Annotated in this window: 210 protein-coding genes, 7 tRNA genes and 1 pseudogene (1 of these 218 only partly in view); 112 read left to right on the forward strand and 106 right to left on the reverse strand. The window is 71.8% G+C overall.

Features of this window, described 5'->3' with window-relative positions:
• Nucleotides 1-493: 493 nt before the first annotated feature.
• Nucleotides 494-1507, forward strand: a complete 1014-nt coding sequence (locus EDD54_RS01455) for a hypothetical protein (RefSeq protein WP_133673945.1) — start codon at nt 494-496, stop codon at nt 1505-1507.
• A gap of 32 nt (nt 1508-1539) precedes the next feature.
• Here the strand turns inward: EDD54_RS01455 and EDD54_RS01460 are convergent.
• Together EDD54_RS01460 and EDD54_RS01465 are read right to left on the reverse strand one after the other, a co-directional pair.
• Nucleotides 1540-1614: transfer RNA gene (locus EDD54_RS01460), tRNA-Thr, on the reverse strand.
• Nucleotides 1615-1689: 75 nt separating this feature from the next.
• Nucleotides 1690-2505: a TrmH family RNA methyltransferase gene (locus EDD54_RS01465; RefSeq protein ID WP_126537251.1), complete on the reverse strand. Its 816-nt coding sequence runs from the start codon at nt 2503-2505 to the stop codon at nt 1690-1692.
• Nucleotides 2506-2706: 201 nt separating this feature from the next.
• Between EDD54_RS01465 and EDD54_RS01470 the strand changes: the two genes are divergently transcribed.
• From EDD54_RS01470 to tuf, 3 genes are all read left to right on the forward strand, one after another.
• Nucleotides 2707-2791: transfer RNA gene (locus EDD54_RS01470), tRNA-Tyr, on the forward strand.
• 156 nt (nt 2792-2947) lie between these two features.
• A tRNA-Gly gene (locus EDD54_RS01475) sits at nt 2948-3021 on the forward strand.
• Between the two features lie 133 nt (nt 3022-3154).
• Nucleotides 3155-4345 (forward strand): elongation factor Tu, encoded by a 1191-nt coding sequence (gene tuf, locus EDD54_RS01480; protein ID WP_126537249.1) that lies wholly within the window; start codon nt 3155-3157, stop codon nt 4343-4345.
• A 305-nt stretch (nt 4346-4650) separates the two neighbouring features.
• On the opposite strand, the gene EDD54_RS01485 is transcribed toward tuf, so the two are convergent.
• The 10 genes from EDD54_RS01485 to EDD54_RS01530 form a co-directional block, all read right to left on the reverse strand.
• Nucleotides 4651-5724: an NAD(P)/FAD-dependent oxidoreductase gene (locus EDD54_RS01485; RefSeq protein ID WP_166653420.1), complete on the reverse strand. Its 1074-nt coding sequence runs from the start codon at nt 5722-5724 to the stop codon at nt 4651-4653.
• A gap of 97 nt (nt 5725-5821) precedes the next feature.
• The gene (locus EDD54_RS01490; protein ID WP_126537245.1) at nt 5822-7087 is read right to left on the reverse strand and encodes a DUF2325 domain-containing protein; all 1266 of its coding nucleotides are present in this window, start codon (nt 7085-7087) and stop codon (nt 5822-5824) included.
• The gene (locus EDD54_RS01495; protein WP_126537243.1) at nt 7084-7611 is read right to left on the reverse strand and encodes a hypothetical protein; all 528 of its coding nucleotides are present in this window, start codon (nt 7609-7611) and stop codon (nt 7084-7086) included. Before EDD54_RS01495 ends, EDD54_RS01490 begins: the two co-directional genes overlap by 4 nt.
• Before the next feature lie 20 nt (nt 7612-7631).
• Nucleotides 7632-8786 carry an energy transducer TonB family protein gene (locus EDD54_RS01500; protein WP_126537241.1) on the reverse strand — a complete coding sequence of 385 codons (1155 nt, stop codon included), beginning with the start codon at nt 8784-8786 and terminating at the stop codon, nt 7632-7634.
• On the reverse strand, nt 8786-9226 hold the full coding sequence (gene exbD, locus EDD54_RS01505) for a TonB system transport protein ExbD (RefSeq protein ID WP_126537239.1): 441 nt from the start codon (nt 9224-9226) through the stop codon (nt 8786-8788). The genes EDD54_RS01500 and exbD overlap by 1 nt, the downstream gene beginning before the upstream one ends.
• Before the next feature lie 15 nt (nt 9227-9241).
• The gene (gene exbB / locus EDD54_RS01510; RefSeq protein ID WP_126537237.1) at nt 9242-10051 is read right to left on the reverse strand and encodes a tonB-system energizer ExbB; all 810 of its coding nucleotides are present in this window, start codon (nt 10049-10051) and stop codon (nt 9242-9244) included.
• 10 nt (nt 10052-10061) lie between these two features.
• Nucleotides 10062-10493: a Tat pathway signal sequence domain protein gene (locus tag EDD54_RS01515; RefSeq protein ID WP_126537235.1), complete on the reverse strand. Its 432-nt coding sequence runs from the start codon at nt 10491-10493 to the stop codon at nt 10062-10064.
• Nucleotides 10494-11050: 557 nt separating this feature from the next.
• Complete coding sequence (locus EDD54_RS01520) at nt 11051-11467, reverse strand: four-helix bundle copper-binding protein (protein WP_126537233.1); 417 nt, start codon at nt 11465-11467, stop codon at nt 11051-11053.
• 76 nt (nt 11468-11543) lie between these two features.
• Complete coding sequence (locus tag EDD54_RS01525; protein WP_126541744.1) at nt 11544-12857, reverse strand: aspartate aminotransferase family protein; 1314 nt, start codon at nt 12855-12857, stop codon at nt 11544-11546.
• A gap of 29 nt (nt 12858-12886) precedes the next feature.
• Nucleotides 12887-13945 carry a phosphotransferase gene (locus tag EDD54_RS01530; RefSeq protein ID WP_166653421.1) on the reverse strand — a complete coding sequence of 353 codons (1059 nt, stop codon included), beginning with the start codon at nt 13943-13945 and terminating at the stop codon, nt 12887-12889.
• A 204-nt stretch (nt 13946-14149) separates the two neighbouring features.
• Between EDD54_RS01530 and EDD54_RS01535 the strand changes: the two genes are divergently transcribed.
• Both EDD54_RS01535 and EDD54_RS01540 read left to right on the forward strand, forming a co-directional pair.
• Nucleotides 14150-16396 (forward strand): calcium-binding protein, encoded by a 2247-nt coding sequence (locus EDD54_RS01535; protein WP_126537229.1) that lies wholly within the window; start codon nt 14150-14152, stop codon nt 16394-16396.
• Nucleotides 16397-16497: 101 nt separating this feature from the next.
• Nucleotides 16498-17532 (forward strand): calcium-binding protein, encoded by a 1035-nt coding sequence (locus tag EDD54_RS01540; protein WP_126537227.1) that lies wholly within the window; start codon nt 16498-16500, stop codon nt 17530-17532.
• Between the two features lie 375 nt (nt 17533-17907).
• On the opposite strand, the gene EDD54_RS01545 is transcribed toward EDD54_RS01540, so the two are convergent.
• Nucleotides 17908-18675 (reverse strand): SDR family NAD(P)-dependent oxidoreductase, encoded by a 768-nt coding sequence (locus tag EDD54_RS01545; RefSeq protein WP_126537225.1) that lies wholly within the window; start codon nt 18673-18675, stop codon nt 17908-17910.
• 126 nt (nt 18676-18801) lie between these two features.
• On the opposite strand from EDD54_RS01545, the gene EDD54_RS01550 reads away from it, so the two are divergent.
• Entirely contained in the window at nt 18802-20529 is a 1728-nt protein-coding gene (locus EDD54_RS01550) for an IlvD/Edd family dehydratase (protein ID WP_126537223.1), read from the forward strand.
• A gap of 598 nt (nt 20530-21127) precedes the next feature.
• On the opposite strand, the gene EDD54_RS01555 is transcribed toward EDD54_RS01550, so the two are convergent.
• On the reverse strand, nt 21128-21937 hold the full coding sequence (locus EDD54_RS01555) for a GIY-YIG nuclease family protein (protein ID WP_245515610.1): 810 nt from the start codon (nt 21935-21937) through the stop codon (nt 21128-21130).
• Between the two features lie 87 nt (nt 21938-22024).
• Nucleotides 22025-22118, reverse strand: a tRNA-Ser gene (locus tag EDD54_RS01560).
• Between the two features lie 537 nt (nt 22119-22655).
• Between EDD54_RS01560 and gatB the strand changes: the two genes are divergently transcribed.
• From gatB to EDD54_RS01605, 9 genes are all read left to right on the forward strand, one after another.
• The gene (gatB, locus tag EDD54_RS01565) at nt 22656-24137 is read left to right on the forward strand and encodes an Asp-tRNA(Asn)/Glu-tRNA(Gln) amidotransferase subunit GatB (RefSeq protein WP_126537221.1); all 1482 of its coding nucleotides are present in this window, start codon (nt 22656-22658) and stop codon (nt 24135-24137) included.
• Nucleotides 24134-25450 carry an MFS transporter gene (locus EDD54_RS01570; protein WP_245515611.1) on the forward strand — a complete coding sequence of 439 codons (1317 nt, stop codon included), beginning with the start codon at nt 24134-24136 and terminating at the stop codon, nt 25448-25450. Before gatB ends, EDD54_RS01570 begins: the two co-directional genes overlap by 4 nt.
• A 145-nt stretch (nt 25451-25595) precedes the next feature.
• Nucleotides 25596-26375 carry a motility protein A gene (locus EDD54_RS01575; protein WP_126537219.1) on the forward strand — a complete coding sequence of 260 codons (780 nt, stop codon included), beginning with the start codon at nt 25596-25598 and terminating at the stop codon, nt 26373-26375.
• 28 nt (nt 26376-26403) lie between these two features.
• Nucleotides 26404-27273: a flagellar motor protein MotB gene (locus EDD54_RS01580; protein ID WP_126537217.1), complete on the forward strand. Its 870-nt coding sequence runs from the start codon at nt 26404-26406 to the stop codon at nt 27271-27273.
• 96 nt (nt 27274-27369) lie between these two features.
• Entirely contained in the window at nt 27370-28008 is a 639-nt protein-coding gene (locus EDD54_RS01585) for a glutathione S-transferase family protein (protein ID WP_126537215.1), read from the forward strand.
• A gap of 161 nt (nt 28009-28169) precedes the next feature.
• Complete coding sequence (locus tag EDD54_RS01590) at nt 28170-28877, forward strand: glutathione S-transferase N-terminal domain-containing protein (RefSeq protein WP_126537213.1); 708 nt, start codon at nt 28170-28172, stop codon at nt 28875-28877.
• 333 nt (nt 28878-29210) lie between these two features.
• The gene (locus tag EDD54_RS01595; RefSeq protein ID WP_126537211.1) at nt 29211-29477 is read left to right on the forward strand and encodes an SEL1-like repeat protein; all 267 of its coding nucleotides are present in this window, start codon (nt 29211-29213) and stop codon (nt 29475-29477) included.
• Between the two features lie 165 nt (nt 29478-29642).
• Nucleotides 29643-30329: an orotate phosphoribosyltransferase gene (locus EDD54_RS01600; protein WP_126537209.1), complete on the forward strand. Its 687-nt coding sequence runs from the start codon at nt 29643-29645 to the stop codon at nt 30327-30329.
• Nucleotides 30330-30527: 198 nt separating this feature from the next.
• Nucleotides 30528-31235 carry an AprI/Inh family metalloprotease inhibitor gene (locus EDD54_RS01605; RefSeq protein WP_126537207.1) on the forward strand — a complete coding sequence of 236 codons (708 nt, stop codon included), beginning with the start codon at nt 30528-30530 and terminating at the stop codon, nt 31233-31235.
• Between the two features lie 24 nt (nt 31236-31259).
• Here the strand turns inward: EDD54_RS01605 and EDD54_RS01610 are convergent, their stop codons facing one another.
• Both EDD54_RS01610 and hemB read right to left on the reverse strand, forming a co-directional pair.
• Complete coding sequence (locus EDD54_RS01610; protein ID WP_126537205.1) at nt 31260-32675, reverse strand: branched-chain amino acid ABC transporter permease; 1416 nt, start codon at nt 32673-32675, stop codon at nt 31260-31262.
• 1 nt (nt 32676) lies between these two features.
• On the reverse strand, nt 32677-33717 hold the full coding sequence (gene hemB / locus EDD54_RS01615; RefSeq protein WP_126537203.1) for a porphobilinogen synthase: 1041 nt from the start codon (nt 33715-33717) through the stop codon (nt 32677-32679).
• A 189-nt stretch (nt 33718-33906) separates the two neighbouring features.
• Here hemB and EDD54_RS01620 point away from each other — a divergent pair, with 189 nt between their 5' ends.
• Together EDD54_RS01620 and ldtR are read left to right on the forward strand one after the other, a co-directional pair.
• Nucleotides 33907-34320, forward strand: coding sequence for a DUF6163 family protein (locus tag EDD54_RS01620; protein WP_126537201.1), 414 nt, complete (start codon nt 33907-33909; stop codon nt 34318-34320).
• 197 nt (nt 34321-34517) lie between these two features.
• Complete coding sequence (ldtR, locus tag EDD54_RS01625) at nt 34518-35030, forward strand: transcriptional regulator LdtR (protein ID WP_126537199.1); 513 nt, start codon at nt 34518-34520, stop codon at nt 35028-35030.
• Nucleotides 35031-35154: 124 nt separating this feature from the next.
• Here the strand turns inward: ldtR and EDD54_RS01630 are convergent, their stop codons facing one another.
• Nucleotides 35155-36558: a cytochrome P450 gene (locus EDD54_RS01630; protein WP_126537197.1), complete on the reverse strand. Its 1404-nt coding sequence runs from the start codon at nt 36556-36558 to the stop codon at nt 35155-35157.
• Nucleotides 36559-36854: 296 nt separating this feature from the next.
• Between EDD54_RS01630 and recJ the strand changes: the two genes are divergently transcribed.
• On the forward strand, nt 36855-38702 hold the full coding sequence (recJ, locus tag EDD54_RS01635; protein ID WP_126537195.1) for a single-stranded-DNA-specific exonuclease RecJ: 1848 nt from the start codon (nt 36855-36857) through the stop codon (nt 38700-38702).
• Between the two features lie 157 nt (nt 38703-38859).
• Nucleotides 38860-44349, forward strand: a complete 5490-nt coding sequence (locus EDD54_RS01640; RefSeq protein ID WP_126537193.1) for an alpha-2-macroglobulin family protein — start codon at nt 38860-38862, stop codon at nt 44347-44349.
• A gap of 326 nt (nt 44350-44675) precedes the next feature.
• Here the strand turns inward: EDD54_RS01640 and erpA are convergent, their stop codons facing one another.
• The gene (gene erpA, locus EDD54_RS01645; protein ID WP_126537191.1) at nt 44676-45020 is read right to left on the reverse strand and encodes an iron-sulfur cluster insertion protein ErpA; all 345 of its coding nucleotides are present in this window, start codon (nt 45018-45020) and stop codon (nt 44676-44678) included.
• 135 nt (nt 45021-45155) lie between these two features.
• On the opposite strand from erpA, the gene EDD54_RS01650 reads away from it, so the two are divergent.
• The gene (locus tag EDD54_RS01650) at nt 45156-46373 is read left to right on the forward strand and encodes a deoxyguanosinetriphosphate triphosphohydrolase (RefSeq protein ID WP_126537189.1); all 1218 of its coding nucleotides are present in this window, start codon (nt 45156-45158) and stop codon (nt 46371-46373) included.
• A 14-nt stretch (nt 46374-46387) separates the two neighbouring features.
• Here EDD54_RS01650 and EDD54_RS22825 read toward each other — a convergent pair whose 3' ends face one another.
• Nucleotides 46388-46540, reverse strand: a complete 153-nt coding sequence (locus EDD54_RS22825) for a hypothetical protein (protein WP_165644518.1) — start codon at nt 46538-46540, stop codon at nt 46388-46390.
• A 221-nt stretch (nt 46541-46761) separates the two neighbouring features.
• Here EDD54_RS22825 and EDD54_RS01655 point away from each other — a divergent pair, with 221 nt between their 5' ends.
• From EDD54_RS01655 to EDD54_RS01665, 3 genes are all read left to right on the forward strand, one after another.
• Nucleotides 46762-46986, forward strand: coding sequence for a hypothetical protein (locus tag EDD54_RS01655; protein WP_126537187.1), 225 nt, complete (start codon nt 46762-46764; stop codon nt 46984-46986).
• 94 nt (nt 46987-47080) lie between these two features.
• On the forward strand, nt 47081-47362 hold the full coding sequence (locus tag EDD54_RS01660) for a hypothetical protein (RefSeq protein ID WP_126537185.1): 282 nt from the start codon (nt 47081-47083) through the stop codon (nt 47360-47362).
• A 21-nt stretch (nt 47363-47383) separates the two neighbouring features.
• Entirely contained in the window at nt 47384-47632 is a 249-nt protein-coding gene (locus EDD54_RS01665; protein ID WP_126537183.1) for a hypothetical protein, read from the forward strand.
• A gap of 15 nt (nt 47633-47647) precedes the next feature.
• Here EDD54_RS01665 and EDD54_RS01670 read toward each other — a convergent pair whose 3' ends face one another.
• Entirely contained in the window at nt 47648-49465 is a 1818-nt protein-coding gene (locus EDD54_RS01670; protein ID WP_126537181.1) for a potassium/proton antiporter, read from the reverse strand.
• Nucleotides 49466-49704: 239 nt separating this feature from the next.
• Between EDD54_RS01670 and EDD54_RS01675 the strand changes: the two genes are divergently transcribed.
• From EDD54_RS01675 to EDD54_RS01685, 4 genes and pseudogenes are all read left to right on the forward strand, one after another.
• Entirely contained in the window at nt 49705-51438 is a 1734-nt protein-coding gene (locus tag EDD54_RS01675; protein WP_166653422.1) for an ArnT family glycosyltransferase, read from the forward strand.
• Between the two features lie 5 nt (nt 51439-51443).
• Nucleotides 51444-52082, forward strand: a pseudogene (locus EDD54_RS23615) (phosphatase PAP2 family protein); the annotation flags it as partial.
• A 183-nt stretch (nt 52083-52265) separates the two neighbouring features.
• Nucleotides 52266-53027 carry a glycosyltransferase family 2 protein gene (locus EDD54_RS23335; protein ID WP_245515678.1) on the forward strand — a complete coding sequence of 254 codons (762 nt, stop codon included), beginning with the start codon at nt 52266-52268 and terminating at the stop codon, nt 53025-53027.
• Nucleotides 53020-53340 (forward strand): lipid-A-disaccharide synthase N-terminal domain-containing protein, encoded by a 321-nt coding sequence (locus EDD54_RS01685; RefSeq protein ID WP_126537175.1) that lies wholly within the window; start codon nt 53020-53022, stop codon nt 53338-53340. Before EDD54_RS23335 ends, EDD54_RS01685 begins: the two co-directional genes overlap by 8 nt.
• Before the next feature lie 51 nt (nt 53341-53391).
• Here EDD54_RS01685 and EDD54_RS01690 read toward each other — a convergent pair whose 3' ends face one another.
• The 3 genes from EDD54_RS01690 to EDD54_RS01700 form a co-directional block, all read right to left on the reverse strand.
• Nucleotides 53392-55083 carry a DEAD/DEAH box helicase gene (locus EDD54_RS01690; protein ID WP_126537173.1) on the reverse strand — a complete coding sequence of 564 codons (1692 nt, stop codon included), beginning with the start codon at nt 55081-55083 and terminating at the stop codon, nt 53392-53394.
• A gap of 313 nt (nt 55084-55396) precedes the next feature.
• Nucleotides 55397-56143, reverse strand: coding sequence for a pyrimidine 5'-nucleotidase (locus EDD54_RS01695; RefSeq protein ID WP_425374977.1), 747 nt, complete (start codon nt 56141-56143; stop codon nt 55397-55399).
• A 68-nt stretch (nt 56144-56211) separates the two neighbouring features.
• A complete protein-coding gene (locus tag EDD54_RS01700) occupies nt 56212-57081 on the reverse strand; it encodes a protein-methionine-sulfoxide reductase heme-binding subunit MsrQ (RefSeq protein ID WP_126537169.1) in 870 nt (289 codons plus the stop codon).
• Nucleotides 57082-57304: 223 nt separating this feature from the next.
• Here EDD54_RS01700 and EDD54_RS01705 point away from each other — a divergent pair, with 223 nt between their 5' ends.
• Nucleotides 57305-57739, forward strand: coding sequence for a HEPN domain-containing protein (locus tag EDD54_RS01705; RefSeq protein WP_126537167.1), 435 nt, complete (start codon nt 57305-57307; stop codon nt 57737-57739).
• Between the two features lie 298 nt (nt 57740-58037).
• On the opposite strand, the gene EDD54_RS01710 is transcribed toward EDD54_RS01705, so the two are convergent.
• The 3 genes from EDD54_RS01710 to EDD54_RS01720 form a co-directional block, all read right to left on the reverse strand.
• Nucleotides 58038-58406 carry a c-type cytochrome gene (locus EDD54_RS01710; RefSeq protein WP_126537165.1) on the reverse strand — a complete coding sequence of 123 codons (369 nt, stop codon included), beginning with the start codon at nt 58404-58406 and terminating at the stop codon, nt 58038-58040.
• A 71-nt stretch (nt 58407-58477) separates the two neighbouring features.
• Nucleotides 58478-59320 carry a quinoprotein dehydrogenase-associated putative ABC transporter substrate-binding protein gene (locus tag EDD54_RS01715; protein ID WP_126537163.1) on the reverse strand — a complete coding sequence of 281 codons (843 nt, stop codon included), beginning with the start codon at nt 59318-59320 and terminating at the stop codon, nt 58478-58480.
• A 14-nt stretch (nt 59321-59334) separates the two neighbouring features.
• The gene (locus EDD54_RS01720) at nt 59335-61116 is read right to left on the reverse strand and encodes a PQQ-dependent dehydrogenase, methanol/ethanol family (protein ID WP_126537161.1); all 1782 of its coding nucleotides are present in this window, start codon (nt 61114-61116) and stop codon (nt 59335-59337) included.
• Between the two features lie 368 nt (nt 61117-61484).
• Between EDD54_RS01720 and EDD54_RS01725 the strand changes: the two genes are divergently transcribed.
• From EDD54_RS01725 to EDD54_RS01735, 3 genes are all read left to right on the forward strand, one after another.
• A complete protein-coding gene (locus EDD54_RS01725; RefSeq protein ID WP_126537159.1) occupies nt 61485-63017 on the forward strand; it encodes an acyl-CoA carboxylase subunit beta in 1533 nt (510 codons plus the stop codon).
• 150 nt (nt 63018-63167) lie between these two features.
• Complete coding sequence (locus tag EDD54_RS01730; protein WP_126537157.1) at nt 63168-63908, forward strand: VWA domain-containing protein; 741 nt, start codon at nt 63168-63170, stop codon at nt 63906-63908.
• Nucleotides 63909-64042: 134 nt separating this feature from the next.
• Nucleotides 64043-64753 carry a DnaJ domain-containing protein gene (locus EDD54_RS01735; protein ID WP_126537155.1) on the forward strand — a complete coding sequence of 237 codons (711 nt, stop codon included), beginning with the start codon at nt 64043-64045 and terminating at the stop codon, nt 64751-64753.
• A 63-nt stretch (nt 64754-64816) separates the two neighbouring features.
• On the opposite strand, the gene EDD54_RS01740 is transcribed toward EDD54_RS01735, so the two are convergent.
• Nucleotides 64817-66454 (reverse strand): D-alanyl-D-alanine carboxypeptidase, encoded by a 1638-nt coding sequence (locus EDD54_RS01740; RefSeq protein WP_208112137.1) that lies wholly within the window; start codon nt 66452-66454, stop codon nt 64817-64819.
• A 370-nt stretch (nt 66455-66824) separates the two neighbouring features.
• On the opposite strand from EDD54_RS01740, the gene EDD54_RS01745 reads away from it, so the two are divergent.
• From EDD54_RS01745 to EDD54_RS01770, 6 genes are all read left to right on the forward strand, one after another.
• The gene (locus tag EDD54_RS01745) at nt 66825-67157 is read left to right on the forward strand and encodes a phasin family protein (RefSeq protein WP_126537151.1); all 333 of its coding nucleotides are present in this window, start codon (nt 66825-66827) and stop codon (nt 67155-67157) included.
• A 380-nt stretch (nt 67158-67537) separates the two neighbouring features.
• The gene (gene clpS, locus EDD54_RS01750) at nt 67538-67873 is read left to right on the forward strand and encodes an ATP-dependent Clp protease adapter ClpS (RefSeq protein ID WP_126537149.1); all 336 of its coding nucleotides are present in this window, start codon (nt 67538-67540) and stop codon (nt 67871-67873) included.
• 9 nt (nt 67874-67882) lie between these two features.
• Complete coding sequence (clpA, locus tag EDD54_RS01755) at nt 67883-70333, forward strand: ATP-dependent Clp protease ATP-binding subunit ClpA (protein WP_126537147.1); 2451 nt, start codon at nt 67883-67885, stop codon at nt 70331-70333.
• Nucleotides 70334-70619: 286 nt separating this feature from the next.
• On the forward strand, nt 70620-71009 hold the full coding sequence (locus EDD54_RS01760) for a VOC family protein (RefSeq protein ID WP_126537145.1): 390 nt from the start codon (nt 70620-70622) through the stop codon (nt 71007-71009).
• Between the two features lie 102 nt (nt 71010-71111).
• Nucleotides 71112-71867 (forward strand): metallophosphoesterase family protein, encoded by a 756-nt coding sequence (locus tag EDD54_RS01765; RefSeq protein ID WP_126537143.1) that lies wholly within the window; start codon nt 71112-71114, stop codon nt 71865-71867.
• Between the two features lie 10 nt (nt 71868-71877).
• On the forward strand, nt 71878-73299 hold the full coding sequence (locus EDD54_RS01770) for a serine/threonine protein kinase (protein WP_126537141.1): 1422 nt from the start codon (nt 71878-71880) through the stop codon (nt 73297-73299).
• 4 nt (nt 73300-73303) lie between these two features.
• Here the strand turns inward: EDD54_RS01770 and EDD54_RS01775 are convergent, their stop codons facing one another.
• Nucleotides 73304-74056, reverse strand: coding sequence for an alpha/beta fold hydrolase (locus EDD54_RS01775; RefSeq protein WP_126537139.1), 753 nt, complete (start codon nt 74054-74056; stop codon nt 73304-73306).
• A 215-nt stretch (nt 74057-74271) separates the two neighbouring features.
• Here EDD54_RS01775 and EDD54_RS01780 point away from each other — a divergent pair, with 215 nt between their 5' ends.
• From EDD54_RS01780 to EDD54_RS01800, 5 genes are all read left to right on the forward strand, one after another.
• Complete coding sequence (locus tag EDD54_RS01780; protein ID WP_126537136.1) at nt 74272-74517, forward strand: zinc-finger domain-containing protein; 246 nt, start codon at nt 74272-74274, stop codon at nt 74515-74517.
• A gap of 7 nt (nt 74518-74524) precedes the next feature.
• On the forward strand, nt 74525-75718 hold the full coding sequence (locus tag EDD54_RS01785) for an FAD-dependent monooxygenase (RefSeq protein WP_126537134.1): 1194 nt from the start codon (nt 74525-74527) through the stop codon (nt 75716-75718).
• A gap of 246 nt (nt 75719-75964) precedes the next feature.
• Nucleotides 75965-77146 carry an MFS transporter gene (locus EDD54_RS01790; RefSeq protein WP_126537132.1) on the forward strand — a complete coding sequence of 394 codons (1182 nt, stop codon included), beginning with the start codon at nt 75965-75967 and terminating at the stop codon, nt 77144-77146.
• Nucleotides 77147-77315: 169 nt separating this feature from the next.
• Nucleotides 77316-77483 carry a 50S ribosomal protein L33 gene (rpmG, locus tag EDD54_RS01795; protein ID WP_126537130.1) on the forward strand — a complete coding sequence of 56 codons (168 nt, stop codon included), beginning with the start codon at nt 77316-77318 and terminating at the stop codon, nt 77481-77483.
• Between the two features lie 262 nt (nt 77484-77745).
• Nucleotides 77746-77967, forward strand: a complete 222-nt coding sequence (locus tag EDD54_RS01800) for a hypothetical protein (protein WP_126537128.1) — start codon at nt 77746-77748, stop codon at nt 77965-77967.
• Between the two features lie 11 nt (nt 77968-77978).
• On the opposite strand, the gene EDD54_RS01805 is transcribed toward EDD54_RS01800, so the two are convergent.
• The 5 genes from EDD54_RS01805 to EDD54_RS01825 form a co-directional block, all read right to left on the reverse strand.
• Nucleotides 77979-79052 (reverse strand): zinc-binding metallopeptidase family protein, encoded by a 1074-nt coding sequence (locus tag EDD54_RS01805; protein WP_126537126.1) that lies wholly within the window; start codon nt 79050-79052, stop codon nt 77979-77981.
• A gap of 149 nt (nt 79053-79201) precedes the next feature.
• A tRNA-Arg gene (locus EDD54_RS01810) sits at nt 79202-79278 on the reverse strand.
• A gap of 160 nt (nt 79279-79438) precedes the next feature.
• Nucleotides 79439-79744 (reverse strand): ETC complex I subunit, encoded by a 306-nt coding sequence (locus tag EDD54_RS01815; protein WP_126537124.1) that lies wholly within the window; start codon nt 79742-79744, stop codon nt 79439-79441.
• Nucleotides 79745-79803: 59 nt separating this feature from the next.
• A tRNA-Pro gene (locus tag EDD54_RS01820) sits at nt 79804-79880 on the reverse strand.
• A 241-nt stretch (nt 79881-80121) separates the two neighbouring features.
• Nucleotides 80122-80391, reverse strand: coding sequence for a hypothetical protein (locus EDD54_RS01825; protein WP_126537122.1), 270 nt, complete (start codon nt 80389-80391; stop codon nt 80122-80124).
• Nucleotides 80392-80455: 64 nt separating this feature from the next.
• Here EDD54_RS01825 and EDD54_RS01830 point away from each other — a divergent pair, with 64 nt between their 5' ends.
• Nucleotides 80456-83452, forward strand: a complete 2997-nt coding sequence (locus tag EDD54_RS01830) for an N-6 DNA methylase (protein ID WP_126537120.1) — start codon at nt 80456-80458, stop codon at nt 83450-83452.
• 33 nt (nt 83453-83485) lie between these two features.
• Here EDD54_RS01830 and EDD54_RS01835 read toward each other — a convergent pair whose 3' ends face one another.
• Both EDD54_RS01835 and EDD54_RS01840 read right to left on the reverse strand, forming a co-directional pair.
• The gene (locus EDD54_RS01835) at nt 83486-83986 is read right to left on the reverse strand and encodes a DUF192 domain-containing protein (protein ID WP_126537118.1); all 501 of its coding nucleotides are present in this window, start codon (nt 83984-83986) and stop codon (nt 83486-83488) included.
• 151 nt (nt 83987-84137) lie between these two features.
• Nucleotides 84138-84713, reverse strand: a complete 576-nt coding sequence (locus EDD54_RS01840) for a cold-shock protein (RefSeq protein ID WP_126537116.1) — start codon at nt 84711-84713, stop codon at nt 84138-84140.
• A 243-nt stretch (nt 84714-84956) separates the two neighbouring features.
• Here EDD54_RS01840 and EDD54_RS01845 point away from each other — a divergent pair, with 243 nt between their 5' ends.
• From EDD54_RS01845 to EDD54_RS01855, 3 genes are all read left to right on the forward strand, one after another.
• A complete protein-coding gene (locus EDD54_RS01845; RefSeq protein ID WP_126537114.1) occupies nt 84957-85397 on the forward strand; it encodes a VOC family protein in 441 nt (146 codons plus the stop codon).
• Nucleotides 85398-85630: 233 nt separating this feature from the next.
• A complete protein-coding gene (locus tag EDD54_RS01850) occupies nt 85631-86779 on the forward strand; it encodes a YcbK family protein (RefSeq protein ID WP_166653423.1) in 1149 nt (382 codons plus the stop codon).
• A gap of 42 nt (nt 86780-86821) precedes the next feature.
• Nucleotides 86822-87250: an HIT family protein gene (locus EDD54_RS01855; protein WP_126537110.1), complete on the forward strand. Its 429-nt coding sequence runs from the start codon at nt 86822-86824 to the stop codon at nt 87248-87250.
• 84 nt (nt 87251-87334) lie between these two features.
• Here the strand turns inward: EDD54_RS01855 and EDD54_RS01860 are convergent, their stop codons facing one another.
• Entirely contained in the window at nt 87335-88090 is a 756-nt protein-coding gene (locus EDD54_RS01860; protein WP_126537108.1) for a glycerophosphodiester phosphodiesterase family protein, read from the reverse strand.
• Complete coding sequence (locus tag EDD54_RS01865; RefSeq protein WP_126537106.1) at nt 88090-88554, reverse strand: RidA family protein; 465 nt, start codon at nt 88552-88554, stop codon at nt 88090-88092. Before EDD54_RS01865 ends, EDD54_RS01860 begins: the two co-directional genes overlap by 1 nt.
• 235 nt (nt 88555-88789) lie before the next feature.
• Between EDD54_RS01865 and EDD54_RS01870 the strand changes: the two genes are divergently transcribed.
• The 9 genes from EDD54_RS01870 to EDD54_RS01910 all read left to right on the forward strand — a co-directional run bounded on the left by EDD54_RS01870 (nt 88790) and on the right by EDD54_RS01910 (nt 97249).
• Complete coding sequence (locus EDD54_RS01870) at nt 88790-89593, forward strand: cell envelope integrity EipB family protein (RefSeq protein WP_165644931.1); 804 nt, start codon at nt 88790-88792, stop codon at nt 89591-89593.
• Nucleotides 89594-89692: 99 nt separating this feature from the next.
• Nucleotides 89693-90892 (forward strand): bifunctional diaminohydroxyphosphoribosylaminopyrimidine deaminase/5-amino-6-(5-phosphoribosylamino)uracil reductase RibD, encoded by a 1200-nt coding sequence (gene ribD, locus EDD54_RS01875; RefSeq protein ID WP_245515612.1) that lies wholly within the window; start codon nt 89693-89695, stop codon nt 90890-90892.
• Entirely contained in the window at nt 90892-91488 is a 597-nt protein-coding gene (locus EDD54_RS01880; protein ID WP_126537102.1) for a riboflavin synthase, read from the forward strand. Before ribD ends, EDD54_RS01880 begins: the two co-directional genes overlap by 1 nt.
• Before the next feature lie 95 nt (nt 91489-91583).
• On the forward strand, nt 91584-92033 hold the full coding sequence (gene ribH, locus EDD54_RS01885; RefSeq protein ID WP_126537100.1) for a 6,7-dimethyl-8-ribityllumazine synthase: 450 nt from the start codon (nt 91584-91586) through the stop codon (nt 92031-92033).
• Between the two features lie 19 nt (nt 92034-92052).
• Nucleotides 92053-92562: a transcription antitermination factor NusB gene (nusB, locus tag EDD54_RS01890; RefSeq protein ID WP_126537098.1), complete on the forward strand. Its 510-nt coding sequence runs from the start codon at nt 92053-92055 to the stop codon at nt 92560-92562.
• Entirely contained in the window at nt 92559-93554 is a 996-nt protein-coding gene (gene thiL / locus EDD54_RS01895) for a thiamine-phosphate kinase (protein WP_245515613.1), read from the forward strand. The genes nusB and thiL overlap by 4 nt, the downstream gene beginning before the upstream one ends.
• A 197-nt stretch (nt 93555-93751) precedes the next feature.
• A complete protein-coding gene (locus EDD54_RS01900) occupies nt 93752-94915 on the forward strand; it encodes a hypothetical protein (protein ID WP_126537096.1) in 1164 nt (387 codons plus the stop codon).
• Nucleotides 94916-95112: 197 nt separating this feature from the next.
• Nucleotides 95113-95730 carry a 30S ribosomal protein S4 gene (gene rpsD, locus EDD54_RS01905; RefSeq protein ID WP_126537094.1) on the forward strand — a complete coding sequence of 206 codons (618 nt, stop codon included), beginning with the start codon at nt 95113-95115 and terminating at the stop codon, nt 95728-95730.
• Between the two features lie 157 nt (nt 95731-95887).
• Nucleotides 95888-97249 carry a DUF4832 domain-containing protein gene (locus EDD54_RS01910; RefSeq protein ID WP_126537092.1) on the forward strand — a complete coding sequence of 454 codons (1362 nt, stop codon included), beginning with the start codon at nt 95888-95890 and terminating at the stop codon, nt 97247-97249.
• Between the two features lie 432 nt (nt 97250-97681).
• Here EDD54_RS01910 and grxD read toward each other — a convergent pair whose 3' ends face one another.
• The 3 genes from grxD to purL form a co-directional block, all read right to left on the reverse strand.
• Complete coding sequence (grxD, locus tag EDD54_RS01915; protein WP_126537090.1) at nt 97682-98020, reverse strand: Grx4 family monothiol glutaredoxin; 339 nt, start codon at nt 98018-98020, stop codon at nt 97682-97684.
• A gap of 67 nt (nt 98021-98087) precedes the next feature.
• A complete protein-coding gene (locus EDD54_RS01920; protein WP_126537088.1) occupies nt 98088-98318 on the reverse strand; it encodes a BolA family protein in 231 nt (76 codons plus the stop codon).
• A gap of 34 nt (nt 98319-98352) precedes the next feature.
• Complete coding sequence (purL, locus tag EDD54_RS01925; RefSeq protein WP_245515614.1) at nt 98353-100560, reverse strand: phosphoribosylformylglycinamidine synthase subunit PurL; 2208 nt, start codon at nt 100558-100560, stop codon at nt 98353-98355.
• A 172-nt stretch (nt 100561-100732) separates the two neighbouring features.
• Between purL and EDD54_RS01930 the strand changes: the two genes are divergently transcribed.
• Nucleotides 100733-101275, forward strand: coding sequence for a Uma2 family endonuclease (locus EDD54_RS01930; protein WP_165644507.1), 543 nt, complete (start codon nt 100733-100735; stop codon nt 101273-101275).
• Nucleotides 101276-101427: 152 nt separating this feature from the next.
• On the opposite strand, the gene EDD54_RS01940 is transcribed toward EDD54_RS01930, so the two are convergent.
• Nucleotides 101428-101829 (reverse strand): nuclear transport factor 2 family protein, encoded by a 402-nt coding sequence (locus tag EDD54_RS01940; RefSeq protein ID WP_165644508.1) that lies wholly within the window; start codon nt 101827-101829, stop codon nt 101428-101430.
• 41 nt (nt 101830-101870) lie between these two features.
• A complete protein-coding gene (purQ, locus tag EDD54_RS01945; protein WP_126537080.1) occupies nt 101871-102542 on the reverse strand; it encodes a phosphoribosylformylglycinamidine synthase subunit PurQ in 672 nt (223 codons plus the stop codon).
• 248 nt (nt 102543-102790) lie between these two features.
• Between purQ and EDD54_RS01950 the strand changes: the two genes are divergently transcribed.
• Nucleotides 102791-103216 carry a DUF2380 domain-containing protein gene (locus EDD54_RS01950; RefSeq protein ID WP_165644509.1) on the forward strand — a complete coding sequence of 142 codons (426 nt, stop codon included), beginning with the start codon at nt 102791-102793 and terminating at the stop codon, nt 103214-103216.
• A 9-nt stretch (nt 103217-103225) separates the two neighbouring features.
• Here the strand turns inward: EDD54_RS01950 and EDD54_RS23345 are convergent, their stop codons facing one another.
• The 3 genes from EDD54_RS23345 to purC all read right to left on the reverse strand — a co-directional run bounded on the left by EDD54_RS23345 (nt 103226) and on the right by purC (nt 104595).
• A complete protein-coding gene (locus EDD54_RS23345; protein ID WP_245515615.1) occupies nt 103226-103345 on the reverse strand; it encodes a phosphoribosylformylglycinamidine synthase-associated small membrane protein in 120 nt (39 codons plus the stop codon).
• Nucleotides 103346-103349: 4 nt separating this feature from the next.
• On the reverse strand, nt 103350-103592 hold the full coding sequence (gene purS / locus EDD54_RS01955; RefSeq protein ID WP_126537077.1) for a phosphoribosylformylglycinamidine synthase subunit PurS: 243 nt from the start codon (nt 103590-103592) through the stop codon (nt 103350-103352).
• Between the two features lie 205 nt (nt 103593-103797).
• Complete coding sequence (gene purC, locus EDD54_RS01960) at nt 103798-104595, reverse strand: phosphoribosylaminoimidazolesuccinocarboxamide synthase (protein ID WP_126537074.1); 798 nt, start codon at nt 104593-104595, stop codon at nt 103798-103800.
• A 345-nt stretch (nt 104596-104940) separates the two neighbouring features.
• On the opposite strand from purC, the gene EDD54_RS01965 reads away from it, so the two are divergent.
• Both EDD54_RS01965 and EDD54_RS01970 read left to right on the forward strand, forming a co-directional pair.
• Nucleotides 104941-105264: a DUF1476 domain-containing protein gene (locus tag EDD54_RS01965; protein ID WP_126537072.1), complete on the forward strand. Its 324-nt coding sequence runs from the start codon at nt 104941-104943 to the stop codon at nt 105262-105264.
• Nucleotides 105265-105295: 31 nt separating this feature from the next.
• Nucleotides 105296-106054: an HpcH/HpaI aldolase family protein gene (locus EDD54_RS01970; protein WP_126537070.1), complete on the forward strand. Its 759-nt coding sequence runs from the start codon at nt 105296-105298 to the stop codon at nt 106052-106054.
• Between the two features lie 18 nt (nt 106055-106072).
• Here EDD54_RS01970 and EDD54_RS01975 read toward each other — a convergent pair whose 3' ends face one another.
• Entirely contained in the window at nt 106073-106624 is a 552-nt protein-coding gene (locus tag EDD54_RS01975) for an RBBP9/YdeN family alpha/beta hydrolase (protein WP_126537069.1), read from the reverse strand.
• Nucleotides 106625-106719: 95 nt separating this feature from the next.
• Between EDD54_RS01975 and EDD54_RS01980 the strand changes: the two genes are divergently transcribed.
• From EDD54_RS01980 to EDD54_RS01990, 3 genes are all read left to right on the forward strand, one after another.
• Nucleotides 106720-107940, forward strand: a complete 1221-nt coding sequence (locus EDD54_RS01980; RefSeq protein ID WP_126537067.1) for an MFS transporter — start codon at nt 106720-106722, stop codon at nt 107938-107940.
• Nucleotides 107941-108144: 204 nt separating this feature from the next.
• Entirely contained in the window at nt 108145-110304 is a 2160-nt protein-coding gene (locus EDD54_RS01985; RefSeq protein ID WP_126537065.1) for a sodium-translocating pyrophosphatase, read from the forward strand.
• Nucleotides 110305-110485: 181 nt separating this feature from the next.
• Complete coding sequence (locus tag EDD54_RS01990) at nt 110486-110989, forward strand: hypothetical protein (protein ID WP_126537063.1); 504 nt, start codon at nt 110486-110488, stop codon at nt 110987-110989.
• 101 nt (nt 110990-111090) lie between these two features.
• Here the strand turns inward: EDD54_RS01990 and EDD54_RS01995 are convergent, their stop codons facing one another.
• Nucleotides 111091-111555: an outer membrane protein assembly factor BamE gene (locus EDD54_RS01995; RefSeq protein ID WP_245515616.1), complete on the reverse strand. Its 465-nt coding sequence runs from the start codon at nt 111553-111555 to the stop codon at nt 111091-111093.
• 149 nt (nt 111556-111704) lie between these two features.
• Here EDD54_RS01995 and EDD54_RS02000 point away from each other — a divergent pair, with 149 nt between their 5' ends.
• The 7 genes from EDD54_RS02000 to EDD54_RS02030 all read left to right on the forward strand — a co-directional run bounded on the left by EDD54_RS02000 (nt 111705) and on the right by EDD54_RS02030 (nt 116544).
• Nucleotides 111705-112265, forward strand: coding sequence for a ubiquinol-cytochrome C chaperone family protein (locus EDD54_RS02000; RefSeq protein ID WP_126537060.1), 561 nt, complete (start codon nt 111705-111707; stop codon nt 112263-112265).
• Nucleotides 112262-112831 (forward strand): YceD family protein, encoded by a 570-nt coding sequence (locus EDD54_RS02005; RefSeq protein ID WP_126537058.1) that lies wholly within the window; start codon nt 112262-112264, stop codon nt 112829-112831. The genes EDD54_RS02000 and EDD54_RS02005 overlap by 4 nt, the downstream gene beginning before the upstream one ends.
• A gap of 150 nt (nt 112832-112981) precedes the next feature.
• Complete coding sequence (gene plsX / locus EDD54_RS02010; protein ID WP_165644747.1) at nt 112982-114040, forward strand: phosphate acyltransferase PlsX; 1059 nt, start codon at nt 112982-112984, stop codon at nt 114038-114040.
• A 122-nt stretch (nt 114041-114162) separates the two neighbouring features.
• The gene (locus EDD54_RS02015) at nt 114163-115140 is read left to right on the forward strand and encodes a beta-ketoacyl-ACP synthase III (protein WP_126537056.1); all 978 of its coding nucleotides are present in this window, start codon (nt 114163-114165) and stop codon (nt 115138-115140) included.
• Nucleotides 115141-115306: 166 nt separating this feature from the next.
• Nucleotides 115307-115624, forward strand: a complete 318-nt coding sequence (locus EDD54_RS02020; RefSeq protein ID WP_126537054.1) for an integration host factor subunit alpha — start codon at nt 115307-115309, stop codon at nt 115622-115624.
• 72 nt (nt 115625-115696) lie between these two features.
• A complete protein-coding gene (locus tag EDD54_RS02025; protein WP_126537052.1) occupies nt 115697-116332 on the forward strand; it encodes a MerR family transcriptional regulator in 636 nt (211 codons plus the stop codon).
• A 134-nt stretch (nt 116333-116466) separates the two neighbouring features.
• Nucleotides 116467-116544 (forward strand) — tRNA-Pro (locus tag EDD54_RS02030).
• Between the two features lie 78 nt (nt 116545-116622).
• Here EDD54_RS02030 and EDD54_RS02035 read toward each other — a convergent pair.
• The 25 genes from EDD54_RS02035 to EDD54_RS02155 all read right to left on the reverse strand — a co-directional run bounded on the left by EDD54_RS02035 (nt 116623) and on the right by EDD54_RS02155 (nt 144990).
• Nucleotides 116623-116937, reverse strand: a complete 315-nt coding sequence (locus tag EDD54_RS02035) for a helix-turn-helix domain-containing protein (RefSeq protein ID WP_126537050.1) — start codon at nt 116935-116937, stop codon at nt 116623-116625.
• Nucleotides 116934-117275, reverse strand: a complete 342-nt coding sequence (locus EDD54_RS02040) for a type II toxin-antitoxin system RelE/ParE family toxin (protein WP_126537048.1) — start codon at nt 117273-117275, stop codon at nt 116934-116936. The genes EDD54_RS02035 and EDD54_RS02040 overlap by 4 nt, the downstream gene beginning before the upstream one ends.
• Before the next feature lie 99 nt (nt 117276-117374).
• A complete protein-coding gene (locus EDD54_RS02045; protein WP_126537046.1) occupies nt 117375-118403 on the reverse strand; it encodes an aldo/keto reductase in 1029 nt (342 codons plus the stop codon).
• Nucleotides 118400-119506, reverse strand: a complete 1107-nt coding sequence (locus EDD54_RS02050; RefSeq protein WP_207620511.1) for an NADH:flavin oxidoreductase/NADH oxidase — start codon at nt 119504-119506, stop codon at nt 118400-118402. Before EDD54_RS02050 ends, EDD54_RS02045 begins: the two co-directional genes overlap by 4 nt.
• Before the next feature lie 71 nt (nt 119507-119577).
• Nucleotides 119578-120558, reverse strand: coding sequence for an ABC transporter substrate-binding protein (locus tag EDD54_RS02055; RefSeq protein WP_208112139.1), 981 nt, complete (start codon nt 120556-120558; stop codon nt 119578-119580).
• A 162-nt stretch (nt 120559-120720) separates the two neighbouring features.
• Nucleotides 120721-121230: a VOC family protein gene (locus EDD54_RS02060; protein ID WP_126537042.1), complete on the reverse strand. Its 510-nt coding sequence runs from the start codon at nt 121228-121230 to the stop codon at nt 120721-120723.
• Nucleotides 121227-122786, reverse strand: coding sequence for an ABC transporter permease (locus tag EDD54_RS02065; protein ID WP_126537040.1), 1560 nt, complete (start codon nt 122784-122786; stop codon nt 121227-121229). The genes EDD54_RS02060 and EDD54_RS02065 overlap by 4 nt, the downstream gene beginning before the upstream one ends.
• Entirely contained in the window at nt 122783-123619 is an 837-nt protein-coding gene (locus EDD54_RS02070) for an ABC transporter ATP-binding protein (protein WP_126537038.1), read from the reverse strand. The genes EDD54_RS02065 and EDD54_RS02070 overlap by 4 nt, the downstream gene beginning before the upstream one ends.
• 23 nt (nt 123620-123642) lie before the next feature.
• A complete protein-coding gene (locus tag EDD54_RS02075) occupies nt 123643-125001 on the reverse strand; it encodes an 8-oxoguanine deaminase (RefSeq protein ID WP_126537036.1) in 1359 nt (452 codons plus the stop codon).
• Nucleotides 124998-126443 carry an aldehyde dehydrogenase family protein gene (locus tag EDD54_RS02080; protein ID WP_126537034.1) on the reverse strand — a complete coding sequence of 482 codons (1446 nt, stop codon included), beginning with the start codon at nt 126441-126443 and terminating at the stop codon, nt 124998-125000. Before EDD54_RS02080 ends, EDD54_RS02075 begins: the two co-directional genes overlap by 4 nt.
• Nucleotides 126440-127573 carry a class II histone deacetylase gene (locus tag EDD54_RS02085; protein WP_126537032.1) on the reverse strand — a complete coding sequence of 378 codons (1134 nt, stop codon included), beginning with the start codon at nt 127571-127573 and terminating at the stop codon, nt 126440-126442. The genes EDD54_RS02080 and EDD54_RS02085 overlap by 4 nt, the downstream gene beginning before the upstream one ends.
• Nucleotides 127573-128949, reverse strand: a complete 1377-nt coding sequence (locus EDD54_RS02090) for an aminotransferase (protein WP_126537030.1) — start codon at nt 128947-128949, stop codon at nt 127573-127575. Before EDD54_RS02090 ends, EDD54_RS02085 begins: the two co-directional genes overlap by 1 nt.
• A 116-nt stretch (nt 128950-129065) precedes the next feature.
• Complete coding sequence (locus EDD54_RS02095; RefSeq protein WP_126537028.1) at nt 129066-130040, reverse strand: AraC-like ligand-binding domain-containing protein; 975 nt, start codon at nt 130038-130040, stop codon at nt 129066-129068.
• 22 nt (nt 130041-130062) lie between these two features.
• A complete protein-coding gene (locus EDD54_RS02100) occupies nt 130063-131034 on the reverse strand; it encodes a substrate-binding domain-containing protein (protein WP_126537025.1) in 972 nt (323 codons plus the stop codon).
• 3 nt (nt 131035-131037) lie between these two features.
• On the reverse strand, nt 131038-132063 hold the full coding sequence (locus EDD54_RS02105; RefSeq protein ID WP_126537023.1) for a hypothetical protein: 1026 nt from the start codon (nt 132061-132063) through the stop codon (nt 131038-131040).
• Between the two features lie 20 nt (nt 132064-132083).
• Nucleotides 132084-133541, reverse strand: coding sequence for an NAD(P)-binding domain-containing protein (locus EDD54_RS02110; protein WP_126537021.1), 1458 nt, complete (start codon nt 133539-133541; stop codon nt 132084-132086).
• 241 nt (nt 133542-133782) lie between these two features.
• The gene (locus EDD54_RS02115; protein WP_126537019.1) at nt 133783-134523 is read right to left on the reverse strand and encodes a maleate cis-trans isomerase family protein; all 741 of its coding nucleotides are present in this window, start codon (nt 134521-134523) and stop codon (nt 133783-133785) included.
• Nucleotides 134524-134575: 52 nt separating this feature from the next.
• A complete protein-coding gene (locus EDD54_RS02120) occupies nt 134576-136075 on the reverse strand; it encodes an amidohydrolase family protein (RefSeq protein ID WP_166653424.1) in 1500 nt (499 codons plus the stop codon).
• On the reverse strand, nt 136072-137007 hold the full coding sequence (locus tag EDD54_RS02125) for a polysaccharide deacetylase family protein (RefSeq protein ID WP_207620609.1): 936 nt from the start codon (nt 137005-137007) through the stop codon (nt 136072-136074). The genes EDD54_RS02120 and EDD54_RS02125 overlap by 4 nt, the downstream gene beginning before the upstream one ends.
• Nucleotides 137004-138197, reverse strand: a complete 1194-nt coding sequence (locus EDD54_RS02130; protein ID WP_126537015.1) for an amidase — start codon at nt 138195-138197, stop codon at nt 137004-137006. The genes EDD54_RS02125 and EDD54_RS02130 overlap by 4 nt, the downstream gene beginning before the upstream one ends.
• A gap of 5 nt (nt 138198-138202) precedes the next feature.
• On the reverse strand, nt 138203-139681 hold the full coding sequence (locus EDD54_RS02135) for a 4-hydroxyphenylacetate 3-hydroxylase family protein (protein ID WP_126537013.1): 1479 nt from the start codon (nt 139679-139681) through the stop codon (nt 138203-138205).
• Nucleotides 139682-139932: 251 nt separating this feature from the next.
• Nucleotides 139933-141192, reverse strand: coding sequence for an O-antigen ligase family protein (locus EDD54_RS02140; RefSeq protein ID WP_126537011.1), 1260 nt, complete (start codon nt 141190-141192; stop codon nt 139933-139935).
• A 299-nt stretch (nt 141193-141491) separates the two neighbouring features.
• A complete protein-coding gene (locus EDD54_RS02145; protein WP_126537009.1) occupies nt 141492-143027 on the reverse strand; it encodes an undecaprenyl-phosphate glucose phosphotransferase in 1536 nt (511 codons plus the stop codon).
• Nucleotides 143028-143080: 53 nt separating this feature from the next.
• Complete coding sequence (locus tag EDD54_RS02150) at nt 143081-144286, reverse strand: glycosyltransferase family 4 protein (RefSeq protein WP_126537007.1); 1206 nt, start codon at nt 144284-144286, stop codon at nt 143081-143083.
• A 143-nt stretch (nt 144287-144429) separates the two neighbouring features.
• Complete coding sequence (locus tag EDD54_RS02155) at nt 144430-144990, reverse strand: polysaccharide biosynthesis/export family protein (RefSeq protein ID WP_126537005.1); 561 nt, start codon at nt 144988-144990, stop codon at nt 144430-144432.
• 180 nt (nt 144991-145170) lie between these two features.
• Between EDD54_RS02155 and EDD54_RS02160 the strand changes: the two genes are divergently transcribed.
• Nucleotides 145171-147468 (forward strand): Wzz/FepE/Etk N-terminal domain-containing protein, encoded by a 2298-nt coding sequence (locus EDD54_RS02160; protein ID WP_166653425.1) that lies wholly within the window; start codon nt 145171-145173, stop codon nt 147466-147468.
• Nucleotides 147469-147516: 48 nt separating this feature from the next.
• Here EDD54_RS02160 and EDD54_RS02165 read toward each other — a convergent pair whose 3' ends face one another.
• Both EDD54_RS02165 and EDD54_RS22830 read right to left on the reverse strand, forming a co-directional pair.
• The gene (locus EDD54_RS02165) at nt 147517-148719 is read right to left on the reverse strand and encodes a GNAT family N-acetyltransferase (protein WP_126537000.1); all 1203 of its coding nucleotides are present in this window, start codon (nt 148717-148719) and stop codon (nt 147517-147519) included.
• Nucleotides 148720-148783: 64 nt separating this feature from the next.
• Complete coding sequence (locus EDD54_RS22830; protein ID WP_165644557.1) at nt 148784-149011, reverse strand: DUF2842 domain-containing protein; 228 nt, start codon at nt 149009-149011, stop codon at nt 148784-148786.
• 184 nt (nt 149012-149195) lie between these two features.
• Here EDD54_RS22830 and EDD54_RS02175 point away from each other — a divergent pair, with 184 nt between their 5' ends.
• Nucleotides 149196-150275, forward strand: coding sequence for a COX15/CtaA family protein (locus EDD54_RS02175; protein ID WP_126536996.1), 1080 nt, complete (start codon nt 149196-149198; stop codon nt 150273-150275).
• Nucleotides 150276-150331: 56 nt separating this feature from the next.
• On the opposite strand, the gene EDD54_RS02180 is transcribed toward EDD54_RS02175, so the two are convergent.
• The 3 genes from EDD54_RS02180 to EDD54_RS02190 form a co-directional block, all read right to left on the reverse strand.
• A complete protein-coding gene (locus tag EDD54_RS02180) occupies nt 150332-151618 on the reverse strand; it encodes an O-acetylhomoserine aminocarboxypropyltransferase (protein WP_126536994.1) in 1287 nt (428 codons plus the stop codon).
• A gap of 140 nt (nt 151619-151758) precedes the next feature.
• A complete protein-coding gene (locus EDD54_RS02185; protein ID WP_126536992.1) occupies nt 151759-152187 on the reverse strand; it encodes a CoA-binding protein in 429 nt (142 codons plus the stop codon).
• Between the two features lie 9 nt (nt 152188-152196).
• Nucleotides 152197-152631 carry a VOC family protein gene (locus EDD54_RS02190; protein ID WP_126536990.1) on the reverse strand — a complete coding sequence of 145 codons (435 nt, stop codon included), beginning with the start codon at nt 152629-152631 and terminating at the stop codon, nt 152197-152199.
• Nucleotides 152632-152779: 148 nt separating this feature from the next.
• On the opposite strand from EDD54_RS02190, the gene EDD54_RS02195 reads away from it, so the two are divergent.
• The 5 genes from EDD54_RS02195 to mltG all read left to right on the forward strand — a co-directional run bounded on the left by EDD54_RS02195 (nt 152780) and on the right by mltG (nt 157502).
• Nucleotides 152780-153223: a PaaI family thioesterase gene (locus EDD54_RS02195; protein WP_126536988.1), complete on the forward strand. Its 444-nt coding sequence runs from the start codon at nt 152780-152782 to the stop codon at nt 153221-153223.
• A 123-nt stretch (nt 153224-153346) separates the two neighbouring features.
• On the forward strand, nt 153347-154084 hold the full coding sequence (fabG, locus tag EDD54_RS02200) for a 3-oxoacyl-[acyl-carrier-protein] reductase (RefSeq protein ID WP_126536986.1): 738 nt from the start codon (nt 153347-153349) through the stop codon (nt 154082-154084).
• Nucleotides 154085-154334: 250 nt separating this feature from the next.
• On the forward strand, nt 154335-154571 hold the full coding sequence (locus tag EDD54_RS02205; RefSeq protein WP_126536984.1) for an acyl carrier protein: 237 nt from the start codon (nt 154335-154337) through the stop codon (nt 154569-154571).
• A 211-nt stretch (nt 154572-154782) separates the two neighbouring features.
• Nucleotides 154783-156045, forward strand: a complete 1263-nt coding sequence (gene fabF / locus EDD54_RS02210; RefSeq protein WP_126536982.1) for a beta-ketoacyl-ACP synthase II — start codon at nt 154783-154785, stop codon at nt 156043-156045.
• Between the two features lie 140 nt (nt 156046-156185).
• On the forward strand, nt 156186-157502 hold the full coding sequence (mltG, locus tag EDD54_RS02215) for an endolytic transglycosylase MltG (protein ID WP_245515617.1): 1317 nt from the start codon (nt 156186-156188) through the stop codon (nt 157500-157502).
• A 31-nt stretch (nt 157503-157533) separates the two neighbouring features.
• Here mltG and rnr read toward each other — a convergent pair whose 3' ends face one another.
• Nucleotides 157534-159843: a ribonuclease R gene (gene rnr / locus EDD54_RS02220; RefSeq protein ID WP_245515618.1), complete on the reverse strand. Its 2310-nt coding sequence runs from the start codon at nt 159841-159843 to the stop codon at nt 157534-157536.
• Between the two features lie 113 nt (nt 159844-159956).
• Nucleotides 159957-162701: a type I DNA topoisomerase gene (gene topA, locus EDD54_RS02225; protein ID WP_126536980.1), complete on the reverse strand. Its 2745-nt coding sequence runs from the start codon at nt 162699-162701 to the stop codon at nt 159957-159959.
• Nucleotides 162702-163017: 316 nt separating this feature from the next.
• Between topA and EDD54_RS02230 the strand changes: the two genes are divergently transcribed.
• On the forward strand, nt 163018-163224 hold the full coding sequence (locus EDD54_RS02230; RefSeq protein ID WP_165644662.1) for a hypothetical protein: 207 nt from the start codon (nt 163018-163020) through the stop codon (nt 163222-163224).
• 41 nt (nt 163225-163265) lie between these two features.
• Here the strand turns inward: EDD54_RS02230 and dprA are convergent, their stop codons facing one another.
• Both dprA and plsY read right to left on the reverse strand, forming a co-directional pair.
• Nucleotides 163266-164402 carry a DNA-processing protein DprA gene (dprA, locus tag EDD54_RS02235; protein ID WP_126536976.1) on the reverse strand — a complete coding sequence of 379 codons (1137 nt, stop codon included), beginning with the start codon at nt 164400-164402 and terminating at the stop codon, nt 163266-163268.
• Complete coding sequence (plsY, locus tag EDD54_RS02240) at nt 164399-165001, reverse strand: glycerol-3-phosphate 1-O-acyltransferase PlsY (RefSeq protein ID WP_245515619.1); 603 nt, start codon at nt 164999-165001, stop codon at nt 164399-164401. Before plsY ends, dprA begins: the two co-directional genes overlap by 4 nt.
• Nucleotides 165002-165199: 198 nt before the next feature.
• On the opposite strand from plsY, the gene EDD54_RS02245 reads away from it, so the two are divergent.
• The gene (locus EDD54_RS02245; RefSeq protein ID WP_126536972.1) at nt 165200-165847 is read left to right on the forward strand and encodes a glutathione S-transferase family protein; all 648 of its coding nucleotides are present in this window, start codon (nt 165200-165202) and stop codon (nt 165845-165847) included.
• Between the two features lie 172 nt (nt 165848-166019).
• On the opposite strand, the gene EDD54_RS02250 is transcribed toward EDD54_RS02245, so the two are convergent.
• The gene (locus EDD54_RS02250; RefSeq protein ID WP_126536970.1) at nt 166020-166343 is read right to left on the reverse strand and encodes a hypothetical protein; all 324 of its coding nucleotides are present in this window, start codon (nt 166341-166343) and stop codon (nt 166020-166022) included.
• Between the two features lie 263 nt (nt 166344-166606).
• On the opposite strand from EDD54_RS02250, the gene EDD54_RS02255 reads away from it, so the two are divergent.
• From EDD54_RS02255 to EDD54_RS02280, 6 genes are all read left to right on the forward strand, one after another.
• Nucleotides 166607-167275 carry a methyltransferase domain-containing protein gene (locus tag EDD54_RS02255; protein ID WP_126536968.1) on the forward strand — a complete coding sequence of 223 codons (669 nt, stop codon included), beginning with the start codon at nt 166607-166609 and terminating at the stop codon, nt 167273-167275.
• A 212-nt stretch (nt 167276-167487) separates the two neighbouring features.
• Nucleotides 167488-169032 carry a Ppx/GppA phosphatase family protein gene (locus EDD54_RS02260; protein WP_166653426.1) on the forward strand — a complete coding sequence of 515 codons (1545 nt, stop codon included), beginning with the start codon at nt 167488-167490 and terminating at the stop codon, nt 169030-169032.
• Between the two features lie 9 nt (nt 169033-169041).
• Nucleotides 169042-169791 carry an RlmE family RNA methyltransferase gene (locus tag EDD54_RS02265; RefSeq protein ID WP_126536966.1) on the forward strand — a complete coding sequence of 250 codons (750 nt, stop codon included), beginning with the start codon at nt 169042-169044 and terminating at the stop codon, nt 169789-169791.
• 101 nt (nt 169792-169892) lie between these two features.
• Nucleotides 169893-170360, forward strand: a complete 468-nt coding sequence (locus EDD54_RS02270; RefSeq protein ID WP_126536964.1) for a hypothetical protein — start codon at nt 169893-169895, stop codon at nt 170358-170360.
• 477 nt (nt 170361-170837) lie between these two features.
• Nucleotides 170838-172343, forward strand: coding sequence for an IMP dehydrogenase (guaB, locus tag EDD54_RS02275; RefSeq protein WP_126536962.1), 1506 nt, complete (start codon nt 170838-170840; stop codon nt 172341-172343).
• An 81-nt stretch (nt 172344-172424) separates the two neighbouring features.
• Entirely contained in the window at nt 172425-172859 is a 435-nt protein-coding gene (locus EDD54_RS02280; protein ID WP_126536960.1) for an MAPEG family protein, read from the forward strand.
• 24 nt (nt 172860-172883) lie between these two features.
• On the opposite strand, the gene EDD54_RS02285 is transcribed toward EDD54_RS02280, so the two are convergent.
• Nucleotides 172884-173756, reverse strand: a complete 873-nt coding sequence (locus tag EDD54_RS02285) for an FkbM family methyltransferase (protein ID WP_126536958.1) — start codon at nt 173754-173756, stop codon at nt 172884-172886.
• A gap of 213 nt (nt 173757-173969) precedes the next feature.
• Between EDD54_RS02285 and EDD54_RS02290 the strand changes: the two genes are divergently transcribed.
• Nucleotides 173970-175274, forward strand: a complete 1305-nt coding sequence (locus EDD54_RS02290; protein WP_126536955.1) for an RsmB/NOP family class I SAM-dependent RNA methyltransferase — start codon at nt 173970-173972, stop codon at nt 175272-175274.
• Nucleotides 175275-175406: 132 nt separating this feature from the next.
• Nucleotides 175407-176201, forward strand: coding sequence for a pentapeptide repeat-containing protein (locus tag EDD54_RS02295; RefSeq protein ID WP_126536953.1), 795 nt, complete (start codon nt 175407-175409; stop codon nt 176199-176201).
• Between the two features lie 30 nt (nt 176202-176231).
• Here the strand turns inward: EDD54_RS02295 and EDD54_RS02300 are convergent, their stop codons facing one another.
• Nucleotides 176232-176810: a YqaA family protein gene (locus EDD54_RS02300; RefSeq protein WP_126536951.1), complete on the reverse strand. Its 579-nt coding sequence runs from the start codon at nt 176808-176810 to the stop codon at nt 176232-176234.
• Nucleotides 176811-177065: 255 nt separating this feature from the next.
• Between EDD54_RS02300 and guaA the strand changes: the two genes are divergently transcribed.
• Nucleotides 177066-178631, forward strand: coding sequence for a glutamine-hydrolyzing GMP synthase (guaA, locus tag EDD54_RS02305; protein ID WP_126536949.1), 1566 nt, complete (start codon nt 177066-177068; stop codon nt 178629-178631).
• 69 nt (nt 178632-178700) lie between these two features.
• Here guaA and EDD54_RS02310 read toward each other — a convergent pair whose 3' ends face one another.
• The 4 genes from EDD54_RS02310 to EDD54_RS02325 all read right to left on the reverse strand — a co-directional run bounded on the left by EDD54_RS02310 (nt 178701) and on the right by EDD54_RS02325 (nt 181653).
• On the reverse strand, nt 178701-179234 hold the full coding sequence (locus EDD54_RS02310; RefSeq protein WP_126536947.1) for a hypothetical protein: 534 nt from the start codon (nt 179232-179234) through the stop codon (nt 178701-178703).
• 351 nt (nt 179235-179585) lie between these two features.
• Nucleotides 179586-180587 (reverse strand): GlxA family transcriptional regulator, encoded by a 1002-nt coding sequence (locus tag EDD54_RS02315; protein WP_126536945.1) that lies wholly within the window; start codon nt 180585-180587, stop codon nt 179586-179588.
• The gene (locus EDD54_RS02320) at nt 180584-181147 is read right to left on the reverse strand and encodes an isochorismatase family protein (RefSeq protein WP_126536943.1); all 564 of its coding nucleotides are present in this window, start codon (nt 181145-181147) and stop codon (nt 180584-180586) included. The genes EDD54_RS02315 and EDD54_RS02320 overlap by 4 nt, the downstream gene beginning before the upstream one ends.
• A gap of 89 nt (nt 181148-181236) precedes the next feature.
• Nucleotides 181237-181653, reverse strand: a complete 417-nt coding sequence (locus tag EDD54_RS02325) for a DUF3307 domain-containing protein (RefSeq protein ID WP_126536941.1) — start codon at nt 181651-181653, stop codon at nt 181237-181239.
• A 311-nt stretch (nt 181654-181964) separates the two neighbouring features.
• On the opposite strand from EDD54_RS02325, the gene EDD54_RS02330 reads away from it, so the two are divergent.
• Nucleotides 181965-182597 carry a FecR family protein gene (locus EDD54_RS02330; protein ID WP_126536939.1) on the forward strand — a complete coding sequence of 211 codons (633 nt, stop codon included), beginning with the start codon at nt 181965-181967 and terminating at the stop codon, nt 182595-182597.
• 136 nt (nt 182598-182733) lie between these two features.
• On the opposite strand, the gene EDD54_RS02335 is transcribed toward EDD54_RS02330, so the two are convergent.
• From EDD54_RS02335 to EDD54_RS02345, 3 genes are all read right to left on the reverse strand, one after another.
• Entirely contained in the window at nt 182734-184689 is a 1956-nt protein-coding gene (locus EDD54_RS02335) for a CHASE2 domain-containing protein (protein WP_166653427.1), read from the reverse strand.
• A complete protein-coding gene (locus EDD54_RS02340; RefSeq protein ID WP_126536935.1) occupies nt 184686-185375 on the reverse strand; it encodes a Crp/Fnr family transcriptional regulator in 690 nt (229 codons plus the stop codon). The genes EDD54_RS02335 and EDD54_RS02340 overlap by 4 nt, the downstream gene beginning before the upstream one ends.
• 102 nt (nt 185376-185477) lie before the next feature.
• Nucleotides 185478-185846 carry a 4a-hydroxytetrahydrobiopterin dehydratase gene (locus EDD54_RS02345; RefSeq protein ID WP_126536933.1) on the reverse strand — a complete coding sequence of 123 codons (369 nt, stop codon included), beginning with the start codon at nt 185844-185846 and terminating at the stop codon, nt 185478-185480.
• A 132-nt stretch (nt 185847-185978) separates the two neighbouring features.
• On the opposite strand from EDD54_RS02345, the gene EDD54_RS02350 reads away from it, so the two are divergent.
• The 7 genes from EDD54_RS02350 (at nt 185979) to fae (ending at nt 192731) form a co-directional block, all read left to right on the forward strand.
• Complete coding sequence (locus tag EDD54_RS02350) at nt 185979-186974, forward strand: beta-ribofuranosylaminobenzene 5'-phosphate synthase family protein (protein WP_245515620.1); 996 nt, start codon at nt 185979-185981, stop codon at nt 186972-186974.
• 79 nt (nt 186975-187053) lie between these two features.
• The gene (locus EDD54_RS02355; protein ID WP_126536931.1) at nt 187054-187956 is read left to right on the forward strand and encodes an NAD(P)-dependent methylenetetrahydromethanopterin dehydrogenase; all 903 of its coding nucleotides are present in this window, start codon (nt 187054-187056) and stop codon (nt 187954-187956) included.
• 233 nt (nt 187957-188189) lie between these two features.
• On the forward strand, nt 188190-189308 hold the full coding sequence (locus EDD54_RS02360) for an ATP-grasp domain-containing protein (protein ID WP_126536929.1): 1119 nt from the start codon (nt 188190-188192) through the stop codon (nt 189306-189308).
• A complete protein-coding gene (gene mch / locus EDD54_RS02365; protein ID WP_126536927.1) occupies nt 189305-190282 on the forward strand; it encodes a methenyltetrahydromethanopterin cyclohydrolase in 978 nt (325 codons plus the stop codon). The genes EDD54_RS02360 and mch overlap by 4 nt, the downstream gene beginning before the upstream one ends.
• The gene (locus EDD54_RS02370) at nt 190266-191201 is read left to right on the forward strand and encodes an ATP-grasp domain-containing protein (protein ID WP_126536925.1); all 936 of its coding nucleotides are present in this window, start codon (nt 190266-190268) and stop codon (nt 191199-191201) included. The genes mch and EDD54_RS02370 overlap by 17 nt, the downstream gene beginning before the upstream one ends.
• The gene (locus tag EDD54_RS02375; protein WP_126536923.1) at nt 191198-192040 is read left to right on the forward strand and encodes a triphosphoribosyl-dephospho-CoA synthase; all 843 of its coding nucleotides are present in this window, start codon (nt 191198-191200) and stop codon (nt 192038-192040) included. The genes EDD54_RS02370 and EDD54_RS02375 overlap by 4 nt, the downstream gene beginning before the upstream one ends.
• Before the next feature lie 184 nt (nt 192041-192224).
• Nucleotides 192225-192731 (forward strand): formaldehyde-activating enzyme, encoded by a 507-nt coding sequence (gene fae, locus EDD54_RS02380; protein WP_126536921.1) that lies wholly within the window; start codon nt 192225-192227, stop codon nt 192729-192731.
• A 184-nt stretch (nt 192732-192915) separates the two neighbouring features.
• Here the strand turns inward: fae and EDD54_RS02385 are convergent, their stop codons facing one another.
• On the reverse strand, nt 192916-193617 hold the full coding sequence (locus EDD54_RS02385) for a HisA/HisF-related TIM barrel protein (RefSeq protein ID WP_166653428.1): 702 nt from the start codon (nt 193615-193617) through the stop codon (nt 192916-192918).
• Nucleotides 193618-193791: 174 nt separating this feature from the next.
• On the opposite strand from EDD54_RS02385, the gene EDD54_RS02390 reads away from it, so the two are divergent.
• Both EDD54_RS02390 and EDD54_RS02395 read left to right on the forward strand, forming a co-directional pair.
• Nucleotides 193792-194844 carry a hydantoinase/oxoprolinase family protein gene (locus EDD54_RS02390; protein ID WP_126536919.1) on the forward strand — a complete coding sequence of 351 codons (1053 nt, stop codon included), beginning with the start codon at nt 193792-193794 and terminating at the stop codon, nt 194842-194844.
• Nucleotides 194845-195162: 318 nt separating this feature from the next.
• Complete coding sequence (locus EDD54_RS02395) at nt 195163-196071, forward strand: tetratricopeptide repeat protein (protein WP_207620636.1); 909 nt, start codon at nt 195163-195165, stop codon at nt 196069-196071.
• Between the two features lie 31 nt (nt 196072-196102).
• Here the strand turns inward: EDD54_RS02395 and xth are convergent, their stop codons facing one another.
• Entirely contained in the window at nt 196103-196894 is a 792-nt protein-coding gene (gene xth, locus EDD54_RS02400; RefSeq protein ID WP_126536917.1) for an exodeoxyribonuclease III, read from the reverse strand.
• Nucleotides 196895-197065: 171 nt separating this feature from the next.
• On the opposite strand from xth, the gene EDD54_RS02405 reads away from it, so the two are divergent.
• The 3 genes from EDD54_RS02405 (at nt 197066) to dnaE (ending at nt 202134) form a co-directional block, all read left to right on the forward strand.
• On the forward strand, nt 197066-197890 hold the full coding sequence (locus tag EDD54_RS02405; RefSeq protein ID WP_126536915.1) for a hypothetical protein: 825 nt from the start codon (nt 197066-197068) through the stop codon (nt 197888-197890).
• 256 nt (nt 197891-198146) lie between these two features.
• Nucleotides 198147-198491, forward strand: a complete 345-nt coding sequence (locus EDD54_RS02410) for a hypothetical protein (RefSeq protein ID WP_126536913.1) — start codon at nt 198147-198149, stop codon at nt 198489-198491.
• A gap of 181 nt (nt 198492-198672) precedes the next feature.
• Nucleotides 198673-202134 carry a DNA polymerase III subunit alpha gene (gene dnaE / locus EDD54_RS02415; protein WP_126536911.1) on the forward strand — a complete coding sequence of 1154 codons (3462 nt, stop codon included), beginning with the start codon at nt 198673-198675 and terminating at the stop codon, nt 202132-202134.
• A gap of 134 nt (nt 202135-202268) precedes the next feature.
• Here dnaE and EDD54_RS02420 read toward each other — a convergent pair whose 3' ends face one another.
• Both EDD54_RS02420 and EDD54_RS02425 read right to left on the reverse strand, forming a co-directional pair.
• Nucleotides 202269-202925, reverse strand: coding sequence for a uracil-DNA glycosylase (locus EDD54_RS02420; RefSeq protein ID WP_126536909.1), 657 nt, complete (start codon nt 202923-202925; stop codon nt 202269-202271).
• A gap of 201 nt (nt 202926-203126) precedes the next feature.
• A complete protein-coding gene (locus EDD54_RS02425; protein ID WP_126536907.1) occupies nt 203127-203930 on the reverse strand; it encodes a TrmH family RNA methyltransferase in 804 nt (267 codons plus the stop codon).
• A 274-nt stretch (nt 203931-204204) separates the two neighbouring features.
• On the opposite strand from EDD54_RS02425, the gene EDD54_RS02430 reads away from it, so the two are divergent.
• Complete coding sequence (locus tag EDD54_RS02430; RefSeq protein ID WP_126536905.1) at nt 204205-204567, forward strand: DUF423 domain-containing protein; 363 nt, start codon at nt 204205-204207, stop codon at nt 204565-204567.
• A 25-nt stretch (nt 204568-204592) separates the two neighbouring features.
• Here the strand turns inward: EDD54_RS02430 and phaC are convergent, their stop codons facing one another.
• Nucleotides 204593-206410 (reverse strand): class I poly(R)-hydroxyalkanoic acid synthase, encoded by a 1818-nt coding sequence (gene phaC / locus EDD54_RS02435; protein WP_126536903.1) that lies wholly within the window; start codon nt 206408-206410, stop codon nt 204593-204595.
• Between the two features lie 237 nt (nt 206411-206647).
• Here phaC and EDD54_RS02440 point away from each other — a divergent pair, with 237 nt between their 5' ends.
• On the forward strand, nt 206648-207058 hold the full coding sequence (locus tag EDD54_RS02440; protein ID WP_126536901.1) for a hypothetical protein: 411 nt from the start codon (nt 206648-206650) through the stop codon (nt 207056-207058).
• Between the two features lie 145 nt (nt 207059-207203).
• Nucleotides 207204-208433: an LL-diaminopimelate aminotransferase gene (locus tag EDD54_RS02445; protein WP_126536899.1), complete on the forward strand. Its 1230-nt coding sequence runs from the start codon at nt 207204-207206 to the stop codon at nt 208431-208433.
• Nucleotides 208434-209150: 717 nt separating this feature from the next.
• Here the strand turns inward: EDD54_RS02445 and EDD54_RS02450 are convergent.
• On the reverse strand, nt 209151-210119 hold the full coding sequence (locus tag EDD54_RS02450; RefSeq protein WP_126536897.1) for a DUF4344 domain-containing metallopeptidase: 969 nt from the start codon (nt 210117-210119) through the stop codon (nt 209151-209153).
• 197 nt (nt 210120-210316) lie between these two features.
• Here EDD54_RS02450 and EDD54_RS02455 point away from each other — a divergent pair, with 197 nt between their 5' ends.
• From EDD54_RS02455 to ndk, 4 genes are all read left to right on the forward strand, one after another.
• Nucleotides 210317-210982, forward strand: a complete 666-nt coding sequence (locus tag EDD54_RS02455; protein ID WP_126536895.1) for a glutathione S-transferase N-terminal domain-containing protein — start codon at nt 210317-210319, stop codon at nt 210980-210982.
• A gap of 132 nt (nt 210983-211114) precedes the next feature.
• Nucleotides 211115-213448: a methyl-accepting chemotaxis protein gene (locus EDD54_RS23135; RefSeq protein ID WP_126536893.1), complete on the forward strand. Its 2334-nt coding sequence runs from the start codon at nt 211115-211117 to the stop codon at nt 213446-213448.
• A gap of 170 nt (nt 213449-213618) precedes the next feature.
• Complete coding sequence (locus EDD54_RS02465) at nt 213619-214743, forward strand: phosphatase PAP2 family protein (RefSeq protein ID WP_126536891.1); 1125 nt, start codon at nt 213619-213621, stop codon at nt 214741-214743.
• Nucleotides 214744-214837: 94 nt separating this feature from the next.
• On the forward strand, nt 214838-215260 hold the full coding sequence (ndk, locus tag EDD54_RS02470; protein WP_126541731.1) for a nucleoside-diphosphate kinase: 423 nt from the start codon (nt 214838-214840) through the stop codon (nt 215258-215260).
• Between the two features lie 158 nt (nt 215261-215418).
• Here ndk and EDD54_RS02475 read toward each other — a convergent pair whose 3' ends face one another.
• Entirely contained in the window at nt 215419-216927 is a 1509-nt protein-coding gene (locus EDD54_RS02475) for an acetate--CoA ligase (protein WP_126536889.1), read from the reverse strand.
• A gap of 175 nt (nt 216928-217102) precedes the next feature.
• Between EDD54_RS02475 and EDD54_RS02480 the strand changes: the two genes are divergently transcribed.
• Together EDD54_RS02480 and EDD54_RS02485 are read left to right on the forward strand one after the other, a co-directional pair.
• Nucleotides 217103-217276: a DUF1328 domain-containing protein gene (locus EDD54_RS02480; protein ID WP_126541730.1), complete on the forward strand. Its 174-nt coding sequence runs from the start codon at nt 217103-217105 to the stop codon at nt 217274-217276.
• A gap of 133 nt (nt 217277-217409) precedes the next feature.
• Nucleotides 217410-217595: a hypothetical protein gene (locus EDD54_RS02485; protein WP_126536887.1), complete on the forward strand. Its 186-nt coding sequence runs from the start codon at nt 217410-217412 to the stop codon at nt 217593-217595.
• 10 nt (nt 217596-217605) lie between these two features.
• Here the strand turns inward: EDD54_RS02485 and EDD54_RS02490 are convergent, their stop codons facing one another.
• The 5 genes from EDD54_RS02490 to EDD54_RS02505 form a co-directional block, all read right to left on the reverse strand.
• Nucleotides 217606-218550, reverse strand: coding sequence for a phosphatidate cytidylyltransferase (locus EDD54_RS02490; protein ID WP_126536885.1), 945 nt, complete (start codon nt 218548-218550; stop codon nt 217606-217608).
• A complete protein-coding gene (locus EDD54_RS02495) occupies nt 218547-219185 on the reverse strand; it encodes a lysophospholipid acyltransferase family protein (RefSeq protein ID WP_126536883.1) in 639 nt (212 codons plus the stop codon). The genes EDD54_RS02490 and EDD54_RS02495 overlap by 4 nt, the downstream gene beginning before the upstream one ends.
• Entirely contained in the window at nt 219182-219793 is a 612-nt protein-coding gene (locus EDD54_RS02500; RefSeq protein ID WP_126536881.1) for a CDP-alcohol phosphatidyltransferase family protein, read from the reverse strand. Before EDD54_RS02500 ends, EDD54_RS02495 begins: the two co-directional genes overlap by 4 nt.
• A 138-nt stretch (nt 219794-219931) precedes the next feature.
• The gene (locus EDD54_RS23620; RefSeq protein ID WP_281008908.1) at nt 219932-220063 is read right to left on the reverse strand and encodes a hypothetical protein; all 132 of its coding nucleotides are present in this window, start codon (nt 220061-220063) and stop codon (nt 219932-219934) included.
• 220 nt (nt 220064-220283) lie between these two features.
• Complete coding sequence (locus EDD54_RS02505) at nt 220284-221225, reverse strand: DMT family transporter (protein WP_126536879.1); 942 nt, start codon at nt 221223-221225, stop codon at nt 220284-220286.
• A 341-nt stretch (nt 221226-221566) separates the two neighbouring features.
• On the opposite strand from EDD54_RS02505, the gene EDD54_RS02510 reads away from it, so the two are divergent.
• Nucleotides 221567-221896 carry a hypothetical protein gene (locus EDD54_RS02510; RefSeq protein ID WP_126536877.1) on the forward strand — a complete coding sequence of 110 codons (330 nt, stop codon included), beginning with the start codon at nt 221567-221569 and terminating at the stop codon, nt 221894-221896.
• Between the two features lie 200 nt (nt 221897-222096).
• The gene (locus EDD54_RS02515) at nt 222097-222759 is read left to right on the forward strand and encodes a transglutaminase-like cysteine peptidase (protein WP_126536875.1); all 663 of its coding nucleotides are present in this window, start codon (nt 222097-222099) and stop codon (nt 222757-222759) included.
• Between the two features lie 46 nt (nt 222760-222805).
• On the opposite strand, the gene EDD54_RS02520 is transcribed toward EDD54_RS02515, so the two are convergent.
• Together EDD54_RS02520 and glyS are read right to left on the reverse strand one after the other, a co-directional pair.
• On the reverse strand, nt 222806-223348 hold the full coding sequence (locus EDD54_RS02520) for a hypothetical protein (protein ID WP_126536873.1): 543 nt from the start codon (nt 223346-223348) through the stop codon (nt 222806-222808).
• A 625-nt stretch (nt 223349-223973) separates the two neighbouring features.
• A protein-coding gene (gene glyS, locus EDD54_RS02525; RefSeq protein ID WP_126536870.1) for a glycine--tRNA ligase subunit beta crosses the window boundary here: on the reverse strand, nt 223974-225117 show its 3' portion. Its footprint extends 896 nt past the window's final position; only the last 1144 of its 2040 coding nucleotides appear in the window; its start codon lies beyond the right edge, outside the window; its stop codon occupies nt 223974-223976.

The raw sequence follows: 225117 nt of genomic DNA on the forward strand, positions 1-225117 counted from the left end.
GCGCATGATCCGGTTGGAGCTTGGTCTCGTCGTCCCGATGCCCATCCAGTTAAGGCGTGTGACCACCCGCTCGGCCGAGAAGCCCGTCGAATCCGCATTGCCTGCGAACTGCACTCGGTCGCGGGCGAATGGGGTAGGGGTAGGGCGGCCAACACGTTATCCTAGCATCGCCAGTCGGCCAATTGCAAAATTGCTATTCGCGACAATAGTAATTGTCTACCATATACGAAAGAGATAAATCAAATGCCTGAATGTACAATATGTATACAATAACTATAGGGGGAACATCGATTAGGGTATTACTCAGAGTATAGATATAAAGTACTGATAATACTGAAAACATAAATGACAATCTCTATCCTATATTGTTCCATGGAGGATGGTTGTTGTGAAAAATTGAAAATCACTTTTAATTGCATTCTGTAGCTGACATATGTAAGGTTGCAAGATGCGCAGTAAGCCTTCCAACGGTATTTGATGGCGGGAGACCGGCATGAGCAAAAAGCGAGGCAAAGGGAGAAGGCGTGGCGATCGAGGGTTTCAAGGGATACAGCGCCCAGACGTTCGGCCAAAAATTAGTTTCGGTGCGTCAAACCAAGGTACCTTGAAGCCCAGTGGACATACTTACAAAGAAAGTCCGCGAAAAAAATCTGATGAATCAGCCGGTAAAACTATGCAATATGCTGATATTGTAGTCCCGTATCATGAAGATATTGTTAAGAATTTTCCCCCAGTGATCTCTGTTTCATATCCGCTTGAATTTAGAGACTTCAAAGTTGATTTGATTGAAGAATTGGATAACACGCACCCGTTGTTCATAACTAAACATGTGAAGGAAAAAGATCTTAGAATTCATCTCCAAGGAGGATTTAGATTTGGGACATTAAAAAAATACAGAGCAATAGAAAATAGAAGTGAAGGGCGTTTCAATGATTATTCTGAGGGAATAAGGAGGGAGTTTTTCCACAATAGGAGCTCTTACTTCGACAGCGTATCTGTTGGGGGATTTTCAGTTGAGAATTGTGTAATTGTTGGATTTCCAAACAATTCAATTGGGGTTGAGATTGAATTGAACGACTATTGTTATTGCTCATCAATGGGTCGATTTGATTTTAGAAGGGCAGAATATCTTAGATCTCATGATAATAGTGATTTGACGCATTATATAGTTTATGATCTCGTAAAACTAAAACGCGCGCTTAAAGAATTAATAGATGCTAGGTTCGGTTCATATAAATACCATCTAGTTGGAAGAGTTGTGGAATACGGAGAGAGGGATCGATTCTGGAGTATCGAGAGAAGATTTTCATATGACATAGATGCAGATGCAATCGCAATATGGTTGGGCGTTTCATTTGTAAAGCCGTTGCAATTTAAACATGAAGAAGAATTTAGGTTGATGATAATAGATTCTCTTGGTCCCGGCCTGTTAGACAAGAATGCAGATTATTTAGATTTTAAGGATACTAAGATCTCTGAGTGCATCGTGGACTGGGGGAAGATTTGACACATCTTCTTCCAATGAGACGTGCCCGGTGATGGTGCCGGCTGAGGGGATCGAACCCCCGACCTTCGGTTTACAAAACCGCTGCACTACCGCTGTGCTAAGCCGGCCCGCCGATGGAGATAGACCAGAGGCCGCCGGCTCGCAACCCGGGGGCTCCGGCGTCGGGACCGCCGTCGCCGGGATCAGCCCGTGATGGCGCGGCGGACGACGTAGAGCGAGAGCACGCAGGCGTTCGAGACGTTGAGGCTCTTGATCGGGCCGGGCATGTCGAGGCGGGCGAGGACGTCGCAGATGTCGCGGGTGCGTTGGCGCAGGCCCTTGCCCTCGGCGCCGAGCACGAGGCAGACCGGACCGCGGAGGGCGGCGTCCTCGAGCGGGGCGGGGGCCTCGGAATCGAGGCCGACGACCTGGAAGCCCTCGGCCTTCATCTCCTCGAGCGTGTCGCCGAGGTTGCGCACCTGCATCACCGGCACGAGGTCGAGCGCGCCGGAGGCCGCCTTGGCGAGCACGCCGGATTCGGCCGGGCTGTGCCGGGCGGTGGTGATCACCGCGCCGACGCCGAGCGCGCAGGCCGAGCGCAGGATGGCGCCGACGTTGTGCGGGTCGGTGACCTGGTCGAGCGCAAGCACGAGGTCGGCGCCGGAGAGGTCGGCGGCGCGCAGCGCCTCGAGTGGCTCGACCTCGAGCGCGACGCCCTGGTGCACCGCCTCCGAGCCGAGCAGCTTGTCGAGCTGCATCGGGCTGGCGTCCTCGGCCTCGAGCGGCAGCCCGTCCTCGAATCGCTCGGCGAGTCGCATCAGCGCGTTGCGCGTGGCGAGCAGGCGCAGCGGCCGGCGCCGCGGGTTCTTCAGCGCGAGTTCGACGGTGTGCAGCCCGTAGAGCCACAGCCCGTCGCCGGCGCTGCGCTCGCGCTTCGGCCGCGGCCGGAATTGACGGTCGCCGCCGGGGCGCGGACGGGTGGGGCGAGGGGATTTCGGCGGGCGGCGATCGTCGGACATGGCGCGCCTTATAGCCGGCGCGCCGGTCCGGCGGAAGGCCCGCCCGGTTTTCCGCGGCTCCTGCGAAGCGTCGGAAACTTCGTCGGAACATGGGTTGACAGGGGCCGACCCGGTCGCCATAAAGCGCCCCGTCCGGTCGGTGAACGCCTCCGGACACCTGACGGGGCGCCCCGCGCGAGCGGTCGGCTACCGGAATGGGACGGGGGAATGTCCCGAGCGGCAAAGGGGGCGGACTGTAAATCCGCTGGCTACGCCTTCGTAGGTTCGAGTCCTACTTCCCCCACCATCCCAGCTTCCCGACGGATCGACACCGAGACCCGGGTACGACTTCGCGGTTTCGGCCTGTCCGCGGCGGCGGTCGGGACGCGACGGCCTCCGGATCGGCTCGTGCGCGAGCGCTGCCCTTGCCATCGGCCATCGCTGCGGCTATCTGAGACCCGACGCGGGTATAGCTCAATGGTAGAGCAGCAGCCTTCCAAGCTGAATACGCGGGTTCGATTCCCGCTACCCGCTCCAATCCCCGCACGAGGCTCGGATATCGCCTGCCCGTCAGGCGCCGTGGGGACTTGAACCCGCCGGCAAAACGCACTATTCGAGCCGCCGGCCCGGTCCGGATGCCCGGAACCCGCGACATTCGAGAGAGACGAGCATGGCCAAGGAAAAGTTCAGCCGCACGAAGCCGCACTGCAACATCGGCACGATCGGCCACGTCGACCACGGCAAGACGTCGCTGACGGCGGCGATCACGAAGGTGCTGGCGGAGACGGGCGGGGCGACGTTCAAGGCGTACGACCAGATCGACGCGGCGCCGGAAGAGAAGGCGCGCGGCATCACGATCAACACGGCGCACGTCGAGTACGAGACGCAGAACCGTCACTACGCGCACGTGGACTGCCCGGGCCACGCCGACTACGTGAAGAACATGATCACCGGTGCCGCCCAGATGGACGGCGCGATCCTGGTGTGCTCGGCGGCCGACGGCCCGATGCCGCAGACGCGCGAGCACATCCTGCTGGCCCGTCAGGTCGGCGTGCCGGCGTTGGTGGTGTTCCTGAACAAGGTCGACATGGTCGACGATCCGGAGCTCTTGGAGCTCGTCGAGCTCGAGGTCCGTGAGCTCCTGTCGTCCTACGACTTCCCCGGCGACGACATCCCGGTGATCAAGGGCTCGGCGCTGTGCGCGCTCGAGGGCACCAACCCGGCGCTCGGCCACGACGCGGTGCTGCAGCTGATGCAGGCGGTCGACGCCTACATCCCGCAGCCGGAGCGTCCGATCGACCAGCCGTTCCTGATGCCGATCGAGGACGTGTTCTCGATCTCGGGCCGCGGCACGGTGGTGACCGGTCGCGTCGAGCGCGGCATCGTCAAGGTGGGTGAGGAAGTCGAGATCGTCGGCATCCGTCCGACGGTGAAGACGACCATCACCGGCGTCGAGATGTTCCGCAAGCTGCTCGACCAGGGTCAGGCGGGCGACAACATCGGCGCGCTGCTGCGCGGCACCAAGCGCGAGGACGTCGAGCGCGGCCAGGTGCTGTGCAAGCCGGGCTCGGTGACGCCGCACACGGTGTTCAAGGCCGAGGCCTACATCCTGACCAAGGAAGAGGGCGGCCGCCACACGCCGTTCTTCACCAACTACCGTCCGCAGTTCTACTTCCGCACCACGGACGTGACCGGCATCTGCACGCTGCCGGAAGGCACCGAGATGGTGATGCCCGGCGACAACGTGTCGATGACCGTCAAGCTGATCGTCCCCATCGCGATGGAAGAGAAGCTCCGCTTCGCCATCCGCGAAGGCGGCCGCACCGTCGGCGCCGGCGTGGTGGCCTCCATCATCGAGTGATGGCCGGCCGGTCCGCGAGGACCGGATGAGAGACGGAGAGCCCGGTGCCGGTGACGGCGCCGGGCTCTTTCTTTTCGGGGGTGGCGATGGCGCGCCCGCCCTGGACATTGCGATAATTCAAACTCCGCCGAGCCTTACGGACGTTTCTTCGCGCAGCGCGCTTGGATTTCCCGCCGCTGCGGACCACGCCGGTCGAGGGCCGTGACGGCCGGGCGGTGCTCCGACCGTGGAGCCCCGATCCCGTTGTGCGAAGTCGTGATCCGTCGGCGCCGTGCGAGGATGCGGTCGCCCGCCCGGGCCAGGTCTCAGGCCGGCATCGCCCGGTCGAGGGCGAAGGGGGCGAGCAGCGGGTCGCGCACGCCGTCGAGCACCTCGATCGCGACCATAGAGCCCAGCGCCGCCGCGAGGGTGACGCCGGAGTGGGTGACCGCGACGTGGAGACCGGGCACCGCGGCGACGGCGCCCACCAGCGGGAAGCCGTCGGCCGGCATCGGCCTGAGGCCGACGGTCCAGCCGTCGAGGACGAGCGGTTCTGGCGTCGACACCAGTTCGCCGGCGCGGGCGATGCAGTGGGCGGCGGAACGCGCGCCGTCCGTGTCGTCGTCGAGCAGGTTGGCGGCGATCAGCAGGCTGCCGTCGGCGCGCTGGCGCACCTCCATGTGCGGCGGGATCAGAGCGCGCCGGACCAGCGGCGGCTGCGGCCGGGTGCGGACCACGAGCCCGGGTGCGGGGCGCAGCGGCACCGTGACGCCGAGCGGAGCGGCGAGCGCGTCGGTCGCGGTGCCCGCCGCGAGCACGACCGCGTCGGCCGGGACGGTCCCGCCGTCGATCTCGACGCCGGTGACGCGGCCGTCCGCGGTCGCGATGCGACGGACGGCGGTGCCGAGGCGGAGGGTCGCCCCGGCGGCGACGGCATCGTCGAGCAGGGCGCGGGTGGCGGCGACCGGGTCGATCACGCCCTCCTCGGGGCAGGACACCGCCACCGGCGGCGGCGCGATCGCGGGTTCGAGGGCCGCGATCGCCGGCGTCTCGAGCCGCTCGATCGCGTAGCCCCAGGCGGCGTGGTCGCCGGCGAAGGCTTCGAGCTCGTCCGGCGGCAGGTCCCAGACGAGGCCGCCGCACCAGTCGACGGCGAGGCCGGGCACCTCGCGTTCGAGCGCGTGCCACGCCGCCATGCTGGCGCGGCGCAGGGTGTAGTAGGGGAGGGTGTTGCCCCAGCTGGCGTTGATCCAGGCCCAGGACGCCCGGGTGGCGCGGCCGCCGACCTCGGGTTCGGCGTCGACGATCGTGACCGCCGCGCCGCGCCGGGCGAGTGCCCGCCCGATCGCCGCGCCGACGATGCCGGCCCCCACCACCACGATTCCCGGCCGTCCCGCCATGATCCGCTCCGTCTCCGTGTCACGATGACGGCGCGAACCATGCGCCGGCGTCATGGCGCCGTCCAGCGTCGTGCGCGGATCGGGAGCGCGGGGCGCGTCAGGCCTCGGCGGGATCGGTCTCGCCGCCCTGCAGCGGCAGCCCGGCGAGGCGTTCGGCGAAGCTCGACAGCGAACAGGTCGCGAGCGGCGCGAACAGGGCGCGGCGGCGGGCGCATTCGGCCTTGGCGCGTTCCATGGCGCCGTGGCTGACCCGGTCGATCGGCACGAACACCACGTCGGCCTGGGCGAGGATGCCGTCGAGCAGGTGCGGCGACTGCTCGACGCCGCCGTCGTGGGCGAGCAGGCAGCCGTTGCAGCGCTCGACGAAGGCGCGGATGCGCGCCACCGTGTGCGGCCGGCCGCCGATGTAGGCGATGCGCCGGCCGGCGAGGTCGAGCGGGCAGCGCGCGGCGCCGCAGGCCGCGACCGGCACGGGCGTCGGCGTCTGCTCGAGCAGGCGTTCGGCGAGGGCGTCGGCGCGGCGCTCGGCCTCGGCGGTCCGCTCCTCGGCGGCGAGGAGGCGGGCCTCGAGGTCGGCGGCACGGGCGCGTTCGGCCTCGGCGCGACGCTCGGCCTCGCCGCGGGCCGCTTCGGCCGCCGCGACGGCGGCACCTCCGGAGAGCGCGGCGACCTGCTCGCGCAGCTCGGCGGCGGCGTGGAGATGCGGCTCGAGCGCCACCACCAGCCGCTTCAGCCTGACGATTTCGGCGTCGCGGGCGCCGAGCGTCGCCCGCTGCGACGCCTCGGCCGCGACCAGCCGGGCGCGCAGCGCGGCGCGCTGGCGCTCGACGGCGGTGATCACCCGGGCGTCGCCGCGATGCGAGGCGCCGCACAGGTGCGACATCATGTGGACCTCGCCGAAGATGCGCTTCTCCAGCACCGGCCCGAGCTGGGGATGGGTGAGCAGGGCCCAGAAGGCACCGGGGATCTGGCCCTCGCCGACGGCGTCGTCCCAGAGCTGTTCGAGCGCGGCGTCGTCCTCGCAGCGGGCGGCACGGCGGATCATGCCGGCGTGCTTGCCCTCGAGCAGCTTCTGCACCGCCGACGAGGCGCGGTTGCGTCCATCCATGGCGTGGACGTAGGCGCCGTGCAGCTCGTAGTCGGTCATGCGCTCGACGCCCTGGAACAGGCCGAGGCGGACCGCCGTGCGGCGGAGGTCGCCGAGCGTCAGGCAGGTGCCGATGGTGACGCAGTGGCAGGTGCCGGGCAGGTCCCAGATCTTCAGCCGTTCGCTCGCCCGGCGCCGGCGCGTCGGCGACGTCGCCTCCGGCGGCGGCGTCCAGGTCGAGGGTTCGAGCAGGAAGGCGGACGTCGGCGCGCTCATGCCCGGCCCTCCGCGCCGTCGGCGCCGGCGAGCCAGACCAGGGCGAGGTCGATCTCCTCCACGCGCGCCGCGGCGGCGAGGGGGCAGGCGCCGGAGCGGCAGGTCTCGGCGAAGGCGCAGGAGAGGACGCCGTCGCGCAGCGCGACGAGGTCGGCGCAGGCGAGCGCCACGATCTCGTCGCGGTCGGGCGCGTCGATGACGTCGAGCACGACGCGGCGCAGCGCGCATTCCTCGCCGAGATGGGTGGCGCCGCGGGCCGATCCGACCGGCGAGCGCACGAAGCGGTGCAGCCGGGCGAGCCCGATCATGCCGACCTGGAAGCCGACCGCCGAGCGCGGCGCCGCCACCAGCAGGCAGCGCTCGACCAGCCGGCGCAGCCGGGCGTCGTCGGCGACGGTGGCGCCCTCGCCGACGACGGCGCGGATCTGACGTTGCCGGCCGACGCGTTCCGCCCGGCCCACCGCGGCGAGGGCGGCGATGTCGAGGAGGTCTTCGCGGGTGTAGGACACGGCGTCGGGGGGCATTTCGGCGGTTCCGGTCGGGGTCAGTCGAAGCGGACGGGCAGGCGGGTGCGCAGCGGCGCGGCGAAGCCGGCCGGCATCGCGGGCACGGGGCTGGCGCGGCGCACCATGGCGAGGGCGGCGTCGTCGAGGGCCGGCGCGCCGGAACTGGAGGCCAGGGCGATGGCGCCGAGGGCGCCGGAGGCGTCGATCGAGAAGGCGACCACCGCGACCTTGCCGCGCCCGGCGGCGCGGACGGAACGGCGCTGGCGCATGATGTCGGCCCGGACGGAAGAGAGGTAGCGCGCCATCGCGTCCGGGTCCGGCCGGCCGGCGCCGGAGGCGGCGCGGCCGTCGACCGCGGCCTGCGACGGCGCCGGACGCGGGGCGGCGCGGGCCGTCTCGGTCTTCGGGCGGACGGGCTTCGCCGTCTTCCGTGGCGTCGCGGGCTGTTCGCGGGCTTCGGCGACCGGCCGGGGCGGACGCGGCGGTGCCGGCTTGCGGGTCGGCGGGACCGGCGGCGCCGGCTCGACGGCTTCGACGGTCTCGACCGCCGCGGTTTCGACGGGCGCGGCGTCCTCGACGGGGGCCGCCTCCGCCGGGGCGATCTCGGCGACCTCGGTCGGGACGGCCTCGGCCGGCTCGACGGGCAGCGGGATGTCGCCCTCGGCGGCGGCCTCCGGTGCCGCTTCGACCGCAGCGGCGGCGGCCGTTTCCGACGCCGCCACGGAGGATGTCGTCTCCGGCGCGACGGTGGTGGCGTCGGCCGTCTCGGCCGCGTCCGGGGCAGGAGCCGCGGCGACCGCGAACGCGTCCGCCGTCTCGGGGGCGGTCTCGGCGGTCTCGACGGCGGACGCTTCGGCGGTCTCGGCCGCCACCGCATCCGGGACCGCGGCCTCGACGGGCGGCGCGTCGGTGGCGGCGATCTCGGGGGCGGCGACGGCGGCGACGCTCTCGAGCGGCGGCAGCGCGAGGTCCGCCGGCAGGTCGATCATCACCGCCGCCTCGGGCGCTTCGGGGGCCGGGACGTCCGGCGCGCGGCCGAGGAAGGGCAGGCCGGCCGCGCCGTGCAGCGCGAGCGCCAGCGCGAGGCCGGCGGTCCAGCGTGCCGACGACGCGCCGCCGCCGGCAGGCTCGGCGAGGGCCGGCAGGCCGGCGAAGGGGGCGGCGGGGGCGAGGCGGGGCAGGGGCTCGCGCATCACGGCAGCGCCCCGACGCCGGAGCCGGGGGCGGTCTCGAGCCCGACCAGCGCGATCTTGAGGTAGCCGGCGGCGCGCAGCGCGTTCATGACGCCGGTGAGGTCGCCGTAGGAGACGCTGCGGTCGGCGCGCAGGAACACGCGCTCGTCGCGGTCGCCGCCGGTGAGCGCGTCGAGCGCCGGACCGAGGGCGTCGGTCGCGACGGCCGTCTCCCCGAGCGCCAGCGACAGGTCGGCCTTCACGGAGAGGTAGACCGGCTTCTCCGGCCGCGGCGCCGGGGCGGCCGTCGAGCCGGGCAGGTCGACCGGCACGTCCACGGTCGAGAGCGGGGCGGCGACCATGAAGATGATCAGGAGCACCAGCATCACGTCGATGAAGGGCGTGACGTTGATCTCGTGGGTCTCGGCGAGATCGTCGCCGCCGTCGAGCCGTCCGGCCATGGCGCGCCCTCCCGGCTACTCCGCCGCACCGCGGCGGAGCGTGCGATGGCGATCGAGATCGCGCGAGACGAGGCGCTGGATCTCGGCGGAGACGTCGGCGAGCTGGGCGCGGTAGCCGGCGATCTGGCGCGCGAAGGCGTTGTAGATCACCACCGCCGGGATCGCCGCGATCAGGCCGACCGCGGTGGCGAGCAGCGCCTCGGCGATGCCGGGGGCGACCACCGCGAGGTTGGTGGTCTGCGCCCGGGAGATGCCGACGAAGGCGTTCATGATGCCCCAGACCGTGCCGAACAGGCCGACGAAGGGCGCGGTCGAGCCGATGGTGGCGAGGATGCCGGTGCCGGCGTTCATCGCCCGGCCGCCGGCCGCCTCGATCCGCTCCAGCCGCGAGGCGACGCGCTCGCGCAGCGCGCCCGTCGCGCCCTCCGACATCCGCGCCTCGGTGGCGGCGGCGCGCACCATGCGGGCGACGACGCCGCGGGCGAAGCCGAGCCGCTCGGCCGCCTCGACCAGGCTGCCGCAGGATTCCAGCACGCGGCCGTCGCGCCGGGTGGCGTGGCGGGCGGCGATCAGCTGCAGCGTCTTGGCGAGCCAGACCGTCCAGGTCGCGAGCGAGGCGGCGATCAGGCCGAGCATCACCGCCTTCACCACCACGTCGGCCTGCAGGAACATGCCGATCGGCGACAGGTCGTGCGGCAGGGTGGCCGCGGCGACGGCGGCGGTCGCCTCGACCGGGCCGGCGACGGGAACGACGTCCTCGGCGCGCGCGGCGCCGGCGGGCAGGGCGAGGATGGCGGCGGCGAGGAGGCGGTGGGCGGCGGTCATCGCTGCGGCCTCACTTCACCAGTGGGGCGGACGCCCGCGACGCGACCGCGACGAGGTCGACGCAGCCGTCGACGGTCGGCGAGGCGCCGCCGCAGGCGAGGACGCCGTTGAGCAGCACGCGCGAGATCGCGGCGCAGCCGATGCCCGCCACCGGGAACGCCTTCACCACGGTCTTGCCCTTGGAGAGCGGCCCGAACTCGGCGGCGAGCCGCCGGCCGGCGACACCGTTCGCGTCGAACACGACCAGCTCCAGCTTCAGGCTGTCGAGCCGGAGGTCGGTGCCGTTGGTGACGAGCATGGTGGCGCGGCAGTCGGCGTCGGCGGCGTCGAGCTTGTTCAGCTCGACCGCGATCGGCGTCGCCGCCGGCTCGGCCCGTGCGGCGGTGGCGGAGAGGAGGCTCGCGGCGGCGAACACCGCGATGCGCCGGGGGCGCGAGGGCATCGGAACCGTCTCCCGGTTGCGCGAAATCGAGGGGGGCGCCGCGGAAGGCGGGTGGAGTGGGGGTGCGTTCCGCGGCGCCGCCGGACCGCCCGTCTGGAGGAGGGGCGGCCCGAGACGATGCCTAGCGCATGAAACATGAGTTTGCAATTCAGGTTTTGAAGGCGGCGCCGCGGAGAGTGGCATCGGGGTGTGGCGGGCGATGGTTCCACCGGCGCGTCGGGGGCCTGCGATCTCCGATCGATGTCGGAGTCAGCGGATGCGCAACCCCATGATCGGCTTGATCCGCGTAAGGCGGACCATCCACGGGCCGGGGCCGGACGCCGTCGCGCCCGGGTACTCGCCACCTTGCGCGTGGACGGACGTGGATGGTCCGCCTCCGCGGACCAAGTCGGCTATTCAGGGGAACTGGAGGCAGGCGCGGAGCGGATGCGCGAGGTCGTTGAATCGATCTGTCGGATCGTTGAATCGATTCGGCAGTTCGCGGGCGAATTCACCCTTCAGACGAACATCTTGCCAGACCGTCCTCACGTGCCTTCTCGGCGCCGGCGCTCTCTCCCTCAGATCACCACGCGCGGCGCCATGCCCTCCGCCGCCGCGCGGCAGGCCTCCGCGCAGGTGCGGCAGGCGTCGCGGCAGATGCGGCAGTGCTCGTGCATGCCGGCGTGGGCGTCGCATTCGTCGGCGCAGAGGTCGCAGGCCTCGGCGCAGGCGGCGAGCATGGCGCGGACGACCGGCGTGTCGGAGCCGGTGCGCCGGCTGGCGATGCGGCCGGTGGCGGCGCAGACGTCGGCGCAGTCGAGGTCGGTGCGGATGCATTGGACGAGGTCGGCGACGGCGTCCTCGCCGAGGCAGGCGTCGGCGCAGGCGGTGCAGGTCTGGGCGCAGTCGTAGCAGGCCTCGACGGCCCGGATCAGCGCGACGTCGACGCCGCCGCGGACCTGCGGATGGCTGGCGATCATGATTTCGGCGTGCATGGCGGATCTCCGTTCTCGGGGTTTGGCCGGTCGCCGACCAAACCGGGGCTCCCCGCGAACGTTCCCCGCCGGGGCGTCAGCCTGTCCCGAGACCGGCCATGACCGCGTCGAGGCGGTCGAGGAAGAGGTCGGCGTGCGCGCGCCGGAACACCAGCGGCGGGCGGATCTTGAGGACGTTGGCGCGCGGTCCGGTGGCGCTGATCAGCACGCCGGCCTCGCGCATCCGGTTGACGATCCGGCCGGCCGCGGCGGCGTCGGAAGTGCGGCCGTCGCGGTCCGAGACGACCTCGACGCCGACGAAGAGGCCGGCGCCGCGGACGTCGGCGAGGGCGGCGTGGCGGGCGGCGAGGGCGCGGAGGCCGTCCGTGAAGTAGGTGCCGACGTCGCGGGCGTTGGCGATCAGCCCCTCGTCCTCGATGACGTCGAGCACCGCGGCGGCGGTGGCGGCGGCGACGGTGTTGCCGCCGAAGGTGTTGAAATAGCGCGCCTTGCGGCCGAATTCGGCGACCAGCTCCGGCCGCATCGCGAGCCCGGCGACCGGGTAGCCGTTGCCCATCGGCTTGCCGAGGCTGACGAGGTCCGGCACCACGCCGTGGCGGGCGAAGCCCCACATGCCCGCGCCGAGCCGGCCGAAGCCCGGCTGCACCTCGTCGGCGACGAACAGGCCGCCGGCAGCACGGATCGCCGCGACGGCACCGGCGAGGAAGCCGGGCGGATCGGGGAAGACGCCGTCGCTCGAGAACACCGTGTCGACGATCAGCGCCGCCGGGCGGATGCCGTGGCGCGAGAGGTCCGCGGCGGCGGCTTCCACCGCGGCGGCGAAGGCGGCGCCGACGTCGCCGGCCCCACGGAAGCCGTCGGGCGCCGGGACGGTGCGCACGTGCGGCCCGAGATCGACGCCGGGCCCGAGCGAGGGCGAGATCTCGGCCGCCGCGGCGGTGACGCCGTGATAGGCGTTCTCCGTCACGATCAGCCCGGTGCCGCCGGTGACGACGCGCGCGAGCCGGATCGCGAGGTCGTTGGCCTCGCTGCCGGTGCAGGTGAACATGACGTGGCCGATCTCGGCCGGGAAGGTCGCGAGCAGGCGCTCGGCGTAGTCGAGCACGAGGTCGTTCAGGTAGCGCGTGTTGGTCGAGACCGCGGCGGCCTGCCGCGCCATCGCCTCGACCACGCGCGGGTGGCAGTGCCCGAGCGAGGCGACGTTGTTGTAGGCGTCGAGATAGGCGCGGCCGTCGGCGTCGTAGAGGAACACGCCCTCGCCGCGGACGACGTGGACGGGATGCTCGTAGAACAGCCGGTAGGCCGGGCCGAGTGCGCGGCGGCGCCGCTCCACCATCGCCTCCTCGGCCGGCGTCAGCGCGGCGCGGCCGGGGACGAAGGCGTTGACCATCCGGGCGGGCAGGTCGTCGGTCACGGCGGTCACTCCCGGGTGCAGGCGCGGGCGATGCGGGCGCGCGCCGCCGCGCGGTCGGCGGCGGCGAGGCGTGTCAGGCCGGCACGGGCGGCCGGCACGTTGCGCAGGATGTAGGTGGCGTTGCCGGGCTCGCGCGCGGCGCGCACGGCGGTCACCGCGACGGTGGTGACGAGGCGGGCGGCGACGAGGTCGGCGAGCACGGCGAGTTCGTCAGCCGCGAGCGGCCGGACCCGGTGGTAGGCCGCCGCGAAGGCGGCGATGCGCTCGACCGGGTCGGCGTCGCCGACGTGGTAGGACGCGGCCACCGCGACGTCGGCGACGAGGGCGGTCGCGACCGCGTCGCCGAAGTCGATCACCCCGGCGACGCGATCGGGCGCGGCGGGATCGACCAGGAGGTTGTGCGGGTTGAAGTCGTTGTGGACGACCTGCCGGCGCAGCCGCGGCAGCACCGGCGCCACCTCCGCGGCGAAGCGGTCGAGCACCGCCGCGGCGAGGGAGCGCAACTCGGGGTCGTCGATCGCCGGCAGGAGGCCGACGAGGCGGTCGGCCCCGGCGACGTCCCAGACCAGCCGGCGCTCGGCGCCGGGGTGGACGAGGCCGTCGAGCGCGGCGGCGAGCCGGGCGAGGCAGCCGGCGACGGCGCCGATCCGGCCCGGGCCGGCCGGCACCAGGTGCAGCGGCGTGCCGTCGAGATAGGTCAGCAGCCGCACCCGGCTGTCGCGGCCCTCGGCGAGGCGCAGCACCGCGTCGGGCGCGCCGTCGCGCGTCGGCACGATCCGTGGCACCGGCAGGCCGGGATCGCGGGCGGCGACGTGGGCGAGCACGGCGGTCTGGAGTTCGCCAGCGGCGGCCGGCTCGGCCGGATTGGCGAATTTCAGCACCAGTCGGCGGCCGTCGTCGGCGGCGAGGAGGAAGTTGCGGTCGCGCTCGCTGGTCAGCGGCGTCAAGCGGCCCGAAACGCCGTAGAGCCGCGCCGCCACCGCCGCCGCCTCGTCGACGCCGACGTCCGGCGGCGGGGCGGCGAACTCGGCGCCGAGGATGTCGGTGGGGTCGAAGCTCGCCACGCGCCGCGTCGCCTCCCTCGCGACCGGCGGCCCGTTCCGCCGGCGCCCATGGATAGCCGGTCGGGTGGGGGGACGGGAAGGGCCCGTGGGCGGGGCACCGACGGCGCCGGGCGGCCGTGACATGCGCGTGAAACGAGCGTCGGCTGCCCTTGACACATCTGAGGCTGAAGGCGATGACTACCACGGGTAGAATGGGGGCGGTGAATGACAGAATACAACAAGCAACTATCCGGCTGTAAAGACGGCAGGGGATCCGGACCATTTTCGCATGTGCAGACCATTGGCCTGACGTCGGGCGAGTTGTCCGTGCTCGAACGCACGCCGCAGTACTTTATCGGAATCAAAGGCTGTACGTGGGACACGGTCTTCTGGTCGTCGAGCGTGGTCGGAACCGACACCAATCTATTCGGCAGCAAGTATGAACAGGCGAATATCGATTGGGCCGCTGCGAAGTTCAAGGATCAGACCAGCCTGAGCGCACTGGTCGCGTGGTCCACCGAGGGCGCATCGGGTAGCTGGGTCCAGGTTCAGTTCATCGCGTCCGATCCGAACGAGAAGACCATTCGATTTCCCAGTGAAGCGGTTCCGAACTATGCCGTCGGAGCGCCGCATGGCGTTGCATTGTCGGGACCCAATCTCACGGCTATCAGCGCCAAGACACTCAATCTCGCGGTCTGGAGCAAGTTCGATCCCCTCGAGAGCAACTCGTCGAATGTCCTCGGACAGTTCATCGATTCGGACGCCACGCTCTTCGGGGCGACCTTCGCCGTGGCCCGCACAAGCCCGGGCTATCAGGGCGAACCGGCCGTGGCCGCTCTCGAGAATGGACAGTTTGCTGCGGCCTGGAGCGGGTTTTCTTCGATCGACGAGACCCGGACCGATCGCGACATCTACCTTCGAATCGTGAAGCCCGCCGATCTGAATGCGAACCCTGAGATCCTGGTCAATACGAAACTGACCGGCGACCAGACGATGCCGAAGATCGCCAGTTTTGGACCGGATCGCTTCATCGTCCTGTGGAACACGGGGAACGCGACCCAAGTTGCGGACGCCAGTGCGGAAAGCTTCGTCGCTGTCAACTCTGGGAACGACATCGCCGGTCGCATCTTCAACAATGCGGGCACTGCTCTGACGGCGGAGTTCAACATCACCACGGATGCGCTCGACAACACGGACGTGTCGGTCGTCGCGCTGGACGGGTCCACCTTTGCCGCTGCATGGTCGAACGTGACCTATGACGGTACGGGCAAGCCGGTAGACGTGGAACTGAACGTCGAACTGTTCGATGCCACCGGCGCACCATTGACGGGTCATCAATTGCCCATCAGCAGCATAGGCGCAATGACCTCGCCGGCCTCGATCGACGTCCTGTCGGACTGGCGCTTCGTCGTGAGCTGGGCGGAAGGAAAGGACATCATGACCACCGTCTACGACACCCGGACCACCGGCAAGACCATCAAGGGCACGGGTGGCGACAACAATCTGATGGGCACCGACGAACCGGATCGCATGTACGGCTACGCCGGCAATGATTGGCTCGTTGGCAAGGGCGGCAACGACCTTCTGATCGGCGGTCCCGGAGCCGATCAAGTCCAAGGTGATCTTGGAAACGACACCGCCAGTTACGCGGATGCGAAGGCGGGCGTCGTAGCCAGTCTCTACACCGGTGTCGGATCCGAAGGTGATGCTGCCGGGGATGTACTCATCGCGATAGAGAATCTGACGGGATCGAAATTCGCCGACACGCTGACCGGATACTACGATCCGAACATTCTCAAGGGCGGAGCCGGTAACGACAAGCTCTACGGTCTCGACGGCGATGACCAGCTCTACGTCGGCATCGGCACGGACCTCGCCGACGGCGGACCGGGCACGGACCTCGTCTCCTATCTCGGCGTCGGCCGCGGCGTCACGGTGGATCTGCAGACGCCCTCCGCCAACAAGGGCGAGGCGCTCGGCGACAGCTACGTCTCGATCGAGGACGTCGGCGGCACCGGCTACGCCGACGTGCTCTACGGCAGCACCGTCCGCAACCGCCTGGTCGGCTACGGCGGCGCCGACAAGCTCGACGGCCGCGGCGGCTCCGACTTCCTGGTCGGCGGCCCCGGCAAGGACGTGCTGACGGGCGGCGTCGGCGGCGACTACTTCCGCCAGTTCTCACCGGGAGAGGGGCCGGACACGGTGGTCGACTTCTCGCTCGCCGAGGGCGACAAGGTCTCGATCGACGCCGCGGGCTTCGGCGGCACGCTCGCGGCCGGCGCGCTGCCGGTCTCGGCGCTGGTGAAGGGTTCCAATCCGGTGCCGCCGTCGACCGCGTCGGTGTTCCTCTACGACACCGACACCGGCCAGATCTTCTTCGACGTCGACGGCACCGGCTCGCAGCCGAAGGTCGAACTCATGACCCTGGTCGGCGTCCCCGCCATCGACGTGGGCGATTTCCAGGTGTTCTGAGCAGCGCGACCGAGTCGGCGAGGACGACGACCTCGCCGGCCTCGATCGACGTCCTGTCGGATTGGCGCTTCGCCGTTAGCTGGGCGGAAGGAACGAACATCATGACCACCGTCTACGACACCCGCACCACCGGCAAGACCATCAAGGGCACGGGTGGCGACAACAATCTGATGGGAACCGACTATGCCGACCGGATGTACGGTTACGCCGGCAACGATTGGCTCGTCGGCCAGGGCGGCGACGATCTCCTGATCGGCGGGCCGGGTGCGGACATACTCGACGGAGGTCTCGGATCAAATACGGCCAGCTTTGCGGATGCAAAATCCGGCGTTGACGCGAACCTCTATACGCGGACCGGAACTCTTGGAGACGCAGCCGGCGACGAATACAGAGAGATCGTGCATTTGACTGGCTCGAAATTTAGCGATGTCCTTACGGGAAATCCATACTCGAACATTCTCAAGGGCGGTGCCGGCAACGACAAGCTCTACGGTCTCGACGGCGACGATCAGCTCTACGTCGGCATCGGCACGGACCTCGCCGACGGCGGGACTGGGACGGACCTCGTGTCCTATCTCGGTGTCGGCCGCGGCGTGACCGTGGATCTGCAGACGCCGTCGGCCAACAAGGGCGAGGCGCTCGGCGACAGCTACGTCTCGATCGAGGACGTCGGCGGCACCGGCTACGCCGACGTGCTCTACGGCAGCACCGTCCGCAACCGCCTGGTCGGCTACGGCGGCGCCGACAAGCTCGACGGCCGCGGCGGCTCCGACTTCCTGGTCGGCGGCCCCGGCAAGGACGTGCTGACGGGCGGCGTCGGCGGCGACTACTTCCGCCAGTTCTCACCGGGAGAGGGGCCGGACACGGTGGTCGACTTCTCGCTCGCCGAGGGCGACAAGGTCTCGATCGACGCCGCGGGCTTCGGCGGCACGCTCGCGGCCGGCGCGCTGCCGGTCTCGGCGCTGGTGAAGGGTTCCAATCCGGTGCCGCCGTCGACCGCGTCGGTGTTCCTCTACGACACCGACACCGGCCAGATCTTCTTCGACGTCGACGGCACCGGCTCGCAGCCGAAGGTCGAACTCATGACCCTGGTCGGCGTCCCCGCCATCGACGCGGGCGACTTCCAGCTGTTCTGAGCGGGGACGGGCTGCGAGGGCGGTCACCGCATCTTCGACCCTCCCCTCGCGAGAGGGTCGGCGCGGAGCGCCGGGGAGGGGCGTGGGGCGTGTGGCGCGATGTCGGGAAGACGTCGCGGCGGTGGAGGCGGACCCCACCCCGCCGGCCTTCGGCCGTCGACCCTCCCCACGAGGGGGAGGGTAAAGTGGTGGCGCCGTCGCGGGGCAGGGGACAGCCCTTGGTGGGGTGACGGTCCCCTCGGGGCCCTCATACCAGTCCCGCGAATTCCCGACTCGTCGGGAATTTGCGGGCTTTCGGCCATCCGGCCGGCGCCCGGTCGGGCGCTCCTCGCTCGCAAAGCTCCGACCAGAGGTCGGAACTTTGCGAGCTCGGTATCAGCTCCAGCCGCCGTCGACGGTGAACTCCTGGGCGGTGCACATCTTCGCGGCGTCGGAGGCGAGGAACAGCGCCATCTCGGCGATGTCGTGCGGCATCAGCCGGTCGGGGATGCACTGTCCCGCCTCGATCTCCTTCTCGGCCTCGGGCGTGACCCAGAGCTTCAGCTGCCGCTCGGTCATCACCCAGCCCGGCAGCAGCGTGTTGACGCGGATGCGGTCGCGGCCGAAGTCGCGGGCGAGGCCGCGGGTGAGGCCGTGCACGGACGCCTTGGCCATGGTGTAGGCCGGCATGCCGCCCTGGCCGAGCTTCCACGAGATCGAGCCGAAGTTGACGATCGAGCCGCCGCCGGCGCGCGCCATCATCGGCCGCACCGCCTGGGCGGTGAAGAACATCGGCCGCTGGTTGATCGCCATGCGGTCGTCCCAGTATTCCGGCGTCACCGTCTCCGGCGCGTGGCGCTGGTCGTTGGCGGCGTTGTTGAGGAGGACGGTGACGTCGCCGAACGCGTCGGCGGTCGCCGCCACCGCCGCCTGCAGCGCGGGCACGTCGCGGATGTCGCAGGGCACGAACAGCGGCGCGCGGCCGTGCGCCGCCTCCAGCCGCTCGACCAGGGCGCGGCTCTCCGCCTCCGCGATGTCGACGAAGCCGACCCGGGCGCCCTGCGCCACGAAGGCCTCGGTCAGGGCCGCGCCGATGCCGCTGCCGCCCCCGGTGACGAAGACCGTGCGATCGGCGAGGTCGGGATAGATGGCAGGCCGGGTCATGGAAGCTCCAGGTATATCCGAAAAGGTATCACAAACACGCGGAAGCGAATTGGACGGTTATAGGTTAGCATTGATAGCGTCGTCGTCAAACGCCGGTGACGGGAGCGCCGGCCGGGAGGCGGCAAGATGAGCGACGAAAAGCCGAAGCTGCGGAGCGCCGATTGGTTCGGTCGCCGCGACAAGAACGGCTTCATGTACCGCAGCTGGATGAAGAACCAGGGTCATCCTCACGACATGTTCGAGGGAAAGCCCGTCATCGGCATCTGCAACACCTGGTCGGAACTGACGCCCTGCAACGCCCACTTCCGCGAATTGGCGGAGTGGGTGCGCCGCGGCATCCTGGAAGCCGGCGGCTTCCCGCTGGAATTCCCGGTCTCCTCGCTCGGCGAGAGCCAGATGCGGCCGACGGCGATGCTGTTCCGCAACCTCGCCGCCATGGACGTCGAGGAGGCGATCCGCGCCAACCCGCTCGACGGCGTCGTGCTGCTGATGGGCTGCGACAAGACCACGCCGTCGCTGCTGATGGGCGCCGCCTCCTGCGACATCCCGGCGATCGGGCTCTCCGGCGGGCCGATGCTGTCCGGCCGCTACCAGGGCGGCACGCTCGGTTCGGGCACCGGCATCTGGGCGATGTCGGAGGACGTGCGCGCCGGCCGCATGACCTACGAGGAATTCACCGCCACCGAGTCCTGCATGCACCGCTCCAAGGGCCACTGCATGACCATGGGCACCGCCTCCACCATGGCCTGCATGGTCGAGGCGCTCGGCATGAGCCTGCCGGGCTGCGCCGCGATCCCGGCGGTCGACGCCCGCCGCAACACCATCGCCCAACTCACCGGCCGGCGCATCGTCGACATGGTGCGCGAGGACCTCCGGATGTCGAAGGTGCTGACCCGCGCCGCCTTCGAGAACGCCATCCGCGCCAATGCCGCCATCGGCGGCTCGACCAACGCCGTGATCCACCTGCTCGCGCTCGCCGGCCGGATCGGCGTGCCGCTCGAGCTCGCCGACTTCGACCGCCTCGGCAGCGAGGTGTCGTGCCTCGTCGACCTCCAGCCCTCGGGCCGCCACCTGATGGAGGACTTCTACTACGCCGGCGGCCTGCCGGCCGTGCTGCGCGAACTGAAGGAGAAGGGCCTGCTCGCCGAGGCCGCGGTCACCGTCGCCGGCACCACCATGGGCGACAACGTCGCCGACGCCGACAACTGGAACCGCGACGTCATCCACGCCTACGACGAGCCCTTCAAGGCGCATTCGGGCATCGCGGTGCTGAAGGGCAACCTCGCGCCCGACGGCGCGGTGATCAAGCCGTCGGCGGCGAGCCCGCATCTGCTCGTCCACCGCGGCCGCGCCGTGGTGTTCGCCTCGATCGAGGACTTCCGCGCCCGCATCGCCGACGAGACGCTCGACATCGACGAAACCTCTGTGATGGTGCTGCAGAACTGCGGCCCGAAGGGCTATCCCGGGATGGCCGAGGTCGGCAACATGCCGCTGCCGCCGAAGGTGCTGCGCAAGGGCGTCACCGACATGGTGCGCATCTCCGACGCGCGCATGAGCGGCACCGCCTACGGCACCGTCGTCCTCCATGTCGCCCCCGAAGCCGCCTCCGGCGGCCCGCTCGCCCTCGTCCGCGACGGCGACGTCATCGCCCTCGACGTCCCCAACCGCGCGCTCACCCTCGAGGTCTCCGACGAGGAACTCGCCCGCCGCCGCGCCGACTGGACCCCGCCGCCCGCGCCGGCGAGAGGGTGGGCGAAGCTGTACGTCGATCACGTGCTGGGGGCGGACAAGGGCGCGGATTTGGACTTCCTGGTGGGGGGCGGTGGGACGCCGAAGTTGCGGGACAGCCATTGAGGGGTCACCCAGCAATTATCGCTTGGCTTAAGGCAAGCTCCAAAGACAGCGTGTCGCCGTTTGGCGACCCGATCATTCCGGGCCCCTATGCGACTGTCGTCAATGTGGACAACAACGACGTTGGACACTTCGACTATTCGGCTTTGTTCGCGCAAGGCGTCTTGCCGATCTTGACGTCGCAAGCCGTGTCGGTTGCTGTTGATCTGACGCCACCACAAGTACAATGCAAGGTTTTCGAGCGCGCCTATAATGTCGTTTGAAAGATAGAACAAGGAAAAATTCCGAAGGTTGCCGTCGTAGGCCTGCAAAAGACGGGCATAAGCATTCAAGCGGTGTTGAACCCGGCCAGGCTTGGAAGCTTGGACGTGACCGCGCGCGGCGTGCTGGCGTTGCCGCTGTACGCATTTTCCGACGTACAGATTGAACGGGTTTGGGAAAAGCTTCCGTTGGTCTGAATTCGGCCTGGGCGGGTACTGGTACTACCCCTGTCTTGGCCGTGGGGGTGGATCGTATGCGCCCCGATCCGCCGCTCTTAGCCCGCCAACCGCCACGCTGTCGGGCTCTTTCGCATCGACGCGCGGAAAGCAGGCTTTCAAGGTCACTGAAACTTGCGCTTCTTGAAAGCCGCTATGTCCTGCGAAGTCAGCTTGAACCATTCCCCGTTCGCCCGGCGATCCGCGAAACGGCGGTGCCAATAGGCTTCAATGCCGGGCGGATCATCGGTACGGATCGTGTGGAACAATTCGGCCTTGTCGGGTAGAGCAATGGTGATCGACTTGAACCGTCGTTCCGCATCATCGCTGCGGCCAATCTTGTAGAATTCACCAGATTTGATGAGGTACACAAAACCATCAATGGGCTTCGATATACTTTGCCGTCGCAATACATCGCTGCTCTGTTCAGGCAACATCGCGGAAATGTCGGATAGAGCCGGATCGGCCGCTACGTGTTTGGCAAGTTCCGCGATCATGTCGGATCGACGGCCAAAGTTGCTTTTTATGACATTCGGATGCGGAACCAAAGGATTGGTTCGTCGTAAAATCTCAAGTTCGGATTGGGTTGGCAAATGCCCGTAGTGGCGACATGCCACAATTATCCCGGAAAGGACCGCATTCGCGTCTGACTTGCCGTTCCAATCGTTCGGTTCAAACCCAGCTTCCTTGAGCGCGTCGCCCCATCGTGCCCAATGCCGACCCCGCCATTGATGTTCATCAATGGCCGTCTCCTTGGCGAACAACCTCTGGCCCGGTGCTTGCCCGCCATTTGCCGTAGCTAACCGACGAATCTCTTGAAGAATGAAATCACGCATTCTTGCAACAAAGATGACTCGCAAAGCGGACGAAATACCCGTCAAACCGGCCGCATCATTGCGCCATTGTTGACGCGCGATCCGCCAAGTGTGGCACATCATCCCATCGGCGCCGCCCGAACTCCGACGGTAATTCGTTAGTAGTTTATCTGAAATCTGAAATTCGTCAATAAAATGTATATGTGCTGGCGGAGTCGGAGGGATTCGAACCCTCGATACGGGTTTACGCCCGTATAACGGTTTAGCAAACCGCCGCCTTCAGCCTCTCGGCCACGACTCCGTTGGCGGGAATGCCTAGAGGAAGGTCGAGGGGCGGTCAACCCCTTCGGCGGCGAAGGGCGCGTTCGGCGGAAAGGGGAGACCGCCGCGCCGTGTGCGGGACGGCGGCGGCGGTCTCCGATCCGGCGGCCGGGGAGGGCGCGGCCCGCGGTCGGGGGCGGCGTCGGTCCGCTCCGCGCTCCCGCCCGCAACGCCGGGCGGGTGTGGCGCGGCGGGTCTGCCGGGGTCGCGTCGGCCGCCCACTTTCGAGGGCGTCGTGTTCCGCGCGGTCAACGCGGCCGGGGCGCGGCGGTTCCGCGGGGGGCGCGGCTTTCGGGTGGGACGCGTCCGCCCCGCGCACCATCGCCGGCGATCACCGCGACGCCCGGAACGTCCCGGGTGACCCACCCCGTCCGCCGTGCGGTCGCCGGCTTGCCGCGCGGGGGCAAACGCGCTATCGCCCGGGATCGACGCACGTTCCATATCGCGCGTCGCGCGCGGGGGCGGCCGGGGGCCGGTGCCCGCGCGCGACGGCCATCCCCCAAGGGGCCGAGAGACCATGACCATCGGGCAGCGCATCGCCGATCCGAAGCAGTTCCTGAAGGGCGCCACCGGCGACTGGGAGATCGTGATCGGCATGGAGGTGCACGCGCAGGTGACCTCCGCCTCCAAGCTGTTCTCGGGCGCCTCGGCGTCCTACGGCGGCGCGCCCAACGCCCACGTCAGCCTCGTCGACGCCGCGATGCCGGGCATGCTGCCGGTGATCAACCGCGAATGCGTGGCGCAGGCGGTCCGCACCGGCCTCGGCCTCAAGGCGCAGATCAACACGTACTCGGTGTTCGACCGGAAGAACTACTTCTACCCGGACCTGCCGCAGGGCTACCAGATCAGCCAGTACAAGCAGCCGATCGTCGGCGAGGGCGTCGTCACGGTCGACCTCGAGGGCGGCACGTCGATCGAGGTCGGCATCGAGCGGCTGCACCTCGAGCAGGACGCCGGCAAGTCGATCCACGACCAGCACCCGACCATGTCGCACGTCGACCTCAACCGGTCGGGCGTCGCGCTGATGGAGATCGTGTCGAAGCCGGACCTGCGCTCCTCGGAGGAGGCCAAGGCCTATCTCTCCAAGCTCCGGACCATCCTGCGCTACCTCGGCACCTGCGACGGCAACATGGAGGAGGGCTCGCTGCGCGCCGACATCAACGTCTCCGTGCGCAAGCCCGGCGGCCCGCTCGGCACCCGCTGCGAGATCAAGAACGTCAACTCGATCCGCTTCGCCGGTCAGGCGATCGAATACGAGGCGCGCCGCCAGATCGCGCTGATCGAGGACGGCGGCACGGTCGACCAGGAGACCCGGCTCTACGACGCCGGCAAGGGCGAGACGCGCTCGATGCGCTCCAAGGAGGAGGCGCACGACTACCGCTACTTCCCCGATCCGGACCTGTTGCCGCTCGAGCTCGACCCGGCCTGGGTCGCCGAACTCGGCGCCCATCTGCCGGAGCTGCCGGACGAGAAGAAGGCCCGTTTCGTCGCCGACTACGGCGTCACGCCCTACGACGCCATGGTGCTGACGCTGGAGCGCGCCTCGGCCGACTATTTCGAGGCGGTCGCCAAGGGCCGCGACGGCAAGGCCGCCGCCAACTTCATGATCAACGAGCTGTTCGGCCGCCTCAACAAGGAGGGCCTCGGCATCGAGGAGAGCCCGGTCTCGGCCGACCAGCTCGGCGCCATCGTCGACCTCGTGCGCGACGGCACCATCTCGTCCAAGCTCGCCAAGGACCTGTTCGAGATCGTCTTCACCGAGGGCGGCGACCCGCGCGCGGTGGTCGAGGCCCGCGGCATGAAGCAGGTCACCGACACCGGCGCGATCGAAAAGGCGGTCGACGACGTCATCGCCGCCAACCCGGACAAGGTCGCCCAGGCCAAGGCCAAGCCGACGCTGGCCGGCTGGTTCGTCGGGCAGGTGATGAAGGCGACCGGCGGCAAGGCCGCGCCGCAGACGGTGAACGACATCGTCAAGGCCAAGCTCGGCATCGAGTGAGCACCGGCGCGCCGATGCCGGGGGAGGGCGAGCGGAGCGAGTCGGGCGCGGGCGCGGAGCCGCACGCGCTGCTCGCGGGCTCGGTCGAGGCCGAGCCGGCGCCCCCGGCCGCCCGCATCGCCGCGGGCACGCCGGCGTTCCGGCGCCTCAACGCCGGCCTGTTCGCCGCCGGCTTCGCCACCTTCGCGCTGCTCTATTCGGTGCAGCCGTTGCTGCCGCTGTTCGCGGACGAGTTCGGCACCGGCGCCGCCGGCGCCAGCCTCGCACTGTCGCTCTCCACCGGCACGCTCGCCGTCGCGCTCCTGGTGGCGAGTTCGCTGTCGGAGGTCACCGGCCGCAAGCCGGTGATGCTGGCGGCGCTGTTCTCGTCGGCGATCCTCACCCTCGCCGTCGCCCTCGCGGACGACTGGTCCGTGCTCCTGGCGCTGCGCGCCGCGACCGGGCTGGCGCTCTCGGGCCTGCCGGCCGTCGCCATGGCCTTCCTGGTCGACGAGGTCGACCGGCCCGCGGTCGGCCGCGCCATGGGGCTCTACATCGGCGGCAGCGCCATCGGCGGCATGAGCGGGCGGCTGCTGGTCGCCCTCCTCGCCGATCACTTCGGCTGGCGCGTCGCCCTCGGGGTGACCGGCGCGGTCGGGCTCGTCGCCGCCGTGCTGCTCTGGCGGTTCCTGCCGCCGGCCCGCCACTTCGTCGCGCGCCGGCCGGACGTGCCGGCGCTCGCCCGCTCGCTGCTCGCCCATCTCGGCGACCGCGGCCTCGTGCTGCTGTTCGCCGAAGGCTTCCTGCTGATGGGCGCCTTCGTGACGCTCTACAACTACCTCGGCTTCCGCCTGCTCGCGCCGCCCTACGGGCTCGGCCACGGCGCGGTCGGGGCGATCTTCACCACCTACCTCTTCGGCACGGTCGCCTCGGCGTGGATGGGCACGCTGTCGGACCGCTTCTCGCGCCGGCGGGTGCTGCCGGCCTCGATCGCCGTGATGGCCGCCGGCCTCGGCCTGACGATGCTGGCCGATCTCGCGGCGATCGTCGCCGGCGTCGCGCTGTTCACCTTCGGCTTCTTCGGCGCCCATTCGGTCGCCTCCGGCTGGGTCGGCCTCCGGGCCGAGACCGCCAAGGCGCAGGCGTCCTCGCTCTACCTGCTCGCCTATTACGCGGGCTCGAGCCTCGCCGGCACGGCAGGCGGCCTGCTCTGGACCGCCGGGGGCTGGACCGGAGTCGCCGGCTTCGTCGCCGCGCTGACGGCGATGGCGATCGGGGTGTCGTGGCTGCTCGCCCGGACCCCGCCGCCGGCCTGGATGCGGCGCGCCGGCTGACCGATCCGCCGTGCCGGAAAGCATTAACCACCTTCCTTAAGCGTGCCTTAGCCGCGATTGCATAGCGTGCGAGCAACGGGGAAAGCGCGTAGGCCCGGCCCCGCCGGGACGCGCGCCGCCTTCGCCCTTCGCCCGCGGAGCTCTCATGGATCTCGGTACTGTCCTCGGCGTCGTCGGCGGCTTCGGCGTCCTCTACGGAGCCGTGCTGCTCGAGGGCTCGAGCATCGGCATGTTCATGAACCTGCTGGCCACCGTCGTCGTGTTCGGCGGTGCGACCACGGTCGTGCTCGGGCGCTACACGCTGAAGACCTTCCCGCAGGCCTTCTTCGGCGGCATCAAGGACGCCATCCTCTACAAGAGCCACAACGCCATCGATCTCCTCGACGAACTCACCGAGATCGCCGAGGTCGCCCGCAAGCAGGGCCCGCTCGGGCTCGAGAAGGTCGAGATCCACGAGCCCTTCCTGAAGCGCGCGGTGCAGATGATCGCCGACGGTTACTCGGCCGAGACGATCCAGCACGTGCTCGAGCGCGAGCGCGACCTGCAGTACGAGCGCCTGCACATGGCCCACACCTGCTGGGCCAAATACGCCGAGGCCGGTCCGGGCATGGGCATGATCGGCACCATCATCGGTCTCGTGTCGCTGTTCGCCCACATGTCGGACCCCAAGCAGATCGGCCCGGCCATGTCGATCGCGCTCCTGACCACGCTCTACGGCGCCGTCGTCGGCAACGTCATCGCCGGCCCGATCGGCGACAAGCTCGGCAACCGCGCCGCCCACGACGCGGAGATCCAGTCGATGATCATCGACGCGGTGATCCTGATCCGGGAGAACAAGAGCCCCAAGCAGGTGCGCGAGGAACTGCTCGCCTATCTGCCGCTGAAGCACCGCAAGTCCGCCGAGGCGGAGAAGGAAGCCGCCTGATCGGCGCGCGGACCATCCGGGAGGGACGATGTCGGGCGGTGGCAAGAAGAAGGGCGGCGGGGGCGGCGGCGGTCACGGCGGCGGCTGGGTCATCACCTTCGCCGACCTGATGGCGCTCCTGATGGCGCTGTTCGTGATGATCGTGTCCTTCTCGAACCAGGACGAGCAGAAGCTGCACGACGCCGCCGGCTCGATCCGCGACGCCTTCGGCTATCAGGCGATCGCCAAGCCGGCCGGCATCATCGAGCGCAACGGCCTGCCCATCCGCAAGTTCGCCCGCGACACCCAGCCGGTGACGATCGCCGACGCGGTCGAGTTCGCCACCACCTCGAACGACCAGTTCGAGGTGCAGGGACCGGAGGTCAACACCAATCGCTTCGAGAAGTCGGCCGAGAACCGGCCGCGCGAATACCTGACGGCCGCCGCCTCGCTGCGGCAGGCGCTGCAGGACCTGCCGGACTTCGCCGAGATCTCCAAGCAGATCATGGTGTTCGAGGACGAGGACGGCATGCACCTGTCGATCGTCGACCAGGACGGCCGCGCCATGTTCGCCCCGCAGTCGCGCTATCCCAACGAGCGCATGCGCGTCATCCTCGGCCGCATCGCGCCGGTGATCCAGCAGATGCCCGGCCGCCTGAAGGTGGTGGGCCACACCGAGGCCACCGGCGTGCCGGCGAGCCCGGGCGGCCCGGCGTGGCAGCTCTCGTCCGACCGCGCGGTCTCCGTCGCCCAGATCCTCGGCGAATACGGCCTGTCGCCCGACGACCTCGCCGGCGTCACCGGCGTCGCCGACACCGACCCCCTGTTCCCCGACGACCCCTTCCTGTCGTCGAACCGCCGCGTCGAACTGGTACTCCAGCACGAGAAGCCGCCGCTGCCGGGCGACGACCTGTTCTGAGCCGCGACCGCGCATCCCCTCGCCAGCGCCCGGACCGCGGGCTATGACGGGGGCGCTGCGCCCCCGCCACGGGCGCGCCGGGGAGGGACTGGGGACATGGCCGTACGATTTCGCCTCAACGGACACTTCCTGTCGGGTCCGACCTACAAGGTCGGCCTGATGCTGACGCTGTCGGGCGAGCCCTTCGCCTTCAAGATGGTGAATCTGATGGCCGGCGAGCACCGCGGCCCGGACTATCTCGCCAAGGCGCGCTTCGGTCAGATCCCCTGCCTCGAGGACCTCCAGAACGGCCGCCGGCTGGTGCAGTCGGCCGCGATCCTCGACTATCTCGCGGACCGGCTCGGCCGCTTCGGCGGCGCCTCCTACGACGAACGCCTCGAGGCGCGCGAGTGGATGTTCTGGGACTTCGACCGCCTCGCCGCCCCGTTCTACCGCACCCGGATGATCGCGATCGGCTTCGCCAAGGTGCACGAGGAGGTCGCCGCCGACGTGCGCCGCGTCGCGGAGGCCGGCATCGCCACGCTGGAACGCCACCTCGCCGGACGCGACTGGCTGGTCGGCGACCATCCGACCATCGCCGACCTCGACGTCTACGGCGTGCTCGCCTTCGCCGGCGAGGCGAAGATCGATCTCTCCGCCTGGCCGGCCGTGGCCGCCTTCGTCGCCCGCGTCGAGGCGCTGCCGAACTTCGGCCGGCCCGCCGACGTGCTGCCCAAGGCCGACCGGCCGGCCTGACCGCGGCCGTCACGACGGTTTGACCAGTTCGCTGCTTCCGAACAACGGGAATGGGCGCTAGACCTTGCGTGCGGGGCGGTTCGTCCTACCCTGCCGCGAGGTGGTGTCCGGACATCGAAGCCGGGCCGCCGCGCCGATGTCCCGAGGAACGAGGCCGCACCATGACCGTCACCCAGACTGCCCCGATCGAGGTCCACTACTGGCCGACGCCGAACGGCCACAAGATCACCATCCTGCTCGAGGAGCTCGGCGTTCCCTACGAGCTGAAGTTCGTCAACATCTCCAAGGGCGACCAGTTCAAGCCCGAGTTCCTGGCGATCTCGCCGAACAACAAGATGCCCGCGATCGTCGATCCCGAGGGCCCGGACGGCCAGCCGATCGCGGTGTTCGAGTCGGGCGCCATCCTGCAGTATCTCGGCCGCAAGTTCGGCAAGTTCTATCCCGCCGAGGAGCGCGCGCGCGTCGCGGTGGACCAGTGGCTGTTCTGGCAGATGGGCGGCTTCGGTCCGATGCTCGGCCAGTTCCACCACTTCGCGATCTACGCGCCGGAGAAGCTGCCTTACGCGATCGACCGCTACACCAACGAGGCGCATCGGCTCTACGGCGTGCTGGAGAAGCAGTTGCGGGACAACGAATACGTCGCCGGCGACTATTCGATCGCCGACATGGCGATCATCGGCTGGGCCAAGGTCTGGGAGCGCCACCCGGTCACCGCCGAGGAGTTCCCGTCGGTGATCGACTGGGTCAACCGGGTGGTCGCGCGGCCCGCCGTGCAGCGCGCCTACGCCATCCAGACCCCGACGCCGCCGACCAACCTCGCCGACGACAAGGAAGCCCAGAAGGTCCTGTTCGGCCAGCGCGCGCGCTGACGCCCGCACGAGTGTCCGGCGGACGGCGATGCCGCCCGCCGGAGTCCTTCGACCGTCGGCCACGGAAAAATCCTCCGACCCTGCGGCGTGGTGAAGAGACGGTTTCGACGCGCCCCCCGATTCCTGGTCCTGTCCGATGGAAATTGCGCGGAATTCTCCGGAATTCGTGGTTTCCGGGGTGTGAAGATAACGTCGCATTCAAGATTGATTCGTCCAAAATTAAGCGAGACCTTTAGGTCCGCGTTCAATTCCCGGCGCCAACATCGAGACATCTTCGGAACACGAAGAGCCGAGGCGAAAGATCTCGGTGATCAAGAGCAGGGAAGCAAAATCATGGCTCGTCTCGATACCGCTTCGGCGGAAGGAATCGTGGAAGGTCAGGCCGCCACCGGCGACATCCTCTTCCAGCTCGGCGTGATGTACTCGACCGGCCGCACCGTGCCGCTCGACTACGTCGCCGCCCACAAGTGGTTCAACCTCGCCGCCATGCGCGGGTCGTCCGAGGCCGCGCAGCACCGCCGCGAACTCGCCTGCGAGATGTCGCCGAGCGACGTCGCCGCCGCCCAGCGCGAAGCCCGCGAGTGGCTGGCGCGTCATTGACCGCGACGCCGCTGCGCAGCGCAGCTCCAGGGACCTCCAGAGAACCTCCGCGAGACGGCGGCCCGACACCCCGGGGCCGCCGTCTTCGTTTTCGCGGCCGGTAGCCCTCGCGCGCGCCCGGTGCTATTCCCGCCCGACGGACGACGCCGGCAAGGGGACGATCGGATGGACAGGGCTTTCATGGCCGCGCAGACGGCGCGGATGCTTCTCGAGGTGAAGGCGATCCAGTTCAACGCGGAGAAGCCGTTCATCTTCACGTCGGGCTGGGCGAGCCCGGTCTACACCGACTGTCGCAAGCTGATTTCGTTCCCGCGCCTGCGCAAGCGGCTGATGGGTTTCGGCGAGGAGGTCATCCTCTCCGAGATCGGCGCCGAATCGCTCGACGGCGTCGCCGGCGGGGAGACCGCGGGCATCCCCTTCGCCGCGTGGCTGGCGGACCGGCTCGAGCTGCCGATGCTCTACGTCCGCAAGAAGCCCAAGGGCTTCGGCCGCAACGCCCAGATCGAGGGCGACGTGCGCGAGGGCGCCCGGGTGATCCTGGTCGAGGACCTCGCCACCGACGGCCGCTCCAAGCTGGTGTTCACCGACGCCATGCGCGCCGCCGGCCTCGTCGTCGAGCACACCTTCGTCGTGTTCCACTACGGCATCTTCAAGGAGAGCACCGAGGTGCTCGCCGAGCAGGGCATCCGCCTGCACGCGCTCGCCACCTGGTGGGACGTGCTCGCCGAGGCCAAGCGCTCCGGCGCCTTCCCGGCCGCCACCATCGACGCCGTCGAAGCCTTCCTGCACGATCCAGCCGGCTGGTCCGCCGCCCACGGCGGCCGCGCCTCGGTGGACGCCCCGGCCGGCTGACCGGCCGGCCACGCCCCGCGCGGCGCCCTCGGCGGAAAGGCCGAGGGTGGCCGCACGCGAATGAGGTGGCCGCAGCGTCGGGACCCGTTGACGGCGGGCCCCGAAGCGCGGCAGGTGGAATCGGTCGGCGGGGGCCGACTCGGGGGATCGCGCGCCGGCCGTCGCCGCGGCGGCCCCTCGCATCCGTCGGGAGCCGTCATGACGTCAGCCGTCCGCCTTTCCATCCTGGTCGCAACCCTGGCGCTCGCGGGCTGCCAGACCGAGCCCGCGCCCTACGATCCCTATCGCCCGCCGGTGCGCCGCAACGATCCGCCGCCGGTTTACGTGCAGCCGCCGCGCGACCAGTACCGGCCGCCGGTGCAGCCCAACAATCCCTATCGGCCCGGCCCGAACGACGGCTACCAGGGCGGCGGTTACCAGGGTGACGGCTACGTCCGCGGCGGTACGCCGAACCAGCCCGGCTCGCTCTACGCCGGCGGCGGCGACGGCTACGTCCGCGGTGGCGAGCCCGGTTCGCCCGGCTCGCTCTACGGCAACGGTGGCCGCAACGACCCGCCCCGCAACGACGGCGGCTTCGTCAACGGCGGTCGAAACGACGGCGGACGCAACGACGGTCCGGGTGCCGGCCGGGAACCGGCGGCCCCGCGCCTCGGCGGCGCCTGGCGGCTGATGACCACCGGCAGCGGCGTCAACTGCTCGATCCGGCTGTCCCCGGGCGAGGGCGGCACCGGCAGCGTCTCGGCGCCGGCCAACTGCTACAGCTACACGCACCTGAAGAGCTACGAGATGCGCGGGCGCGACCTCGTGCTGGTCGACGCCTTCGGCGGCACCGTCAACCTGCAGCCGTCCGGCGGCTATTGGCAGGGCCGCGGCCGCGACGGCGAGGGCGTCATCCTGCAGCGCTGACCGCGGCGGCGGCGAGGGCAGGGATCACTCCTCCTCCCGGGCCGCCCAGCGCACGTCGGCGGTGTCGGCCGCGGGCCGGCCGACACCGAACAGGCCCTCGGGCCTGAGCACCAGGAACACCACCAGCGCGGCGAGGATCACCACGTCGCGCCACTCCACCGGCAAGGTCGCCGACCAGAACACCTCGGCGAAGCCGATCAGCACCCCGCCCACCGCGGCACCGGGCAGCGATCCGATGCCGCCGAGGAGGGCGGCCGCCAGCGCCTTCAGCCCGACGATGGTGCCGGCGCCGTAGCTGGCGTGGCCGTAGTGCAGCGCCACCATGCCGCCGGCGAGGCCGGCGAGCGCCGCCGACAGCGCGAAGGTCAGCCCGGCCACCCGAGCCGTGTCGACGCCGAGGAGGCGGGCCATCGGGGGGTCGTCGGCGATCGCCCGCCACGCCCGCCCGAAGGCGGTGCGCGTCGCCGCCCACAGCACCACGCCGAGCACGACGACGGCGCCGGCGGTCTCGACCGCCTGCATCGCCGTCATGGTCACCTCGAACGGGCCGCCGATCAGCACGGTCGGCTCGTTCAGCACCTGCTGGATCCAGCGGTCGCGCGAGCCGGCCCACAGCCGCATCGCCTCGGTGAGCACGATCGAGAGGCCGATGGTGGCAATCAGGAACGAGCGGTGGCCGGCGCGCGCGAGCGGGCGGAACACCGCCTCGCCGATCACCGCACCGACGAGGGCGGCATGGGCGAAGGCGGCCACCAGCGTCACCGCGACCACGACCGCCGCGCCGACCGCACCGCCCGCCGCCACCGTGGCGCCGAAGGTGGAGACGGCGGCGACTGCGGCGTAGGAGCCGACGACGGCGATCTCGCCGAAGGCGAGGTTGATGCGGTTGACGAGGCCGTAGACCAGCGCGTAGGCGACCGCCAGGAAGGCGTAGAAGGCCGCCGTCGGCAGGGCGTTGACGCCCTGCTGGACGTAGTAGGCCGGCCGCGCCGGCAGGTCGAAGCCGAGCAGCGGTTCCTCGGTGACACCGGCGAGACGGCGCTCGCCGGCGGCGACGGCGTCGGGCACCGCGAGCCAGAAGCGACTGAGGAACAGGAGCCGCGCCGGTGGCACCGGCTCGCCGTTCACCTCGATGCCGCGCAGTTGCATGCGATCGCCGGCGAGACGTCCGCCGCCGAAGGCGCAGCGCACCACGCCCTCCCGCGGCTCGCCGCCGTCCTCGACCGTGTAGTCGACGCGGATGCCGTGGGCTAGGAGGGGATCGGCCGAGAGCGCGTCGATCACGAGGCGGCCGTCGGGCTCGAAGGCCGGCACCGTGGCGCGGCAGAGCTCGGCCTGTTCGCGGTCGAGCGCTGAGCAGGCCGCGAGCGCGGCGACGACCGCCAGGAGAGCGGCGAGGCCGGCGAGCGCCCGGCCGACCGCGGACGGCGCCCGCCGCACGTCAGCGGCCGGCGGCGAGGCGCTCGGCCACCATCGGCGCGAAATAGGTGAGGATGCCGTCGGCGCCGGCGCGCTTGAAGGCGACGAGGCTTTCGATCATCGCCCGGTCGCCGTCGATCCAGCCGTTGGCGGCGGCGGCCTTGATCATCGCGTATTCGCCGGAGACCTGGTAGGCGAAGGTCGGCACCGCGAAGGTGTCCTTCAGCCGGCGGACGATGTCGAGATAGGGCATGCCCGGCTTGACCATGATCATGTCGGCGCCCTCCTGGAGGTCGAGTTCGGCCTCGCGGACGGCCTCGTCGGTGTTGGCCGGATCCATCTGGTAGGTGCGCTTGTCTCCGACCAGCGTCTTGCTGGTGCCGACGGCGTCGCGGAACGGACCGTAGAAGGCCGAGGCGTACTTGGCGGCGTAGGACATGATCTGCACGCCGGTGAAGCCGGCGCCGTCGAGGGTGCGGCGGATCGCGCCGACGCGGCCGTCCATCATGTCGGAGGGGGCGATCACGTCGGCGCCGGCCTCGGCCTGCACCAGCGCCTGCCGGCAGAGCTGCGCCACCGTCTCGTCGTTGAGGATCTCGTCGCCCGAGAGCAGGCCGTCATGGCCGTGGCTGGTGTAGGGGTCGAGCGCGACGTCGGTGATCACGCCGATGTTCGGCACCGCGGCCTTGATGGCGCGCGCGGCGCGGCAGACGAGATTGTCGGCGTTTAGGGCCTCGGTGCCGGCGTCGTCGCGCAGGTCCGGGTCGGTGTAGGGGAACAGCGCCAGCGCGGGGATGCCGAGCCGGGCGGCACGCTCGGCGTCGCGCACCGCCTCGTCGACGGTCAGCCGCTCGACGCCGGGCATCGAGGCGACCGCATGGCGGCGCTTCTCGCCGTCGACCAGGAAGAGCGGCCAGATCAGGTCGTCCACCGTCAGCGTGTTCTCGCGCACCAGCCGGCGCGACCAGTCGGACCGCCTGAGCCGCCGCATCCGCCGGCCGTTCAGCACGTCGTCCATGTCGGGGACGGCGGGGCGGGTCTGGTCGGGGCGGTGGAAGGTCATCGCTGTCGTCCTCGTCGACGGGGGCCGCCGGGCCGGCGGCGGGGCCGCGACGGCGGGGGGCGTTCGTTCCGACCGCTTCACTACACCCATCGTGCAGCCGAACCGAGGATTTTCTGTCGGCCGCCGCCGTCCGGGTGCGGGCCGGCCGCGTTTGCGCTAAGGGGAGGGACCAGCGAGGACGACGACGGCATGGACGGCGAATCGAACGGGAACCCGGTGGCACCGCCGCGCTTCGACGCGCGGCTGGCGCTCGTCGTCTACGTGCGCATCCTGGCGATGGTGTTCATCGCCTCTGGCCTCCGGCGCTGGGCCGTGGTGCTCGGCCCGCTCGCGCCCGGCGGCGACCTCCTGGCGCTGCCGGTGCCGGTGATCGTCGCCACAGTCTTCTTCGCCGCCTTCGACCTCGTGGCCGCGGTCGGGCTCTGGCTGCTGGCGTCCTGGGGCACCGTCGTCTGGCTGATCTCGGCCCTGACCGAGCTCGCGCTCCACACCGCCTTCCGCGACCTGTTCCCGTTCGAGCCCGGTGTCGTGGTGTTCCACGTGGTCACCGTCGTCATTTATGCGGTGCTGACCATGCTCTACGAGCGTCAGCGCGACATCTGAGGACGCTTTCCAGCGGGAATACTTACCGGGGTCGTACGGTTAACCGACCACCTTCCGAGTCGAGCCGGGAAACGTCGACTCTTTAAGCGAATTTTCAGGCTGTGGTTTAAGCTGATTTTCAAGGCTGTCGGCTAGAGTTCTCGGCAATGTGGACAAAGATCCACGCCTAAGAGCAGGCGACAGAGAGGCATTCCACCATGGCCAACGCCAAGCGCGCGTACGACCTCTACCCCACGGTCGAAGCCGAACAAGGGCTTCAGCCGCTCTATCTCGAGGCGCTTCGGCTGGTCGAGCGGCTCCACCGCCGCCTGCTGGACGTCATCAAGGACGAGTTCGACCGGGCCGGCCGCACCGACGTCAACGCCGTGCAGGCGCTGCTGCTGTTCAACATTGGCGACAGCGAGCTGACCGCCGGCGAACTCCGGACCCGCGGCTATTACCTCGGCTCCAACGTCTCCTACAATCTCAAGAAGCTCGTGGAGATGGGCTACATCCACCACCAGCGCTCGCGCATGGACCGCCGCTCGGTCCGCGTGCGCCTGACCGAGAAGGGCCAGGCGGTCGCGCAGATCGTGGAGAAGCTCTACAACCGCCACATCATGTCGATCGAGACGGTCGGCGGCATCAACCGCGACGACTTCAAGACGCTCAACAAGTCGCTGCAGCGGCTGGAGCGCTTCTGGACGGACCAGATCCTGTACCGTCTGTGACGGGACACGGGGCGCGATCGAAGTCGGAAACGTTCGACTTCGACGCGCTTGCGGACGGGTCGGAGCGAATCCGAACCACCTCGAGAAGGGACGGGCCCCCCGCGGGTCCGTCCCTTCTCTCGTTTCAGCGCGGCGTCACCGTGATCGGCAGGCCGTTCTTGGGGCGCAGCGTCAGGCGGCAGACCGGTTCGACGACGGTGCCTTCGGGGACGCGAACCTTGAAGCGCTGGAGGAGCGTGGCGAGGCACAGGATCGATTCCGACAACCCGAAGGCGAGGCCGGCACAGATGCGCGGGCCGGCCGCGAAGGGCGCGTAGGTGTAGGGCGTCGGCCGGTCGGAGACGAAGCGCTCGGGGCGGAAGTGGTGCGGGCGCGGGAAGTGCGCCGGCGACCGCTGAAGCAGCCACGGCGACACGATGACGAGGCTGGCCGGGCGGACGTCGACGCCCTCGACCCGGTCGGCCGCGCGGGTCTGGCGCGACAGGATCGGCACCGGCGGATAGAGCCGCAGCGTCTCCTCGATGATCGCCCGGCAATAGTCGAGGTGCGGCACTTCGGCGATGGTCGGCGCGCGGTCGCCGCAGACGCGGCGGATCTCCGCGAGCGCGGCGCGCTCGGCCCAGGGCGCGTTCGCGACGAGGTAGAGCGCCCAGGTCAGCGTCGCCGCCGTGGTCTCGTGGCCCGCCATGAAGATGGTGGCGGCCTCGTTGCGCAGCGCGTCGCGGGTGAGGCCGAGTTCGGGGTTGCGGCGCTGGCGCTCGACCAGCGCGTCGACCATCGAGCGGTGGTCGCCCTGGCCCTCGAGATGGGCGGTGACGACGCGGTCGATCACCCCGTGCACCCGCTCGATCGACTTCTGCAGCCGCTTGGTGCGCTTGATCGGCGCGCCGTCGTCCTGGCCGAGGAAATAGGGGTAGTTCACCGAATCGACGTCGGCCTGGAAGTCGGTGAAGCCGCCGATCACCTCGGCGGCCGAGGCGTGGTCGAGGTCGCTGCCGAACACCGAGCGCGAGATGATCACGGCGGTCAGCTCGGCCATCTCGGTCAGGGCGTCGAAGGCCTTGCCCTGCGGGATGCCGGCCCAGCGCTCGACGAACTCGCCGGCGGCGCGCTCCATCACCGGGCCGAACACCGGCAGCCGGTTCTTGTGCATGATGTCGGAGACAAGCGGGCGGCGCTGCTTCCAGGTGTCGCCGTCGGAAATGAACAGGCCGTCGCCGATCAGCAGTTCGAGCGCGCGCCGCATCTGCGGGCTCTTGCGCTCGTAGTTGTCGTTGCGCGTCGCCATCACGTGCTTCACGCCGGCCGGCGAGTTCACCAGCACGATCTGGCGCGTCAGCACGTTCATCGAGTCGACGCGGCTCTGGTAGTCCGCCTGCGAGAAGATCCCGAGCAGGTCCTCGCGCGCGGTCGCGATCAGCGTGACGACGTTCGGCCGTTTGCGGTGCGCCTTGCGGTAGGCCGGCAGGAACCAGTCGGGTCCGCGCTCCTCGCGGATCTCGCTCTTGGCGGCGAACAGGTTCAGCATGGCGTGCTCCGGGCCTCGGCGTATTGCGATGCAATAGCGCCCCGACGGTCCGCTGAGAAGCCGGCGCGATTCGCGGAACGGTGGACGGCGGGTTGCGAGCAGCCGCCATCGTGCCGCAGCTGCGCTCCCCGCATCCGCCTCCGTCCTTCCCGCGAAGAGGCGTGCGGCCCGCCGAACGCCGCGTCCGGTCGGTCCGTGCGGACGTTGGCCGCGGGCGGTCGGGGGGAATAGACTCCATGGTTCCGATCCGGATTCGTTCCGGTCCTTCCCCGTCGTCCCGCGTTCCCCAGAGTTCGATGTCCGCCCAGAGCGCCGCCGCCCCAGAGACCCGTGCCGTGCTCGGCGTCACCCGATCGGCGAGCGGCCGGGCGTGGGCGGACCGGCTCGGCGAGGGGCGGGCGGTGGTCGCCCGCGCCATCGCCCAGCGCCACGGGCTGCCGGACGTGGTGGCGCGTGTGCTCGCCGGCCGCGACGTCGCGGTCGACGACGCGCCGGCCTATCTCGACCCGAGTCTGAGGACCCTGATGCCGGATCCGTCCGGCCTCACCGACATGGACGCCGCCGCCGCGCGGCTCGCCGACGCGGTCGAGCGCGGCGAAAAGGTCGCGATCTTCGGCGACTACGACGTCGACGGCGCCACCTCGTCGGCGCTGCTCGCGCGCTTCCTGCGCGGCTGCGGCCTCGAGCCGGCGGTCTACATCCCCGACCGGCTGATCGACGGCTACGGCCCCAATCCGCGCGCCGTCGCCGACCTCGCCGCCGCCGGCGCGACGCTGCTGGTGACGCTCGACTGCGGCACCCACAGCTTCGAGGCCTTCGACGCCGCCCGCCGCGCCGGGCTCGACGTCGTCGCGCTCGACCATCACCAGGCCGGCGTCGCGCTGCCGAAGGTGGCGGCGCTGGTCAATCCGAACCGTCACGACGACCTCTCCGGCCAGGGCCACCTCGCCGCCGTCGGCGTGACCTATCTCGGCGTCGTCGCGCTCAACCGCGAGCTCCGCCGCCGCGGCTGGTATCGCCGCCGCGGCGAGAAGGAGCCCGACCTCCTGGCTCTGCTCGACCTCGTCGCGCTCGGCACCGTCTGCGACGTGGTGCCGCTCGTCGGGCTCAACCGCGCCTTCGTGGTCCGCGGCCTCGCGGTGATGCGGGCGCGGCGCAACCCCGGCCTCGCCGCGCTCGCCGACGTGGTGCGGCTGTCCGGCCCGCCGACCTGCTACCACCTCGGCTTCCTGATCGGCCCGCGCATCAACGCCGGCGGCCGGATCGGCGACGCCGCCCTCGGCGCCCGCCTGCTCGCCGGCGACGACGCGCTCGCCGCCGCGCGGATCGCCGCCGAGCTCGACCGGCTCAACCGCGAACGCCAGCTGCTCGAGGCCGCGGCGCTCGAGGAGGCCGACGCCATGGCGACGCCGCAGCTCCTGGAGCGCGACCCGGCGGTGCTGGTGGTGGCCTCGGCCGACTGGCACCCGGGCATCGTCGGCCTCGTCGCCGCGCGCCTCAAGGAGCGTCACGGCCGGCCGGCAGTGGCGATCGCGCTCGGCGAGGGCGGCCAGGGCACCGGCTCGTGCCGCTCGATCCCCGGCGTCGACATCGGCGCCGCGGTCCGGGCGGCGATCGACGCCGGCCTCCTGGTCAAGGGCGGCGGCCACGCCATGGCGGCCGGCCTGACGATCGACGCCTCCCGCGTCGGCGACCTCGCCGCCTTCCTCGACGACGCCGTGCGGAACGCCGTCGCGGTCTCGCGCGCGGACGACGCCCTCTTGGTCGACGGCGCCGTCACCGCCGGAGGAGCGACCGTCGAACTCGTCGAGCGGATCGAGCGCGCCGGACCGTTCGGTTCGGGCAGTCCGGATCCGGTCTTCGTGCTGCCGGCGCACCGGATCGCCTATGCCGAGACCGTCGGCGCGGCCCACGTCCGCCTGTCGCTCGCCGGCACCGACGGCACCAAGCTGAAGGCGATGGCCTTCCGCGCCGCCGGCCGGCCGCTCGGCGACTTCCTGCTCGGCGCCCGCGACCGGCCGGTCCACGTCGCCGGCGTGCTCGGGCTCGACCACTGGCAGGGCGAGCCGCGGGTGCAACTGCGCGTCGTCGACGCGGCGCCCGCGGGTCCCGACGCGCCGCGACGCCTCCCGAACGGGGGGTGAATCACACCGTCGGTGTCTTCGTTTCGCCATCGTCGGCGGACGATGATCGCGGACTTGTGAAGGGAAGGGTCGGGCGCTTAAGCTCCGGCCCCATGTGCCGTCGGACGCCCCGGGGACTTTTCGAGAGAGGCGCGCCGACGACGACGGGAGGTCGTCGATGTCCGTTTCAGGGTCGTTTTCCCGCGTTGCGCGGGCCGTCTTCGCCGCGTCCGTGTTCCTCGGCGCGTCCTTCGCGCCGGCGCTCGCCGCCGAACGGCGCGCCATCGTAACGCCCGACTCGGATTATTTCGGCCGCGACCTCGAGACCCTGAAGAACGTCGACGTCGACGCCTGCGAGAAGGCCTGCGTCGCCGACGAGGCCTGCAAGGCCTTCACCTACAACACCAAGGCGCGCTGGTGCTTCAAGAAGGCCGAGGTCGGCGACATGCGCAGCTTCGCCGGTGCGATCTCCGGACGCATCGTCGAGACGGCCGCCGTCGACCCCAACCTCGCCGATACCCGCCGCGCCGAACTCAACTACCTGACCGGCAGCTACATCGACGAGGCCCGCGCCTTCCTCGGCCAGCTCGACAAGATCGAGGTGCCCGACGACATCGCCGCGGTGATCCAGCAGGCGATGGACGCCTCGATGGCGGGCGATCCGCTCACCGCCAACGACCGCTACAAGACCGCGCTCGCCATGGACCGCGACCGCTACGACCTCTGGGAGGCCTTCACCGCGGCGACGCTGGCGGTGCAGTCCGACGACTGGGAGGTCAAGGACCGCGTCCAGACCGAGGCGACCGCCGGCGCCGTCAACGCCTACCTGCACGCCGCCGAACCGGAGCAGCGCGGCTTCTCGCTGCAGCTGCTCGCGAAGTCGCTCGCCGCGCGCGAGAACTGGCGGCTGGCGATCAAGACCGGGCGCCGCGCCCTCGACGCCAACGCCGACAAGGACTTCGCCGGCATTCTCGAGGGTTGGATCGAGGAGCACGGCTTCCGAGTCGCCGACAACACCGTCGACACCTCCTCGGCCGATCCGCGCATCTGCGTCGTCTTCTCCGACCCGATCGCCAAGGACGATGCGAACATCGCCGACTACGTCAAGGTCGAGGGCGGCGACACGCTGGCGGTCGAGGCCGAGGACTCGCAGATCTGCGTTTCCGGGGTCGCCTACGGCCAGCGCTACCATCTCTCCGTGCGCCAGGGCCTGCCGGCCGCCGACATCGAGGAGACGCTGCGCCGCACCGTCGACCTCGACGTCTACGTCCGCGACCGCGACCCGCTGGTCCGCTTCGTCGGCCGCGCCTACGTGCTGCCCAAGATCGACGGCGCCACCATCCCGGTCGTCTCGGTCAACGTCGACACCATCGAGGCGACGGTCGTCCGGATCAGCGACCGCAGTCTGGTCCCCGCGGTCGGCAACGGCGACTTCCTCAGCCAGTTGTCGAGCTGGCAGGTCGACGAGATGATCGCCAGCAAGGGCGAGAAGGTCTGGCAGGGCACCGTGAAGGTGGCGCGAGACACCAACCGCGACGTCACCACGGCGATCCCCGTCGGCGAGGTGGTCGGCGCGCTGAAGCCGGGCGTCTACGCCATGACGGCCCAGGCCGAGAACACCAAGGACGAGTGGGGTTCGCAGGCGACCCAGTGGTTCGTCGTCACCGAGATGGGCCTGACCTCGCTCACCGGCAACGACGGCCTCCACGTGGTGGTGCGCTCGCTGACCTCGGCCGGACCGGTGGCGGGCGCCAAGTTGACGCTGCTCGCCCTCAACAACGACGTGCTCGCCACCGCCACCACCGACGACCAGGGCTACGCCCGGTTCGACGCCGGCCTCGCGCGCGGCACCGGCGGCGCGGCCCCGGCGATGGTGGCCGCGGTCGGCCCGGCCGGCGACTTCACCTTCCTCGACCTCGCCAAGACCGCCTTCGACCTCTCCGACCGCGGCGTCGACGGCCGCGCCTCGCCGCTGCCGGTCGACGTCTGGATGGCGACCGACCGCGGCGTCTACCGCCCCGGCGAGACCGTCAACCTCACCGCGCTCGCCCGCGACGGCAAGGTCGACGCCAGCCCCGACGTGCCCCTGACCATGGTGGTGACCCGGCCGGACGGCGTCGAGCACCTGCGCCGGGTCGTCGCCGACGAGGGCGCCGGCGGCCGCGACTTCGCCATCGACCTGCCCGGCACCGCCATGCGCGGCGCCTGGACCGTCGCCGCCTACGTCGACCCGAAGGGCGACGCGGTCTCGACGAAGACCTTCCAGGTCGAGGACTTTCAGCCGGAGCGCATCGACTTCGCGGTGAAGACCGACGCCAAGGTGCTGAAGCCGGGCGAGACGGTTTCCGCCTCCCTCGACGCGAACTGGCTCTACGGCGCGCCGGCCGGCAATCTCGCGGTCGAGGGCGAGGTCTACGTCACCAAGGCCGACGGCATCCCGACGGCGCCGGGCTACAGCTTCGGCCTCGTCGACGACGAGTTCACGCCGGTGGCCGAGCCGGTCGCCGGCGGTCCGACCGGCGAGGACGGCCACGCCGACATCGACCTCGTCACCCCCAACGTCGGCGACACCACGCTGCCGCTGAAGGCGGCTGTGCACGTGCGCGTGCTCGACACCAACGGCCGCCCGGTCGAGCGTCGGATGACGCTTCCGGTCAGCGACGGCCGCGCCCGCATCGGCGTCGACCCGCAGTTCGACGGCCACGTCGAGGAGGGCGGCAATGCCCGCTTCAACGTCGCCGTCGTCGACGGCGAGGGCATCCGCTCGGCCGCGAAGGGGCTGAAGTGGACGCTCGACCGGATCGAGACCCGCTACCAGTGGTACAATTCCGACGGCAGCTGGAACTACGAGCCGATCACCGCGACCACCCGCGTCGCCAACGGCACGCTCGACGTCGGCGCCGACGAGCCGGCCAAGCTCGAGGCCCGGGTGACCTGGGGCAGCTACCGGCTGTCGGTGGAGGACCCCGCCGGCGCGACCGTGCCGGTGACCTATTCCTTCGAGGCCGGCTGGTACGTCGCCGCCGGCGCGGACGAGACGCCGGACTTCCTCAAGATCTCGCTCGACAAGCAGAAATACGCCGTCGGCGACACGCTGACCGCCCATCTCGAGCCGCGCTTCCCCGGCATCGCGCTGATCCAGGTCGTCGACGACCGGCTGATCACCATGAAGACGGTGGAGGTCGCCGAGGGCGGCGCCGACGTCGCGCTGCCGGTCACCGCCGACTGGGGCCCCGGCGCCTACGTCACCGCCACGCTGCTTCGTCCGATGGACGTCGCGGCCAAGCGGATGCCGGCGCGCGCGCTCGGCCTCGCCTGGGCGGCCGTCGATCCCGGTTCGCGGCTGCTCGGCGTCACCGTCGGCGCTCCCGACGAGATGCGCCCGCGCGGGCCGCTGCCGATCGAGGTCGCCGTCGCCGGTGCGGCGGCGGGCGAGGACGCCTACGTCACCGTCGCCGCGATCGACGTCGGGATCCTCAACCTGACCGGTTACAAGGCGCCGGCGCCGGAGGACTGGTACTTCGCCCAGCGCCAGCTCGGCATCCAGTTCCGCGACGTCTACGGCCAGCTGATCGACACCACCCTCGGCGCCCGCGGCGAGGTCCGCTCCGGCGGCGACGGCGGCGGCATCTCCAAGCTGCTCGGACCGCCGCCGACCGAGCGCCTCGTCGCCTTCTTCCAGGGCGCCACCAAGGTGGACGCCGACGGCAAGCTGCGCGTCTCCTTCGACATGCCAGACTTCAACGGCACCGTTAAGGTGATGGCGGTGGCCTGGACGAAGTCCGCGGTCGGTCACGGGACGAAGGACGTGGTTGTGCGCGATCCGGTCGTGGTCACGGCCTCGCTGCCGGCCTTCCTCGCCCCCGGTGACCGCTCGCGCCTGCGCCTCGACCTCACCCACGTGCAGGGTCCGGCCGGCGCCTTCAAGCTGACGGTGTCGGCGGCCGGGTCGCTGGTCGACGTCGACGAGAAGCTCGGCAACCGGCTGGTCGAGATCGCCGAGAAGGGCACGGCCGAGGTGCTGGTACCGCTGAAGGCGATCGCGGTCGGCGACGAGACGATCACCGTCGGCCTCGAGGGCCCCGACGGCACCACGGCGACCAAGACGCTGACCATGCCGGTCCGCGCCAACGAGCCGCCGGTGGTGCGCGTCTCCGACTTCCGCTTGGCCGCCAAGGACGGCAAGCTCAGCGTCGGCGCCGACCTCGTCGCCGACTATCTGCCGGGCACGGCTTCGGCCACGGTCACGGTCGGCCACGTCGCCGGCATCGACCTGCCGGGCCTCGTCGCCTCGCTCGACAAGTATCCCTACGGCTGCACCGAGCAGATCACCAGCCGCGCGCTGCCGCTGGTCTATCTCGACGACGTCGTGCTCGCCGCCGGCCTCACCGGCGAGACGCCGGTGCGCGAGCGGGTGCAGCAGGCGGTCGCCGACGTGCTGGTCAACCAGGCGTCCAACGGCTCGTTCGGCCTGTGGTCGCCCGGCTCGGAGGACCTCTGGCTCGACGCCTACGTCACCGACTTCCTGACGCGGGCGAAGGAGAAGGGCTACGCGGTGCCGGAGGTCGGCTTCGACCTCGCGGTGACCAACCTCAAGAACCGCATCGCCTATTCCACCGACTTCACCACCGGCGGCGAGGACGTCGCCTACGCGCTCTACGTGCTCGCCCGCAACGGCCGCGCCTCGATCGGCGACCTGCGCTACTTCGCCGAGACCAAGCTCGACGCCTTCGTGACGCCGCTCGCCAAGGCCCAGCTCGGCGCCGCGCTCGCGCTCTACGGCGACAATGCCAAGGCCGACGCGGTGTTCCGCGCCGCCCTCGGCCTGCTCACGGACCGGCCCGACAGGGACAAGCTCTGGCGCATCGACTACGGCTCGGACCTGCGCGACGGCGCCGCCATCCTGGCGCTCGCCTCGGAGAACCGGGTCAAGTCGGTCGATCAGGACCAACTCGGCCGCGAGATCCAGAAGCTCGCCGACGGCAGTCGCTGGCTGTCGACCCAGGAACAGGCCTGGATGTTGCTCGCCGCCAACGCGCTGATCAACGGCGGCGCCAAGCCGACCATGGAGGTCGACGGCGTGCGTCGCGAGGGCGTGTTCACCGGCCGCTATGCGCCGGAGGCGCTGGCGAAGGGCGTGTCGGTCGCCAACCTCGGCGACCACGCGCTCGACGCCCGCGTCACCGTCACCGGCGTGCCGACGACGCCGGAGCCCGCCGGCGGCGACGGCTACGCCATCGAGCGCACCTACTACGACCTCGAGGGCAACGTGGTGGATCCGGCCGCCGTCAAGCTCGGCGACCGGCTGGTGGTGACCCTGCGCGTCACCACCACCGAGACGGCGCAGGCGCGGCTGATGGTCGACGACCCGCTGCCGGCCGGTTTCGCCATCGACAACCCGAGCCTCGTCTCCGCCGGCGACGTCTCGATGCTGTCCTCGCTGCCGCTGGCGACCACGGCGGCCGCCACCGAATACCGGTCCGACCGCTTCGTCGCGGCCTACGACCGCTCCGGCGGCGAGAGCGAATTCGCCTTCGCCTACATGGTCCGCGCCATCGCGCCCGGCACGTTCCAGCGCCCGGCCGCCGTGGTGCTCGACATGTACCGCCCGGAAAAGCGCGCCCGCACCGAGAGCGGCGCGATCGAAATCGTCGGCCCGCTGCAGTGAGGGCGGGGGGAGGACACCTCCCCGTGCGATGAATACAACGTGGGTGTCCTTCTCCCCTTGAGGGAGAAGGTGCCGGGTCGGCGGCGGATGAGGGGGAGCCGCCGACGTCTGATGAATGTAAGTGATCGGTGCTTGCGCTGTGCGCCAGGGTCGAACGGCGAAATGTCGAGGGCGGGGTTCCCCCTCATCCGGCCCTCACGGGCCACCTTCTCCCGCGAGGGGAGAAGGGAGACGGGCTTCCGCGATCCGATCGGAGAGGGCGGTCGAGCCGCCACTGCCATACCGTTTGATCGGAAAGCGCGGGCGACCCGCCCCTACAGCCCCTCTCAGATCGAGAAGCTGGTGCCGCAGCCGCAGCTGGCGGTGGCGTTGGGGTTGCGGACCTGGAAGCTCTGGCCGATCAGGTCGTCGACGAAGTCGATCTCGGACCCGGCCATGAACGGCAGCGAGGTCGGGTCGATCAGCACCATCGCGCCGTCGCGGGCGATCACGACGTCGTCGTCGGCGCGGGCGTCGGTCAGGTCGAAGCGGTAGGAGAAGCCCGAGCAGCCGCCGCCCTCGACGGCGATCCGGAGCGCCGTCGCCTTGCCGTCCTTGGCGAGGATGCGCGCGATGCGCCGCGCGGCCCGGTCGGTCAGCGTCACGCCGTCGTCGATCACGTCGGTGGTCATCGGTGCTGGTTCCGTCTCTGCCCACCCGTTCGCCTTGTCACGAACGGTCCCCAATAGCTAAGTACGCTCGCAGCGGCGGTCAATCGGCGGGTGATCACACCTGCCTGAGCGGGACCGCACGCGAGGGAGAAGGCCGTGGTCGCCGCGCTTGGATTCGGGACGGAGCCGCGGGCTCCCTGGGCGGTCGATCCCGCCACGACGCGGGGGCGGCTCTATCCGGAGACGTCGAGCCCGACGCGCACGCCCTACCAGCGCGACCGCGACCGCATCATCCACTCCACCGCCTTCCGCCGGCTGAAGCACAAGACGCAGGTGTTCGTCTACCACGAGGGCGACCATTTCCGCACCCGGCTGACCCACACCATCGAGGTGGCGCAGATCGCCCGCGCGCTCGCCCGCGCCCTGCGCCTCGACGAGGACCTCGCGGAGGCCCTGGCGCTCGCCCACGACCTCGGCCACACCCCGTTCGGGCACACCGGCGAGGACGCCCTCGACGCCTGCCTCGACGGCTTCGGCGGCTTCGACCACAACGCCCACTCGCTGCGCATCGTCACCAGCCTGGAGCGCCGCTACGCCGAGTTCGACGGCCTGAACCTCGCCTGGGAGACGCTCGAGGGCCTCGTCAAGCACAACGGCCCGCTGACCGATCCGCACGGCAATCCGGTCGGCCGCTACGCCGAGCGCGGCCTGCCGCACGCGCTGGTGACCTATCCGGAATGGCGCGGGCTCGACCTCCACACCTTCGCCAGCGCCGAGGCGCAGGCGGCGGCGATCGCCGACGACATCGCCTACGACGCCCACGACATCGACGACGGCCTGCGCGCCGGCCTGCTCGCCCTCGAGGACTTCGAGGAGGTGCCGCTGGTCGGTGATTTCCTGCGCGACATCCGCCGCCGCTATCCCGGCCTCGACCGCGCCCGCACCATCCACGAACTGACCCGCCGGCTGATCACCGCCATGGTCGAGGACGTGATCGCCACCGGCATCGCCGGGCTCGAGACGATCGGCGCGCGCTCCGCCGCCGACGTCCGCGCCGCCGACCGGGCCGTGGTGGTGTTCTCTCCGGCCATGGCCGGGGTCGACCGCGCGATCAAGGAGGTGCTGTTCCCGCGGCTCTACCGCCACCCCGAGGTGATGCGGGTGCGCCGCGACGCCGAACGCGTCGTCCGCGACCTGTTCGGCCACTACGTCGCCGCGCCGGACACCATGCCCGAGGAATGGTGCGCCGGCCTCGCCGACTGCGACTCGTGGATGCTCGCCCGCCGGGTCGGCGACTACATCGCCGGCATGACCGACCGCTTCGCGATCCAGGAGCACCGCCGCCGGTTCGCGCACACGCCGGAGCTGCGCTGACCGGGCAGGGCGCTTCAGTAGCCCCGGACCACCGTCAGCAGCAGATAGCCGACGGCGCGGTCCTGCATGGTGATCTCGGCGGTCCGGCCGGCGAGGGCCGAGGACCAGAAGAAGACGCCGGCGAGGACGGCGAGGCCGTTGACGGCCATGATGAGGCGGGTGGACATCGCGGCGTGGCCCGGAACCGTGTGGAACATCCCACCCTTACGGGCTGTTGTGGGCAGTCGCGCCCAAGCCGCGAACGAGGGATGATCCGGACGGGGAATTGTCATACAGTTCGCTCGTTATCGACAGGGGGTGCCCGGATTCGGGTATCACCATGATCGGCAATGAATGCGCATTATTACGGATCTCGCGACCGATGAGCGGCGAAGAGAGCGCCAGGACGATGACCGACGCACGCCTCATGGTCCGCGACCATCTCCAGGTCGCGCTGCTGATCCTGCGCGAGTGTCACCCGGAACGGCAGGACCTGCTCGCGCCGCTGCACAGCGCGCTGCGCGCCGTCGAGGCCGACATCGCCACCGACGACGGCCCGCTGCCGCTCTGCGTGACCACCCGGCCGGTGGTGGTCGGCCTGGATCGGCGCCAGCGGCGCGGTTCGCCGTCCTGACGGCGGCCCGGCACCAAGCGATCGCCGAAGGGAACCACGGGCCGTCCCGCCGATTTGGATCGGTGTGGACAGTCGCCCGTGGAGATCCGATCCGATGACCCCCGATCCCCTGATCCCTCCCGAGCCGCCCGCGCGGAGTGCCAACCGCGGCACCATGACGGCCGTGCTCGTCATCCTCGCCGTCCTGGTGCTCGGCGTCGGTGCGGCCACCTGGTACGGCGCCTCCGACGACGTCGACGACGCCTCGACCCAGGCGCAGATGCCGCCCGAGCCGACCGTGGTGCCCGACGCCGCCGCTCCGACGGCGGGCGAGGGGCCGACGACGACCGGCTCGACCCGCCGTGTCGAGCCAGCCACCACGCCCGAGGCGCGCTGACGCAACGCCGGAGCAAATGCCATGAACAGAGACCCCGCCGCCCGCAACAACCCGATCCTGGTGGCCGCGATCGCCGCCTTCGTGGTCGCCGTCGTCGTGGTGATCGTCTGGGCGATGGCACCGACGGCGGGCGTCGGCCCGTCGCCGCAGGCCTCCGGCGCCGACGTGCCGGGAACGCTCGACCCGGCCAACCCCGGCCGCACCGACGAGACCGGCGCCATCCCGCGCGACGCCGGCGACGTCGGTCGCCCCGCCACCGATTCGCCCTGACACCGGCCGTCCGGCTCAGGCCCGCCCGCCGGGCACGATCCGGCGGATCGCGGTTCCGAGCGGGCCGCCGGCCCGGCGTCGTTCCGGCGTGGGCGGGACCGCGAGGTCGACGACGTCCTCGATCCTGAGGCCGGCGCGGGTGACCCTGTGGTCCTCGACGGCGCGCACGACGATCGCGGCGAAGGAGCCGAGGTCGATGCGGCTGCCGACGCGGACCTTATCGCCGTGGCGGGCCGCGAAGGCCTCGGCGACGGTGAGCGGCGCGAGGCCCTTCGGGGCCTCGATGTCGTAGAAGGCCGCGATTTCCCCGAGCGGGGCGTCGCCGGCGATGGCGAACTCGCCGAACAGCGGCCGACGCGCCGCCTGCACGGCGTCGGGCGGCAGCGGCGCGAACATGCGGTCGAGCTTCTTGGCGCGCTCGGCTCCGACCAGGAAGTAGGCGTAGTCGCCGACGCGCAGGTCGCCGACCTCGGCGGCGTTGCGGACCTCGCCGTCGCGCGCCACCAGCACCGGCTTCAGCCAGCCCGGCAGCGACGACGGCCGGAGCGCCACGAAGCTGTCGGCGACGATCGGATAGCCGACCAGTTCCTTCTCGATCTGGCCGGGCAGGTCGATGTCGACGCGGTTGGCGGACGGCGCGGGCCGGCGCAGCGCCATGCCGAGGAGGCGGGCTGCCGGGCCGATCGTCCAGCCCTGGACGATCAGAGACACCATCACCACGAAGAACGCGACGTTGAAATAGGCGTCGGCACCCTCGACGCCCGCGAGCGTCGGGATCGCCGCCAGGAAGATCGAGACCGCCCCGCGCAGGCCGACCCAGGAAACGAACAGCATCTCCTCGCGCGCGAAGCCGAACGGCTTCAGGCAGAGCCACACCGCCGCCGGCCGGCCAACCAGCATCAGGAAGGCGGCGAGCATCAGGCCCGGGACGGCGTAGTCGAGGAGTTCGGTCGGCGTGACCAGGAGGCCGAGCATGAGGAACATCACGATCTGGCAGAGCCAGGTCGCGGTGTCGTGGAAGTTGACGATCGAATGGTAGGCCCGGACCGAGCGGTTGCCGACCACGAGGCCGCAGACGTAGACGGCGAGGAAGCCGGAGCCGTCGAGGAGGGCGGTGACGCCGAAGGTCGCGATCGCCATCGCGATCACGAACAGCGGGTGCAGGCCCGAGAGCAGCCGCAGCCGGTTGAGCAGGAACACCGACACGAAGCCGGCCGCGAGGCCGAAGGCGCCGCCGAGCACGGCCTGCCGGAACAGCTCCACCGCCGTCTGCCAGCCGGCCCCGCCGCCGGCGAGGGCGAGTTCGGTGAGCACGAGCGTCAGGAACACGGCCACCGGGTCGTTGGAGCCGGACTCCATTTCCAGCACGGCGCCGACTCGCGGCCGGAGCTGCAGGCCGCCGGTCTTCAAGAGGAAGAACACCGCCGCCGCGTCGGTGGACGCGACGATCGCGCCCATGAGGAGGCCCTGGATCCAGCTGGAGTGGAAGACGAAGACGGCGAAGGCGCCGACCACGGCGCTGGTGATCGCGACGCCGAGGCTGGCGAGCGTCACCGACGGCCCGATGGCGTCGCGGATCGAGGACAGCCGGGTCCTGAGGCCGCCGTCGAACAGGATGATCGCGAGCGCACAGGAGCCGATCAGATAGGTGGCTTGGTAGTTGTCGAAGGCGATGCCGCCCGGGCCGTCCTCGCCGGCGAACATGCCGAGCACCAGGAACACCAGCAGCAACGGCGTGCCGAAGCGCGAGGCGACGAGGCTCGAGAGGATGCCGAGGAGGATCAGGATCGCGCCGAGGGCGAGACCGAAATTGGCACCGGCGATCGCCTCCATCCGTCCTCCGATTCACTCTCCGGCCGCGTCGGCGCACCCTATCGACCCAAATGGGCGGACATCATGGCACGAACGGCCGCGTCCGCGCCCGCGCCATAGGGCGTAGTCGCCCGCGCGGCCGGACGGGCGATCGCGCCCAATCGACGCCGGCGGTGCGGATCGCCATTGAACCCGCCTCGGAAATGCTGCATTGCCGCGGCATCGGGGCCCTCCCGCCGACACCGAGGCCTTACGCCGAGATGACCGCAGCCGATCCCACCGTGACCGCCGGGCCGACCGGGCGCGAGGCGCCGGCGACCACGCCCGCCGCGCCGGCGGCCGGTCCGTCGTTCTGGCGCCGGCTCGGCCGCGGCGGCCGGCTGGCGTTCGACCTCGCGGTGCTCCTCGTCGTGGCGCTCGCGACGCTGGCGCCCGGCATCGCGACGCTGCCTGTCACCGACCGCGACGAGGCCCGCTTCGTCCAGGCGACGCGGCAGATGGTCGAGACCGGAAACTGGATCGACATCCGCTTCCAGGACGAGCCGCGCTACAAGAAGCCGGTCGGGATCTACTGGCTGCAGGGCGCTGCCGTCGAGGCGTCGGGGCAGGGCGCCGCGGCGCCGATCTGGGTCTACCGGATCCCCTCGCTGGCCGGCGCGGTGCTCGCCGTGCTCCTCACCTACGCGATCGGCCGCACCCTCGGCGGCGCCGGCGTCGGCCTCGTCGCCGGCCTGCTCGCCGTCGGCACCATCGAACTCGGCGTCGAGGCGCGCATCGCCAAGACCGACGGCGTCCTGCTCGCCACCGTGCTCGCCGCGGAATGGGCGCTGGCCGCACTGTGGATGGATCCGGAGCGCCGACGCGCCTTCGGGCGCAACGCGGTGTTCTGGACCGCGCTCGCGGTCGGCATCCTGGTCAAGGGGCCGGTGATCCTGCTGGTGGTCGGCGGCTCGCTGGCGGTGCTGTCCGTCGTCGAGCGTTCCACCGGGCTCTGGCGCGCGCTGTCGCCACTGCGCGGCCTCGCCTGGATGCTGCTGCTGGTAGCGCCCTGGCTGGTGGCGATCGGTTGGATCTCCGAGGGCGCCTTCTTCACCAAGTCGATCGGCGACGACATGCTGGCCAAGGTCGCGAGCGGCCAGGAGAGCCACGGCGCGCCGCCCGGCACCCACGCCCTCGTCGCGCTCGCCACCTTCTGGCCGCTGTCGGCGCTGATCCCGGCGACGATCGCCTGGGCGATCGCGGCCCGGCGCGACAAGGCCGCCACCTTCCTGATCGCCTGGGTGCTGCCGGGCTGGATCGCGTTCGAGGCGATCGCGACCAAGCTGCCGAACTACGTGCTGCCGTTCATGCCGGCTTTCGCGGTCGGCGCCGGGCTGGCACTCTCGGCCGGCGCGCTCGCCGCGACGTCGTGGTGGCGGCGCGGCAGCTACCTCCTGGTCGCGCTCGGCGGGCTCGCGCTCTCGATCGGCCTCAACGCGGTCTTCGTGGTCTACGAGGGCCGGGCGGAGCCCTTCGGCCTCGCCGGCGGCGTCGCCGCCGGGGCGCTGGCGATCGCGGCGTCGTGGCTGCTGGTGCGCGGCCGCACCCGCCTCGGCGTGGTGGTGACCGCCGTGGCGGCCGCCGCCGTGGCGACGACCGGCTTCGCCCTCCTGTTCCCGCGCGCCGAGCACATCTGGCTGACCGAGCGGCTGATGGCCGAAGTCGAGCGCGTGAAGGCCTGCCCGGCGCCGACGGTGATCTCGGTCGGCTACGGCGAGCCGAGCCTCGTGTTCCGCGCCGGCACCGGCACCGTGCTCGCCGACGCCGCCGGCGGCGTCGCGGCCTTCCAGGCGGCCGACTGCGCCGTGCTGGCGGTGGACGCGCGCAAGGGCGGCGAGGTCTCCGCCGCCTTCGCCGCGGCGGGCGCCGCCCAGCCGGCGGCGATCGCCACCGTCGAGGGCCGCAACCTCAACGGCCTGAAGCCGCGCAGCCTCGCGCTCTACGTCCGGCCGTGACCGCGATGATCCGCCTCCCGCGGCTCCGCCCCGATCCCGGCTGGCGCCATCCGGACACGCTCCGGGCCGTGCTCGGCCTCGGCGTCGTGCTCGCCGCCGCCCTGACCGTGACGGCCTTCGCCTTCGACGCCGAGGTCGGCGCCTTCGCCCATTCGGCCGAGGGCACGACGCGGTCGCTGTTCCGCGCCGCGACGCGGCTCGGCAAGTCCGACTGGATCCTGATCCCGCTCGGCCTCGCCATCCTCGCCTGCCGGCTGCTGCCGCGGCTGTCGCGCGCCGTGCCCGAGCGCCCGCTCGGCCGGCTCGCCGCTCGGATCGAGTTCCTGTTCGCCGCCGTCGCCGGCTGCGGCCTTGCCGCGGTGATGCTGAAATACGCGATCGGGATGCCGCGCCCGAGCCTCGGAGCCGACGCCACCGCCGTGCGCTTCGCGTTCGATCCCGACTACGCGAGCTTCCCGTCCGGCCACGCCACCACCGCCGCGGCCCTCGCCATGGCGCTGACGGTGCTGAAGCCGCGGCTCGGCCTCGTCGTCTGGCCGCTGGCGCTGGCGGTCGGGGCCTCGCGCATGGTGGTCGGCGCGCACCACCTCAGCGACGTCGTCGCCGGCCTCGCGCTCGGCGGCTTCGGCACGTTGCTGGTCGCCGCGGTCTTCGCCCGCCACGGCCACGGCTTCGTCCCGGGCACCGGCCCGATCGCGCGGCCGAAGCCCTATCCGCGCGCGGAGCTTCGCGCCGATCTCGGCGCGCTCGCCCGATTTTGTCTTGCATCCGTCATGGCGCTGGCGGATACCGCCCCGCGCCGCCCGTCCGTCCGGAACCTCCCGCCCATGACCGTCCCTGCCGAGCACGCCTCCGACCCGGGGCTCGTCTCCGTCGTGATCCCCGCCAAGGACGAGGCGGAGAATCTCGCCATCCTGATCGACGAGATCCTGAGGGCGCTCGCCGGCCGGCCGCACGAGGTCGTCGTGGTCGACGACGGCTCGACCGACGGCACCGGCGCGCTGCTCGCCAGCCTGCGCGCCGCCGGCGAACCGGTCCGCCACGTCCGCCACGAGCGACCCTGCGGCCAGAGCGCGGCGGTGCGCTCCGGCGTGCTGGCCGCCCGCGGCGCCGTGGTCGTCACCATAGACGGCGACGGCCAGAACGACCCGGCCTACATCCCGGCGCTGCTCGCCGCCCTCGACGCCGCCGGCCCGTCGGTGGCGCTCGCCGCCGGCCAGCGCCTGAAGCGCACCGACGGCTTCTGGAAGAAGCACGCCTCGCGCTTCGCCAACGGCCTGCGCGGGTCGATCCTGAAGGACGGCACCCGCGATTCCGGTTGCGGCCTCAAGGCGCTGCGCCGCGACGTCTTCGTGCTGCTGCCCTATTTCGACGGCTGGCACCGCTTCCTGCCGGCGCTGGTGATCCGCGAGGGCTTCGGCGTCACCCACGTCGACGTCGTCGACCGCTCGCGCCGGTTCGGCCGCTCCAACTACGGCATCTTCGACCGCGGCCTGCGCGGTGCGCTCGATCTGTTCGGCGTCTGGTGGCTCCTGAAGCGCCGCAAGCGCATCCCCGTGGTATCCGAGATCGGAGGCGAGCGTGCCTGAGATCCTCAACAGCTTCGCCCAGTGGCTGCACGACGTCTTCGTCAAGCAGATCGACTTCTGGGTCATCCTGGGCTTCGTGGCCCAGTTCCTGTTCATGATGCGCTTCGTGGTGCAGTGGCTCGCCAGCGAGAAGGCCAAGCGCTCGGTGGTCCCGGTCGCCTTCTGGTTCTTCTCGCTCGGCGGCGGCGTGCTGCTGCTGGTCTACGCGATCCAGCGCGAGGACCCGGTCTTCATCGCCGGCCAGGGCCTCGGCCTCGTGATCTACCTGCGCAACCTCGCGCTCATCCGCGGCGAGAAGCGCCGGGCGGAGTGAGGTCGAGCCGACGGCCTCGCGCCGCCGGCCCCTCGAGATCTTGCCGTCCCCTCAGCCGTGGCGTTCCTTGCGGCGCGGCGGCTTGGTGGGGCGGCCGGCGGGGGCTGGGCGGCCGTCGTCCTTGAAGCGACGGCGCTGCGGGGCGACCGGCTCGCCGTCGGCGGGGGCGATCGGCACGTCGCCGGGGCCGCCGTTGGCGGCGGCGAAGGCGACCTGGCCGGCGGCGGCGGCGGTGACGGCGAACAGCGTCTCGCGGTCGCCGATGCGGATGGTGCCGATCTCGCGCTTCGGGATCGCGGCGCGCCGGCAGATCAGCGGCAGGATGTGGCGGACCTCGGCGCCGTCGCGGCGGCCGACGGCGAGGCGGAACCAGACGGCGCCCTCGTCCACGCGCGGGCCCTCGGCGGCGGCGCGGCGCTCCGGCCGCTCTGCGGCGGGCACGATCAGCTCCTCGGGCGAGGGCAGGCCGACGCGGGCGTAGCGGATCAGCGCGGCGGCGAGTTCCTCGGAGCTGCGGCCCTCGGCGAGGCGGCGGGCGAGCTCGAGATCCTCCTCGGTCGGTTCCTCGGTCAGCATCGGGTCGGCGGCGAGACGCTCGCCGTCGAGGCGGCGGATCTCCTCGGCGGTCGGCGCGCCGGCCCATTCGGCGACGACGCCGGCGCCGGCGAGCAGGCTCTCGGCCTTGCGGCGGCGCGAATGCGGCACCAGCAGCACCGCGGTGCCCTTGCGACCGGCGCGGCCGGTGCGGCCGGAGCGGTGCGTCAGCACCTCCGGGTCGTTCGGCAGCTCGGCGTGGACGACGAGGCCGAGGTCGGGCAGGTCGATGCCGCGGGCGGCGACGTCGGTGGCGACGCAGACGCGGGCGCGGCCGTCGCGCATCGAGGTCAGCGCCTGGTTGCGGTCGGCCTGGGTCATCTCGCCGGAGAGGGCGACGACCTGGAAGCCGCGCTCCTGCAGCGCGCCGTGCAGGCGGCGCACCGCCTCGCGGGTGGCGCAGAACACGATGGCGGCGCGCGCCTCGTACCAGCGCAGCACGTTGACGACGGCCTTCTCGATCTCGTGGCCGGCGATGCGCAGGGCGCGGTAGTCGATGTCGGCGTGGCCGGTGTCGTCCTCGGTGACGTCGATGCGCACGGCCTCGCGCTGGAAGCGGGTGGCGAGGCGGACGATCTCGGCCGGCAGCGTGGCGGAGAACAACAGCGTGCGGCGATCGGTCGGCGTGGCGCCGAGGATGAACTCGAGATCCTCGCGGAAGCCGAGGTTCAGCATCTCGTCGGCCTCGTCGAGCACGACGGCGCTGAGATCGTCGGTGATCAGGCGGCCGCGCTCCATGTGGTCGCGCAGGCGGCCGGGCGTGCCGACCACCACGTCGGCGCCCATAGCGAGCGCCTTCTTCTCGCGCTGCGGATCCATGCCGCCGACGCAGGTCAGCACCCGCCCGCCGGCCTTGCCGTAGAGCCAGGCGAGCTCGCGGTGGACCTGGAGCGCCAGTTCGCGCGTCGGCGCCACGACCAGCGCCTTCGGCGTGGTCGGGCCGGGGAAGCGCTCGGCGCCGTCCAGCAGCGTCGGCACCATGGCGAGGCCGTAGGCGACGGTCTTGCCGGAGCCGGTGCGGGCGGACACGAGGAGGTCGGCGCCGCCGAGGGCGGGATCGGCCACCGCGGCCTGCACCGGGGTCGGTTCGGTGTAGCCGCGGTCGGCGAGGGCTTGCGCCACCAGGGCGTTGTCGACGGTGAAGGGCATGGACGGTTCCGGGAACGGCTGAGCGCGCGGCGGCGACGTCGGGGCGGTCGCGGCGGCGGCGTGCTCGAGGAATGAAAAGGGCTCGGATCCGGGAGATACCCGAAATCGCACGGGAAGGCCACAATATCCCGCGGGCGGGAGCCATGCGGGGACGGGGTGCGACCCCGGAGCGTCGGCGGCCGGGCTCGTACCGAGCTCGCAAAGTTCGGACCTTTGGTCGGAGCGTTGCGGGCGAGAAGCGCCCGACCGGGCGCCGGCCGAACGGCCGAAACCTCGCAAGGTCCCGACACGTCGGGACTTTGCGAGACTGGAATCAGGCCTTCATGGCACCGGCGACCGCGGCGACGAAGCCGGCGAGGTCGTCGGTGACGAACTCGACGTCCGGGCTCTCCTCGCCCTCGAGCTCCCAGGCCTCGCGGAACACCTCGCGGGTGCCCTGCGGCACCACGAGCACCGTGCGCATGCCGAGGCGGTGCGGCACCGCGAGGTTGCGCGCGAGATCCTCGAACATGGCGGCGCGGCCCGGGGTGACGCCGGTGGCGCCGAGGAAGAGGTCGTAGGCCTCGCGGTTGGGCTTCGGCAGCAGGCCGGCCGAGACGATGTCGAAGATGTCGTCGAAGTGGCCGTCGACGCCGAGACGGGCGGCGGTCTTCTCGGCGTGACGGCGCGAGCCGTTGGTGAAGATGAACTTCTTGCCCGGCAGCGCCGCGAGCGCGTCGCCGAGGGCCGGATCGGGGGCGACCACCGAATGGTCGATGTCGTGGACGTATTCGAGGAAGCCGTCGGGCGTGATGCCGTGCTCCTCCATCAGCCCCCGCAAGGTGGTGCCGTAACGGCGATAGTAGTCCTTCTGCACGTCCATCGCCGTCTCGGGCGAGAGGTCGAGCAGGCGTGCGACGAAGTCGCGGATGCGCACGTCGACCTGGGCGAACAGGTTGGTGTGGGCGGGATAGAGCGTGTTGTCGAGGTCGAACACCCAGGCCTCGACCCCCTTGAAGATGCGCAGGTCGTTGAGATGGGCGTGGCTGCCCTCGCGGAGACGGAACGGAAGCGCGCTCAAGGGTATCGTCCTCGGGGATCGGGACTTCACCATATGGGCATTCGGTGAAGGGAGTGTAGCGCGACCGGTCAGCGCGCCGGCGCGGGACAGCCGCGGCGGTCACCGGCCGGGCGACGGCGGACGAGGCCTGCGGCCGCGACCGCGAGGCCGACCGCCGCCACCCACCACGCCGGCCGCATCAGGGCCGGATCGAGGTTGGCGGCGAGCACGCGGCCGGCGGGCACGCCGGTGAAGAGCCCGTACCAGCCGACCTCGATCGCCGCCGTGAGGACGCCGACCGCGATGGCGACGCCCGCGAGCACCGCCGGTCCGAGCCCGGGGCCGCGCGCCTGCGCCACCCGGTAGGCCATCAGCAGCAGGAACAGGCCGGTCAGCAGCACGGCCGGGCCGACGTCGACCTTGGCCTGCAGGAAATGGTGGACGAGGGCGAGCACGGCGATCGGGTAGGCGAGCCGGTGCAGCCGCTGCCACGCCGATCCCATCCGCCGGATCGCGGCGTCGGTGGAGGTGACGCCGAGCGCGAGGAGGCCGAGGAGGGCGACGAAGCCGATGGCGAGATAGACCCGGAGCACGATCTCGGTCGCGACCTTGGCGAGCACGAAATTCTCGTCGCCGGCATAGAGCACGAGATGGCCGAGCGCGTAGGCGAGGGCGAACAGGCCGACCATGCGGCGCACCAGGATCAGACGGGGCGCGTCCAGGATCCGCCGGGCCGGGCTGATCGCCAGCGACGCCACCAGCAGGCGCACCGCCCAGGTGCCGCTCTGGTGCACGGCGGCGTTCCAGGGACGCGGCCCGAGCCCGCCGGTCGCCGCCTGCCAGGCGATCCAGGCCGCGGGCAGGAGGCAGAGCACGAAGGTCGCGGTCTTCAGCGCCGAGAAGCGTCCGGCGCGATCGTGGAACGGGGCGAGGAGGACGGGAGAGCGGGCGGCGGGCATCGGCACCTTCTGCGGTCGAGAGCTTCCATCTCCCGAAGTGACGATGGAAACCAGCCCGCGGTTACGCGCGCCGCCATCACCTTTCCGCGACCGCCGTCCGGCGGGCCGAAAGGAAGGCGGCCGCCCGGTCCGGAGCGGTCGATGTGCGCAACCGGATGCCGCAGGTTGAGTTTGCACGGCTGAATTTACCGAAAGTTACAGGCCGCCGACATCTCATCGCCGGATGAGCATCGCCGACGATCCCTATCCGGGTGCGACGGCCCCGCCCGAAGCCGTCGCCGGCCTCGCCGGCTCCTATCGGGCGGCCGCGCATCTGCTCGCCGCTCACGGCGACGCCACCGCCGCGACCGGACGCGCCCCCTGGCGGCTGGCCGCGATCCATGCCGTCGAACTCTACCTCAACGCCTATCTCCGTCTGCACGGACGCTCGCCGGCGGAGATTCGCGGGCTCCACCACGACATGGCGAAATACTCCGCGTTGGCCGCGTCCTGCGGTCTGCAGTTTCGGGCGAAGACGCTGGCGCATCTCGTCTCGCTCGGCGAGACGCGCGCCTATGTCGTCACGCGCTACGACCCGGCGCGGTCGGCGGGAATGGAACCGCCCAACCGGGTGCTGGCGACGCTCGACGAGGTCGCCGCGAAGGTCGAACGGGCGTAGGCGCAGGCGACGGCCCGCCGAGCCGCCGAGCAGGCGAAGACATCGCGAGCCGCCGCGAAGGGGAAGCGACCGCCGGCGGTCGCGCCGGGCGTCGAGGCGTCGCCGGCTCCGGGCCGAGAAGCCGTGGCGGCGCCGACCGCCGGGCCCGCGTCGAAGGCGCCGGCGACGGCACCGCGGCCGAAGGCCTCGGCCGGGTCGGCGCCCGTTCCCGCCGGCAAGCCGAAGCGCAAGGCCGGCCCGCCGGCCACCCGGCCGGCCGCCGCCTCGGGCGAACGCAGCGGCGCGACGCCGACCTCGCTCAGCGCGAAGGCACCTTCTCCCACCAATGGGTGAAGACCGGCTCGTTCTTGCGGCCGAGGGTGCCGAGATAGGCGGCGAGATTGGCGATGTCGGTCGACGTCATGAAGCGGCCGTAGGAGGGCATCCCCTCGTCGGCGCCGAACAGCACCTTCTCGCGCACGTCCGAGAACTCGGCTTCGCCGATCAGGCGCGGACCCATGGCGCCGCCGCCGCGCATGCCGTGACAGCCGTAGCAGTTGTACTTGAGGTAGAGCCGCCGGCCCTCGCCGATGCTGTCGAGCGCCGAGGCGGCGGACGGGGCGAGCGCGGTGCCGAGGACGACGGTGGCGGCCGCGAGGCGGGCGGCACGGGCGATGGTGGTCTTCATCTCGTGAACCCCTTCGGAGCGGGGAATGACGAAGGCCGCGGCGGGCGCGGCCGATGGGGACGGCGCGGCGCTCAACTGGCGTCGCGGTGGGCGCGGGTGTCGACGTCGGGCACGCCGTAGGCATCCAGCACCGCGCGGATCTCGGCGCGATGGCGGTCGAGGGCGCCCTGGAGGCGGTCGCGCAGGGCGCCGTCGCTCTTGCGGGTGGCGACGGCGATCTCGTAGCTGAAGCGCAACTCCGGCGCCGGCGGATCGGCGAGGATCGGCGTCAGCGCGATCCGGCTGCCGAACGGCTCGGCATACCAGCCGGCCACCGGGCCCCAGACCACCGCGACGTCGACCGTGCCTGACGCGACCGCCTCGACGAGGCGGCGCTGCGGGTCCGGATCGTCGGCGCCGCCCCAGACGCGAAAGCCTTCGACGTTGGCCGAGAGCCCGCGCGCCGCGATCGCCGCGGCCGGCGGCGTCGCCGCCCCCTCCATGCCGAGTGCCGGCAGGCCGATCCGGGCGGTGGCGAGCGCCGGATCGTCGAAGGAGGCCGGTGGGGCGCCGTGGGCCGGGGCTGTGACGAAGACGTAGGACGATCGGTAGTAGGGCCGCGTCGTCTTCACACCCGGGAAGCCGTAGGGCAGGCCGATCACGACGTCGCAGTCGTTCTCGCGCAGGGTGCGACGCAGGAAGCCGCGGTACTGCGCGTCCCAGCTGTAGCGCACCGTCAACCCGAGGTCGGCGGCGAGAAGGTCGGCGATGCGGTTCTCGAAGCCCGCCCCGGCGAGGTTGCTGAACGGCATGTTGTCGGGGTCGGAGCAGACCCGGAGTTCGCCCGTCGCGGTCGCGTCCGCGACGGCGGACGGGGCGGCCGCGACGATCGCCGTGGCGGCGAGGGCGGCGGCGGCGAGAGGTCGGAGCGGCATGGCGCGAACCTCCGTCACGGCAGGCGGAAGACGTGGAGCATGCCGCCGGGGGCGGTCGCGCCGGCCGGCTTGGTCGCGCAGGTGCCGCCGGCGAAGCCGCCCGCCAGCCAGCCGACGCCGCTGTAGATCGCGATCCGCTGCTTGCCGTCGGTGCCTGCGAAGCTGATCGGGTTGCCGACCACCGGGCACTCGAGTTTCGTGTCGAACAGCGTCTTGCCGGTGGCCGCGTCGAGCGCCTTGAAGTGGCGGTCGAGCGTTCCGTAGAAGATCAGGCCGCCTTGGGTGGCGAGCACGCCGGCATAGATCGGCAGCGGCTCGGTGACACCCCACTTGCGCTTGCCGGTCGCCGCGTCCCAGGCGACGAGCTCGCCGAGATGGAAGGTGCCGGCGGCCCCGTTCGGGCCGGGCAGCACCGCGAGATCGGCGCCCATGAACGGCGCGCCGGCGACGTAGAGCGCCTTCAGCGGCTCGAAATTTTCGCAGAAGTTCAGCGTCGGCACGTAGAACAGCTTGGTGCGCGGCGAATAGGCGGCCGGCTCCCAGTCCTTCACGCCGAAGGCCGACGGACAGATGTTGGTGGAGAGCTTGCCCTGGTGCGGCACCATCGCCGGGTCGACGTCGGGCAGGCCGGTGGCAAGGTCGACGCCCTTGGCCCAGTTCACCGCGCCGAAGGGCTCGGCGACCAGCACCTCGCCGGTGGCGCGATCGATCGTGTAGGCGAAGCCGTTCTTGTCGAAGTGGACGATCACCTTGCGCGGCTTGCCGCCGATCGGCAGCGTCACTGCGATGTTCTCGTTGACGGCGTCGTAGTCCCAGGCGTCGTGCGGGGTCAGCTGGTAGACCCACTTGGCGTCGCCGGTCTTCGGGTCGCGGGCGAAGATCGCCGACGACCATTTGTTGTCGCTGCGGCGCGGGTCCGGGTTCTTCGGGTTGCCGATGCGCATGTCCGGGTTCCAGACGCCCGGATTGGCGGTGCCGTAGTAGACGAGGCCGGTGTCGGCCGCATAGGTGAACCAGGCCCACGAGGTCGAGCCGCCCTGCTTCCACAGCGTGCCCGGCCACGTGGTACGGCCGAGGTCGGTGCCGCGGTCCTTGGCGTAGAACGGCGCGAAGCCGCCGCCGAGGCGGACGTCGGCGTCCGGGCCGGTGGCGTAGGCGCGCCAGACCTGACGCCCGGTGGCGAGGTCGAGCCCGGCGACCCAGCCGCGCAGGCCGAGTTCGGCGCCGGCGTTGCCGACGAGGACGCGGTCGCCGACCACGATCGGCGCGCCGGTCAGCGTCTCGCCGGTCTCCGGCTGGCCGTGCTTGGTGCGCCAGACCTGCTTGCCCGTCTTGGCGTCGACGGCGACGGTGGTGTCGTCGAGGGTGTTGAAGACGATCTTGCCGTCGCCGAAGGCGGCGCCGCGGTTGACGACGTCGCAGCAGGCGACGCCGTGGGCGTATTCGTTGAAGGACGGGGCGAAGGTCCACAGCACCTTGCCCTTGGCGGCCGGATCGATCGCGATCAGCTTGTGCGGGAACGGCGTCACCACGTACATCACGCCGCCGATCACCAGCGGCTGGCCCTGGTGGCTGCCGCGGGTGTTGGTCGGGATCGCGAAGTCCTCGACCAGCGTGCCGACGTTGGTGGTGTCGATCTGCTTCAGCGTCGAGAAGCGCGTGCCCTCGAGGTCGCCCGAAGCGGTCGGCCAGTTGACGCCGGCGGCCGCCTTTGCGTCGGGACCGGCGAAGACCGTGCCGGCGACGACCGCCGCCGCTACCGCGACCGCCCGCATGTTCGTTCTGGTGTCGACCACGATGCCCTCCCGTCATGTCCCGGACCCCGCCCGCGCCTGCGTGGGCTGCCCACGCCGCAGCGGCGCGCCCGGCACCCCCGTGCCGACGGTCCGTCCGATTCCGACCGGCCACCCGGCGGTGGTCGGTGTCCGCGCGCCCCCGTTCGCGGGCGGCGACATCCGGACAACGGCGCACACATTACGGATAGTCCATGATTTCGAGCTGACATGGCGAAGGGGCGGTGAACGAGGGGAGGGGAATTGTCCCGGCCGCGCCGACCTGACGCGGGGGGTGCGGCTAAGGTCTACGGTGCCGGGCCGGAGGCGCTCGTGTAGCTAAGGGTTCGGTTTCGCCCGCAATCCGGGCCCTTCCACGGAGTCTTGGTCAGATGAAGGACGTGCTCGACGAACTCGATCGGCGGCGTGGCGAAGCGCGGCTCGGCGGCGGCGAGCGCCGCATCGGGGCGCAGCACGCCAAGGGCAAGCTCACGGCCCGCGAGCGCATCGAGATCCTGCTCGACGAGGGCTCGTTCGAGGAGTTCGACATGTTCGTCGAACACCGCTGCACCGACTTCGGCATGGACGAGACCAAGATGCCGGGCGACGGCGTCGTCACCGGCTGGGGCACCGTCAATGGCCGCGTCGTGTTCGTGTTCTCCAAGGACTTCACCGTCTTCGGCGGCTCGCTCAGCGAGACCCACGCCCAGAAGATGGTCAAGATCCAGGACATGGCGCTGAAGAACCGCGCCCCGATCATCGGCCTGTTCGACGCCGGCGGCGCGCGCATCCAGGAAGGCGTCGCGGCGCTCGCGGGTTACGGCGAGGTCTTCACGCGCAACGTCAGGGCGTCGGGCGTGATCCCGCAGATCTCGCTGATCATGGGCCCGTGCGCCGGCGGCGACGTCTACTCGCCGGCCATGACCGACTTCATCTTCATGGTGCGCGACACCTCCTACATGTACGTGACCGGTCCGGACGTGGTGAAGACCGTCACCAACGAGACCGTGACCCACGAGCAGCTCGGCGGCGCCTCGGTGCACACGGTGAAGTCGTCGATCGCCGACGGCGCGTTCGAGAACGACGTCGAGGCGCTGATCGAGATGCGCCGGCTGATCGACCTCCTGCCGCAGAACAATCAGGCGGAGCTGCCGGAGATCGAGTGCCACGACGATCCCGAGCGGATCGACAAGTCGCTGGACAGCCTGATCCCGGACAATCCGAACAAGCCCTACGACATGAAGGAGCTGATCCTGAAGACGGTCGACGAGGGCGACTTCTTCGAGATCCAGGCCACCCACGCCAAGAACATCATCACCGGCTTCGGCCGCGTCGAGGGCCGTACCGTCGGCTTCGTCGCCAACCAGCCGATGGTGCTCGCCGGCGTGCTCGACAGCGACGCCAGCCGCAAGGCCGCCCGCTTCGTCCGCTTCTGCGACTGCTTCGGCATCCCGATCGTCACCTACGTCGACGTCCCCGGATTCCTGCCGGGCACGGCGCAGGAATACGGCGGGCTGATCAAGCACGGCGCCAAGCTGCTGTTCGCCTATGCCGAGGCGACCGTGCCGAAGATCACCGTGATCACCCGCAAGGCCTACGGCGGCGCCTACGACGTCATGAGCTCCAAGCACATCGGCGGCGACATCAATTACGCCTGGCCGAGCGCCGAGATCGCCGTGATGGGCGCCAAGGGCGCCGCGGAGATCCTCTACCGCGCCGACCTCGCCGATCCCCAGAAGATCCAGGCGCGCATCAAGGAATACGAGAAGCGCTTCGCCAACCCGTTCGTCGCCGCCGAGCGCGGCTACATCGACGAGGTGATCTTCCCGCACTCGACCCGCCGCCGCATCGCCCGCGCGCTCCGCCTGCTCCGCAACAAGCACATGGAGCAGCCCTGGAAGAAGCACGACAACATCCCGCTCTGACGCGGAGGACGGCGTCGGCGGGGCGGGGTCTCCCCGCCGGGCCGCATCGCCTCCGGCCAGGGCGGGTGGCGCCCGTTCGTCGCCCGCTTGTGCCGTGGCGGACGGGTTCCGATATGCTCGGGGTTGGATTCGTCCCCGAGCGAGGTGGCCATGAGCGACGACACACCGGCCCGCCGCGGTGCCTCGGCGCCGACCTCCGTCGGCGCCGGTCCCGCCGCCGTGCGCTCGTCCGCGGCCGAGATCGACGCGTTCGTCGCCGCCGCGCGGGATACCGCGCCCGATCCGAACCGCGCCCGCCTGATCTTCGCCCTCGACGCCACCATGAGCCGGCAGCCGACCTGGGACCGCGCGGCCTCGCTCCAGGCGGAGATGTTCGCGGAGGCCGGCCGGATCGCCGGGCTCGACGTCCAACTGGTCTATTTCCGCGGCCACGACGAATGCAGGGCGAGCCGCTTCGTCCCCGACGCCGCCCGCCTCGCCCGGCTGATGGAGGGCATCGACTGCCGCGGCGGCCGCACCCAGATCGGCAAGGTGCTGCGCCACGCCGCGCGCACCGCCCGCGAGGGCAGGGTGGCCGCGCTGGTCTACGTCGGCGACGCCATGGAGGAGAGCGTCGACGACCTCGCCGCAGCCGCGGGCGACCTCGGCGTCCTCGGCACGCCGGTGTTCCTGTTCCGGGAGGGCTCGGATCGCGCCGCCGCCCGCGCCTTCGAGGAGATCGCGCGGCTGAGCCGCGGTGCCCACCTCGCCTTCTCCGAGGGCTCGGCAGCCGAACTCGGTGCATTGCTGCGCGCCGTCGCGGCCTATGCGGCCGGCGGCCTCGGGGCGCTGCAGGCGCTCGCCGGCCGCGACGCCGGCGCGCGGGCGCTGATCGGCGCGATGCGGCGATAGGATCGGTCGGGGCGGAGCCCGCGTTCGCGGAACCGCGCCCGGCGTGCGACGGCTCCCCTCGACGACGGGGCGGCCCGTGCTAGAAATGGAGCCAGGGAGGACGACGCGCCGGCACCCGTCCGGCGGCCAACGCCATGCTGCAGATCCTGACCGTCATATCCGCGCTGATCGGCGCCTACGGCGCGCTACGCTGGTTCGTCAACGCGAACCCGGCCAGCATGCTCGCGGGCGGACGGCAGAGCCTGTTCCTGGCCGGCCTCGGCCTCGCCGCGGTTCTGGCGATGACCGGCCGCGTCGGCCTCGGCATCCCGCTCGCGGTGGTGCTGTTCTACCTCTACGGCAAGGGCGTGTTCGGCTCGATGGTGCCGCGCCGCAAGGCGGCGTCCGGGGCGCCGCGCAAGTCGATGGTGCGCTCGGCCGCCCTCGAGATGGAACTCGACCACCGCACCGGCAAGATGACCGGCCGCGTCCTCGCCGGCACCTTCGAGGGCCGCGACCTCGACAGCCTCGACGCGGCGGCGCTGCAGCGGCTCGCCTTCGAGATCTCCGCCGATCCCGAGAGCCGCGGCCTGTTAGAGGTTTACCTCGACCGCCGCATGCCCGGATGGCGTGAGCACGTGAAGTCGGACGGCGCAGCGGGGCGCCGTCGACCGCCGAACGCGGGCGCCATGAGCGAGGAGGAGGCGTACCAGATCCTTGGACTTCCTCAGGGGGCCGGCGAACCGGAGATCCGTGCCGCCCACCGCAGACTGATGAAGAAGGTCCACCCCGACACCGGCGGGTCGAACTTCCTGGCCGCGCGCATCAACGAAGCCAAGGACAGACTTCTCTCCAAACATCGGTAGCTCCCGGGACGCGGATACGGGGGACTGGGGGCATACGGGTGGACGTCCGGCACCGACGACGGGTCAGAGCCGGAAGCTGTAGCAGTTCATGTCGCTGCGCTTCAGCGCGGCGCAGGCGCGGGACGCGGCCTTCTCGGACTCGAAACCTGCGAAGCGGGCGCGCACCAGGGTCTGGCCACCCTTCGACACGGTCTCGGTGACCGGATCGGCGGCGGCGAGCGCCTTGCCGCCCTTGGCCTGGGCGCGGCGGATCAGGTCGGCGGCGGCGGCCTTGGAGGGCACGGCGCCGATCTGGATCATCCAGCCGCGGGCGGCGGCACGGGCCTCCTCGCGCACCGCGGCCGGGGCCGGCGGCGCCACGGACCGGGCGGTGGCGGTACGGCGCGGCGTCGGGGCGGCGATGTCGCTGTCGACCGAGGCGACCTCGATCGGCTCGGCGTCGCCTTCGCCGATGGTCTGCTCGATCATGCTGCCGAGGGCGTCGCGCTCGGCCGACGACAGCGGGGCGACGTCGCCGAAGGCCTCGGCCGCCGAGGACGGCAGCTTGGCGGTGGCGAGCGACACCGGCTCGGACACCGGCACCGGGATCGCCTCGACACGGACCTGACGGGCGGCGGCGACCGGCTGCGGCGCGCTCTCGGGCACGGCGGTCGGGACCACCGACGCGGTGACGATCTCCGGCATGCCGTCCGCGGCGACCTGGACCGGGCGCGGCGAGGGCTGCGGATGCTCGACCGCCTCCGGCGCGGCGGCCTGGAGCGCCTCGGGCACCGGATGCGGCGCCGACGCGGCCACCTTGGGCGCCGAGCGGACGGCGGCGACGAGCTCGTCGTCGTAGCCGCGGCCGCGGGAGGCGAGCGGCAGATAGGCCTCGATCAGCCGGACCATGTGGGCGTCGCGCGAGCGGGCGGTGCGGCCGCCCATCACCACCGCCACGATCTTGCGGCCGTCGCGCTTCACCGAGCTGACCAGGTTGAAGCCGGAGGCGTTGATGTAGCCGGTCTTGATGCCGTCGACGCCGTCGACCGCACCGAGCAGACGGTTGTGGTTGCCGTGCACCTTGCCGCGGAAGGTGAAGGAGCGGGTCTTGAAGAACTCGTAATAGGTCGGGAAGCGCACCTGGAGAGCGACGCCGAGCTTCATCATGTCGCGCGCCGAGGTGTACTGACCGGGATCGGGCAGGCCGTTGGCGTTGCGGAAGCGGGTGTTGCTCATGCCGAGGGCGCGGGCGGTCCGCGTCATCCGGTCGGCGAAGGCCGGCACCGAACCGGCGAGGTTCTCGCCGATGGTCGCGGCAGCGTCGTTGGCCGACTTGGTGACGAGGCCCTTGATCGCCTCCTCGACCGTGATGGTGTCGCCGGGCCGGAGGCCGAGCTTCGACGGCGGCTGCGCCGAGGCGTTGCGCGACACCTCGAGCCGGCTGTCGAGGCGGAAGCGGCCGCGCTCGAGGTCCTCGAACAGGACGTAGAGCGTCATCATCTTGGTCAAAGAGGCCGGATAGCGGCGCCCGTCGGCGTTGGCCTCGTAGAGGACCTTGCCCGTCGCCGTGTCGACCACGATGGCCGCGTACTTGTCGGGGTAGACGCCCGCGGGCGCGGCCGCCCGGGCCTCCCCGGTCGCGCCGGCGGCGATGCCACCGGCCAGGACGACCGCGACGGCGGCCTTGATCGCGGTTCCCAGTCTCGCACGCCAACTCTGCACTGATCGCCCTCGCGCTCGCACGGCCCGGCCGCCGGCCCTTGCGGGCGGGCGGAATCGTGTGGTCCCGGAGGTCGTCGGGACCGCACGCGTCATGGTGAAGAGGATGCGACCGTCGGGGTTACAATTCGGTAAAATCGGATGGATCCGTGGTGTCGCGGACGGGGTGGCGGCTCGCCGTCTGCCGCACTGCGGCAACGCCCGCGCTCCAGGTTTCCACGTAGGCCGAAAGGTTCGTTGTGCACCGCACAAAAAATCGTTGACCCCCCGACGGCACCGCATATAATGGCGGCATGTTCCGGAGGCGGGTGCCCACGTGTTGGGCGCTCCGGCCCGGTGCGGCTCGTCGGGCGGAAAACAAGGAGGCCTCGAGATGGCGAACGGCTACGAAGACATCCAGAAGGTGTTCAAGGACAACGTCGACAGCGCGGTGAAGTCCGCCGGCGTCGTGTCCAAGGGCTTCCAGGCGATCGCCGCCGAGGCCACCGACTACTCCAAGCGCTCGCTCGAGGACGGCTCGAAGTTCGTCGAGAAGCTGCTCGGCGCCAAGTCGCTCGACGTCGTGATCGAGGTCCAGACCGAGTACTTCAAGAAGTCCTACGAGGACGCGGTCGGCCAGTTCACGAAGATCGGCGAGCTCTACGCCGATCTCGCCAAGGAAATCGCGAAGCCCTACGAAGGCTTCGCCGCCAAGTTCCCGAAGTGACGTGAACGGCGCGGGCGCCTTGTACTGATCCGCCCGCCGTTCCAGTCGCCGATCATCGAAGGCCCGGTGCGTCCTCGCACCGGGCCTTCGTGCGTTCGGGGTCCGCGCGACGGTCTGCCCACAGGAAGTCGCTTCACAAATCGTGCGAGACGTGGTCGACTCGATGGCGAGACGGAAGGGGCGGCCTGTAAACGCGTGGAGGGCGGCCCTATATCCGGTGAGCCAGCGGCGTTGGGACGATGCCGGACAGGGTGCGGGACGATGCGGCACCCGGCACGACCGGGACGGAGGCGGCGGGCGGGTGTCCGCCGGCCCGGCCGGCCGCGCCCCTCCGGGTCGCCCGTGCCACCGGCGGACAACGAAAGAGCCTGCCGCATACGATGACCAAAGACACCCGGCGCAACGACAAGGACGACAACGACAGCGGCACCGGTGTCGTCACCAAGACCCGGCCGAAGACCAAGCGGCCGAGCATGTACCGCGTGTTGCTTCTCAACGACGACTACACGCCGATGGAGTTCGTGGTCCACGTCCTGGAGCGGTTCTTCAACAAGACCCGCGACGAGGCGACCCAGATAATGCTGCACGTGCACCATCACGGCGTCGGCGAATGCGGCATCTACACCTACGAGGTGGCCGAGACGAAGGTGACCCAGGTCATGGACTTCGCCCGCCGCCATCAGCACCCCCTGCAGTGCGTCATGGAAAAGAAGTGAGGTACGCCCGTGCCGTCATTCTCCCGTAGCCTCGAAAAGGCCCTGCACCAGGCACTGGCCTACGCCAACGAGCGACGCCAGGAATACGCGACGCTCGAACACCTGCTGCTGGCCCTCGTCGAGGATCAGGACGCGGCCGCCGTCATGCGGGCGTGCAACGTCGACCTCGACCTGCTCCGGCGCAATCTGGTCGAGTACATCGACACCGAGCTCGACAACCTCGTCACCGAACTCGGCGAGGAGTCCAAGCCCACCGCCGGCTTCCAGCGCGTGATCCAGCGCGCCGTGATCCACGTCCAGTCGTCCGGCCGCGACGAGGTGACCGGCGCCAACGTGCTCGTCGCCATCTTCGCCGAGCGCGAGAGCCACGCCGCTTATTTCCTGCAGGAGCAGGACATGACGCGCTACGACGCCGTCAACTACATCAGCCACGGCATCGCCAAGCGCGCCGGCATGTCCGAGCAGCGTGCCGCCCGCGGCGCCGACGAGGAGTCGACCACGGCCGAGACCGGACCGACGGCCGAGAAGAAGAAGTCCGACGCCCTCGACGCTTACTGCGTGAACCTCAACGAGAAGGCGAAGAAGGGCAAGATCGATCCGCTGATCGGCCGGGCCGACGAGATCAACCGCACCATCCAGGTGCTGTGCCGCCGCTCCAAGAACAACCCGCTCTACGTCGGCGATCCCGGCGTCGGCAAGACCGCGATCGCCGAGGGACTCGCCAAGCGCATCGTCGACGGCGACGTGCCCGAGGTGCTGATCGGCTCGACCATCTTCGCCCTCGACATGGGCGCGCTGCTCGCCGGCACCCGCTACCGCGGCGACTTCGAGGAGCGCCTGAAGCAGGTCGTCAAGGACATCGAGAACTATCCCGGCGCGGTGATGTTCATCGACGAGATCCACACCGTCATCGGTGCGGGCGCCACCTCGGGCGGCGCGATGGACGCCTCCAACCTCCTGAAGCCGGCGCTCGCCGGCGGCACGATCCGCTGCATCGGCTCGACCACCTACAAGGAATACCGCCAGTTCTTCGAGAAGGACCGGGCGCTGGTCCGCCGCTTCCAGAAGATCGACGTCAACGAGCCGACCATCCCGGACGCGATCGAGATCCTGAAGGGCCTGAAGCCCTATTTCGAGGACTACCACCGCGTCCGCTACACCAACGACGCCATCAAGGCGGCGGTGGAGCTGTCGGCCCGCTACATCAACGACCGCAAGCTGCCGGACAAGGCGATCGACGTGATCGACGAGACCGGGGCGTCGCAGATGCTGCTGCCCGAGGCGCGCCGCAAGAAGACCATCGGCATCAAGGAGATCGAGGCGACCATCGCCACGATGGCCCGGATCCCGCCGAAGTCGGTCTCCAAGGACGACGCCGAGGTGCTGGAGCATCTCGAGGAGAACCTGAAGCGGGTGGTCTACGGCCAGGACAAGGCGATCGAGGCGCTCGCCTCGGCGATCAAGCTCGCTCGTGCCGGCCTGCGCGAACCGGAGAAGCCGATCGGCAACTACCTGTTCTCCGGCCCGACCGGCGTCGGCAAGACCGAGGTCGCCCGTCAGCTCGCCTCCGTGCTCGGCGTGCAGATGCTGCGCTTCGACATGTCGGAGTACATGGAGCGCCACACCGTCTCGCGGCTGATCGGCGCCCCGCCGGGCTACGTCGGCTTCGACCAGGGCGGTCTCCTGACCGACGGCGTCGACCAGCATCCGCACTGCGTCCTGCTCTTGGACGAGATCGAGAAGGCCCATCCGGACCTCTTCAACATCCTCCTGCAGGTGATGGACCACGGCAAGCTGACCGACCACAACGGCAAGCAGGTCGACTTCCGCAACGTCATCCTGATCATGACGACCAACGCCGGCGCGCAGGACCTCGCCAAGGCGGCCGTCGGCTTCACCCGCGCCAAGCGCGAGGGCGACGACCAGGAGGCGATCAACCGCCTGTTCACGCCGGAGTTCCGCAACCGTCTCGACGCCATCATCCCGTTCGGCGCTCTGCCGGCCGAGGTGGTGCGGTCGGTGGTGCAGAAGTTCGTCATGCAGCTCGAGGCCCAGCTCGCCGACCGCAACGTCACCTTCGAGCTCGACGACGCCGCGATCGGTTGGCTGGCCGAGAAGGGCTACGACGAGCGCATGGGCGCCCGCCCGCTCGGCCGCGTGATCCAGGAGCACATCAAGCGCCCGCTCGCCGACGCGGTGCTGTTCGGCGTGCTGAAGAAGGGCGGCACGGTCAAGGTCACCGTCGAGACCAAGGAGGACGGCGAGACCGGCCTCAAGCTCGACGCGATCCCCGACCCGGCCCTGAAGCGCAAGGTCGAGGAGGCCGACGAGAAGAAGGCCGCCGCGGCGACCCGTCCGCCGCGCCGCGCCGCCAAGGCGAAGCCCGGCGACGACAAGACGCCGCCGCCGCCGCGCCCGCGCGGCAGTCTGGTGCCGAAGGTGCCGCTGAAGACGGGCTGACGCGAACGGTCGCCATCTCGCCGATGCATGCGCCCCGGGGCTCGCTCCGGGGCGTTTTCGCGTCGGGGTCGCCCCGGACTTGCCGGTTCCGCCCGGCGCTGCGAGGCTGCGACGGTCCCGCCCGGTGCTACCGAGCTCGTGAAGTCCCGGCCCGAAGGAGCGGGACGCATGCGGGCGAGGAGCGCCCGAAGGGCGCCGGCCGAATGGCCGCAACCTCGGAAAGTCCCGACGAGTCGGGACGTTCCGAGACTGGTACGAGAGGCATCCGGCGCGGGAGAGCGACGCCATGATCGACCATATCGGCTTCCCAGTCTCCGACTTCGAGCGATCGAAGGCGTTCTACACCGCCGCGCTCGCTCCGCTCGGCTACGGCCTCGTGATGGCGGTGACGGCCGAGGAGACCGGGGCGGCGGCGCACGCCGGCTTCGGCGCCGGCCCCAAGCCGGACTTCTGGATCGGCAGCGGCGGCCGCGCGGACGCCCTGCGCGTCCACGTCGCCTTCGTCGCCGCCGACCGCGCGGCGGTCGACGCCTTCCACGCCGCAGCGCTCGCCGCCGGCGGCACCGACAACGGCGCCCCGGGCCTGCGCCCGCACTATCACCCGAACTACTACGGCGCCTTCGTGCTCGACCCGGACGGCCACAACATCGAGGCGGTCTGCCACCGGCCGGCGTGAGCGGCGGCGCGGCCGTCTGCGCACGTTGTCGAATGGACGCCCGTCGCGCGGCGGTCGATACTCCCCGCAACAACGAGAACGGGCGGGGAGGACACGGGCCCGATGCGCACGGCGCTGATCACGGACATCCACGGCAACCGCGAGGCGCTCGAGGCCGTGCTCGACGACATCGAGGAGGTCGGTGTCGACCGCATCGTCTGCCTCGGCGACGTCGTCGGCTACGGTGCCGACCCGGAGGCCGTGGTCGAGCGCGTCGCCCGCCTCGTCGAGGACGGTGCCGTCTGCATTCGCGGCAACCACGACGCCGCCGTCGAGACCGGTGGCCGCCGCATGAGCGAGAACGCCGCCACGGCGATGGCTTGGACGATCGGCCGCCTCTCGCCGGCGCACCGCGCGTTCCTGCGCGACCTGCCGCTCGCCCACGAGGAGGGCGACGTGCTCTACGTCCACGCCAGCGCGGCACGGCCGGAGGCCTGGCCCTACGTCACGTCCGCCGATGAGGCGGCGGAGAGCCTCGACGCCACCGACGCGCGCCTGACCTTCTGCGGCCACACCCACGTGCCCGCCCTTTTCAGCATCCTGCACGGCATCGCCGGCACCACCGGCAAGACGATCACCTTCCGCCCGCACGCCGACAAGCCGGTGCCGCTGTCGCGCATCCGCCGCCATCTCGCGGTGATCGGCGCGGTCGGCCAGCCGCGCGACGGCGATCCGCGCGCCTGCTGGGGCCTGCACGACGGCGCCGGCGACGAGGTGACGTGGCACCGCGTGCCCTACGAGGTCGACAGCGCCCTGCGCAAGATCAAGGACGCCGGCCTGCCCGAGTGGTTGGCTCTCCGTCTACGCGAAGGACGGTGACGGGGGCTCGATGAAGGCGGCGGCACTGGCGCCAGGGGCGGTGATCGACGGGTTCGTGCTGCAGGAGCGCATCGCGGTCGGCGGCATGGGGGCGATCTGGCGCGTCAACCATCCCGACTGGTCGATGCCGCTCGTCCTGAAGGCGCCCTTCCTCGGCGCCGGCGCGGACGTCTCCACCATCGTCGCCTACGAGACGGAGGAGATGATCCTCCGTCGCCTGACCGGCCGGCACGTGCCGCGCTTCGTCGCCGCCGGCGACCTCCGCCGGCTGCCCTACATCGTGATGGAATACGTCGACGGCCCGGTGCTGGAATCGCGGCTCGGCCGCGAGTCGTTCTCGCCCGAGGAGACCGCCCGCATCGGCGCCCGGATCGCCGCCGCGCTGGTCGACCTCCACCGCCAGCACGTCGTCCACCTCGACCTCAAGACCGGCAACGTGGTGCTGGCCGAGCGCGGCGCCGTGCTGATCGACTTCGGCCTCGCCCGCCACGACGAACTGCCGGACCTCCTCGGCGAGGAGAGCGACGTGCCGATGGGCTCGCCGGCGACCATCGCGCCGGAACAGCTGCTCGGCGACCGCAGCCAGCCGGCCAGCGACATCTTCGCGCTCGGCTGCATCCTCTACGAGCTCGCCACCGGCGAGAAACCCTATGGCGAGCCGGTGTCGACCTCCGGCCAGAAGCGGCGGCTCTACGCCCCGCCGGTGCCGCCGCGCAGCCGCGACGGCAAGGTGCCGCGCTGGCTGCAGGAGGTGATTCTCCGCTGCCTCGAGATCGACCCGGCCGACCGCTACGCCAGCGCCGGCCAGCTCCTGTTCGACCTCCGCCATCCCGATCAGGTGGCGCTGACCGAGCGTGCGGCGCGCAGCGGCCACGAGACGAGCCTGATGGAGCGCATCCGCGGCTTCTTCGGCGCCCGCCGGATGGAGCGCCGGCCGCTGCCGAAAATCTCGGTGGCCCGGCGCATCTCGGCGGCGCCGGTGATCGTGGCGGCGGTCGATCTTTCCGCCGGCTCCGACCCGCTCGCCCAGGAGGTCCGCCTCCACGTCGCCCGCGTGCTCGCCGCCGAGCCGGGGGCGCGGCTCGCCTGCCTGACGGTGATCCGCACCAAGCTGGTCGGCGACGATCCGAAGCACGACGCCACCGGGCGCACCGTCTACGTCTCCCGGCTGGTCGCGCTCAAGGACTGGGCCCGGGCGCTCGACCTGCCGGAGGACCGCGTCAGCTTCCACGTGCTCGAGGCCGTCGACCCCGGCAACGCCATCCTCGACTACGTCCGCCTCAACGCGGTCGACCACATCGTCATGGGCGCCCGCGCTTCCGGCGCGCTCCGCCGCCACCTCGGCAGCGTCTCCTCCGCCGTCGTCGCAGAGGCCGGCTGCACCGTCACCGTCGTGCGCCTGAAGGCGGGGGGCGAGGGCGAGGAGGGGTAGGCCCTCACGCCCTCCGGGCGAGGAACTCGGTGACGCCCTGCTTGAAGACGCGGTCGCCGACGGCGACCATGTGGTCGCGGCCGGGGATCTCGAGGATCTCGGCGTGCTGCATCAGGGCGGCGAGGTCGTGCGGCGAGCCGGCGATCAGGTCGCGGGTGCCGACGGCGATCAGCGTCGGCACCGCGATGCGGCCGATGTCCTCGCGTTCGATCGGCTGGCGGACCGAGCGGATGCAGGCGGCGAGCGCGAGGCGGTCGCTCTTGGTCTGGTCGGCGAACTGGCGGAAGGCGCGGCCGGTCGGGTCCGATACCTCGGCGAGGCTGGCGGCCTCGAGCGCCTGCGCCACCGGCTCGCCGAGCGTGACGCCCTCGACGAGGCCGAGGCCCATGCCGCCGAGGATCAGCGAGCGCACCCGCGACGGCGCCGTCAGCGCCACGAAGGCGGAGATTCGCGCGCCCATCGAGTAACCCATGACGTCGGCGCGCTCGATCTCGAGGTGGTCGAGCAGGCGGACGGCGTCGGCGGCCAGCGCCGGCAGCCGATAGGCCTCGGGATCGTAGACCTTGGCGCTGTCGCCGTGGCCGCGGTTGTCGAGCGCGACGACGCGGCGGCCGGCCTTGGTCAGCGTGTCGACCCAGCCGGGATAGACCCAGTTCACCTGCTTGTTCGAGGCGAAGCCGTGGATCAGCAGGACGGGATCGCCGGAACCCTCGTCGAGATAGGAGAGGTCCAGGCCATCGGACGAAAAACTCGGCATTCGGCTCGCTCCATCGCCGCCACGCTCGGGCGGCGGACCATAAGGCGCTTCGGCCCCGCAAGGGAAGGGGAACGCGCCGCGGCGGCGGTGGCTCCGCGGTTTCCGCGCGCATCCGAAGCATCCCGGGGCTCGACGCCCGCGGCGCGCGCCGCTATGACGGAACCGACGGCGGCGGGCGCCCGGGCGGCCCCGCCATGCTTGGCAGCGAGGACTTCATGGCTGGTGCGCTCGTTCCCCATTTCGCCAACGACGCCGGTGTCGACGTCATCCGCATCGGCGCGCGGGAGTTCATGTGCGTGGGCGCGAAGCCGCCCTTCGACCATCCGCACGTCTTCCTCGACATGGGCGACGACGCCGAGAAGATCTGCCCCTACTGCTCGACGCTCTACCGCTACGACCCCGCGCTGAAGCCGGCCGAGGCCGTGCCGGCGGAGTGCTCCTACACGCCGAAGGCCGCCTGAGGCCGTCATGTCCGAAGGCCCCACGGTCGTGATCGTCGGGGCCGGCATCGCCGGCCTCGCGCTGGCGCTCGCGCTCGCCGAACGCGGGATCGCCAGTCATCTGCTCGAGCGCGCCACCCGCCTCGAGGAGGTCGGGGCGGGCCTGCAGCTCTCCCCCAACGCCACCCGCGTGCTCGCCGGTCTCGGCCTCGGCCCGGGTCTCGACGCCGTCGGCGTCCGGCCCGCGGCGATCGCGATCCGCGACGCCGCCGCCGGCCGCGAGATCGTGCGCCTGCCGCTCGGCCCCGCCTTCGAGGCCGCCCACGGCGCGCCCTACGTCGTCGTCCACCGCGGCGACCTCCAGGCCCTGCTGCTCGACGCCGTCGCCCGCCGCCCCGAGATCACGCTGTCGCTCGGCGCCGTCGTCGATCGGGTCGAGGACGGCGCCGACGCGGTCGCCGTGGAAGCCACGATCGCCGGCGCGCGCCGGCGCCTCGTCGCCGACGTGCTGGTCGGGGCCGACGGGGTGTGGTCGCGGGTGCGCGGCGACGTTCTGCGCGCCGGCGGTGCGGTCTACTCCGGCCGCACCGCGTGGCGGGCGACCCTGCCGGTCGAGGCGCTGCCCGCCGGCGGCGACTTCGGCTCGGTGACCGGGCTCTGGCTCGGCGCCAAGGCCCATCTGGTCCACTATCCGATCCGCGCGGGACGCGCCTTCAACATCGTCGCCGCCGTCGACGACACCTGGGCCGACGAGCGCTGGAACGTCGTCGGCGACCGCGACGACCTCATCCGCCACTTCGCCGACTGGCCGGCCGACGTGCGGCGGCTGCTCGAACTGCCGGAGACCTGGCGCAAGTGGGCGCTCTGCGCCGCGCCGCCGACCGCGCCGTGGGTGCGCGGCCGGATCGCCCTGATCGGCGACGCCCAGCACGGCATGCTGCCCTTCGTCGCCCAGGGCGGCGCGATGGCGATCGAGGACGCCGCCGTGCTCGCTCGCCGCCTCGCCGACACCGGCGCGCCCGTCGCGGACCGGCTCGCCGCCTACGCCGACGACCGCCGCCGCCGCGTCGCCGACGTGGTCGCCACCGCCCGCCGCAACGCCACCGTCTACCACCTCGCCGGCCTGCCGGCCCTCGCCCGCAACGCCGCCATGCGCCTGATGGGCCCGAAGCGCCTGCTCGGCGGCATGGAGTGGATCTACGGCTGGCGCGACGCCGCGTGAGGGCAGGGGGCGAACGTCGGACACGTCGCCCGCCCCGCGCGTTCACGCCCGTCCGATTTCCTTCCCGTCATCGGCCTGCTATGATGCGGTCGTATTGCAACGGTGGAAATCCTCCCGCGGTCCCGGCGCTCATGACGATCCTACGAGAACGGATGGGAAAATCACGATCCGCCGCGCCGGCCTGATCCGCCGGCGCCGCCTGTTCGCGCGTCCCCCGTTCCGTTCCGATTCGTCCCGAGTGTTCCCATGACCGTCTCGTCCGCCCTCGATTCCGCCGGCTTCGACCGCCAGCGCCTCCTCGGCATCGCCGCCGCGATCGGCGCCATCTCCGCCGTCGGCACCTCGCTGAGCCTCGGCCTGCCGCTGCTCGCCCTGGTGATGGAGCAACGCGGCCTGTCCGGTTCGGCGATCGGCCTCAACTCGGCCATGGCCGGCATCGCTTCGCTGGTGACGACGCCGTTCGTGCCGACGATCGCGGCGCGGGTCGGCGCGGCGCGGATGCTCGCCGCCTCGGTGATCCTCGCGACCGCCGTGTTCCCGCTGTTCTACGTGTTCGAGAGCTACGCGGCGTGGATGCTGCTGCGGCTGGTGTTCCACGGCGCCATCAACGCCGCCTTCGTGCTCTCGGAATTCTGGATCAACGCGCTGGCGCCGTCGACGCGGCGCGGCCTCGTGCTCGGCGTCTACGCCACCGTGCTGTCGCTCGGCTTCGCGGTCGGACCGGTGATCCTCGCCGCTGTCGGCTCGGAGGGATCGCTGCCCTTCGTGATCGGCACCGCGGTGATGGCGACGTCGGTGCTGCCTGTGCTCGGCGCCCTCGGCTCCAACCCCTCGATGGAGGGCGGCGGCGGCCGGCCGTTCTGGCGCTTCTTCACGCTGGTGCCGATCGCCACCTTCGCCGCCCTCGCCATGGGCGCCACCGAATCCGGCATGATGAGCTTCATCGCCATCTACGGCCTGCGCCTCGGCTTCGAGGAGGGCATGGCGGCAATGATGGTGACGGCGGTCGCCCTCGGCAACGTCGTCTCGCAGATCCCGCTCGGCGTGCTGTCGGACCGGGTCGATCGCCGCAAGCTGCTGCTCGTGATCGCGGCCCTCGGCGTCGTCTTCACCGCGGCGATTCCCTTCGTCGCGCACTGGACGCCGGCGCTGCTGATTCTGGTGGCGGCCTTCGGCAGCGTCACCGCCGGGCTCTACACCGTCGGTCTCGCCCATCTCGGCGCACGGCTGTCCGGTGCCGACCTCGCCGCCGCCAACGCCGCCTTCATCTTCCTCTACGCGGTCGGCATGCTGATCGGCCCGGCGTCGATGGGATGGGGCCTGGACGCCTGGAATCCGCACGGCTTCATCGTCGTCGCGGCCTGCTATCTCGGCGGCTACACGCTCTTGACGGCGCTGCGCATCCGCTACCGGCCCAAGTCCGGCTGAGGCGCGCCGCGGGGAGGGCGTCGAGCGCCCGCCCGGTGGAGCGCCGGATGCCGGAGTTTCTTGACAACTCCGGCGTTTCGACTAGGGTGCGCGCCGATCTGGCGCCGCCCGCGGTGCCCGGCCCGAAGGGCCGTTGTCGAATCTCGAGACCCTCGAAAGGAGCCGGGCCATGGCCAAGGCGACGACCATCAAGATCAAGCTCGTGTCCACCGCCGACACCGGCTACTTCTACGTGACCAAGAAGAACTCCCGCACCATGACCGAGAAGATGTCGATGCGGAAGTACGACCCGGTCGCCAAGAAGCACGTCGACTTCAAGGAAGCCAAGATCAAGTGAGCGCCTGAGCGCCACGGGATCGCCGCCGACGACAGGGCCGCCCCACCGGGCGGCCCTTCGCGTTTTCGGCGGCCGGTGTGCCGCGAGTCGCACGTCGCGTGGCGGCACCGAACCACCGAGCGCGGACGTTACGGGCAGGGGCGGGCCTCCCGCGGTCGCCAATATGCACGACGCGCACAATTGCCATGCGCAATCGCGCCGAGTTGCCCGTGGCGCCGCTCCGGGGGACCCTTGAGGGAGTGGCGGATCCGGAGGGACGGCGATGCAGGACGAGGTGGTGGAGGGCCTGGAGCGGCTGCTGGGCGAGGCCCGGCTTCTGCGCGATCGCAATCGCCACCTGCTGGCGCGACTGCTGCGCCGCGGCGAAGATCCCGAGCCCTTCGCCGCACCCTTCGACCAGATCGAGGACGCCGTCGCCCGCCTCGAGGCGCTGCTGGCGGCCGCCGGCAGGGGCGCGGAGCCGCGCTGCGCGGCGCCGCACTGACGCCCGTCGGGCTATACCGGTCGGGCCTGTGCGTGGATCAGGTCGTGCACGAAGGCGAGTTTCGCCATCACCGGTTCGGACAGCACGAAGGGATAGAGGTCGGGCTGGCCCATGCTGCGGTTCACGCCGTTGATGGCTACCGTGAGCGGCACCCACGCCTCGATCAGGTCGTTCGGCGAGCCGGGCGCATAGGGCTGGAAATCCACCTCGGCGGCGAGCGGGTCGGCGTTGCGCAGGCGCGGACGGATGCGGATGCCGAAGGAGCGCGCGGTCTCGAGCGCGTCGACGATGTGGACGTAGTGCGCGAAGGTCTCGGCGAAGTCCTCCCAGGGGTGGGCAGTGGCATAGGACGAGATGTAGGCGTCGCGCCAGTTCGCCGGCGGTCCCTGGTCGTAGTGGCGGGCGAGGGCGGCGGCGTAGTCTTCGCGTTCGTCGCCGAACAGCGCGCGGAAGCGGTCGAGGTTGCCGCGGTCGCGCACCAGCCGGTCCCAGTAGTAGTGGCCGACCTCGTGGCGCATGTGGCCGAGCAGGGTGCGGTAGGGCTCGCCCATGGACGTGCGCCGACGCTCGCGCTCGGCGTCGTCGGCCTCGGCGAGGTTGATGGTGATCACGCCGGTGTCGTGGCCCGTGAGCGGCTTCTCAAACGTGCCGTCGAGCGCGATGCCGTCGGCCAGGAAATCGAAGGCGAGGCCCTCCTCGGGGTCCTCGTCGCGGTCCGGCATCGGCAACGCCCAGCGCGTCAGCGAATAGAACAGATGGCGCTTGGCGAGTTCGATCCGGCGCCAGGCCGCCACGTGATCCGGGATCGACAGGTCGGGGATCACGCGGTTGTGCCGGCAGGCCTCGCAGAGCGTCCGGCCGGTGTCCGCGGCGACCAGCCAGTTGCAGGCGTCCTCGCGGGCGTTGTCGCAGAAGAAATAGGTCCGCCCCGGGTCGGCCAGCGCGCGCCAACCGTCGCCCTCGGGCTCGACCGCGGTGACCACGAACAGCTCCGGCAGGTAGCCGAGGCGGTGGCCGCAGTCGATGCAGACCGTGTTGTCGAAATGAACCGCGTTGCGGCAGCTCTGGCACTCGAAGACCTTCATACCCCCTCCGGATCGGCGGCCCGATGTGTCGTCGCTGCGATGCGACGTCTCTGCGGTGCGTCGTGACGATGCCGCCGGGCCGAACCCTGAACGGCCGCCGGACCGGAAGGTTTCGACGGGAGCGGGGAATTTCGAAGCGCGTCGCGCGCTGGCGACCCCAGGAGGGCTCGAACCTCCGACCTGCCGCTTAGAAGGCGGCTGCTCTATCCAGCTGAGCTATGGGGCCGGTCAGGGGAGGGCCGCACGGGTGGTCGGCGCGGCCCGGTCGTGGCGGTGTGGTGCGAGGCGGGTGGCGCGCCGGCTCCGGATCGTCGCCCGAGGGCGAGATGCACGTGCCGGCCGCGGCATCGGACGTCCCGACGGGCCGGGACGATCCGGGCCCGCCGTCAGTGGGTCCAGGTCTCGGCGCGGCCGAACTTGAAGTTGTCCGAGTAGGACATCCGCTTGGTCGTCTTTTCCTTGGGCTCGACGACGCGGGCGGGGATGCCGTTGCGGGCGGCGTAGGCGACCGCCTCCTCCTTGGTGTCGAAGGACAGGCGGATCTGCTGGAGCATGTCGGTCGTCGACGTGTAGCCCATCAGCGGCTCGACGCTGCGCGGCTTCTCGGCCTCGTATTCGAGCACCCAGTCCTTCGTCCGCGCCTGGCCGGACTGCATGGCGTTGCGCGTCGGTCTGTAGATCCGGGCGATCATCGCGACCTCGTCCCCTCGGCTCCGTGACATCTCTGCGGCCAGAAGGCCGCGGGATCCGCTGGTCGGGGCAGCAAGATTCGAACTTGCGGCCCCCTGCTCCCAAAGCAGGTGCTCTACCAGGCTGAGCTATGCCCCGACGGCGCGCGGAACCCGCGGAATACCTAGCCGCGGCCAGGTCCGAAGGCAAGCCCTGGGGCGGGCGGCGGCACAGGGAAGAGACCGACACGAACCTTCCGGAATGCCGGCTTCCCCGACAAGTCGCCCAGCGCAACCATCCGTCCGCGACCCGCACGCGACAGGTCCGCGCCCGGCGCGGGTCGCGTGGTCCGGTCCGGGTCGTCACGGCCCGACCCTGAAGCGGCCGCCGCGCCGCGAATTCAGAATCGCGTCGCGTGCAGCCGGTCCATTTCACGGTCGAACCGGTCCCAGAGCGGGCCGCCCTCCTCGCCGAGCAGTTCGGAGTCGCGCTGGAAGCGGTTCTCCTCGTGCACGGCGTCGAGCGGATCGCGCCAGGGAAAGGTCTCCGCCGCTTCGAGACGCGCCAGGGTCGCCTCGAGGCGCGCCCGGATTGCCGTCCGCTGCGCCTGCGACAGGGAATTGCGCGCGGCGTCGTCCTGGGCGAAAAGATCTGTCTGCGTGAATCTCATCGTGGCAGCCTATGCTTCCACCCCGTGCGCGGGCAACGGTGTCGCGCAAGGTGGGAGGGGATAAGTGGCAGAGATCTGGCGTCGGGACCGCCTGCCGGAGATCGTCCGCGCGATGGCGTCGAGGCCGAGGCACGAGGCACTGCGCGGTCTCGTCACGGAACTGCTGCGCGAGGGGTTCGGTGCCCGATTCAGCGAACTCGAGCACGAGCGCTATCTGGTCGACAACAGCGGGCGCATCGACGTCGCGTGGGGCGCCACCGTCATCGAACTGAAGACCGACCTCCGCCGCGAGGAGCGCGACGTGGTCGCCCGCATGCCCGCCTACCTCGCCGACGCGGCGAGGGGCCGCGCTCCCGGCCGGACCCACGTCGGCCTCGCCACCGACGGCGCATCGCTCGTCGCCTACACGCTCGATCGCGGAACGCTGAGGCAGATCGGCCGCTACGAGGTCCAGGTCGAACACCCCGAACGGCTCCTCGGCTGGCTCGAACCGCTGTTGTCGCCCCAGCCCGAGATGATGCCGACGCCGATCGCGGTCGCGCTCGCCTTCGGCCGCTACAGTCTGGCGTTCGGGCGCGCCCACGCGGAACTGCAGCGGCTCTGGGACGAGGTGGGAAGCCATCCCGAGGTGCGGCTGAAGCGCAACCTTTGGGACGGCCTCCTGCGTCAGGTCTACGGCGACGACGTCGGCAGCGACGCCCTGTTCCTCCAGCACACCTATCTGACCATCCTGGTCAAGGCGATCGCGGCGCGCGTCCTCGATCTCGAGATCGAGGACCCCGCGGACATGCTGTCCGGCCGGTTGCTGACGAACGAGGGCATCGTCGGTGCCGTCGAGGCCGACTTCTTCGACTGGCCGCTGCTCGCGGCGGACGGCGCGGCACTGGTGCACGCGCTGGCCGCGGAGACGGTTCGTTTCCGTCTGCGCGACGTCGAGGTCGACGTGCTCAAGAGCCTCTACGAGAGCCTGATCGATCCCGACGAACGGCACGACCTCGGCGAGTACTACACGCCCGACTGGCTGGCGGCGCGGGTGGTGGCGGCCGCCGTTCCGCGTCCGCTCGAGCAGCGCGTACTCGATCCGTCCTGTGGATCCGGGACGTTCCTGTTCCACGCGCTGCGCCACCTGATCGCGGCGGGCCGGACGGCGGGGGTTCCGTCCGCCGAGATCGTCGCGGCCTGCGCCGATCGCGTGTTCGGCATCGACGTGCATCCCGTCGCGGTCGCGCTCGCGCGCGTGACGTGGCTGCTCGCGCTCGGCGATCTGGTGCAGGACCGGCCGCCCGTCCTCAACGTGCCCGTCTACATGGGCGACTCCATGCAGTGGAACCTGCGCCCGCTCGGTGCGTCGGCCGAAGTGCTGGTCGACGTGCCGCCCAACGATCCGCCGCTGCGGATCCCGGCAGGGCTCGCGAGCGACCTCGGCCTGTTCGAACACGCGCTCGACGAACTCAACCGCGGTCTCGACACGCTCGCCGAGCCGGAGGCGGTCCGGGATGCGATCGCGCGCGCCGGTGCCGCGCCCGAGGATGCCGCCATGCTCGGCCGCACCTTCGCGCAGCTGAAGCGGCTCTTTCTCGAGGGCCGCGACCACATCTGGACCTTCGTCCTGCGCAATCTCCTGCGCCCGGTCTGGCTGTCCCACCCCCGCCATCGCGCCGACGTGCTGATCGGCAATCCGCCCTGGATCGTCTATCGCCACCTGAGTCCGGACATGAAGGACCGGTTGCGCGAGGCGCTGCAGAGCTACGGGCTCTGGGTCGGAGGCCCTCTGGCCACGCATCAGGACATGTTCGCGCTGTTCTGGGCGCGCGGCGCCGAGCGCTATCTGCGTCCGGGCGGCACGCTGGCGCTCGTGCTGCCCTATGCGGCGCTCAACGCCCCGGTCTTCGCCGGCATGCGCGACGGCAGCATGCAGCGCGTCAAGGTGGCGATCACCGGCGGCTGGGGGCTGGAACGGGTCTGGCCCATCTTCGGCGCACAGTCGGGCAGCAGCACGACCAGCACCTGTGTCCTCTTCGGGGCGCGCGACCGGGACGGCGCGCTGCCCGGGGAGGTCGAGCGCTGGGTCGGCGTGCTCAAGCGGCGAGATGCCACCGAGGCCGAAGCGACCGAAGCACTCACGCACATTCGGGCACCATGGCCCCGGCCGCGCACGCTCGTTGCCGCGTCTCCCTATCGAAAGCGCTTCAGACAGGGTGCGACACTGACTCCGCGTCGGTTCTTCCTCGTCGAAATGGCCGCTACCAGCCGCTTGGGAAGCCGCCGCGAGGCGCCCCGTGTACGCGGCCGCGTGGGCAATCTCGACAAGGCGCCATGGACGGGCGTCGAGCCGCCCGAGGGCCCCGTCGAGCGCCGGTTCCTCCGCCAAATCGCGCTCGGCGAGTCCGTTGCGCCGTATCGCGTCCTCGACCTCGTGACGGGTGTGGTCCCGATGGAGGACGGTGCGATTCTGACGGCCGCCGGTGCGGACGCGCGCGGGCATCGTGGCCTCGCCGCTTGGCTGCGCGACGCCGAGGCGAAGTGGAACGAGCACAGCAACAAGGGTGCCGGAGGGGTTCCTCGTGCAACCTTGACCCAATCGCTCAATCATCTGCAAAAGCTGACCGCCCAGTCTCAAAGGTCGCCGATACGCGTGCTGTACACCAAGGCAGGAACGCGGCTCAGCGCCTGCTGGCTCCTGGACGACGACGTCATCGTCGACCACATGGCCTACTGGGCGGCAGCCCATTCGATCGACGAAGCCGCCTACGTGACAGCGGTCCTGAACACGGGCGTCGTTCTTGACCGTGTCAGGGACCTCCAGCCGGTCGGCCAGCGCGATCCGCGCCATTTCGACAATCTGATTTGGACGCTGCCGATCCCCGAGTTCGATCCGGCCGAGGCGCTGCACGCGGACCTCGCCGCGGCGGCGCTGCACGCCGCCACGGTCGCCGCGCGTGTCGACCTGCCCGAGGACGCGCATTTCACGATGAGACGCCGTGCCATCCGCGACGCCCTGAGCGAGGACGGCGTGGCCCAGATGATCGAGCGCCTCGTCGACGCGCTGCTCCCGCCCTGACGGCGCCGAGGCCGGCCACCGGCCGCCCTTCGTTCACCGCGGCAGCAGGTCGTGGGCGATGCGGTCGCCGGGGGCGAGGGCGATGCGGCGGGCGGTGCCGGCCTTGAGTTCCAGCACCCAGCGCACCGGGCCGCCGGAGGGAATCAGCGCGCGCGAGCGCGGGATGGTGTCGGTCGCCACCGAGACGACGCGGCCGTCGGCGCCGACGAAGGCGATGTCGAGGCTGACGTAGGTGTTCTCCATCCAGAAGTTGGCTTCGCCGACGCCGCCCATGTCGAACAGCATGCCGCGGTCCGGGTCGAGCGAGCGGCGGTACATCAGGCCGAGCGCGCGGGCGTCGGGCGTCGCCGCCACCTCGACCTCGAAGGGATAGACGCCGGTCTTCGTGGTGATCGACAGCGGCGAGGTCGGCCCCTCGACCACCTGGGGATCGCCGTCGATCGCCTGCGCGTGCAGCGCGGGCGCCGGTCCGGCGAGAACGAGGAACGAGAAGAGCGCGACGGCGAGGGCGCGGGCGAACGGCTTCGGGGTCATCGGGTGGCTTGCGAATCCGGGGAGGGAACGGTTCGACCGATTCCTCCCCGAAGATTGCCGCCGGATCATGGCGGAACGCGCATGCATCGTCGCGACGGCACGGCGAACGGTGCCGATCGCGGACGATGCCGGCGTCGGTACGACGCCCGTGTCAGTGCGAGGAGGGGATGCCGCCGGGCTGGAGCGGGCGGATCTCGGCGCACATCAGGCCCTTCGGGCCGTCGCCGAAGCGGACCAGCACAACCTGGCCGGGGCGCAGCTCGGTGATGCCGAAGCGGCGCAGCGTCTCCATGTGGATGAAGATGTCCTCGGTGCCGTCGCCGCGGGTCAGGAAACCGAAGCCGCGGATGCGGTTGAACCACTTCACGGTGACCTGCTCGAGTCCGCTCGACGGCGTCACCTGGACGTGGGTGCGCGAGGGCGGCAGCTGCGAGGGATGCACCGCGGTGGTCTCGTCCATCGACAGGATGCGGAGCGCCTGCAGGCCCTTGCTGCGGTTCAGCACCTCGCAGACGACGCGCGAGCCCTCGTAGGCGGTCTGGAAACCGTCGCGGCGCAGGCACGTGACGTGGAGCAGCACGTCCGGCAGGCCGCCCTCGTCGGGCACCACGAAGCCGAAGCCCTTGGAGACGTCGAACCACTTGATCCGGCCGGCGACGACGATGACGTCGAGCGAAGCGTCCTCTTCGGCGGCATAGGCCTCGACTTCGACTTGACCCTTCGCCATGGACCAGCCCCCACGATCGCACTCACCGAAACGGATGTCCGTCCCGCACCGTCGTGATTCCCTAATCGAAGATTACCACCGAAGGCCGGCCCGACTTCAAGGGCGGATCGTGGTAACCGGGGCGTCGGCCGCCGTTTTTTCGCCTCCTTTCCGCCGCGACGCCGGCACGCACCGCTTTGCCGCGTCGCCGTGCGGCCCTATATCGGAGCGATCGACCGCCACCATCCCCCGGGGAACCCACCGATGCGCTACCTGCACACCATGGTCCGCGTCCGCGATCTCGACGAGGCGCTGGACTTCTGGAGCCGCAAGCTCGGCCTCGTCGAGGTGCGCCGCTCCGAATACGAGAAGGGCCGCTTCACGCTGGTCTTCCTCTCCGCTCCCGACGATCTCGAGCGCGCCCGCGCCGGCGCCGCGCCGCTGGTGGAACTGACCTACAACTGGGACCCCGAGGTCTATGGCGAGGGCCGCAACTTCGGTCACCTCGCCTACGAGGTCGACGACATCTACGCCACCTGCACCCGCCTGATGGAGGCCGGCGTGACCATCAACCGCCCGCCGCGCGACGGCCGGATGGCCTTCGTGCGCTCGCCGGACAACATCTCGATCGAGCTGCTGCAGAAGGGCGCGGCCAAGGAGCCGGCCGAGCCGTGGTCGTCGATGCCCAACACGGGCAAGTGGTGAGCGCCCGCCAAGGGAGTTCCCCACCTCCGTAGAATCGCGCAAACGACCGCCCACGGGCGGTCCGTGGACCCGACGATTGCTAAAAAATGCTTGCGTCCCCGGACGCGCCGGTATTCCTTGACGGCGCGTCCGGACGGCCGTCCACCCGGGAGGCACCGCGGTTTTGCGCGGTTCGGACGGCGCACCGGCCCGGCCTTGCCGGTTCCGATGGCCAAGACGGGGAAGACGGGAGCATGCATGTCCGACTGATCGCCGCGGCCTGCGCCGCCATCGTCGTCTCCTCCTGCTCCAGCGTCTACGACACCGCCGACTTCGTCCGCCGCGATCCCGCCAAGCCGGGCGCCACCGCGACGACCGTCGCCGCCACCGATCCGGCGAAGGCGCCGACCACGGAATCCGCCGCCGCGGCACCCGCCGCGAAGCCCGACGCCGCCGCTCCGGCCGCGAAGTCCGATTCCGCTCCGGCCTCCACCGGAGACGGCGCGCCGTCCCCGGTCGCCGCGTCCGCCGCGGAGGCGCCCGCCGCCGCGCAGCCGCGCAGCCTGCTGGCGATGTTCCGCGCGGCCACCGCCGCGCCGGCCGTCGTCGCCGCCGAGGCGGCGGTGAACGACGAGGCCGCCGCGGCGCAATCCGGCAAGACGGGGGCGGCCGCGACGGCCGCGGCGCCCGCCGCTGCGACGACCGCGCCGGCCGCGGCCGCGACCCCCGCTCCGGTCGTCGAGGACGACGGCGGCGACGAGGTTTCCGAGGCCGACCTCGCCGGCGAGGTCGAGGCCGACCCGACCAAGATCGCGGTGCCCGAGGAGCCGATCGACGACGGCCTCGAGCACGACTTCGTCAACGTCTACTCCTCCAAGCCCGACGCTCCGGTCGAAGCGATTCCCGGCCTGCCGGGCGTGTCCTGGGAGGGCAACCTCGTGCTGGCCTCGCGCGGCGACGACGGCGACCCGCGCGGCCTGTTCGGCGGCGAGGACCATCCCTTCGCCCGCACCGTGCCCGGCATCCCGCGCCAGATCGTCCAGGCGGCCAACGGCCTGCTGCTCGCCCATTCGGCGATCAACGTCTCCTGCATCAAGCCGGACCTCCTCGGCCTCGTGCGCCGCGCCGAGGGCCATTTCGGCCACAAGGTGGTCGTGACGTCGGGCTACCGCTCGCCGGCGCACAACCGGCGCGTCCACGGCGCCCGGCATTCGCAGCACATGTTCTGCAACGCCCTCGACCTCTTCATGCCCGGCGTCGCCCGCGACGACCTCGCGCGCTTCTTCTTCGCCCAGCCGGACCGCGGCGGCATCGGGCTCTACTGCCACACCCGGTCGATCCACATCGACACCGGCCGCCGCCGGCAGTGGCGCTGGGCCTGCCGCGGCCGCGGTCGCGGCTGAGCGCCTTCCCGTCCGATCCACCCTGTGCCGAAGGAGACCGCGATGCCGGTGCCCTACGATCCCGCCAACGTCTTCGCCAAGATCCTGCGCGGCGAGATCCCGAACCACACCATCTACGAGGACGAGCACACGCTCGCCTTCATGGACATCATGCCCCAGGCCGACGGCCATGCGCTGGTGATCCCGAAGACGCCGGCGCGCAACCTGCTCGACGCCACGCCCGAGCAGCTCGCCGCGGTGGTCGCGACCACACAGAAGGTGGCGCGCGCGGTCAAGAAGGCCTTCGCCGCACCGGGCGTTCTGGTGATGCAGTTCAACGAGGCGGCCTCCGGCCAGACCGTGTTCCACCTGCACTTCCACGTCGTGCCGCGCTTCGAGGGCACGGAACTCCGCCCGCACGCCGGCGGCGCCACCGACCACGGCGCGCTCGCCGCCCACGCCGCCAAGATCCGCGCCGCCTTGGAAGGCTGACGCGGCGACTCCCGGCTCCGGAATACGAGAAGGGCGCCCGCCGGGGGATCGGTGGGCGCCCTTCTCGTTTCCGCGTGGATCGTATCAGGCCTCGGGGTCGAAGCCCTCGAAGATCATCTGGTCGGCGTGGGCCGCGGCGGTGGCGCGGGCGGCGGGGTTGCGGACGGTCCAGGTCAGCAGCGGCAGGCGCCACTCCTCGCGGACGCGGCGGGCGATCGCGTTCGGCAGCAGGTCGACCCAGTAGCCGACGAACTGGAAGCCCGACCACGGCCGGTGGGCGAGGGCGGCGAGATCGGCGCGCGCGGCGTCGTCGAGGTCGCCGTAGTCGTGCGGGTCGCGGGCGTCGTCGGCGACGATGCCGCGCACGAGCGCAGGCGCGACGACGCCGAAATCCTCGACCATGCGCGGATCGAAGGACATCACCGCGACCGGACCGTCGTAGCGGGCGAGCTTCGCCGCCACCGCCTCGACGAGGTCGCGCTGGCGGGCGCCGAAGCGGCTCTTGACCTCGATCACCAGCGTCGACCGGCCGGCGACGAGGTCGAGCACGTCGTCGAGCGCGGGGATGCGATCGGCCGTCGCCTTGAACGGCACCTTGCGAAGGTCGGCCATGGCGAGGCCGGCGGTCGGCCCGTGGCCTTCCGTCAGGCGGTCGAGCGTATCGTCGTGGAAGACGAAGACCTCGCCGTCGGCGGAGAGGTGGACGTCGATCTCGATCGAGAAGCCGCGGTCGGCGGCGGCGGCCACCGCAGACAGAGTGTTCTCGATCCGGCCGGCGGCCGCGTCGTGGAACCCGCGATGGGCGACCGGACGGGCGGTCAGCCAGCCGAGATCGGACATCACGCGACCTCGACGACCGCGTCGATCTCGACCGCGACGCCGAAGGGCAGGGCGGCGACGCCGAGGGCGCAGCGCGAATGCTTGCCGCGCTCGCCGAGCACCTTGCCCATCAGGTTGGAGGCGCCGTTGATCACCTGCGGGTGGTCGACGAAGTCGGGCGCGGAGTTGACGAAGCCGTTGAGGCGGACGACGCGGACGATCCGGTCGAGGTCGCCGACGGCGGCCTTGACCTGCGCCAGGATGTTGAGCGCGCAGAGTTCGGCGGCGCGCTGGCCCTGTTCGATCGTGAGGCCCGCACCGAGCTTGCCGGCGACCTCCTCGCCCGACGGGCTGCGCGAGATCTGGCCCGACACGAACAGGAGGTTGCCGGTCTGCACGACGGGCACGTAGTTGGCCGCCGGCGCGGGGGCGGCGGGCAGGGCGAGCCCGAGCTCGGCGAGCAGCGATTCGACGACACCGGCCATGGATCGGATCCCTTCCTCAGATGTGGCTGCGCCGGTTCTGACCGATCGCGGGGGGATTGGCAACGACCTCGCCAGCGCGCCGACGGGCCGGCCCCCGACCGCCCGGGGACCATCGCCGACACGGAACGGTGGACCGTGGCGCCGGCTTTAGAAAAAAGCCCGATTGTCCCGTATGGTGCAGCGCGGCGACTCGCATCGCCCGACGACGCGGGCTCTCCCGCCGGAAAGGACCGTCATGAAATTCACCGCCGTGCCCGCGCTCGTGTCGGCGCTCCTCGCGGCCGGACCGGCCCTCGCCGGCGCCGGCCCGCTGACGCCGCACCGGGCGGTCTACGACCTCTCGCTCGCCGGCGGCGCCGGCCTGTCGGAGGACGCGCCGGACATGACGGGCCGGATGGTCTACGAGTTCACCGGCAACGCCTGCGAGGGCTACACCACCAACTTCCGCTTCGTGGTCGCGAGCACCGGCGACGACGGCAGCCGGTCCGTCACCGACCTGCGCACCTCCAACCACGAGGACGCCGACGGCGCCGGCTTCCAGTTCCTGTCGCAGACCTACACCAACCAGGTCCTGACCGAGGACGTGAAGGGCACCGCCGCGAGTGCCGACGGCAAGGTCACGGTCGAGCTCGGCGGCGGGGCGAAGCCCGTCACCTTCGCCGGCACCACGCTTTTCCCGACCGCCCATCTCCTGAAGGTGATCGAGGCCGCCAAGGGTGGCGCGAGCGTGGTCGAGCAGGACGTCTACGACGGCTCCGACGGCGGCGGCCGGGCCTACCGCACCACCACGCTGATCGGCCGCGAGAGCCGCGACGCGGCCCCCGGTCCGGCCGCGAAGATCGGTCCCGTCAGGCACTGGCCGGTCACGGTGTCCTATTTCGACCCGACCGCCACCGGTGACCAGACGCCCGAGTACACCATTGCCTTCCAGCTCTGGGAGAACGGCGTTTCCACCGACATGACCATGGACTACGGCGACTTCGCCCTCGCCGGCCGCCTGATGGGCTACGAGGCACTGCCCGAGGACAAGTGCGACTGAGGTGCAGGGCTACGGGACGGCGCGGTTCGCGGCCGGCGATTGCCTGATCCGCGCCACGACGGGCTTTATCGACGCGCGCCGGCGTGGCAGAGAACGCCCGTGACCTCGCCGATCCGCCATATCGCCGCCGCCGCCTCGCCGCCGCGCGAGGCAGCCGGGCGCCCCGATCCCGAGACCGACCGCCGCTTCATGGCGGCGGCGATCGCGCTCGGGCGTCGCAACCTCGGCCGCGCCTGGCCCAATCCTTCGGTCGGCGCCATCGTGGTCCGGCATGGCCCCGGCGGCCCCGAGGTGGTCGCCCGCGGCACCACCGCGCCCGGCGGCCGGCCGCACGCCGAGGCGGTGGCGCTCACTGCTGCCGGCGAGGCCGCCCGCGGCGCCACCGTCTACGTCACGCTCGAGCCCTGCGCGCACCACGGCCGGACGCCGCCCTGCTCGGAGGCGCTGGTCGCCGCCGGTGTCGCCCGGGTGGTCGCGTCGGTGACCGATCCCGATCCGCGCGTCGCCGGCCGCGGCTTCGCCCATCTCGAGGCCCACGGCATCGCGGTCACCCGCGGCGTGCTCGCCGCCGAGGGTGCCGCGCTGCACGCCGGCCACGTCAGCCGCGTCCGCCGCGGCCGGCCGCACCTGACGCTGAAGCTCGCCGTCTCCGCCGACGGCGCGATCGGCCGGGTCGGCGCCGGGCAGGTGGCGATCTCCGGCCCGCTCGCCCGCGCCTACGCCCACGGCCTCCGCCTCTCCAACGACGCCATCATGGTCGGCGTCGGCACGGTCCTCGCCGACGATCCCGAACTGACCTGCCGGCTGCCCGGCTGCGAGCACCGTTCGCCGGTGCGCGTGGTGCTCGACCCGGCGGCGCGGACGCCGCCGGCCGCCAAGGTGGTGCGCGGCGCCTCCCGCGTCCCCACCTGGATCTTCGTCGCGCCCGACGCCCCCGACGAGCGCATCGCCGCCCTCGGCGCGGCGGGCGCCTCGGTGCTGGTGGCGCCGCGCGCCGGCGAACCCCATCTCTCGGCTGGTCTCGATCTTGCCGACGTGCTCGGCCAGCTCGGCCGCGCCGGCATCACCACGCTGCTCGCCGAAGGCGGCGCGCGCGTCGCCCGGGCGCTGGTCGAGGCCGATCTCGTCGACGAGGCGGCGATCGTCGCCGCTCCGGTCACGGTGGGCGAGGGCGGCGTGCCCGCGCTCGCCGGCCTGCCGCTCTCCCGCCTGCTGGCGGACCCGCGCTACGAAACCCTGGAACGACGCCGACTGGCGGACGATCGCCTCGTCCGCGTCGGCCGCGAGGAGACCGACTGATGTTCACCGGTATCGTCACCGACGTCGGGGAGGTCGTGCGCGTCGACGAACGCGCCACCGGCGTGCGGGCCCGCATGGCCACCGCCTACGACCCCGAGACGATCGCGATCGGCGCCTCGATCGCCTGCTCGGGCGCCTGCCTGACCGTGATCGAGCGCGGCAGCGAGGGCGGCCGCGGCTGGTTCGACGTCGAGGCCTCGGTCGAGACGCTCGCCAAGACCACGCTCGACGAGTGGAAGCCCGGCAAGCGCGTCAACCTCGAGCGCGCGCTGAAGATCGGCGACGAACTCGGCGGTCACATCGTCACCGGTCACGTCGACGCGGTGGCGACCCTGGTCGCCCGCGACGACGTCGCCGACATGGCGCGCCTGACCTTCCGCGTGCCGCACGAACTCGCGCGCTTCGTGGCCGAGAAGGGCTCGGTGACGCTCGACGGCACCTCGCTGACCGTGAACGACGTCGACGGCGACACCTTCTCGGTCATGCTGATCCCGCACACGCTGACCGTCACCACCTGGGGCGAGCGCCGGGCCGGCGACCGCATCAACTTCGAGGTGGACCTGATGGCCCGCTACGTCGCACGGCTGAGGGGGTGAGCGTGGGAGAGGTCGTCGAACTCAGCCGGTCCCCCTTGACCCGATCCGCACAGCGTGGTCTCTCGCGCCGCACCGCCCACACGAAGGAAACGCAAATGGCCGAAACGCCGCATCTGCTCGTCATCGAGGCGCGCTTCTACGACGACATCGCGGACGAGCTGTTCGCCGGTGCGGCCGAGGCGCTGACCGCGCGCGGTGCCACCTTCGACCGCGTCCAGGTGCCGGGCGTGCTGGAGATCCCGGCCGCCCTCGCGATGGCGCTCGACGCCGCCGAGGACGGCGTCGTTTCCTACGACGGCTACGTCCTGCTCGGCTGCGTCATCCGCGGCGAGACCACGCACTACGACATCGTCGCCAACGAGTCCGCGCGCGTGATCATGGAGCTGGTGGTGTCGGAGAGCCTCGCCGTCGGCAACGGCATTCTGACCGTCGAGAACGACGATCAGGCCTGGGCCCGCGCCCGCCGCAACGACAAGAACAAGGGCGGTGCCGCCTCCGAGGCCGCGCTCGCCATGATCGCGCTCCGCGAGCGCTTCGGCGCCTGACCCGACGAGAGCGCCTGCCATGAGCGACATCGGCCGATCGAACCAGCGCCCCGAGCCGCGCCCCGCCAACCAGCGCGGCGCGGCCCGCCTCGCGGCGGTGCAGGCGCTCTACCAGCTGGAGATCGGCGGCGAGGACATCGTCGCCGTCGTCACCGAGTTCGAGGCGCACCGCCTCGGCAAGGAGATCGACGGCGTCGAGTACCGTCAGGCCGACGCGGCGTGGTTCCGTGACATCGTCGCGGGCGTGGTCGGCGAGCAGCGCCGGCTCGATCCGATGATCCACACCGCGCTGGTCGAGGACTGGCCGCTGAAGCGGGTCGACGCCACGCTGCGCGCCATCCTGCGCTGCGGCGCCTACGAGCTCTCCAAGCGTCCGGACGTGCCCGGCCGCGTCATCATCACCGAGTACATCGACATCGCCCGCGCCTTCTTCGGCGACGACGAGCCCAAGCTCGTCAACGGCGTGCTCGACCGTCTCGCCCACGATCTGCGGCCCGACGAGTTCCCGGCCGTCGGCGCCAAGCCGTGACCGGGGCCGACCGGCCCGGGGAGTTCGAGCTGATCGCGCGCGTGTTCGCGCCGCTGGCCGGGGAGGGTGCCTTCGGCCTCGTCGACGACGCCGCCGTGCTGACCCCGCCGCCGGGCGAGGACTTGGTGCTGACCAAGGACGCCGTCGTCGCCGGCGTCCATTTCTTCCCCGACGATCCCTGGGACGCGGTGGCGCAGAAGGCGCTGCGCGTCAATCTCTCCGACCTCGCCGCCAAGGGCGCCCGCCCGCTCGGCTACCTGCTCGGCCTCGGCCTGCCCGACGGCTGGCGCACCGAGGACGCCGAGGCGCTCGGCCGCGGCCTCGCCCTCGACCAGGACGCCTACGGCCTGCGCCTCCTCGGCGGCGACACCGTGCGCTCGCCGGAGCGGCTGATGCTGTCGGTCACCGTGTTCGGCGCGGTGCCGGCCGGGCGGATGGCCCGCCGCGGCGGCGCCACCCCGCGCGACGTGATCGTCGTCACCGGCACGATCGGCGACGCCGCGCTCGGCCTGAAGCTCCGGCTCGATGCGGGTCTTTCCGGCCGGCTCGGCCTCGCCGACGCCGACCGCGACCACCTGCTCGACCGCTACCTGCTGCCGCGACCGCGCTCGGCGGTGGCCGGCGCCGTGCTCGCCCACGCCGGCGGCGCCATGGACGTCTCCGACGGTCTCGTCGGCGACCTCGCCAAGATGGCGGCCGCCTCCGGCGTCGCCATCCGCCTCGACGCCTCCCGGGTGCCGCTGTCGGACGCGGCGCGGGCGGCGATCGCCGCCGACCCGGCGCTGCTGCGCACCGCGCTCGGCGGGGGCGACGACTACGAGATCGCCGTCGCGCTCGACGAGGACGACTGCGACGCCTTCGTCGACGCCTGCCGCGACGCCGGCGTCGCCGCGACGCCGATCGGCCGCGCCGAGGCCGGCCGCGGCGTCACCGTGGTCGGCACCGACGGTGCGGTGATGGATCTCGGCGCCGGCAGCTACGCGCACTTCTGATATCCGTCTCGCAAGGTACAGACTCGTCGGGGCGTTGCGAGGTCTCGGCCTTTCGGCCGGCGCCCGGTCGGGCGCTTCTCGCCCACAAGGCTCCGACCAAAGGTCTGAACCTTGCGGGCTCGCTACGAGACCGATCCGGCGAACCGGATTTCCGCCACACCGCCGTGGTTCGATCGTCCGCTCGGTAAGGGTGGTCGATGCGGTTCCTGGGTCTGATCGCGGGCGTGACGTCGCTGGCCGTGGGCACGGCGAGCCTCGTGCACGCGCTGCCGACGGTGACCGCCGCCGCCCGCTTCGCCTCCGCCGCCGCCGGTCTCGACCCGCTGACGACGCTCGCGGTGGTGCGCGCCAGCGCCGCCGGCTCGGTGATCGCGGATCTCCGCGCCGCGGTGGCGGCCGACGACCGCGAACTCGCCGACAGCCTGCTCGCCCTCGCCGACGCCCGCGACATCGCCGTACCGGCGGATCTCCGCGCCGCCGTCGCCGACCTCGCCGCGCCGACCGCAACGGTCCTGCGCGGCCTGCGCGACTTCGGCGGCGGCGCACTCACCGGATCGGCCGAGAGCCTCGCCGGCTTCGCCGGCGTCGCCACCGCCGACCTCCTGGTGATCGGCGACGTCCGCGATCTCGGTCGCGAGGCCGCGGTCTGGGCCGGCGGCGGCGAGCCGGACCTCCTCGTCGCCGGACTGTCGGCGGTGGGGATCGCGCTCACGGCCGGCACGGTCGCGACGGCGGTCTCGACGGTCGCGAGCGCGGGGGCGACCGCGCCGATGGCCGGTGGCGCCGCGACGGCACGCGGCGGGCTCAGCGTCGTCAAGGCGGTGCTGAAGGCGCCGGTGAAGGCCGGGGAGGCCGGCGGACGGGGCCTCCGCCGCATCCTGGTGCCGCTGGTGGACGACGCCGTCGACCCGTCCGCGCTCGCGCGCGCCGCCTCGGCCTTCGACATCGCCGATCCCGGGGCGGCCGTCCGCGTCGCCCGCGAGGCGGTCGACCTGCGCAAGGCCGGCCGCATCGGCGCCGTCGCCGCCGACTTCGCCGCGGTGCGGGCGGCCTCGGGCCTGCGCACGGCGGTCTGGCTCGGCGGCCGGGTCGAGACCCCCGCCGACCTCGCCCGCGGCACTGCCCGGCTGACGCGACTCGGCGACAAGGGGCTGGCGGTGACGTGGCGGCTCGGCGACCTCGTGGTCGGCGGCGTCCTCCGACTCGCCGGGCTGGTGTGGGACGTGCTCGCCACCGCGGTCGGCGCGGTGCTCGGCCTCGCCTTCGGGGCGGCGCGGCTCGGCCGCTCGCTCGGCCGCATCGGCCGGGCCGGACGGCGGAAATGGCGGATTTCCGCGCGCCGCGCGGGTGTTTCCGTTTGACAGCGGCCCCTCGCTCCTCTATGCACCCGCCATCGCGCGGGTCGCCGGCAACGGGGGCCCGCGCGGTTGTTCACGCACCCGCGGTGAGGATGCCACGCTTGCATCCGAACCTGTCGGTCCGGCCCCGGCTCGTCCGGGGATGGGACAGAGGAGGGCGTGTGTCCTGACAATATCCTAGACCAAGAACGGGATACGCGATGTCCAAGCGCCATAGCGCCAAGTACAAGATCGACCGTCGCCTCGGCGAGAACCTCTGGGGTCGCCCGAAGAGCCCGGTCAACAAGCGCGAGTACGGCCCCGGCCAGCACGGCCAGCGCCGCAAGGGCAAGCTCAGCGACTTCGGTCTGCAGCTGCGCGCCAAGCAGAAGCTGAAGGGCTACTACGGCGACCTCAGCGAGAAGCAGTTCTACAAGATCTACGAGGAAGCGGTCCGCATGCGCGGCGACACCTCGGAGGCCCTGATCGGCCTGCTCGAGAGCCGCCTGGACGCGGTCGTCTACCGCGCCAAGTTCGTGCCGACCCCCTTCGCCGCCCGCCAGTTCGTCAACCACGGCCACGTCAACGTCAACGGACGTCGCGTCACGGTTCCGAGCTTCCGCTGCAAGCCGGGCGACGTGATCGAGGTCCGTCAGAAGTCCAAGGAGATGACCCTGGTGCTCGAGTCGGTCGGCCTCGCCGAGCGCGACGTGCCGGAGTACATCGAGGCGGATCACTCCAAGCTGGTCGCCAAGTACGTGCGCGTCCCCGGCCTCGGCGACGTGCCCTACGCGGTCCGCATGGAGCCGAATCTGGTCGTCGAGTTCTACTCGCGCTGATCCGGCGAAGGCGGCGCCTTGCTCCGCCCGCCCCGCAGTTCCGGAAGGCCGCCCGCAAGGGCGGCCTTTTCGCTTGTGGAAACGAGGCGCTTCCACGACGCCTTGACCCCGGGTCGGATCCGCCCGCATCCTGAATGGATTGCAGGGGGAAATTCATATGACCATTCGTCGTGCCGCCGCGCTTCTCGCGGCCGTCGTCGCCGTCGCAGCGCCCGCCGCCGCGCCGGCGGCCACGGTGGGGTTCGCCGCATATCCCGGCGACCTCGCCAACCCCGAACGCGGCTGGTGGGCCTTCCTGTCGGACGACTTCGCGTCGCTGACCGCGGAGGGCGCCGACGCCTTCGCCTCCCGAGGCCTGACACTGGGTTACGCGCTGATCCGCCTCGACGACTACCGCGACGCCGACATCCCCAACGCCGTGCTCACCGACATCGACCGGGCCTTCAACCTGGTGCAGTCGCGCGGGCTGAAGGTCGTATTGCGGGTCGTCTACAACAACCCAGGGGAAGACGAGCCCGACGTACGCGACGCGCCGCTGGCGCGGGTGCTGCGCCACATCGCCCAGTTGAAGCCGGTGATCGCGATCCACTCCGACGTGATCGCGGTCTGGCAGGCCGGCTTCATCGGCCTTTGGGGCGAGGGTCACGGCTCCACCAACGGTCTCGACGATCCCGCCGCCAAGCGCCGCATCCGCGACGCCCTGCTCGCCGCATTGCCAAAGGGGCGCCTGCTGCAGTGGCGCCGCCCGGAGGACCTGATCGCCTGGGCCGGCGAGAAGGGCGGGGCGGCGAAGATCGCCCGCATAGGCGTCCACAACGACTGCTTCCTCGCGTCCGACATCGACGTCGGTACCTATTCGGACGACCCGGTGGTGCGCGCCCGCCAGCGCCGCTTCGTGGCGAAGCAGTCGGCCACCACCATCTTCGGCGGCGAGACCTGTGAGCCGGACAAAGACGCGACGCCGCGGATGACCTGCAACGACATCCTGCGCGAAGGCGCGACGTTCCACGTCGTCACCCTCGGCCGCGACTACTACCCTCCCTTCCACGACGCATGGAGGGCCGGCGGCTGCTTCGACAAGGTGGAGCGCTCGCTCGGCTACCGGCTGGTGCTGACGACCGCCTCGGCCCCGGCCAAGTTGAAGCGCGGCGCCGCCTTCGCCGTCTCGATCGGCCTGCGCAACGACGGCTGGTCGCGCGTGCCCAATCCGCGGCGGCTGGTGGTGACGCTGGTACACCGGCAGACAGGCTTCACCCATACGGTAGTCGACGGTGACGCGCAGTCGGTTCTGCCGAAGTCGCCGGCGCGGATCTTCAACGGCCGCACCAAGCTGCCGGCGGACGCCCCGGCCGGCGCCTACGACGTCGTCGTCGCCGCGCCGGATCCGGCGGTCCTGCTCGCCGGCGACCCACGCTACGCGGTGCGCTTCGCCAATGCCGACCGGCCCGCCCGCGGCCAGCGCTGGGACGCCGTGGAAGGCCACTTCGTCACCGGCCTCGCGGTGACGCTGGCGCCCTGAACGTCCGCCGCGAAACGAGAGAAAGCCGCCCGGTTTCCCGAGCGGCTTCCTCCGGCCGTCCGACGGCGATGAAGGGGTGGGGGGCGTATCACTCCATCGCAGCCCGGACGGCGACCGGCGCCGCAGGGCGGCAGCCGGTTTCCGGGATTTCGGATCGCCGTCACCGGTGCGGAGCCCCGCGGCCGGTCCGGGCGATTCGCGCCGCCGGCATCGGATCGAACCGGCCGGCGGCGGCATATGGTGGGTGAAGTCGGGGCGCGCGGGCGCGTCCCTCCTCCCGTCGGGGGGATAACCAGCGAGTGGCCGCGTGGTTCCGTCCCGCCGCAGAAAAAAGTTGGCGCCCGCTCCGTCGCGCGGCCGGAAATGCGAAACGGCGGCCCGGGAAACCGGACCGCCGTCGCGATTGGAGGGGAAGAAAGACCGGGGACCGGCTCAGGCCGGGGTCTTCACCGGGACGCCGGCGCCCTTGAGGTGGCCGAGGAGCTCGCCCTGCTGGAACATTTCGCGGACGATGTCGCAGCCGCCGACGAACTCGCCCTTGACGTAGAGCTGCGGGATGGTCGGCCAGTTGGTGTAGCTCTTGATGCCGTTGCGCAGATCGTCGCTCTCGAGCACGTTGACGCCCTTGTAGGGCACGCCGAGGTAGTTGAGGATCTGCACGACCTGACCGGAGAAGCCGCACATCGGGAAGTCGGGCGTGCCCTTCATGAAGAGCACGACGTCGTTGGACTTCACTTCGTTGTCGATGAAGGCGTGGATGGCTTCGGACATCTGGTTTTCCTCGTCTGCCGGGGTCAAGGCCCGGAGGCCGGTATCTGCGTGAGCGATCGTATCACCGTCACGGCGCGCTGGTCTGCAGGGCGAGCGCGTGGAGCTGGCCGCCCATCTTGCCCTTCAGCGCGTCGTAGACGATCTGGTGCTGCTTGACGCGGGTGAGGCCGCGGAAGCTCTCTGACACGACGATGGCGGAGTAGTGGTCGCCGTCGCCGGCGAGATCGCGGATCTCGATCCTCGCGTCGGGGAGGGCCTCCCGGATCATCGCCTCGATCTCGCGCGCCTGCATCGCCATCGTCGTACCATCCGTCGTCGTCGCCGGGCGAGGTTCAGACGAACTCGCCGCCCATGAAACCCGGGAACCAGCCCTCGTGGGCGGTCCGGAGCGCTGCGATAGATATGGACCCGGCCGCGCCGAGGCGCAACGAGTCGCCGCCGACCGTGCCGATCGCGACCACCGGCACACCGGCCGCCGCGGCGTCCGCGACGATCGCCGCGGCTGTGCCGGCCGGCACCGTGACGACGTAGCGCGCCTGATCCTCGGCGAACAGGGCGACGTGCGGCGTCACGCCGTCGAGGACGACGTCGGCGCCGAGCCCGCCCTTCATCGCCATTTCGGCGAGCGCGGTGCCGAGGCCGCCGTCGGAGACGTCGTGGCAGGCGGTGACGCGGCCGGCCCGGATCAGGCCGCGGATGAAGTCGCCGTTGCGCTTCTCGACCGCGAGGTCGACCGGCGGCGGCGCGCCGTCCTCGCGGCCGAGGCATTCGCGCAGGTAGAGCGACTGGCCGAGGTGGTCGCCATGGCCGCCGACCAGCAGGATCTCGTCGCCGGCCGCCTTGAAGCCGTAGGTCGCCATCTGCCGCCAGTCGGGCAGCAGGCCGACGCCGACGATCGCCGGGGTCGGCAGGATCGGCTGACCGTTGGTCTCGTTGTAGAGCGAGACGTTGCCGGAGACGATCGGGAAGTCGAGCGCGCGGCAGGCCGCACCCAGGCCCTCGATGGCGCGGACGAACACGCCCATCACCTCGGGCTTCTCGGGGTTGCCGAAGTTGAGGTTGTCGGTCACCGCGATCGGGTCGGCGCCGACGGCGGTGATGTTGCGCCAAGCCTCGGCCACCGCCTGCTTGCCGCCCTCGAAGGGATCGGCGTCGCAGTAGCGCGGCGTCACGTCGGCGGACATGGCGAGCGCCTTGTCGGTGCCCTCGACGCGGACGACGCCGGCGTCGCCGCCGGGGATGGTCGCCGAGTTGCCCTGCACCAGCGTGTCGTACTGCTCGTAGACCCAGCGGCGGGACGAGCCGTCCGGCGAGCCGACGACGGCGGCGAGCGCGGCGGGAAGGTCGTTCGGCGCCGGCACGTCGGCGGCCGGCAGGAACGGCTTCGGCGTCGGCGCGACCCACGGACGGTCGTATTCGGGCGCCTCGTCGCCGAGCTCCTTGATCGGCAGGTTCGCGACCTCGACGCCCTGGTGCTTCACGCGGAAGCGCAGGTCGTCGGTGGTCCGGCCGACGACCGCGAAGTCGAGTTCCCACTTGGTGAAGATCGCCTTGGCGACGTGCTCGAGCGACGGCTCGAGCACCATCAGCATGCGCTCCTGGCTCTCGGACAGCATCATCTCGTAGGCCGTCATCCGCTCCTCGCGGACCGGGACGGCATCGAGGTCGAGCTCGATGCCGAGGTCGCCCTTGGCGCCCATCTCGACGGCCGAGCAGGTCAGGCCGGCCGCGCCCATGTCCTGGATCGCGATCACGGCGCCCGACGCCATCAGCTCGAGGCAGGCCTCGAGCAGGCGCTTCTCGGTGAAGGGGTCGCCGACCTGCACGGTCGGGCGCTTCTCCTCGATCTGCTCGTCGAACTCGGCCGAGGCCATGGTGGCGCCGCCGACGCCGTCGCGGCCGGTCTTGGCGCCGAGATAGACCACCGGCAGGCCGACGCCCTTGGCTTGGCTGAGGAAGATGCCGTCGCGGTTGGCGAGCCCGAGCGCGAAGGCGTTGACGAGGCAGTTGCCGTTGTAGCGGCGGTGGAAGTTGACCTCGCCGCCGACGGTGGGCACGCCGAAGGAGTTGCCGTAGCCGCCGACGCCGGCGACGACGCCCGCCACCACGTGGCGCGTCTTCGGATGCGACGGCTCGCCGAAGCGCAGCGCGTTCATCGCCGCGATCGGCCGCGCGCCCATGGTGAAGACGTCGCGCAGGATGCCGCCGACGCCCGTCGCCGCGCCCTGGTAGGGCTCGATGTAGGACGGGTGGTTGTGGCTCTCCATCTTGAAGACGGCAACCTGACCGTCGCCGATGTCGATCACGCCGGCGTTCTCGCCCGGGCCGATGACGACCTTCTCGCCGGTGGTCGGCAGCGTCTTAAGCCACTTCTTCGAGGACTTGTAGGAGCAGTGCTCGTTCCACATCGCCGAGAAGATGCCGAGTTCGGTGAAGCTCGGCTCGCGGCCGATCAGCTCCAGGATCTTGGCGTATTCGTCGGGCTTCAGGCCGTGGGCGGCGATCAGCTCGGGCGTGATGGGACGGTCGTTGGAGATCACGGGGAACGGGCCTCGTCGCGGGCGGCTGCGTTGGGCGAGGGGATAGACCGGATGCGGCGGTTGCGCAAGGAAGGAGGGCGAGGGCGGGGTGGCCGTGTGGTAGGCTGTCGCCCGCACCGACGCGAGGTGGAGCGCAATGTCCTCGTTTGCACGCCAGGACGACACCATGTCCGTGGACGAGTTCCTCGCCGTGGAAGCCGGAGTTCCGGACGGCGAGAAGTGGGAGCTGTTGGGTGGCGTCCTTTGGAAGATGATGGCCGGCGGCACCATGGCGCACAACGTCATCATCCAGAACATCGCTGGCGCCCTCCGGTCCCGCTTGCGCGCCGTCGGCTCGCCGTGCCGGCCGTTCACGGAGAACCTGAAGATCGTCCGCCCCGAACTCGGACTCGCGGCCTATCCCGACGTCGTCGTCGACTGCGGGCCGTTCGACCCCGCCGCGACGGCGCTCTCGGAGCCGAGCGTGCTGGTCGAGGTCCTGTCTCCCGCCACCCGTGCCAAGGACATCGGTGAGAAGGGACCGCTCTACCGACGCATTCCGTCGGTGAAGCACATCCTGTTCGTCGCGCAGGCAACCCCCGAAATCGAGATTTACGGCGTGGCCGGCGACGGCTTCCAGGTCAGACGCCTCCAAGGCCTCGAGGAGATCGTCCACCTGGAGGCGCTCGGTATGACGCTGTCGATGCGGGAGATCTACCAGGATCTCTTCGCGTAGAGAGCGATCGCGGCTCGCGCGAACGCCCCCACCATCACGCCGCCAGCGTCTCGACCACGCTCTCGAACAGCGCGCCGCCGTCTAGGCCGCCGTGGATCGCCTCGACGAGATTCTCCGGGCGCGACATCATGCCGGGCACGTTGCCGATCCGGTCAGCCCGCGAAGGGCTTGGCCGGCTCCGAACCGGAGAACAGCCGCCAACGCCATCCGTCCCCGGACCGTACGAACACGGCCGTGAGACGGTAGGGGAAACGGTCGGTCGCATCGGCGCCGGTCGCCATCAGGTCGCCCTCGGCGAAAAGCCACGCCGTCTCGCCGTTCGCCTCCACCGCGAAGGTGGCGAAGTCGAAGCCGTAGCGCACCGGCCGCGCGAACAGCTTGCCGAACAGGTGGACGAGGGCCTCCCGGCTGTCGGCGATCTCGCCGGGTTCCGAGCCGACCAGCCGGAAGCCCGGCGACCAGATCTCGTCGACGATGGCGGGATCGCGCGCCGTCAGGAGTGCGGAGAACCGTTCGATCCTCTGCCGGATCGCCTCGCGGGTGTCCTCGATCAAGGCCGTCCTCCTCCCGTTTCGGCCGGCGAGACCTTCGGACGTCACGCCGCCAGCGTCTCGACCACGCTCTCGAACAGGCCGCGGCCGTCGAGGCCGCCGTGGATCGCCTCGACGAGGTTCTCCGGGTGCGGCATCATGCCGAGCACGTTGCCTCGCTCGTTGAGCACGCCGGCGATGTCGTTGACCGAGCCGTTCGGGTTGGTGCCCTCGGCATAGCGGAAGGCGACGCGGCCCTCGCCCTCGACGCGGGCGAGCGTCTCGGCGTCGGCGAAGTAATTTCCGTCGTGGTGGGCGACCGGGCAGCGGATCACCTGACCGCTGGCATAGGCGCGGGTGAAGTCGGTGTCGGCGTTGGCGACCGACAGCTTCACCTCGCGGCAGACGAAGCGCAGGCTGGCATTGCGCATCAGCACGCCCGGCAGTAGCCCGGCTTCGGTGAGGATCTGGAAGCCGTTGCAGACGCCGAGGACGCGCACGCCCGCCGCCGCCTTCGCCGCGACGTCGCGCATGGCCGGCGAGCGCGCCGCGATGGCGCCGCAGCGCAGGTAGTCGCCGTAGGAGAAGCCGCCGGGCAGCACGATCAGGTCGACGTCCGGCACCACCGGGTCCTGGTGCCACACCACCGTCGGCGCCCGCCCGGTGATCTTGGCGAGGGCGGCGACCATGTCGCGGTCACGGTTGGAACCGGGGAAGAGGACGACGGCCGAGCGCATCGCGGGTCTCCGAGCCTTGGGATTTCGCGGCTTCCTCTGTCATGGAATCGCGGCGAAGTCCAGGAAGACCGGCCCCGCGGCGGCGGCACCCCTGGACGGATCGGCGCCGCCGCCCGATGTTCGGGCGAGGGACGGCGCGGCAGGCGCCGGACGAGGAAGAGGCGAGGGGAGAGATGCGCGGGATCGTGGTCGCGGCCGTGGCCGTACTGCTCGCGGGTGGAGCCGCAACGGCTGCGGAAACGCGGAGCGTGTTGCTCTTGGAGCCGCAGTTCGACAGTTCGGCCGCCGACGGCCAGACCGCCGAAATGGAAGCGGCCGACCGCGTGCGGATCGCGGCCGTCGGGGCGCGGCTCGAAGCGATGCTGCGCGCCTCGGCCGACTACCGACCGGTCGATGCGCCGGACGTCGCCAGGGAGATCGCCAACTACAACATCGGCTCCTGCGGGCGCTGCGAGCTGATGCTCGGCCGCAAGGCCGGCGCCGATCTCGTGGTCGTCACGTCGGTTCAGAAGCTGTCGAGCATGCTGATCAACGTGTCGGCGGCGATCTACGCCGTTTCCGACGGGGCGGCGGTGGCCGCCGGCACGGTCGTGATCAACGCCGACACCGACGAGGACTGGCGCCGTGCGGTCGACCGGCTGGCGACGCGGCGTCTCGGCCTGCCGATGCCGTGACGGCCATGCTCACGGCATCAGGAAGACGACGGCGAGCAGGCTGGCGACCAGCGGCACGCCGACGAAGATCGCCGCCTTCACCAGCATGAAGCGGACGATGCGGCCGGTGTCGTCGCCGGGCGCGGCCACGGGCTCAGCCCAGGATCTCGACGGCGTAGTTCTCGACCACGGTGTTGGCGAGCAGCTTCTCGCACATGGCCGCGACTTCGGCGCGCGCCTTGTCCGGGTCGGTCTCGGCGAGCACGAGGTCGACGATCTTGCCCTGACGGGCGCCCTCGACGCCGGCGAAGCCGAGGCCCTTCAGGGCGCCTTCGATCGCCTTGCCCTGGGGATCGAGCACGCCGTTCTTGAGGGTGATGGTGACGCGCGCTTTCATGGCCGCTCCGCTATCGGGTCCCGGTCGCCGCCGACGGCGATCCCTTCGCTGCGAGCGGCGCGTAGCATGGCCCCGTCGAGACTGGCAAGGGCGGATCGCGCGGCGCGGTTGGAGCCACCGGCCGCGCGGGACGAAAAAGGCCCGCCGGAGCGTCTCCGGCGGGCCCGATCGGTGCGCGACACGGCGGCGGTGCCGCCGGCGCGGATCACTTGACGAGGGTCGGCCCCGGGCCGCGCGGCTGCTCCGGCTCGTTGAGGATGCCGAGGCGGCGCGCCACTTCCTGGTAGCTCTCGAGCAGGCCGCCCATGTCCTTGCGGAAGCGGTCCTTGTCGAGGCGGTCGTTGGTGGCGATGTCCCAGAGGCGGCAGTTGTCCGGGCTGATCTCGTCGGCGACGACGATGCGCATCATGTCGCCTTCCCAGAGCCGGCCGCACTCCATCTTGAAGTCGACCAGCTTGATGCCGACGCCGAGGAAGAGGCCGGCCAGGAAGTCGTTGACACGGATGGCGAGCGCCATGATGTCGTCGATCTCCTGCGGCGTCGCCCAGCCGAAGGCCGTGACGTGCTCTTCCGACACCATCGGGTCGTTCAGCGCGTCGTTCTTGAAGTAGAACTCGATGATCGAGCGCGGCAGCTGCGTGCCTTCCTCGATGCCGAGGCGCGACGACAGCGAGCCGGCCGCGACGTTGCGGACCACGACCTCGAGCGGGATGATCTCGACCTCGCGGATCAACTGCTCGCGCATGTTGAGCCGTTTGATGAAATGGGTCGGGATGCCCATGTTGTTGAGGTGCGTGAAGACGTACTCGGAGATGCGGTTGTTCAGCACCCCCTTGCCGTCGATGATCTCGTGCTTCTTGGCGTTGAAAGCCGTCGCATCGTCCTTGAAGTGCTGAATCAGCGTCCCGGGCTCGGGACCTTCGTAGAGGATCTTGGCCTTGCCCTCGTAGATGCGCCGGCGGCGGTTCATGGGAATGTACCGTGGTGTGTTGATGAAATCCATCAGGCCGGGGGCTCCGGATCGGGTTCGTGAACGACGGCCGCGTGCCTCGGCGCTGTGCCAAGCGAAGAAAGCGGGTCGAACACACGTCCGCCCGCTCCCCGACAGCTGGCGCGGACACTACCCGATCGTTCACCCCGCGGCAATCCCGAAGTCGCAGCGTTCCGGGCGGGGCGGCCCTGCCCGAAAAGCGGATCTCGGGTCGTGCCCGACGGCCCGCACCGTGCCCGGCCTGCGACCGACTACGTCGGGCGTCTCGGTTGATTTGGTTCGATGCCGTCTATATGCAAGGCCGCAACCGGAACCCATATGATCGATGAGCGGTCCGTTTACGCGGGGGAGAATGCCATGACGACGTTCGACAAGCGCGAACAGGGCTTCGAGAACAAGTTCGCCCACGAAGAAACCAAGCGGTTCCGCGCCGTCGCGCGCCGCAACAAGCTGCTCGGGCTGTGGGCGGCCGAGTTGATGGGCCTCTCGGGCGAGGCCGCCGCGGCCTACGCCCTTACCGTCGTCCAGGCGGACTTCGAGGAGGCCGGCGACGACGACGTGTTCCGCAAGGTCAAGGCCGACCTCGCCGACAAGTCCGTCGCGCAGTCGGACCACCAGATCCGGCGCACCATGGACGAACTGCTCGCCACCGCGATCCAGCAGATCGAGACCGAGGCCTGACAGGCCGGCGCCGCGCCACGGGGAGGGGGCCATGACCGTCGGTCCGAGGGACGTGCTGACCGGCGGTGTCGCCTGCGGCTGGTGCAGCCTGCCGGAACCGATGGTCGGCGAAGCACTGGTCAGGGCCGGGTTTCCGGCCGTCCTGGTCGACATGCAGCACGGCATGGCCGACCTCGCCGCCGCCTTCTCCCTGATCGCGGCGATCCAGCGCAGCGGCGGCCACGCGATCGTCCGCATTCCCGTCGGCGACAACGCCACCGCCTCGCGCCTGCTCGACGCGGGCGCCGCGGCCATCGTGGCGCCGATGATCGAGAGCGTCGAGGACGCCGCCGCCTTCGCGTCCTTCGTCAAGTATCCGCCGCTCGGCAACCGGTCCTGGGGGCCGTCGCGCGCGCTGCAGCTGTCCGGCGAAGGCGCGGAGAGCTACCGCACCGGGGCCAACGGGACCACGCTGGCGATCGCGATGATCGAGACGGCGCGCGCCCTCGAAGCGATCGGCGACATCCTGGCCCTCCCCGGCATCGACGGCGTCTTCGTCGGCCCGTCGGACCTCTCGATCGCGCTCAGCGACGGCGCTGCGATGGACATCGATTCGCCCGCAAACCTCGCCGCCTTCGACCGCATCGTCGCCGCCACCCGGGCGGCCGGCAAGATCGCCGGGATCTACGGCGCCAGCCCCGCCCACGTGCGCCGCTACCGCGCCATCGGCTTCGACTTCGTCACCCTGATGAGCGACACCGGGCTGCTCGCCGCCGGCGCGGCGGCCGCGCTCGCCGAATCGCGCGGCTGACGTTCTGCGTCACCAGGATCAGAGCCGCGCCAGCAGCGTCACGAATCGGGTCAGTCCCTCGGGCCAAGGGCCGTGGCCGGACGCGGCGTTGATGTGGCCGGCCTCGCCGGCGTCGACCAGCAGCGAGCCCCAGGCGGCGGCGATGTCGTCGGCCCGGGCGAAGTCGCAAAAGGGGTCGTTGCGGCTCGCCACCAGCATCGAGGGAAACGGCAGGGGCTCGCGCGGCACCGCGGCGAAGCTGCGCGAAACCGTGGCCGGCATGTCGTCGCGCTCGGTGTCGGCCGGCGCGACCAGGAAGGCGCCCTTGACGCGGAGCGGCGGGAACGCTGCGGCGGCGTGGGCGACCGCGACGCAGCCGAGCGAATGGGCGACCAGCACCACCGGCCGGTGCGCCGCCGCGACGGCGTCGGCGATTCGCGAGGCCCAGCGCTCCCGGTCGGGGGCGTCCCAGTCGTCCTGGACGACGCGCCGCGCCGTCGACAGCCGGGATTCCCAGCGGGTCTGCCAGTGGTTCGGGCCGGAGTCGCCGAGCCCGGGCACGATGAGGATGTCGCAGTCGCCCGATTTCATGGCGCGACAGTGCCAGCCCGATCCCGACACGGCAAGTCGTCGCGTTCCCCGCAGGGGCTCTGGTGCGGCAACGCATTGCGTCGTATCCGGTGTGGATGGAATCCCATTCTCATCTTCCCTTGCCGGCGGCCCGCGCCGCCGCCCGGCTGCTGGCGGTGGCGTCCGCGATCGGCGGGTCCGTCGGGTCGATCGCGATCGGCACCGGCGGCCTCGTCGGCGCCACGCTGCTGCCGCCCGAGCAGCGCTCGCTGGCGACGCTGCCGGTGACCGCCTTCGTGGTCGGCTCGACGCTGGCGGCGGTGCCGTCGGCGCTGGCGATGCGCCGCGTCGGGCGCCGGGCCGGCTTCGTCGGCGGCGCAGCAATCGGGGCGGTGGCCGCCCTCGCCGCCGCCGCGGCCATCTCGGCCGGGCTGTTCTGGACCTTCTGCCTGGCGATGATCGGCCTCGGCGCCGCCTCGTCCTTCGGGCAGCAGTACCGCTTCGCCGCCGCCGACGCGGCGCCGGCCGCCTTCAAGCCGAAGGCGATCTCCTGGGTGCTGGCGGGCGGCATCGTCACCGGCGTTGTCGGACCGCAGGTCTCGATCCACGCCCGGGCCCTGATGCCCGACGCGCCCTACGCCGGACCCTACGCCGCGCTGGCGGCGATCTTCGTCGTGACCGCCCTGATCCTGTCGCGCCTCGTGGTGCCGCCGCCGCGGCCCGTGACGGCCGGCGGCGAGGGCGGACGTCCGCTCGGCGCGATCCTGCTCGAGCGGCGCTTCCTCACTGCGCTGCTCTCGGCCACCGCCTCCTACGCGCTGATGACGCTGGTGATGACGGCCTCGCCGCTGGCGATGATCGAGCACGGCCACGACCACGCCGACACCCAGCACGCGATCCAGTGGCACGTGATCGCGATGTTCGCGCCGAGCTTCTTCACCGGCTCGCTGATCGCCCGTTTCGGCAAGTCCATGGTGGCGGCCGCCGGGCTGCTGATCATCGCGCTCGCCGCCACGGTGGCGCTGACCGGGACGGCGCTCCTCCACTTCTACGTCGCGCTGGTGCTGCTCGGCCTCGGTTGGAACTTCGGTTTCATCGCCTCCACCGCGATGGTGGCCGAACTCTATCGCCCGCAGGAGGCGTTCCGGGTCCAGGCGGCCAACGAGTTCCTGCTGTTCGGGCTGGTCGCGCTCGCCTCGTTCGGTTCGGGCAAGCTGCTCGCCTCCGGCGGCTGGGACGCGGTCAACCTGATCGTCTTCCCGATCGTCGCGGTCGGCCTGATGGCGATCTCGGCGGACGCCGTCGCGGCGCGCCGGGCCGGTCGGACGCTGCCGTAACATTCGGCAGCCGAACGGTCTTTCCCGACCTTGACGGGGCCCCGTCACCCGATACGGTAGGCCGGCCCGGCGGCCCTCGCGCCCCCGGGGAGTCTCCACGCCGGACCGCGGCGGAAAGGGGAGGGCAACATCCCTCGCGGCCCGGAAAAGGGTGTGAGTCGCCCGGCTGCCCGTCTCGGCGCGGCCGGGGCTTCGGGAGGGATCATGAACGCACTTTACTTGGTGATCGTGTGCGGACTGCTGTCCATCGTCTACGGTGTGTGGGCGATCCGGTCCGTGATGGCGTCCGACGCGGGCAACGCGCGGATGCAGGAGATCTCGGGCTACGTACGCGAGGGCGCCCAGGCCTATCTGCGGCGTCAGTACACCACCATCGGCGCCGTCGGCGTCGTCATCTTCGTGGTGGTCGGATTCCTCCTCGGCTGGCCGGTGGCCGCGGGCTTCGCCATCGGCGCGATCCTCTCGGCGGTGGCCGGCTTCATCGGCATGAACGTCTCCGTGCGCGCCAACGTGCGCACCGCCGCGGCCGCGATGCAGTCGCTCGCCGGCGGCCTCGACATCGCCTTCAAGGCGGGCGCGGTGACCGGCATGCTGGTGGCGGGCCTCGCCCTCCTCGGCGTCGCGGTCTACTACGCCATCCTGACCGGCCCGATGGGCCACGCCCCGACCGACCGCGTCGTCGTCGACGCGCTGGTGGCGCTCGGCTTCGGCGCCTCGCTGATCTCGATCTTCGCCCGTCTCGGCGGCGGCATCTTCACCAAGGGTGCGGACGTCGGCGGCGACCTCGTCGGCAAGGTCGAGGCCGGCATTCCCGAGGACGACCCGCGCAACCCCGCCACCATCGCCGACAACGTCGGCGACAACGTCGGCGACTGCGCCGGCATGGCGGCCGACCTGTTCGAGACCTACGCGGTCACCGTGGTCGCGACCATGGTGCTGGCGGCGATCTTCTTCGCCGGCCAGGACGTCGTCGCCTCGACGATGCTCTACCCGTTGGCGATCTGCGGCATCTGCATCGTCACCTCGATCATCGGCACCTTCTTCGTCCGGCTCGGCGCCAACAACTCGATCATGGGCGCGCTCTACAAGGGCCTGTGGGCGACCACGCTGTTCTCCGCCCTCGGCGTCGGCGCGGCGACCTCGCTGACCGTCGGCTGGGGCCCGATCGGCGCCGTCAACGCCGCCGGCCTGCAGGTGACCGGCTGGAACCTGTTCTTCTGCGGCATCCTCGGCCTCGCCGTTACCGGCGCGATCGTCTGGATCACAGAATACTACACCGGCATCGGCTTCCGGCCGGTGCGCTCGATCAGCCAGGCCTCCGTCACCGGCCACGGCACCAACGTGATCCAGGGCCTCGCCGTCTCGCTCGAGTCGACGGCGCTGCCGACGATCGTGATCGTGATCGGCATCGTCGCCACCTACCAGCTGGCCGGCCTGTTCGGCACGGCGATCGCGGTCACCACCATGCTCGGCCTCGCCGGCATGATCGTGGCGCTCGACGCCTTCGGCCCGGTGACCGACAACGCCGGCGGCATCGCCGAGATGGCCGGCCTGCCCAAGGAGGTCCGCCACACCACCGACGCCCTCGACGCCGTCGGCAACACCACCAAGGCGGTGACCAAGGGCTACGCGATCGGCTCGGCCGGCCTCGGCGCCCTCGTGCTGTTCGCGGCCTACAACTCGGACCTGCAGTATTTCGTCACCCGCGCCAACGAGGCGGGCGCGACGGAATACCAGTACTTCAAGGGCGTGACGCCGGACTTCGCGCTGACCAACCCCTACGTGGTGGTCGGCCTGCTGCTCGGCGGCCTGATCCCGTTCCTGTTCGGCGGCATCGCGATGACCGCCGTCGGCCGGGCCGCGGGCTCGATCGTCGAGGAGGTGCGCGCGCAGTTCCGCGCCAAGCCGGGCATCATGAAGGGCACCGAGAAGCCCGACTACGGCCGTGCGGTCGACATCCTCACCAAGGCGGCGATCCGCGAGATGATCGTGCCGTCGCTGCTGCCGGTGCTGGCGCCGATCGTGATCTTCTTCGGCGTCGAGGCGATCGCCGGCCGCAGCCAGGCCTTCTCGGCGGTCGGCGCCATGCTGCTCGGCGTGATCGTCACCGGCCTGTTCGTCGCCATCTCGATGACCTCGGGCGGCGGCGCTTGGGACAACGCCAAGAAGAGCTTCGAGGACGGCTTCGTCGACGCGAGCGGCCAGAAGCACTTCAAGGGCTCCGACGCCCACAAGGCCTCGGTGACCGGCGACACCGTCGGCGATCCCTACAAGGACACCGCCGGTCCGGCGGTCAACCCGGCGATCAAGATCACCAACATCGTCGCGCTGCTGCTGCTCGCCGTGCTCGCCCACGGCGGCTGAAGGGCTGTCCCGCCGACGGAACACTAGATGCGGCGGCCGGGGCGACCCGGCCGCCGCTTCCGTTCGCGGTTTGCGCGTTCGGAAGGGCGGTTCCCGGGGGAACAGCGGCGCGCCGTCGAAACCGCGAGAGTGGTCTCGTCGGGTTCGGGAGGATCCGCGCCGTTGCCAGGGAGTTGCCACCATGAAGTCCGCCGTCCTCGCCGCCGTCCTCGCGTCCACCGCCGCCGCGCTCGTGCCGGGTCTCGCCCCGGACCGGGCCGCCGCCGCCGAGGTGCGCACGCAGTATCTCGGCGCCGCCTGCCAGGGCCTTTCCGGCGCCGATCCGTTGGTCCGCGACGTCGCCGGCCGCATCCGCAACGCCGGCACCGCGCCGGTGATCGTGGTCTGCCCGGTGGTGCGCGACGTCACGGCCAGCACCAGCCTGGAGTTCGCCGCGCTGACGCTGGGGGGATCGGTGACCTCGAGCTGCAGCGTCGTGGTGGTGAACGCCTTCGGCAACGGCTCGGGCACCTCGCCGTCGGCGATCCGGCCCGTCGCGGGCACCGAGCACTTTCGCGTCCAGTTCGCCGACGGCGCCGTCAACATCCAGGCGCCGGCCGAATCGAACGTCATGTTCAAGTGCACCCTGGCGCCCGGCGGCTCGATCCTGAACCTCGCCGTCGTCGAGAACGTCGCGGAGAACTGACGCCGGGCGAGGGCGCAGCCGCCCGACCCCCCGCAATGCCGAAGGGCCGGGCGTTTCCGCCCGGCCCTTCGTCGAAATCGTTCGGCCGGCCCGGCCGCCGATCAGAACGGCGAGACGCGGCCGACCGAGCCGAGCATCTGGCCGATCAGGCTGACCTCGGCACCGCTGGTGCGGGTCTTGCGCTCGATGAAGTCGAACACCTTGCCGTCCTTGAGGCCGTAGTTGGCGATCTGGCGGACCTTGCCCTCGTCGTCGAAATAGACGGCGAGAACGCGCTGGTCGGTGATCTCGCGGCCCCAGAGCGGGCTCTCGTCGATGGTCTGGGAGATGTAGTAGAAGGTGCTGCCGGCGACGCTCGAGGTGGTGGAGGGCGTGCCGAGCACGAGCATCACCTGCTCGCGCGACGACCCCACGGGCACCTGGTCGAGCGCGTTCTCGGCGAGGACGTAGCCGTGGTTGATCGGCGGCGCGCCGCAGGCCGCCAGGAGCGACACCGTCACCGCGGCCGTGGCCAGCAGCTTGGCGCCGCGCTTCGATACGGAACGCGCCCCACGACTGAACGTCACATCCACCTCCCGGTCCCGTCGAGCCGGCACGGCGTCATCGCACCGAGGCCGAGCTTGGCAACTTGGTTATCCTGCGTTAGGTCACGAAGCAACGGCAAATCCGGCCTTCCCGGCCGGGGCCGGACCATCGCGAGGACCCGCGGGACACCATGGTTTTCGGCCTTCTCCGGCGGCGACGCGACGACGGGATCGGGGCGCTCTACGCGGCGATCGTCGCGCAGGCGCGCCGCCCCGTCTTCTACGTCGATCTCGCCGTCCCCGACACCGTCGAGGGCCGGTTCGAGTTGATGGTGCTGCATTGCGGCCTCGTCGTGGCACGGCTCGGCCGCGACGACGCCACCCGCGAGACCGGCACCCGGCTCGCCGAGGCCTTCTTCGACGACATGGACCGCACCCTGCGCGAGACCGGCGTCGGCGACGTCACCGTGCCGAAGAAGATGAAGAAGATCGCGTCGGCCTTCTACGGCCGCCTGACCGCCTACGAGGCCGCCGGCGATCGCGCCGCCCTCGCCGAGGCGCTGGCGCGCAACGTCTACGACGGCGCCGCCCCGGCCGGGGTCGCCGAGGCGCTCGCCGCCTACGCGGAGGCGGCGATCGCCGCCCTCGGCGCCGCCGACCCGGCCGCGCTCGCGGCCGCCGACATTCCCTGGCCGCGGCCGGCGTTCCCCGCCGGCGCGGCGACCACCTCCGGAGCACACGGACCGACATGACCGGCCACGACACCGGCGCCCCGCCGCCCCCCCTCCCGTTCGCCCGCCGCGTCGCCGTCGACCGTCTGCCCGCCGAGGGCACGACGCTGACCATCGAGGCCGACGAGGCCGAGCGCGCCGGCCTCGCCGAGATCTTCGACATCCTCGCGGTCGGCTCGATCCGGGCGACGGTGACGGTGAAGCCGTGGCGGCGCACCGGCGTCAAGGTCACCGGCGTCGTCGACGCCGACGTCACCCAGGCCTGCGTCCTGACGCTGGAGCCGGTCGACGAGCACGTCCGCGAGACCATCGAGGTCACCTTCCTGCCGGCCGAGGAGATCGTCGAGCCGGATCCGGACGAGGAGATCGAGATCCGCGTCGGCGAGGCCGATCCGCCGGAGCCGTTCGACGGCCGCTCGATCGACGTCGGTGCGCTGGTGGCCGAACACGTCGCCGTCGGGCTCGATCCCTATCCGCGCGCCCCCGGCGCGGTGTTCGAGCCGCATATCGAAGACGACCCGGAGGCCGACGTGCCGCCGTCGCCGTTCGCCGCGCTCGCCAAGCTCAAGGGCGACGACGACGCCTGACGACCGCCGCACCCTCCCGAATCGGGGCCGGGCCCGGGGCGACGCGTCGTCGCCGCGGACCGGCCCGTTTTCTGTTGTGTCGCGGGCCGGAGCGGGTATCTTCCGCCCGCGCCGGGGTACCCCGCAGGACACCGCCCGGAACGGAACCACATGCCTCAGCCGATGATCATCTCGATCGACGTGATGGGCGGCGACCACGGTCCCGCCGTCACCATCGCCGGAGCGGATCTGGAACTCTCCCGCCGACCCGACGTGCGTTTCGTGCTCTACGGCGACGAGGCGGTCGCCCGCCCCGTGCTGGAGCGCTATCCGCGCGTCGCCGCGGCCTCGACCTTCCACCACTGCGACGTCACCGTGGCGATGCACGACAAGCCGTCCGTGGCGCTGCGTCAGGGTCGCTGGAAGTCGTCGATGTGGCGGGCGATCGAGGCGGTGAAGCGCGGCGAGGCCGCGGTCTGCGTCTCGGCCGGCAACACCGGCGCGCTGATGGCGATGTCGAAATTCTGCCTGCGCACGCTCGCCAACATCGAGCGGCCCGCCATCGCGGCGATCTGGCCGACGCTGCGCTCCGAATCGATCGTGCTCGACGTCGGCGCCACCGTCGGCGCCGACGCCCAGCAGCTGATCGACTTCGCCGTCATGGGCGGGGCGATGGCGCGCGCGCTGTTCCAGGTCGAGCGGCCGAGCGTCGGCCTGCTCAACATCGGCGTCGAAGACGTCAAGGGCAACGAAGAGGTCCGCACCGCCGGCCAGATGCTGCGCGAGGCGGACATGCCGCACCTCGCCTATGCCGGCTTCGTCGAGGGCGACGACATCGGCCAGGGCCGGGTCGACGTCATCGTCACCGAGGGATTCGCCGGCAACATCGCGCTGAAGACAGCAGAGGGCACGGCCAGGCAGGTCGGCTCCTACCTGCGCCAGGCGATGAGCCGGACGCTGATGGCGAAGATCGGCTATCTGTTCGCGCGCTCCGCCTTCGAGCGCCTGCGCGAGAAGATGGACCCGCGCAAGCTCAACGGCGGCGTCTTCCTCGGCATGAACGGCATCGTCATCAAGAGCCACGGCGGCACCGACATGGAGGGCTTCGCCAGCGCCCTCGATCTCGGCTACGACATGGTCCGCAACGACCTGCTCGCCAAGATCCAGGCCGACCTCGCCCAGTACCATCGCGGCCGCTTCGGCGCCCGGGCCGAAGGCGGCGACGGCTGAGGGCGCGGCCCTCTTGCCGGCCGCGGACGACGGCTCCACATCACCGGCGCAATCGCGCCGCAGAAGACAGGCATCACACGGGTGCGCGGGCGCGAACGCCCGCCACCTCTCGGAGACAGGCAGTGAGCGTCACCCGCAGCGTCGTCACCGGCACCGGCAGCTATCTGCCGGCGCGCACCGTCACCAACGACGAGCTGTCGCGGATCGTCGAGACGTCGGACGACTGGATCGTGCAGCGCACCGGCATCCGCGAGCGCCACGTCGCGGCCGAGGGCGAGAAGACCTCGGACATCGCCGCCGCCGCGGCGACGCGCGCCATGGCCGCCGCCGGCATCGGCCCCGACGACGTCGACCTCGTGATCGTCGCCACCTCGACCCCCGACAACACCTTCCCGGCCACCGCCACCGAGGTGCAGGCCCGCCTCGGCATCCGCCGCGGCGCCGCCTTCGACGTCCAGGCGGTCTGCTCGGGCTTCGTCTACGCGCTCGCCACCGCCGACAGCATGCTGCGCACCGGCCTCGCCACCCGCGCTCTGGTGATCGGCGCCGAGACCTTCTCGCGCATCCTCGACTGGACCGACCGCACCACCTGCGTGCTGTTCGGCGACGGCGGCGGCGCCGTGGTGCTGGAGCGCGGCGAGGGCGCCGGCGACACCGCCGACCGCGGCATCCTGACCGCGCACCTGCGCGCCGACGGCCGCCACAAGGACAAGCTCTACGTCGACGGCGGCCCGTCCTCGACCGGCACGGTCGGCCACCTGCGCATGGAGGGCCGCGAGGTCTTCAAGTTCGCGGTCGGCGCCGTCACCGACGTGATCGAGGCGGCCTTCGAGGCGACCGGCTTCTCCGGCGACACGATCGACTGGTTCGTGCCGCACCAGGCCAACCGGCGCATCATCGACGGATCCGCCAAGAAGCTCGGCATCGCACCCGAAAAGGTGGTGGTGACCGTGGAGCGACACGGCAACACGTCCGCGGCCTCGATCCCGCTCGCGCTCGACGAGGCCGTGCGCGACGGCCGGGTGAAGCGCGGGGACGTCGTGTTGCTGGAGGCGATGGGCGGCGGATTCACCTGGGGCTCGATCATTCTGCGGTGGTGATCCCGGCGGCACGCTTATTTCCCGAAGTCTCAACGGCTTGCCGGCGTTCTCGGTTGACCGGGGCGACCGGCCTCGCTACCGTTCGCGGGGTCGGCGGCCAGTGTGCCCTGGAAACGAAGGCGCACGTCCGCCCCGGGTCGCACCGATTACGGGGAGTCCAGGCATCATGGGGGGCAAGACCGTCACTCGTGCCGATCTCTGCGAATCCGTCTACCAGAAGGTGGGTTTGTCGCGCAGCGAATCGGCCGAACTGGTCGAGGTGGTGCTGCGCGAGATCGCCGATTGCCTCGTGACCGGCGAATCCGTCAAGCTGTCGTCCTTCGGCACGTTCATGGTGCGCTCGAAGTCCGAACGGGTCGGGCGCAATCCGAAGACGGGCGAGGAGGTTCCGATCCTGCCGCGGCGGGTGCTCGTCTTCAAGCCGAGCAACGTGCTGAAGCAGCGGATCAACGGCGACACGGTCGCGGACGAGGGCGAGGACTGAGCGGGCGCCGACGCCCCCGCTCGGCGCGGGCGCCGGGGTCGCGCGGCCGGCAGCAGAGGCGGGTCGTAGAGCGTGGATAAGTCACCGGACGCGTTCCGCACGATCAGCGAGGTCGCCGAGGACCTCGACCTGCCGCAGCACGTGCTGCGGTTCTGGGAAACCCGATTCAACCAGATCAGGCCGCTGAAGCGCGGCGGCGGGCGGCGCTACTACCGACCCGACGACGTCGAATTGCTGCGCGGCATCCGCCACCTGCTCTACGGCGAAGGCTACACGATCAAGGGCGTGCAGCGGATCCTGAAGGAGCAGGGGCAGCGCGCCGTGATCGAGATCGGCCGCAATCCCGGCAAGCCGATCCCGACCGGCCCGGCACGCGGCGCCGCGATCGACCCGCGGGACGAGGTCGACGACGCCGACGGCGCCGACTACGAGACCGAGGAGGGCGAGGCCGAGGAGGTCGTCGCCGAAGTCGTCGCGCCGCCGCGCGGCGAGGCGGCCCGCACCGTCGACGAACCGCTGCCGGCCGGCATCCTGCCCGAGGGCACGCCGGCGCGCGGCGCCTTCCGCTTCATGGGCCGCTTCCGCGGCGGTGCGGCGGCGGCGGGAGACGCCCCGCAGGGCGCGCTCTCGCGCGAGGACATCCGCCGCCTCCAGTCGACCCTGTTCGAACTCCTCGAATGCAAGCGCCTGCTCGACCAGACACGGTGAGCGCATACGCGTCACGGCGGAGCCGGCTATCCTGGGCCACTGCCGGCGGGCTCCGTTGACGAAGGCCACGCCCCTGCGGATTGACGCTTTTTTCTCTTGTCGACCCGGTGTGAACGGGCTACATCCCTCGCCGACGGAGCGTAGCGCAGCCTGGTTAGCGCACTAGTCTGGGGGACTAGGGGTCGTGAGTTCGAATCTCGCCGCTCCGACCATATTTTCCTGAGATATCGGGACGTTGAAAGGGCGCCTTCGCGGGCGCCCTTAGCGTTTCCGGCGGGCCCGCCCGACGTTTACGTCTCGGAGGGGCGTGCGATCGCTTCGGCAGCCAGGGCGCGCTCCACCGTTTCCGGAGCGTAGGCGATCACACGCAGGAGTGCGGTCGCCGTGTGATCCGGCGTACGGCGGCCCTGCTCCCAGTCGCGCACCGTGGCGGGAACGAGCCCGAAACGCTTTGCAAAACGCACTTGCGACAGCCCGAGACGCCGTCTGATCGCCGCGACGTCGACTTCCGCCACCGGGATGACGCGGACCGGCGTCGCGCGGCCCTCGGCGATGGCCAGGGCCTCGTTGGCGCTCTCGATGAGATCTCGACCGAAGTCGCTCATTGCCGTCTCCTGTAAGCGGCCGCGATCCGCGGCAGGATCGCGGCGAGTTGGTTCTTCTCGGCAGCCGACAGATCGGAACGTCGGCCCTTGTCGATCACCGACAACAGAAATAACGGAACATCGTCACCGCCGAAGTAGTGGATCGTCCGATAGCCCCCACGTTTCCCGTGGCCTCGCCCGGCGTGGCGCATCTTGCGCGCTCCGCCGGTTCCCGGCATCAGGTCGCCGCCCTCCGGGTCGGCGGCTATGAGGGACACGATGTCGAGCAATTCCTCGTCATCGAGCCCGAGAGCTTTCGCCTGCCGCTCGAATGTCGACGTGAGGACTACCCCGTGCATGGGGTAAATATACGGCATTGCCGTATATGCGCAAGTCGTGCTGCGCCCCGACGGCCACGTCCGACCGCTGCTCGCACGGTCAGCCCCTCCACGGCCCGCTCACGGCGTCGGCGCGTCCTCCGCGATCAGTCCGCTCGCGCGCAGGTCCGCCCAGAGCGTGGCGGGGATCGGCGCGGCGGCGGCGGAGAGGTTGCGGGCGATCTCCGCCGGGGTGACGGCGCCGAGCACGACGGCGGCGACGGCCGGGTGGGCGAGGGCGAAGCGCAGGGCGGCGTGCGACAGCGCGACGCCGTGGTCGGCACAGACGGCGGCGATCCGGCCGACGCGGGCGAGCACGTCCGGCGGCGCGGGCTCGTAGTTGTAGCGCGCGCCCGGAACCGGGCCGGTGGCGAGGATGCCGGAGTTGAACACCCCGCCGAGGATCACGCCGACGCCCCGTGCCGCGGCGAGCGGCAGCAGCGTCTCGCCGCCCGGCTGCTCCAGGAGCGAATAGCGACCGGCGAGCAGGAAGACGTCGAAGTCGCCGTCGCGCAGGAAGCGCTCGCACCAGACGTGGTCGTCGAGGCCGAGGCCGACGGCGCGGACGACGCCGGCACGGCGCAGTTCGTCGAGGGCACGGAGGCCGCCGTCCATGACCTCGCGGTAGCGCGCCTCGGCGCCCTCCGGGCCGTGGGTCCAGTCGTCGACGTCGTGGATCAGCAGGATGTCGATCCGGTCGGTGGCGAGCCGGAGCAGCGACTGCTCGAACGAGCGCATCACGCCGTCGTAGGAATAGTCGAAGCGCGGCCGGTGCGGCAGGCCGCCGACGAAGCCGCGCGGCGGAGGGGCCGCCGGCGCACCCGCGGCGGCGGCCGGCTCCATCACCCGGCCGATCTTGGTGGAGAGCACGAAGCGATCGCGCGGGACGGCGCGGAGCGCCGTGCCGACGCGGTGCTCGGCGAGGCCGTTGCCGTAGTGCGGCGCGACGTCGAACAGGGTGATGCCGGCCTCGACCGCGGCCGAGACGGTGGCGATCGCAGTCGCCTCGTCGAGCCGGGCGAAGAAGTCGCCGAGCGGGGCGGCGCCGAAGCCGACCCGGCCGACCACGAGGCCGGTGCGGCCGAGCGGGGCGGTTTCGAGAGCCGTCACGGCCGGGGCCGGCGGAACTGGAGATAGAAGGCGTAGCGGTCCGGCAGCACGAAATCCGGCCGGTCGAGGCCGAGCTCCTCGGCCGCACGGCGGGCGAAGTTGGAATCGGCGAGCAGTTCGCGGCCGATCGCGACGAGATCGGCCGAGCCGTCGGCGACCGCGGCCTCGGCCTGGCGCGGCTCGGTGATCGCGCCGACCGCCATGGTGGCGATGCCGGCCTCGCGACGGATCGTGGCGGCGAAGCCGACCTGGAAGGCCGGGCCCTCCTGGATGTGGCCGGGATTGGTGCGCACCAGGATGCCGCCGGCCGAGCAGTCGACCACGTCGACGCCGGCGGGCTTCAGCGCGCGGGCGAGCGCGACCGCGTCGTCGAGCACGAGGCCCGCGCCGTCGATGCGGTCGATGCAGGACGCGCGGTAGAACAGCGGCATGGTCGGCGGGATCGCCGCGCGCACCGCCTCTGCCACGGCGACCGGCAGCCGCATCCGGTTCTCGGCCGAGCCGCCCCAGCGGTCGGTGCGCCGGTTCGACACCGGCGAGACGAAGGAGTGGATCAGGTAGCCGTGGGCGCCGTGGATCTCGACGAAGTCGAAGCCGGCGGCGACCGCGCGCCGCGCCGCGGCGCCGAAGGCGGCGATCACGGCGGCGATCTCGTCCTCGGCGAGGGCGTGCGGCACCGGCCAGTCGTCGTCGTAGGCGATCGCGCTCGGCGCCACGGTCGGCCACGCCCGCGGATCGTCGGCGGGGAGCGCCCGGCCGCCGTCCCAGGGCGGCGCGCTGCTCGCCTTGCGTCCGGCGTGGGCGAGTTGGATGCCGACGGCCGCGCCCTGGCGGCGGTAGGTGGCGGCGATGCGCGCGAGGCCGGGGATCTGGCTGTCGTCCCATAGGCCGAGGCAGTCGGGCGTGATCCGCCCCTCCGGCAGCACGCCGGTCGATTCGACCACGGCGCCGCCGACGCCGCCGAGGGCGAAGCGGGCGTGGTGGTCGAAGTGCCAGTCGGTGGCCCGGCCGTCGACGGCGGCGTACTGGCACATCGGCGACAGCACGATCCGGTTGCGGAACGTGACGTCGCGGACGCGGAAGGGAGTGAACAGCGCCGGCATCCTCGTCGCGTCTCCGTTCATGGTGCGGACGCCCCGCCGGGGCGGGACGTCCGGGTCGTCGCGTCCCGCGCTCAGATCTCGGCGAGCAGCGAGGTGTCGAACAGGTCGGGGCTGGCCTTGATGCCGACCTTCTCGAGGGTGGCTAGGTTCTTGGCGAGCCACTCGTCGTCCATCGTGAACACGCCCTTCGGGTGCTTGATCAGGTCGACCTGGATCTTGGCGTGGAAGTCGGCCGCCTCGGGGGTGTAGCCGTTGCCCTTGTACCAGGTGCTCTCGAAGTCCTTGGCGTACTTGACCGGGTCGGTGAAGTTCTCGTCCCAGCCCTTGCGGCTGGCCCGCAGGAAGGCGACCACGTCGGCGCGGCGGGTGGCCAGCGTCTCCTCGGTGACGGTGACGAGATCCTGGCCGTAGGGGATGCCGGCGTCGGCGAACAGGATGAAGCTGGTCTTCTTGCCGGTGGTCTGCTCGACGATGAAGGGCAGCGAGGTCATGAAGTCGACGACCGCGTCGACCTGACCGGTGGCGAGCGGCGTCGGGTCGAAGGCGTAGGGCACGATCTTGACCTGGTCGGCGGCGATGCCGTTGGCCGCCAGGATGATCTTGAAGGTGCCGTCGTTGAGCGGCGGGCAGGCGACGGTCTTGCCGACGAGGTCCTTGATCGACGTGATGCCGGTCGCCTCGAGGCTGATGATGCTGTCCGGGCTGCGCTGGAACTGGGCGCCGACGATCTTGAACGGCGCGCCCTTCTCCGACACCGCCGAGGCGGTCTCGAGCAGCGAGGTCAGCGCGATGTCGGCCTTGCCGGTGAGCAGCGAGGCCTGCGGGATCACGTCCGGGCCGCCGGGGATGTAGGTGAGGTCGAGGCCCTCGGCGGCGTAGTAGCCCTTGTCGATCGCGATGAAATAGCCGGCAAACTCCGGGTCGTTGATCCAGATCGACTGGAAGCTCAGCGGCGTCGCCGCGCGGGCGCGGCCGACGGGCGATAGGGCGGCAGCGGCGAGGCCGGCGAGGGCCCCCGTGGTGAAGGCGCGGCGGCTCGGCATGATCGGCATGGGCAGGGTTCCTTCGATCGGCGGTGTCGCGGGGTCGGGTGGTGGGGCGGACCGGCCGGCGGCCGGCCGGTCCGAGATTGGTTCCGAGGGATCCTTCCTCATGGATCACGGTGCCTTGCGGCATCTTTTTGACCTGTCGCTCGAACGTGTCGAGCGCAATCTTCACGGCGGCCCGGTCTCGTGCCGGGGTTCCGCCGTGCCTTCGCGAGGACCGACTGCCTCCTGCGGCAGCGGTTCGGGGTGGAGCCATTCGATCTCGAAGAAGGCTCCGCCCGGCGCCACGCAGTAGACCGCGCGTCCGCCGGGGAACTCGATCGGGCGCCCGAGCACGCGGGCGCCGGCGTCGATGGCGGCGGCGAGCGTCGCCTCGAAGTCGTCGACGTGGAAGGCGACGTGACCGGCGCCCGGCCGCCAGAGCAGCGCGTCCGCCTCCGGCCGCGGCTCGTCGGCGGGGTGGAACGCGATCAGCTCCAGGATCAGCGGATGGGCGTCGGCGCGCATCTGCGTGAAGTCGCAGGAGAGGCCGGGCCGGCCGGTCATGGCGACGATGTCGTCGGTCATGCCGCGCTCGACGAACAGCGGCGAGAAGCCGAACACGGTGCCGAAGAAGGCGATCGCCGGGTCGAGGTCGGCGACGGTGAGCGAGGCGTGGTGCCAGCGGATCGCGGTCATCGCCGGTATCTCCGCTCCAGGACCCCGACCGCCTCGTAGGCGGCGACCGAGATCAGGATGGCGATCAACGCGCCGGCCCAGATCATGTCGAACTCCAACCCGCCGCGGGAAATGTTGAGGAGGTTGCCGAGGCCGACGCCGGTCAGCAGCCATTCCGCCACCATGACGCCGAGGAGGGCCTGCGGCGCGACGAGTCGCGCCGCCGCGAACAGGTGGCCGACCGCGTAGGGCACGGCGACGTGGACGAGGTGCTTCAGCCGGCCCCCACCGTAGACCGCGACGAGGTCGCCGGCGGCCCGCGGCACCGAGACGAGGCCCTGGTGGATCATCACGTAGGCCGGGAAGAACACCACCAGCACCGCCATGAACACCGAGGCGGCGACGCCACGGCCGAACAGCAGCACCACGAAGGGCACCACGGCGACCAGCGGCATGTTCTGCGCGACGAGGGCCACCGGCATGGTGGCGCGGGCGAAGGTCGGGGCGAGCAGGGCGAGGGCGGCGAGGGCGAAGGCGAAGGCGAGGCCGGCGACGAGGCCGAGGGCGGCGATCGGCAGCGTCTCGGCGAGCGCCCGGCCCATGGCGGCGCGGGCGGCCTCGGCCTCGCGCCCGGTGACGAGGTACATCACGGTCCGGACCGGCCCGGGCGCGACGATCGGGCTGACCTTGGAGAGTGTCACCGCCAGTTCCCAGACCACGAAGGGCAGGGCGAGGGCGCCGAGGGCGAGCGCGATCCGGAGCCAGCGCGGCGCGGATGCGGCGGCCGACGCGTCGGCGGGGCGGACGGTGGCGAGCGTCACCGCGCCGGTGGTGGCGTCGAGCCGGCGGGCGGGCAGCAGGAAGGCGAGGTAGCCGGCGAGCGCGACGGCACTGGAGGCGAGGCCGATGCCCCAGAGCCGGGCCGGGTCGCCCTGGGGCAGGGCGGAGAGCAGGAAGGCGCCGAAGCCCCAGCGCGTGCCCGACCCGAACTCGCCGAGCACGGCGCCGAGCACCGCGAGCGGCGCGGCGATGCGCAGGCCGGCGAGCACGGCCGGGAGCGCGCCGCGCAGGCGCACGTGGCGCATCAGCTGACGCTCGCCGCCGCCGTAGGCCGCCACGAGGTCGGCGAGGCGGGGGTCGACGGTCCTCAGACCCATCAGCGCCGCCGACATCGCCGGGAAGTAGACCATCATCGCGGCGAGCGCGATCTGCGGCCAGGTGCCCTTCAGGAACAGCACCAGCAGCGGCCCGACCACGATCGCCGGCATCGCGAACAGCGCGATGTTGACGCCGCGCATCAACAGCTCGGCGCTCGGCCAGAGGCAGAAGGCGAGGGCGGCGAGGAGCGCGACCGCGACGCCGAGCGCGAAGCCGGCGAGCGAGGTCTCGACCGTGGCGAGGCCGTGCAGCAGGTAGAGCTCGCGGTCGGTCACGAAGCCGGCGAGGATGCGCGTCGGCGCCGGCATCACCGCCCGACCCCACTCGGTGCCGCGGCCGAGCACTTCCCAGAGGGCGAGCACGGCCACCGCGAGCAGGACGGCGCGGACGGTCTCGGCGCCGGGCCGGCGGTCGATCATCGCCCGCCCTCCCCGTGCAGGATGCCGGCGAGCCGGTCGCAGAGCGCGTGGAACTCGGGCCGGCCGAACAGTTCCGGCGTGCGCGGCCGCGGGAACGGCACGGTGACGACCTCGGCGATCCGGCCGGGCCGGGCGTGCATCACCACCACGGTGTCGGCGAGGAAGACGGCCTCGTCGATGCCGTGGGTGACGAGCAGCGTGGTGGTGCGCCGCGCCGCCCAGATCCGCTGCAGCTCCATGTTCATGGTGCGGCGCAGGATCTGGTCGAGCGCGCCGAACGGCTCGTCGAGCAGCAGCACCGAGGGATCGGTGACGAGGGCGCGGGCGATGGCGACGCGCTGGCGCATGCCGCCCGAGAGTTCGGCCGGCAGCGCGTCCTCGTGGCCCTTCAGGCCGACCAGCTCGATCAGGCCGCGGATGGCGTCGGCGTGGCGGGCGACCGGGCGGCCGAGGATCTGCAGCGGGAAGGCGACGTTGGCGAACACGCTGCGCCAGGGCAGCAGCGCCGGATCCTGGAAGGCGATGCCGAGTTCGCCCTCCTTGCGGAACTGCTCGGGATGCTTGCCGCGCACCAGCACCGCGCCGCCGTCGTCGGGCTGCTCGAGCCCGGCGACCATGCGCAGCAGCGTCGACTTCCCGCAGCCCGACGGCCCGATCAGCGCCACGAAGGCGCCGCGCGGCACCTTCAGCGACAGGCCGTCCAGCGCCGTCACCGGACCCTGCGCGGTGCGGAAGGTCTTGGCGGCGCGGTCGATCACGAGATCGACCGGGGCGTCGTCGGCGGTGACGGGCTCGGTCATGGCGAGGGCGTCCCGGGCGGTGGGGGCGTTCATGAACTGTCGAGCGCTCCCCGGGGTCAGAGGGCTGCGAGGAAGGCCTTGGCGGCCTCCCCGTGGTCGTGGCGCAGGCGCGCGACGTCGACGCCGACGGGCGCGCCGTCCTCGACGCGCCAGTCGCCGGCGACCATGACGCGGTCGGCACGGTGGGCGCCGCACAGCACCAGCGCGGCGATCGGGTCGCCGGCGCCGGAGAAGCGCAGGTCGTCGAGGGTGAAGAGCGAAAGGTCGGCGGCCATGCCCGGCGCGATCCGGCCGATGTCGGTGCGGCCGAGGCAGGCGGCCGAGCCCTCGCTCGCCCAGCGCAGCGCGTCGAAATGGGTGACCGAGGCGGCGTCGTAGCGCAGCCGGCCGAGCATCAGGGCGTGGCGGACGGTCTCCATCATGTTGGAGCTGTCGTTCGAGGCGGAGCCGTCGACGCCGAGGCCGACCGGCGAGCCCGCCGCCTCGAGCTCCCTGGTCCGGCAGAGGCCGGAGGCGAGCACGGCGTTGGAGGTCGGGCAGTGGCAGACGCCGACCCGGTGGCGGCCGAGGCGGGCGACCTCGCCGTCGTCGAAATGGATGCCGTGGGCGAGCCAGACGCGCTCGTTCAGCCAGCCGCAGTCCTCGAGGTAGTCGAGCGGGCGCTTGCCGAAGCGGGCGAGGCAGAAGGCGTCCTCGTCGTGGGTCTCGCCGAGGTGGGTGTGGAGCCGGCAGTCGTGGGTCTCGGCGAGGCTCGCCGCCTCGCACATCATCCGCGTCGTCACGTTGAAGGGCGCGCAAGGGGCGAGCGCGACGGTGGTCATCGCGCCGGGGCGGCGGTCGTGCCAGCGGCCGATGACGCGCTCGCAGTCGGCGAGCACGGTGTCGTCGTCCTGCATCAGCCGCTCGTCGGCGATGCCGCCGCTGCGCGTGCCCATGTTGATCACGCCGCGGGTGAGGGCGATCCGCATGCCGAGCCGGCCGGCCTCCTCCGCCTCGATGTCGACGGCGTCGGGCATGTCGGCGGGGAAGACGAACAGGTGGTCCGACGCGGTCGTGCAGCCGGACATCAGGAGTTCGGTGAGCGCGACACGGACGGCGAGGCGGAAGCGGTCGCGGTCGAGGAACCGGCCCCAGCGCGGATAGAGCGCCTTCAGCCAGGGGAAGAGCTCCTTGTTGATCGCCTCCGGGTGGGCGCGGGTCAGCGTCTGGAAGAAGTGGTGGTGGGTGTTGACGAGGCCGGGCAGCACGACGTGGCGGCCGGCGTCGAACACGCGGTCGTGGGCGGGGTCGGGGTCGTCGCGTCCCACGAGGGCGACGATCAGGCCGCCTTCGACGACCACGCCGCGCTCGGCGCCCTCGGCGAGGACGGCGATCGGATCGCGGATCCAGAGGCGGGCGGCGGCGGGGACGGTCATGCGCCGGCCCCGCGGTCGTAGCCGAGGATCGCCTTCACCTCGAGGAACTCCATCAGCCCGTGGACGCCGAGTTCGCGGCCGTTGCCGGAGCGCTTGTAGCCGCCGAACGGCGCCTCGAAGTCGAAGAACGGGTCGTTGAGGAAGATGCGGCCGGCGCGGATGCGGCGGGCGACGGCCCGGGCGTGCGCGAGGTCGCGCGAATGGACGTAGCCGGCGAGGCCGTAGAGGCTGTCGTTGGCGATCGCCACCGCCTCGTCCTCGTCGGCGTAGGTCATGACCGAGAGCACCGGCCCGAAGATCTCCTCGCGGGCGATGGTCATGGCCGGCGTCACGTCGGCGAAGATGGTCGGGCGGACGTAGAAGCCGCGGTTCAGCCCCTCCGGGCGGCCGGGCCCGCCGACGACGAGGCGGGCGCCCTCGGCGATGCCGGTCTCGATCATCCCTTGGATCTTGGCGAACTGCGCCGCGCCGGCGACCGGCCCCATGGTCGTCTCCGGCCGGGTCGGATCGCCGACGACCACCGCGGCGGCGACCGCGGTCGCGCGCGCCAGCACCTCGTCCAGCTGGTCGCGGTGCACCAGCATCCGGGTCGGCGCGATGCAGGACTGGCCGGAATTGATGAAACAGCGGCGCACGCCGTCGGTGACGGCGAGGTCGAGGTCGGCGTCAGGGAGCACGACGTTGGCGGACTTGCCGCCGAGTTCCTGGTGCACCCGCTTGACCGTGTCGGCGGCCGCCCGTGCGATGGCGATGCCGGCCCGGGTCGATCCGGTGAAGGACACCATGTCGACGTCCGGATGCGCCGACAGCGCCGCGCCGACGGTCGGGCCGGTGCCGTTGACGAGGTTGAACACGCCGGGGGGAACGCCGGCCTCGTCCAGCACCTCGGCGAGCAGCAGCGCCGACAGCGGCGACAGTTCGGACGGCTTCAGCACCACGGTGCAGCCGGCGGCGAGCGCCGGGCCGAGCTTGGTGACGATCTGGTTGAGCGGCCAGTTCCACGGCGTGATCAGCGCCGCGACGCCGATCGGCTCGTGGGTGACCAGCGTCTCGCCGCGCGGCTCGTCGAAGGCGAAGCGCTCGAGCACGTCGGCGGCGCTGCGGAAATAGACGATGCTCGACCCGGTCTGCATCTCGCGGGCGAGCCAGGGCGGCGAGCCCATCTCGGTGGTGACGGCGCTGGCGAGTTCGTCGCGGCGGGCCTCGAACACGTCGGCGATCCGGCGCAGGAGCGCGACGCGCTCGGCCGGCCGAGTGGCGGCGAAGGCCGGGAAGGCGCGGCGGGCGGCTGCGACCGCGCGGTCGACGTCGACGTCGTCGCCGGCGGCGACTTCCGCGACCGGCTCTTCGGTCGCCGGGTTGACGACGGCGATCCGGGCCGGGGAATGCGGTTCGACGAAGGCGCCGTCGATATAGTGGCGGGTGGTGGGGATGCCGGTCACGGCGCGGCCTCCCACGCGGCAAGTCGTTGCTCGGCCTTCAGGATCACCGCCTCCTGGTGGGGTTGCAGGGCCTGCCCCGGCATGGCGGGGATCAGGGCCCGGTAAGGGTCCTCGACGGTGCCCTTCAGCCCCGACAGCGCCTCGACCACGGCGAGGCCGAAGAAGGGGACGGAAGGGCGATGGTAGCCGCCCTCGTGGGTGGCGACCACCCGGCCGCCGCAGTGGCGGTCGGCCACCTCCATGACACGGCGCGTCATCCACGCGAAGGTGTCGCCGTCCAGCATCATGCGGCCCTGCGGGTCGTAGGCGCCGGCGTCGAAGCCGCAGGCGACGACGATCAGGTCGGGCGCGAAGTGGTCGAGCAGCGGGATCACCACGCGGTCGAACAGGGCGCGGTAGGCGCCGATGCCCGAGCCGGCCGGCAGCGGCAGGTTCCAGTTGAAGCCGGTGCCCGCCCCGCCGCCGGCGGCCTCGAAGGCGCCGGAGACCGGCGGATAGAGCCCGTCCTGGTGGATCGAGATCGTCAGGACGTCCGGGTCGTCCCAGAACAGGTGCTCGGCGCCGTTGCCGTGGTGGACGTCCCAGTCGAGGATCGCGACGCGGGCAAGGCCGTGGACGGCGCGGGCGTGGCGGGCGGCGAGGGCGCCGTGGTTGAAGATGCAGAAGCCGAAGCCGTGGTCGGCCTCGGCGTGGTGGCCGGGCGGGCGGACCAGGGCGTAGGCGTTGGCGAGCCGGCCGGAGACGACTGCGTCCACCGCCTCGATCACGCCGCCGGCGGCGAGCGCGGCGATGTCGTAGCCGCCGGGGCCGAAGGGCGTGACGCCCGCGGGACGGCCGAGCGAGGCGTCGCCGCCGCGGCCCGCGCTCATCGCGCGGAGGGCATCGAGATAGGCGGGCGCGTGGACGCGGGTCAGCTCCGCGTCCGTGGCCGGCCGCGGCTTGACGATCGCGAGCCGGTCGGTCAGGCCGGCGACGTCGAGCAGGTTCTTGATCCGGCGCTTGCCGTCCGCGCTCTCCGAGGGCTCGTCGGGCTCGATCACGCCGCGCCCGGATTCCAGGAATCCGGCGAGGGCACGGGTATCGTGCCACATCAGCAGTTCGTGCCAGACGAGGCCCGTCGGCGCCGCCATCACATCGCTCCGAAATGCCGCGCGGTGGCGTCGATCGCCTCGCGGGCGATGGCGAAGATCTCGGCGATCTGGTCGGGCGTCGTCACCAGCGGCGGCATCAGGCTCATGGTGTCGCCGTTGGCGCGCAGCGCCAGACCCCGCTTCAACGCCTCGGCGCTGCAATGGTCGCCGACGTGGGCCTCGTAGGGGAAGGCCTCGCCGGTCGCCTTGTCGCGCACGATCTCGAGGCCGCCCATCAACCCGACCGACCGGCAGTCGCCGATCAGCGGGTGGTCGACGAAGCTCCGGATCCCCGCCGCGAAGGCCGGCACCAGCTCGGCCTCGGCGCGCTCGACGATGCGCTCTTCCGTGAGGATGCGGATGTTCTCGAGCGCGACGGCGCAGCAGGCGGGATGGCCGGAATAGGTGTAGCCGTGCGCCCACTCGCCGCCCTTGTCGATCAGGACGTCGGCGACGCGGTCGGAGATCACCGTCGCCGACAGCGGCAGGTAGCCGGAGGTGATGCCCTTGCCGAGCTGCATCAGGTCGGGCTCGATGCCGTAGTAGCGGTGGCCGAACCACTTGCCGGTGCGCCCGAAGCCCATCACCACCTCGTCGAGGACGAGCAGGACGTCGTATTTCCGGCAGATCCGCTGGATCTCGGGCCAGTAGGTCTCGGGCGGGCAGATCGCGCCGCCGGCGCTCTGGGCCGGCTCGGCGACGAAGGCGGCGACGCGGTCGGGGCCGATCTCGAGGATCTTCTCCTCCAGCCAGCGCGCGGCGACGACGCCGAACTCGGCCGGGTCCATGTCGCGGCCGTGACGGTATCGGTAGGGGGTGCGGATGTGGACGACGCCGGGCAGCGGCACGTCGCCGCCGGCGCCGTACATCGGCGGGATCCCGGACAGGCTCGCCGCCATGTGGGTGCTGCCGTGGTAGGCGAGTTCGCGGGCGATGATCACCCGCTTCTCCGGCCGACCCTCGAGGTCCCAGAAGCGGCGCACCAGCCGCATCGCCGTCTCGTTGGCCTCCGAGCCGGACGACTGGAAGAAGACGTGGTTGAGGTGATCGGGCAGCAACCCGGTCAGCGTCTCGGCGAGGGTGATTGCGGCGCGGTGCGAGGTCCTGAAGAAGGACGGGCAGTAGGACAGCTCCGCCATCTCGCGCGCCACCGCCTCGACCAGTTCGCGGCGGCCGTAGCCGAGATTGACGCAGCCGAGCCCGGACAGGCCGTCGATCATGCGGTTGCCGTCGGTGTCCCAGACGTGGATGCCCTCGGCGTGCGCGGCGATGCGCGAGCCGGTCTGGCGCAGGCCGGCATGGTCGGTGAAGGGGTGCAGGTAGTGGGCGCGGTCGCGCACCTGCCAATCCTGCGTGTCGAAGTCGCGGTCCGTCATCTGGGTCCTCGCCGAGGTGCCGCCGGAGCGCCGCGCGGGGGCTCCGGAGTGTCCCGGATTAGACGCCGACGGCGGCGGCGGCGCCACGGCCGCGTCTGGTCCCGCGCCGCGCAAAATCATGACCCGGCGTGCGCCCGCCCGGCGCGCCAGTCGCGCGGGGAGACGCCGAAACGGCGACGGAAGGCGCGGCTGAAGTGCGAGACGTCCTTGAAGCCGCGGCGGAGCGCGATGGTGGCGATCGGCAGGCCGCGCATCAGCGGGTCGGCGAGCTCGCGTCGGATCCGCTCGAGGCGCTGGGCCTGGACGAAGCCGGCGACCGATTCGTCCTCGTCGCCGAACAGCTCGTAGAGCCGGCGCAGCGAGACGCCGTTGGCCTCGGCGATCCGGAGCGGCGTGAGCTCGGGATCGTCGAGCCGGGCGAGCACGTAGGCGCGGACCCGGTCGACGAGCGCGTGGCCGCTGGCCGAACGGTCGTCGTCACCGGCGGCGCCGAGGAGCGCGGTGGCGGTCAGCTCGAGCACATGGGCCTCGAGCCGCGGCGCGAGGCCGGGGGCGAGGTCGCCCGGCCGGTCGCACAGCGCTCCGGCGAGGTCGTAGACGAAGCGGCCGGGCAGGGTGTCGGCCGGAATCAGCCGCGACACCAGGGCGTCGACGCCGGGCACGCGCTCGCGCAGCGCCGCCCGCGGCACCTTCAGCGAGATCTGCCGGTAGGGCCCGCGGAAGCGCATCGCGTAGGGGCGCCGGCTGTCGTAGAGCACCATGCTGCGCGGCGTGGTGACGACGTCGCGGCCGTCCTGGCTGAAGGCGCAGTCGCCCTCGACCTGGAGGGTGAGCTCGTACCAGCGGTCGTCGCCGGCGCCTATGTCGCGCTCGGTGCGGTGGACCTCGACGCTGGTCGAGACGATGTCGGCGAGCGTGACGTCGCCGATCCCGAGCCAGGCGACGCGGCCGTAGAAGCCCTCCGAACCGGCCCGGCGCAGCCGGGTCGGCGGGAACAGGCTGTTGGTGGCCTCGCGCCAATAGTCGAGCCGGTCCGCCGCGGCGACCGCGTCGGTGGAGAGGTCGCGCCAGCCGAACCCCGAAATCGTCATCGCGCGTCTCCGTTTCTTCCGGTCAGGTATCCAGGACGTCGCCGCCCTCGAAGAGTTCCTCGGGCGTGAAGGCGGTGTCGACCAGCCCGTCCTCGCGGACGTAGCGGCAGATCACCTCCAGCATCGCCCGGTTCTTCGCCAAGCCCGCCGGCCAGTAGTCGCGGCCGAGCAGGCGTTCGGTTTCGAGCAGCGCCTCGAGCTGCCAGGGCAGGCTGGTCGAGAGCGCGGCCTGGTCGAACAGCCGGGCGCGGGCGACGGCCGCCGCGGCGACGAAGGCGTCGTAAAGCGCGCGGACGAGACCCGGATTGGCCTCGGCGACCTTGCGCTTGAGCGCCAGCACGTGCATCGGCGGGAAGATGCCGGTCCTGGCGTAATAGGCGAGTTCGACCGGCTTCGGGTCCTCGAACAGGCGCCCGACCGTCGCGGACGGCCACGTGCTGGGCGCCCGCGCGGTGTAGAGCGCATCGATCTCGCCGGTGGCGAGCAGCTCGGCGAGGCTGCGGTCGGTGCGGTGTTCGATGCGGAACTTCGCCGGATAATGCTGCGGGTGCTCGTCGCCGGCACGCGGCGCCTCGAGGCCGCCGGTCACGTAGATCGGCGCGGTGCGGTCGAGGCCGTGGTGCTCCTCGAAGATGCCGCGCAGCCAGACCGCGGCGGCCATGTCGAACACCATCAGTCCGATCCGCCGGCCCGCGAGGTCGGCGGGCGCGGCGATGCCCGCGGCTTTGTTGACGAACACGCTCGAGAAGCGGAAGTGCCGCGACGGGAACACCGGGATCGCCAGATACGGCCGGTCCGGCCGCTCCAGCGTGCGCAGATAGGTGGCGAGCGGGAACTCGCAGACGTCGAAGACGTGTTCGCCGAGCTGGCGGTTGAACAGCGCCTGCACGCCCATCAGCGTAACGTCGGCGTCGAAGCCCGCGATCGGAACCTCGCCGCTGGCGAGGGGGCGGGTACGGTCGCTGTCGCTGAGGCCGATCGAGATGCGGGGCATGGGTCAGGAGGCCTTTCCGCCGCGGACGCGGTCGACCAGCACGTCGAGGAGTTCGGGGAGCGCGAGCGGCGTGGCGTTGGCGCCGCCGCGGGCGTAGACGCCGGTGGCCTCGGTGATGCCGACGCCGAGCCGGTCGGCGAGGCGGCGGACGGCGTCGCGGCACTGGTCGGGCGTCGGCAGCGCGGCGATCGCCGCCTCCGGCGGCAGGCGGTCGTTGGCGCCGACGAGGCCGACCGTGCCGGTGCCGACGCGGCGCGTCGCCGGCACGTTGTTGGCGGCGCGCTCGCCGCGGCCGATCACGAAGCTGCGGTGGGTCAGGCCCGGCGCCACCCAGGCGACGACGTCGTCGTAGTGCGGGCGGATCCGCGCGACCACCTCGGCGAGCGCCTCGGCCATGGCGTTGTGCATCAGCGCGTAGTGCCGCCGCTCCTCGTCGCCCCACTTCCAGCGCGTCGCCGACACCGCGACCGCGGTGCAGTCGTCCCGCCAGGGCGAGACCGCGTTGCCGCGCTTCTCGAACAGGCCGGGGTCGTCGTAGGCGGTGGCCGGCGAGGGCAGGCCCTCGTATTCGGCGATGTGCTCGTAGGGCACCACCGCCATCGGCTCGGAGATCACCATGCGGTGGACGAGGGTGCCCTCGCCGTCCATCAGCGGCGAGAGGTCGAGCACGTCCTGGCTGAATCCGGGCTCGAGGCGGGCCTGCAGCTCCTGCGGCAGCGGCTTCCGACCGATCGGCCGAAAGCCGGAGTCGGCGAGGCGCTGGTTGATCGCCTTGTGTTCGGACGAAAAGGGATAGGGCTTGGTCTTCGTGCAGGGCATGAAGAGCAGGACCCGCCGCTTGGCCGCTGGCAACGTCGGCTCGTAGCGGGTCTTCACGAAGTCGAGCCAGGCGGCGATGCGCGGGTGGGCGAGAGAATCGACGTTGTCCTGCGGGCTGTAGAGGCAGAGCGAGGGATCGAGCGCGAACGGGCTCTCGATCTTCTCCATCGATTCCTCGACGCGGCGGGCGCGGTCGGCGACGGTGACCATGGCGGTGCGGTTCCCGAGGTTCAGGCGACGGCCGCCGCGCGCGCGGCGCGGGCGGCCTCGAAGGCGGAGGTGTCGAGTTCGATCTCGTCGTAGGCGAGGAGGCCGGGCAGGTAGCTGTCGGCCTGTTCGAGGAACAGGCGGCGGGTGACGCCGGACACGATGCGCTCGGTGGCGTATTTCAGTTGCGAGATGCCGGCGGTGGCCGAATGGCTGGCGATGGCGCCGAAGGTGTTGGCGAAGATCGCGCCGAGATGGGGCGCGGCGCCGGGCCGGCGCTCGGTGAACTGGAACTCCGGGCCGAGATAGGGGAAGCCGGCGAGCATGGCGTTCTCCTCGCCGGCCGGCGGCGCATAGCGGTCGCCCCAGCGGGCGATGTCGGCCTCGATCCGCCGGAGTTCCGGCCGGGCCGCGAGGTCGGCGGAAAAGCCGGTGCCGACGATCAGGAAGTCATAGGCCCGCCGCGCCCTGGGCGTCGTGAGGACGACCCGGCCGTCCTCGTGGGCGACCGCCTCGATCGGGCTCGAGAGGTGGAGGTCGAAGGCGTCGTGGCGGGCGCAGCGCTCGAAGGTGTCCTGCGGCGGCGGCTGGTTGAGGCGCAGGAAGATCGCCATGAAGCGCCAGCGGGTGGCGTCGTCGAGGGTGTGGAAGTGGCGCAGGAACCCGGCATCCTCGATGAAGCGGTTCGGGTTCGCCTTCGGCAGCGCCCGGCGGCGGGCGAACACCTCGACGGCGGCGGCGTCGGCCTCGAGCGCCATTGCCGCGTTGTCGAAGGCCGAGGCGCCGGCGCCGATCACGGCGACGCGGCGGCCGGAAAGGGCGGAAAAGTCGATCGGGTCGGCGGTGTGGGCGTAGAGCGTCCGCGGCAGCGCCGCCTCGACCGCCGCCGGCACCAGCCAGCGCCCGGATCCCTCGATGCCGGTGGCGAGCACGACGGTGCGCGCGAGGACGCGGATCCGCCCGCCGCCGGCGGTCGCGGCGTGGACGGCGAAGCCGCCGCCGTCGAGCGGCTCGATGTCGTCGACCGCGGTGTCGGCGGTGACCGCGATGCCGAGGGTGTCGCGCAGCCACAGCACGTAGTCGTGCCAGACCTCGCGCGGGATCTTGCCGAGGCTCGCCCAGGCGCCCGCGCCGAAGCGCGCCTCGTACCAGGCCCGCACCGACAGCGAGGGGATGCCGAGTTCGGGGCCGCAGACCGTCTTCGGCGTGCGCAGCGTGTGCATCCGCGCGAAGGTGACCCACGGTCCGGCGCGGTCCGGCGGGTTGCGGTCGAGGATCACGACGTCGCGGACCTGCTCGCGGCGCAGGCCGAAGGCGATCGCGATCGCGTTCTGCCCGCCGCCGACGATCACCACGTCGTGCATCGGCTCGCCGTCGTGCCGGCGCGGCCGGACCCAGGGGCGCGCCGGATAGTCGACGCTCTCGAGGTCGGTGCGGACGCGCGCGGCCAGTTCGTCGAGGCCGCCTTCCCGGATATCCATGCTGCTCGCTCCCGTCGCGCGGCCGGCCGGGGTGCGAGCACCCGTCGCCGACCCGCCACCGTCGTGCGGTCGTTCCACTGGATCCAAGGGCGTCCGACCCGGTTTTCCGGTCGATCGAACAAGGACTTGGTCAGCAAGTCCCGTGCCATCGCCGCCGGCCGTGCGCCCCGCGGGCATGTCGCGCCGACGTGCCCCGAAATTGGGCAGAAGCTGCCCAAGCCGCGGCCGCCGGCGCCGTGGTTCAGTCGGAGAGGCCCGCCTCGCCGGCGGCGAGCAGGCGGCCCCAGCCGGGGATCGGCACCACCTTGCCGGCGAGGCGCAGCGCCTCCCAGTAGGTGACGACGATGGAATCGACGATCGGCACGCCGAGTTCGGCTTCCATCTCCTCGACCAGCTCGGTGGCGTTGAAGTTGGTGCAGACCACGGCGATGCAGTCCGGCTTCGACGCGGCCGCGGCGCGCAGGATGCGGCGGATGTCGTCGGCCGGCGCCGCGCCGATCGTGACGTTCTCGCGGATGCCGAGTTCGGCGGTGCCGACCACCGGAAAGCCCTGGCGCGTGTATTCCGCCGCGATGCCGGCGGTGATGTCGGCGGTGTAGGGCACGGCGAGTGCCACGGTCTTCCAGCCGAAGGTGCGGAAGGCGCGGAAGAAGGCGATCGTCGAGGTCGAGGCCGGCAGGCCGGTCTCGCGGGTGATCGCCTCGACCAGCGCGAGGTCCTTGTCGAGGCCGCGCCAGCTCGCCGAGGTGCCGTTCCAGACGATGCCGTCGAGCGGGGCGTCGGCGAGCAGGCGCGCGCCGGCCAGCATCGGTTCCAGTTGGAACTGCGCCTCCGAGCTCTGCTCGAGGGCGAGATGCGTCACCCGGATCCGCGAGAAGTGGTGGGCGACGACGCCGTCGAGCGGCCGGTTCATCGCGTAGGTCAGCGGTTCGAGCGCGGTGTTGGACGAGGGCGTGATGTGGCCGATGCGGGCGGTCGTCATGGGTTTGTCCGGGGCGGGGAGGGGAAAGCGGGAGCGGTGGGCGCCGCGGGCGTCACGGCGGGCGGCGGCGGGTCGCCGGCAGCTGGCGGCGCACCTGCAGCGGGAAGCCGGCCTCGCCGGCGGCGAAGGCGACCACGTGCGGCTCGAGCCGGGCCGCCAGCGCCCGGGCGTCGGCGAGGTCGCGGGTCAGGCGCGCGACCGTCTCGGCGATCCGCGGGCGCAGGGCGGCGAGGTCCACGGTGGTCGGCCGGCCGTCGCGCACCACCAGTCGGCCGCCGGCCATGACGTCGGTGATCGCCGCGCCGTCGGCGGCGGTGACGACCTGGTTGAGCACGTCGTTCGCCGGCACGAAGTCGACGTGGCCGAGGTCGTAGAACACGAGGTCGGCGTCGGCGCCCGGCGCGATCCGGCCGGCGGCCGGAAGGCCCAGGAGGTCGGCGCCGCCGGCGGTGGCGAGCGTCAGCACCTCGCGGGCGCCGAGCCAGTCCTCGCGCGGGCCGTCGAAGATCCGCGAGACGGCGGAGGCGAGGCGGATCGCCTGCGGCATCGACAGCGCGTCGGAGGAGTTGGCGCCGTCGGTGGCGAGGCCGACCGGGATGCCGCGCTCCAGCATCGGCCTGAGCGCCGCGACGCCGGCGCCGAGGCGCAGGTTCGAGGCCGGGACGTGGGCGACTTTGCAGCCGTGGGCGGCGAGGAGGTCGAAGTCGTCGCCGTCGAGCCAGACGGCGTGGGCGGCGACGAAGCGCGGCGACAGCACGCCGCGGTCGGCGAGCCGGCGCACCGGCGACACGCCCCACAGCCGCCGCGCCGCCACCGCCTGCAGCCGGGACTCGGCGACGTGCATGTGGACGAGCAGGCCGTTGGCCGCGGCCATCTTGACGGTCGCGGCCAGGAAGGGGTCGGAGCAGTGGTGCGGGATCGTCGGGGCGAGGGCGAGCGAGATGCCCTCCGGCAGGTCGCCGCGAACCGCGACGATGTCGGCGAGCGCGGCCAGCGTCGCATCGGCACCGCCGAGGTCGAAACGGCCGACGGCGGCGCGGAGGTCCGGGGGCAGGGCGTCGGCGAGGCCGGGGATCGCCGCGAACAGGCTGCGGTCCGCCACCATCGGCGCCAGCACGGCGCGCATCCCGGCGTCGGCATAGGCGCGCGCGACCGCCATGAAGCCTTCGACGGTCGGCCGTGGGAACTCGTAGACGAGGTCGAAGCAGGCGGTGCAGCCCTTCGACAGCATGTCGACGGCGCCGAGGAGGGTGGAGATGTAGATCTCCTCCGGGCTGCGCGCGCCGCCGAGCCAGGGCGCGTTGGTCAGCGAGACCTCGAGGGTCCAACGGTCGGCGACGCCCTTGGCGAGGTTGGCGTGGCCGTGGGTGTGGGCGTTGACGAAGGCCGGCAGCACCAGCCGGTCGCGGGCGTCGAGCACGGTGTCGGCGTCGAGCGTGCCGGGCGACTCGACCGCGACGATGCGCCGGCCCTCGACCAGGAGGTCGCGGGCGGCGAGAAGGCCCGAGGCGGGATCGGCGACGAGGCCGCCGGTGACGGCGAGACGGGTCACGGCAGCTCCTCGGGCGGGTGTTCGGCGATCCAGTGGCGGGCGATCTCCGAGCGGCCGGCGCACCACACCCCCGGCGCAGCGCCGACGAGGTCGAGGAAGCGGCGGACCGCGTCGAAGCGCGACGGCTGACCGGAGATGCGGGCGTGCAGGCTCACCGTCATCAGCCGCGGCCGGCGCGCGCCCTCGGCGTGGAGCACGCGGAAGGCGGCGGCGAGGTGGTCGAGGAAGTCGTCGGCGGTGCCGAGTTTGGCGGTGGCGAGCCGGTTGTCGTTGTGGGTGAAGCTGTGCGGCACCACGAGATGCGGCCGGCCGCCGACGTCCGTCCACCACGGCAGGTCGTCGGCGTAGGAATCGGCGTCGTAGAGGAAGCCGCCGTGTTCGACGACGAGCGCGCGCGTCGCCGCGCTCGGCGAATAGCGGCTCTGCCAGCCGAGCGGCGGACGGCCGACGGTGTCGACGAAGCCGCGGACGGCGGACGCGATCGCCGCCCGCTCCTCCTCCGGCGTCATCCGCCAGTGCCGCACGAAGCGGTCGCCGTGGCAACAGAGATCCATGGCACCGCCGGCGGCACCGTCGCGGACGGCGGCGGCGATCGCCGGGTTGCGGCGGAGCGCGGCGGCGCAGGCGTTGACCGTCAGCGGCACGCCGCGCTCGGCGAACAGCTCGGCGAGCCGCCAGAAGCCGACGCGGCTGCCGTATTCGAACAGCGACTCGGCGACGAAGTCGCGCCGGCCGCCGCCGACCTCGCCGGGGACGGCGTCGGTGAGCGCGGTCTCGCTGTCGGGATCGCCGTCCGGGATCGACGGCTCTGCGCCCTCCTCGAGGTTGAGCACGACGACGAGGGCGAGCCGGGCACCGCCGGGCCAGCGCGGATCCGGTGGGTTCGGGCCGTAGCCGACGAAGTCGCGCCGGCCGTCGGGCACCGGCGTCACGGCGCCGCCCGCCCGGCGGCGATCGCCTCGGCGAAGGCGAGGAGCGCGAGTTCGCTGCGCGGCGGGCCGATCAGCGACAGGCCGACCGGGCAGCCGTCGACGGTGGCGGCGGGGATGGCGAGTTGCGGCAGCCGGGTCAGGCTGGCGACCGCGGTCAGCGCCAGCGTCTTCTCGCGGAAGGCGACCTGGGCGGAGACGCCGGCGCTGCGCAGCGGCGGCAGGTCGTGGGCGGTCGGGATCACCAGCACGCCGTCGTCGCCGAGGAGGTCGAGCAGGCGGTCGGTGAGCGCCTCGCGGCGCGGCGTCGCGCGGGCGACGGCGGCCGGGTCGACCGAGGCGGCGAGGTCGATCCGCTCGGCCACGGCCTGCGACAGCCGGCGGCCGGGCGTGCGGGCGAAGGCGCCGAGGGTGGTGTAGAGGTCGTGGAGCTGCAGCGGGCGGAAGGTGTCGAGCCAGTGCTCGACGCCCTCGGCGTAGAGCACGACCTCCGCGGCCGGCCCGAGGGCGCGGGCGATCGGCAGCAGCGCCGCGGCGATCGCGGGCTCGGGGATGTCGAAGGCGTCGCGGGCGAGCAGCAGCCGCTGCGGCTTCGGCGGCGCGGCCGGCGCCCCGAAATACGCCTCGGCGACCCGGCGCAGCGTGCCGGGATCGCGGGCGAGCCAGCCGACGGTGTCGAAGCTCGGCGCCATCGCCATCACGCCCGAGGCCGAGACGCGGCCGTAGGTGGTGCGCAGGCCGAAGACGCCGCAGAAGCTCGCCGGTACCCGCACCGAGCCGCCGGTGTCGGTGCCGATCGCGAAGTCGCAGAAGCCGGCGGCGACCGCCACCGCCGACCCGCTCGACGAGCCGCCCGGCGCCCTGAGCGGCGCCCGCGGGTTGATCGGCGTGCCGAAGTGCGGGTTCATCCCGAACATGCCGCAGGCGAGTTCGTCGGTGTGGGTCTTGCCGATCAGCGCCGCGCCGGCGGCGAGCGGCACCACCACCGCCGGGGCCGAGGCGAGGGCGGGACCGGCCTCCTCGAGCCGGTCCGGGTTGCCCCAGGCCGAGCGGAAGCCGGCGACGTCGATCAGGTCCTTGACCGCGAACGTGAGGTCGGCAAGCGGGCCGTCGTCGGCGACGACCAGCGGAACCTCCGGGCCGTGGTCGACGAAGGCGGAGCGGCGGATGGCCTCGGTGGTGGCGACGTCCATGGCTCTCACTCGGCGGCGGCGGGAAGGTCGGCGCCGGGCAGGCCGTAGGTCGCCATGAACTCCTCGACGAAGCCCTTGACGCCGTCCCAGTCGTAGAAGCGGAAGGCGTTGCCGCGGGTGACGAAGGTCGGCCCGGAGTAGAACATCTCGTATTGCAGGTGGCGCGAGCCGAACTCGGAGCCGACGGCGTCCCAGGCGAGCTTCATCAGCTTCACCCGGCCCTCGGAATCGGTGACCACCGAGCGCTGCGTCTTCTCGATGATGCGGCGCGTCTCCGGCGTCTCGAAGTCGGCGTAGGACGACGGCACCATGATCATGCCGCCGCCGGAGAGGGTGCGGATCGCCTCGACGATCTCAGGATAGGTGGTCTGGGCGATCACCTGGGCGGTGCAGAGCATCGAGCGGTTCGGCACGTAGTAGCCGCCGTGGTGCTCGCCGGTCGCCTCCATCGCGATCACCAGCGCCTCGATGTTGGCAACCTTGGCGGCGACGAGGCCCATGGTCTCGCGGACCTGGGGATAGTTGATGATGTTGTTGACTTCGCAGATCTTGCGCGCGAGCCCGAGCAGGAAGCGCAGCTTCACCATCAGGCGGACGATGCACTGGTAGTTCTGGAAGACGTGGGTGCGGGTGTCGTGCCACTGCGCCTGCGCCATCCGGAGGTCCTTGTGGACGAACACCCGGTCCCAGGGGATGCGGACGTCGTCGAAATGGACCACGGCGTCGTTCTCGTCGAAGCGCGACGACAGCGGATAGTCGAATTCGGAGGTCGCGGCCTGCTCGTAGCTGCGCCGCGACATCAGGGTCAGACCGCGGGTGGCGATCGGCACCGCCGCCGTGAAGGCGTAGGCCTGATCGCCGGCCTGTAGGTTCTGGAAGCCCGAGATCAGGATCTCGTTGGCCATGATGCCGGAGGTCGCCAGCATCTTGGCGCCGCGGATGGTGATGCCGCCGGCGTCCTCGTCGACCACGGCGGCGACGAGATGGGCGTCCGGCTGGCCGCCGGCGGACTTCGCCTTGTCGGACTGCGGGTTGATGATGACGTAGGAGAGGTAGAGGTCGTTGTCGCGGCAGTGCTCGTAATAGGACTCGACCGCCGCGGCGCGGGCGGGGTCGTAGTCGCGGAACACCGGCAGACCCATGCGGAAGCCGCACATCGTCGACGCCACGTGGTCCGGCGAACGGCCGACCATGCCGCAGGTCAGCGCCGCCCAGCGCACCAGCGCCTCGCGGCGCTCGACCAGTTCGCGGTGGTTGCGCGGCAGCTGCCAGCAACGCGACACCCGGTCACCGGTCTTCGGCGACACGAAGGTCATCGCCTCGAGGTTCTCGGGCGCGGCCTGATAGTCGTAGAAGCGGCCGGAGGTGGCCACCGCATTGGCGAAGGCCGGATCGGTGGTGACGTCGGCGACGCGGCGCCCGTCGATGTAGATGGTGCGGTCGTCCCGAAGGCTCGCGAGGTGACGTCGACCGTCCTTGACCATGGCGGAATCCTGCTTTCCAAGCTGGATACCGACGCCAGGCTCTCCGCCCCCTGCAATCGGAACGATGTGTCGAAGGTGAAACGCTGGTCCGCTCGCCCGGCCCGCTCCATTTTAGGATCCGAGACCGAACGCAGAGACGGTAGTCGCTCGCCGCGGCGGGCGTCAATCTTGGTGCTGTCCGAAATATAGGCTGGCAACCGGTCCAGGCCGATCGAAGAGCGGGCAGTGTGCCCACGGCTTGGGCAGGGCGGTCAGGCGGGTTCGGCGGCGCGGTCCGGGCGGGCGCGGCGGTGCGCGGCCTCGGCGGCGGCGAGGCCCCAGATCAGACCGAAGGTCAGGTAGAAGTGGCGCCAGTGGTCGGTGTCGATGATCCAGCCGACCACCATGTGCAGGAGGAAGCTGACCACGAGGCACTGCGCGAAGCCCTGCCACGGCCGCGGCTGCCAGAGCAGCGGCAGCGCCCGCCGCAGGGTGAAGCCGACCAGCGTCACGTAGGACACGAAGCCGAGCCAGCCGTATTCCATCAGCGCCTTCAGATAGGTGTTGTGGGTCGCCTCGATGTAGAGCCGGTCGAACTCCCACGGGCCGATGCCGAACGGTTTTTCGGTCGCCAGCATGAAGCCGGCCCAGTGGCGGGCGAAGCGGCCGAGTTCGGCGCCGTCCTTGCCGTCGTAGTCCTGCACCAGCTTGGCGCGCTGGACCAGGATGTCGTAGACGGCCGGGATCGAGGCGGCGACGGCGATCAGCACCACCAGCAGCGCGACGCCGGCGACGACGATGCCGACGAGGCGCAGGCGCTGGCGGTTGGTCGGGAAGTTGGCCGAGACCACGGCGGCGAGCAACGGCAGGCCGACCGCGAGCATGCCCCAGGCGGCGCGCGAGAACGACAGGAACACCCCGAGTACCAGGATCACCAGCCCGAGCACGGTGCCGGGCCGCGTCAGGATCGGGCCGGTCATCAGCCGGCGGGCGAGCACCAGCGACGGCAGGATCAGGAACGGCCCGAACACGTTCGGGTCCTGGAAGGTCGACTTGGCGCGGCCGTAGAGCAGGAAGAGGTCCGGATCGGGCACGAGACGGAAATAGCCGGCGACGCCGAGCAGCGAGACCAGCACCGCGGTTCCGACATAGGCCCGCTCGATCAGCCGGATCCGCCGCCAGTCGTCGGCGGCGAGGGCGGCGTACCACACCGCCGAGATCGCCAGGAACAGGCTGACGCCGACGTAGACCAGCGCGTCGACGAAGCGCGGCGCGCCGGTTTGCGAGGTCGAGAGCAGGCCGCCGGTGACGTAGCAGATCAGGCAGACCAGCAGCGGCCCGACGCTGCGCGGGATCTTCAGGCCGGCCATGAAGTAGACCGGGATCACCGCGACCAGGAACAATTCGTAGGGCGCCGGCTCGAAGATCACGAAGCCGCCGAGGAACACCGCGAGCCAGAGCACGCCGTCCGCCAGGGCGGAGACGCGGACGACCCCGCCGCGCGCGACGGCTGCGGCTCTCTCTGCGCTCATGGACGACGAAACTCCGGACGACGGACGACCGAAGTGTCGGCGAACAGGGTGAACCAATCCTTGACGGAGAGGGTGGCGAAGGGGAGCGACGTGAGCAGGACCGCGGGAGAGAAGAGCGACGCCGAAAGAGAAGATCGCGCGTCGCCCGCAGGGGAGGGCCGCCGGGGCGCTTTCCTAAGTCGACTTGGTCCGCCTCGCGCGGACCAAGGCGCCACATGGATGGGCCGGATCGGATCGCGTCGGCCCGGCCACTCCGAACGTCGCAAGTCCCGCCCGGGGCGGGACCTGCTGCGCCATCCTCAGTAGGCGTTTTCCTGGTTGAGGATGCGGATCGGCGTCATCATCAGGATGTAGAGGTCGAACAGCACCGACCAGTTCTCGATGTAGGCGAGGTCGTGCTCGACGCGGGCCTGGATCTTGGACGGCGAGTCGACCTCCCCGCGCAGACCCGAGATCTGCGCCCAGCCGGTGACGCCGGGCTTGACCTTGTGGCGGGCGAAGTAGCCGTCGACCACCTCTTCCCACAGCCGCTGCGAAGTGTGGGCGTTGACCGCGTGCGGGCGCGGGCCGACCAGCGAGAGCTGGCCGCGCAGCACGTTGAAGAACTGCGGCAGTTCGTCGATCGAGGTGCGCCGGATGAAGCGGCCGACGCGGGTGACGCGCGGATCGCCCTTGGTGACGACGACCTTGGCCGAGGGGTCGGCCTTGTCCGCGTACATCGAGCGGAACTTCAGGACCTCGATCACCTCGTTGTTGAAGCCGTAGCGCTTCTGGCGGAACAGCACGGGGCCGGGGCTGTCGAGCTTGATGGCGACCGCGGTCGCCAGCATCACCGGCGACAGCGTCACGATGGCGAGGGTGCCGAACACGAGGTCGAACACGCGCTTGACCACGCTGTCCCAGCCGGAGATCGGCTTGTCGAACACGTCGAGGAAGGGGACGGTGCCGACGTAGGAATAGGAGCGCGGGCGCAGGCGCAGCTTGTTGGCGTGGGCGGCGAGGCGGATGTCGACCGGCAGCACCCAGAGCTGCTTCAGCACCTGCAGGAGCCGCGTCTCCGCCGACATCGGCAGCGACACGATCACGAGGTCCACTGCTGCGACGCGGGCGAACTCGACGAGGTCGCCGATGGTGCCGAGCTTGGGGTAGCCCTTCTGGTTCTCCGGGCTGCGGTCGTCCGCACGGTCGTCGAAGATGCCGAGGATCTTGATCTCGTTGCCGCCGGAGTCGTCGAGTGCCGTGATCAGGCCCTCGGCGAGCGCACCGCCGCCGACGATGACCGCGCGCTGCTGCAGGCGGCCGGCGCGGGTCATCGAGCCGATCACCATCGAGCTGACGGTGGCGGCGGCCATCAGCGTCACCGTGCCGGCGCCGAGCCAGACCGGGTACCAGCTGCGGCCGACGCCGGGCGCGAAGTCGCCGACGACGATCGTCACCGCGAAGGCGCCGAACACCACCAGCCAGGACGCCAGTACCCGGCCGACGCGGACCTGCGGCCGGCGCAGCATCGAAAGGTCGTAGCCGCCGACGGTCTGGACCGCGAGCGCGACCAGGAAGGGCGCCCCGACGACCGGGCCGAGGCTGCCGAGGCCGAAGTCGGCGGCATCGCCGAGCCAGTAGAGCCGGGCGGCGACGCCGGCGAGGATCAGGCAGAGCGTCTCGAACACGATGACGAGGCCGCTCGCCAGCGACGGCGGGATCGCGGCCTCGTGGAAGGCGTTGGCGACGGCGCGGGCGCGTTCGCCGAGCCGTGTCGGCACCGCCCGGACCGGCGCCGGCGGCGGCTCGGCCGGAGCCAGGGGCGGGAAGTGACGGGCGGTATCCTGGAGCGACATCGGGGCTGCTCTCGGGTTCGGTCGTCGGTTGGCCGTCGGTTGGCCGTCTGCGGTCAGCGGCGCTCGCCGGCCGCGGCGTGGCGGCCGGGCGCGGTGCGCGCCGTCGGATATTCGCGGCTGCCGGCGCGGCGGGCGATCAGCTCGCCGTAGAAGTCGGTGATCTCGTCGGCCATCCGGCGCATCGAGAAACGCGAGGCGACGTCGCGGCGCAGCGCCGCGGCGCGGTCGAGGGCGACCTCCGGGTCGGCGAGGTGGCGCTCGATCGCGGCTGCGAGCAGCGCCGGATTGCCCGGCGGCACCAGCGAGGGCGAATCGTCGCCGAGGATCTCCGGCAGGCCGCCGACGTTGGAGGCGATCACCGGGATGCCGGCCGCGGCGGCCTCGAGCACCACGTAGGGCATCGATTCGGCCAGGCTCGGCAGGATCAGCGCCCGGCCGAGCGCGAGGGCGTCGCGCGTCTGCATCGGATCGTGGAAGCTGACACCGGAAAGGCCGAGGGTGGCGACGCGGGCCTCGTAGGCCGGCCGGTCGTCGCCGGCACCGATCAGGCGGACGGTCGGCGTGATGCCGCGGGCGGCGAGGATGCCGAGTGCCTCGATCAGCACCTGCGGCCCCTTGAGGTCGCGCATCATGCCGAGGAACATCAGGTCGGCGGCGCCGGGGGCGGTCTCGACCGGGGCGAACTCCTCCGGCCTCAGGCCGTTGTAGACCCGCGTCACCGGCCGGCGCGGCGCGGCGACCTTGGCGCGGTAGCAGTTCTCCTCGTAGTCCGACACGAAGACGAGGCCGTCGGTGAAGCGCTCGAAGTTCCGCTCCAGGAGGAAGTAGACCCGCCCGGCGAAGGTGTTCGGATCGTAGTGCAGGCTGCCGCCGTGCGGGCAGTAGAGCCGGATCGGCCGGCGGCCGAACAGGCCGAGCGCGGTGCCGATGGTGCGCACGAAGGCGCCGCCCTTGGCGCCGTGGCCGTGCAGCACGTCGGGCCGCATGTCGCGGACGGTGCCGTAGACGTCTACGGTGGAGCGGATGTCGGCAATCGAGAGCTGCCGGCGCATCGGCACCCGCGTGACGCCGAGCGCGAGTCGCGGGGCGACGCGGGCGATGTGCTCCTCCTCGAACGCGCCGCCGGTCAGGCTGTCGCAGACGATGCCGACGGTGTGCCCGAGTTCGGTCTGGGTCGTCGCGAGGTCGACGACATGGCGGAAGATCCCGCCGATCGGCGCCCGGAGGCAGTGGACGATGCGCAGCGGCTTCACGGACATGGCACGTTCCCGGCTGGTCGGGTCCCTCTTGGTCGGGACAGACCTTGCCAGTGCGCCACCCACGGGGCGGTTAATTCAAAAAGGTGAAGTGAGCCTAAGGTTTACGGACCCTGACCGCGATCGCTCCAATTCGAACCGTCGGCTCAGATGAAGCGCTCGCGGATGCGGATGACGTCGCCGGGCCGGACCGGATCGCTCGCCGGCACGAGGCCGACCGTGGTTTCGCCGTTGATGGTGCGGGTGATCTCGACCCAGCCCTCAGAGGCGCGCGGGCCGTAGCCGCCGGCGATCGCGATCGCGGTCTGGGCGGTCAGGCCGTTGACATAGGTGTACTGGCCGGGGTTGCGGACCTCGCCCATGATGAAGAACGGGCGGTAGGTGTCGACCTCGACCGAGACGTCGGGATTGCGCAGGAAACCGCGGCGCAGTTCGCCGGCGATGCGGCCGGCGAGCTCCTGGGTGGTGGCGCCGCGCGCCGGCACCGAGCCGATCAGCGGCATGGTGACGTGGCCGGACTGGTCGACCGAGTAGGTGTTGGTCAGCGAGGCCTGCTCGAACACGGTGATGCGCAGCCGGTCGCCGCTGTCGAGGCGATAGGGGCCCGCGAGCGCGTCGGCGAACGCCTTCGGGCGTCGGGCCGCCGATGACTGGCAGGCCGTCAGGCCGGAGGCGGCCATCAGCAGCAGGAACGAACGGCGGTGCATCCCGGGACCATCCAGCGACAGACTTGACCAACGGTCGGAAGGGTAGGGACGTCATGGTTAACGAACCGGAAACGCCGGTGCGGCCGCAACCGTGGATTCACCTTTGGACGGGCCGACTTAACGTCGTGGTTACCATGACGGCCGATGATCGGAGGCGGAATCGGTGAAGGTGTTCCGGTGATGACGAGTGGGGACGACGCCGTGCGGCGGGCCGACGAGGACGTGGCGCTGGATCTCAAGGGGATCCTCGCCGCGATCGGCCGTCGCCTGCCCTTCGTGGTGGCGGTGACCGCCGCCGTCGGGATCGGCACCTTCGCGGGCCTGCAGATGGTCTCGCCCAAGTTCGAGGCCGAGACCAAGCTCCTGATCGAGAATCGCGAACCGCCGCTCTCGAACAACTCCTCCACGCCGAACGATCGCACGGTGGTCGACGCCGAGACGGTGGCGAGCCAGGTGCAACTCCTGACCTCGCGCGACCTCGCGCGCCGCGTCGCGGAGAAGAACCACCTCTCCGACCGCGCCGAGTTCGACGGCACCGAGCGCGGCGCCCTCGACGGCGTGCTGGCGCTGGTCGGCATCGGCCGCGACAAGATGCGGGTCTCGCCCGAGGAGCGCGTCGTCGACGCCTTCGTCGAGCGGCTCAAGGTCTATCAGGTCGACGGCTCGCGCGTGATCACCGTACTGTTCCGCTCGACCGACCGCGACCTCGCGGCGACGCTCGCCAACTCGGTCGCCGAGGAATACCTGACGCTCCAGAGCGAGGCCAAGCGGCGCACCAGCGAGGACCAGACCCGCTGGCTCGGCGAGGAGATCGAGAAGCTCCGCGTCAAAGTCCGCGACGCCGACGAGGCGGTCGAGAAATACCGCTCGACCCACGACCTCCTCACCGGCAGCAACAACACCTCTGTGTCGCGCCAGCAGATCACCGACGTCACCAACGCCATCGCCGCTGCGCGCTCCGATCAGGCCGCGGCCGAATCGAAGGCGAAGATCCTCGCCGGGCTCCTCAGGAGCGGCGCCGCCCTCGACGACGCAGCCGACGTGCTCGAGAGCGACACCTTCCGCTCGCTGCGCAGCCGCCAGATCGCCCTGCGCGGCCGCCTCTCCGAACTCCTCGTGACGCTGCTGCCCGCCCACCCCCAGGTCAAGGCGGTCGAATCGCAGATCGCCGACGTGCGCGCCCAGGAGACCGCCGAGGCCCGCCGCGTCCTGGCGGCCCTCCAGAACGACGCCAAGGTGGCCGCCGAGCGGATCCGCTCGCTGCAGGACAGCCTCGGCGAGATCAAGGTGACCAGCGCCGCCGACGGCGCCAGCGAGGTCGAGCTCAAGGCGCTCGAGCGCGACGCCGCCTCGCAGCGCAACATCCTCGACGGCCTGCTCGCCCGCTACCGCGAGGCCAACGCCCGCCAGAACACCGACATCCTGCCGGCCGACGCCCGGGTGATCTCCCGCGCGGCGACGCCGGTCGAGGCGGCCTTCCCGAAGGTCGGCTCGCTGACCTTGGTGGCGACGCTCGCCGGCCTCCTGCTCTCGATCGCCTGGGTGATCGCCGGCGAGTTCCTGTCCGGTCGGGCGCTGGTCCGCGTCGCCGGGCCGGTCGAGCGGCCGCGCGTCGTCGCCGGCACGCCGGTCGAGCCGGCGCTCCACGACGCCGAACCGGTCGCCAAGGCGCCGCGCCGCCTGCGCGCCGCCGCCCGCGCCGCCGCCGCCGCGGCCGAGGCCGCACCGGAGCCGGTCGAACCCGCCGCGACCGAAGCGCCCGCCGGCGCCGCGGCCGATTCGGTCGAGCCCGCCGTCGACGCGCGCCTCGCCCGCTTCCGGGCCCGCGTCAGCGCCGCCGCGGCCGCGGCCGAGGCCGAGGAGGACGTCGCCGCACCGGTGGCCGAAGTCGTTCCCGAGCCGGTTGCCGAGACCCCGCTGCCGTTGGTGCCGCTCGACGGCCTCCACGCGCTGCTGATCGGCGACGGCGCCAGCCGCGTCGCGGTGATGGGCGTCGGTTCCGCCGTCGCGGTCGAACGCGTCATCGACGGCATGTCCCGGCTCGCCACCGTCGAGGGCACCCGCGTCGTCGTGGTCGACACCGTGGCCTCGCACGTCGGCATCGGCGGCGCCGGCCTCTACGACCTCCTGACCGGGTCGGCCGACTTCTCCGACATCATCCGCCGCAACCCGCAGACCCGCGCCCACGAGATCGGCGTCGGCTCCGAGGTGCTGGCGACCGAGACCTGGGCGAGCGCCGACATCGAGACCATGCTCGACGCGCTCGAGCACACCTACGACCTCGTCGTGATCGACCTCGGCCCGATGGACGCCGACGGCGCCCGCTTCCGCCTCGTCTCGGCGGCCGACCACGCCATCCTGGTCGGCGAGCCCGCCGACCCGCACACCCGCCGCGCCCACGACATGCTGCGCCGGCACGGCGTCGAGCGCCTGTCGGTGGTGGCCGCGCCGGAGTTCGACGTCGACGCGGTGGCGTGACGCCGGGGCCATCTTCCGGGATGGTGGAAGGTTCGGGGCGAGAGGATCTCAGTCCTCGCCGCCGCCGGCCTCTTCGCCCTCCGTGCGGCGGCGCAGGACGCGGCGGGCGAGCTTGAGCAGGGCGGGGCGGGCGACGACGTAGTCGCGCAGCCGGCGCCGGGCGTCGAAGGCGAGCGCGGCGGCGGTGCCGGGCGCGGTCAGCGGCACCATGGTGTCGACCAGCGCGACCTCGTGGTCGGCCCAGGAGCGCTTGTAGCGGGCGTCGCCGACGCCGAAGTCGAACACCTGTTCGCCGCGCGCGCAGCAATCCTCGATCACGTGGTAGAGCAGCACCTCGCCGGGCGAGGTGCGGGCGTATTCGTCGAGGGCGAAGGAGTTCATCACCAGATAGACCGTGCCCGCGAAGGCGACGGCGATCGCGGTGGCGCGCCGCCCGCCGGCGATCTCGAGGGTCCAGAGCTGGGTCGACGGCGTGCCGTCCGGACCGGTGGCGGCGAGCACGTCGCGGAAGAAGTCGCGCGTCTTCGGGCAGCTGAAGACGTCCGGGATGCCCTGCTGTTCGAAGCGGGCGGCCTTCTGCGCGAAGAATGTCTCGAGGATCGCCGACGCCTCGGCGCAGTCCTCGGCGCGGCGAACGGTGAAGCCGCCGACGTCGGCGAGCGCCTTGCGCCGCGAGCGTACCTTGCCGCGCTTCTTGCCGCCCTTGTGGCGCGACAGCACCGCCTCGAAGCCGCCGGCGAGGTCGACGGCGTAGGCCATGTGCGGGGCGGGTCGGACCCAGCCGGCGGCGAAGGGATTGTCGCGGCCGGCGAAGCGCGCCGGCTGGGCGCGCAGCGCGACGAGGTCGACGTCGGCCTCGGCCGCGAGCCCGGTCCAGACCGCGGCGACGTCGTCGGCCGTGAGGCGCTGCCAGAGGCCCGGGTCGAACAGGCCGACGTTGGTGTTGGCGTGGCTGCCGCCCGGAAAGCCGGCGACGCGGACCGGGCCGGCCCGGCCGAGCGCCAGCGGCAGCACGAAGGCCTCGCCGCGGGCGGTCTCGCCGACCACGATCAGCGGCCGGGCGCGCTCGGAGGCGGCGAGATGGCGGAACCAGGGTTCGACGAAGCCGCGGGCCTGGAACGGCGAACCGACACCGACGGCGGCGAGACGGTCCCACAGCGGCGCGACGGCGGCGATGTCGCGCACCACCCGCACCGCGATCCGGTCCGGGTCGGCCGCCGCGCCGACCGCGGTCGTCGGCATGGCGCTCATGGCGATGTCCATCTGTCCCCCGGCTCACGGTTCCGTCGTGGCGGGGACGCTAACAAATCGGACTTTACGAACGGTTGCGCAACTCGCCCGGGCGCGGGCGCACCATCCAGGTGACGATCACGCCGGCGGGCAGCACCCAGATCAGCCCGGCGATCACGTAGTAGGCGCCCTGGGCGAGGCCGGAGGCGCCGTAGAGCAGGCGGTCGCCGACCGCCGCCGCGAACAGGCAGTAGATCGGGATGAAGATCATGAGGACGATCGTCCCGATCAGCTTGCGCAGGCGGATGGGCAAGGGCGGTGCTCCGTGGGCGGACCGGTTCGGACGGACCGGGGAAGGCGTGCGGGTCGCGGCGACGACGACCCTCGACGCGCCCCGGCGATCGGTTATGTATGTCAGCCGTCGACCGCCGTGAAGCGCCTCCCTCGGCGGGAGGCCGCGAGGCGCGGCCCATTCCCGCGAGAGTACAATCGCCGCCATGTCCTCCGTCACCGCCCTCCGCGCCCCGGCCCCGGTGCCGGCCGTCCACCACCGCCGCGGCGAGGCGGCCGTCCGGGCCTGGCTCTGGGTCGTCGCCGTGATGATCATCGGCATGGTCGTGGTCGGCGGCGCGACGCGGCTGACGCAGTCGGGCCTGTCGATCACCGAGTGGAAGCCGATCCACGGCGTGATCCCGCCGCTGAGCGCCGCGGAATGGGCCGAGGAGTTCGCCAAGTACCAGCGCATACCCGAGTACCGAGAGATCAACCGGGGCATGAGCCTGGACGACTTCAAGTTCATCTTCTGGTGGGAGTGGAGCCACCGTCTGCTCGGCCGGGTGATCGGCGTCGTCTTCCTGGTGCCCTTCGTCGCCTTTGCCGCCGCCGGCTGGATCCGCCGCGACATGCTGCCCCGGATCGGCGCGCTGTTCCTGCTCGGTGGCCTGCAGGGCGCGGTCGGCTGGTGGATGGTGGCGAGCGGCCTCGTCGAGCGCACCGACGTCAGCCAGTACCGCCTCGCTACCCACCTGACGCTGGCCTGCTTCATCCTGGTCGCGACGGTGTGGACCGCCGAGAGCCTGCGCGCCGAGCGCTCGCGCCTTGCCGAGATCCCGCGCCTCGTCGGCTGGAGCAAGCTGCTGGTGGTCGCGGTGCTGGTGCAGATCTTCCTCGGCGGCCTCGTCGCCGGCCTCGACGCCGGCTACGTCTACAACACGTGGCCGCTGATGGAGGGTCGGCTGGTGCCGGACGGCCTGTGGTTCCTGTCGCCGTGGTGGCTCAATTTCTTCGAGAATCACCTGACGGTGCAGTTCGTGCACCGCTGCGGCGCCTACCTCGTGCTGGCTCTCGCCGTCGTCCACGCCCTCGACGCTCGCCGCGAGGCACTCGACCCGGCCACCGAGCGCCGGGCGCTCCTGGTGGCGGCGCTGGTGTCGGCGCAGGCCGCCGTCGGCGTCGCGACGCTGCTCGCCGTTGTGCCGCTGTCGCTCGGGCTCGCGCACCAGTTCATGGCGGTCGTGGTGCTGACCGCCGCCACCGTCCACGCCCGCCGCACCGCCGACGGCGGGCGGACGGGGTGAGGGCGAAACGGCCGCCGCGGTTGCCGCGGCGGCCGTTCGATTCGGATCCGATCCGGTCAGTCGAGCTTGTCGAGGGCCTGGGCGAGGTCGGCGACGATGTCGGCGGGGTCCTCGATGCCGACGGAGATGCGCACCACGTCCGGACCGGCGCCGGCGGCGACCTTATGGGCGTCGGTCAGCTGGCGGTGCGTGGTCGAGGCCGGGTGGATGATCAGCGAGCGGGTGTCGCCGACGTTGGCGAGGTGCGAGAACAATTCGACGTTCTTCACCAGCGAGACGCCGGCGTCGTAGCCGCCGTCGACGCCGAAGGTGAACACCGCGCCGGCGCCCTTCGGGGCGTAGCGCTGCTGCAGGCCGTGGTAGCGGTCGCCGGGCAGGCCGGCGTAGGACACCCACTTCACCCGGGGATGGCCGGCGAGGAATTCGGCGGCCGCCTTGGCGTTGTCGGAGTGGCGCTGCATGCGCAGCGGCAGCGTCTCGATGCCGGTCAGGATCAGGAAGGCGTTGAACGGCGAGATCGCCGGCCCGAGGTCGCGCAGGCCGAGCACGCGCGCGGCGATCGCGAAGGCGAAGTTGCCGAAGGTCTCGTGGATGACGAGGCCGGCGTATTCGGGCCGCGGCTCCGACAGCATCGGGTAGCGCCCGTCGCGCGACCAGTCGAACGAGCCGCCGTCGACGATGATGCCGCCGATCGAATTGCCGTGGCCGCCGAGGAACTTGGTGGCCGAGTGCACGACGATGTCGGCGCCGTGCTCGATCGGCCGGCACAGATACGGCGAGGCGAGGGTGTTGTCGACGATCAGCGGCACCTGGGCGCGCTTGGCGACCTGGGCGATCGCCGCGATGTCGGTGACGACGCCGCCCGGGTTGGCGATCGATTCGATGAAGATCGCCTTGGTCTTCGGCGTCACCGCCCGCTCGAAGCTTCCGACGTCGTCCGGGTCGGCCCAGACCACGTTCCAGCCGAAGCTCTTGAACGAGTTGTTGAACTGGTTGATCGAGCCGCCGTAGAGCTTGCGCGAGGCGATGAACTCGTCACCCGGCTTCAGGAGGGTGTGGAACACCAGCATCTGCGCGGCGTGGCCCGAGGCGACCGCGAGCGCGGCGGTGCCGCCCTCGAGCGCGGCGACGCGCTCCTCGAGCACGGCCTGGGTCGGGTTGGTGATGCGGGTGTAGATGTTGCCGAAGGCCTGCAGGCCGAACAGCGAGGCAGCGTGGTCGACGTCCTCGAACACGAAGGACGTGGTCTGGTAGATCGGCGTCGCGCGCGCCCCGGTGGTCGGGTCGGGCTTGGCGCCGGCGTGTACCGCGAGCGTCGCGAATCCGGGCGTGTGGTCGGTCATGGATCTCTCCTCCCCTCGTCGTGCTTCTTGCGGGGGTGCCGATTAGAAGCAGGTCGGCGCGGCGGCGGAAAGCTCGTTCGTTCCATGACGGCCACGGACGGGAGAACGGATTTGCGTCCGCCCGTCCGGTGTCGCCCGGATCAGAGGCCGAGGCGGGGGATCTCGATCGCCGGGCAGCGGTCCATCACCACCTTCACGCCCTCGGCCTCGGCGCGGGCCGCCGCGGCGGTGTCGACGACGCCGAGCTGCATCCACACCGCCTTCGGCCGGGCGGGGAGGGCGAGCGCCTCGTCGACCACGCCGCCGGCGGCGTCGGAGGCCCGGAAGATGTCGACGAGGTCGATCGGGCCGGGCACGTCGGCGAGGCTGCCGTAGACGGTGGCGCCGTGAATCGTCTTGCCGGCGAGGCCCGGGTTGACCGGGTGCACCGTGAAGCCGCGCGACAACAGGAAGGCCAGCACCCGGTTCGACGGGCGGTCGGCGTTGGCGCTCGCGCCGACGAGGGCGATGGTGCGGGTGGCGCCGAGGATGGCGCGGATGTCGTCGTCGCTCTTGCCGTCGATCGCCATGGTGTCCTCCTACTCGAGTTGCAGGTTGCCGGCGTCGTCCATCGGGAAGAACGGATTGTGGGCGACTTCCCAGAGATGGTTGTCCGGATCGGCGAAGTAACCGGAGTAGCCGCCCCAGAACGCCTTCTGGCCGGGCTTCACCAGCTTGGCCCCGCAGGCGACCGCGTGGGCGAGGCAGGCGTCGACCTCGGCCGGCGATTCGAGGTTCTGCGCCAGCGTCACGCCCGAGAAGCCCGGCGCGTCGGGCTCGACGCGGGCATCCTCGGCGAGGAGATGGCGCGGATAGAGCGCGAGGACCACCCCCGAGAGCTGGAAGAACGCGACGTCGGCCTGCGACGCCTTGGCCGGCACGAGGCCGAGACGCTCGTAGAAGGCGCGCGCCCGCCGGATGTCGGCGACGCCGAGGGTGACGATGCTGAGGCGCGACTTGAAGGGGGAGGACACCTTGACCAACTCCGATCGACGAAAGTTCGACGGCGCACGGTGTGGCCGGGATTCGCGGCGGCATGATAGCAGGAGCCGTCCCGACCGGGCCGCCGGGAGGGTGTCCTTTGGTAGGGTCCGGCGTCCATCGCCGGGGAGGAACGAGCCGATGCACCATCCGAAGATGACCGCCGCGGACCTCAACGCCTTCCTCGAGCGCGACTTTCCCGAGCTGAACGCGACGCGGCGCGCCTACGTCGTCACCGAGATCGGGCACCGCAGCGCCGCCGTCACGCTCGACGCCGGCCCGGAGATGCTGCGGCCCGGCGGCACCGTCTCGGGGCCGACCCTGATGACGCTGGCCGACATCGCCGCCTGGGTGGTGATCCTCGGCCACGTCGGTCCGGTCGGGCTCACGGTCACGACCCACCTCTCGATCGACTTCCTGCTGAAGCCGCAGCCGGGCCTGCTGGTCGGCCGTTCGCGGCTCCTGAAGCTCGGCAAGCGCCTCGCCGTCGCCGCCGTCGAGATCGGCGACGAGGCCGGCGCGTCGGTCTACGCCCACGCCTCCGCGACCTATTCGATCCCGCCCGGCGCGGTCGGCGGCGCCTGATCCGCCGCCGCCCCGCATGGCGGCGCCCCGCCCCGCGCGCTTGACAGACGGGCGCCGGCGTGGTGTCAGGCGCCGCGAAACCACATTCGGCGGCCCGCTCGGCTGCCACCTCGGAGCGTGACGATGTTCGATCTCGGCGGCCTGTCGGCCCTGGTCACCGGTGCGAGCGGCGGCATCGGCGGTGCGGTGGCCCGCGCCCTGCACGCCCACGGCGCCAAGGTGGCGCTCGCCGGAACCCGCGCCGCGGCGCTCGAGACGCTCGCGGCCGAACTCGGCGAGCGCGCCGTCGTCGTCACCGGCAACCTCGCCGACCGCGCCGATTGCGACCGCCTGTTCGCCGACGCCGAGGCCGCGCTCGGTCAGGTCGACATCCTGGTCAACAACGCCGGCATCACCCGCGACGGCCTCGCCATGCGGATGAAGGACGAGGACTGGGACGCGGTGATCGAGGTCAACCTCACCGCCGGCTTCCGCCTGACCCGCGCCGCGCTGAAGGGCATGATGAAGCGCCGCTTCGGCCGCATCGTCGGCATCACCTCGGTGGTCGGGCTCACCGGCAACGCCGGGCAGGCCAACTACGCCGCCGCCAAGGCCGGCATGATCGGCATGACCAAGGCGATCGCCCAGGAAGTGGCGAGCCGCGGCATCACCGCCAACTGCATCGCGCCGGGCTTCGTGGAGACGGCGATGACCGACGCGCTGAACGACAAGCAGCGCGAGGCCGCCCTCGGCCAGATCCCGCTCGGCCGGCTCGGAACCGCCGACGAGATCGCCGCCGCGGCGGTCTACCTCGCCAGCCGCGAGGCCTCCTACATCACCGGCGACACCATCAACGTCAGTGGCGGCATCGCCATGGTCTGACGAGGCTTTTCCGCTTCGGGCACCCACCCGCGGCGGGTGCCGGCGGCCCGCCCGGGCCGCTGGCAATGACGGGCGAAGTATGTTACCAAGCGCGCGATCTGAAAGGGAAACGTCAGCGGATCCGCGTGCCGCGTAACCGGGTCGCACCGATGTCCGCGGTCTCTCCGGCAAGGCTCTCGCCGACCGGTCGGGCCCCGCGGACATCCCCAATCGGCAAGACACAAGACACGTAACACGAGGATCCGTAGAGATGAGCGACATCGCTGAGCGCGTGAAGGGCATCGTGGTCGAGCACCTCGGCGTCGACGCCGACAAGGTTACCCTCGAAGCGTCCTTCATCGAGGACCTCGGGGCCGATTCGCTCGACACCGTCGAGCTCGTGATGGCCTTCGAGGAAGCCTTCGGCGTCGAGATTCCCGACGATGCGGCCGAGACCATCCTGACGGTCGGCGACGCCGTCCGCTTCCTGGAGAAGGCGACCGCCTGACCCTCGACCGCCCCCTCCGCGGGGGCGGGTCCGATCCGCGGCCCCCTTTCGCCGGGGCGGCGGGTCGACGTCCACGGCCGCACGTTCGAAACGTCGGGGGCGAGTCGTCGCGCCGTACCTGTCAAGGTCGGCGGATCGGCCGCCCCCGTCGTCGTCAGAGGACCCGGACCGCCCCCGAAAGTGGCGGTCGCCGCAGGGAGGTTTCCGTCGCATGAGGCGCGTCGTCATCACCGGACTGGGCATGGTCACGCCGCTCGGCTGCGGCGTCGAGACCACCTGGTCGGCGCTGCTCGCCGGTCGGAGCGGCGCTCGCCGGATCACCGAATTCCAGGTCGACGACCTCGCCTGCCAGATCGCCTGCATCATCCCGCGCGGCGACGGCACCGACGGCAGCTTCAATCCGGACGACTGGATGGAGCCGAAGGAGCAGCGCAAGGTCGACGACTTCATCGTCTACGCGATGGCCGCCGCCGATCAGGCCGTGAAGGATTCCGGCTGGCTGCCGACCGACCACGAGGGCCAGACCCGCACCGGCGTGCTGATCGGCTCGGGCATCGGCGGCATCAACGGCATCGTCGAGGCAGGCTTCACGCTGCGCGACAAGGGGCCGCGCCGTCTGTCGCCGTTCTTCATCCCCGGCCGGTTGATCAACCTCGCCTCCGGCCACGTCTCGATCCGCTACGGCTTCAAGGGCCCGAACCACGCGGTCGTCACCGCCTGCTCGACCGGCGCCCACGCCATCGGCGACGCCGCCCGGCTGATCGCTCTCGACGACGCCGACGTCATGATCGCCGGCGGCACCGAGAGCCCGGTCAACCGCATCTCGGTCGCCGGCTTCGCCGCCATGCGGGCGCTGTCGACCGCCTACAACGACAATCCGACCGCCGCCTCGCGTCCCTACGACCGCGACCGCGACGGCTTCGTGATGGGCGAGGGGTCGGGCATCGTGGTGCTCGAGGAACTCGGCCACGCGCTGGCGCGCGGCGCCAAGATCTACGCCGAGGTCGTCGGCTACGGCCTGACCGGCGACGCCCACCACATCACGGCGCCGTCCGAGGACGGCGACGGCGCCTACCGCTGCATGGCGGCGGCGCTGAAGCGGGCCGGCCTGTCGCCCCACGACGTCGACTACGTCAACGCCCACGGCACCTCGACCATGGCCGACGGCATCGAACTCGGCGCGGTCGAGCGTCTGGTCGGCGATGCGGCGCGGACGATCTCGATGTCGTCGACCAAGTCGATGACCGGCCACCTCCTCGGCGCCGCCGGCGCCATCGAGGCGATCTTCTCCACGCTCGCGATCCGCGACGGCGTCGTGCCGCCGACGATCAACCTCGACAATCCCTCGGTCGACACCCAGATCGACCTCGTGCCGCACACGGCGCGCGAGAAGAAGGTGAAGGTCGCCGTCTCCAACTCCTTCGGCTTCGGCGGAACCAACGCCTCGCTGGTCCTCAGGGCCTTCGAGGGCTGACGGCGCGGGGCGGCGAGGCGCGGGCATCCCGGTTTCGCCACATTGCTCCCTAGCCTCCGCGGGGTCGCGCCCGGCCGCCGGCCGGGCGATTCCGACGGGCCGCGTGGCGCGGCCGGTCCCGACACGACACCGAAGGATCCATGGACGACAAGGCGGAGAGCAGGGAGAGCAGGGACCGCGGCGACGGCGCCGCGCGGGCCCGCGTCAACCCCAAGAGCCCGCGGCAGGCGCTGACGCCGGAGCCGGCCCCGGCGCCGCCGCGGTCTCAGCGCGTGCGCAACCCGCTGGTCGTCGCTCTCAACGCGTTGATCTCGCTGGTGATGATCGCTATCATCGCCGGCGCCGGCGTGCTTTACTGGGGCAAGGGCGAGTTCGACCGTCCGGGTCCGCTCGCGGCCGAGAAGACGCTGATGATCCCGCCGAAGTCCGGCCTGCAGGCGATCGCCGACACGCTGGAGCGCGAGGGCGTCATCGACGACCGCTACGTCTTCGTCGGCGGCGTCGCGCTCTACCGCCGCTCCGGCGAGCTCAAGGCCGGCGAATACGCCTTCGCGCCCGGGCTGTCGATGCGCGAGGTGATGGACCTGCTCGTCTCCGGCAAGTCGATCCTGCACCAGATCACCATCCCGGAAGGGCTGACCTCGCGCCAGATCGTCGACCGCATCAAGGCCGACACGACCCTGGTCGGCGAGATCGACGCGCTGCCCGCCGAGGGCTCGCTGCTACCGGAGACCTACAGCTTCACCCGCGGCACCACCCGGGCCCAGATCGTCGAGCAGATGAAGGCCGCCCACGACAAGGCGCTGGCGGCGATCTGGAAGACGCGCGACACCACCCTGCCGATCCGCGACGAGCGCCAGTTCGTGACGTTGGCCTCGATCGTCGAGAAGGAGACGGGCAAGGCCGACGAGCGCCCGCGCGTCGCCGCCGTCTTCGTCAACCGGCTGAAGAAGGGCATGCGGCTGCAGTCGGACCCGACAATCATCTACGGCATCGTCGGTGGCCAGGGCACGCTCGGCCGGTCGATCACCCGCGCCGACATCGAGGCGGAGACACCCTACAACACCTACCGCTTCGCCGGTCTGCCGCCGGGGCCGATCGCCAACCCGGGCCGGGCCGCCCTCGAGGCGGTTGCGCAGCCCTCCGAGACCGACGACCTCTACTTCGTCGCCGACGGCACCGGCGGTCACGTCTTCGCCTCGACGCTCGCCGCCCACAACCGCAACGTCGCCAAGTGGCGCGCGGTCGAGAAGGCTCGTGCCGCCGCCGGCGCCAGCACCGTCGACCAGCGCGATCCCGACGCCGTCGACGGCGGGGCGGACGACGGCGAACCGGTCGGCGAGGCCGCGCCCGACGCCGCCGGCGCGACGGAGGGCGACCCGCTCGACCTGCGCGACGGTCAGCCGCCGCGCAATCCGGACGCCCCGGTGCTGCCGACGCCGAAGCCGGCGGGCTGAAGCCCTTTCCGAATGCCCGGCGGCCGCGCGCTCAGCGTACGCGGCCGGCCTTGCGGACGACGCGGCGCTTGCGGTCGTCGTCGGGCCGCGGGCGCTGGCGGTTCAGCCGCGACCGCGGCATCGGCCGGCCGCGGCGGCCTTCGCTGACGATCTCGAAGCGCAGCGCGCCGGCGAGCGGGGCGACCTCGACCAGCTTGACCTCGACGGCGTCGCCGAGCTGGAAGGTCTCGCCGCTCTGCGAGCCGACGAGGCTGTGGCGTGCCTCGTCGTAGGCGAAGTACTCCGCCCCCAGCGTCGAGATCGGCACGAAGCCGTCGGCGCCGGAGCCCTCCAGCTTGACGAACAGGCCGGACTTGGTGACGCCGCCGATCCGGCCGCGGAACACCGCACCGACCTGATCCGACAGCCAGTCGGCGATCAGCCGATCGATGGTCTCGCGCTCCGCGACCATGGCGCGGCGCTCGCAGGCGGAGATGTCGGCGGCGATGCGGTCGAGCCGTCCCTCGATGCCGTCGGGCAGGCCGTCGTCGCCGAGCCCGAGCGCGCCGATCAGGGCGCGGTGCACGATCAGGTCGGCATAGCGCCGGATCGGCGAGGTGAAGTGGGCGTAGCGGCGCAGGTTGAGGCCGAAATGGCCGATGTTGATCGGCGAATACTCGGCTTGGCTCTGCGAGCGCAGCACCACCTCGTTGACGAGATGGCGGTTCGGCGTGTCCTGGACCTTGGCGAGGATGGTGTTGAACACGTCCGGCCTGAGGTTGCCCTGCTTGGCGATCTTGAGGTCCATGCTGCCGAGGAACTCGCGCAGGTTCTCGAGCTTGGACAGCGACGGCTGGTCGTGGACCCGGTAGACCAACGGCGAGCGTCGGCCCTCCAGCGTCTCCGCGGCGGCGACGTTGGCCTGGATCATGAACTCCTCGATCAGCTTGTGGGCGTCGAGGCGTTCGGGGATGACGACCCGGTCGACCGTGCCGTCCGGCTTCAGCAGGATCTTGCGCTCGGGCAGGTCGAGTTCCAGCGGCTCGCGGGTGTCGCGGCCGCGCTTCAGCACGGCATAGGCCTCCCAGAGCGGGCGCAGGACGGCGTCGAGCAGCGGGCCGGTGCGCTCGTCGGGCCGGCCGTCGATGGCGGCCTGGGCCTGCTGGTAGGCGAGCTTGGCGGCCGAGCGCATCATCACGCGGTGGAAGCTGTGGCGCAGCTTGCGCCCCTCGGCGTCGAACACCATGCGGACGGCGAGGGCGGGGCGGTCGACCGCCTCCTTCAGCGAGCAGAGGTCGTTGGAGATCCGCTCCGGCAGCATCGGGATGACGCGGTCGGGGAAGTAGACCGAGTTGCCGCGCTTCAGCGCCTCCTTGTCGAGCGCCGAGCCGGGCCGGACGTAGCGGGCGACGTCGGCGATCGCGACGGTGGCGATCCAGCCGCCGGGGTTGGCCGCGTCGGGATCCGGTGCGGCGTGGACCGCGTCGTCGTGGTCCTTGGCGTCCGGCGGATCGATGGTGACGAGCGGCAGGTCGCGCCAGTCCTCGCGCCCGGCGAGCGGCGCGGGCAGGGCGGCCTCGGCCTCCGCGAGCGCGGGGGCCGGGAAGATGTGCGGGATCTCGTTGGCGTGGATGGCGATCATCGAGACCGCCTTCTCCGACTTCAGCGACCCCACTCGCTCGATCACCCGGGCGTGGGAGAGCCCGGCGCGGCTCTGGTGCACCACCGCCACCGAGACGAGGTCGCCGTCCTCGGCGCCGCCCATCAGCTCGGACGGGATCAGGAATTCGGCCTGCTGCTTCTTCGAGATCGGCAGCAGGCGGGCGCCGCCCGGCGCTTCGCGGACGATGCCGAGGATGCCCTCGGGCTTGCGGTCGAGCAGCTTGATCACCCGCACCGCCGCGCGCGCCACGGCCTCGTAGCCGGCGGGCAGGTCGACGACGCGGCCGAGGAAGCGGTCGCCGGGGCCGAGCGAGGGCACGCCCGGCGGCCGGCGCCGCTCTGAGGTGGCGACCAGCAGCCGCGGCACCGGCGCTTCGGTGTCCGCGGCGGTCGGATCGGCGGCGGCCGGCTCGGCGAACAGGTCGCCGTCGTCGTCGACCTCGACCACCTCGCAGACCAGCACCGGCGGCAGGGCGCCGGGTTTGGCGAGCCGCTTGGCGCGGCGCTCGATCAGGCCCTCCTGCTCGAGCTCGCGCAAAAGGTGCTTCAGCGCCACCCGCGCCTCGCCCTTGACCTCGAAGGCGCGCGCGATGTCGCGCTTGGTCGCCTTCGCCGGCTGCTCGGCGATGAAGCGCAGCACCGCCTCGCGGCTGGGGAACGGCGTGGCGGGGCTGTCGGTGTCGCGATTCTTTCTGGCCAACGGGCGGCGTCCTCGGATCTCGGGACGCCGACCTTATCGCGTCGGGCCGGGGATGTCGCGTGGCGGCGACGCGGGGCGGATCCGCGCGGAAGCGGATCCGCCGTGCCGGCCGCTCACGAGGCCTTGCGGGCGCGCGGCTTGGCGGGCGCGGCGTCCTCGGCGGCGGTCTTCGCCGCCGCCTTCGCCCGGGCCGGCTTCTTCGCGGCGGCGGCCGGAGCCTCGCCGTCGGCGGCCTCGGCCTTGGCCGCCGTCTTGGCCTTGGCCTTGGCGGGTTTCTTCTCGGCGTCGTCGGCGGTCTTGGCGGCGGCCTTCTTCGCCGTCGGCTTGGCCTTGGCGACGGGGGCCTTGCCGGCCTTCTCGGTGAGGAGAGCGACCGCCTGCTCGACCGTCACCGCCTGCGGGTCCGAACCCTTCGGCAGCGTGGCGTAGACCTTGCCCCAGGCGACGTAGGGGCCGTAGCGGCCGTCGCGGACCGTGATCTCGCCGCCGGCGACCGGATGCTCGCCGAGGGTCTTCAGCGCCGCCGGAGTCGAACGGCCGCGGCCGCCCTTCTCCTTCTTCTCGGCGAGCACGGCGACGGCGCGGTTGAGGCCGACCGTGAACACCTCGTCGACGGAGTCGAGGTTGGCGTAGACGCCGTCGTGGGCGACGTAGGGGCCGTAGCGGCCGATGTTGGCCTCGATCGGCTTGCCTGTCTCCGGATGGGCGCCGACCTGTCGCGGCAGCTCGAGCAGCGTCAGTGCCTTGGCGAGGTCGATCTGGTCGACGGTCCAACCCTTCGGCAGCGACGAGCGCTTCGGCTTGTCGCCCTCGCCGAGCTGGACGTAGGGCCCGAAGCGGCCGGAGCGCAGCGACACCTCGAGGCCGGTCTTCGGGTCGGTGCCGAGCACCTTGGTGCCGTCGCCGCCGATGCCCTCGGCCTGATCGTCGCCCGAGCCGGTGCCGAGCTGGCGGGTGTAGCGGCACTCCGGATAGTTCGAGCAGCCGATGAAGGCGCCGAACTTACCGAGCTTCAGCGAGAGCCGGCCGGTGCCGCAGGTCGGGCAGCTGCGCGGGTCGGACCCGTCGGCGCGGGCGGGGAAGACGTGGGCGGCGAGGCCGTCGTTGAGGGCGTCGAGCACCTGGGCGACGCGCAGTTCCTTGACGTCGGCGATGCGCTTGTTGAACTCGTCCCAGAAGCGGCGCAGCACCTCGCGCCACTCGAGTTCGCCGGCCGAGATGCGGTCGAGGTCCTCCTCGAGGCCGGCCGTGAAGTCGTATTCGACGTAGCGGTCGAAGAAGCTCTCGAGGAAGGCCGTGACGATCCGGCCCTTGTCGGAGGGGATCAGGCGTTTCTTGTCGACGGCGACGTAGTCGCGGTCGCGCAGCGTGGCGAGCGTCGAGGCGTAGGTCGAGGGCCGGCCGATGCCGAGCTCCTCCATCTTCTTGACCAGCGTCGCCTCGGTGTAGCGCGGCGGCGGCTCGGTGAAGTGCTGGGTGGCGGCGATCGAGCGGCGGGCGAGGGCGTCGCCGCGCGCCATCCGCGGCAGCCGGCCGCCGTCCTCGTCCTCCTCGTCGTCGCGGCCCTCCTGGTAGAGGGTCAGGAAGCCGTCGAAGCGCACGACCGAGCCGGTGGCGCGCAGCCCGGCGCGGGCGCCGTCCTTCGTCGCGGCGATGTCCGCGGTGGTGCGCTCGAACTCGGCGCTCTCCATCTGGCTGGCGACGGTGCGCTTCCAGATCAGCTCGTAGAGCTTGGCCTGCTCGTCCTCGAGGAAGGGCGCGACCGCGCGCGGCAGCCGGCCGAGGTCGGTCGGGCGGATCGCCTCGTGGGCCTCCTGGGCGTTCTTGGCCTTGGTGGAATAGTGGCGCGGCTTTTCCGGCAGGTAGCGTTCGCCGTATTCGCGCGTGATCACCGCACGGGTGGCGGCGATCGCCTCGGGGGCGATCTGGACGCCGTCGGTTCGCATGTAGGTGATCAGGCCGACGGTCTCGCCGCCACCGACGTCGACGCCCTCGTAGAGGCGCTGGGCGATCTGCATGGTGCGCTGGGCCGAGAAGCCGTGCTTGCGCGAGGCCTCCATCTGCAGCGTCGAGGTGGTGAAGGGCGCCGACGGATTGCGCCGCTGCGGCTTCGATTCGACCTGCTCGACCGCGAAGGCCGCGCCCTCGAGGAAGCGGCGGATCGCGCTGGCGCTCGCCTCGTCCTTGACGTCGAGGCGACCGACCTTGCGGCCCTCCCACTCGGTCAGGCGGGCCTCGAACTCGTCGCCGGCCGGCGTCGCCAGCCGGGCGAGGATCTGCCAGTATTCCTGCGACTTGAAGGTCTCGATCTCGTTTTCGCGGGCGCAGACGAGGCGCAGCGCCACCGACTGCACCCGGCCGGCCGAACGGGCGCCCGGCAGCTTGCGCCACAGCACCGGCGACAGCGTGAAGCCGACGAGATAGTCGAGCGCGCGGCGGGCGAGATAGGCGGCCACCAGCGGCTCGTCGATGTCGCGCGGCTTGGCCATGGCGTCGAGCACGGCCTGCTTGGTGATGGCGTTGAACACCACCCGCTGCACCGGCTTGCCCTTCAGCACGCGCTTGGCGTTCAGCACCTCGAGCACGTGCCAGGAGATCGCCTCGCCCTCGCGGTCGGGGTCGGTGGCGAGGATGACCCGGTCGGAGGTCTTCGCCGCCGCGGCGATGTCGGCGAGGCGCTTGCCGGCCTTGCCGTCCACTTCCCACGTCATCGAGAAGTCCTGGTCGGGATCGACCGACCCGTCCTTGGCCGGCAGGTCGCGGACGTGACCGTAGGAGGCCAGGACCTGAAAGTCCTTGCCCAGGTACTTGTTGATGGTCTTCGCCTTGGCGGGCGATTCCACGATCACGAGGTTCATCGGGTCTCGACTGACGACTGTCGGTTGGGGAGCGCCGGCGCGGGGCTCCGCCGCCGTGGCCGGCCGCCGCAGCGCACCGCCGCCCCCTCAATGGAGGATGAGGGCACGGCGGGTCAAGTCGCGGCGGACCCGAGGGTGTCCGGTTGGGTGCGTCTGCATCCAAAACGTGCCGATGAACGTTGCTACCACCTTTCGTCAATATGCGTCTTCAGGTAGTATGCGCTTGGTAGTCGCGCGCCATGAGGCGTCATAACGTGATCCTTCACGATCCGGACGGGGGCGAGGGTCTGTCTTCATGGACGATCGGATAGAGACCTTGGAATTCGCCCGCCTGGAGCGGGCCGAGTACATCGAGCGCATGACGCAGGAGCTCAGCCGTCTGGCGGCCGGCGCCAACCTGCCCATGCTCGCGTATCTTCTGGAGATGGCCGCCGAAGAAGCTGCCGCGCTTCGGGAATCGGCCAAGGTCAGGCTCGCGCCGGAGGAGGTTCTCGGTCGCGCGCCGCGCGGCGGCGCGCCCTGACGCGCCAGTCGGTCGGGAGCGCGGCGTCGAGGGGGCGCCGCTCAGCCCACCAGCGAGACGAGTTGGCCGCCGTGGCGCTCCAGCCGACCGGCGATGTCGAGCTCCAGGATCACCAGCGACACAACCCGGGGGTGCAGCCCCGTGTGGAGAACGAGGTCGTCGATCGCGGTCGGCACCGGTCCGAGCGCCGAAAGGACGAGACCGCGTGCCGCGTCGTCGACACCGATCGGGGTGTCGTCGCCCGCGCCGGGCTCCGCGGCGCCGTCGCCGCCGAGGCCGCGACCGAGCACGGAGGCGAGGCTCTCCATGATGTCGGCGATGCCGGTCACCAGCGTCGCGCCGCCGCGGATCAGGCGGTTGGTGCCTTCGGCGCGCGGGTCGAGCGGCGAGCCGGGCACCGCCAGCACCTCTCGGCCCTGGTCGGCGGCGAAGCGGGCGGTGTGCAGCGTGCCCGAGCGCGCCGCCGCCTCGACGACCACCACCGCGATCGCGCTGCCCGAGACGATGCGGTTGCGGCGCGGGAAGTCCTGCGCCCGCGGCACCCAGCCGAACGGCATCTCGGTGACGATCGCGCCGCCGGCGGCAACGATCTCCGCGACGAGCGGGGCGTGCTCCTCGGGATAGACGTGGTCGATGCCGCCGGCGACCACCGCCATCGTTCCGCCCGCGAGCGAGGCGCGGTGCGCCGCCGCGTCGATGCCGCGGGCGAGGCCCGAGACGACCACGAGCCCCTCCTCGGAAAGGCCGCGGGCGATCCGGTCGGCCATCTTGATCCCGGGGATCGAGGCGTTGCGCGAGCCGACCACCGCCACGGCGGGCCGGGCCGCGAGCGATGCGCCGCCACCCTTGACCGTCAGCACCGGCGGCGGCGAGTCGAGCCGGCGCAGCGCCGCCGGATAGTCCGGTTCACCGATCGTCACGATCCGTGCGCCGGCCTTCTCGGTGCGCTCGATCTCCCGCTCGACCTCGGCCACCGAGGGAACCGAGGGCACCCGGCGCGAGCCGCCGCGGCGGGCGAGGTCGGGCAGGGCGTCGATGGCGTCGCGGGCCGAGCCGAAGTGGTTGACCAGGCTGCGGAAGGTGGCGGGGCCGACGTTCTCCGCGCGGATCAGCCGCAGCCACGCGACCCGCTGGTCGTGGCCGAGGCCGACCCGGCCGGGCGCGTCGGCGCCGCTCACGACTTCTGCCCGATGCGGCCCTCGGTCCCCGAGAGCAGGCGGCGGATGTTGGCGTGGTGCTTGACCCAGACGATCGCCGACAGCGCCGCCATCACCGCGGCCGTGGTCGGGCGCTCGAACCACCAGATCGCCGCCGGCACCACCACGGTCGCGACCAGGGCCGACAGCGAGGAGTAGCGCGTCAGGTAGGCGACCGCGATCCAGACGCCGGCGAAGATCAGCACCGCCGGCCAGAACAGGCCCAGGAGGACGCCGATGTAGGTGGCGACGCCCTTGCCGCCGCGAAAGCCGAGCCAGACCGGGAAGAGGTGGCCGAGGAAGGCGCCCGCGCCGGCCGCGACCGCGACCGTCTCGCCGAACTGCCAGCCGACCAGCACCGGCACGGTGCCCTTGAGGGCGTCGAACAGCAGCGTCGCCGCGGCGAGGCCCTTGCGGCCGGTGCGCAGCACGTTGGTGGCGCCGATGTTGCCCGAACCGATGCTGCGCACGTCGCCGAGACCGGCCATGCGCGTCAGGATCAGGCCGAAGGGGATCGACCCCGAGAGATAGCCCGCGAGGGCCGCGACGGCGAGGAGGGCGGTGGACGTCGGGTCGGGCACGATCGGATCCGGTCGAGGCGGGTGGATGCGAAACGGTTAGACCATCGCCGCCTCGCCGTCATCCCCGGCCCGCGCAAGCGGTCACGCCGCCGTCACGGGCGGCGCCGCCGGACGGCCGGCTTCCGGCTTGACCACGCGCGGCGGCGCACCGACCATCCGTTCCGCGCGGGCACCCTCGAACCGGACGGAGGCGGGCGGATGAAGCTCGTGATCGGGAACAAGAACTATTCGTCGTGGTCGCTGCGCGGCTGGCTGGCGGCCAAGGCCGCGGGCCTTCCCTTCGAGGAGGTGCTGATCGACCTCGACGGCCCCGGCACCGCGGCCGAGATCGGCGCCCACTCACCGTCCGGCCGGGTGCCGGCGCTGATCGACGGCGACGTCGTGGTCTGGGATTCGCTGGCGATCGGCGAGTATCTCGCCGAGAAGGCGCCCGCCGCCGGCCTGTGGCCGGCCGACGCCGGTGCGCGCGCCTTCGCCCGCTCGATCGTGGCCGAGATGCACGCGGGCTTCGGAGCGCTGCGCAACCACATGCCGATGAACATCCGCCGACCGCCCGCGCCGCGCCCGCCGGACGACGCCGTCGCCGCCGACGTCGCCCGCATCGCCGCGATCTGGCGCGAGGCGCGCGGCCGATTCGGCACCGGCGGGCCCTATCTCTTCGGCCGCTTCACCCTCGCCGACTGCGCCTACGCCCCCGTCGCCAGCCGATTCGCCACCTATTCGGTCCCGCTCGACGACGTCTGCGCCGCCTATGTCGAGAGCGTGCTGTCCCATCCGGCGATGGTCGAGTGGAGCACGGCCGCCCGTGCCGAGACCTGGGTGGTCGCCGCCGACGAGGTCGACTGACCGGCGCGCCCGCGGCGCCCCGGCCTCGGACGGGGACGCGGGCGCTGCGGCCCCGGTCGTGTGTCCGGGGGTACCGCGGGCGACGCGCGCCGGCACCGGCGCCGACCGTCGTGTCCCCCGGCAACGGCGCGTCGCGGCGAGGGTCTCGCGGCGGATCGTCCATTCCACCGGATCATTCGCCGTCGTCGCGGCAGTATTTCGGTCGGCGCGGGTCGAGTTTGCGCGACGGCCAGTCCCGACAGCGCTCGAACACCGTCGGCGGCGGCGCGGCCGGGCGCGGCGGCGGCGCGGCGACGTCCGGGTTCGGATCCGGAATTCTCAACGGCGACGGGCTCTTGCGTGGCCACTGCAGGATCGGCGGCGGCGTCGTCGGCAGCCGGCGGATCTGCCCCGGCAACGGTTCCACGGCGACCGCCGGCGCGGAATCGAGCACGCCCAAGAGAAAGGCGGCGCCTATCAGGGCGCGCGGAAATAGGTCAGCCAGCTTGCCGGACACGGCGGTTCTCCTTCGTCCGGGCCGGGGAGGGCACCATCGTATCATCGGCGGCATCTATCATCACACAGAGAGTTTCTATTAGTGATTTTGACTATGACGGCTTGCTTTTCCGCTCGAATTGAGGGGATGATGAGGCCAACCCCCGTCCACGGGCGTGAACCTCGCGGAACGTCGGACCCAAGAAGACGAAGACACGGCCGGGACCAACGGTCGGCACCGAGGAACGTCGACACCGGCTGCAAGACCGGGTTGGAGGAAACACGATGAGTGCTGTCAACGCTCCGATCGGAGGACGGATCGGTCTGGCGCAGCGTCTCGGTCGGATCGCCTCGGGCTTCTCGCTCGATCGCCTCCGTCCGGCCGCGGTTCATCGCGTCGCTGCCGCGGATCTCGCGCCTTCGCGGACCGAAACCCTGCTGCGCCGCCATCTCAAGGGCCTCGGCGAGGGTGCCGTGGTGATCGAGATCGGCCACGTCGGGGCCGGTCACGCCGACTGGCTCGCCGACGGCATCGCCCACCGCCTCGTCCCGGTCTCCGACGCCGGCCGCTCCGATCCCTGCACGACCTGCCTCGCCGACCTGCCGGCCGGCAGCGTCGACGCGGTCTTCTCGGTCGACACCATCGAATACGTCCGTGCGCCCTGGCGCCTCGCCGACGACGTCGCGCGGGTGCTGAAGCCGGGCGGCGTGACCTTCCACACCACCGTCTTCACCACGCGCTACCAGCCGCAGCCCGAGGACTTCTTCCGCTACACCCCGGAAGGGCTGAAGTCGCTGTTCTCGGCCTTCGACTGTCTGACCGCCGAGTTCGACGCCACCGAACGCCGCCGCGCCGCGCCGGCGGGCCGCCGCGACGCCGGGGCCGACATCTTCGGCGGCTCGCGCGAGGGCTGGCGCGTCCACTACGCCGGCCGGAAGATGCTGCTGCGCTAAATCGGTTCGATCCGCCGCGTTGCCCGAACCCGCCGCGCGACCCGCGGCGGGTTTCGTTCGTCCGCGGGCCGCGAGCCCGGACCGTGCCGGTCGCGGTGCCGCTCGCAAGCGCCCTTTGCCTTCCCGTCGCACCCCTGTTACCTTCGACGGGACGACAGCATGGAGACGCCGGCTCGAGCCCTAAAGGTTCGCCGTGGCGTCGGAGACGAGACGTGAACGACGCGGGCGAGTTCAACGGCCGCGCTGATTCCGTTCCCCACCCGGACCAGCCGGCGGCCCAGAAGCCGGCGACCTCCGAAGGTGGCCTCTCGAAGCGAGCGGCGCGCCGGCGCCGCAAGCGCCGCGCCGCATCGGGCGACGGTGGCGAGAGGGTGGAGACGGTATCGGCGCCAGCCGCGGTGAAGGAAAAGCGGCCGGACCGCCGGCGCGCTCCCGAAGGTGGCGACGAGGCGGCGCGCGCCGGTAAGCGCACGCGCCGCGCCAAGCGTCCCCATCCCCCGGCGCCGGGTCGCCGCGAGGACAGCCTGCGCGGCGTCCGCCAGACCCAACCGACCCAGGGCGGACGCGGCGACGCACCGGCCCGTACCGACGCCCGCGGTCGCCGCGGCGGGGAGGGGCGCGGCCGGCCGCAGCCTCCCCAGCCGCCGGTCCGCCAGATCGACGGCACCGGCAACGACGTCCGCCGTCTGCCCGCCCGCACCCACGAGGGCGACGGGCACCGCCCGCACGGCCGCGGCGGCGCGCCGCTCTACGCCGCGCTCGACCTCGGCACCAACAACTGCCGCCTCCTGATCGCCGAACCGCAGGAGCGCGGCTTCCGCGTCGTCGACGCCTTCTCGCGAATCGTCCGGCTCGGCGAGGGCATCGGCAAGTCCGGCCGCCTCGGCGACGCCGCCATGGACCGCGCCGTCGAGGCATTGGCGATCTGCCGGCAGAAGATGGCCGACCACGACGTCCGCCGCATGCGCCTCGTCGCCACCGAGGCCTGCCGCGCCGCCGACAACGGCACCGCCTTCCTGGAGCGCGTGCGCGCCGAGACCGGCCTGGCGCTCGAGATCGTCAACCGCGAGACCGAGGCCCGCCTCGCCGTCGCCGGCTGCGCTACGCTGGTCGACCGCCGCGCCGAGGGCGTGCTGCTGTTCGACATCGGCGGCGGCTCGTCGGAACTGGTCTGGCTCGACCTCCGCAACCGCGGCGAGGCCCGCGGCGTCGCGCTGACCCGCTTCATCAAGGCGTGGACGTCGCTGCCCGTCGGCGTCGTCACGCTGTCGGAGCGCCACGGCGGCGTCACCGTGACGCCGGACGTGTTCGACGCCATGGTCGACGAGGTCGCCGCCATGGTCGACGCCTTCACCGGCATCGAGGACATCGCCCCGGTGATCGCCCGCGGCGGCGTGCACATGCTCGGCACCTCCGGCACGGTGACGACGCTCGCCGGCATCCACCTCGGCCTCAAGCGCTACGACCGCCGCCGTGTCGACGGCGTCTGGCTCGAGGACGCCGACGTCGACCAGATGGTCGGCCGGCTCGTCGCGATGAGCTACGAGGAGCGCGTCGCCAACCCCTGTATCGGCGCCGACCGCGCCGACCTGGTGCTGGCCGGCTGCGCCATCCTCGAGGGTATCCGCCGGCGCTGGCCGTGCCCGCGGCTGCGCGTCGCCGACCGCGGCTTGCGCGAGGGCATCCTCGTCGAACTGATGGCGCGCGACGGCGTCTGGCGCCGGCGGCCGCGTCCCGCCCCCGTCGCCCAGAACTGAGGATCGACCGTGGCCGACAAGAAGACCCCCGACAAGCCGAAGGGCAAGGGCCGCGCCGACACCGGCCTCAAGGTGCGGGTGAAGACCGCGCGCGGCCGCACCGCGTCGTCGACGCGCTGGCTGCAGCGCCAGCTCAACGATCCCTACGTCGTCAAGGCGCGCAAGGAGGGCTGGCGCTCGCGCGCCGCCTTCAAGCTGATCGAGATCGACGAGAAGCACAAACTGCTGAAGCGCGGCCAGCGTGTCGTCGACCTCGGCGCCGCGCCGGGCGGCTGGTGCCAGGTGGCGGCCAGGATCACGGGCTCGACGCCGACCAACCCGCTCGTCGTCGGCATCGACTTCCTGGAGATGGACGCCGTCACCGGCGTCACGTTCCTCCAGAAGGACTTCCTCGACGAGGACGCCCCGGCCGCCCTGATGGCCGCCCTCGGCGGGCACAACCCCGACGTCGTCCTCTCCGACATGGCCTCGCCGACCACCGGCCACCACAAGACCGACTACCTGCGCACCGCCTACCTCTGCGAGGTCGCCGCCGCCTTCGCGGTCGACGTGCTGAATCCCGGCGGCAGCTTCGTCGCCAAGGTCTTCCGCGGCGGCACGGAAAACGACCTGCTCGCGCTCCTGAAGCAGAATTTCGCCCAGGTCTTCCACATCAAGCCGCCGTCGAGCCGCCAGGAGAGCGTCGAGATGTACGTGGTGGCCAAGGGCTTCAAGGGCAGGCGCGCGGCGCCGGAGGCGGACGGCGACGAGACCGGCTGAGGCGGGGCTCCGACCGCCGCGGAGGTCCGCCGCGACCGTCCCGTAATCCCCCCGCGAGGGGCCGGCCGCCGGGCCGCGCCCGCGAGAGGGGGACCGGACCGATGAAGACCTTCGCCACGATCGCCGCGGCCACCGTCGTCGCCCTCGCGCTCGCCGCCCCGGCGTCCGCGGGAGTCCTCGCCTACGCCTCGAACACCGCTCCCGATCCGGTCAACGCGCCGGACTACCTGATCCTCGGCAACGGCGCGACGTCGCTCGCCTTCTCGGTGACCGTGCCGAAGGTGGTGATGATCACCTTCACCGCCGAATGCGGCTTCGGTTCCGACAAGGGCTACGCCGCGATCGACATCCTGGTCGACGGCATCCCGGTCGGCGCCACCGCCGGCACCGACGACGCCTTCTGCACCGGCCGTCTGCCGGGCACCGTTTCCGGGCTCGGCATGCGCTCGGTCACCGTGCCGCTGCCGGTCGGACCGGGCGCACACAGCGTTCGCGTCAAGGCCTATCCGGTCGGCGCCGCCGGCGCGACGGTGTGGATCGACGACAGCACCACCATCGTCCACGATTGAGGGCGCCCCCGCGGGATGATCTCGGCTCGGGGTGGGAGGTCAGCTCGGGGAGGGGGTGGGAGGTCGTCGCGCGGACAAGTGTCGAGTCCGGCCACCCTGGATCGGTCCCGGCTTCGATAGGGCAACCATGTGGAGCCGACCTTCATCCTTCCCCTCAGGGGAAGGTGGCCCGAAGGGCCTGAATGGGTCGGGGTTCCGTGGGCAACTCGGCCGACGTCGCGGGCGGAACGGACTCCTCCGTCGCCCGTCGCGACCCCTCCCCCTCGCTTCGCTCGGCCCCTCCCCTGAGGGGAGGGACGCTTCGAGCCGTCGGGCGATCGCCCCGAGCGCCTCAGCTTTCCGCTTTCCCAACCATCATACCCGTGTTAGACACCGCCGCCAACTTCCAACGGTTTCCGGTCCGCCGGGCGAGTCGCTGACGCGGCCCGCCCGTTGTTCTTTTCCCGGGACCGCCCACGACAAGTCCAGGAGTTGGCAATGGCCGCATTCTTCGATCCCGTCCACGGCGGCGAGCTCGCGCTCACCTTCGACGACGTCCTGCTGAAGCCCGGCCACTCCGAGGTGATGCCCTCCGAGACCGACGTCCGGACCCGGCTGACCCGCGACATCGAACTGAACATCCCGCTGCTGTCGTCGGCGATGGACACCGTCACCGAGGGCCGTCTCGCCATCGCGATGGCGCAGGCCGGCGGCATCGGCGTGATCCACCGCAACCTGACGCCGGAGATCCAGGCCGAGCAGGTCCGCCAGGTCAAGAAGTTCGAGAGCGGCATGGTGGTGAACCCGGTCGTGATCGGACCGGAGGCGACGCTGCGCGACGCGCTCGACCTGATGAAGCGCCACAACATCTCCGGCATCCCGGTCGTCGAGAACGCCGGGGAGGGCGGCCGCGTCACCGGCCGTCTGGTCGGCATCCTGACCAACCGCGACGTCCGCTTCGCCTCCGACCCCGGCCAGCGCGTCTACGAGCTGATGACGCGCGAGAATCTCGTCACCGTCCGCGAGGGCGTCGGCCAGGACGAGGCCAAGCGCCTGCTGCACAAGCACCGCATCGAGAAGCTGCTGGTGGTCGACGACCAGTACCGCTGCACCGGCCTGATCACCGTCAAGGACATCGAGAAGGCGCAGCTGCACCCGAACGCCGCCAAGGACGACCAGGGCCGCCTGCGCGTCGCCGCCGCCACCACCGTCGGCGACCAGGGCTTCGAGCGCTCCGAGCGCCTGATCGACGCCGGCGTCGACCTGCTCGTCGTCGACACCGCCCACGGCCACTCCCAGCGCGTGCTCGACGCCGTCGGCAAGGTCAAGAAGCTGTCGAACCGGGTGCAGGTGATCGCCGGCAACGTCGCCACCGCCGATGGCACCAAGGCGCTGATCGACGCCGGCGCCGACGCGGTCAAGGTCGGCATCGGCCCGGGCTCGATCTGCACCACCCGCATCGTGGCGGGCGTCGGCGTGCCGCAGCTGACCGCGATCATGGAGAGCGTGGCGGCCGCCCGCGACGCCGGCGTGCCGGTGATCGCCGACGGCGGCATCCGCTTCTCCGGCGACCTCGCCAAGGCGCTCGCCGCCGGCGCGTCGGCGGTGATGATCGGCTCGCTGTTCGCCGGCACCGACGAGAGCCCGGGCGAGGTCTACCTGCACCAGGGCCGCAGCTACAAGTCCTACCGCGGCATGGGCTCGGTCGGCGCGATGGCGCGCGGCTCGGCCGACCGCTACTTCCAGGCCGAGGTGCGCGACGCCCTCAAGCTGGTGCCCGAGGGCATCGAGGGCCAGGTGCCCTACAAGGGCCCGCTGTCGAGCGTGCTGCACCAGCTGGTCGGCGGCATCCGCGCCGCCATGGGCTACGTCGGCGCCCACACCATCGAGGAACTACAGGACAAGGCCCGCTTCGTGCGGATCTCCTCGGCCGGCATGCGCGAGAGCCACGCCCACGACGTGACGATCACCCGCGAGAGCCCGAACTACCCCGGTTCCGTCTGACACCGGGCGCGCGACGCACGCACCACGACCACCTTCGGGCCGATTTCCTCGGCCCGGAGGCCCACCGACCGGGAGCCGCCGATGCCCGCCGCCGAGACCGCCGTCGTCCTCGCCCTCCTGGCCCAGGTGCTGTTCACCATCGCCGTCATGTTGCGGGCCGGCCGGGCGCGCGTGCACGCCTTCCTCGGCGGCAAGGTCACCGGCGACGTCGCCCTCGGCCAGCACGAGCACTGGCCGGCCGAGGTGCGCAAGTTCACCAACAACATGAACAACCAGTTCGAGACGCCGACGCTGTTCTACGCGCTGGTGCTGCTCGCCCTGGTGATCCACGCGGCCGGGCCGGCCTTCGCGCTGCTCGCTTGGGCCTATGTCGGCACCCGCGTCGTCCACGCAGCCATCCACACCGGCTCGAACCGGATCCGGCCGCGCTTCCGCGCGTTCGCGGCCGGCGTCGCCTGTCTCGGCGCGATGGCCGTGGTGCTCACGGTCGCCGTGCTCGCGCCCGCGATCGGCTGAACGCCCGGGCCGTGGTGCCGCCCGTCAGGCCGCGAGCAGATCGGCGACCGCCATGTACGCGGCCGACCCGGGCGTGACCAGGAGCAGGTCGACGAAACGGCGCGAGGCGGGCGCGAGGTCGCCGTCGACGCGCGCGACGAGGTCGCTCCAGGTGGTGGCGCGGACCTTGCCGCCGGCATGGTCGATGATCATCGGGCGCTGCGGCAGGAAGCCGAGCCGGTGCACGAAGGCGGCGACGTCGGCCGCGGCGGCGACCATGCCGTGCGGCCAGAACTCGATCACGTAGGCCGAGGCGGCGTCGTCGGGCCGGAACACGGTGCGCGCGCCGGCGAAGATCCGCGGTTCGCTGCCCTGGGTGTCGAGCTTGGCGAAGAAGGCCCCGGGCGAGCGCCCGGCGAAATAGGCGTCGAGCGTGGTGATCTGGACGTCGACCGCGGCACGGCCGCCCTCGGACTCGTAGAGCCGGTGGTCGCCCATGTTGGTGCCCGACAGGAACAGCCGATCGACCCCGACCCGATCCGACAGGGCGGCGTTGACGAGGTGGACGCCGAGGCGGGCGCTGTGGCCGGCGTTCTGGCGCAACAGGGCGAAGTTGCCCGGATCCGGCTCGAAGGCGTGGATCGCCGAGCCCGACAGCATGATCTCGCGGGCGAGCGCGCTGTACCAGCCGATGTTGCCGCCGATGTCGAGGAAGGTCCCGAACAGCGGCAGCAGCCGCATCGCGATCTCGGTCTCCAGCGGCTCCCAGGTGCCGCGCTCGGCGATCTCGCGCGAGACGACGCTGTCGGTGCCGGCACGGTGGACCCGGAACGGATAGGGCGGCAGGCCGGCGTGCGCGATCGTCCTGAGCGTGCCGTCCCCGGCAGCGGACTCCGTGGTCGACGTCGGTCCGTTCATGCCGAGGGCTCGCTCAATCGATTGGAAAACAAGGGTGAGCCCGGTGCTGAGCCGGGTCTGCGACGATGCCGGCGATCCTAGGGACGGCCCTCCGCCGGTGTCAATCGCCCCTCTCGGGCCGCGATCGGTCACCGGGGCCGACCGATTCCGGTTGCCCGGGGCGCCCGCCTCGCCTAAGCACCGGGGCGAACGGGTCAACCGATGGAGAGCGACATGAAGGACGGGGGGCGGATCGCCGCGGCGATCGAGGTGCTCGCGGACGTGGACCGGACGCGCCGGCCCGTCCAGGATGCGCTCAAGGACTGGGGCCTGACCCACCGCTTCGCCGGTTCGCGCGACCGCAGCGCCATCGGCAACCTCGTGTTCGACGTCCTGCGCCGGCGCGCCTCGCTCGCCGCCCGGATGGGCTCGGAGGACCCGCGCCTGCTCGCCTCGGCCGCCTACGCCCTCTTGTGGGGCAAGGGCCTCGACGGTCTCCTCGCCGCCCTCGCCGACGACCGCCACGCCCCCGCCGCGCCGAGCGAGGCCGAACGCGCCGCGCTGCTCGCGCCCGACCTGCCGGAGGGCACGCCCGCCTGGGCGCGCGCCGACGTGCCGGCCTGGCTCGAGGCGTCGCTGACGCGCGCCTTCGGCGACCGGCTGCCGGAGGAGGGCGCGGCCCTCTCCGAGCGCGCCGAGATCGACCTCCGCGTCAACCCGCTGAAGAGCGACCGCGCCGCCGTGCTGGAGGCGCTCGCCCCGCTCGGCGCCGTCGCCTGCCGGTGGTCGCCGGTCGGCGTGCGCGTGCCGGCCGGAGCGACCGACGACAAGCCGCCCCACGTCGCCTCCGAACTCTCGTTCAAACGCGGCTGGTACGAGGTTCAGGACGAGGGCAGCCAGATCGCGGCGCTGATCGCCGCCGCGATCGGCGGTGGGCAGGTCGTCGACCTCTGCGCCGGCGCCGGCGGCAAGACGCTGGCGCTCGCCGCCGCCATGGGCAACCGCGGCCAGATCTACGCCTACGACAGCGACAAGCGCCGCTTCGGCGACATCCTGGAGCGCATCGCCCGCGCCGGCGCCCGCAACATCCAGATCCGCGAGCCGCGCCGCGGCGACGTGCTCGCCGACCTCGTCGGCAAGGCCGACCTGGTGCTGATCGACGCGCCCTGTACCGGCTCCGGCACGTGGCGCCGCCGCCCCGACGCCAAGTGGCGTCTCGCGCCCGGCGCGCTCGAGACCCGGCTCAAGGAACAGGACGCCGTGCTCTCCGACGGCGCCCGCCTCGTCCGCCCCGGCGGCCACCTCGTCTACGTCACCTGCTCGGTGCTGCCGGAGGAGAACGAGGACCGTGCCGGCGCCTTCCTCGCCGCCGAGCCGTCGTTCCGGATGGCGGACACCGCGGCGCTGTTCACCGCCGCCACCGGCGCGGCCCCGCCGCCCCACGCCACCGTGCCGCTCGCCGGCGGCACGGCGCTCCGGCTGTCGCCGGCCACCGCCGGCACCGACGGCTTCTTCGTCGCCGTGTTCGCGCGCGGCTGACCCGCCTCCGGCGCGCGGGTTCCGTTCCGCCGGATGGTTCACGACGTCATCATCTTCTCGCGATGGCCCGCGGTGCCCCTGGCGTCGCGGCGGCCGCGGTGTTCTGCTGGCGCCCGTCCTTGGGAGGGGAACATGCCGCGCCATCCGTTCGCCGTTGCGTTCGTAGCCCTGTGCCTCGCCGGCCCGGCCGCGGCGCAGGACATGACCCGCTATCTCGACATGGCCTCGCCGGCCATGACCGAGGCCGAGATCGACCGCGCCGGCGTCGAGGCGCTGATCGCGGCGGCCGGTCCGGGGCGCCCGGTCGACCTGCGCGGTCGCCGACTCAACGGCCTCGACCTCTCCGGCCTCGACCTCTCCGGCGCCGACCTGACCGCGGCGCGGCTGAACGGCGCCCGGCTGGTGGGAGCGAAGTTCGTCGGCGCCAAGCTCGCCCAGGCCTGGATGGTCCGCGCCGACCTCTCCGGCGCCGACCTGTCGAAGGTGGACCTGTTCCAGACCCAGATGATGGACGCGGTGCTCGCGAAGGCCGACCTTTCCGGCGCCCGCGTCGTCGCCGACCTGACGCGCGCGGACCTGCGTGGCGCCTCGTTGCGCGGCGCCGATCTCTCCGCCGACATGCGCAACCAGTCGATGGGGCTGATGCGCGGCGTGCTGACCTCGGCCCGCGCCGAGGGCGCGGACTTCTCGGGCGCGAACCTGTCGCGGGTCACCGCCGAGTTCGCCCGCTTCGCCGGCGCGCGCTTCACCGGCGCCGACCTCTCCGGCATGCAGGCGGCGGGCGCAGACCTTTCCGGCGCCGACGTGACCGCGGCGACGCTCGGCGGTCTCGACGTCAACGGCGCGCGGCTGACCGGCCTCGTCGGCGAGACCGAGGCCGTCGGTGCCGACCGCCTCCTCAACGCCGCCGCCGCGATCCGGCGCTGACGCGCCCGCCGGGTCGCAGCTGGCGCGCGCTCAGATCAGGCGGACCAGCAGGAAGCCGCCGACGATGGTGACCGCGACCGCCAGCATCACCCATTCGAGGCGGTTCTCGATGAAGTCGCGCACCGGTTCGCCGTAGCGCCGCAGCAGGGCCGCCTCCAGGAAGAACCGGGCGCCGCGGGTGATCGCCGACAACAGCAGGAACAGCGGGAAGTCGTAGCCGGCGAAGCCGGAGGCGATCGTGACCAGCTTGTAGGGGATCGGCGTCAGGCCCTTGAGCAGGATGATGGCCGCGCCCCACTCGGCGTAGCTCGCCTGGAATTTCGCCATGTCGTCGCCGAGGCCGTAGGCCGAGATCAACCATTGGCCGAGCGAGCCGAACAACCAGACGCCGATGGCGTAGCCGAGCGCGCCGCCGAGTACCGAGGCCGCCGTGCAGATCGCGGCGTACACGTAGGCGCGCTCGCGCCGCGCCAGCACCATCGGCACGAGCAGCACGTCCGGCGGGATCGGGAAGAACGAGCTCTCGGCGAAGGAGACGGCGGCGAGGGCGGTCGGCGCGTGCCGGCCGGCGGCCAGCGACATGGTCCAGCCGTACATCTGGCGCAGCAAGGCGAACGTCTCCGGGAGGGGGCGCCGCGGGCGGCGCGGGGCCGATCGCATCCGGCCAAACGTCGGCTTTCTAGCCCCGCGCCGGCGCGCCGGCAAGACGGCCGGACGCGGGGCCGAGGTGCACGCGAATCCGCTTGCCTCCACCGGCGTCACGGCTTAACGGGTGGCCGCACTCCACCATTACCGGCCGCCCCGCGGCCGGCGCCCCGCGGGGAGGGCGCCGAGCGGGCCGGGCCCGAACGCGCCAGGGGTGCCATGAGCCACGACACCATCCTCATCATCGACTTCGGCAGCCAGGTCACCCAGCTGATCGCCCGGCGCGTCCGCGAGGCCGGCGTCTACTGCGAGATCCACCCCTACCAGAGCGCCGACGCCGCCTTCGCCCGGCTGAAGCCGAAGGGCGTGATCTTCTCCGGCGGCCCGGATTCGGTGACCCGCGAGGGCAGCCCGCGTGCTCCCGAGACGGTGTTCTCGGCGGGCGTTCCGATCCTCGCGATCTGCTACGGCCAGCAGACCATGGCGGTGCAACTCGGCGGCGACGTCGAGGGCGGCCACGCCGCCGAGTTCGGCCGCGCCGACGTCGAGATCCTGAAGGCGAGCCCGCTGTTCGAGGGCCTCTGGGAGGTCGGGGGGCGCTATCCGGTGTGGATGAGCCACGGCGACCGCGTCACCCGAGCCCCCGAGGGCTTCGAGGTGATCGGCGTCTCGGAGAACGCCCCCTTCGCGATCTCGGTCGACGAGGCCCGGTGCTACTATTCCACCATGTTCCACCCCGAGGTGGTGCACACGCCCGACGGCGCCCGGCTGATCGCCAACTTCGTCCACCGCATCGTCGGCCTGAAGTCCGACTGGACGATGTCGGCCTACCGCCAGGAGATGATCGCCAAGATCCGCACCCAGGTCGGCGACGAGCGCGTGCTGTGCGCGCTCTCCGGCGGCGTCGATTCGTCGGTGGCGGCGGTGCTGATCCACGAGGCGATCGGCGACCAGCTCACCTGCGTCTACGTCGACCACGGCCTGATGCGCCTCGGCGAGAGCGAGCAGGTCGTCGGCATGTTCCGCGACCACTACAACATCCCGCTCGTCCACGTCGACGCCTCGGAGCTCTTCATCGGCCAGCTCGAGGGCGTCGCCGACCCGGAGACCAAGCGCAAGATCATCGGCCGGCTGTTCATCGAGGTGTTCGAGGCCGAGGCCAAGAAGATCGCCGCGGACGGAAGGGGCGCGCCGACCTTCCTCGCCCAGGGCACGCTCTATCCGGACGTGATCGAGAGCGTCTCCTTCTCGGGCGGGCCGTCGGTGACGATCAAGAGCCACCACAACGTCGGTGGCCTGCCCGAACGCATGAACATGAAGCTGGTCGAGCCGCTGCGCGAGCTGTTCAAGGACGAGGTCCGCGCCCTCGGCCGCGAACTCGGCCTGCCCGAGAGCTTCATCGGCCGCCATCCCTTCCCCGGCCCCGGCCTCGCCATTCGCCTGCCGGGCGGCGTCACCCGCGAGAAGCTCGACATCCTGCGCAAGGCCGACGCGATCTACCTCGACGAGATCCGCAAGGCCGGCCTATACGACGCGATCTGGCAGGCCTTCTCGGTCCTGCTGCCGGTCCAGACCGTCGGCGTCATGGGCGACGGCCGCACCTACGACCGCGTCCTGGCGCTGCGCGCCGTCACTTCCGTCGACGGCATGACCGCCGACTTCTACCCCTTCGACATGGCCTTCCTCGGCCGCGCCGCGACCCGCATCATCAACGAGGTCAAGGGCGTCAACCGGGTCGTCTACGACGTGACCAGCAAGCCGCCGGGGACGATCGAGTGGGAATGATCCGCCCGCGTCGTGCGTGGCGTGCGCAGATGGCGAGCTCGGATCTTCCTCGCTCGCCGCATGCGCCGCTCAGACGATCTCGCCCGTCAAGGTGCAGGTGATCGAGAGGTTCTCGAACGCATTCGGGCCGTTGGCGTAGAAGTTGACGTAGGGGACCGAGCCCTTCTGCATGATGACGTCGATTTCCTGGTTGATGTTGGTGTAGTAGATGTATTTGTCGGAGAAGATCTGCTGCGCGTAGGTCGCCGGCGCGATCTGGAGCGGGATGTGGCGGGGCGGCGACGTCGCGGTGCCGTTGTTTGCGAGCGCCAGCGAGATCGGCGGGTTGGACGAGGTGCCGGCACAGGCGATGCGGGTGAAATGAACGTGGCGAGTGTCGGGCAGCTTCGAGAAGTTGACGATGCAATTGATATAGCCGGAGCCGCAATCGTTGCTGATACGGTCCTCGTAGTACTTGCCGTAGCGGACCACGTTGCTGCCGGCCGCCGCGGCCGGAGCGGCGACGGCGGAGGGTGACATCAGGATCGGCTTGGCGAGCGCCGGGGCGGTGGCGGCGAGGATGGCGACCAGACCGGTCACGGCGAACGAAGGGCGGTTCGTCACGGCGGCAACTCCCACTTGGAAACGCATTCGACAATCGAAACAGGAGACGGCCCGCCGATGCGGCGGAGACGCCGATGTTCATATTATACCAGTCCCGCAAATTCCCGACTCGTCGGGACTTTGCGGGGTTTCGGCCATCCGGCCGGCGCCCGGTCGGGCGCTCCTCGCTCGCAAAGCTCCGACCAGAGGTCGGAACTTCGCGAACTTGGTATTACCTATACGGGATGCCGGTCGCCAATGCGGCGCGCCACGCCGACCGGGGCGATCTCTCGCGCTCCGCGTCAAGTCGCCACGGAACCCGCCGCGCGCCGATCTCGTCCGGCCCCCGGCCGGTCGCGGCCTCCAGCGGTATCACCCGCCGTCCGCCCTGGTCCGGCTCGGCGGTGCCGGGTGGAAGCGGGCCCAGGCGCGGCGGAACTGGCGGGCCGAGCCGTAGCCGACACGCTCCGCGACGGCCTCCATGTCGAGGCGCGAGCCGCGCACGAGTTCGCGGGCGAGGGCGACGCGCATGCGGTTGACGTAGTCGGTCACGCTCATGCCGGCGTGCTCGTTGAAGAGCCGCGACAGGTTGCGCGGGCTGGTGGCGGCGACGTCGGCCAGCGCCGTCACCGACCAGTCGCGCGCGGGATCGGCGGCCACCGCGTCCTGCGCCCGGTGGATCGCCGGATGGACGTGGTTGCGACCCTCGAGGAAGGGCGACAGCTGCGGGTCTCCCCCGGCCCGGCGCATGTAGACGACCAGATAGCGCGCGACCGCGAGCGCCACCGCGTGCCCCGCCTCGGCGGCGACGAGGTGCAGCATCAGGTCGACGCCGGTGGTGATGCCGGCGCTGGTCAGGCGGTCGCCGTCCTCGACGAACAGACGGTCGTCGAGGACGCGTGCGGTCGGCGCGAGCCGGCGCAGGTCGTCGATCGTGGCATGGTGGGTGGTGCAGGCGCGGCCCTCGAGCAGGCCGGCGCGGGCGGCGAGCAGGGCGCCCGAGCAGATCGTGACGAGGCGCACGCCCGGCCGCACGCTGCGCGCCAGCCACGACACGATCGCCGCCTCGGCGGGCGCGTCGGCGGCCTTGGCGTCGGGGCCTGCGCCGAGCGGCTGGTCGGTCGCCCCGGGCACGACCAGGATCGTGCCGTCGGAGAGCGCCGCCGGCAGCGGCGCGAGCCCGGCGACGGCGAGCCCGACCGACGATACCACCGTGGCGGAGGGGCCGACGAAGCCGACTTCGAAGCGGACCGCGTCCTGCTCCAGGTTCGCCTTGCGCAGCACCTCCACGGGCCCCGCGACGTCGAGCAGCAGCACCCGCGGCGGCACGACCACCACGACGGGGACGACGCGCGCCGTCGCGGCCGCGGTCATGCCGCGGCCCGTCCGGCCGCGGCGGCGGCGAGCGCCTCCTCGACGGTCGCGATCCGGGCGAAGCGGCCGGCCAGCACGAGTTCGGTGCGGGCACGGATCTCGGCCGGCGACCACGTCCGCCCGGCGACGTCGGTCATCGGGAAGGTGAGGGTGGCCTCGCCGACGTAGTCGACCTCCCAGCCGAGGTCGGAGGCGTGGCGGGTGGTGGTCTCGCAGCACTGCTCGGTGCGGATGCCCGAGACGATCAGGCGGCGGATGCCGCGCCGGGTCGCCCAGACGTCGAGGCCGGTGCCGACCAGCGCGCTGTGGCGGCGCTTGGCGAACACGACGTCGGGCACGATCACGAGCGGCTCGAGCGGCCGGACGAAACCCGAGGCTTCCGAGAACGGGCCGGTGTCCTCGACGTGGAAGACCTGCACGACCGGTACGCCGAGCCGGACGGCGCCTTCGATCAGCGCCTGCTGGCGCTCGACGTAGGCCGGGACGTCGTCCGCGCGGAAATAGGGGCGGTGGCGGAAGGATTCCTGGGCGTCGACGACGACGAGGGCAGTGGCGGACATTTCGCGTACTCCGGTGGGGGATCCACGCGGGTCATCCTAGCGCCGCGGCCGATGGGCGAAATGCCGGGCGCGGACGAGGTTGGGACGTTTCACGCCACCGCCGCGCCGGCGGCCGAGGCGGCGACGGCGAGCGCGAAGGCGAGGTGGGTCAACTGGTGCAGCATCTGGTCGAGGCCGATCAGCCACCAGAATTCCTGGCTGTTCGGTGCCACCGCGAGCGTGCGGCCGAGGACCGACTTGGCGCGGTCGATCGCGAAATGGACGACGAAGTCGACGGCGGCGAGCCAGGCGAGGGTGGGCGCGAGCACGAGGGTGATCGCCAGCGTGAACAGGCCGTGGATGCCGGCGTGGACGGCGAGCGGCGCGGCCCAGCCGTCGGCGCGCTCCTTGCCGGTCGCCATCCAGCCGGTCTGGAGCAGGAAGTCGGCGACGACGTGCTTCAAGGTGAACAGCGCCATGACGCCCGCCAGCCATGTCATCGTCGGCGGAACGGCGGCTGGCAGCATCGAGGGCGGTCCGTGACTTGCCGCCGGGGGCGGGGGTTGGGTCCTGCCGCCGGTGGCGGCGGGGTTTTGGTCCCGCCGCCGGGGGGCGGCGTCGGGCGCCCGCGGTGTCCGCCGCGCCGACCGTGCCGATCTACGCCGTTTCGCCAAGGGATTCCAGTTACCGCGGGAACAGCGCCGCCCGCGGATTCGGGCGAATCCTCCAACTCGGGTCCCACGTGGGGCAGGGCGGCGTTGCCGCTTGCCGCGGACGCGGCATACTCGGCCGCGTGCGGCGACTTGAACGGGAGGCCGCGCACGGAAGGGGGGCGGAGATGGACACGATCGGGATCGGACACGTCACGCGGCGGCGCGTGGTCGGGCTGGCGGGCGGGCTGCTCGCCGCGGGCGTCGCCGGATCGGCGCGCGCCAACGAGAACGACGAGCCGGTCGGCGTCGTCGGCGACGCCGAGGGCGCGGCCTTCGCGCGCCGGCAGAGCACGCGCCGGCTCGAGGTGCGCTCCAGCATCCTGCTCGGCGACCTCGTCTGGACCGCCGCCCGCTCGCGCGCGGCCCTCGACCTCGACGGCGGTACGCGGATCAACCTCGGTCCGAAGGCGCGCCTCAGGATCGACCGCTTCGTCGCCGCCGCCGGCGGCACGCTGGAACTCGGCGAGGGCGCGCTGGTGTTCGACCGCCCTGACGACCTGCCGAAGCTCGACCTCCAGGTCCGCACCACCTTCGGCCTGATCGGCGTGCGCGGCACCCGCTTCTTCGCCGGCCCGAGCCGCGGCAGCTTCGGCGTCTTCGTCGCGCGCGGTTCGGTGCGCGTCTACACCGGCGGCGCCGAGCGCGTCCTCGAGGCCGGCGACGGCGTCGACATCCCCGCCCGCTTCGCCCGGCCGTCGCCGGTCAAGAAGTGGGGCGCGGCGCGGGTCGACGAGGCCTTCGCGAGCGTGCTCGGCTGAGCCGGTCGATCAAGCCGAGCGCGCGACGCCCGACCTGCCGTCGGAGCGTTGCGCGCGAGCAGCGCCCGACCGGGCGCCGGCAGATAGGCCGAAACCGCGCAAAGCCCCGACGTGTCGGGACTTTGCGAGGCGGGACTCACGGTCCCTCCGCCGGCGTGAACAGTTCGAGCGTGCCGCGGCCGCGGATCTCGCGTGCACCGAGCGCGCGGAAGGAGAGGTCGGGCAGGCGGGCGCGGCAGGTCGGGCCGACGCAGATCGCCGTGCCGAGTTCCTTGTTGAGCGCCTCCAGTCGGGCGGCGGTGTTCACCGCCGCGCCGTGGGCGGTGTAGTCGAGCTTGCCGCCGGCACCGACGTCGCCGATCACCACCTCGCCGGTCTCGACGCCGACGCGCGTGCGGCCGAAGCCGGCCGCGGCGGCGTCGGGCCGGGCGCGGAACGCCTCGCCGAAGGCGACGACGGCGCGGGCGGCCTCGACCGCACGGCGCGGGTGGTCGGGAAGGTCGACCGGGGCGTTGAAGAGCGCGTGGACGGCGTCGCCGACGATCTTGTCGATCATGCCGCCGTGACCGGTGACGATCTCGACGACGCCGGCGAAATAGCCGTCTAGCAGGCGGACGAGTTCGGTCGGGCCGACGCGGTCGGTCACCGCGGTGAAACCCTCGACGTCGGTGAAGAGCGCGGTCACCTCGCGCCGCTCGCCGTCGAGCTTGACGAGGTCCGGCCGGGCGGCGATCCGCGCCACCACCGCCGGCGCCAGATGCTGCTCGAAGCGCCGGCGCAGCGCCGCCGCCTGACGCCGCGTCGACACCGCCGCCGCCGTACCGGCGGCGACCACGGCGACCAGCCCGGCGAGCGGCGGCCCGATCGGATCGACGACCCGGTCCCACCACGCCAGCGCCGCGACGGCCCCGCCCGACCAGGCGGTGCCGGCCGCGATCGTGGCGGCCGCCGCGGGCAGGGGGCCGACCGTCGCACCGAGCGCGAGGCCGAGCGCGGCGAGCACGCCGGCGGCGACGATCTCGACGATCCACGCCGTCTCCGGCCGGTGCGGCACGCGGCCGGACAGGAGCGTCCCGAGCGCGTCGGCCTGGATCTGGACCGACGGCGCGACCGGGTCGGCGGCGGTGGCGCGCAGTGCGCCGAGTTCGGGCGCGGCGCCGCCGATCAGCACCAGCCGGTCGGCGAAGCGTGCGGCGTCGATCCGGCCGGCGAGCACGTCGGAGGCCGCGACGGTGCGGGCAGTGCGCAAGGCCGGCGGGCTCGGCCGGAAGCGCAGCGTCGCCTCGCGTCCGAGCGGCACGCGGCGGGGACCGATCGCCAGCGTGTCCGATTCGACGACGAAGGCCGCGGCGCCCTCGCCGATCCGCAGCGTCTCCGCGGCGAGGCCGCCGGCGACCGCGTCGCCGACCGCGACCAGCAGCGGCACCCGCCGGACCACGCCGTCGCCGTCTGCCTCCAGCGAGGCGGCGCCGAGGCCGGCGGCGTTGTCGGCGACGACCGCCAGCGGCGTCACGGCGCCGGCGGCCGCCCATGGGGCGAGGGTGGGCGCCGCGCCGCTCACCAGCACCGGCGTCGACGGGCCGGCGTCGCCGCCGCCGAGCAGGAAGGCGGCCACCGTCGGCGCCGCGGCCATGGCGCCGGCGAGGCGCTCGTCCGGATCGGGCAGGGCGGCGAGGGCGCCGACGAGGTCGTCGCGGCCCTCGCGTGCGGCGAGGATGGCGGCGAGCCGGGCGGGGGAGGCGCGGTCGGGTCCGGCGAACACCACGTCGACGCCGATGGCGCGCGGGCCCCCGGCCGCGACCGCCTCGACCAGCTCGGCCGTGATCTCGCGCGGCCACGGCCACGGCCCGACCGCGGCGAGGCTGGCGGCGTCGATCGCCACCACCACGACGACGCCGTCGTCCGCCGTCGGACCGGCCGCGGCCAGCACGGCGTCGGCGGCGCTCTCGCGCCACGCGACGACGGTGCGGCCGGGCAGGGCGGCGACAACCGCAGCCCCGACGGCGAGGGCGAGGAGGCCGGCCGCGACCGGGCCGCGCCAGCCGCCGGCGCGGCCGCGCCAGGGCGGCCCCGGGAGGCGCGGAAGCCTCACCCCTCCTCCCCTTCCGCGACGGCGGCGAGCCGGCCCGGCCGGCAGATCAGCCCGCCCGGCACCCGCTCGATCGCGCCGGCCGCCTCGAGTTCGGCGAAGGCGCGGTTGACCTTGGGCCGGCTGGCGCCGATCACGTCCGCGATCTCGGACTGGTTGAACGGCAGCTCGAGCCGCGCCTTGCCGGCCTCGACCGGCAGGCCCTTGGCGAGCCCGAGCAGGAAGCGGGCGAGCCGGGCCTCGAGCCGGTAGAGCGCCACGGTCTCGAGCTGTTCGGTGGTGTCGCGCAGCTTGGCGCACAGCACGTCGACGAAGACGCGCGCCACGTGCGGCCGCGCCGCGATCAGACGGTCGAGGTCGGCGCGGGCGACCGACCACAGCTCGACGTCGGTGACCGCGGTGGCGTCGGCGCTGCGCGGGCCGCCGTCGAGCACGGCGATCTCGCCGATCAGGCTGCCGGGGCCGGCGTGGCGCAGCGACAGCTCGCGGCCCTCCGGCGACAGCACCGACAGCCGGATCCGGCCGGCGGCGACCACCAGCATGTCGCGGCCGGGATCGCCGCGCTGGAACAGCACGGTCCCGGCGGGATGACCGCGCCGGCGCGCCAGGGCGGCGACGGCGGCGCGATCGTCCGGCGTCAGCGCGGCGAACAGCGCGTCGGCGGCGAGGATGTCGGCGAGCGGCGTCATCGGTGCGGCACCCCGGCTGCGGAGGACGGTCCCGCCGCAGCCTACGCCGAATCCGCCGCGCCGTGCATCACCCCGGACGGCCCGATGCGCCATCGCGCCCGATCAATCGTATTTCACGTAGGAGAAGCGCAGGTCGTCGCGTGGGGTGCCCTCGAGACCCTTGCCCTCGGTGCCCGGCTGCCACTGCACGACGTCCTCGATCTTGGTGGCGAGGGCGAAGTCCTTGTCGGTGACGCCCTTGGCGTGGTGGTTCATCAGCCGCACCTCGACCCAAGCGTAGGAGGCGGTGAGGTCCGGGTGGTGCCAGGCGGCCTCCGCGAGGTGGCCGACGGTGTTGATCACCATCAGCGTGCCCTTCCACGACGAGGTGCGGTAGGTGCGGCGGATCCAGCCGTCCTCGTAGCGCCAGTGCGGCAGTTCGCGCGCGAGACGTTCCTTGATCTCGTCCTCGGAATAGGTCTTCTCGGCCATCGTTGCATCCTCCTCCCCGGGGCGCCACAGTGGCGCGGCCGCCGCCTCGCGGCGCCGGTCCGGTGAACGGAAGGTAGGCCGCTCGGTCGGGGCGGCCAAGCGGCGCAGGTGCGGTCGGACGAGAGGCGGGGCGTGCAGGGCAGCGACGAAGAGGGCCGGACCGGGGGCGACGCCATGGAAGTCGCGGTGCGGGCGCCGGCCCGTCTCCACCTCGGCCTGATCGACATGAACGGCAGCCTCGGCCGACGATTCGGCTCGATCGGCCTCGCCGTCGACCGCCCGTCCTTCGCGATGACGATCCGCCGCGCCGACAGCCTCACCGCCGAAGGGCCGGAGGCCGCGCGGGCGCTGCGCTACGCCGAGGAGGCCGCGGCCTTCCACGGGATCCCCGCCCGCGGCGCCATCACCGTCACCGAGGTGATGCCCGCCCACGCCGGTTTCGGCTCCGGCACCCAGATCGCGCTCGCCATGGCGGTGGCGCTCGGCCGGCTCGCCGGCATCGCGGTCGATCCGGCGACGGTCGGCGGCGCGCTCGAGCGCGGCGCGCGCTCGGGGATCGGCGTCGCGGCCTTCCTCGCCGGCGGCTTCGTGGTCGACGGCGGCCGGCGGCCCGGCGGCGGGGTGCCGCCGGTGATCGCGCGGCTGCCCTTCCCGGAGGACTGGCGCGTCGTGCTGATGCTCGACGACGCCCACGTCGGCGTCCACGGCGCCGAGGAGGTCGAGGCCTTCCGCACCCTGGCGCCGATGGCCGACGACGCGGTCGCCCACCTCTGCCGGCTCGTGCTGATCCGCCTGCTGCCGGGCCTCGCCGAGGCCGACCTCGGCTCGGTCGGCGACGCGCTGACCGAGATCCAGGCCCGGATCGGCGACCATTTCGCGCCGGCCCAGGGTGGGCGCCGCTTCGCCAGCCCGAAGGTCGCGGCGGCGCTCGAGGCGGCCGCGGCGGCCGGCGCGGCCGGCGTCGGCCAGAGTTCGTGGGGGCCGACCGGTTTCGCGCTGGTGGGGTCCGAGGCCGCCGCCGATAACCTGATCGATACCGTTGTGCGCAACTGTCACACGGCGTCCGGCTTGAGATTCCTGGTCGCGCGGGGCAGAAACCGGGGAGCTTCGGTGGACGTCCTCGCGTGACGGCACCGGAGGCGGGGGACAACCGCGCGCCATCCTCGCGCCACCCGTCAGTCCCATGCACCGCGTTCGGGGAATTCAGATGTCGAAGACGATCCTGCACATGATCACGCCGCTCAAGCACATGAGCCCGTTCGACGTGAACATGGCCGCGGACGCGGGCTACGACGTCATCGCCACCTACCAGAGCGTCACGCCCGACGAGGTCCGCGGCCTCGTGCAGGACGCCATCTTCTCGCGCTCGCCGTCCGACGCGGTGAAGACCGGCTTCTTCATCGCCGGCAAGAACGCCATCGTCTCGCTCGACATGATGAAGACGACGGTCGAGAGCTTCGTGCCGCCGTTCGAGATCAACGTCTTCGCCGATCCGGCAGGCTCCTTCACCACCGCCGCCGGCATGGTCGCCTCGGCCGAGAAGCTGCTCGCCGACCGCTTCGGCACCGACCTCAAGGGCAAGCGCGTCGTGATCTACGGCGGCACCGGCGTGGTCGCCTTCTCCGCCGCCGTGATCGCCGCGCTCGAGGGCGCCTCGGTGGTGATCACCGGTTACGACGGCATCAAGCGCGTCGCCGGCATCGCCGCCGACATGAAGGAGCGCTTCGGCGTCGACGTCGAGGCCGCCGACGGCTCCTCCTCCGAAAAGAACCTCGAGGCCGCCGCCGGCGCCGAGATCATCTTCTCCGCCGGCCCGGCCGGCGTGCAGATCCTCGACGAGCAGCAGATCCGTCAGGTCAAGAGCCTGCTGGTCGCGGCCGACGTCAACGCCGTGCCGCCCGCCGGCATCGCCGGCATCGACGTGATGGCCAACGGCGAGCCGATCCCGGGTACCGACAAGGCGCTGGCCCTCGGTGCGCTCGCCATCGGCAACGTCAAGTACCAGGCGCAGCACCTGCTGTTCAAACGCATGATCGCCACCGAGACCCCGGTCGCGCTCGACTTCCGCCACGCCTTCGAGGAGGCCCGCCGCTTCATCCGCGGCGCGTGACGCTTGTTTCTCGCGGTCCCGACGTGTCGGGACCGTGAGAGCCTTCGGCCATCCGGCCGGCGCCCGGTCGGGCGCTCCTCGCACGCAAAGGGCCGACTTGAGGTCGGACCTCTGCGAACTCGGCAAGGGCCGCCCGCGGCCGCGGATCGCACCCGCGGCCCGGACGTCCCGTATCCGGCCGGCCCCGTCGCGGCGATCCGCACGGGGCCGCCGTCGTCTCGGGGAAGGGACCCGTGAGCGACGCCCGTCCGTCCGTGCTGGTGATCGCCCAGTCCGCCCGCGCTCTGGCATCCGCCGCGACGCGCGCCGGCCTGCGGCCGCTCGCCGTCGATTTCTTCGCCGACGACGACACCGCCGCGCTCGGCCCCGTCGAGCGGGTCGCGGGCGGTTTCCGCTGCGGCTTCACCCGCCGGAATCTCCTGCCCGCGATCGATCGTCTGCTCGCCCGCACGGGGGCGGCACCGACGGCACTGGTGCTCGGCTCCGGCTTCGAGGACCGGCCGCGGCTGATCGCCCGGCTCGCCGAACGCTGGCCGCTCGCCGGCTGCGGCGCCGATGCGGTCGCGGCGGTGAAGGCACCGGAGGGATTCGCCGCCGCCTGCGCCGACCTCGGCATTCCCCATCCGCCGATCGCCCGCGTCGTGCCGAAGGAGGGCGCCTTCCTGGTCAAGCGCCGCGCCGGCACCGGCGGCGTCCACGTCCGCCCCGCCGCGCCCGGCCCCGTCCCGGCCGGCCATTACGCGCAGGCGCGGGTGCCGGGCACGCCGACGTCGGCGCTGGTGCTGGCGGACGGCCGGGGCGGGCGCGTGCTCGCCTATTCGCGCCAGTGGGCCGATCCCTCCCCCGACGCCCCGTTCCGTTTCGCCGGCGTGGTCGGCCCGGTCGCGCCGCCGCCGGCCGACGCGGCGATCCGCGCCGCCGCCGACGCCCTGGCGCGCCGCTTCGGTCTCGTCGGCCTCGTCTCACTCGACATGCTGGTCGACGGCGCCGACTGGTGGGCGCTCGAGGTCAATCCGCGACCGGGTGCTTCGCTCGACGCTTTAGATATAGTCGACAAACCATTGTTGGGAATGCACATCGCCGCCTGCCGTGGCGGGCCGGTGCCGCCGCCAGCCATCGATGCGACAATTCGCGCGACGCTGGTGACCTACGCGACGGCGGATATTCGCGTGCCGTCGGCGCCGGTTTGGCCGCCCCACGTTCTCGACCGGCCGGCCGCCGGATCGACCGTCTCGGCGGGCTGGCCGATCGCCACCGTCGTCGCGGAGGCGGCCGACGAGACGTCCGCGCGGAGGCTCGCCGAAGAACGGGCCGTGGCCTTGAAACGAAGTTTGGGGGAAAGCGAGCGATGAACGATGCGGTGAAGCGGCCGAGCGTGGGAGCGCTCGCGGCACCCCTGGTCGACGCCCTGGCGGCGGACGCCGGGCGCCTGCGCCTGAAGGTGTCCACCGGCCCGCTCGGCTGCCGGCTGATCGATGCCGGCGCCGCGGTGCCGGGTGGTCTCGAGGTCGGCCGCCGGCTGACCGAGATCTGCCTCGGCGGCCTCGGCCAGGTCTCGATCGTGCCGTCGGTGGCGGCGCTGTCGGCGTGGCCCCATTCGATCCAGGTCGGCTCGGCCGACCCGGTGATCGGCTGCCTCGGCAGCCAGTACGCCGGCTGGGCGCTCGCCGGCGGCGAGGACGACCCGAACTGGTTCGCGCTCGGCTCCGGCCCCGGCCGCGCCACCGCCGCGGTCGAGACGCTCTACGAAGAACTCGGCTACCGCGACGCCTCGCCCGACGTGGCGCTGGTGCTCGAGACCGGCGCGCCGCCGCCGGAGAGCATCGTCCGCAAGGTGATGGAGGCCACCGGCGCCGCGCCCGAGCGCATCACCTTCCTCTACGCCCCGACCCAGAGCCTCGCCGGCTCGACCCAGGTCGTCGGCCGCGTGCTCGAGGTGGCGCTGCACAAGGTCCACACGCTGCACTTCCCGCTGGAGCGGGTGATCGACGGCATCGGCCTCGCGCCGCTGGCGCCGCCGGCGCCGGACTTCGTCAAGGCGATGGGCCGCACCAACGACGCCATCATCTACGGCGGCCGGGTCCACCTCTTCGTCACCGGCCCCGACGGCGACGCCGAGACGCTGGCGAACGACCTGCCGAGCCGCACCTCGCGCGATTACGGCCTGCCGTTCGCCGAGGTGTTCCAGAAATTCAACGGCGACTTCTACGCCATCGACGGCGCGCTGTTCTCGCCCGCCGAAGTGGTGGTGACGGCGGTCGAGAGCGGGCGTAGCTTCCGCGGCGGTGCGCTCGCTCCCGAACTCGTCGATGCCTCGTTCTCCTGATCCGTCCGACCCCGTCGTCATCTTCACCGACACCGCCGACTGGCACCTGCGTCGCCTCTCCGCCGCCCTCGGGCGGCGCGGGGTGACGCCGGTGGTGGCCTCCCTGTCCGACTGCGCCTTCGCGGTCGGCGCGGGCGAGCCGGTGCGGATCCCTGGCCTCGCCGGCCGCCGGCCGCGCGCCGTCATGGTGCGCGGCATCGCCGCCGGCAGCTTCGAGGCGATCACCATGCGCCTCGGCGTGCTGCACGAGCTCGAGGCCGTCGGTGTCACCGTGTGGAACCCGCCCCGGGCGGTCGAGCGCTGCTGCGACAAGGGCGCCACCAGCGTCGCCCTGGTCCGCGCCGGCCTGCCGACGCCGGACGGCCTCGTCACCGAGAGCGAGCCGCAGGCGCGCGCCTTCGCGGCCGAGGTGCTGGCGGCGGGCGGGGCGGTCGTGGTGAAGCCGCTGTTCGGCTCGCAGGGCAAGGGCATCCGCCGCCTGACCGACATCGCCGACTTCCCCGGGCGCGAGGAGGTCGCGGGCGTCTGGTACCTGCAGCGCTTCGTGGCGCGGCCGGGCGGCCGCTTCCGCGACTTCCGCGTCTTCGTCTCCGGCGGCCGGGTGGTCGCCGGCATGATCCGCGCCGGCGAGACCTGGCTCACCAATGTCCACCAGGGCGCGACGCCCGAGCCCTTCGTGGTCGGTCCCGAGGCGGCGCGGCTGGCGCTGACCGCGGCGGCGGCCGTCGGAGCCGCCTTCGCCGGCGTCGACCTGATCGAGGACGGCGACCGCGGCCTCGCGGTGCTCGAGGTCAACTCGATGCCGGCGTGGCACGGGCTCCAGAAGGTCGCCGGCCGCGACGTTGCCGCCGCCCTCGTCGACGACTTCCTCGCCGCGGCCGGCATCGCCGTGCCAGAGTCGGCGGAGGAGCCGGCGTGAGCGCGCTCGGCGAGCGGATCGAGACCGCGTTCCGCGCCGCCTGCGCCGCGGAACTCCGGGCGATCAAGCCCGGCAACGTCCACGACCACGCCCCCGGTCACCGCATGACGGTGGCCGACTTCGAGGTCAGCGCCGACGTCTCGGCGCCGCATCTCGCCCGGCCCGGCGCCGGGGTCGGCGCCCGGATCGAGGGGGCGGTGACGGCGACGATCGCCGCGGTCGGCCAGAACACCAACCTCGGCATCCTGCTCTTGTGCGCCCCGCTGGCGCTCGCCTTCGAGACCCTCGGCGGCACCACGGACGAGGCGGCGCTGCGCGCCCGGCTCGCCGAAGTCCTCGCCGCCACCTCGGTCGACGACGCCGCGGCGGCGTTCCAGGCCATCGTCGCGGCGAATCCCGGCGGGCTCGGATCGGCGCCCGAAGGCGACGTCGGCGGCCCAGCCATCGTCACTTTGACGGAGGCCATGGCGCTCGCCGCCGAACGCGACCGCATCGCGCGACAATACGTCACGACCTTCGCCGACGTCTTCGAGACCGGACTTGTCACGCATCGGCGGGCCATGGTGTCGCACGCGCGCCCGTCCTGGGTCACCGCGAGCGTGTACTTCGCCTTCGCCGCGGGCTTTCCCGACACGCATGTCGAGCGCAAGCACGGTGCGGCCACCGCGGCGGCGGTGCGGGCGGAATTCGCGGAACACCGGGCTTTCTGCGCGGCCGAGGACCTGCCGGCGCTGCTCGAATTCGATCGCGGGTTGAAGAGGCGGGGTATCAATCCCGGTACGTCGGCCGACCTCACGGTAGCGACCGAGTTCGTCGGACATCTCCTGTGGAATAAGTGAGACTACGTATATGCCGTGGCTTGCCGGGCCCGGGCACGGGCAGTACGTTCCCAAGTGTCTGGTATCTCCTCGTACTCCGGCAAACCGGTTTGGATCGCTCCAAGCGCCGACAACAAGGATGAACGGGGCACGGCGGTCACGGAGACGATCGCCGTGTAGATCACTTTACTGGGAGGTTTGACCGATGGCGAAGATCAACAAGGTACTGCTCGGCGAGGCGCTGGTCGGTGACGGCAACGAGGTCGCTCACATCGACCTGATCATCGGACCGCGTGGCTCGGCCGCCGAGTCGGCGTTCGTGAACAGCCTGTCCAACAACAAGGACGGCTTCACCTCGCTGCTCGCGGTGATCGCCCCCAACCTGCCGTGCAAGCCGAACACCATCCTCTTCAACAAGGTGACCATCAAGGACGCCCGTCAGGCCGTCCAGATGTTCGGACCGGCGCAGTACGGCGTCGCCAAGGCCGTGCAGGATTGCGTGGCCGACGGCACGATCCCGGCCGACGAGGCCGACGACCTGTACATCCTGGTCGGCGTGTTCATCCACTGGGAAGCGGCTGACGACGCCAAGATCCAGAAGTACAACTACGAGGCCACCAAGCTGTCGATCCAGCGCGCCGTCGCCGGCAAGCCGACCGCGGCCGAAGTGACCGCGCAGAAGGACACTGCGAAGCATCCGTTCGGAGCTTAGATCCGAGACAACCCTGGGCAGACCACTGCCCCGGCAATGCCGCGGTCACTGATCCAGCGGTTGTTGGCCAAGTTCTTCGGGTGAACATCGCGAATTCGGAAGGGGCGGCTTCGGCCGCCCCTTCTACTTTTCGGAAGGAGGCGGCCCCGACCGCTCGTTCCGTCGTCCGGCGGACCGCCCTTCCTCAGCGCCCGTCCGCGAAGCGCGCCAGGGCCGCGGTGTCGAGCGTGCCGTCGTGGAGCGCGGTTGCGACCAGCGCGCCGGCGATGCCGGCCTCGGCGAGGGCGGCGAGGTCGTCGGCGCCGCGCACGCCGCCGGCGGCGTGGACGCGCCGGCCCGGTCCGGCCCGTCCGGCGATCGCGGCGAGGCGCGCGAAGTCCGGCCCGGCCCGGCCGCCGACCCGGCCGAGCGTCATCACCACCACGTCGTCGGGCCAGCACCCGGCGTCGGCGAGGATCTCCTCCGGTCCGGCGTAGGCCTCGCCCTTGAAGTCGATCGACAGCACGGCCGCCGGCCCGGCCGCGACGAGCGCCGCCGCCGAGGTCTGGCTCTCGGTGCCGACGATCGGCCGCGCGCCGTGGGCGTCCGCCCAGGCGGCGAGGGCGGCGCCGTCGGCGAGGCCGTTGTCGACCCAGAACACGACGTCCGGGAAGCGGGCGACCAGCCGGTCGATCACCGCGTCGGCGCGCGCACCGCGCAGGATGCCGTCGAGATCGGCGACGTAGAGCGTGCGGAACGGATGGAGCGCGAGCAGTCCGGCCGCGACGTCCTCGGGCGCCGAGCCGCGGGCGAGCGGCGTCTCGATCGGCCGGTAGGACGCCCGGTCGCCGTGGCGGGCGCGGACCACGTGGCCGTCCATCAGGTCGATCACCGGAACGATGCGCATCGCCGCCTCCGTCAGCCTCGCCACGGCGCGCCCGCCGCGACCCCGTGGCATCCCGCGACTCGGGGACCCCTCAGGTATAGGCGAGGCGGGCGCGGCCGGCGACGGCGCGGCCACGATTGCGCTATAGGCGGGCGGACGGGCGCGGGCGACGCGCCGATCGCGGAGACGGCACCCATGACTTCGACCTCGGCGGCGACCATCGGCTGGGACATCGGCGGCGCCCACCTCAAGGCGACGCGGGTCGAGGCCGGGCGGATCGTCGCCGTGGTCCAGGAGCCCTGCGCGCTCTGGCAGGGCCTCGACCGGCTCGAGGCCGCCTTCGCCGCCGCCACCGCCGCGATCGGGTCCGCCCCGGCCAACCCGGTCACGATGACCGGCGAGCTGGTCGACCTGTTCGGCAGCCGCGCCGAGGGCGTCGCCGTGCTCGCCGATGCCGCGGTCCGCCGGCTCGCCGGCGTCACGGTCTACGCCGGCGCGGCCGGCTTCGTCGCGCCGGAGGCCGTCGCCGACCACGTCGACCGCATCGCCTCGGCCAACTGGCACGCCACCGCCCGCCTCGTCGGCCGCGCCGTCGCCGACGCGCTCGTCCTCGACATCGGCAGCACCACGACGGACGTCGTGCCGGTGCACGGCGGGGCGGTCGCCGCCCGCGGCGTCACCGACGCCGAGCGCATGGCGGCGGGCGAACTGATCTACACCGGCGCGGTGCGCACGGCGCTGATGGCGCTGTCGCCGCGCGCGCCCGTGGCCGGTGCCTGGACCGGCGTGATGGCCGAGTATTTCGCCACCATCGCCGATGCCAACCGCCTGCTCGGCCGTCTCGGCCCCGACGACGACCGCCACGCCACCGCCGACGGCCGCGACAAGTCCGAGGCCGCGAGCCGGCTCCGGCTGTCGCGCATGGTCGGCCGCGACGTGCCCGAACTCGACGACGCCGGCTGGCGCGCCGTCGCCGTCTGGTTCGCCGAGGCGCAGATCCGCGCTGTCCACGACGGCGTCCTGCAGGTGCTCTCCGGCGCCGGCCTCGACGAGGCGGCGCCGGTGGTGACCTGCGGCATCGGCCGAGCCGTCGCCGCCGAGGTCGCGCGCCGCTGCGGCCGGCCCGCGCGCGACCTCGCCGGCCTGCTCCCGGTCGCCGCGGGCGCCGCCGCCGACCTCGCCGAACGCGCCTCCGCCTGCGCCCCGGCGAGCGCGGTGGCGCTCTTCGGCGGCCGTCACGATCTGTGACGATTCCGCAACATCCGGACCATCTCCCGCGCCGGCCCCCGCGGGTGGCCGCGGACGCCGCTATTCAGCCATAAACCGGCACGACCGTCGGCCTCGTCGGAGCCCCGAGGGCGGGCCGCGGGCGCCGACACCGGGGTCGCAACTTCGCCGGATTGTATCGGCAGGTTTCGTCTCCGTCGTCCGGAACCTCGGGTTCCGTCGCGGTCCGCGAACGTGGAATTTACGGTTGCCGGGCTAAGGCAAGGAACGGGAGGACGGGGAGTTCTCCGACGATCGGCCTCGAGGCCGGTCCGGATGGGTGTCTCTCCGAAGGTCAGAATGCGGACAGTCAATCGCGTACCCGTTCCGATGATGCGTGCGGCCCTGGTCGCCGCCGCGATCGCCCTCGGTGGACCGGCCTTCGGCTTCGATCTGCCCACGCCGTCCGATTCCGGGATGTGCTGCGACGAGGCGGCGCTGGAGGCCCTGCGCCAGGGCGCCCGCGCCTACTACGCCGGCGACACCAAACAGGCCTTGGACGGCCTGGAATCGGCCGCCGAGAGCGGTCATCCCGCCGCCCAGTGGAAGCTCGGCCGGATGTACGCCGCCGGTGACGGCGTCCACGAGGACGACCTCAAGGCCTTCGAGTATTTCTCCCGCCTGATCGCCGCCCACGGCGACGACGCCCCCACCTCGCCGCAGGCGCCCTTCGTGGCCAACGCCTTCGTCGAGGTCGGCTCCTACTATCTCAACGGCATCGACAATTCCGCCGTCGGTCCCGACGTCGGCCGCGCCCGCCAGATCTTCACCTACGCCGCGTCCTACTTCGGCGACGCCGAGGCGCAGGTGAACCTCGGCCGGATGTATCTCGACGGCGTCGGCGGCGACCGCGATCCGCGCCAGGCCGCGCGCTGGTTCCTGCTCGCCGCCCGCAAGGGCGAGATCGAGGCGCAGCTGCGCCTCGGCCAGCTGCTCACCGCCGGCGACGAGATCGAGCCGAACCCGGTCCAGGGCCTGATGTGGCTCACCGTGGCGCTGAAGCAGGCCCGCTTCGTCCACCGCGACGACGCCGAGATCCGCGCCGCCCACGAGGCCGCCTTCTCGATCGCCGGCGAGGAGGTCCGCCGCCGCGCCACCGCCATGGCCGACCAGTGGCTCGCGGAGAACGCCGCGGCCTATGCCACCGCCGGCGACCTCGACGACGGCCAGCCGCGCTCGGCCGCCCGCCGCACCTCCGCCAACCGCTGACGCCGTCGCGTCCTCCGCGCGGCGCCGGCCCTCACAGCGGCTCGAAACCTAGTTCCGCCACCACCGGCACGTGGTCCGACGGCTTCTCCCAGCCGCGGACGTGGCGGACGATCTCGACCGCCGCCAGCCGGTCCGCCGCCTGCGGCGACATCAGCAGATGGTCGATCCGGATGCCCCAGTTCTTCTGGAAGGCGCCGGCCTGATAGTCCCAGAAGGTGTAGCGACCGGGCGCGTCGTCGACGGCGCGCAGCGCGTCGGTGTAGCCGAGCGCCAGCAATTCGCGGAAGGCGCGGCGGCTCTCCGGCTGGAACAGCGCGTCGCCGGCCCACACGCGCGGGTCGTGGCAGTCCTCGGGCTGCGGGATCACGTTGTAGTCGCCGGCGAGCACGACCGGCTCCTCGTCGGCGAGCAGCGCCGCCGCGTGCGCCTTCAGCCGGGCCATCCAGGCGAGCTTGTAGGCGAACTTCTCGGTGCCGACCGGATTGCCGTTCGGCAGGTAGAGCGAGGCGACGCGGACCGTGCCGCCGCGCACCGAGATCCGCGCCTCCAGCCAGCGCGCCTGGACGTCGTCGGGATCGCCGGGCAGGCCGCGGGAGACATCTTCGAGCGGTGCCTTCGAAAGCAGCGCCACGCCGTTGAATCCCTTCTGTCCGTGGGTTTCAACGTTGTAGCCGAGTCGCTCGAATTCGGCGCGCGGGAAGCCCTCGTCGACGCTCTTGATCTCCTGCAGGCAGACCACGTCCGGCGACGCCTCGGCGAGCCAGGCGAGGGCGGTTTCGATCCGCGCCTTGACGCCGTTGATGTTCCAGGTCGCGATCCGCATCGGGGGTCCTCCGGTCGGCGCGCATGATGGTGGAGCGTGGCGGCCGAGGGAAGGGCGGGCCCGGACGTTTTCCCCGCCCGGCGATCGGCCTATCGTGGCGCCGGCTCTCGAATCGCCGTCGCGCGCGGCCGGGCGCCCCGACCCGTTCCGTCCCGTCCGGAGACCCGCGGCGTGCTCGCCGAACTCGCCGTCTACCTCGCCTCGCCCGCCCCGCGCGCCGCCCACCGCAGCGGCGCGGTGCGCGACGCCGTGGCGCTCTGGGCGCGCGGCCGGCGCTGCGCCCGCGCCTGGGCCGAGCACGAGGCGCGCACCCGCGCCGCCTTCGAGACCGCGATCGCGGCGGTCGGCGGGGGCGACACCGCCGTGGTGCTCGGCTCCGGCCTCCTCCGCGACGTGCCGATGGCGAGCCTCGCCGCCCGCTTCCGCAAGGTGGTGCTGGTCGACCTCGTCCACCTCGCGCCCGTCCGTCTCGCCGTGCTCGGCCGGCGCTGGCGCCACGTCGAGTTCATGACGCGCGACATCTCCGGATACGACGAGCTGGTCCAACGCAGCCGCATCGCCGCCGCCACCGGCCAAGACGACATCGGCGGCCGGCTCGACCCGCTCGCCTTCGTCCGGCGCATGGACGGCGTCGACCTCGTACTGTCGGCCAACGTGCTGTCGCAGATCGGCGTCGGCGCCGAACGGCGCCTGCGGGGGCGCGGCGGCCACGCCCGCCTGCTGCCGGAGGACGCGGTGGCGCGGCTGATCGCGGCCCACCTCGAGTCGCTCGCCGGCCTTTCCTGCCGCACCTGCCTCGTCACCGACGTCGCCTACGAGATCCGCGATCGCGAGGACGCCCTGATCGAGGGCGTCGACCTCCTCCACGGCGTCGACGCGCCCGACGCCGACGACCGCTGGACCTGGCCGGTGGTGCCCTTCGGCGAGGAGAACCGGGACTGGCGACGCGTCCACGAGGTGATCGCCGTCCAGGACGTGGTGATCGACCTCGTCTGAGGCGGACAGGTCCGGCGTCGACCCGGGCGCGCCGGCGCTCATCGCCGCGCCCGCGTCCGCGCCTGCTGACATCTCCTGTCACCCCTCCCGATCATGGTTCGTTCTCGGCGGAACCCCTCGCAACCGCCGCGGATCGCCGGTCGCCACGCCGTCGACCCCGGCCCGGATCGCGGTTCGAATCATCCGCGGCCAGCCTGTTGACAACTGCGGCGACCATGAACAAAATAGGAACATTGAGAGGAACGGAGGCCTAGCGATGACCACCATTCACTTCGTCCGTACCGCCGACGGCTGGGGCCTCGGTGCCGATCCTCTCGCCGCGCCCCGGCGGGGCCGTTGGCTCGCCGCGCTGTCGCGGGCGTGCCGTTCCTGGAACGAAACGGGATCGCGCGAGCTGTCGCGCCGGCTGTTCGGAGACGCCGCGCCGACGGCCCGCGAGCTGCCCACCGTCCGCGACTTCACGGTGCCGCGTTCGGTCCGGCTCGCCCAGCAGGTGGCGCAGGCGACCGTCGTGCGCGACGCCGCCGCCTTCGGGGCGCTGGTGCTGTTCGCGACCATGGTGGCGGTGGTGCTGCTCGGTCTCGGCGACCCCGGGGTCTGACACCGGGCTCCCGGGTGGCGGCGGTGGAGAAGCGGCGCGCCGCCGTGGACGACGGTGCCGCGGCCGTTGAGGCCTCCGGCATCGCCGGCCTAGGGTCGGCGCGGATGGTCCGACGGCCTCCGACTCGGCGCCGCTCGCGCCGGCGGAGGGCGTCGATAGCGGGACGGCGGGAGCGGGCGACATGGCGGACGACATCGGCTTCGTGCACCTTCGCGTCCACAGCGCCTACTCGCTGCTGGAAGGCGCGCTGCCGCTCTCCAAGATCCTGAAACTCGCCGACGCCGACGCCCAGCCGGCCATCGCCGTGACCGACACCGGCAACCTGTTTTCCGCGCTCGAGTTCTCCGAGAAGGCGGCCGAGAAGGGCATCCAGCCGATCGTCGGCTGCGAGCTCGCGGTCGACTTCGGCGACGAGCCGGCCGACCGCCGGCGGCCCGGCGCTCCGGCCCAGGGGCTGCCCTCGATCGTGCTGATCGCGGCGACCCAGCGCGGCTTCGACAACCTGACCATCCTGGTCTCGCGCTCCTTCATGGAGACCGAGCCGGGCGCGCGCCCGCACCTGCCGTTCGACCGCCTCGCCGACCGCGCCGACGGCATCCTCGCCCTGACCGGCGGCCCGAACGGTCCGGTCGACCGGGCGATCGCGGCCGGTCACGGCGCGGTGGCGGCCGGCCGGCTGGCGCGGCTCGCGGCCCTGTTCGGCGACCGGCTCTACGTCGAGCTGCAACGCCACGGCACGCCGGCCGAGGCGCTGGTCGAACCCGAACTCGTCGCGCTCGCCTACGGCGCCGGCCTGCCGCTGGTGGCGACCAATGAGTGCTATTTCCCGGCCCGCGGCGACTACGAGGCCCACGACGCGCTGATCGCGATCGCCGAGGGCCGCGTCATCGCCGACGACGACCGCCGCCGCCTGACGCCGGAGCACTACCTGAAGTCCCGCGCCGAGATGACGGCGGTGTTCCACGACCTGCCGGAGGCGCTCGCCAACACCGTCGAGATCGCCCGCCGCGTCAGCTACCGGCCGCGCAAGCGCAAGCCGATCCTGCCGCGTTTCGCCGGCGCCGACGTCGACGACGTCGCCCTCGCCGAGAAGGCCGAGGCCGAGGAGCTGGCGCGGCAGGCCTGGGAGGGGCTGGAGCGCCGGCTCGAGGTGCACGGCCTCGCGCCCGGCCTGACGGTCGAGGACTACCGCGACCGCCTCGGCTTCGAGCTCGGCATCATCACCAAGATGAAGTTCCCCGGCTATTTCCTGATCGTGGCCGACTTCATCAAGTGGGCCAAGGCCCACGGCATCCCGGTCGGGCCGGGCCGCGGTTCGGGCGCCGGCTCGCTGGTGGCGTGGTCGCTGACCATCACCGACCTCGACCCGATGCGCTTCGCCTTGCTGTTCGAGCGCTTCCTCAACCCAGAACGCGTCTCGATGCCGGACTTCGACATCGACTTCTGCCAGGACCGGCGCGAGGAGGTGATCCGCTACGTCCAGGGCAAGTACGGCCGCGAGCAGGTCGCGCAGATCATCACCTTCGGTACCCTGCAGGCGCGTGCCGTGCTGCGCGACGTCGGGCGCGTGCTCCAGCTGCCCTACGGTCAGGTCGACAAGCTCTGCAAGCTGGTGCCGCAGAACCCGGCCAACCCGGTGACGCTCGGGCAGGCGCTCGAGGACGAGCCGCGGCTGAAGGAGGCCCGCCGCGACGATCCGGTCGTCGACCGCCTGATCGACATGGCGATGAAGCTCGAGGGTCTCTACCGCCACGCCTCGACCCACGCCGCCGGCATCGTGATCGGCGACCGCCCGCTCGACCAGCTGGTGCCGGTCTACCGCGATCCGCGCTCGGACATGCCGGTCACCCAGTACAACATGAAGTGGGTGGAGAGCGCCGGGCTGGTGAAGTTCGACTTCCTCGGCCTGAAGACGCTGACCGTGCTCGAGACCGCGGTCAAGCTGATCGCCCGGCGCGGCATTTCGATCGACCTCTCGGCCCTGCCGCTCGACGATCCCGCGACCTACGCGCTGCTCTCCAAGGGCGAGACCGTCGGCGTGTTCCAGCTGGAATCGATGGGCATGCGCAAGGCCATCGCCGACATCGAGCCCGACCGCTTCGAGGACATCATCGCGCTGGTGGCGCTCTACCGCCCGGGGCCGATGGCCAACATCCCGGTCTACGGCGCGGTCAAGCACGGCCGCGAGGCCGCCAACTACATCCACCCCAAGCTCGAGCCGGTGCTGAAGGAGACCTACGGCATCATCGTCTACCAGGAACAGGTGATGCAGATCGCGCAGATCCTGTCCGGCTACTCGCTCGGCGAGGCCGACCTCCTGCGCCGCGCCATGGGCAAGAAGATCAAGGCCGAGATGGACGCCCAGCGCGTCCGCTTCGTCGCCGGCGCCGTGAAGGACGGCCTCGACGAGGCGCAGGCCAACATGATCTTCGACCTGCTCGCCAAGTTCGCCGACTACGGCTTCAACAAGTCCCACGCCGCCGCCTACGCCCTCGTCGCCTACCAGACCGCCTATCTGAAGGCCAACCACCCGGTCGAGTTCATGGCGGCCTCGATGACGCTCGACGCCGCCAACACCGACAAGCTCAACGACTTCCGCCGCGAGGCGATCCGCCTCGGCATCGAGGTGGTGCCGCCCTCGGTCAACCGCTCGCACGTCGACTTCGAGGTCGAGGACGGCCGGATCCTCTACGCCCTCGGCGCCGTCAAGGGCGTCGGCCGCCACGCCGTCGAGCACGTCGTCGAGGTCCGCGGCGACCGGCCGTTCCGCGACGTCGCCGACTTCGCCCACCGCATCAACCCCAAGGCGCTCAACAAGCGCATCCTGGAGAGCCTCGTCGCCGCCGGCGCCTTCGACGGCCTCGAGCCCAACCGCGCCCGGCTGTTCGAGGGCCTCGACAAGGTGATGGCCGCCGCGAACAAGCGGCTCGACGACGAAGCGGCCGGGCAGGGCGGCTTCAGCTTCGGCGGCCCGGCCAACGCCGCCGCGGCGATCCCGCTGCCGTCGCGCTCCGACTGGCTGCCCGACGAGCGCCTGCAGCGCGAGCACGGCGCGATCGGCTTCTACCTCTCCGCCCACCCGCTCGACGCCTACGGCCCGCTGCTGGAGCGGCTGCGCGTCCAGATGTGGGGGCAGTTCTCGGCCGGCGTGAAGCGCGGCGCCACCGCCGGCCGCCTCGCCGGCACGGTGGTGGCGCGCCAGGAGCGCAAGACCCGCACCGGCAACAAGATGGGCATCCTCACCGTCTCCGACCCGACCGGGCAGTACGAGGCGGTGATCTTCTCCGAGGGCCTGTCGCACTACCGCGACCTGCTCGAACCCGGCCAGTCGGTGATCCTGCTCGTCTCCGCCGAGGACAAGCCCGAGGGCATCTCGGTCCGGATCGACAGCGTCGAACCGCTCGATCAGGCTGCCGGACGTCTGCAGCACGCGCTGCGCATCTTCCTGCGCGGACCCGAGCCGGTCGAGAGCATCCACCGCCACCTCGCCGGCGGCGGCGAGGGCGACGTCTCGCTGATCGTGCTCGCCGAGGGCGGGCGCGGCGAGGTCGAGGTGCGGCTGCCCGGCCGCTACAAGGTCTCGCCGCAGATCGCCGGCGCGCTGCGCGCGGTGCCGGGGGTGGTGCAGGTCGAACTCGCCTGATCGCCCTCGTACCGGTCTCGCAAGTTCCCGGCGCGTCGGGACTTCGCGCGGTTGCGGCCATCCCGCCTACGCCCGGCCGGGCGCTCCTTACCCGAAAGGCGCCGACCGGAGGTCGGAACTTCGCGAGCTCGGTGTCAGGCGGCGGCGAGGTCGTCGGCGATGCGGGCGAACACGGCGCGGAACATCTCGCGGGTGAGCCGGCCGGTGTTCGTGTTGTAGCGCGAGCAGTGGTAACTGTCGTAGAGCCGGAAGGCCCGGGCCGGGGCGAGATCGTGGACCGCGCCGTGGCCGAAGGGAAAGCGCGTCACCGGCAGGGCGAGCGTGCGCAGCACCTGGTCGTGGGCGATGCGGCCGAGCGCGACCAGCGCGCGGGTACCTTCGCGTGCGGCGAGGGTCGCCTCGAAGAACGGCCGGCAGGCGGCGATCTCCGGGCCGGTCGGCTTGTTCTCGGGCGGCACGCAGCGCACGGCGTTGGTGATGGCGGCGTCGAGGAGTTCGAGGCCGTCGGCCGGATCGGCGCGATAGGTGCCGCGCGCGAAGCCGAAGTCGACCAGGGTCTCGTAGAGCAGGTCACCGGCGTAGTCGCCGGTGAACGGCCGGCCGGTGCGGTTGGCGCCGCGCAGCCCGGGCGCCAGCCCGACGATCAGCAGGCGCGCGCCCGCCGGGCCGAAGCTCGCCACGGGCGCGTTGTGCCAGGTCGGCTCGGCGGCGCGGGCGGCCTCGCGGAAGGCGACGAGGCGGGGGCAGCGCGGGCAGTCGCGCGGCGGATCGAGGGGGAATCGCGTGGTCATGCCGCGAGGGTGGCGGCTGCGGCGCGCCCGCGCAACGGTCGGCGCGGCGATCGGGGCGCCGACGGTGGCGCGGATCGCGCGGCGGAGCGGTCGAAGCGTGGGCGGACGTGCGATCACGGGAGCCGCCGCGGTCGGATCGTGGCCGGGAGCGGGGAGGCCCGGCCGCCATGAGTCACGCCGGTACGGCGCCGGACGCGGTCGTCACCCCACCGTCCGACCGCGGGCGAGTTCGTAGAGCGCGATGCCGGAGGTCGTGGCGACGTTGAGGCTGTCGAAGCCGCCGGCCATGTCGATGCGGACGGTCTCGGTGGCGGCCATGACGGCGTCGGAGAGGCCGGGGCCCTCGGTGCCGAGGAGGAGCGCAGCCGGGCGATCACGCGGGATCTCGTCGAGCCGTCGGGCGCCGCGCGGCGACAGGCCGAGCACGGCGTAGTCGGCGGCGGCGAGGAGGTCGACCATGGCGAGCGTATCGGGCACCCGCGCGAACGGCACCTTCAGCACCCCGCCGACCGAGACGCGCAGCGCCTTGCGGTAGAGCGGGTCGCAGGTGGCACCGTCGATCAGCACGGCCCTGGCGCCGAAGGCGGCGGCGTTGCGGAAGATCCCGCCGACGTTGTCGTGGTTGGCGATGCCCGAAAGGCCGACCACCAGCGGCGGCCGTGCCGCCAGCAGCGCGGCGGGATCGGCCGGCGTGCCGCGCAGGCCGACGCCGAGCACGCCGCGGTGGATCGGGAAGCCGACGATCGCCTCCATCACCGCCATCGGCGCGACGAACACTGGCAGGTCGTGGGCGGCGAACAGCGGCTCCAGTGCCGCGACGCGGTTCTCGGCGACGAGCAGCGATTCCATTCGGAAGCGGCCGGCGGTCAGCGCCACCGCGAGCACGGTCTCGCCCTCGGCGACGAAGCGGCCGCCGTGGCCGCCCGCGAGGTCGCGGTCGCGGACGTTGCGGTAGGCGGCGATGCGCGGGTCGTCGGGATCGGCGACGGCGACGATCTCGGCCATGTCGGGACCTCGTCTCGGCGAAAAGCGGGGCGGGCGGCGTCGCCGGCCGCTATGGCACGAATCGCCCGGCCGTACCATGTGATGGCGAGCTCGCAGAGTTCCGACCCGTGGTCGGACTTTGCGGGCGAGAAGCGCCCGACCGGGCGCCGGCCGAAAGGCCGAAACCCCGCAAAGTGCCGACGAGTCGGAACTTTGCGAGACAGGTACCGGAGCCGAAGCCGAACCGCGGCGCCGCGCGCGCCCGGCGGCGAACATGGCGCGACAGGAGGGGCGGATGGGTCTCGATCTCGACCGGGCGGTCGGCGTGCTGGCGGGGCTCGCCGGGGCGGCCGGCGTCGCGGCCTCGGCCGCGGGTGCGCACGCCTACGCCGGCACCAATCTCGACACCGCCGGCAAGATGCTGCTGGTGCACGCCGCCGCCCTCCTGGCGCTGGCCGGCCCGCTCGGCGGCTCGCGCCGGCTGTCCAGGCTCGCCGCCGTGGTGATGGCGGTCGGCATCGCCCTGTTCGCCGGCGACCTCGCCATGCGCGCGGTGACCGAAGCGCACCTCTTCCCGATGGCCGCGCCGATGGGCGGCCTGCTGCTGATCGCGTCCTGGCTGATCGTGGCGATCAGCTTCGTCGCGCGGCGGGGCTGAGCGTCGGGCTTCCGTCCGTTCGGCATCAGTCGCGGATGCGGACGTAGGCGCCGGGGGCGTCCTCGATCGGGTTGAGGCGGCCGCCGCCGATCTTGCGCGCCTTGACGCGGCGGTCGTCCTGCGCCTCGATCCAGGCCTGCCAGTCCGGCCACCACGAGCCGGGATGCTCCTCGGCGGCCGCCATCCACTTCTCCAGCGTGCCGGTGGCCGGACCGCCGGTCCAGTACTGGTACTTGCCGCGCGAGGGGTGGTTGACGACGCCGGCGATGTGGCCGGAGCCGGCGAGCACGTATTTCACCGGCCCGCCGAACAGGCCGGAGCCGACGAACACCGACTTCGGCGGCGCGATGTGGTCCTCGCGGGTGGCGAGGTTGTAGATCGGGATCGTGACCTTGGAGAGGTCCAGCTTCACGCCCGCCACCTCCATGGTGCCCTTGGCGAGCCGGTTCTCGAGATAGCAGCCGCGCAGGTAGAACGAGTGGTTCGCCGCCGGCATGCGCGTCGAGTCGGAGTTCCAGAACAACAGGTCGAACGGGAACGGCTCCTTGCCGCGCAGGTAGTTGTTGACGAAATAGGGCCAGATCAGGTCGTTGGCGCGCAGCGAGTTGAAGGCGCCGGCCATCTTCTTGCCCTCGAGGTAGCCGCGCTCGCTCATACGGTCCTCGAGGATGCGGATCTGCTCCTCGTCGACGAAGACCTTGAGCTCGCCGGCGTTCTCGAAGTCGACCTGGGTGGTGAAGAAGGTCGCGCTCTTGATGCGGTCGTCGCCGACCGCGGCGCAATAGGCGAGGGTGACCGCCAGCAGCGTGCCGCCGACGCAATAGCCGATGGCGTTGACCTCGCGCACCTTGGTGACCTTCTCGATCACGTCGAGGGCCTCGAGGATGCCCTCCTTCATGTAGTGCTCGAAGCTCTTGCCGGCCTGGCGCTCGTTCGGATTGACCCACGAGATCACGAACACCGTCTGGCCCTGGTCGACCGCCCACTTGATGAACGACTTCTCGGGCGTGAGGTCGAGGATGTAGAACTTGTTGATCCAGGGCGGCACGATCAGCAGCGGCCGGCGCAGCACGTCCGGCGTCGCCGGTTCGTATTGCAGGATCTGGCAAACGTCGTTCTGCCAGATCACCTTGCCCGGGGTGAGGGCGAGGTTGACGCCCACCTTGAACTTGGTCGCGTCGGTCTGGCGGATCTTGAGGTCGCCGCCGCCGGCCTTGATGTCCTCGGCCAGCATCTTCATGCCGCGGACGAGATTGGCGCCGTTGCTGGAGACGGTCTCCTTCAGGAGCTCCGGGTTGGTCAGCAGGAAGTTCGACGGCGACAGCGCCGCCGCGATCTGGCGGACGTAGAAGTCGGCCTTCTGGCGGGTGTGGGGATCGAGGCCGTCGGCGTCGGTCACCATGGTCTGCGCCCAGCGCGAGGAGATCAGGTAGACCTGCTTGAGGAAGTCGAAGAACTGGTTCTTGCGCCAGTCCTCGTCCTGGAAGCGCTTGTCCGACGGCTCCGGCGTGGCGGCGGGCGCCACCTCGTTGCCGAGCATGCGCTGCAGCGACGCACCCCAGAGCCCGATCAGGCCGGTCATCAGCCGTGTCTGCGCCTCGACGAGGCGCTGCGGGTCGGAGATCCAGTATTCGCCGACCTTGGCCAGCGTCTTGGTGACCTCGGTGAGCTCCTCGGCGAGCGTCGCCTTGACCTCGCCCGTTTCTCGCGGTTCCACATAGGCGGCCGCGGCCTTGCCGAGGTTCTCCATCGCCGCCGCGAGGTTGTGCGCGAATGCCTCCGGGTTCTCCACGACGTACCGCATCAGCGGGTGTTCGCCAGCCGTCTTCTCCGTGTCGGTCATGCCGCTCGAGCGCTCCCCCTGACGCCGCCCGGTTCCGGGTCGGTCTTCCCCCGTCGTTCACGGGGCCTCCCCGAACGGTGATCCCGCCCGGCGATGCACCATGATAACCTGACAACGCCGCCGCTCGCATCCCCGGTACACCTTCGGATGCAAGTTGCCGGCGAGAGTATTTACACTGCCGTTACCACGCATCCGCGACCATCGGACTACGACTGTCCGCCGAGAGAGGGGCACGCCTTGACGTCCACGACCACCGCCCCCGCCGGGCCGCGCCGCGCCGTGCTCGCCGCCGTGCTGCTGCTGCTCGCCGCCTGTTCGAGCGGACCGACCGACTTCGTCGACGTCGCCACCGTCGCCGGCGACGACCGGGCGCCGCCGCAGGTGCGCAGCGCCGGCGAGCAGGCCGAACTGCAGCAGACGCTGTCGGCCTCCGGCACGGCGCTCGCCGCTCGCGGGGCCCGCGCCGACGACGGCCTCGGACCGGCGATGGCGCTGACCGTGATCCGCCAGCAGCAGAACGAGGAGGCGCGCGCGCTGCTCCAGGAGGCCGGCGGCATGCCGGCTCCGGCCGCCGCCCCCTGCGCCGGCGGCGCGGCGCGCGGCGCCGACGGCACGTGTCCCGCGACGGCGGCGGCGCCGGCGAACTGAACCAAATGCCGCGCGCCGCGCCCCGGATTTCCGCTGGGGATCGCGCGGCGGCAGTGGTAAAAGCGTGCCCCCGCTTCGACGCGGGCACGACGAACCGCGTCCGGGTGCACCGGCGCGGTGGTCCGATCCTCCGAAGGCACGAGCCATGAGCAACGACGAGTTCCACAAGATCAAGCGCCTCCCGCCCTACGTCTTCGAGCAGGTGAACCGGCTCAAGGCCAGCGCGCGAGCGGCCGGCGCCGACATCGTGGACCTCGGCATGGGCAACCCGGACCTGCCGACGTCGAAGCACGTGGTCGACAAGCTGGTCGAGACGGTGCAGCGCCCCGATACCCACGGCTATTCCGCCTCGCGCGGCATCGCCGGCCTGCGCCGGGCCCAGGCGGCCTATTACGATCGCCGCTTCGGCGTGAAGCTGAACCCGAACACCCAGGTGGTGGCGACGCTCGGCTCCAAGGAGGGCTTCGCCAACATGGCGCAGGCCATCACCGCCCCGGGCGACGTGGTGCTGTGCCCGAACCCGTCCTACCCGATCCACGCCTTCGGCTTCCTGATGGTCGGCGGCGCGATCCGCTCGGTGCCGGTGACGCCCGGGCCGGAGTTCTTCCACGCCCTCGAGCGCGCCGTGATGCACACGGTGCCGAAGCCGATCGCGCTGGTGGTCTGCTACCCCTCCAACCCGACCGCCGAGGTCGTCGACCTCGACTTCTACCGCGACGTCGTCGCCTTCGCGCGCAAGCACGGCATCTTCGTGCTGTCGGACCTCGCCTATTCCGAGATCTACTTCGACGGCGTGCCGCCGCCCTCGATCCTGCAGGTGCCCGGCGCGATGGACGTCTGCGTCGAGTTCACCTCGATGTCGAAGACCTTCTCCATGGCCGGCTGGCGCATGGGCTTCGCCGTCGGCAACGAGCGGCTGATCGCGGCGCTGGCGCGGGTCAAGAGCTACCTCGACTACGGCGCTTTCACCCCGATCCAGGTGGCGGCCACCGCCGCTCTCAACGATCCCGACGCCGACGCGCACATCGAGGAGGTCCGCCAGACCTACAAGCGCCGCCGCGACGTCATGGTCGAGAGCTTCGGCCGCGCCGGCTGGGAGATCCCGGTGCCGCGCGCCTCGATGTTCGCCTGGGCCAAGCTGCCGGAGAAGTTCCGCGAGCTCGGGAGCCTCGAGTTCTCAAAGCTGCTGATCGAGAAGGCCGACGTCGCCGTCGCCCCGGGCATCGGCTTCGGCGAGCACGGCGACGAGTACGTCCGCCTCGCCCTGGTCGAGAACGAGCAGCGCATCCGTCAGGCCGCCCGCAAGCTGCGCAAGTTCTTCGACACCGCCGACGAGGTCCTGCACAACGTGATCCCGCTGTCGGCGCGCGGCTGAGGGCAGGGGGGCGGGGGCGTCGAGCCCGCGGCAGCCACCCCACCCCGGCCCTTCGGGCCGACCCTCACCACGAGGGGGAGGGTAGCCATTGGCGCCGTCGCGGGTCGTCCATCTACCCTCCCCCTCGTGGGGAGGGTCGACGGCCGAAGGCCGGCGGGGTGGGGTAGCGCCGACGCTTTGTGGCCGACACGCTGGAACCGTGTCGACCCGCCGCGCTCAAGCCCCGAGAACGCCGCGCCACCCCACCCCGGCCCTTCGGGCCGACCCTCCCCACGAGGGGGAGGGTAGCCAATGGCGCCGTCGCGGGTCGTCCATCTACCCTCCCCCTCGTGGGGAGGGTCGACGGCCGAAGGCCGGCGGGGTGGGGTAGCGCCGACACCCGGCGCGGAACTTCGGCGCAGCATCCCGTCGACCTGTCGGGGCGCAAGTCCCCGGAACGCCGCGCCACCCCACGCCGGCCCTTCGGGCCGACCCTCCCCACGTGGGGGAGGGTAGCCAATGGCGCCGTCGCGGGTCGTTCATCTACCCTCCCCCTCGTGGGGAGGGTCGACGGCCGAAGGCCGGCGGGGTGGGGTAGCGCCGACGCCCGGCGCGGAACTTCGGCGCAGCATCCCGTCGACCTGTCGGGGCGCAGATCCCCGGAACGCCGCGCCACCCCACCCCGGCCCATCGGGCCGACCCTCCCCACGAGGGGGAGGGTAGATGCGGGTCCGGTCCTCAGTTCTTCTGCGCCTTGCCGTATTCCGTCGGCTTGGCGGCCTTGGTGTAGGTGCGCGCGCCGTCGGCGCCTTCCGGGACGGCTTCACCGCCCGCGTCGGCGGAGGCGTCCTCGCCGTCCCCGGCGTCCTCGTCGGGGTGGGCGTGGTACCAGTCGACCGACTGGCGGCGGTACCAGTCGACCAGTTCGTAGCAGTAGAGCACCTCGCGGGCGTCGGGGTCCCAGAAGGCGTTCGGCTGGCCGCAGGCGGCGGCGCGGAAGGTGAGGCCCTGGGGCAGGGCGTAGCGCGAGGACATCGCCTCGGCGACGACCTCGAGGATGCGGCTGGTCCTGACCTCGTCGGCGGCCCAGGCCAGCGACGCGTCCTTCGCCGGCTCGTAGACCACCCGGATCTCCGCCTTCGGCTCGCCCTCGGGACGCCAGTGCGGCTTCAGCACGGCGTCCCACGACCGCGACACCTTCGCGAACTCGCCGGCGCAGCGCTCGCGTCGTTCGGCCGGCAGTTCGTAGGTGTCGGCGAGGTCGGAGAAGCGCTCCGCGTCCGATCCGACGGCGAGACAGACGACGGCGTAGGAGCGCTGCAGGTCGAGGCCGTGCTCGTCGTAATAGGCGGAATCGTCGCCCTCGGCGCCGGTCGAGGCGTCGCCCGCCTCCTCCGACTGCAGCCAGAAGCCGTCGGCGGTGTCGACCAGCGCCTGATCGAACACGTCCTTGCGCTCGGCGAGCAGCACGATGGTGGCGAGGTTGTCGACCGCGTCCTCCTCGCGGCCGAGCACCGGCAGGCCGAACTCGGCGATCAGCATGTGGCCCGATTCGTGGAACAGCGTGTGCAGGCCGTTGCCGCGCACGTAGTCGACCGTGCCCTGGACCTGATCGGCGGTCAGACCCGGAAACGGGTCCGCCGCCAGCGCCGGCACGGCCGTCGCGGCCAGCGCCAAGGCGCCGGCGATCGTGTTCGTGATCCTCAAGATCCGCCCCCGGATGTCGTCGTCGGGACGGCGGCCCGCGCCGCGCGTCTCCAGCGGGCCGGGATGATAGGCGAAAATCGCGCGGATTTGTCCATCCCGGAAAGGGGGGAACGGTCGCGGCGCTTCCCCCCGCCGGGCCGGCGGGGCACACTGCCCGCCGCGCGGGACATCGACGTCCGACAGGGAGCATCCGCACCGTGACCATCCGCCTCTACGACCTCGCGCTCGCCGACGACACCCGTCCGAGCCCCTACGCCAGCCGGGTCAAGATGGCCCTGGCGCTGAAGGGGCTCGACTACGAGACCGTGCCGGTCGGCTTCACCGACATCCCCGGCATCCTCGGCGGCGGCGTCACGAAGACGGTGCCGGTGCTGGTCGACGGCGACGCGGTGGTGGTCGACAGCTTCGCCATCGCCGAGCACCTCGAGGCCCGCTACCCGGGACCCGCGCTGTTCCAGCCCGGCGCGGGCGGCCGCGCCGCGGCGCGCTTCTTCGAATCCTACGCCTTCCGGGTCATCCACGCCGAGGCGATGCCGATCATGGCCAAGGCGATCCACGACAGGCTGAAGCCCGAGGACCGCGCCTATTTCCGCTCTACCCGCGAGGCGCGGCTCGGGCGCAGCCTCGAGGAGGCCTTCGCCGACCACGCGGCGCGCCTGCCGGGCTACCGCAAGGTGTTCGAACCGATGCGCCACGTGCTCGCCCACGGCCCCTATTTCGGCGGCGACTCGCCGCTCTACGTCGACGCGATCCTCTACGGCAGCGTCACGTGGCTGATGCGGGTGATCGACCTCGACTGGCTCGGCGGCGACGTCGCGCTGACCGGTTGGTACGACCGCTGCCGGGCGCTGGTGGCGCGCTGACGACATTCCGCGTCGCGCATATTGCGTTTCGCGCATGAGGGGCCGCGTCGATAACGGTTCGTTTGCCAGTCGGAGGTCAGAGTTAACGCCATCTTGCGGTGGTGGCCACCGCGCCAGTCGGGAGGTGGCGGCATGGCGTCGCGGTTCGCGTCGTCGATCGGGTTCAAGATCGGCATCGGCTTGGCGTCCATGGCGCTCCTGTCGGGTGTCGTCGGGGCGATCGGCCTGCACGGCACCCGCCAACTCGGTCTCGCGGTCGAGCAGACCAGTGCGGCGGCGAGCGCGCTGACCGAGGTCGGCGACGCCGCCGGCTCGGTCGGTGCGTTCATCGGCCGGCACGACCCGGCGGTGCTCGACAAGGCGCTGCGCTCGATCGACGGCGCCACGGCGGACGTCGCCGCCGCCGTGCTGTCCGACGCCCAGCGCGCCGACGTCGAGGGCGAACTCGCCACGCTCCGGGCCGCGATCGGCCGTCTCGCCGACGGTTACGCCGCCCTGTCGAAGGCGCGCGACGGCCTGACGGCTGCGACGCGCGATCTCGCCGCCGGCGTCGCCGACGCCGAGAAGGCGAGCGCCGCCGCCATGGACCAGCAGGAGATCGCCTCCGCGACCGTCACCACCTACCGCGACACCCTGCGGCGCCTGACCGAGGCGGCCGGCGGCATGCGCTCCGACCTGCTCGAGGCGCGGCTCGCCTTCGCCGAGGGCGGCGGCGGGGCCGAGGCCGCCGCGGCGGCCGTCGCCCGGGCCGGCGAGAGCATGCGGGTGATCCAGGACCTCAGCGGCGCCACCGGCACCCAGGCCGAGGTCGCCGCGCTCGGCGCGCAGATGAAGACGATCGCCGCCGTCGGCTTCGACGCCGCGACGGCGCCGGCGCTGTCCTCGGCGCTCGGCGAGGCGGCCCGGCGGGCCGGCGAACTCGGCGTGCGCTTCCACGACCGCATCGCCGCCGAGGAGGCCAACAAGGCCGCGAGCGACCAGGCCCGCTCCAAGGCCAAGGTCGCCGCCGGCATGGCGCGCAACTTCGGCGACCTCGTCAAGGCGGTCGACGGCGCCGCCGCGCGCTACCTGCTCGGCCCCTCCGACGACAACCGCAAGACCGTCGAGGCCCTGCTCGCCAAGGCCGGCGGCTTCGCCAAGATCATCGCCAAGTCCACCGGCAAGGCCGAACTCGAGACCGGCCTCGAGGCCGTTCGCACCGGCTTCGCCGCGCTGGTCGCCGCCACCGCCGACTATGCCGCCGCCGAGACCGCGGCGCTCGCCGCGGCGTCGACGACCACCGCCAAAATCGCCGATATCTCCGTGCTCCGCCAGGAATCGGCCCGCAGCCAGCAGGCCTGGACCAGCTGGAACATGGTGGCGGTCACCGTGCTGGCGATCCTCTGCGCCGTCGTCGTGGTGGTGCTGATCGCCCGCTTCGTGTCGCGCCCGATCGGCGAGATGGCGCAGGTGATGCTGCGCCTCGCCCGCGGCGACACCTCGGTGATCGTGCGCCGGGCCGCCCGCCGCGACGAGATCGGCCAGATCTCCGACGCCGTCTCCGTGTTCCGCGACAACGCCATCGAGCGTCACCGCCTCGAGGAGGCCCGCGCCGCCGACGCCGCCCGCCGCGACGCCCGCCAGCACGGCGTCGACGCCATGATCCAGCGCTTCCGCGGCGAGGTCGTCGAGGCGCTCGGTCGGGTCGGCGAGACCACGGCGGTGCTCGACGCCACCGCCCGCGTGCTCGCCGAGGCCGCCGCCGACGCGCTCGGCAGCACCCGTTCCGCGACCTCCGCCTCCGACAGTGCCGCCTCCAACGTCAACCTCGTCGCCGCCGCGGCCGAGGAACTCGCCGCCTCGATCGTCGAGATCGGCCGGAGCGTCCAGGCCGCCACCGACAAGATCGCCGCCGCCGCCGAGGGCGCACAGACCACCAACGACCGCATCCTCGCCCTCGACGCCGCCGCCGCCAAGATCGGCGACGTCGTCGGCCTGATCACCGCGATCGCGCAGCAGACCAACCTGCTCGCCCTCAACGCAACCATCGAGGCGGCCCGGGCCGGGGAGGCCGGCAAGGGCTTCGCGGTCGTCGCCGCCGAAGTGAAGTCGCTCGCCCGCCAGACCGCCGACGCCACCGGCGAGATCTCGGCGCAGATCGCCGGCATCCAGGCGTCAACGGCCGACGCGGTCGCCGCGGTGCGCGTCATCGCCGACACCATGCGCGACGTCAGCGAGGTCACCACCGGCATCGCCGCGGCGGTCGACCAGCAGCGCGCCGCCACCGCCGACATCGCCCGCAACGTCCAGGACGCCGCCGACGGCACCCGCACCGCGAGCCGCCTGCTCACGGGCGTCGACGCCGGCGTCGGGCGCACAGACGAGTGCTCGCGCAGCGTCCTCGACGCCTCCGCGCGCACCAACGAGGAAGCCGACCGCCTCCGCGCCGGCATCGACCGCTTCCTCCGCGAGGTCGCCGCGGCCTGAGCCGGGGCGGCCGAGCCGGCCAAATCGTCGCCGCGACGGCGTCAACGGTATGGCCATATCCCATCCGGGAGTAGCAGGGCGCCCCGAGGACGTCCCGTAATGTCGGTGACCTGCCGCCTCCCGGGCGTGGCGGCGGGGCCTCCGACAGCGGACGCCCTCCGGTCCCCGAGATGCCGGGCATCCTGGTCCTGCCGCCGCCGGGCGGACGGCGCGCCGCCGCGGCGCGGCCGTTCCGTGCCGCCTTCGTCGAACGGCTCGCCGCCGACCGCGTCGCGCTCGCCGCCCTCGCGCTCTACGCGATCGGCGGCTTCGCCTTGGTCGCGGCCTCGGACGCCGCCGGGGTGCCGGAGACGTTGTGGTTCCTCGCCCGCACCGCCGCGACCACCGTGCTGGTGGTGCCGCTGGCGATCGCCGGCTGGCTCGTCGCGTTGGCGTTGGCGATCCCGGCCCGGCGTTCGTTCGCCGCGCTCGCCGCCGAGTTCGCGCCCGAGAAACGTCCCCGCCTCGCCACAGCGGCGCTGACCTTGGCACTGCTGCACTGGGACAACGCCACCTATTCGACGCTGAAGCGGTTGATCCCGCTCGGCGGACCCGGCGGCTGGGACCGCACCCTCGCCGACCTCGACGCCCGCCTCCACGGCGGCGACGTCGGGACCGCGCTGCACCGCCTCGTCGATGCGCCGTGGCTGGTGCGGCTTGTCGAACTGAACTACTTCGTGGTCTGGACCGGCACGGTGGCGATCGTCACCGCCTGGATCGTCCTCGCCCGCGGCTTCGACCGCTCGCGCAGCCGGCTGATCCTGCTCTATCTGTTCGTCCTGGTCGGGCTCGGCAACGTGGCCGCCCGCCTGTTCGCCTCGGCCGGGCCGCTGTTCTACGGCCGCTTTGGCGGCGACGAAGCGCGCTTCGCCACGATCACGGCCGCGATGGACCGCGGCAGCGACGCGGTGCTGTCGACGGCGGGCCTGCGCGACTACCTGCTCGCGCTCCACGACGCCGGCCGGCTCGACATCGGCACCGGCATCTCGGCCTTCCCGAGCGTCCACCTCGGCCTCGCCGTCTTCGTCGCCCTGGCGGTCGGCGAGGCGGCGCCGCGCCGGCGCGGGATCGCGTGGGCGTGGACGGCGACGATCCTGTTCGGCTCGGTCCACCTCGGCTGGCACTACGCGATCGACGGCTACGTCTCGGTACTCGCCGTGCTCGCCGCCGACCGCCTGCTGCGCCTCCTGCCGGGTCCGAAGGGCGGAAAACCGCGCTCCGCCAAGGCGGTCGCCGACCCGGTCGGGCGGGCTTGAAGGGGATCGGCGGCGCGGCTATAAGCCGGTCACTCTCGAGGAACAGAGTTCCGTCAATCCGCCTCTCGTCGAGGCGAACATGAGGTCGACCGCGATGGCCATCGAACGCACCTTCTCCATGATCAAGCCGGACGCGACCCGGCGCAACCTCACCGGCGCGATCACGGCCAAGCTCGAGGAAGCGGGCCTGCGCGTGATCGCCTCCAAGCGCGTGTGGATGTCGCGCCGTCAGGCCGAGGGCTTCTACGCCGTCCACAAGGGCCGTCCGTTCTTCGACGAGCTCTGCGAGTTCATGTCGTCGGCGCCGACCATCGTGCAGGTGCTCGAGGGCGAGAACGCCATCGCCAAGAACCGCGAAGTGATGGGCGCCACCAACCCGGCCAACGCCGCCGAGGGCACCATCCGCAAGCTGTTCGCGCTGTCGATCGGCGAGAACTCGGTGCACGGCTCGGACGCCCCCGAGACCGCCGCCCAGGAGATCGCCTACTGGTTCTCGGAGACCGAGATCGTCGGCTGACGGTTTCGCCGTTTCGAGATCGGATCCGGAAGGCCCGGCCCGCGCGAGCGGCCGGGCCTTCTGCGTTCGAGGGCTCTCGTACCTCGCCCGACCGGGCGCCGGCCGGATGGCCGAGACCTCGCAAAGTCCCGACGAGTCGGGGCTTTGCGAGACTGGTATCAAGCTCCCCGCAGCGCCCGGCGCAGCACCTTGCCCGAGGCCGTGCGCGGCAATTCTTCGACGAAGACCCAGCGGCGCGGGCGCTTGTAGTCGGCGAGCCGGGCCGCGGCGTGGGCGGCATAGGGTTCCGGATCGCGCGGCGCGCCGGGGCGGGGCACCACGAAGGCGGTGACCAGCGAAATCTCGCCCACGAGCGTCTCGGCGACCGCGACCTCGGCGACGTCGGGGTTCTCCGCGAGCGCGCGTTCGACCTCCTCGGGCGCGACGCGGTAGCCGGAGGCGTTCATCTGGTCGTCGGCGCGGCCCTCGTACCAGAGGTAGCCGTCGGCGTCGAAGCGGGCGAGGTCGCCGGTCAGGAACCAGTCGCCGCGGAAAGCGGCGGCGGTCTCCTCGGGCCGGCCGTGGTAGCCGAGCATCAGGCCGGGGTCGGAGCGGTGCACAGCGAGGACGCCGACGGCGCCAGCCGGCAGCGGTTCGGAACCCCCGTCCGTATCGACCGGCAGCACCGCGACACGGCGGCCCGCCTGCGGCCGGCCCGGGCTGCCGGGACGCACCGGCACCGTCGGCGACGACGACACGTAGGTCGAGATCTCGCTCATGCCGAGCGCCTCGTAGAGCGGCCGGCCGGTGCGCGCCGTCCACTCGGCATGGAGCGACGCCTTCAGCGCCTCGCCGGCGGTGAGCCCGTGGCGCAGGGTCTGAAACCGATGCGGCCCGATGTCGCCGTACTTGAGGATCCGTCGATAGAGCGATGGCACCGCTGCGAAAAGCGTCGCGTCGACCGCTTCGAGGAGGTCGGGCCAGAGCGCGGGCGGGCGCTCGCCGTCGGCGAGGTGGACGATGGCGGTGGCGCCGCGGGTCCAGGGATCCATCAGGCCGGCGCCGAGCGTGTAGGTCCAGTTGAACGCGCCGGCGTGGAACAGCCGGTCGGTCTCGGCGAGGCCGTACCAGCCCTCCAGCATCGGCGCCCGGCCGAGCACGACGCGCTGGGCGTGGACGACGCCCTTCGGCCGGCCGGAGGTGCCGGAGGTGTAGACCTGGAAGGCCGGGTCCTCGGCGTCGGTGTCGGCGAAGTCGGCGCGCGGGCCGGCGGCGAGCCGCTCCAGCGCCGCACCGGCCACCACGATCACCCCCTGCCGCGCCGCCGGCACGGGGCCGGAGCCGTCGGCGAGCACGAGGCGGGCGCCGCTGTCGGCGAGGATGGTCTCGACCTCTGCGGCGGTGAGCTGCACCGAGGTCGGGATCGGCACGAGGCCGGCGGCGATCGCGCCGAAGAACAGCATGGGGAACAACGGCGTGCTGCCGACGCGCAGCAGCACGCGGCTGCCGCGCGGCAGGCCGTAGGCCGCCAGCGCTCCGGAGGTCCCGGCCACCGCGGCGGCGACGTCCGCGTAGGTCCAGCGCTCGAGGATGCGCCCGTCGGGGCCGCCGGCGACGATCAGGGCCGGATGGCCGGCCCGTTCGGCGGCACGGGCGAGGACGTGGGCGGCGAGATTGAAGCGGGCCATCGGCGGGATCCTCCGGTCGCCCCGGGTGTGACCGATGGGAGCGCCCGACGGCAAGACGCCATTGGTCGCGCGGGAACAAACGCGGCCGCGCCCTCGTTCCAGCAATGGCGCTCGGCGGCGAAAGCCCGCGCGCCGGTGGTTCCCGGGGGAACCCGCGACGAGGGGAATGCGGACGATGCTGAAGTGGGCGCTGATCTTCCTGGTGATCTCCATCGTGGCCGGCGTATTCGGCTTCACCGGTGTCTCGGCCGTGGCCGGGCGGATCGCGCGACTGCTGTTCGCGCTGTTCCTGGCGATCTTCCTGGTGCTCCTGGTGCTGGCACTGATGGCCGGCGAGGCGTTGTTCTGACGGCCGCCCGCGGCGCCGGCGTGTCGGCGCCATGCCCCGCTTGGGGCTGTATCGTTCAACCCCCTTCGTAGTATTGCTGAGCGGGGGACGATTCGGGTGGACTGGCGCCGCCGTTGTCGGATGTATTCGGGGCATGGACGGGCTGACGGAATCGGAGCGGAGGGCGCTCGCCTACATCGCCGAGGAGATGGCCGGGCTGGTGTTCGAGGAGGAGATCCTCGACCGGCTCGAGAGCCTCGGCCTCGCCGTGCGGGCGTCCGACGACTGGTCCCTCACCGAGCGCGGCCTCGCCGTGCTCGCGGCCGCCGCCGCGTCGTGACGGCGCGGGGTCACACCGTCCACCAGTAGCGGACGAGGTGGAAGAAGATCGGCGCGGCGAACACGACACTGTCGAGCCGGTCGAGCATGCCGCCGTGGCCCTCGATCATCCGGCCCCAGTCCTTGACGCCGCGGTCGCGCTTGATCGCCGACATCACGAGGCCGCCGAAGAAGCCCATGGCGCAGACCACCAGCGCCATCGCCGCGGCGTGGAGCGGCGCGAAGGGCGTGATCCACCACAGCGCCGTGCCGATCGCCACCGCACCGGCGACGCCGCCGACGAGGCCCTCCCACGTCTTCGACGGCGACAGCGACGGCGCCACCTTGCGCCGGCCGAACAGCTTGCCGGAGACGTATTGCAGCACGTCGGACGACTGCACCACCAGCACCAGCCAGGCGATCAGCATCAGGCCGCGGCCCTCGTAGCCGGGGATGTCGAGGGTGACGAGCGCCGGCACGTGGCCGACGCAGAACACCGCCACCATCACGCCCCACTGCATCTCGGCGACGCGCTCCATGAAGCGGGTGGTGTCGCCGGACAGCGCCACGACGATCGGCAGCAGGAGGAAGACGTAGACCGGCACGAAGATCGAATAGAGCCCGTACCAGTCGATCCAGATCAGCCAGTATTGCACCGGCAGCACGACGAAGAAGGCGGCGGCGAGGGCGCGGTGGTCGCCGCGGCGGGTGTCGGTGAGGGTCAGGAACTCGCGCAGCGCCGCGAAGGAGGCGAAGGCGAACAACAGGATCACCCCGGCGCGGCCGAACAGGAAGGCGACGGCGAGCAGGCCGACCATCACCCACCACGCGTTGATGCGGGCGACGAGGTTCTCGATCGTCGGGCTCGGCCTGTCGCCGGCGCGGCGGGCGAGCACGGCGGCGACCGTGGAGGCGATCGCGAGCAGGCCGGCGAGGCCGGCGAACAGCGCGACCACCTCGCGCGTGGCGGACGTCATCGGTCGGTCTCCCGGGCGCGGAGGGCGACGAGCGCGGCGCGGGCGCGCTCGAGGAAGGCGTGGCGGTCCTCGCCGTCGGCGGGTGCGATCGGCTTGCCGAAGGTGACGGTGCAGAGGAGCGGCACCGGCAGCAGCGCGCCCTTCGGCAGCACGCGGTTGAGGTTCTCGATCCAGACCGGCACCAGCTCGACCTCGGGCCGCGCCGTCGCGACGTGCCAGAGCCCGGCCTTGAACGGCAGCAGCGGCGCGTCGGTCAGGTTGCGGGTGCCCTCGGGGAACAGGATCAGCGAGGCGCCGCCGTCGATCGCCGCGATCATGTCGGCGACCGGATCGCCGCGGCGGCGGGCCGGGTCGCGCTCGATCAGCACGGCGTCGAAGACGTCGCGGCCGAGGAAGCGGCGGACGGCGTCGCGGTCCCAGTAGTCGGCGCCGGCGACCGGGCGGGTGCGCCGGCGCAACGCGGCGGGGATCACCGACCACACCAGCACGAAGTCGCCGTGGCTGGCGTGGTTGGCGAAGTAGATCCGTGGCCGGGCCGACGGCAGGCAGCCGCGCCAGTCGCCGCGGACGCCCGTGACGACCCGCGCGAAGGCGGTGACCACCGCCCCCGCGAGGCGGGCGACGGGGCCCTTCACGACGACCTCGCGGGCGCGGCGAGCCCGGCGCGGACGCGGTTGACCGTCGTGACCACGGACAGCACGGCCATCGCCGGCATCGCCCACCAGATCCAGTCCGGCTGCGGCAGGCCGAGCCCGACCCAGGCGGCGAGCGCGCCGAAGGCGAGGGCGCGGTCGCTCTTGCCGAACGGGCCGTCGTAGCGTCGGGCGGTGCCGACCATCGGCGCCATCACGCCGGCATATTCGGAGACGAGGGCCGAGACCACGGCCACCGCCACCGGCAGGGCGCCGAAGCCGGGCAGCACGGCGAAGGGCAGGGCGAGGGCGGCGTCGGCGACGACGTCGCAGAGCTCGTTGAGATAGGCGCCGAGGCGGCTCTGCTGGCCGAATTCGCGGGCGAGCATGCCGTCGACGGCGTTGAGCGCCATCCGCACGAACAGCCAGACCGGCACGGCGAGGAAGGCGGCGGCCGGCAGCGGCGCGGCGGCGAGGGCGACGCCGAGGGCGAGCGAGCCGGCGCAGGCGGCGAGCGTGATCTGGTTGGCGGTGACGCCGGCGGCGGCGAGGCGCCGGACCAGCGGACGCAGCAGCGCCTGGAAGCGCGGCTTCAGCGAGTAGAGGGTCAAGGAGAGGTCCCGTCCCGTCGGTGGCCGGCGCGGGGAGGGCCTCCCCGCGGCGTCGCCAGGATCGACGGAGACCGGCGGCGAACGCAACCGCCGTTACGGGACGGTCCGGCGCGGGATCCGCGGCCGGGATCGCCCGCGTCAGTGCGCGGCGACGGGCGCCGCGTAGCCGCCGGCGACCTGCGCCTCGGCCGAATCGATCTGTCCGTAGGAGGCGATGGCGAAGGCGAACCAGGACAGGACCAGGGCGGAGAACACGGCGACGCGGGTCATTTCAGGCTCCGGAGGAACGCGGCACGGAAGGCTTCCCGCAGGCGGACGCCGGCGGGGGAACGGGGATCGTTCGGAAACGCGAGGATGCGAGGAAAGGTGGTCGTCTCCCGATCGCCGCACGCGACGGCGATCGATCGACTTTCTACACGATCGTTCACGCCGCGTAATCCCTGACGAGGGCAAACGCGCATGGCCCCCGTTTGGTTTTCGGCGGGTGTGATCAGTTCGCCGCACGCACCCTTTCGCGATGGGCGGTGTAGAGCCCGCTCGCCGCGATGACGGCGATGCCGGCGATCGTCCAGGCGGTCGGCAGGATGCCGAACACCAGGTAGGAGAACAGGCAGGCGGTCGGCAGCTGCGTGTAGGAGAAGGGCGCGATCAGCGAGGCCGGCGCGCGCCGGTAGCCGAGCACGACGCAGACGTGACCGAGGGTCGAGAACAGGCCGCTCGCCAGGATGGCCGGCAGGTCGTCCAGGCTCGGCGTCACCCAGACGAAGGGCATCGCCACCGAGAGCACCAGCAGCCCGACTACCGACGACCACACCAGCGTGGTTTCCGGCGCATCGGCCGGCATCTTGCGCGTCAGCACGGTGCCGAAGGCACCGACCGCCGCCGACAGGATCGGCAGCAGCGCGGCGAATTGGAACGCGTCCGAGCCCGGCCGCACGATCAGCATCACCCCGCAGAAGCCGACCAGCCCGGCCATCCAGCGCCGCATCCCCACCGTCTCGCCGAGCAGCGGGATCGACAGCGCCGTCACGAACAGCGGCGACAGGAAGGCGATCGCGGTGTTCTCCGCCACCGGCAGGCTGCCCAGCCCGACGATGAACAGCGCTCCGGCCCCCGCCAGCGCCGCCCCGCGCGTCACCTGCAGCCCGCGCGCCCGCGCCACCAGCCCGGTCGGGCCGCGGGTGACCAGCACCAGCGGCACCATCAGCGAGGCGAACAGCAGGAAGCGCAGGAAGGTGATCTCGATGCCGTGCAGCGTGTCCGCCAGCGTCTTCGCCGCGATGTCGCCGGCGCAGAAGAACACGGTGGAGGCGACGATGAACGCGATCGCCGGCAGCGTTCCGGTGGGAACGGCCGGCGCGGCGAGGCGCGGAACGGACGGCAGAACGGGGGCGACGTCGGCCGTGGCGGCGGCCGCGGAGGGAGGGCTCATGGCGGGGAGACCGTGACTTGAAACGCTTCAATCTTGTACGCCGATCCGTGGCGGATCCAAGGCCGAATCGCTCCGGCGAACCGCCCCCCAGTCATGCGCGGTCGGCATGACACTTTACGGATCCTGCCAACCCTTTGTTTACGGTCGGTTACGGCAGCGCGGGCGGAACGGTCGCGGCCTGCGTCGGTCTGGTCCGACAATCGGCGCAATTGCGCCTAAGATGCAGGCAGTCCGCCGCCGCGCCGGGCAGTTCCGGCGAGGGGGCGGGAAACGTCGGGGCGGCCCGCGTGTTGGACACGCGGAGGCTTCCGCTTCCGCCATCCTCGTGCCCGGAGAACACCATGGCCCAGGACAGAATGCCGCCGTCGGGCGGTTCACGCCCCACGACGTGGATCCTCCTGCTGGTCGCGATCCTGATCGTGATCGCGCTCGTCTACCTGTTCGGCTACCAGCGCGGCGGGCCGCCGAATCCGCCGCCGCCGCCGGCTCCGACCACCACCGCGCCGCCGCCGGCCGCGACGACGCCTCCGCCCCCGCCGGCCGCCACCGAACCGGCGCCGCCGCCGGCCCCGGCCGCTCCGGCTCCGGCGACCCCCGCTCCGACCGAGCCGGCGCCCGCGACGCCGCCCGCCGGCGGCACCGGCACGACCCCGGGTACCACCACGCCCTGACGCCCGCCGCCGACCGTGCCGGATCCGCCGCCCGCGGATCCGGCACGGTCCTCGCATGGCGACGGCGCCGGGCGGATTTTTCACGTGTGGCGCCGGAACAATTCCGCGCCAGGAACGTTGATCCAGGTTTGTCCGAGGATTGATGCGCCGACGTCGCGCTGTCATCCTCGCCCGGAGGACGGATTCCGGGCGAGGTCGGCATGGGCGTGTCGTTGGATGAGGGTCGTACACGGCTTCCCGCCGTCCTGCGTCGTCTCGGCGCCATCGTCCTCGTCGCCGGGCTCGGCTGCGCCACCGCGGAGGCGCCGGCGGCCGGCACGCCCGGCATCGTCGAGGGCGACAGTCTCGCCGACGGCGCCGCGGCACGGCCGATGCCTGCGTGGACCGCCTTCTGCCGGATCGACCCCGCCTCCTGCCGCGTCGATCCGAGCCAGCCGCGGTTGGTGGCGCTGACCGATCGGGTGCTGGAGACGATCCGCGCCGTCAACACAGCGGTCAACGCCCGCATCGTCGCCGTCACCGACCAGGACCACTGGGGCGTATCCGACCGCTGGGATTATCCCCGCGACGGCCGCGGGGACTGCGAGGACATCCAGATCGAGAAGCGCCGCGAACTCGCCGCCTCCGGCCTGCCGGAGCGGGCGATGCGGATGGCCATGGTGATCAACCCGGAGGGCGAGGGCCACGCCGTCCTGCTGGTGCGCACCGACGCCGGCGACCTCGTGCTCGACAACCGCGTCGACGCCGTGCTGCCGTGGTACCGCACCGGCTACACCTGGGTGAAGCGCGAGGGCGACGGCGGCCGCGACTGGGTCTCCCTCGGCGGCGTCCGCGCCCCGGTCGAGACCGCCGCCGGCCCGTGAGGGCAGAGGGTCGCCGTGGCGGATCCGGCGACGCCGGATCGCGTCCTCACTTGATCCGGCAGGCGGTGACCGAGGTGACCTTGGTGGCGTAGCGCACCGCCGGATAGCCGTCGAAGAAGTCCGGGATCACGAAGGTGCCGGTGGCGCCGGGCGGGATCACCCCGACGGCCTCGAGATCGACGTCGATCAGGTTCATGTCCTGGGTGCGCACGGTGATGCCGGTCAGCACCCGGTCCGGGAAGACGTTGCGCACGTCCCACAGGAACACGTTGAACTGCGACTGCCACGACGCGTTGGCCGCGCGCAGGGCCCGGAAGTCTGCCTTGTCGAGCGGGGCCCGCTCGCAGGACGCGTAGGCGGCGTAGCTGCCGTCGGCGCGCATGGCGTCGAGCGTGGCGGCGTCGCAGCGGTCGCGGCAGGCCTTCACGTGGTCGGCGAAGGGGAAGTAGTCGTCCGACGTCGGCGCATAGGGTTTCATGCAGCTCGAGAAGCACGCGGCCACCGGAGCGGCGGCCCACGCGGGCGACGGGACCAGGGCGAGGACGCCGACCGCGACGGCCACCGGGATCTGGAACACGCGCAGAACCATCGTCTTTCTCCTCCACCGGCACGCGACGTCGCGCGCCCGCACGCTCGCGGGCCGGCACCTCCCCGCGCCGCCTTTCGCCAGAGATACGCGGGGAGGGGGCGGGCGGTTTCGTCGCCACGCACCACCTGCTGGAACGGCCTCGGGCCGGCGGATGCGTCGCCGCTCCGCCGGCCCGAGCCCGTCGACCCTCCCCACGAGCGGTAGGGTATGCGTATCAAGGACGCCGGCCGCGACTTTCTACCCTCCCCCTTGCGGGGAGGGTCGGCCCGCAGGGCCGGGGTGGGGTGGCGTCCACGGGCTCGACAGCGGTTGGGGCGTCGCGGCGATGGAAGCGAACCCCAACCCCGCCGGCCTCCGGCCGTCGACCCTCCCCGCAAGGGGGAGGGTAGGCGTTCCACCGTCGCCGGCCGCGCTTCTACCCTCCCCCTCGTGGGGGTGAGGCGAAGCCGAACGCCGAGGAGGCCCTTGACTCCGAGGCAGGCAGGTCAACGCAGGCCGCCGCGGGTCGTGGCGTGTCGCCGGCCGCGCTCTTCCGGCCCGGCGCCGCGGGCGCCGGGCGTTCGACGCTCGAAACGCTCCACTGGAGCGTTTCGTCCGGACCGGCCGCGCCGGTCCGGACCGCGTCTCACCCCTCGATGCGCGAGAAGTCGGCCACCGCGTGGCAGGCGTCGCGGATGGCGCCGAGGAGGGCGAGGCGGTTGGCGCGGACGGCCTCGTCGGGGTCGTTGACCAGCACCGCCTCGAAGAAGGCGTCGACCGGGCCGCGCAGGCCGGCGAGGGCGCGCATCGCCGCCTCGAAGTCCTCGCGGCCGACGGCGGCGCGCGCGGTGGCGGCGGCGATCTCGACCGCCTCGAACAGCGCGGTCTCCTCGGGAAGCACGAAGCGCGCCGGGTCGATCGCGGCGGCGACCGCGGTGCCCTTCTTCTCCTCGGCCTTGAGGATGTTGGCGGCGCGGCGGTAGCCGCCGAGCAGGTTGCGGCCGTCCTCCGAGGCGAGCAGCGCGCCGAGCGCCTCGACCCGCCGCACCACCATCAGCAGGTCGTCCTGGCCGCCGAGCGCGAACACCGCGTCGACGAGGTCGTGGCGCGCGCCCTGCTCGCGGAGCTGGACCTTGAGCCGGTCGGCGAAGAAGGCGAGGAGGTCCGGCATGCCGCCGGCGAGCGGCGTCAGCTTCACCCGCAGTCCGTTGTCGAGCACGATGCGGATCACGCCCAGCGCGGCGCGGCGGAGCGCGAACGGGTCCTTGCTGCCCGTCGGCTTCTCGTCGATCGCCCAGAAGCCGGTGAGCATGTCGAGCTTGTCGGCGAGGGCGACGGCGATCGAGACCGGCGCGGCCGGCACGCGGTCGGACGGGCCCTGCGGCTTGTAGTGCTCCTCGATCGCCGCGGCGACGGCGGGATCCTCGCCGTGGCGGGTGGCGTAGTAGCGGCCCATCAGGCCCTGCAGCTCGGGGAACTCGCCGACCATGCCGGAGACGAGGTCGGCCTTGGCGAGCCGGGCGGCACGTTCGGCGAGATCCGGATCGGCACCGACCAGCGGCGCGATCGTCCGCGCCAGCGCCGCGATGCGGCCGACGCGCTCGCCTTGCGTTCCCAGCTTCTCGTGGAAGGTGATGGCATCGAGCTTCGGCAGCCGGTCCTCGAGGCGGATCGCGAGATCGCCTTCCCAGAAGAACTTGGCGTCCGACAGCCGGGCCCGGATGACGCGCTCGTTGCCGCCGACGATGGTGGCGCCGCCGTCCTTCGCCGCCATGTTGGCGGTCAGCAGG

It is taken from the genome of Oharaeibacter diazotrophicus, assembly GCF_004362745.1.
GTDB lineage: Bacteria > Pseudomonadota > Alphaproteobacteria > Rhizobiales > Pleomorphomonadaceae > Oharaeibacter > Oharaeibacter diazotrophicus.

What these genes read in the sequence shown, in the direction of transcription:
- EDD54_RS01455 (WP_133673945.1), top strand. Translation starts at nt 494, where the DNA reads ATGAGCAAAAAGCGAGGCAAAGGGAGAAGGCGTGGCGATCGAGGGTTT.
- EDD54_RS01465 (WP_126537251.1), bottom strand. Translation starts at nt 2,505, where the DNA reads ATGTCCGACGATCGCCGCCCGCCGAAATCCCCTCGCCCCACCCGTCCG.
- tuf (WP_126537249.1), top strand. Translation starts at nt 3,155, where the DNA reads ATGGCCAAGGAAAAGTTCAGCCGCACGAAGCCGCACTGCAACATCGGC.
- EDD54_RS01485 (WP_166653420.1), bottom strand. Translation starts at nt 5,724, where the DNA reads ATGGCGGGACGGCCGGGAATCGTGGTGGTGGGGGCCGGCATCGTCGGC.
- EDD54_RS01490 (WP_126537245.1), bottom strand. Translation starts at nt 7,087, where the DNA reads ATGAGCGCGCCGACGTCCGCCTTCCTGCTCGAACCCTCGACCTGGACG.
- EDD54_RS01495 (WP_126537243.1), bottom strand. Translation starts at nt 7,611, where the DNA reads ATGCCCCCCGACGCCGTGTCCTACACCCGCGAAGACCTCCTCGACATC.
- EDD54_RS01500 (WP_126537241.1), bottom strand. Translation starts at nt 8,786, where the DNA reads ATGCGCGAGCCCCTGCCCCGCCTCGCCCCCGCCGCCCCCTTCGCCGGC.
- exbD (WP_126537239.1), bottom strand. Translation starts at nt 9,226, where the DNA reads ATGGCCGGACGGCTCGACGGCGGCGACGATCTCGCCGAGACCCACGAG.
- exbB (WP_126537237.1), bottom strand. Translation starts at nt 10,051, where the DNA reads ATGACCGCCGCCCACCGCCTCCTCGCCGCCGCCATCCTCGCCCTGCCC.
- EDD54_RS01515 (WP_126537235.1), bottom strand. Translation starts at nt 10,493, where the DNA reads ATGCCCTCGCGCCCCCGGCGCATCGCGGTGTTCGCCGCCGCGAGCCTC.
- EDD54_RS01520 (WP_126537233.1), bottom strand. Translation starts at nt 11,467, where the DNA reads ATGCACGCCGAAATCATGATCGCCAGCCATCCGCAGGTCCGCGGCGGC.
- EDD54_RS01525 (WP_126541744.1), bottom strand. Translation starts at nt 12,857, where the DNA reads ATGGTCAACGCCTTCGTCCCCGGCCGCGCCGCGCTGACGCCGGCCGAG.
- EDD54_RS01535 (WP_126537229.1), top strand. Translation starts at nt 14,150, where the DNA reads ATGACAGAATACAACAAGCAACTATCCGGCTGTAAAGACGGCAGGGGA.
- EDD54_RS01540 (WP_126537227.1), top strand. Translation starts at nt 16,498, where the DNA reads ATGACCACCGTCTACGACACCCGCACCACCGGCAAGACCATCAAGGGC.
- EDD54_RS01545 (WP_126537225.1), bottom strand. Translation starts at nt 18,675, where the DNA reads ATGACCCGGCCTGCCATCTATCCCGACCTCGCCGATCGCACGGTCTTC.
- EDD54_RS01550 (WP_126537223.1), top strand. Translation starts at nt 18,802, where the DNA reads ATGAGCGACGAAAAGCCGAAGCTGCGGAGCGCCGATTGGTTCGGTCGC.
- EDD54_RS01555 (WP_245515610.1), bottom strand. Translation starts at nt 21,937, where the DNA reads ATGTGCCACACTTGGCGGATCGCGCGTCAACAATGGCGCAATGATGCG.
- gatB (WP_126537221.1), top strand. Translation starts at nt 22,656, where the DNA reads ATGACCATCGGGCAGCGCATCGCCGATCCGAAGCAGTTCCTGAAGGGC.
- EDD54_RS01575 (WP_126537219.1), top strand. Translation starts at nt 25,596, where the DNA reads ATGGATCTCGGTACTGTCCTCGGCGTCGTCGGCGGCTTCGGCGTCCTC.
- EDD54_RS01580 (WP_126537217.1), top strand. Translation starts at nt 26,404, where the DNA reads ATGTCGGGCGGTGGCAAGAAGAAGGGCGGCGGGGGCGGCGGCGGTCAC.
- EDD54_RS01585 (WP_126537215.1), top strand. Translation starts at nt 27,370, where the DNA reads ATGGCCGTACGATTTCGCCTCAACGGACACTTCCTGTCGGGTCCGACC.
- EDD54_RS01590 (WP_126537213.1), top strand. Translation starts at nt 28,170, where the DNA reads ATGACCGTCACCCAGACTGCCCCGATCGAGGTCCACTACTGGCCGACG.
- EDD54_RS01595 (WP_126537211.1), top strand. Translation starts at nt 29,211, where the DNA reads ATGGCTCGTCTCGATACCGCTTCGGCGGAAGGAATCGTGGAAGGTCAG.
- EDD54_RS01600 (WP_126537209.1), top strand. Translation starts at nt 29,643, where the DNA reads ATGGACAGGGCTTTCATGGCCGCGCAGACGGCGCGGATGCTTCTCGAG.
- EDD54_RS01605 (WP_126537207.1), top strand. Translation starts at nt 30,528, where the DNA reads ATGACGTCAGCCGTCCGCCTTTCCATCCTGGTCGCAACCCTGGCGCTC.
- hemB (WP_126537203.1), bottom strand. Translation starts at nt 33,717, where the DNA reads ATGACCTTCCACCGCCCCGACCAGACCCGCCCCGCCGTCCCCGACATG.
- EDD54_RS01620 (WP_126537201.1), top strand. Translation starts at nt 33,907, where the DNA reads ATGGACGGCGAATCGAACGGGAACCCGGTGGCACCGCCGCGCTTCGAC.
- ldtR (WP_126537199.1), top strand. Translation starts at nt 34,518, where the DNA reads ATGGCCAACGCCAAGCGCGCGTACGACCTCTACCCCACGGTCGAAGCC.
- EDD54_RS01630 (WP_126537197.1), bottom strand. Translation starts at nt 36,558, where the DNA reads ATGCTGAACCTGTTCGCCGCCAAGAGCGAGATCCGCGAGGAGCGCGGA.
- recJ (WP_126537195.1), top strand. Translation starts at nt 36,855, where the DNA reads ATGTCCGCCCAGAGCGCCGCCGCCCCAGAGACCCGTGCCGTGCTCGGC.
- EDD54_RS01640 (WP_126537193.1), top strand. Translation starts at nt 38,860, where the DNA reads ATGTCCGTTTCAGGGTCGTTTTCCCGCGTTGCGCGGGCCGTCTTCGCC.
- erpA (WP_126537191.1), bottom strand. Translation starts at nt 45,020, where the DNA reads ATGACCACCGACGTGATCGACGACGGCGTGACGCTGACCGACCGGGCC.
- EDD54_RS22825 (WP_165644518.1), bottom strand. Translation starts at nt 46,540, where the DNA reads ATGTCCACCCGCCTCATCATGGCCGTCAACGGCCTCGCCGTCCTCGCC.
- EDD54_RS01655 (WP_126537187.1), top strand. Translation starts at nt 46,762, where the DNA reads ATGACCGACGCACGCCTCATGGTCCGCGACCATCTCCAGGTCGCGCTG.
- EDD54_RS01660 (WP_126537185.1), top strand. Translation starts at nt 47,081, where the DNA reads ATGACCCCCGATCCCCTGATCCCTCCCGAGCCGCCCGCGCGGAGTGCC.
- EDD54_RS01665 (WP_126537183.1), top strand. Translation starts at nt 47,384, where the DNA reads ATGAACAGAGACCCCGCCGCCCGCAACAACCCGATCCTGGTGGCCGCG.
- EDD54_RS01670 (WP_126537181.1), bottom strand. Translation starts at nt 49,465, where the DNA reads ATGGAGGCGATCGCCGGTGCCAATTTCGGTCTCGCCCTCGGCGCGATC.
- EDD54_RS01675 (WP_166653422.1), top strand. Translation starts at nt 49,705, where the DNA reads ATGACCGCAGCCGATCCCACCGTGACCGCCGGGCCGACCGGGCGCGAG.
- EDD54_RS23335 (WP_245515678.1), top strand. Translation starts at nt 52,266, where the DNA reads ATGACCGTCCCTGCCGAGCACGCCTCCGACCCGGGGCTCGTCTCCGTC.
- EDD54_RS01690 (WP_126537173.1), bottom strand. Translation starts at nt 55,083, where the DNA reads ATGCCCTTCACCGTCGACAACGCCCTGGTGGCGCAAGCCCTCGCCGAC.
- EDD54_RS01700 (WP_126537169.1), bottom strand. Translation starts at nt 57,081, where the DNA reads ATGCCCGCCGCCCGCTCTCCCGTCCTCCTCGCCCCGTTCCACGATCGC.
- EDD54_RS01705 (WP_126537167.1), top strand. Translation starts at nt 57,305, where the DNA reads ATGAGCATCGCCGACGATCCCTATCCGGGTGCGACGGCCCCGCCCGAA.
- EDD54_RS01710 (WP_126537165.1), bottom strand. Translation starts at nt 58,406, where the DNA reads ATGAAGACCACCATCGCCCGTGCCGCCCGCCTCGCGGCCGCCACCGTC.
- EDD54_RS01715 (WP_126537163.1), bottom strand. Translation starts at nt 59,320, where the DNA reads ATGCCGCTCCGACCTCTCGCCGCCGCCGCCCTCGCCGCCACGGCGATC.
- EDD54_RS01725 (WP_126537159.1), top strand. Translation starts at nt 61,485, where the DNA reads ATGAAGGACGTGCTCGACGAACTCGATCGGCGGCGTGGCGAAGCGCGG.
- EDD54_RS01730 (WP_126537157.1), top strand. Translation starts at nt 63,168, where the DNA reads ATGAGCGACGACACACCGGCCCGCCGCGGTGCCTCGGCGCCGACCTCC.
- EDD54_RS01735 (WP_126537155.1), top strand. Translation starts at nt 64,043, where the DNA reads ATGCTGCAGATCCTGACCGTCATATCCGCGCTGATCGGCGCCTACGGC.
- EDD54_RS01745 (WP_126537151.1), top strand. Translation starts at nt 66,825, where the DNA reads ATGGCGAACGGCTACGAAGACATCCAGAAGGTGTTCAAGGACAACGTC.
- clpS (WP_126537149.1), top strand. Translation starts at nt 67,538, where the DNA reads ATGACCAAAGACACCCGGCGCAACGACAAGGACGACAACGACAGCGGC.
- EDD54_RS01760 (WP_126537145.1), top strand. Translation starts at nt 70,620, where the DNA reads ATGATCGACCATATCGGCTTCCCAGTCTCCGACTTCGAGCGATCGAAG.
- EDD54_RS01765 (WP_126537143.1), top strand. Translation starts at nt 71,112, where the DNA reads ATGCGCACGGCGCTGATCACGGACATCCACGGCAACCGCGAGGCGCTC.
- EDD54_RS01770 (WP_126537141.1), top strand. Translation starts at nt 71,878, where the DNA reads ATGAAGGCGGCGGCACTGGCGCCAGGGGCGGTGATCGACGGGTTCGTG.
- EDD54_RS01775 (WP_126537139.1), bottom strand. Translation starts at nt 74,056, where the DNA reads ATGCCGAGTTTTTCGTCCGATGGCCTGGACCTCTCCTATCTCGACGAG.
- EDD54_RS01780 (WP_126537136.1), top strand. Translation starts at nt 74,272, where the DNA reads ATGGCTGGTGCGCTCGTTCCCCATTTCGCCAACGACGCCGGTGTCGAC.
- EDD54_RS01785 (WP_126537134.1), top strand. Translation starts at nt 74,525, where the DNA reads ATGTCCGAAGGCCCCACGGTCGTGATCGTCGGGGCCGGCATCGCCGGC.
- EDD54_RS01790 (WP_126537132.1), top strand. Translation starts at nt 75,965, where the DNA reads ATGACCGTCTCGTCCGCCCTCGATTCCGCCGGCTTCGACCGCCAGCGC.
- rpmG (WP_126537130.1), top strand. Translation starts at nt 77,316, where the DNA reads ATGGCCAAGGCGACGACCATCAAGATCAAGCTCGTGTCCACCGCCGAC.
- EDD54_RS01800 (WP_126537128.1), top strand. Translation starts at nt 77,746, where the DNA reads ATGCAGGACGAGGTGGTGGAGGGCCTGGAGCGGCTGCTGGGCGAGGCC.
- EDD54_RS01805 (WP_126537126.1), bottom strand. Translation starts at nt 79,052, where the DNA reads ATGAAGGTCTTCGAGTGCCAGAGCTGCCGCAACGCGGTTCATTTCGAC.
- EDD54_RS01815 (WP_126537124.1), bottom strand. Translation starts at nt 79,744, where the DNA reads ATGATCGCCCGGATCTACAGACCGACGCGCAACGCCATGCAGTCCGGC.
- EDD54_RS01825 (WP_126537122.1), bottom strand. Translation starts at nt 80,391, where the DNA reads ATGAGATTCACGCAGACAGATCTTTTCGCCCAGGACGACGCCGCGCGC.
- EDD54_RS01835 (WP_126537118.1), bottom strand. Translation starts at nt 83,986, where the DNA reads ATGACCCCGAAGCCGTTCGCCCGCGCCCTCGCCGTCGCGCTCTTCTCG.
- EDD54_RS01840 (WP_126537116.1), bottom strand. Translation starts at nt 84,713, where the DNA reads ATGGCGAAGGGTCAAGTCGAAGTCGAGGCCTATGCCGCCGAAGAGGAC.
- EDD54_RS01845 (WP_126537114.1), top strand. Translation starts at nt 84,957, where the DNA reads ATGCGCTACCTGCACACCATGGTCCGCGTCCGCGATCTCGACGAGGCG.
- EDD54_RS01850 (WP_166653423.1), top strand. Translation starts at nt 85,631, where the DNA reads ATGCATGTCCGACTGATCGCCGCGGCCTGCGCCGCCATCGTCGTCTCC.
- EDD54_RS01855 (WP_126537110.1), top strand. Translation starts at nt 86,822, where the DNA reads ATGCCGGTGCCCTACGATCCCGCCAACGTCTTCGCCAAGATCCTGCGC.
- EDD54_RS01860 (WP_126537108.1), bottom strand. Translation starts at nt 88,090, where the DNA reads ATGTCCGATCTCGGCTGGCTGACCGCCCGTCCGGTCGCCCATCGCGGG.
- EDD54_RS01865 (WP_126537106.1), bottom strand. Translation starts at nt 88,554, where the DNA reads ATGGCCGGTGTCGTCGAATCGCTGCTCGCCGAGCTCGGGCTCGCCCTG.
- EDD54_RS01870 (WP_165644931.1), top strand. Translation starts at nt 88,790, where the DNA reads ATGAAATTCACCGCCGTGCCCGCGCTCGTGTCGGCGCTCCTCGCGGCC.
- EDD54_RS01880 (WP_126537102.1), top strand. Translation starts at nt 90,892, where the DNA reads ATGTTCACCGGTATCGTCACCGACGTCGGGGAGGTCGTGCGCGTCGAC.
- ribH (WP_126537100.1), top strand. Translation starts at nt 91,584, where the DNA reads ATGGCCGAAACGCCGCATCTGCTCGTCATCGAGGCGCGCTTCTACGAC.
- nusB (WP_126537098.1), top strand. Translation starts at nt 92,053, where the DNA reads ATGAGCGACATCGGCCGATCGAACCAGCGCCCCGAGCCGCGCCCCGCC.
- EDD54_RS01900 (WP_126537096.1), top strand. Translation starts at nt 93,752, where the DNA reads ATGCGGTTCCTGGGTCTGATCGCGGGCGTGACGTCGCTGGCCGTGGGC.
- rpsD (WP_126537094.1), top strand. Translation starts at nt 95,113, where the DNA reads ATGTCCAAGCGCCATAGCGCCAAGTACAAGATCGACCGTCGCCTCGGC.
- EDD54_RS01910 (WP_126537092.1), top strand. Translation starts at nt 95,888, where the DNA reads ATGACCATTCGTCGTGCCGCCGCGCTTCTCGCGGCCGTCGTCGCCGTC.
- grxD (WP_126537090.1), bottom strand. Translation starts at nt 98,020, where the DNA reads ATGTCCGAAGCCATCCACGCCTTCATCGACAACGAAGTGAAGTCCAAC.
- EDD54_RS01920 (WP_126537088.1), bottom strand. Translation starts at nt 98,318, where the DNA reads ATGGCGATGCAGGCGCGCGAGATCGAGGCGATGATCCGGGAGGCCCTC.
- purQ (WP_126537080.1), bottom strand. Translation starts at nt 102,542, where the DNA reads ATGCGCTCGGCCGTCGTCCTCTTCCCCGGTTCCAACCGTGACCGCGAC.
- purS (WP_126537077.1), bottom strand. Translation starts at nt 103,592, where the DNA reads ATGAAAGCGCGCGTCACCATCACCCTCAAGAACGGCGTGCTCGATCCC.
- purC (WP_126537074.1), bottom strand. Translation starts at nt 104,595, where the DNA reads ATGGATTTCATCAACACACCACGGTACATTCCCATGAACCGCCGCCGG.
- EDD54_RS01965 (WP_126537072.1), top strand. Translation starts at nt 104,941, where the DNA reads ATGACGACGTTCGACAAGCGCGAACAGGGCTTCGAGAACAAGTTCGCC.
- EDD54_RS01970 (WP_126537070.1), top strand. Translation starts at nt 105,296, where the DNA reads ATGACCGTCGGTCCGAGGGACGTGCTGACCGGCGGTGTCGCCTGCGGC.
- EDD54_RS01975 (WP_126537069.1), bottom strand. Translation starts at nt 106,624, where the DNA reads ATGAAATCGGGCGACTGCGACATCCTCATCGTGCCCGGGCTCGGCGAC.
- EDD54_RS01980 (WP_126537067.1), top strand. Translation starts at nt 106,720, where the DNA reads ATGGAATCCCATTCTCATCTTCCCTTGCCGGCGGCCCGCGCCGCCGCC.
- EDD54_RS01985 (WP_126537065.1), top strand. Translation starts at nt 108,145, where the DNA reads ATGAACGCACTTTACTTGGTGATCGTGTGCGGACTGCTGTCCATCGTC.
- EDD54_RS01990 (WP_126537063.1), top strand. Translation starts at nt 110,486, where the DNA reads ATGAAGTCCGCCGTCCTCGCCGCCGTCCTCGCGTCCACCGCCGCCGCG.
- EDD54_RS02000 (WP_126537060.1), top strand. Translation starts at nt 111,705, where the DNA reads ATGGTTTTCGGCCTTCTCCGGCGGCGACGCGACGACGGGATCGGGGCG.
- EDD54_RS02005 (WP_126537058.1), top strand. Translation starts at nt 112,262, where the DNA reads ATGACCGGCCACGACACCGGCGCCCCGCCGCCCCCCCTCCCGTTCGCC.
- plsX (WP_165644747.1), top strand. Translation starts at nt 112,982, where the DNA reads ATGCCTCAGCCGATGATCATCTCGATCGACGTGATGGGCGGCGACCAC.
- EDD54_RS02020 (WP_126537054.1), top strand. Translation starts at nt 115,307, where the DNA reads ATGGGGGGCAAGACCGTCACTCGTGCCGATCTCTGCGAATCCGTCTAC.
- EDD54_RS02035 (WP_126537050.1), bottom strand. Translation starts at nt 116,937, where the DNA reads ATGAGCGACTTCGGTCGAGATCTCATCGAGAGCGCCAACGAGGCCCTG.
- EDD54_RS02040 (WP_126537048.1), bottom strand. Translation starts at nt 117,275, where the DNA reads ATGCACGGGGTAGTCCTCACGTCGACATTCGAGCGGCAGGCGAAAGCT.
- EDD54_RS02050 (WP_207620511.1), bottom strand. Translation starts at nt 119,506, where the DNA reads ATGCCGGCGCTGTTCACTCCCTTCCGCGTCCGCGACGTCACGTTCCGC.
- EDD54_RS02055 (WP_208112139.1), bottom strand. Translation starts at nt 120,558, where the DNA reads ATGCCGATCATGCCGAGCCGCCGCGCCTTCACCACGGGGGCCCTCGCC.
- EDD54_RS02060 (WP_126537042.1), bottom strand. Translation starts at nt 121,230, where the DNA reads ATGACCGCGATCCGCTGGCACCACGCCTCGCTCACCGTCGCCGACCTC.
- EDD54_RS02065 (WP_126537040.1), bottom strand. Translation starts at nt 122,786, where the DNA reads ATGATCGACCGCCGGCCCGGCGCCGAGACCGTCCGCGCCGTCCTGCTC.
- EDD54_RS02070 (WP_126537038.1), bottom strand. Translation starts at nt 123,619, where the DNA reads ATGAACGCCCCCACCGCCCGGGACGCCCTCGCCATGACCGAGCCCGTC.
- EDD54_RS02075 (WP_126537036.1), bottom strand. Translation starts at nt 125,001, where the DNA reads ATGACCGTCCCCGCCGCCGCCCGCCTCTGGATCCGCGATCCGATCGCC.
- EDD54_RS02085 (WP_126537032.1), bottom strand. Translation starts at nt 127,573, where the DNA reads ATGGCGGCGCCGACGGGCCTCGTCTGGCACGAACTGCTGATGTGGCAC.
- EDD54_RS02090 (WP_126537030.1), bottom strand. Translation starts at nt 128,949, where the DNA reads ATGACGGACCGCGACTTCGACACGCAGGATTGGCAGGTGCGCGACCGC.
- EDD54_RS02095 (WP_126537028.1), bottom strand. Translation starts at nt 130,040, where the DNA reads ATGACGATTTCGGGGTTCGGCTGGCGCGACCTCTCCACCGACGCGGTC.
- EDD54_RS02100 (WP_126537025.1), bottom strand. Translation starts at nt 131,034, where the DNA reads ATGCCCCGCATCTCGATCGGCCTCAGCGACAGCGACCGTACCCGCCCC.
- EDD54_RS02105 (WP_126537023.1), bottom strand. Translation starts at nt 132,063, where the DNA reads ATGGTCACCGTCGCCGACCGCGCCCGCCGCGTCGAGGAATCGATGGAG.
- EDD54_RS02110 (WP_126537021.1), bottom strand. Translation starts at nt 133,541, where the DNA reads ATGGATATCCGGGAAGGCGGCCTCGACGAACTGGCCGCGCGCGTCCGC.
- EDD54_RS02115 (WP_126537019.1), bottom strand. Translation starts at nt 134,523, where the DNA reads ATGACGACCGCCCGCATCGGCCACATCACGCCCTCGTCCAACACCGCG.
- EDD54_RS02130 (WP_126537015.1), bottom strand. Translation starts at nt 138,197, where the DNA reads ATGGACGTCGCCACCACCGAGGCCATCCGCCGCTCCGCCTTCGTCGAC.
- EDD54_RS02135 (WP_126537013.1), bottom strand. Translation starts at nt 139,681, where the DNA reads ATGGTCAAGGACGGTCGACGTCACCTCGCGAGCCTTCGGGACGACCGC.
- EDD54_RS02140 (WP_126537011.1), bottom strand. Translation starts at nt 141,192, where the DNA reads ATGAGCGCAGAGAGAGCCGCAGCCGTCGCGCGCGGCGGGGTCGTCCGC.
- EDD54_RS02145 (WP_126537009.1), bottom strand. Translation starts at nt 143,027, where the DNA reads ATGTCGCTCCAGGATACCGCCCGTCACTTCCCGCCCCTGGCTCCGGCC.
- EDD54_RS02150 (WP_126537007.1), bottom strand. Translation starts at nt 144,286, where the DNA reads ATGTCCGTGAAGCCGCTGCGCATCGTCCACTGCCTCCGGGCGCCGATC.
- EDD54_RS02155 (WP_126537005.1), bottom strand. Translation starts at nt 144,990, where the DNA reads ATGCACCGCCGTTCGTTCCTGCTGCTGATGGCCGCCTCCGGCCTGACG.
- EDD54_RS02160 (WP_166653425.1), top strand. Translation starts at nt 145,171, where the DNA reads ATGACGAGTGGGGACGACGCCGTGCGGCGGGCCGACGAGGACGTGGCG.
- EDD54_RS02165 (WP_126537000.1), bottom strand. Translation starts at nt 148,719, where the DNA reads ATGAGCGCCATGCCGACGACCGCGGTCGGCGCGGCGGCCGACCCGGAC.
- EDD54_RS02175 (WP_126536996.1), top strand. Translation starts at nt 149,196, where the DNA reads ATGTCCTCCGTCACCGCCCTCCGCGCCCCGGCCCCGGTGCCGGCCGTC.
- EDD54_RS02180 (WP_126536994.1), bottom strand. Translation starts at nt 151,618, where the DNA reads ATGACCGACCACACGCCCGGATTCGCGACGCTCGCGGTACACGCCGGC.
- EDD54_RS02185 (WP_126536992.1), bottom strand. Translation starts at nt 152,187, where the DNA reads ATGGCGATCGACGGCAAGAGCGACGACGACATCCGCGCCATCCTCGGC.
- EDD54_RS02195 (WP_126536988.1), top strand. Translation starts at nt 152,780, where the DNA reads ATGCACCATCCGAAGATGACCGCCGCGGACCTCAACGCCTTCCTCGAG.
- fabG (WP_126536986.1), top strand. Translation starts at nt 153,347, where the DNA reads ATGTTCGATCTCGGCGGCCTGTCGGCCCTGGTCACCGGTGCGAGCGGC.
- EDD54_RS02205 (WP_126536984.1), top strand. Translation starts at nt 154,335, where the DNA reads ATGAGCGACATCGCTGAGCGCGTGAAGGGCATCGTGGTCGAGCACCTC.
- fabF (WP_126536982.1), top strand. Translation starts at nt 154,783, where the DNA reads ATGAGGCGCGTCGTCATCACCGGACTGGGCATGGTCACGCCGCTCGGC.
- mltG (WP_245515617.1), top strand. Translation starts at nt 156,186, where the DNA reads ATGGACGACAAGGCGGAGAGCAGGGAGAGCAGGGACCGCGGCGACGGC.
- topA (WP_126536980.1), bottom strand. Translation starts at nt 162,701, where the DNA reads ATGAACCTCGTGATCGTGGAATCGCCCGCCAAGGCGAAGACCATCAAC.
- EDD54_RS02245 (WP_126536972.1), top strand. Translation starts at nt 165,200, where the DNA reads ATGAAGCTCGTGATCGGGAACAAGAACTATTCGTCGTGGTCGCTGCGC.
- EDD54_RS02255 (WP_126536968.1), top strand. Translation starts at nt 166,607, where the DNA reads ATGAGTGCTGTCAACGCTCCGATCGGAGGACGGATCGGTCTGGCGCAG.
- EDD54_RS02270 (WP_126536964.1), top strand. Translation starts at nt 169,893, where the DNA reads ATGAAGACCTTCGCCACGATCGCCGCGGCCACCGTCGTCGCCCTCGCG.
- guaB (WP_126536962.1), top strand. Translation starts at nt 170,838, where the DNA reads ATGGCCGCATTCTTCGATCCCGTCCACGGCGGCGAGCTCGCGCTCACC.
- EDD54_RS02280 (WP_126536960.1), top strand. Translation starts at nt 172,425, where the DNA reads ATGCCCGCCGCCGAGACCGCCGTCGTCCTCGCCCTCCTGGCCCAGGTG.
- EDD54_RS02285 (WP_126536958.1), bottom strand. Translation starts at nt 173,756, where the DNA reads ATGAACGGACCGACGTCGACCACGGAGTCCGCTGCCGGGGACGGCACG.
- EDD54_RS02290 (WP_126536955.1), top strand. Translation starts at nt 173,970, where the DNA reads ATGAAGGACGGGGGGCGGATCGCCGCGGCGATCGAGGTGCTCGCGGAC.
- EDD54_RS02295 (WP_126536953.1), top strand. Translation starts at nt 175,407, where the DNA reads ATGCCGCGCCATCCGTTCGCCGTTGCGTTCGTAGCCCTGTGCCTCGCC.
- guaA (WP_126536949.1), top strand. Translation starts at nt 177,066, where the DNA reads ATGAGCCACGACACCATCCTCATCATCGACTTCGGCAGCCAGGTCACC.
- EDD54_RS02315 (WP_126536945.1), bottom strand. Translation starts at nt 180,587, where the DNA reads ATGACCGCGGCCGCGACGGCGCGCGTCGTCCCCGTCGTGGTGGTCGTG.
- EDD54_RS02320 (WP_126536943.1), bottom strand. Translation starts at nt 181,147, where the DNA reads ATGTCCGCCACTGCCCTCGTCGTCGTCGACGCCCAGGAATCCTTCCGC.
- EDD54_RS02325 (WP_126536941.1), bottom strand. Translation starts at nt 181,653, where the DNA reads ATGCTGCCAGCCGCCGTTCCGCCGACGATGACATGGCTGGCGGGCGTC.
- EDD54_RS02330 (WP_126536939.1), top strand. Translation starts at nt 181,965, where the DNA reads ATGGACACGATCGGGATCGGACACGTCACGCGGCGGCGCGTGGTCGGG.
- EDD54_RS02340 (WP_126536935.1), bottom strand. Translation starts at nt 185,375, where the DNA reads ATGACGCCGCTCGCCGACATCCTCGCCGCCGACGCGCTGTTCGCCGCG.
- EDD54_RS02345 (WP_126536933.1), bottom strand. Translation starts at nt 185,846, where the DNA reads ATGGCCGAGAAGACCTATTCCGAGGACGAGATCAAGGAACGTCTCGCG.
- EDD54_RS02355 (WP_126536931.1), top strand. Translation starts at nt 187,054, where the DNA reads ATGTCGAAGACGATCCTGCACATGATCACGCCGCTCAAGCACATGAGC.
- mch (WP_126536927.1), top strand. Translation starts at nt 189,305, where the DNA reads ATGAACGATGCGGTGAAGCGGCCGAGCGTGGGAGCGCTCGCGGCACCC.
- EDD54_RS02370 (WP_126536925.1), top strand. Translation starts at nt 190,266, where the DNA reads ATGCCTCGTTCTCCTGATCCGTCCGACCCCGTCGTCATCTTCACCGAC.
- fae (WP_126536921.1), top strand. Translation starts at nt 192,225, where the DNA reads ATGGCGAAGATCAACAAGGTACTGCTCGGCGAGGCGCTGGTCGGTGAC.
- EDD54_RS02385 (WP_166653428.1), bottom strand. Translation starts at nt 193,617, where the DNA reads ATGCGCATCGTTCCGGTGATCGACCTGATGGACGGCCACGTGGTCCGC.
- EDD54_RS02390 (WP_126536919.1), top strand. Translation starts at nt 193,792, where the DNA reads ATGACTTCGACCTCGGCGGCGACCATCGGCTGGGACATCGGCGGCGCC.
- EDD54_RS02395 (WP_207620636.1), top strand. Translation starts at nt 195,163, where the DNA reads ATGCGGACAGTCAATCGCGTACCCGTTCCGATGATGCGTGCGGCCCTG.
- xth (WP_126536917.1), bottom strand. Translation starts at nt 196,894, where the DNA reads ATGCGGATCGCGACCTGGAACATCAACGGCGTCAAGGCGCGGATCGAA.
- EDD54_RS02410 (WP_126536913.1), top strand. Translation starts at nt 198,147, where the DNA reads ATGACCACCATTCACTTCGTCCGTACCGCCGACGGCTGGGGCCTCGGT.
- dnaE (WP_126536911.1), top strand. Translation starts at nt 198,673, where the DNA reads ATGGCGGACGACATCGGCTTCGTGCACCTTCGCGTCCACAGCGCCTAC.
- EDD54_RS02420 (WP_126536909.1), bottom strand. Translation starts at nt 202,925, where the DNA reads ATGACCACGCGATTCCCCCTCGATCCGCCGCGCGACTGCCCGCGCTGC.
- EDD54_RS02425 (WP_126536907.1), bottom strand. Translation starts at nt 203,930, where the DNA reads ATGGCCGAGATCGTCGCCGTCGCCGATCCCGACGACCCGCGCATCGCC.
- EDD54_RS02430 (WP_126536905.1), top strand. Translation starts at nt 204,205, where the DNA reads ATGGGTCTCGATCTCGACCGGGCGGTCGGCGTGCTGGCGGGGCTCGCC.
- phaC (WP_126536903.1), bottom strand. Translation starts at nt 206,410, where the DNA reads ATGACCGACACGGAGAAGACGGCTGGCGAACACCCGCTGATGCGGTAC.
- EDD54_RS02445 (WP_126536899.1), top strand. Translation starts at nt 207,204, where the DNA reads ATGAGCAACGACGAGTTCCACAAGATCAAGCGCCTCCCGCCCTACGTC.
- EDD54_RS23135 (WP_126536893.1), top strand. Translation starts at nt 211,115, where the DNA reads ATGGCGTCGCGGTTCGCGTCGTCGATCGGGTTCAAGATCGGCATCGGC.
- EDD54_RS02465 (WP_126536891.1), top strand. Translation starts at nt 213,619, where the DNA reads ATGCCGGGCATCCTGGTCCTGCCGCCGCCGGGCGGACGGCGCGCCGCC.
- ndk (WP_126541731.1), top strand. Translation starts at nt 214,838, where the DNA reads ATGGCCATCGAACGCACCTTCTCCATGATCAAGCCGGACGCGACCCGG.
- EDD54_RS02475 (WP_126536889.1), bottom strand. Translation starts at nt 216,927, where the DNA reads ATGGCCCGCTTCAATCTCGCCGCCCACGTCCTCGCCCGTGCCGCCGAA.
- EDD54_RS02480 (WP_126541730.1), top strand. Translation starts at nt 217,103, where the DNA reads ATGCTGAAGTGGGCGCTGATCTTCCTGGTGATCTCCATCGTGGCCGGC.
- EDD54_RS02485 (WP_126536887.1), top strand. Translation starts at nt 217,410, where the DNA reads ATGGACGGGCTGACGGAATCGGAGCGGAGGGCGCTCGCCTACATCGCC.
- EDD54_RS02490 (WP_126536885.1), bottom strand. Translation starts at nt 218,550, where the DNA reads ATGACGTCCGCCACGCGCGAGGTGGTCGCGCTGTTCGCCGGCCTCGCC.
- EDD54_RS23620 (WP_281008908.1), bottom strand. Translation starts at nt 220,063, where the DNA reads ATGACCCGCGTCGCCGTGTTCTCCGCCCTGGTCCTGTCCTGGTTCGCC.
- EDD54_RS02505 (WP_126536879.1), bottom strand. Translation starts at nt 221,225, where the DNA reads ATGAGCCCTCCCTCCGCGGCCGCCGCCACGGCCGACGTCGCCCCCGTT.
- EDD54_RS02510 (WP_126536877.1), top strand. Translation starts at nt 221,567, where the DNA reads ATGGCCCAGGACAGAATGCCGCCGTCGGGCGGTTCACGCCCCACGACG.
- EDD54_RS02515 (WP_126536875.1), top strand. Translation starts at nt 222,097, where the DNA reads ATGGGCGTGTCGTTGGATGAGGGTCGTACACGGCTTCCCGCCGTCCTG.
- EDD54_RS02520 (WP_126536873.1), bottom strand. Translation starts at nt 223,348, where the DNA reads ATGGTTCTGCGCGTGTTCCAGATCCCGGTGGCCGTCGCGGTCGGCGTC.